The sequence below is a fragment of the Achromobacter sp. SIMBA_011 genome (assembly GCF_046535435.1).
Lineage (GTDB): Bacteria > Pseudomonadota > Gammaproteobacteria > Burkholderiales > Burkholderiaceae_B > Achromobacter > Achromobacter dolens.
Genome location: NZ_JAWRWN010000008.1, coordinates 1 through 230686 on the forward strand (window position 1 = coordinate 1; position 230686 = coordinate 230686).

General features: G+C 67.7%; 187 protein-coding genes, 2 tRNA genes and 1 other RNA gene (1 of these 190 cut by a window edge). 98 read left to right on the plus strand and 92 right to left on the minus strand.

Going from position 1 to position 230686, the window contains the following annotated elements:
• Positions 1-411 precede the first annotated feature (411 nt).
• The gene (locus SB816_RS23080; protein WP_054501922.1) at positions 412-777 is read left to right on the plus strand and encodes a DUF4870 family protein; all 366 of its coding nucleotides are present in this window, start codon (positions 412-414) and stop codon (positions 775-777) included.
• Between the two features lie 187 nt (positions 778-964).
• Complete coding sequence (locus SB816_RS23085; protein WP_410547596.1) at positions 965-1192, plus strand: hypothetical protein; 228 nt, start codon at positions 965-967, stop codon at positions 1190-1192.
• Between the two features lie 383 nt (positions 1193-1575).
• Here SB816_RS23085 and SB816_RS23090 read toward each other — a convergent pair whose 3' ends face one another.
• Positions 1576-1854, minus strand: coding sequence for an SWIB/MDM2 domain-containing protein (locus tag SB816_RS23090; protein ID WP_006217453.1), 279 nt, complete (start codon positions 1852-1854; stop codon positions 1576-1578).
• Positions 1855-2001: 147 nt separating this feature from the next.
• Here SB816_RS23090 and SB816_RS23095 point away from each other — a divergent pair, with 147 nt between their 5' ends.
• Complete coding sequence (locus tag SB816_RS23095; RefSeq protein ID WP_049071372.1) at positions 2002-3195, plus strand: M20 aminoacylase family protein; 1194 nt, start codon at positions 2002-2004, stop codon at positions 3193-3195.
• An 11-nt stretch (positions 3196-3206) separates the two neighbouring features.
• Positions 3207-4271, plus strand: coding sequence for a dihydroorotase (gene pyrC / locus SB816_RS23100; protein ID WP_054501920.1), 1065 nt, complete (start codon positions 3207-3209; stop codon positions 4269-4271).
• A gap of 76 nt (positions 4272-4347) precedes the next feature.
• Here pyrC and SB816_RS23105 read toward each other — a convergent pair whose 3' ends face one another.
• Positions 4348-6183, minus strand: coding sequence for an ATP-binding cassette domain-containing protein (locus SB816_RS23105; RefSeq protein WP_054501919.1), 1836 nt, complete (start codon positions 6181-6183; stop codon positions 4348-4350).
• Between the two features lie 110 nt (positions 6184-6293).
• Between SB816_RS23105 and rnpB the strand changes: the two genes are divergently transcribed.
• The 16 genes from rnpB to lpxC all read left to right on the plus strand — a co-directional run bounded on the left by rnpB (position 6294) and on the right by lpxC (position 25343).
• An RNA gene (gene rnpB, locus SB816_RS23110) (RNase P RNA component class A) lies at positions 6294-6699 on the plus strand.
• A 324-nt stretch (positions 6700-7023) separates the two neighbouring features.
• Positions 7024-7452, plus strand: a complete 429-nt coding sequence (gene mraZ / locus SB816_RS23115) for a division/cell wall cluster transcriptional repressor MraZ (RefSeq protein WP_006392946.1) — start codon at positions 7024-7026, stop codon at positions 7450-7452.
• Between the two features lie 7 nt (positions 7453-7459).
• Positions 7460-8557 carry a 16S rRNA (cytosine(1402)-N(4))-methyltransferase RsmH gene (gene rsmH / locus SB816_RS23120; protein ID WP_054501918.1) on the plus strand — a complete coding sequence of 366 codons (1098 nt, stop codon included), beginning with the start codon at positions 7460-7462 and terminating at the stop codon, positions 8555-8557.
• Positions 8557-8847, plus strand: a complete 291-nt coding sequence (gene ftsL / locus SB816_RS23125; RefSeq protein WP_049071379.1) for a cell division protein FtsL — start codon at positions 8557-8559, stop codon at positions 8845-8847. The genes rsmH and ftsL overlap by 1 nt, the downstream gene beginning before the upstream one ends.
• Positions 8844-10571, plus strand: a complete 1728-nt coding sequence (locus SB816_RS23130) for a peptidoglycan D,D-transpeptidase FtsI family protein (protein WP_054419225.1) — start codon at positions 8844-8846, stop codon at positions 10569-10571. Before ftsL ends, SB816_RS23130 begins: the two co-directional genes overlap by 4 nt.
• A complete protein-coding gene (gene murF / locus SB816_RS23135) occupies positions 10568-13432 on the plus strand; it encodes a bifunctional UDP-N-acetylmuramoyl-L-alanyl-D-glutamate--2,6-diaminopimelate ligase MurE/UDP-N-acetylmuramoyl-tripeptide--D-alanyl-D-alanine ligase MurF (RefSeq protein ID WP_410547597.1) in 2865 nt (954 codons plus the stop codon). The genes SB816_RS23130 and murF overlap by 4 nt, the downstream gene beginning before the upstream one ends.
• Positions 13422-14591: a phospho-N-acetylmuramoyl-pentapeptide-transferase gene (mraY, locus tag SB816_RS23140; protein ID WP_049071384.1), complete on the plus strand. Its 1170-nt coding sequence runs from the start codon at positions 13422-13424 to the stop codon at positions 14589-14591. The genes murF and mraY overlap by 11 nt, the downstream gene beginning before the upstream one ends.
• A complete protein-coding gene (murD, locus tag SB816_RS23145; protein ID WP_410547598.1) occupies positions 14588-16120 on the plus strand; it encodes a UDP-N-acetylmuramoyl-L-alanine--D-glutamate ligase in 1533 nt (510 codons plus the stop codon). Before mraY ends, murD begins: the two co-directional genes overlap by 4 nt.
• On the plus strand, positions 16117-17310 hold the full coding sequence (gene ftsW, locus SB816_RS23150; RefSeq protein WP_054501915.1) for a putative lipid II flippase FtsW: 1194 nt from the start codon (positions 16117-16119) through the stop codon (positions 17308-17310). The genes murD and ftsW overlap by 4 nt, the downstream gene beginning before the upstream one ends.
• Positions 17307-18386 carry an undecaprenyldiphospho-muramoylpentapeptide beta-N-acetylglucosaminyltransferase gene (gene murG, locus SB816_RS23155; protein WP_410547599.1) on the plus strand — a complete coding sequence of 360 codons (1080 nt, stop codon included), beginning with the start codon at positions 17307-17309 and terminating at the stop codon, positions 18384-18386. The genes ftsW and murG overlap by 4 nt, the downstream gene beginning before the upstream one ends.
• Positions 18383-19789 carry a UDP-N-acetylmuramate--L-alanine ligase gene (gene murC / locus SB816_RS23160; RefSeq protein WP_064527137.1) on the plus strand — a complete coding sequence of 469 codons (1407 nt, stop codon included), beginning with the start codon at positions 18383-18385 and terminating at the stop codon, positions 19787-19789. Before murG ends, murC begins: the two co-directional genes overlap by 4 nt.
• Positions 19786-20736: a D-alanine--D-alanine ligase gene (locus SB816_RS23165; protein WP_054501912.1), complete on the plus strand. Its 951-nt coding sequence runs from the start codon at positions 19786-19788 to the stop codon at positions 20734-20736. The genes murC and SB816_RS23165 overlap by 4 nt, the downstream gene beginning before the upstream one ends.
• Positions 20737-20748: 12 nt before the next feature.
• Positions 20749-21573: a cell division protein FtsQ/DivIB gene (locus SB816_RS23170; RefSeq protein WP_020925135.1), complete on the plus strand. Its 825-nt coding sequence runs from the start codon at positions 20749-20751 to the stop codon at positions 21571-21573.
• 4 nt (positions 21574-21577) lie between these two features.
• Positions 21578-22804: a cell division protein FtsA gene (gene ftsA / locus SB816_RS23175; protein WP_006217473.1), complete on the plus strand. Its 1227-nt coding sequence runs from the start codon at positions 21578-21580 to the stop codon at positions 22802-22804.
• A 190-nt stretch (positions 22805-22994) separates the two neighbouring features.
• Positions 22995-24179, plus strand: a complete 1185-nt coding sequence (gene ftsZ / locus SB816_RS23180) for a cell division protein FtsZ (RefSeq protein WP_054501910.1) — start codon at positions 22995-22997, stop codon at positions 24177-24179.
• A 240-nt stretch (positions 24180-24419) separates the two neighbouring features.
• On the plus strand, positions 24420-25343 hold the full coding sequence (lpxC, locus tag SB816_RS23185) for a UDP-3-O-acyl-N-acetylglucosamine deacetylase (RefSeq protein WP_006392959.1): 924 nt from the start codon (positions 24420-24422) through the stop codon (positions 25341-25343).
• Positions 25344-25542: 199 nt separating this feature from the next.
• Here lpxC and SB816_RS23190 read toward each other — a convergent pair whose 3' ends face one another.
• Positions 25543-25950 carry a flagellar hook-length control protein FliK gene (locus SB816_RS23190; RefSeq protein WP_006388788.1) on the minus strand — a complete coding sequence of 136 codons (408 nt, stop codon included), beginning with the start codon at positions 25948-25950 and terminating at the stop codon, positions 25543-25545.
• Positions 25951-26077: 127 nt separating this feature from the next.
• Here SB816_RS23190 and SB816_RS23195 point away from each other — a divergent pair, with 127 nt between their 5' ends.
• The 6 genes from SB816_RS23195 (at position 26078) to SB816_RS23220 (ending at position 34369) form a co-directional block, all read left to right on the plus strand.
• On the plus strand, positions 26078-27061 hold the full coding sequence (locus tag SB816_RS23195) for a M23 family metallopeptidase (RefSeq protein WP_054501909.1): 984 nt from the start codon (positions 26078-26080) through the stop codon (positions 27059-27061).
• Positions 27062-27235: 174 nt separating this feature from the next.
• A complete protein-coding gene (secA, locus tag SB816_RS23200; protein WP_054501908.1) occupies positions 27236-29971 on the plus strand; it encodes a preprotein translocase subunit SecA in 2736 nt (911 codons plus the stop codon).
• A 12-nt stretch (positions 29972-29983) separates the two neighbouring features.
• Complete coding sequence (locus tag SB816_RS23205) at positions 29984-30703, plus strand: VOC family protein (protein ID WP_410547600.1); 720 nt, start codon at positions 29984-29986, stop codon at positions 30701-30703.
• A gap of 182 nt (positions 30704-30885) precedes the next feature.
• Positions 30886-31629, plus strand: coding sequence for a GntR family transcriptional regulator (locus SB816_RS23210; RefSeq protein ID WP_410547601.1), 744 nt, complete (start codon positions 30886-30888; stop codon positions 31627-31629).
• Positions 31626-32615, plus strand: coding sequence for a tripartite tricarboxylate transporter substrate binding protein (locus SB816_RS23215; protein ID WP_054501906.1), 990 nt, complete (start codon positions 31626-31628; stop codon positions 32613-32615). Before SB816_RS23210 ends, SB816_RS23215 begins: the two co-directional genes overlap by 4 nt.
• 59 nt (positions 32616-32674) lie before the next feature.
• The gene (locus tag SB816_RS23220; RefSeq protein WP_054501905.1) at positions 32675-34369 is read left to right on the plus strand and encodes a thiamine pyrophosphate-binding protein; all 1695 of its coding nucleotides are present in this window, start codon (positions 32675-32677) and stop codon (positions 34367-34369) included.
• A 77-nt stretch (positions 34370-34446) separates the two neighbouring features.
• On the opposite strand, the gene SB816_RS23225 is transcribed toward SB816_RS23220, so the two are convergent.
• Positions 34447-34983, minus strand: coding sequence for a cysteine dioxygenase family protein (locus tag SB816_RS23225; RefSeq protein WP_054501904.1), 537 nt, complete (start codon positions 34981-34983; stop codon positions 34447-34449).
• Positions 34984-35147: 164 nt separating this feature from the next.
• Between SB816_RS23225 and SB816_RS23230 the strand changes: the two genes are divergently transcribed.
• The 3 genes from SB816_RS23230 to SB816_RS23240 all read left to right on the plus strand — a co-directional run bounded on the left by SB816_RS23230 (position 35148) and on the right by SB816_RS23240 (position 37313).
• On the plus strand, positions 35148-35927 hold the full coding sequence (locus tag SB816_RS23230; RefSeq protein WP_064527143.1) for an SDR family oxidoreductase: 780 nt from the start codon (positions 35148-35150) through the stop codon (positions 35925-35927).
• Between the two features lie 85 nt (positions 35928-36012).
• Positions 36013-36471: an Lrp/AsnC family transcriptional regulator gene (locus SB816_RS23235; RefSeq protein WP_054501902.1), complete on the plus strand. Its 459-nt coding sequence runs from the start codon at positions 36013-36015 to the stop codon at positions 36469-36471.
• Positions 36472-36701: 230 nt separating this feature from the next.
• On the plus strand, positions 36702-37313 hold the full coding sequence (locus tag SB816_RS23240) for a gamma-glutamylcyclotransferase (RefSeq protein ID WP_054501901.1): 612 nt from the start codon (positions 36702-36704) through the stop codon (positions 37311-37313).
• 76 nt (positions 37314-37389) lie between these two features.
• Here SB816_RS23240 and pagP read toward each other — a convergent pair whose 3' ends face one another.
• From pagP to SB816_RS23260, 4 genes are all read right to left on the minus strand, one after another.
• Complete coding sequence (gene pagP, locus SB816_RS23245; RefSeq protein WP_049071412.1) at positions 37390-37944, minus strand: lipid IV(A) palmitoyltransferase PagP; 555 nt, start codon at positions 37942-37944, stop codon at positions 37390-37392.
• 131 nt (positions 37945-38075) lie between these two features.
• Positions 38076-39548 carry a magnesium transporter gene (gene mgtE / locus SB816_RS23250; protein WP_054501900.1) on the minus strand — a complete coding sequence of 491 codons (1473 nt, stop codon included), beginning with the start codon at positions 39546-39548 and terminating at the stop codon, positions 38076-38078.
• A 10-nt stretch (positions 39549-39558) separates the two neighbouring features.
• Positions 39559-39969 (minus strand): acyl-CoA thioesterase, encoded by a 411-nt coding sequence (locus SB816_RS23255; RefSeq protein ID WP_006388802.1) that lies wholly within the window; start codon positions 39967-39969, stop codon positions 39559-39561.
• Between the two features lie 103 nt (positions 39970-40072).
• The gene (locus SB816_RS23260) at positions 40073-41158 is read right to left on the minus strand and encodes a YeiH family protein (RefSeq protein WP_054501899.1); all 1086 of its coding nucleotides are present in this window, start codon (positions 41156-41158) and stop codon (positions 40073-40075) included.
• A gap of 130 nt (positions 41159-41288) precedes the next feature.
• On the opposite strand from SB816_RS23260, the gene SB816_RS23265 reads away from it, so the two are divergent.
• A complete protein-coding gene (locus tag SB816_RS23265; RefSeq protein ID WP_054501898.1) occupies positions 41289-42188 on the plus strand; it encodes a LysR family transcriptional regulator in 900 nt (299 codons plus the stop codon).
• 7 nt (positions 42189-42195) lie between these two features.
• Here SB816_RS23265 and SB816_RS23270 read toward each other — a convergent pair whose 3' ends face one another.
• On the minus strand, positions 42196-43392 hold the full coding sequence (locus SB816_RS23270) for a M20 aminoacylase family protein (RefSeq protein ID WP_054501897.1): 1197 nt from the start codon (positions 43390-43392) through the stop codon (positions 42196-42198).
• A 76-nt stretch (positions 43393-43468) separates the two neighbouring features.
• Between SB816_RS23270 and SB816_RS23275 the strand changes: the two genes are divergently transcribed.
• Positions 43469-45169: an AMP-binding protein gene (locus SB816_RS23275; RefSeq protein ID WP_162876703.1), complete on the plus strand. Its 1701-nt coding sequence runs from the start codon at positions 43469-43471 to the stop codon at positions 45167-45169.
• 28 nt (positions 45170-45197) lie between these two features.
• On the opposite strand, the gene SB816_RS23280 is transcribed toward SB816_RS23275, so the two are convergent.
• Positions 45198-46073 carry an inositol monophosphatase family protein gene (locus SB816_RS23280; protein ID WP_064527147.1) on the minus strand — a complete coding sequence of 292 codons (876 nt, stop codon included), beginning with the start codon at positions 46071-46073 and terminating at the stop codon, positions 45198-45200.
• Between the two features lie 131 nt (positions 46074-46204).
• Here SB816_RS23280 and mnmC point away from each other — a divergent pair, with 131 nt between their 5' ends.
• The 13 genes from mnmC (at position 46205) to SB816_RS23345 (ending at position 73838) form a co-directional block, all read left to right on the plus strand.
• Positions 46205-48079: an FAD-dependent 5-carboxymethylaminomethyl-2-thiouridine(34) oxidoreductase MnmC gene (mnmC, locus tag SB816_RS23285; RefSeq protein ID WP_410547602.1), complete on the plus strand. Its 1875-nt coding sequence runs from the start codon at positions 46205-46207 to the stop codon at positions 48077-48079.
• A gap of 270 nt (positions 48080-48349) precedes the next feature.
• Complete coding sequence (locus SB816_RS23290; RefSeq protein WP_054501894.1) at positions 48350-50575, plus strand: glycoside hydrolase family 31 protein; 2226 nt, start codon at positions 48350-48352, stop codon at positions 50573-50575.
• 172 nt (positions 50576-50747) lie between these two features.
• Positions 50748-51836 carry a methionine ABC transporter ATP-binding protein gene (locus SB816_RS23295; protein ID WP_410547603.1) on the plus strand — a complete coding sequence of 363 codons (1089 nt, stop codon included), beginning with the start codon at positions 50748-50750 and terminating at the stop codon, positions 51834-51836.
• Positions 51793-52446 carry a methionine ABC transporter permease gene (locus SB816_RS23300; protein WP_006388812.1) on the plus strand — a complete coding sequence of 218 codons (654 nt, stop codon included), beginning with the start codon at positions 51793-51795 and terminating at the stop codon, positions 52444-52446. The genes SB816_RS23295 and SB816_RS23300 overlap by 44 nt, the downstream gene beginning before the upstream one ends.
• A 49-nt stretch (positions 52447-52495) precedes the next feature.
• Positions 52496-53293: a MetQ/NlpA family ABC transporter substrate-binding protein gene (locus tag SB816_RS23305; protein WP_049071433.1), complete on the plus strand. Its 798-nt coding sequence runs from the start codon at positions 52496-52498 to the stop codon at positions 53291-53293.
• A gap of 216 nt (positions 53294-53509) precedes the next feature.
• Positions 53510-53585: transfer RNA gene (locus SB816_RS23310), tRNA-Lys, on the plus strand.
• A gap of 239 nt (positions 53586-53824) precedes the next feature.
• Positions 53825-53971, plus strand: coding sequence for a hypothetical protein (locus SB816_RS23315; RefSeq protein ID WP_167517694.1), 147 nt, complete (start codon positions 53825-53827; stop codon positions 53969-53971).
• A gap of 446 nt (positions 53972-54417) precedes the next feature.
• Positions 54418-55794 carry a TolC family protein gene (locus tag SB816_RS23320; protein WP_395757379.1) on the plus strand — a complete coding sequence of 459 codons (1377 nt, stop codon included), beginning with the start codon at positions 54418-54420 and terminating at the stop codon, positions 55792-55794.
• Positions 55791-57962: an ATP-binding cassette domain-containing protein gene (locus SB816_RS23325; protein ID WP_410547604.1), complete on the plus strand. Its 2172-nt coding sequence runs from the start codon at positions 55791-55793 to the stop codon at positions 57960-57962. Before SB816_RS23320 ends, SB816_RS23325 begins: the two co-directional genes overlap by 4 nt.
• Positions 57959-59197: an HlyD family efflux transporter periplasmic adaptor subunit gene (locus tag SB816_RS23330; RefSeq protein WP_336236204.1), complete on the plus strand. Its 1239-nt coding sequence runs from the start codon at positions 57959-57961 to the stop codon at positions 59195-59197. Before SB816_RS23325 ends, SB816_RS23330 begins: the two co-directional genes overlap by 4 nt.
• Before the next feature lie 65 nt (positions 59198-59262).
• Positions 59263-71466, plus strand: a complete 12204-nt coding sequence (locus SB816_RS23335) for a hypothetical protein (protein ID WP_410547605.1) — start codon at positions 59263-59265, stop codon at positions 71464-71466.
• Between the two features lie 10 nt (positions 71467-71476).
• Positions 71477-72520, plus strand: coding sequence for a hypothetical protein (locus SB816_RS23340; RefSeq protein ID WP_410547606.1), 1044 nt, complete (start codon positions 71477-71479; stop codon positions 72518-72520).
• Positions 72521-72530: 10 nt separating this feature from the next.
• Positions 72531-73838: a hypothetical protein gene (locus SB816_RS23345; RefSeq protein ID WP_054501889.1), complete on the plus strand. Its 1308-nt coding sequence runs from the start codon at positions 72531-72533 to the stop codon at positions 73836-73838.
• Positions 73839-73874: 36 nt separating this feature from the next.
• Here SB816_RS23345 and SB816_RS23350 read toward each other — a convergent pair whose 3' ends face one another.
• The 6 genes from SB816_RS23350 to SB816_RS23375 form a co-directional block, all read right to left on the minus strand.
• Complete coding sequence (locus SB816_RS23350) at positions 73875-74306, minus strand: RidA family protein (RefSeq protein ID WP_054501888.1); 432 nt, start codon at positions 74304-74306, stop codon at positions 73875-73877.
• A gap of 109 nt (positions 74307-74415) precedes the next feature.
• Complete coding sequence (locus SB816_RS23355; protein WP_054501887.1) at positions 74416-74703, minus strand: hypothetical protein; 288 nt, start codon at positions 74701-74703, stop codon at positions 74416-74418.
• Positions 74704-74819: 116 nt separating this feature from the next.
• Positions 74820-76436, minus strand: coding sequence for a methyl-accepting chemotaxis protein (locus SB816_RS23360; RefSeq protein WP_054501886.1), 1617 nt, complete (start codon positions 76434-76436; stop codon positions 74820-74822).
• Positions 76437-76619: 183 nt separating this feature from the next.
• A complete protein-coding gene (locus SB816_RS23365; protein WP_064526510.1) occupies positions 76620-77531 on the minus strand; it encodes a LysR family transcriptional regulator in 912 nt (303 codons plus the stop codon).
• A 410-nt stretch (positions 77532-77941) separates the two neighbouring features.
• On the minus strand, positions 77942-78361 hold the full coding sequence (locus tag SB816_RS23370) for a hypothetical protein (RefSeq protein ID WP_054501884.1): 420 nt from the start codon (positions 78359-78361) through the stop codon (positions 77942-77944).
• Complete coding sequence (locus SB816_RS23375; protein WP_054501883.1) at positions 78358-78798, minus strand: Fur family transcriptional regulator; 441 nt, start codon at positions 78796-78798, stop codon at positions 78358-78360. The genes SB816_RS23370 and SB816_RS23375 overlap by 4 nt, the downstream gene beginning before the upstream one ends.
• A gap of 107 nt (positions 78799-78905) precedes the next feature.
• Here SB816_RS23375 and SB816_RS23380 point away from each other — a divergent pair, with 107 nt between their 5' ends.
• The 3 genes from SB816_RS23380 (at position 78906) to SB816_RS23390 (ending at position 80880) form a co-directional block, all read left to right on the plus strand.
• The gene (locus SB816_RS23380; protein ID WP_395757381.1) at positions 78906-79685 is read left to right on the plus strand and encodes an AraC family transcriptional regulator; all 780 of its coding nucleotides are present in this window, start codon (positions 78906-78908) and stop codon (positions 79683-79685) included.
• A 176-nt stretch (positions 79686-79861) separates the two neighbouring features.
• Positions 79862-80020 carry a hypothetical protein gene (locus SB816_RS23385; RefSeq protein WP_155755566.1) on the plus strand — a complete coding sequence of 53 codons (159 nt, stop codon included), beginning with the start codon at positions 79862-79864 and terminating at the stop codon, positions 80018-80020.
• A complete protein-coding gene (locus SB816_RS23390; protein ID WP_054501882.1) occupies positions 80017-80880 on the plus strand; it encodes an alpha/beta hydrolase in 864 nt (287 codons plus the stop codon). Before SB816_RS23385 ends, SB816_RS23390 begins: the two co-directional genes overlap by 4 nt.
• Before the next feature lie 13 nt (positions 80881-80893).
• Here SB816_RS23390 and SB816_RS23395 read toward each other — a convergent pair whose 3' ends face one another.
• Positions 80894-81367 (minus strand): YkgJ family cysteine cluster protein, encoded by a 474-nt coding sequence (locus tag SB816_RS23395; protein WP_054501881.1) that lies wholly within the window; start codon positions 81365-81367, stop codon positions 80894-80896.
• A gap of 215 nt (positions 81368-81582) precedes the next feature.
• Here SB816_RS23395 and SB816_RS23400 point away from each other — a divergent pair, with 215 nt between their 5' ends.
• On the plus strand, positions 81583-82203 hold the full coding sequence (locus tag SB816_RS23400) for a DNA-3-methyladenine glycosylase I (RefSeq protein ID WP_064526507.1): 621 nt from the start codon (positions 81583-81585) through the stop codon (positions 82201-82203).
• 129 nt (positions 82204-82332) lie between these two features.
• On the opposite strand, the gene SB816_RS23405 is transcribed toward SB816_RS23400, so the two are convergent.
• Positions 82333-84258 carry an LTA synthase family protein gene (locus SB816_RS23405; RefSeq protein WP_410547607.1) on the minus strand — a complete coding sequence of 642 codons (1926 nt, stop codon included), beginning with the start codon at positions 84256-84258 and terminating at the stop codon, positions 82333-82335.
• Positions 84259-84552: 294 nt separating this feature from the next.
• On the opposite strand from SB816_RS23405, the gene SB816_RS23410 reads away from it, so the two are divergent.
• Positions 84553-86625, plus strand: a complete 2073-nt coding sequence (locus SB816_RS23410; RefSeq protein WP_410547608.1) for an AsmA family protein — start codon at positions 84553-84555, stop codon at positions 86623-86625.
• A gap of 6 nt (positions 86626-86631) precedes the next feature.
• Here the strand turns inward: SB816_RS23410 and SB816_RS23415 are convergent, their stop codons facing one another.
• Both SB816_RS23415 and SB816_RS23420 read right to left on the minus strand, forming a co-directional pair.
• Positions 86632-88227, minus strand: coding sequence for a sensor domain-containing diguanylate cyclase (locus SB816_RS23415; RefSeq protein WP_054501877.1), 1596 nt, complete (start codon positions 88225-88227; stop codon positions 86632-86634).
• Positions 88228-88241: 14 nt separating this feature from the next.
• The gene (locus SB816_RS23420; RefSeq protein WP_395757798.1) at positions 88242-88868 is read right to left on the minus strand and encodes a TetR/AcrR family transcriptional regulator; all 627 of its coding nucleotides are present in this window, start codon (positions 88866-88868) and stop codon (positions 88242-88244) included.
• A gap of 115 nt (positions 88869-88983) precedes the next feature.
• Here SB816_RS23420 and SB816_RS23425 point away from each other — a divergent pair, with 115 nt between their 5' ends.
• Both SB816_RS23425 and SB816_RS23430 read left to right on the plus strand, forming a co-directional pair.
• Positions 88984-89730, plus strand: a complete 747-nt coding sequence (locus tag SB816_RS23425) for a 3-oxoacyl-ACP reductase family protein (RefSeq protein WP_372415647.1) — start codon at positions 88984-88986, stop codon at positions 89728-89730.
• Positions 89731-89937: 207 nt separating this feature from the next.
• Positions 89938-90013 (plus strand) — tRNA-Lys (locus tag SB816_RS23430).
• Between the two features lie 155 nt (positions 90014-90168).
• Here SB816_RS23430 and SB816_RS23435 read toward each other — a convergent pair.
• A complete protein-coding gene (locus SB816_RS23435) occupies positions 90169-90792 on the minus strand; it encodes an FMN-dependent NADH-azoreductase (RefSeq protein ID WP_054501874.1) in 624 nt (207 codons plus the stop codon).
• Between the two features lie 317 nt (positions 90793-91109).
• Here SB816_RS23435 and SB816_RS23440 point away from each other — a divergent pair, with 317 nt between their 5' ends.
• From SB816_RS23440 to SB816_RS23450, 3 genes are all read left to right on the plus strand, one after another.
• On the plus strand, positions 91110-91778 hold the full coding sequence (locus SB816_RS23440) for an HAD family hydrolase (protein ID WP_054501873.1): 669 nt from the start codon (positions 91110-91112) through the stop codon (positions 91776-91778).
• A gap of 113 nt (positions 91779-91891) precedes the next feature.
• Entirely contained in the window at positions 91892-92539 is a 648-nt protein-coding gene (locus tag SB816_RS23445) for an OmpA family protein (RefSeq protein ID WP_054501872.1), read from the plus strand.
• Between the two features lie 118 nt (positions 92540-92657).
• Positions 92658-92984, plus strand: coding sequence for a 4a-hydroxytetrahydrobiopterin dehydratase (locus tag SB816_RS23450; protein ID WP_054501979.1), 327 nt, complete (start codon positions 92658-92660; stop codon positions 92982-92984).
• A 5-nt stretch (positions 92985-92989) separates the two neighbouring features.
• Here the strand turns inward: SB816_RS23450 and SB816_RS23455 are convergent, their stop codons facing one another.
• From SB816_RS23455 to SB816_RS23480, 6 genes are all read right to left on the minus strand, one after another.
• On the minus strand, positions 92990-93445 hold the full coding sequence (locus SB816_RS23455; RefSeq protein ID WP_054501871.1) for a MarR family winged helix-turn-helix transcriptional regulator: 456 nt from the start codon (positions 93443-93445) through the stop codon (positions 92990-92992).
• Positions 93442-93663: a hypothetical protein gene (locus SB816_RS23460; protein WP_064526492.1), complete on the minus strand. Its 222-nt coding sequence runs from the start codon at positions 93661-93663 to the stop codon at positions 93442-93444. Before SB816_RS23460 ends, SB816_RS23455 begins: the two co-directional genes overlap by 4 nt.
• Entirely contained in the window at positions 93660-95294 is a 1635-nt protein-coding gene (locus SB816_RS23465; protein ID WP_410547609.1) for an FAD-dependent monooxygenase, read from the minus strand. The genes SB816_RS23460 and SB816_RS23465 overlap by 4 nt, the downstream gene beginning before the upstream one ends.
• Before the next feature lie 123 nt (positions 95295-95417).
• Entirely contained in the window at positions 95418-96116 is a 699-nt protein-coding gene (locus SB816_RS23470) for a DUF6776 family protein (protein WP_054501868.1), read from the minus strand.
• Between the two features lie 156 nt (positions 96117-96272).
• A complete protein-coding gene (gene murU, locus SB816_RS23475; RefSeq protein ID WP_116792242.1) occupies positions 96273-96959 on the minus strand; it encodes an N-acetylmuramate alpha-1-phosphate uridylyltransferase MurU in 687 nt (228 codons plus the stop codon).
• On the minus strand, positions 96959-97999 hold the full coding sequence (locus SB816_RS23480; RefSeq protein WP_175142033.1) for an aminoglycoside phosphotransferase family protein: 1041 nt from the start codon (positions 97997-97999) through the stop codon (positions 96959-96961). The genes murU and SB816_RS23480 overlap by 1 nt, the downstream gene beginning before the upstream one ends.
• 168 nt (positions 98000-98167) lie before the next feature.
• Here SB816_RS23480 and SB816_RS23485 point away from each other — a divergent pair, with 168 nt between their 5' ends.
• From SB816_RS23485 to rsmA, 3 genes are read left to right on the plus strand one after another with little or no spacing between them, the layout of a single operon-like run.
• A complete protein-coding gene (locus SB816_RS23485) occupies positions 98168-100561 on the plus strand; it encodes an LPS-assembly protein LptD (protein ID WP_144657151.1) in 2394 nt (797 codons plus the stop codon).
• The gene (locus SB816_RS23490) at positions 100558-102129 is read left to right on the plus strand and encodes a peptidylprolyl isomerase (RefSeq protein ID WP_054501864.1); all 1572 of its coding nucleotides are present in this window, start codon (positions 100558-100560) and stop codon (positions 102127-102129) included. Before SB816_RS23485 ends, SB816_RS23490 begins: the two co-directional genes overlap by 4 nt.
• A gap of 18 nt (positions 102130-102147) precedes the next feature.
• Entirely contained in the window at positions 102148-102939 is a 792-nt protein-coding gene (rsmA, locus tag SB816_RS23495) for a 16S rRNA (adenine(1518)-N(6)/adenine(1519)-N(6))-dimethyltransferase RsmA (RefSeq protein WP_054501863.1), read from the plus strand.
• 72 nt (positions 102940-103011) lie between these two features.
• Here rsmA and SB816_RS23500 read toward each other — a convergent pair whose 3' ends face one another.
• Positions 103012-104154: a glycerate kinase gene (locus tag SB816_RS23500; protein ID WP_116792255.1), complete on the minus strand. Its 1143-nt coding sequence runs from the start codon at positions 104152-104154 to the stop codon at positions 103012-103014.
• 106 nt (positions 104155-104260) lie between these two features.
• Here SB816_RS23500 and pyk point away from each other — a divergent pair, with 106 nt between their 5' ends.
• Positions 104261-105703 carry a pyruvate kinase gene (gene pyk / locus SB816_RS23505; RefSeq protein ID WP_410547610.1) on the plus strand — a complete coding sequence of 481 codons (1443 nt, stop codon included), beginning with the start codon at positions 104261-104263 and terminating at the stop codon, positions 105701-105703.
• 76 nt (positions 105704-105779) lie between these two features.
• Here the strand turns inward: pyk and SB816_RS23510 are convergent, their stop codons facing one another.
• Entirely contained in the window at positions 105780-107009 is a 1230-nt protein-coding gene (locus tag SB816_RS23510) for a nucleoside recognition domain-containing protein (RefSeq protein ID WP_063583964.1), read from the minus strand.
• Between the two features lie 147 nt (positions 107010-107156).
• Between SB816_RS23510 and SB816_RS23515 the strand changes: the two genes are divergently transcribed.
• Positions 107157-109424 (plus strand): acyl-CoA dehydrogenase, encoded by a 2268-nt coding sequence (locus SB816_RS23515; protein ID WP_410547611.1) that lies wholly within the window; start codon positions 107157-107159, stop codon positions 109422-109424.
• Here the strand turns inward: SB816_RS23515 and def are convergent.
• From def to glyQ, 8 genes are all read right to left on the minus strand, one after another.
• Positions 109412-109945, minus strand: coding sequence for a peptide deformylase (gene def / locus SB816_RS23520; protein WP_049071488.1), 534 nt, complete (start codon positions 109943-109945; stop codon positions 109412-109414). The genes SB816_RS23515 and def overlap by 13 nt on opposite strands.
• 17 nt (positions 109946-109962) lie before the next feature.
• A complete protein-coding gene (gloA, locus tag SB816_RS23525) occupies positions 109963-110358 on the minus strand; it encodes a lactoylglutathione lyase (RefSeq protein WP_049071490.1) in 396 nt (131 codons plus the stop codon).
• Between the two features lie 11 nt (positions 110359-110369).
• Positions 110370-111512 (minus strand): 2-aminoethylphosphonate--pyruvate transaminase, encoded by a 1143-nt coding sequence (locus SB816_RS23530; protein WP_064526472.1) that lies wholly within the window; start codon positions 111510-111512, stop codon positions 110370-110372.
• 87 nt (positions 111513-111599) lie between these two features.
• Positions 111600-112583 (minus strand): M48 family metallopeptidase, encoded by a 984-nt coding sequence (locus tag SB816_RS23535; RefSeq protein WP_175168166.1) that lies wholly within the window; start codon positions 112581-112583, stop codon positions 111600-111602.
• On the minus strand, positions 112570-113298 hold the full coding sequence (locus SB816_RS23540) for a lysophospholipid acyltransferase family protein (protein ID WP_054501859.1): 729 nt from the start codon (positions 113296-113298) through the stop codon (positions 112570-112572). Before SB816_RS23540 ends, SB816_RS23535 begins: the two co-directional genes overlap by 14 nt.
• On the minus strand, positions 113298-113837 hold the full coding sequence (gmhB, locus tag SB816_RS23545; RefSeq protein ID WP_116792237.1) for a D-glycero-beta-D-manno-heptose 1,7-bisphosphate 7-phosphatase: 540 nt from the start codon (positions 113835-113837) through the stop codon (positions 113298-113300). The genes SB816_RS23540 and gmhB overlap by 1 nt, the downstream gene beginning before the upstream one ends.
• Positions 113834-115972, minus strand: coding sequence for a glycine--tRNA ligase subunit beta (gene glyS / locus SB816_RS23550; RefSeq protein WP_410547612.1), 2139 nt, complete (start codon positions 115970-115972; stop codon positions 113834-113836). Before glyS ends, gmhB begins: the two co-directional genes overlap by 4 nt.
• Complete coding sequence (gene glyQ, locus SB816_RS23555; protein ID WP_410547613.1) at positions 115973-116884, minus strand: glycine--tRNA ligase subunit alpha; 912 nt, start codon at positions 116882-116884, stop codon at positions 115973-115975.
• A gap of 258 nt (positions 116885-117142) precedes the next feature.
• On the opposite strand from glyQ, the gene SB816_RS23560 reads away from it, so the two are divergent.
• Together SB816_RS23560 and SB816_RS23565 are read left to right on the plus strand one after the other, a co-directional pair.
• Positions 117143-117910 carry a crotonase/enoyl-CoA hydratase family protein gene (locus SB816_RS23560; protein WP_054416447.1) on the plus strand — a complete coding sequence of 256 codons (768 nt, stop codon included), beginning with the start codon at positions 117143-117145 and terminating at the stop codon, positions 117908-117910.
• Between the two features lie 161 nt (positions 117911-118071).
• Positions 118072-119595, plus strand: a complete 1524-nt coding sequence (locus tag SB816_RS23565) for a fumarate hydratase (protein ID WP_020925082.1) — start codon at positions 118072-118074, stop codon at positions 119593-119595.
• A 111-nt stretch (positions 119596-119706) separates the two neighbouring features.
• On the opposite strand, the gene SB816_RS23570 is transcribed toward SB816_RS23565, so the two are convergent.
• The 4 genes from SB816_RS23570 to SB816_RS23585 form a co-directional block, all read right to left on the minus strand.
• Positions 119707-121173, minus strand: coding sequence for a methyl-accepting chemotaxis protein (locus SB816_RS23570; protein ID WP_155755563.1), 1467 nt, complete (start codon positions 121171-121173; stop codon positions 119707-119709).
• Positions 121174-121295: 122 nt separating this feature from the next.
• The gene (locus SB816_RS23575; protein WP_410547614.1) at positions 121296-122525 is read right to left on the minus strand and encodes a CaiB/BaiF CoA transferase family protein; all 1230 of its coding nucleotides are present in this window, start codon (positions 122523-122525) and stop codon (positions 121296-121298) included.
• The gene (locus tag SB816_RS23580; protein ID WP_064526458.1) at positions 122522-123382 is read right to left on the minus strand and encodes a MaoC/PaaZ C-terminal domain-containing protein; all 861 of its coding nucleotides are present in this window, start codon (positions 123380-123382) and stop codon (positions 122522-122524) included. The genes SB816_RS23575 and SB816_RS23580 overlap by 4 nt, the downstream gene beginning before the upstream one ends.
• Positions 123383-123389: 7 nt before the next feature.
• A complete protein-coding gene (locus tag SB816_RS23585; RefSeq protein ID WP_144657167.1) occupies positions 123390-124304 on the minus strand; it encodes an SDR family NAD(P)-dependent oxidoreductase in 915 nt (304 codons plus the stop codon).
• Between the two features lie 148 nt (positions 124305-124452).
• Here SB816_RS23585 and SB816_RS23590 point away from each other — a divergent pair, with 148 nt between their 5' ends.
• The 3 genes from SB816_RS23590 to SB816_RS23600 all read left to right on the plus strand — a co-directional run bounded on the left by SB816_RS23590 (position 124453) and on the right by SB816_RS23600 (position 130302).
• On the plus strand, positions 124453-125352 hold the full coding sequence (locus SB816_RS23590) for a LysR family transcriptional regulator (protein WP_054501852.1): 900 nt from the start codon (positions 124453-124455) through the stop codon (positions 125350-125352).
• A 321-nt stretch (positions 125353-125673) separates the two neighbouring features.
• Positions 125674-126657 (plus strand): Bug family tripartite tricarboxylate transporter substrate binding protein, encoded by a 984-nt coding sequence (locus SB816_RS23595; protein WP_047992609.1) that lies wholly within the window; start codon positions 125674-125676, stop codon positions 126655-126657.
• Between the two features lie 273 nt (positions 126658-126930).
• The gene (locus tag SB816_RS23600; protein ID WP_410547615.1) at positions 126931-130302 is read left to right on the plus strand and encodes an autotransporter domain-containing protein; all 3372 of its coding nucleotides are present in this window, start codon (positions 126931-126933) and stop codon (positions 130300-130302) included.
• 3 nt (positions 130303-130305) lie between these two features.
• Here the strand turns inward: SB816_RS23600 and SB816_RS23605 are convergent, their stop codons facing one another.
• Genes SB816_RS23605 through SB816_RS23625 form a run of 5 tightly spaced genes read right to left on the minus strand, consistent with a single transcriptional unit; the run spans position 130306 to position 135417 of the window.
• A complete protein-coding gene (locus SB816_RS23605; protein ID WP_410547616.1) occupies positions 130306-131259 on the minus strand; it encodes an NAD(P)H-dependent flavin oxidoreductase in 954 nt (317 codons plus the stop codon).
• A 19-nt stretch (positions 131260-131278) separates the two neighbouring features.
• Complete coding sequence (locus tag SB816_RS23610; protein ID WP_410547617.1) at positions 131279-132256, minus strand: Bug family tripartite tricarboxylate transporter substrate binding protein; 978 nt, start codon at positions 132254-132256, stop codon at positions 131279-131281.
• A 55-nt stretch (positions 132257-132311) separates the two neighbouring features.
• Complete coding sequence (locus tag SB816_RS23615) at positions 132312-133832, minus strand: class I adenylate-forming enzyme family protein (protein ID WP_063580145.1); 1521 nt, start codon at positions 133830-133832, stop codon at positions 132312-132314.
• A gap of 17 nt (positions 133833-133849) precedes the next feature.
• Positions 133850-135022, minus strand: a complete 1173-nt coding sequence (locus tag SB816_RS23620) for a thiolase (RefSeq protein ID WP_410547618.1) — start codon at positions 135020-135022, stop codon at positions 133850-133852.
• The gene (locus SB816_RS23625) at positions 135019-135417 is read right to left on the minus strand and encodes a Zn-ribbon domain-containing OB-fold protein (protein WP_410547619.1); all 399 of its coding nucleotides are present in this window, start codon (positions 135415-135417) and stop codon (positions 135019-135021) included. The genes SB816_RS23620 and SB816_RS23625 overlap by 4 nt, the downstream gene beginning before the upstream one ends.
• Positions 135418-135620: 203 nt before the next feature.
• On the opposite strand from SB816_RS23625, the gene SB816_RS23630 reads away from it, so the two are divergent.
• The 3 genes from SB816_RS23630 (at position 135621) to paaG (ending at position 138783) form a co-directional block, all read left to right on the plus strand.
• Positions 135621-136811, plus strand: a complete 1191-nt coding sequence (locus SB816_RS23630; protein ID WP_410547620.1) for an acyl-CoA dehydrogenase family protein — start codon at positions 135621-135623, stop codon at positions 136809-136811.
• Positions 136812-136873: 62 nt separating this feature from the next.
• A complete protein-coding gene (locus tag SB816_RS23635; protein WP_144657174.1) occupies positions 136874-137986 on the plus strand; it encodes an acyl-CoA dehydrogenase family protein in 1113 nt (370 codons plus the stop codon).
• Entirely contained in the window at positions 137983-138783 is an 801-nt protein-coding gene (paaG, locus tag SB816_RS23640; protein WP_144657176.1) for a 2-(1,2-epoxy-1,2-dihydrophenyl)acetyl-CoA isomerase PaaG, read from the plus strand. Before SB816_RS23635 ends, paaG begins: the two co-directional genes overlap by 4 nt.
• 8 nt (positions 138784-138791) lie before the next feature.
• On the opposite strand, the gene SB816_RS23645 is transcribed toward paaG, so the two are convergent.
• Entirely contained in the window at positions 138792-139685 is an 894-nt protein-coding gene (locus SB816_RS23645; protein WP_049055670.1) for a LysR substrate-binding domain-containing protein, read from the minus strand.
• A 136-nt stretch (positions 139686-139821) separates the two neighbouring features.
• On the opposite strand from SB816_RS23645, the gene SB816_RS23650 reads away from it, so the two are divergent.
• From SB816_RS23650 to SB816_RS23665, 4 genes are read left to right on the plus strand one after another with little or no spacing between them, the layout of a single operon-like run.
• Positions 139822-140652 (plus strand): MaoC family dehydratase N-terminal domain-containing protein, encoded by an 831-nt coding sequence (locus tag SB816_RS23650; protein ID WP_064523747.1) that lies wholly within the window; start codon positions 139822-139824, stop codon positions 140650-140652.
• Positions 140649-141842, plus strand: a complete 1194-nt coding sequence (locus SB816_RS23655; RefSeq protein ID WP_410547621.1) for a CaiB/BaiF CoA transferase family protein — start codon at positions 140649-140651, stop codon at positions 141840-141842. Before SB816_RS23650 ends, SB816_RS23655 begins: the two co-directional genes overlap by 4 nt.
• Positions 141839-142672, plus strand: coding sequence for an HpcH/HpaI aldolase/citrate lyase family protein (locus SB816_RS23660; RefSeq protein ID WP_049071535.1), 834 nt, complete (start codon positions 141839-141841; stop codon positions 142670-142672). Before SB816_RS23655 ends, SB816_RS23660 begins: the two co-directional genes overlap by 4 nt.
• Before the next feature lie 55 nt (positions 142673-142727).
• Positions 142728-143624 carry a sugar kinase gene (locus tag SB816_RS23665; RefSeq protein ID WP_020925064.1) on the plus strand — a complete coding sequence of 299 codons (897 nt, stop codon included), beginning with the start codon at positions 142728-142730 and terminating at the stop codon, positions 143622-143624.
• Positions 143625-143690: 66 nt separating this feature from the next.
• Here the strand turns inward: SB816_RS23665 and SB816_RS23670 are convergent, their stop codons facing one another.
• From SB816_RS23670 to hda, 4 genes are read right to left on the minus strand one after another with little or no spacing between them, the layout of a single operon-like run.
• Positions 143691-144173, minus strand: a complete 483-nt coding sequence (locus SB816_RS23670) for a 2-amino-4-hydroxy-6-hydroxymethyldihydropteridine diphosphokinase (RefSeq protein WP_144657180.1) — start codon at positions 144171-144173, stop codon at positions 143691-143693.
• Positions 144174-144177: 4 nt separating this feature from the next.
• On the minus strand, positions 144178-145557 hold the full coding sequence (pcnB, locus tag SB816_RS23675) for a polynucleotide adenylyltransferase PcnB (protein ID WP_054501838.1): 1380 nt from the start codon (positions 145555-145557) through the stop codon (positions 144178-144180).
• Positions 145558-146256, minus strand: a complete 699-nt coding sequence (locus SB816_RS23680; RefSeq protein WP_144657182.1) for an HAD family hydrolase — start codon at positions 146254-146256, stop codon at positions 145558-145560.
• Complete coding sequence (hda, locus tag SB816_RS23685; protein WP_006388889.1) at positions 146253-146954, minus strand: DnaA regulatory inactivator Hda; 702 nt, start codon at positions 146952-146954, stop codon at positions 146253-146255. The genes SB816_RS23680 and hda overlap by 4 nt, the downstream gene beginning before the upstream one ends.
• Before the next feature lie 316 nt (positions 146955-147270).
• On the opposite strand from hda, the gene purM reads away from it, so the two are divergent.
• Positions 147271-148320, plus strand: coding sequence for a phosphoribosylformylglycinamidine cyclo-ligase (purM, locus tag SB816_RS23690; protein WP_054501837.1), 1050 nt, complete (start codon positions 147271-147273; stop codon positions 148318-148320).
• 60 nt (positions 148321-148380) lie between these two features.
• Here purM and SB816_RS23695 read toward each other — a convergent pair whose 3' ends face one another.
• From SB816_RS23695 to mutL, 3 genes are all read right to left on the minus strand, one after another.
• On the minus strand, positions 148381-148875 hold the full coding sequence (locus tag SB816_RS23695) for a hypothetical protein (RefSeq protein ID WP_410547622.1): 495 nt from the start codon (positions 148873-148875) through the stop codon (positions 148381-148383).
• Between the two features lie 84 nt (positions 148876-148959).
• Complete coding sequence (gene miaA / locus SB816_RS23700; protein ID WP_410547623.1) at positions 148960-149913, minus strand: tRNA (adenosine(37)-N6)-dimethylallyltransferase MiaA; 954 nt, start codon at positions 149911-149913, stop codon at positions 148960-148962.
• A 3-nt stretch (positions 149914-149916) separates the two neighbouring features.
• On the minus strand, positions 149917-151863 hold the full coding sequence (mutL, locus tag SB816_RS23705; RefSeq protein ID WP_144657188.1) for a DNA mismatch repair endonuclease MutL: 1947 nt from the start codon (positions 151861-151863) through the stop codon (positions 149917-149919).
• Between the two features lie 97 nt (positions 151864-151960).
• Between mutL and SB816_RS23710 the strand changes: the two genes are divergently transcribed.
• Entirely contained in the window at positions 151961-152599 is a 639-nt protein-coding gene (locus tag SB816_RS23710) for a VTT domain-containing protein (protein ID WP_006388894.1), read from the plus strand.
• A gap of 48 nt (positions 152600-152647) precedes the next feature.
• Here the strand turns inward: SB816_RS23710 and SB816_RS23715 are convergent, their stop codons facing one another.
• The 3 genes from SB816_RS23715 to tsaE all read right to left on the minus strand — a co-directional run bounded on the left by SB816_RS23715 (position 152648) and on the right by tsaE (position 157244).
• Positions 152648-155083: a TonB-dependent receptor domain-containing protein gene (locus tag SB816_RS23715; protein ID WP_410547624.1), complete on the minus strand. Its 2436-nt coding sequence runs from the start codon at positions 155081-155083 to the stop codon at positions 152648-152650.
• A gap of 314 nt (positions 155084-155397) precedes the next feature.
• A complete protein-coding gene (locus tag SB816_RS23720) occupies positions 155398-156777 on the minus strand; it encodes an N-acetylmuramoyl-L-alanine amidase (RefSeq protein WP_054501832.1) in 1380 nt (459 codons plus the stop codon).
• Positions 156705-157244, minus strand: a complete 540-nt coding sequence (gene tsaE / locus SB816_RS23725) for a tRNA (adenosine(37)-N6)-threonylcarbamoyltransferase complex ATPase subunit type 1 TsaE (RefSeq protein ID WP_081273397.1) — start codon at positions 157242-157244, stop codon at positions 156705-156707. The genes SB816_RS23720 and tsaE overlap by 73 nt, the downstream gene beginning before the upstream one ends.
• A 170-nt stretch (positions 157245-157414) precedes the next feature.
• Between tsaE and fumC the strand changes: the two genes are divergently transcribed.
• Positions 157415-158806: a class II fumarate hydratase gene (gene fumC, locus SB816_RS23730; RefSeq protein WP_054501831.1), complete on the plus strand. Its 1392-nt coding sequence runs from the start codon at positions 157415-157417 to the stop codon at positions 158804-158806.
• A gap of 553 nt (positions 158807-159359) precedes the next feature.
• On the opposite strand, the gene SB816_RS23735 is transcribed toward fumC, so the two are convergent.
• Positions 159360-160259, minus strand: a complete 900-nt coding sequence (locus tag SB816_RS23735; protein ID WP_144657192.1) for an AEC family transporter — start codon at positions 160257-160259, stop codon at positions 159360-159362.
• A gap of 245 nt (positions 160260-160504) precedes the next feature.
• On the opposite strand from SB816_RS23735, the gene SB816_RS23740 reads away from it, so the two are divergent.
• On the plus strand, positions 160505-161488 hold the full coding sequence (locus SB816_RS23740) for a tripartite tricarboxylate transporter substrate binding protein BugE (RefSeq protein ID WP_054501829.1): 984 nt from the start codon (positions 160505-160507) through the stop codon (positions 161486-161488).
• A gap of 108 nt (positions 161489-161596) precedes the next feature.
• On the opposite strand, the gene SB816_RS23745 is transcribed toward SB816_RS23740, so the two are convergent.
• Entirely contained in the window at positions 161597-162487 is an 891-nt protein-coding gene (locus SB816_RS23745) for a LysR family transcriptional regulator (protein ID WP_116792988.1), read from the minus strand.
• Between the two features lie 128 nt (positions 162488-162615).
• Here SB816_RS23745 and ggt point away from each other — a divergent pair, with 128 nt between their 5' ends.
• Entirely contained in the window at positions 162616-164373 is a 1758-nt protein-coding gene (ggt, locus tag SB816_RS23750; protein WP_054501827.1) for a gamma-glutamyltransferase, read from the plus strand.
• A 74-nt stretch (positions 164374-164447) separates the two neighbouring features.
• On the opposite strand, the gene SB816_RS23755 is transcribed toward ggt, so the two are convergent.
• From SB816_RS23755 to SB816_RS23770, 4 genes are all read right to left on the minus strand, one after another.
• Positions 164448-165851 (minus strand): APC family permease, encoded by a 1404-nt coding sequence (locus SB816_RS23755; protein ID WP_144657194.1) that lies wholly within the window; start codon positions 165849-165851, stop codon positions 164448-164450.
• A gap of 321 nt (positions 165852-166172) precedes the next feature.
• Positions 166173-167294: a CaiB/BaiF CoA transferase family protein gene (locus tag SB816_RS23760; protein ID WP_054501825.1), complete on the minus strand. Its 1122-nt coding sequence runs from the start codon at positions 167292-167294 to the stop codon at positions 166173-166175.
• Positions 167295-167307: 13 nt separating this feature from the next.
• Entirely contained in the window at positions 167308-168285 is a 978-nt protein-coding gene (locus SB816_RS23765) for a Bug family tripartite tricarboxylate transporter substrate binding protein (protein WP_278992890.1), read from the minus strand.
• A gap of 55 nt (positions 168286-168340) precedes the next feature.
• The gene (locus tag SB816_RS23770) at positions 168341-170050 is read right to left on the minus strand and encodes an acyl-CoA dehydrogenase family protein (RefSeq protein ID WP_410547625.1); all 1710 of its coding nucleotides are present in this window, start codon (positions 170048-170050) and stop codon (positions 168341-168343) included.
• Between the two features lie 141 nt (positions 170051-170191).
• Between SB816_RS23770 and SB816_RS23775 the strand changes: the two genes are divergently transcribed.
• Positions 170192-171124: a LysR family transcriptional regulator gene (locus SB816_RS23775; RefSeq protein ID WP_054501822.1), complete on the plus strand. Its 933-nt coding sequence runs from the start codon at positions 170192-170194 to the stop codon at positions 171122-171124.
• A 43-nt stretch (positions 171125-171167) separates the two neighbouring features.
• Here the strand turns inward: SB816_RS23775 and purU are convergent, their stop codons facing one another.
• The 6 genes from purU to SB816_RS23805 form a co-directional block, all read right to left on the minus strand.
• A complete protein-coding gene (gene purU, locus SB816_RS23780) occupies positions 171168-172022 on the minus strand; it encodes a formyltetrahydrofolate deformylase (RefSeq protein ID WP_054501821.1) in 855 nt (284 codons plus the stop codon).
• A 3-nt stretch (positions 172023-172025) separates the two neighbouring features.
• Positions 172026-173159 carry an NAD(P)/FAD-dependent oxidoreductase gene (locus SB816_RS23785; protein ID WP_059269379.1) on the minus strand — a complete coding sequence of 378 codons (1134 nt, stop codon included), beginning with the start codon at positions 173157-173159 and terminating at the stop codon, positions 172026-172028.
• Positions 173156-173680, minus strand: a complete 525-nt coding sequence (locus tag SB816_RS23790; RefSeq protein WP_054501819.1) for a flavin reductase family protein — start codon at positions 173678-173680, stop codon at positions 173156-173158. The genes SB816_RS23785 and SB816_RS23790 overlap by 4 nt, the downstream gene beginning before the upstream one ends.
• Before the next feature lie 45 nt (positions 173681-173725).
• Complete coding sequence (gene pdxH, locus SB816_RS23795; RefSeq protein WP_049071573.1) at positions 173726-174355, minus strand: pyridoxamine 5'-phosphate oxidase; 630 nt, start codon at positions 174353-174355, stop codon at positions 173726-173728.
• Between the two features lie 152 nt (positions 174356-174507).
• Positions 174508-175161: a gamma-glutamylcyclotransferase gene (locus tag SB816_RS23800; protein ID WP_049071574.1), complete on the minus strand. Its 654-nt coding sequence runs from the start codon at positions 175159-175161 to the stop codon at positions 174508-174510.
• 2 nt (positions 175162-175163) lie between these two features.
• Entirely contained in the window at positions 175164-176291 is a 1128-nt protein-coding gene (locus SB816_RS23805) for an MFS transporter (protein WP_049077478.1), read from the minus strand.
• Between the two features lie 496 nt (positions 176292-176787).
• On the opposite strand from SB816_RS23805, the gene SB816_RS23810 reads away from it, so the two are divergent.
• The 10 genes from SB816_RS23810 to SB816_RS23855 all read left to right on the plus strand — a co-directional run bounded on the left by SB816_RS23810 (position 176788) and on the right by SB816_RS23855 (position 190032).
• On the plus strand, positions 176788-177972 hold the full coding sequence (locus tag SB816_RS23810; protein ID WP_410547626.1) for an efflux RND transporter periplasmic adaptor subunit: 1185 nt from the start codon (positions 176788-176790) through the stop codon (positions 177970-177972).
• 1 nt (position 177973) lies between these two features.
• Positions 177974-179932, plus strand: coding sequence for a MacB family efflux pump subunit (locus SB816_RS23815; protein ID WP_410547627.1), 1959 nt, complete (start codon positions 177974-177976; stop codon positions 179930-179932).
• Positions 179933-179937: 5 nt separating this feature from the next.
• Positions 179938-181365 carry an efflux transporter outer membrane subunit gene (locus tag SB816_RS23820; RefSeq protein ID WP_064525584.1) on the plus strand — a complete coding sequence of 476 codons (1428 nt, stop codon included), beginning with the start codon at positions 179938-179940 and terminating at the stop codon, positions 181363-181365.
• A 342-nt stretch (positions 181366-181707) separates the two neighbouring features.
• Positions 181708-182616 (plus strand): LysR family transcriptional regulator, encoded by a 909-nt coding sequence (locus SB816_RS23825; RefSeq protein WP_410547628.1) that lies wholly within the window; start codon positions 181708-181710, stop codon positions 182614-182616.
• A gap of 192 nt (positions 182617-182808) precedes the next feature.
• Positions 182809-183648 (plus strand): hypothetical protein, encoded by an 840-nt coding sequence (locus SB816_RS23830; RefSeq protein ID WP_123767394.1) that lies wholly within the window; start codon positions 182809-182811, stop codon positions 183646-183648.
• Positions 183649-184492: 844 nt separating this feature from the next.
• A complete protein-coding gene (locus SB816_RS23835) occupies positions 184493-185197 on the plus strand; it encodes an ABC transporter ATP-binding protein (protein ID WP_410547629.1) in 705 nt (234 codons plus the stop codon).
• 18 nt (positions 185198-185215) lie between these two features.
• Positions 185216-186406, plus strand: a complete 1191-nt coding sequence (locus tag SB816_RS23840; protein WP_116792685.1) for an ABC transporter permease — start codon at positions 185216-185218, stop codon at positions 186404-186406.
• Positions 186407-186416: 10 nt separating this feature from the next.
• The gene (locus SB816_RS23845) at positions 186417-187880 is read left to right on the plus strand and encodes a TolC family protein (protein ID WP_336235826.1); all 1464 of its coding nucleotides are present in this window, start codon (positions 186417-186419) and stop codon (positions 187878-187880) included.
• On the plus strand, positions 187873-189147 hold the full coding sequence (locus SB816_RS23850; protein ID WP_410547630.1) for an efflux RND transporter periplasmic adaptor subunit: 1275 nt from the start codon (positions 187873-187875) through the stop codon (positions 189145-189147). The genes SB816_RS23845 and SB816_RS23850 overlap by 8 nt, the downstream gene beginning before the upstream one ends.
• Positions 189148-189195: 48 nt before the next feature.
• Positions 189196-190032, plus strand: coding sequence for a ThiF family adenylyltransferase (locus SB816_RS23855; RefSeq protein WP_054501812.1), 837 nt, complete (start codon positions 189196-189198; stop codon positions 190030-190032).
• 42 nt (positions 190033-190074) lie between these two features.
• Here SB816_RS23855 and SB816_RS23860 read toward each other — a convergent pair whose 3' ends face one another.
• The 4 genes from SB816_RS23860 to SB816_RS23875 form a co-directional block, all read right to left on the minus strand.
• Positions 190075-190386, minus strand: coding sequence for a non-heme iron oxygenase ferredoxin subunit (locus tag SB816_RS23860; RefSeq protein WP_410547631.1), 312 nt, complete (start codon positions 190384-190386; stop codon positions 190075-190077).
• Positions 190387-190401: 15 nt separating this feature from the next.
• Positions 190402-190875 carry an aromatic-ring-hydroxylating dioxygenase subunit beta gene (locus SB816_RS23865; RefSeq protein WP_410547632.1) on the minus strand — a complete coding sequence of 158 codons (474 nt, stop codon included), beginning with the start codon at positions 190873-190875 and terminating at the stop codon, positions 190402-190404.
• Between the two features lie 2 nt (positions 190876-190877).
• A complete protein-coding gene (locus tag SB816_RS23870) occupies positions 190878-192113 on the minus strand; it encodes an aromatic ring-hydroxylating dioxygenase subunit alpha (protein WP_410547651.1) in 1236 nt (411 codons plus the stop codon).
• Between the two features lie 126 nt (positions 192114-192239).
• Positions 192240-192407: a hypothetical protein gene (locus SB816_RS23875; RefSeq protein ID WP_410547633.1), complete on the minus strand. Its 168-nt coding sequence runs from the start codon at positions 192405-192407 to the stop codon at positions 192240-192242.
• On the opposite strand from SB816_RS23875, the gene SB816_RS23880 reads away from it, so the two are divergent.
• Positions 192406-193308, plus strand: coding sequence for a LysR family transcriptional regulator (locus SB816_RS23880; RefSeq protein ID WP_006388935.1), 903 nt, complete (start codon positions 192406-192408; stop codon positions 193306-193308). The two genes, SB816_RS23875 and SB816_RS23880, sit on opposite strands and share 2 nt — an antisense overlap.
• Positions 193309-193341: 33 nt before the next feature.
• Here the strand turns inward: SB816_RS23880 and SB816_RS23885 are convergent, their stop codons facing one another.
• From SB816_RS23885 to uvrA, 3 genes are all read right to left on the minus strand, one after another.
• Entirely contained in the window at positions 193342-193974 is a 633-nt protein-coding gene (locus SB816_RS23885; RefSeq protein WP_054501810.1) for an aminotransferase class IV family protein, read from the minus strand.
• Between the two features lie 76 nt (positions 193975-194050).
• On the minus strand, positions 194051-195187 hold the full coding sequence (locus tag SB816_RS23890) for an aminodeoxychorismate synthase component I (RefSeq protein ID WP_410547634.1): 1137 nt from the start codon (positions 195185-195187) through the stop codon (positions 194051-194053).
• An 8-nt stretch (positions 195188-195195) separates the two neighbouring features.
• Entirely contained in the window at positions 195196-200955 is a 5760-nt protein-coding gene (gene uvrA, locus SB816_RS23895; protein ID WP_410547635.1) for an excinuclease ABC subunit UvrA, read from the minus strand.
• 243 nt (positions 200956-201198) lie between these two features.
• Between uvrA and SB816_RS23900 the strand changes: the two genes are divergently transcribed.
• Genes SB816_RS23900 through SB816_RS23910 form a run of 3 tightly spaced genes read left to right on the plus strand, consistent with a single transcriptional unit; the run spans position 201199 to position 203563 of the window.
• Positions 201199-201978, plus strand: a complete 780-nt coding sequence (locus SB816_RS23900) for an IclR family transcriptional regulator (RefSeq protein ID WP_144657227.1) — start codon at positions 201199-201201, stop codon at positions 201976-201978.
• Between the two features lie 24 nt (positions 201979-202002).
• Positions 202003-202647: a bifunctional 4-hydroxy-2-oxoglutarate aldolase/2-dehydro-3-deoxy-phosphogluconate aldolase gene (locus tag SB816_RS23905; protein WP_049071587.1), complete on the plus strand. Its 645-nt coding sequence runs from the start codon at positions 202003-202005 to the stop codon at positions 202645-202647.
• A complete protein-coding gene (locus tag SB816_RS23910) occupies positions 202640-203563 on the plus strand; it encodes a sugar kinase (RefSeq protein ID WP_410547636.1) in 924 nt (307 codons plus the stop codon). Before SB816_RS23905 ends, SB816_RS23910 begins: the two co-directional genes overlap by 8 nt.
• A 240-nt stretch (positions 203564-203803) precedes the next feature.
• Here the strand turns inward: SB816_RS23910 and SB816_RS23915 are convergent, their stop codons facing one another.
• Together SB816_RS23915 and SB816_RS23920 are read right to left on the minus strand one after the other, a co-directional pair.
• On the minus strand, positions 203804-203932 hold the full coding sequence (locus tag SB816_RS23915) for a hypothetical protein (protein WP_006226408.1): 129 nt from the start codon (positions 203930-203932) through the stop codon (positions 203804-203806).
• Between the two features lie 668 nt (positions 203933-204600).
• Positions 204601-205566, minus strand: a complete 966-nt coding sequence (locus SB816_RS23920; RefSeq protein WP_054501807.1) for a LysR family transcriptional regulator — start codon at positions 205564-205566, stop codon at positions 204601-204603.
• Positions 205567-205789: 223 nt separating this feature from the next.
• Between SB816_RS23920 and SB816_RS23925 the strand changes: the two genes are divergently transcribed.
• Complete coding sequence (locus tag SB816_RS23925) at positions 205790-206725, plus strand: glycosyltransferase family 2 protein (protein WP_054501806.1); 936 nt, start codon at positions 205790-205792, stop codon at positions 206723-206725.
• A gap of 37 nt (positions 206726-206762) precedes the next feature.
• On the opposite strand, the gene SB816_RS23930 is transcribed toward SB816_RS23925, so the two are convergent.
• From SB816_RS23930 to SB816_RS23995, 14 genes are all read right to left on the minus strand, one after another.
• Positions 206763-207506 carry an ABC transporter ATP-binding protein gene (locus SB816_RS23930; RefSeq protein ID WP_064525565.1) on the minus strand — a complete coding sequence of 248 codons (744 nt, stop codon included), beginning with the start codon at positions 207504-207506 and terminating at the stop codon, positions 206763-206765.
• Positions 207506-209299, minus strand: coding sequence for an ABC transporter permease subunit (locus SB816_RS23935; RefSeq protein ID WP_054501804.1), 1794 nt, complete (start codon positions 209297-209299; stop codon positions 207506-207508). The genes SB816_RS23930 and SB816_RS23935 overlap by 1 nt, the downstream gene beginning before the upstream one ends.
• Positions 209296-210336 carry a branched-chain amino acid ABC transporter permease gene (locus tag SB816_RS23940; RefSeq protein ID WP_054416489.1) on the minus strand — a complete coding sequence of 347 codons (1041 nt, stop codon included), beginning with the start codon at positions 210334-210336 and terminating at the stop codon, positions 209296-209298. Before SB816_RS23940 ends, SB816_RS23935 begins: the two co-directional genes overlap by 4 nt.
• Before the next feature lie 140 nt (positions 210337-210476).
• A complete protein-coding gene (locus SB816_RS23945) occupies positions 210477-211625 on the minus strand; it encodes an ABC transporter substrate-binding protein (protein WP_049052843.1) in 1149 nt (382 codons plus the stop codon).
• Positions 211626-211788: 163 nt separating this feature from the next.
• On the minus strand, positions 211789-212517 hold the full coding sequence (locus tag SB816_RS23950) for an SDR family NAD(P)-dependent oxidoreductase (protein ID WP_269874289.1): 729 nt from the start codon (positions 212515-212517) through the stop codon (positions 211789-211791).
• A 38-nt stretch (positions 212518-212555) separates the two neighbouring features.
• Complete coding sequence (locus tag SB816_RS23955) at positions 212556-213341, minus strand: cyclase family protein (protein ID WP_054447005.1); 786 nt, start codon at positions 213339-213341, stop codon at positions 212556-212558.
• 31 nt (positions 213342-213372) lie between these two features.
• The gene (locus SB816_RS23960) at positions 213373-214614 is read right to left on the minus strand and encodes an SDR family NAD(P)-dependent oxidoreductase (protein ID WP_410547637.1); all 1242 of its coding nucleotides are present in this window, start codon (positions 214612-214614) and stop codon (positions 213373-213375) included.
• Positions 214611-215786, minus strand: a complete 1176-nt coding sequence (locus tag SB816_RS23965; RefSeq protein WP_410547638.1) for a thiolase family protein — start codon at positions 215784-215786, stop codon at positions 214611-214613. The genes SB816_RS23960 and SB816_RS23965 overlap by 4 nt, the downstream gene beginning before the upstream one ends.
• Complete coding sequence (locus SB816_RS23970; RefSeq protein WP_410547639.1) at positions 215783-217414, minus strand: AMP-binding protein; 1632 nt, start codon at positions 217412-217414, stop codon at positions 215783-215785. Before SB816_RS23970 ends, SB816_RS23965 begins: the two co-directional genes overlap by 4 nt.
• A gap of 9 nt (positions 217415-217423) precedes the next feature.
• Positions 217424-217915: an aromatic-ring-hydroxylating dioxygenase subunit beta gene (locus SB816_RS23975; protein WP_049071602.1), complete on the minus strand. Its 492-nt coding sequence runs from the start codon at positions 217913-217915 to the stop codon at positions 217424-217426.
• Entirely contained in the window at positions 217912-219225 is a 1314-nt protein-coding gene (locus SB816_RS23980) for an aromatic ring-hydroxylating dioxygenase subunit alpha (protein WP_054416497.1), read from the minus strand. Before SB816_RS23980 ends, SB816_RS23975 begins: the two co-directional genes overlap by 4 nt.
• A 27-nt stretch (positions 219226-219252) precedes the next feature.
• On the minus strand, positions 219253-220230 hold the full coding sequence (locus SB816_RS23985) for a PDR/VanB family oxidoreductase (RefSeq protein ID WP_269874296.1): 978 nt from the start codon (positions 220228-220230) through the stop codon (positions 219253-219255).
• 22 nt (positions 220231-220252) lie between these two features.
• On the minus strand, positions 220253-221797 hold the full coding sequence (locus tag SB816_RS23990) for an indolepyruvate oxidoreductase subunit beta family protein (RefSeq protein ID WP_269874297.1): 1545 nt from the start codon (positions 221795-221797) through the stop codon (positions 220253-220255).
• A gap of 11 nt (positions 221798-221808) precedes the next feature.
• The gene (locus SB816_RS23995) at positions 221809-224031 is read right to left on the minus strand and encodes a thiamine pyrophosphate-dependent enzyme (RefSeq protein WP_410547640.1); all 2223 of its coding nucleotides are present in this window, start codon (positions 224029-224031) and stop codon (positions 221809-221811) included.
• Between the two features lie 371 nt (positions 224032-224402).
• On the opposite strand from SB816_RS23995, the gene SB816_RS24000 reads away from it, so the two are divergent.
• From SB816_RS24000 to SB816_RS24025, 6 genes are all read left to right on the plus strand, one after another.
• Complete coding sequence (locus SB816_RS24000) at positions 224403-224897, plus strand: MarR family winged helix-turn-helix transcriptional regulator (protein WP_054501795.1); 495 nt, start codon at positions 224403-224405, stop codon at positions 224895-224897.
• A 238-nt stretch (positions 224898-225135) separates the two neighbouring features.
• A complete protein-coding gene (locus SB816_RS24005) occupies positions 225136-226707 on the plus strand; it encodes an ABC transporter substrate-binding protein (protein ID WP_116792700.1) in 1572 nt (523 codons plus the stop codon).
• A gap of 66 nt (positions 226708-226773) precedes the next feature.
• Positions 226774-227763 carry an ABC transporter permease gene (locus SB816_RS24010; protein ID WP_006388963.1) on the plus strand — a complete coding sequence of 330 codons (990 nt, stop codon included), beginning with the start codon at positions 226774-226776 and terminating at the stop codon, positions 227761-227763.
• Positions 227763-228677 (plus strand): ABC transporter permease, encoded by a 915-nt coding sequence (locus tag SB816_RS24015; protein ID WP_054501792.1) that lies wholly within the window; start codon positions 227763-227765, stop codon positions 228675-228677. The genes SB816_RS24010 and SB816_RS24015 overlap by 1 nt, the downstream gene beginning before the upstream one ends.
• A gap of 149 nt (positions 228678-228826) precedes the next feature.
• Complete coding sequence (locus tag SB816_RS24020) at positions 228827-229807, plus strand: ABC transporter ATP-binding protein (RefSeq protein WP_116792701.1); 981 nt, start codon at positions 228827-228829, stop codon at positions 229805-229807.
• Positions 229804-230686, plus strand: partial view of an ABC transporter ATP-binding protein gene (locus SB816_RS24025; protein WP_410547641.1) — the 5' portion only. 113 nt of this gene lie beyond the right edge of the window; the window shows 883 of its 996 coding nt (coding positions 1-883); its start codon is at positions 229804-229806; the stop codon falls past the right edge of the window. The genes SB816_RS24020 and SB816_RS24025 overlap by 4 nt, the downstream gene beginning before the upstream one ends.

Genomic DNA, 230686 nt, shown 5'->3' on the forward strand with positions numbered 1-230686 from the left:
TCCTTCCCATCCCGAACAGGACAGTGAAACGCCTTTGCGCCGATGATAGTGGACGGACGTCTGTGAAAGTAGGTCATTGTCAGGCTTTTATTGCTCAAAACCCCGCAGGCTAACGCCTGTGGGGTTTTGTCTTTTGGGGCGCGCCACACCCTGAAAAGAAACCCCGAAAAGAAACCCCCGTGCGGCTTGCGCCGCACGGGGGTTTTTGTTTTCCACATAGCGCCCGCGACGGAATTCCAGGGCGATCCTGTCATTGATCGTTGTGGTTTCGACTCCTGAAAATCGCTTGCGATAAGCCCCCGCAGCGAGCCTGCAACCCGCGCCAGCATTGAATGTGCCCAAATAACAACGCTCGTGGGGCGGCTGGCTTTGTGCGGTAAGATTGACCGAGTCAATTGTTGGAGCGTAATCGTGAGTGATACCCAGACCCCCGCGCCCGGTACGGCATTAGACCTGCGCACGCTGACCCATGTCGCCTATGGTTTGTTCGCCCTGGGCTTTCTGACCAGTGGTTTCCTGGGCATCGCCACCCTGGCGGCTGTCGTGCTGATGTACCTGAAGCGCTCGGACGTCGCCGGCACCGTTTATGCCACCCATTTCGACTGGCTGTTGCGCACCTTCTGGTGGGCGTTGCTCTGGCTGGCCATCAGCAGCCTGGCGCTGATCATCTACATTGGCTGGATCGGTGTAGTCGCGACGGTAGTGTGGGGCTTGTATCGCCTGATCAAGGGCTGGCTGGCCCTGCTGGAAGGCGCTGCGCCGACCTCCTACGCCTGATTCCGGGCGCTCGCACTAAAAAGCCGGCTGACGCCGGCTTTTTTTCGTTCGGGACCACGCCGTGGCGTTGACGCGCTGGCGGCGGAACTATCTGGATGGGCGATCGCTCGCCATTGACTGTCTCGCGGCCATCACAGGGTAAGGCGCGAACGCCGCGAGGGGCCTTTTGGAGGTAGTGGCGAGCGTCATGTTGCTGCACGATGAACCGCGCGGCTTGGCGGCGTTGGTGCGGATGGCGCAGGTGTTGCTGGACCTGGCGCAAGGGCCGCAGTTCAGCAATGCCGCGCTTGATGTTGCGGCCGATGACCAGCGCGCTGGCGAGTTGCTTCGCCTGTTCGATCGGGCGCCGCCCCACGACCGTATATCTACTCGCTGGTATCTTCGCGTATGGCCGCACAGCGATCGGCGGCCTTGACGTTTCGCGCCTGCTTGCTCGATGAAGCGCAGATCGTCGCGTGCCGAGCATGGCGAGTCATGAGAGATCGCGGACCTTTGCTGAGCAGCATTGCGTTCAGGACGCCGACCCGTACGCGCGGCTGCCACGACAGCGTGAGGGTGCTCATGCATCTCGATCGAGACCGCAATGATGTTGCCCACGCGATTCGACGCGACAGCGTTCGCATGCAAGACGGATGAGGTGGGGAGGAAGGCCGTGCCCATCGCGGGTATGGGACTGGCTGGACAAGGCGCAAAGCCTGTGGCGGCGGGGATCTTCGGAAGTCGGGTCCGCCCGGCGTTCTAGCCAGGGCGTCGCGACAGTATCGAGGCAGGGACGTACAGGGTACGCCCTTTGCCTGCTTACTTCAGATGTGCGTTGACCAGTTTGGTCAGTTCGAACATCGTGACCTGATCCTTGCCAAAGATCGGGCGCAGCTTGGCATCGGCGTTGATGTTGCGCTTGTTGCTCGCATCTTGCAGGTTGTGCTTCTTGATGTATTCCCAGATCTTCTTGGTGACCTCGGTGCGCGGCACGGCTTCCGAACCGATCACAGCGGCCAGTTCGGCGCTGGGAGTCAGGGGCTTCATGAATGCAGCGTTCGGCTTGCGCGCGGTCGCGGGTTTGGAGGTTGTGGCCATAATGCGGCGCTCCTTCTCTGGCTGTTGGAAAAATTGTCCTGCGGCCGGAGCATAACGTGTCTCTCCCGTAAAGACAAAGGCATTTATCCTCTGTAGCAACTAAAATATCCCCACTGTCCCCCCTCTCACGTCATTCTGTAACCTCCTATGTACGCACGTTCTCCTTTGGAATCAATTCGCCTGTTCCATGACGAATTGACGGCGCTGCGGCGCGACTTGCATGCCCATCCCGAGCTTGGCTTCGAAGAGGTCCGGACGTCCGGGATCGTCGCAGGTGCGCTTGAGGCGCTTGGAATCGAGGTGCATCGCGGAATTGGCAAGACCGGCGTGGTGGGCGTCATCCGCGGCAAACGCTGCGACAGCGGCCGCATGATCGGCCTGCGTGCCGACATGGATGCGCTGCCGATGACGGAGGACAACGAATTCGGGCACAAGTCGACCAAGCCGGGCCTGATGCACGGTTGCGGCCACGACGGCCATACTGCTGTGTTGATCGGGGCGGCGAAGTATCTGGCGCAGACGCGCAATTTCGATGGCACGGCCGTGCTCATCTTCCAGCCGGCCGAGGAAGGACGCGGTGGCGCCAAGGCCATGATGGAGGACGGGTTATTCGATACCTTTCCGTGCGATGCCATCTATGCCTTGCACAACTGGCCGGGCTTGAGGCCCGGCACCATCGGCATCAATCCGGGGCCGATGATGGCCGCGGCAGACCGCTTCGAGATCCTGATCACAGGCCGTGGCGGCCACGGCGCGCATCCTTATCAGACGATTGACCCGGTCACGATCGCCGGCCAGGTCATCACGGCATTGCAGACCATCGTGTCGCGCAACGTCAATCCGCTGGATTCCGCGGTGGTGTCGATCGGGTCCCTGCAGGCGGGCCACCCTGGCGCGATGAGCGTGATCCCGCGCGAGGCGCGGCTGGTGGGCACGGTGCGCACATTCCGCAAGTCGGTGCAGGAGATGGTCGAGACGCGCATGCGCGAACTGGTGACGGCGATCGCCGGCGCCTTCGGCGGCACGGCCGAACTGACTTACGAACGCATCTATCCCGCGACCCTGAACACGCCACAGCATGCCAACCTGGTCGCCGACATCGCCACCGAGATGATCGGCAAGGAAAACGTGGTGCGCGATCTGGTGCCGTCGATGGGGTCGGAGGATTTCTCCTTCATGCTGCAGAGCAAGCCCGGCGCCTACTTCCGCCTGGGGCAGGGCGGCGCCGAATCCGGCTGCGTGCTGCACAACTCGCATTTCGATTTCAACGATGCCGTCATTCCCCTGGGCAGCGCGATGTTCTGCGCGCTGGCCGAACGGGGCATGCCCCTGGCAGATTAAGAAGCCTCTACATGTCCACGCAAAACACCAATCAACTGATCATCACCCGCCCCGACGACTGGCACCTGCATCTGCGCGACGGCGCGGCGCTGGAAGCGGTCGTTGCGGATACGGCGCGGCAGTTCGCCCGCGCCATCATCATGCCCAACCTGAAGCCGCCGGTGACCACCACCGAGCAGGCGCTGGCCTATCGCGGCCGCATCCTGGCGGCGTTGACCAAGGCGGGCGGCGATGCGGGCGCCTTCACGCCGCTGATGACGCTGTACCTGACCGACAATACCTCGGCCGAGGAGATCTTCCGCGCGCACGAGTCGGGCCAGGTCTACGCGGTCAAGCTGTATCCCGCGGGCGCGACCACCAATTCCGACGCCGGCGTGACCGACTTGCTGGGCAAGTGCGCCAAGGCGCTGGAAGCGCTGGAAAAGTGCGGCATGCCGCTGTTGGTGCATGGCGAAGTGACGGATCCGTCGATCGACGTGTTCGACCGCGAGGCGATCTTCGTGGAGCGCGTGATGAAGCCGCTGCGCCGCGCGTTTCCGGCCTTGAAGGTGGTGTTCGAGCACATCACCACCAAGGAAGGCGCCGAATACGTGCGCGATGCCGAAGGGCCTATCGCGGCCACGATCACGCCGCAGCACATGCTGTACAACCGCAATGCGATTTTCCAGGGCGGCGTGCGACCGCATTGGTACTGCCTGCCGATCCTGAAGCGTGAGACGCACCGCTTGGCGCTGGTGGAGGCCGCGACCAGCGGCAGCCCGCGCTTCTTCCTGGGCACCGACAGTGCGCCGCATGCCCGCGGCCTGAAGGAGCATGCCTGCGGCTGTGCCGGTTGCTATACCGCCCTGCATGCGATGGAACTGTACGCGACCGCGTTCGATGCGGTCGGCAAGCTGGATAAGCTGGAAGGATTCGCCAGCTTCCACGGCCCTGATTTCTATGGGCTGCCGCGCAACACTGGCAAGCTGACGCTGGTGCGCGAAAGCTTCCAGATTCCGGACGAGGTGCCGTTCGGCAACACCGCGCTGGTCCCGCTGGCCGCTGGCGAGACGCTGGCCTGGCGCGCGTCGGTCTGAGCGCGGCGACCGCCCTCCGACTATATATAGAGGGCGGTGCGGGAAGCGCCGCGGGCGCTGCGGTAACGGGACTGGATCAGAGGGCGCTTTCGCGGCGCGCCTCGAGCAATTCCCAGCGCGCGAACTTTTCCTCGAGTTCGCTTTCCAGCTTGGACAGCTCGCTGTTGATGCGTTCGACTTCGGCGGGCGCATCGCGGTAAAGGCTGCCGTCGGCGAGCTTGCCGGCCAGTTCGGCTTGCTGCGCTTCGAGCGCGGCGATGGCTTCGGGCAGGCCTTCGAGTTCGCGCAGCTCCCACGAATTCATCTTGGCGGCGCGGGCCGGCTTGGGCTTGGCGGCCTTGGCGCGGGCCGCGGCTTCGTCGGCCGCGCGCGCCGCCTTGGCTGCGTCTTCCTGCGCCGCGGCGACCGGCGCCGGCGCGGGGCGCTGGGCTACCCATTCGTCATAGCCACCGACGTAGTCGCGCCAGTGGCCGTTGCCTTCGTAGGCGATGGTCTGCGTGACGACGTTGTTCAGGAAGGCCCGGTCGTGGCTGACCAGCAGCACGGTGCCCGAGTATTCCTGCAGCAGTTCTTCAAGCAGTTCCAGCGTTTCGATATCGAGGTCGTTGGTCGGTTCGTCCAGCACCAGCACGTTGGCCGGACGCGCGAACAGGCGCGCCAGCAGCAGACGGGCGCGTTCGCCACCCGACAGGCTGCGCACCGGCGAACCGGCGCGGGCGGGCGAGAACAGGAAGTCGCCGAGATAGCTCATGACGTGCTTGCGGGTGCCGCCGATCTCGACCCACTCGCTGCCCGGACTGATGATGTCGACCAGCGTCGCGTTCTCGTCGAGCTGGGCGCGCATCTGGTCGAAGTAGGCCACCGACACGTTGGTGCCCAGGCGGGTCGTGCCGCTGTCCGGCTGCATCTCGCCCAGGATCAGCTTTAGCAGCGTGGTCTTGCCGGCGCCATTGGGGCCGATGATGCCGATGCGGTCGCCGCGCAGGATGGTGGTGGAGTAGTCGTCCACCACGATCTTGTCGCCGAAGCGTTTGCCGACATGGTCGAGTTCGGCCACGAGCTTGCCCGAGCGCTGGCCCTCGGCCAGCGCCAGCGACACGTCGCCGACCCGTTCGCGACGCTCGGCGCGTTCGACGCGCAGGCGTTCCAGGCGGCGCACGCGGCCTTCATTGCGGGTACGGCGTGCCTCCACACCCTTGCGGATCCAGACTTCCTCCTGGGCCAGCAGCTTGTCGAAGCGGGCCTGTTCGAGGCGTTCGGACTCCAGCCACTGGGCCTTGCGCTCCTGCCATTGCGAGAAGTTGCCGGGGAAGCTGAGCAGCCGGCCGCGGTCCAGCTCGACGATGCGGGTGGCCACGGAATCCAGGAAGCGGCGGTCGTGGGTGATGATGACGGCGGCGCCCTTCCAGGTGCGCAGCATTTCTTCGAGCCAAGCGATGCCGTCGAAGTCGAGGTGGTTGGTGGGTTCGTCCAGCAGCAGCAGATCGGGTTCTTCGACCAGCGCGCGGGCCAGCGCGACGCGCTTGCGGGTGCCGCCCGACAGGCCGGCGATCTGGACGTCCGCAGGCAGGCCGAGCTTTTCCAGCACGGCGCGCACGCGCGAGGGGCGCTGCCAGTCTTCATGGTCGCCGTCGACATTGCAGACCACGTCGAACACGGTGGCGTTCTCGTCCAGTTCCGGTTCCTGTTCGACCGTGGCCACGCGCAGGCCCGAGCTGCGGGCGATGTCGCCATCGTCCGGCACGGTGCGGCCGTCCAGCAGCCGCAGCAGCGAGGACTTGCCGGCGCCGTTGCGGCCGATGAGGCCGATGCGCTCGCCGGCCTGAATGGCGAAGTCGGCGTGGTCCAGCAGCGGGTGGTGGCCATAGGCCAGCTGGATGTCGGTCAGGGTGATGAGCGTTGCGAGGGCCATGTGGGTCGGGTCGTTCTTGCGGCGGATAAGCGGATCAGACCGGTATTGTCGCAGGAACCCGCGCCGCTGTTCGGGGACGGAGCGGCGACCTGTACTAGAATACGCACCGCAAGGCGGGTCGGGCGATCGCGGTGGATGCGAGTCCATCGAGGAAGGTCCGGACTCCACAGGGCAGGGTAGCGGCTAACGGCCGTCCGGTCGCGTCTTCGGACGCGGTCGAGGAACAGGGCCACAGAGACGAGTCTGCGGGGCGGGCGCGCCAGTCGCGCACCGATACGGCCATCTCCGTATCGCGCCGGTCGGCAACGGCCGGCGGCATCGCAGGGTGAAACGCGGCAACCTCTACCCGGAGCAACATCAAATAGGCATGCGTGCGGCTTTCGGGTCGCGAAGGGCGGCTCCGTCCGAGCATGCGGGTAGATGGCTACAGCGGCTCAGCAATGATCCGCGCAGAGGAATGATCGTCCGCCAGGGAAACCTGGTGTACAGAATCCGGCCTATAGACCCGTCTTGCATTGGATTTCCGATCGACGCGTGGCGCCGCGGCGCTTTTTTCTCGCCGCGATATCCGCCACCTGGCGCGCAACGCCCGCCAGTCTTCGGCAAGCGGGCCGGGTAAAACAATGCAAAGGCATTGTTAGCCGCCACTTCTTAAGAAGCACTTTTAGATAGTGACGCAACCTCCTGATTTATTGGGAGGTTTTTCTTTTTGCGTATTTACAAGTTGCTCTAAGTCCTTGTTGTGATTGAAAAAATTGCAACCGCGCGCTTGACCGCCCCATTGCCATACCGTAGAGTGGGAAATAGTAGGAAATTGTGCAATTAAGTGGGGTAAAAGTGGTGTTTCAGGGAAGCAGCGCGCTCACGCTGGATGCCAAGGGACGGATCTCGATTCCGACCCGGCATCGTGACGCGCTGATGGCGCAGGCCGAAGGCCGCCTGACCCTGACCCGCCACCCAGACGGCTGCCTGCTGGTGTACCCGCGGCCCGAGTGGGAAAAGAAGCGCGAGCAGATTGCCGCCTTTCCCATGACGGCGCGCGCGTTGCAGCGGCTGTTGCTGGGCAACGCTCAGGACGTGGAACTGGACGGCTCCGGCCGCGTCCTGATCGCGCCTGAACTGCGCAACGCTTCCGGTATGACGCGCGATGTGATGCTGCTCGGTCTGGGCGCCCACTTCGAGCTGTGGGATGCCGCTACCCTGGCCAGCCGCGAGGCTGAGGACCTGGCCAAGGGTATGCCGGATGTGTTGAATCAGTTTTCGTTCTGAAAGAGTTATGGAATTCGAACATCGGCCCGTCCTGCTGGAGCCGACGGTGGACGCGCTGTTGCTGGCCGATTTCGGCGGCAAGGGCGCGGCACGGTCGCACGTCCAGGACGAGCCGGCCGCGGCTACGCGAGCGGAACGGGGTGTCTTCGTGGACGGCACCTTTGGGCGCGGTGGCCACAGCCGCGAGCTGCTCGGCCGCCTCGGTCCGGCGGCCCGCCTGGTGGTGTTCGACAAGGATCCCGAGGCGATCGCGGTGGCCAATGCGTTGGCGGCGGCGGATTCCCGGGTGACGGTGGTGCATGGGGGCTTTGCCACCATGGCCGAAGAGTTGCGGCAGCTCGGCATCGACAAGGTCGATGGCGTGATGCTGGATCTGGGGGTGTCGTCGCCTCAGATCGACGATGCCGAGCGCGGTTTCTCGTTCATGCGGGACGGCCCGCTCGACATGCGGATGGACACCACTCGTGGACCCACGGTGGCGGATTGGCTGGCGCAAGCCAGTGTGGATGAGATGCGGGAGGTCATAGCGGATTATGGCGAAGAACGGTTTGCTTTTCAGGTTGCAAAGGCGATTGCTGCTCGCCGCGCAACAAGGCCGCTGCGCACCACGCTCGAGCTTGCCGAGTGCGTCGCCAGCGCCGTCCGCACGCGCGAAAAGGGGCAGCATCCGGCCACACGCACCTTTCAAGCTCTACGGATTTACATCAATCGGGAACTCGAAGAGCTCGCGCGCACCCTCGCGTCAGCTCTAGACCTGCTTGCCCCGGGGGGGAGGTTGGCGGTGATCAGCTTTCATTCGCTTGAAGACCGTATGGTCAAGCAGTGCATCGCGGCGGCGGCTCGTCCGGCAGCCGCGCATGCGCGCCTGCCCCTGCGCGAAAGCGAAATGCCCCAGCCGGTGCTGCGTTCCCTGGGGCGCGTGCTGGCCGAAGACGATGAGGTCTCGGCCAATGCGCGCGCCCGTTCGGCCGTGCTGCGCGTGGCCGAACGCACCGCCACGCCCTTGCCCGCCGAGGGCGGCATGGCGTTCGTGAAAATCGGGTCGCTGCCGGGCAGCGATCTGGCTCCGCCGCCTCGCCGCGGCGGCAAGGGAGGGCGCCGCTGATGGGTCGCGTCAACCTGATCGTTGCGGCTTTGCTGATGCTGTCGGCCATTTCCCTGGTCACCAGCCGGTATCAGTCGCGCCAGCTCTTCGTCGAGCTGGGCCGCGATCAGGCGCAGGAGCGCGACCTGGAAACCAACTGGCGGCGTCTGCAGTTGGAGCGCGCCGAGCTGGCGCGCAACGCCCGGGTTGACGTGATCGCGCGCGACAGCCTGAAGATGATTCCCATCGTGCCTGACCGCACGCTCTATCTGAATCAGGCGCCGGTGCCGGCCAGCGGAGGTGCCCAATGAAGCGCGTTCCGTTCTTCGACAATCCGGTGCTGCGCGGGCAACTGCCGACCTGGCGCGCGCGTCTTGTGCTGATCCTGCTGTTTGGCGGTTTCACCGTGCTGGCCGGCCGCGCGTTGTTTCTGCAAGGGTTGTCTACCGAATTCCTGCAGCAGCAAGGCGAGCGTCGCTATGAGCGCACCCTGACGCTGTCCGCCACCCGCGGCAAGATCATGGACCGCAACGGCGCGGTGCTGGCCTCCAGCGTGCCGGCGCGCGCCATCTGGGCCATTCCCGAGGATCTGAAGCAGGCGACCCCGAGCCAGCTGGACTCGCTGGCCAAATTGCTGGAAACGCCGATCGCCGACTTGCGCCGCCGGGTCGAGGAAGACAAGAACTTCGTCTACCTGAAGCGCCAGGTCTCGATGGACGTGGCCGACAAGATCAAGCAGCTCGGCCTGCCGGGCGTGCACCAGCAGCCCGAGACCCGCCGCTACTACCCGGACGGCGACGTGATGGCCCACGTGGTGGGTTTCAACAGCGTCGAGGACCAGGGCCAGGAAGGCGTCGAACTGACCTTCAACCAGCAATTGTCGGGACGCCCGGGCAGCCGCCGCGTCATCAAGGACCGGCTGGGCCGCGTCATCGAGGACGTGCAGGCCGTGACGCTGCCGGTGGATGGCCGCGACCTGCGGCTGTCGATCGACACCCGCCTGCAGTACCTGGTGTTCAAGGAACTGAAGGACGCGATGGACAAGCACCAGGCCAAGGGCGCCACCGCCGTGGTCGTGGACGTCCATACCGGCGAGATCCTGGCGCTGGCCAACGTGCCGACGTTCGACCCGAACAAGCGCGAGACCTTCCACGGCGCCAACCTGCGCAACCAGGCCATCACCGATACGTTCGAGCCCGGCTCGATCATGAAGCCGTTCACCGCCGCGCTGGCGCTGGACCTGGGCCGCATCACCACCTCGACCCTGTTCGAGACCGGCAACGGCCGCTTTACGTATCAAGGCAGCACGATCAGCGACGTCAGCCGCAACGGCACGCTGGACGTGGCCGGCGTGCTGCGCAAGTCCAGCAACATCGGCATGACGATGATCTCCGAGAAGCTGGAATCGCGCGAGATGTGGGACCGCTTCACCGAACTGGGCCTGGGCCAGGCCCCTCAAGTGGGATTCCCCGGCGCGGCCCCCGGCCGCCTGCGTCCGTGGGACCGCTGGCGCCTGATCGAGAAGGCCACCATGGCCTATGGCTATGGCCTGTCGGTGTCGCTGCTGCAAGTGGCGCGCGCCTACACCGTCTTCGCCCGCAATGGCGACATGGTGTCGCTGACCCTGGTCAAGCGCGACAGCGATCCGACCAGCGTCAAGATCTATACGCCCAAGACCACCGCGCTGGTGCGCGGGATGCTGGAGGCCGCCACCGGGCCGGACGGCACCAAAGCCGCCCAGGTCCAGGGTTACCGTGTGGCCGGCAAGAGCGGCACCGCGCGCAAGATTGTCGACGGCAAGTACAGCACGCAGCGGTATCGCAGTTCGTATGTGGGCTTTGCGCCGGTGTCCGATCCCAAGATCGTGGTGGCCGTCTCGATCGACGAGCCCACGGTCGGTGGTTATTACGGCGGCGCGATCGCCGCGCCCGTGTTCTCCCACATTGTCGGCGGGAGTCTGCGGCTGATGGGGGTGCGGCCGGACGCGCCCTTCGAATCGACAATTGTTGCTGGTATCAAGGAGCCAGGCAGATGAGCGCCAAAGGCTTCCTCTCATCCCCCGCCGCCACGGTCGAACAAGCCGTGGCGTGGTTGCATTCGCGCGTGTCGTTGACCGCGCACCTGAAGCTGGACTCCCGCGAGATCGAGCCGGGCGACGTGTTCGTCGCCTGCCCGGGCCTGTCCAGCGACGGCCGTCTATATATAGAGAAGGCGTTGGCGCTGGGCGCCAGCGCAGTGCTGTTCGAGGCGCCCGCGACCGAGGCCATCGAGGCCGCGGCCGCCGCCGGCGATACGCCGATGCTGCCGGTGACCGGCTTGCGCGCCCTGCTGGGCGAGCTGGGCGACACCTGGTACGGCCGGCCGTCGTCGACCCTGGCCGTGGTGGCCGTGACCGGCACCAATGGCAAGACTTCGTCGGTGCAATGGATCGCCCACGCGCTGGGCCGCAACGACAAGCCCTGCGGCACCATTGGCACCTTGGGCGCCGTGCTGCCCGACGGGCAGACGCTGGGCGGCCATCTCACGACCCCGGACGTGCTGACCGTGCACCGCCTGCTGGCCGCCATGCGCGACGCCGGCGCCAAGGCGGTGGCGATGGAAGCGTCTTCGATCGGCATCGAGCAGGGCCGCATGGATGGCGTGCGGGTGGCGCTGGCCGCCTACACCAACCTGACGCGCGATCACCTCGACTATCACGGCACGATGGAACGTTACGAGGCGGCCAAGGCCAGCCTGTTCCGCTGGCCGGGCCTGAGCGCGGCGGTGGTGAACGCCGACGATGAAGCCGGGCGCCGCCTGATCGCCTCGCTGCCGGCGGACCTGTCGGTGATGGGCTACAGCCTGAGCGCGGACCCGGCGATTCCCGCCGCGATGCGCGCGCGCGACCTGCAGGCCACCGCGCAAGGCCAGATCTTCACGCTGGTGTCGCCGCATGGCGAGGCCCAGATCGTGACGCGCCTGCTGGGGGCGCACAATGTTTCCAACCTGCTGCTGGTGGCGGGCGTGCTGTACAAGCTGGGCCTGCCATTCGCGCAGATCGCGCGCGAGCTGGCCGCGACCGATCCGGTCGATGGCCGCCTGCAGACCGTGGAACCGGTTGCCGCCAGCACGCAGGCCCACTCGGGTCGTGGCGCGCTGGTGGTGGTGGATTACTCCCACACCCCAGATTCGCTGGCGCGCGCGTTGATGGCATTGCGCCCGGTGGCGCAGGCGCGCGCCGGCCGCCTGGTGTGCGTGTTCGGTTGCGGCGGCGACCGCGACGCCGGCAAGCGCCCCGAGATGGGCCGCATCGCCGCCGAACTCGCGGACCACGTGGTGGTGTCCAGCGACAACCCGCGCAGCGAGTCGCCCGAAGCGATCGTGGCGCAGATCCTGGCCGGCATTCCGGCGTCGGCGGCGGTCGAGGTGCAGGTCGACCGCGCCCGCGCCATCATGCGGGCCATCTGGGCCAGCGCGCCCGAGGACGTGGTGCTGCTGGCTGGCAAGGGCCACGAAACCTATCAGGAGATCGCCGGCGAGAAGCTGCCGTTCGACGATCGCGAATGGGCGCGGCTGGCGCTGCTGCTGCCGCTGGTCAAGGGCGTTTCCACGGATACGCGGCGCATCGGCGCTGGCGAGCTGTTCGTGGCGCTGGTGGGCGAGAACTTCGACGCGCACAACTACCTGGACCAGGCCGCCGAACGCGGCGCCTGCGCCGCGGTGGTGGCGCACGCCGTGCCGGAATCGAACCTGCCGCAACTGGTGCTGGGCGATACCCGCGTGGCACTGACGCGCATCGGCGCGGCCTGGCGCGCCCGCTTCACGCTGCCGGTGGTGGCTGTGACGGGCAGCAACGGCAAAACCACCACCAAGGAAATGATCTCGGCCATGCTGGCGGTCTGGCGCGGCGAGACAGGTCGGCTGGCCACGGCCGGCAACCTGAACAACGACATCGGCGTGCCGCTGACGCTGCTGCGCCTGCGTCCGGAGCATCGCGCGGCCGTGTTCGAACTCGGCATGAATCATCCGGGCGAAATCGCCCAACTGGCTGCCATCGCGGCGCCCAGCGTGGCGCTGGTGACCAATGCCCAGCGCGAGCACCAGGAATTCATGCACTCCGTGGAAGCGGTCGCGCTGGAAAACGGCGCCGCCATCTCGGCGCTGCCGGCGGACGGCGTGGCCGTCTATCCGGGCGACGAGGCTTACTCGACCATCTGGGACAAGCTGGCCGCTCCACGCCGGGTCTTGCGCTTTGGCCTGCAGCCCGGTCTGGACGTCTATGCCGAGCAGATCCTGGCGGACGTCGATTCGACGCGCTGCCGCGTGGTGACCCCGATGGGCAGCGCCGACTTGACGCTGCCGGTGCCCGGCGTGCACAACCTGCGCAATGCGCTGGCGGCAATCGCCAGCGCCATCGCCGCCGGCGCGCCGCTGGATGCCGCCGTGCGCGCGCTGGCTGGCTTCAGCCCGGTCGCGGGCCGGATGCAGCACAAGAAATTGAGTGACGGAACGTTGCTCATCGATGACACCTACAATGCCAACCCCGACTCGGTTCGCGCGGCCATCGATGTGTTGGCCCGCATGGCCGGCACGCGTGTCCTGGTTCTGGGCGACATGGGCGAAGTCGGGGACAACGGCCCCGCCATGCATGAAGAGGTGGGCAATTACGCGCGCGAGCTTGGCCTCGACGCGCTTATCACGCTAGGCGATGCCAGCCGGGCGGCCGCGGCCGCCTACGGCACGGGCGCGCACGCCTGCGCATCGGTAGACGAAGTCGTTGCCGCATTGCGCGGCCTGCGCGCGTCCTGCGTATTGATAAAGGGATCGCGCTTTATGCGCATGGAGCGGGTAGTGACGGCTTTTATTTCGAATGACGGGCAAGCGTCCAAGGGGCAGGGGGACAACCATGCTGCTTGAGATCGCCCGTCTGCTTTCCGATGATGTGCGCGCGCTGGGCGTGTTCGAGTACATCACGCTGCGCGCGGTGCTGGCGTGCGCCACGGCGCTGCTGATCGGCCTGGTGGCCGGCCCGCGCGTGATCCGCAAGCTGACCGAGATGAAAATCGGCCAGGCCGTGCGTTCGTATGGCCCGGAAAGCCACCTGGTCAAGACCGGCACCCCGACCATGGGCGGCGTGCTGATCCTGATTTCCATCGCCATCAGCACGTTGCTCTGGGCCGACTGGACCAACCGCTTCGTCTGGGTGGTGCTGCTGGTGACGTTCGGCTTTGGCTGGATCGGCTGGATGGACGATTACCGCAAGGTGGTCTATCGCGATCCCGAGGGTATGCCGGCGCGTCAGAAGTTCTTCTGGCAGGCGACCATCGGGCTGGTGGCCGCGGTCTACCTGGCGTTCGCCGTGTCGGCGCCGGCCAACACCGAACTGTGGCCGCTGTTCAAGGCCTGGGTCGGAAGCGGCTTCACGATGTCGCTGCCGACGCGCGCCGACCTGATCGTGCCGTTCTTCAAGACCGTCAGCTATCCGCTGGGCGTGCTCGGCTTCGTGGCGTTGACGTGGGCCGTGATCGTCGGCACCAGCAATGCCGTCAACCTGACCGACGGCCTGGATGGCCTGGCGATCATGCCTACCGTGATGGTTGGCAGCGCGCTCGGCATCTTTGCCTACGTGGTCGGCCGCGTCGACTATTCGAAGTACCTGCTGTTCCCCTACATCCCCGGCGCCTCGGAATTGATGGTGCTGTGCGCGGCGATCGGGGGCGCGGGGCTGGCATTTTTGTGGTTCAACGCGTATCCGGCGCAGGTCTTCATGGGCGACGTCGGCGCGCTGGCGCTGGGCGGCGCGCTGGGCACCATCGCGGTCATCGTGCGCCAGGAGATCGTGCTGTTCATCATGGGCGGCGTGTTCGTGGTCGAGACCCTGTCGGTGATGATCCAGGTGACGTGGTTCAAGTACACCAAGCGACGTTATGGAACAGGTCGACGCATATTCCGCATGGCTCCGCTGCATCATCACTTCGAAGTGGGCGGCTGGAAGGAAACCCAGGTGGTCGTGCGTTTCTGGATCATCAGCATGATGCTGGTGCTGATTGGCCTCTCTACCCTGAAGTTGCGATGAATACGATGGAAACCTCCCGCGCCGACGCGCCGCTTGTCCTGATCCTTGGATTGGGCGAGTCGGGCGTGGCCGCCGCACGCTGGAGCGCCCGCCAGGGCGCCCGCCTGCGGGTGGCCGACACGCGCGCGGAGCCGGGTGGACTGGACGCGTTGCGTGATGCGCTGGCGCAGGCCGAGGTCGAGTACCGCCTGGGCTGCGATACGTCTTTCGACGTCGCGTTGCTGGACGGCGTGAGCCAGATCGTCGTCAGCCCGGGACTGGCGCCCGAAGGCGCGCCGGCCGGCGATCTGCTGCGCGAGGCCAAGGCGCGCGGCATCGAGATCATCGGCGAGATCGAATTGTTCGCGCGGGCGCTGGCCGAATTGGCCGAGACCCGCGAATATCGCCCACGCGTGCTGGCCGTGACCGGCACCAATGGCAAGACCACCGTCACCGCGCTGACGCGCGATCTGGTCGCGGCCAGTGGCCTGTCGGTGCTGGCCGCCGGCAACATCAGCCCGGCGGCGCTGACCGCGCTGATGCAGGCGCTGGATGCCGACGATCTGCCGCAGGTGTGGGTGCTGGAGCTGTCGAGCTTCCAACTCGAGACCACGCATACGCTGATGGCCGACGCGGCCGTCGTGCTCAACGTGACGCAGGACCATCTGGACTGGCATGGCGGCATGGACGCCTATGCGCGCGCCAAGGCGCGCCTGTTGAAGATGACGCGCATCGCCATCGTCAACCGCGATGACCCCCATACCGTGGACATGGTGCCGTCGCTGGCTGCCATGCCGGTGCGCAGCTTTGGCCGCGACGTGCCGGAACTGGTCGGCGACATGGGCCTGGAGCTGGGCCAGGGCGTGGCCTGGCTGGTGGCGGCCGAGCCGGTCGACTTCGATGAGCCCGTCGCGCCGGTGCGCCGCAAGAAGGACGCGCCGGAGCCGACGCGTGCCAAGGGCCGCATGAGCCGCCTGATGCCGGTCGATGCCTTGCGTATCCGCGGCATCCACAATGCCTTGAACGCACTGGCCGCGTTGCAGTTGGCGCGTTGCCTGGATCTGGGCTGGGGCCCGATGCTGCGGGCCCTGCGCGAATACGCCGGCGAACCGCATCGCGCCGCCTTCGTGCGCAGTATCGGCGGCGTGGACTACATCAACGACAGCAAGGGCACCAACGTTGGCGCCACCGTGGCCGCGCTGGAAGGCATGGGCCAGCCGGTGGTGCTGATCGCCGGCGGCCAGGGCAAGGGCCAGGACTTCTCGCCGCTGATCCCGGTGGTGTCGCGCCACGCGCGCGCCGTGTTGCTGATTGGCCAGGACGGCCCCGAGATCGGTCGGGTGCTGGGCGCCACCGGCGTCGACTGCATCGCCGTCGAATCGCTGCGCGACGCCGTGCGCCGCGCCGCCGACCTGGCGCAGGCCGGCGACGTGGTGCTGCTGTCGCCGGCCTGCGCCAGCCTGGACATGTTCCGCAATTACCCGCACCGCGGGCAAGTGTTCGTGGAAGAGGTCGAAGACCTGGCCCGCGACCGGGGAGAGGTGGCATGAGCCTGATCGCCGATCTCACCGCCAGCGTCAACGCCGTACGGCCCGGCCGTACCCGCATGCGCAATTTCGACATGCCGCTCGCGATTGCGGCGTCGACCTTGCTGCTGCTCGGCCTGCTGATGGTGTATTCGGCGTCGATCGCGCTGGCCGACGGCCCGCGCTATGCCTCCTATGGCCGCTATTACTTTGTCATTCGCCATGGCCTGTTCGTCACTGCCGGCCTGGTGGCGGGCGCCGTCGTGCTGGCGATTCCGATCCGCGTGTGGCAACGCCTGGCGGTGCCGCTGTTCGTGGTGGCAATGGTGCTGCTGGTGGCGGTGCTGGTGCCCGGCATCGGCCGCGAGGTCAACGGCGCGCACCGCTGGATCCCGCTGGGTCCGCTGAATTTCCAGCCGTCGGAACTGATGAAGCTGGCCGCGCTGCTCTACGCCGCCGACTACACCGTGCGCAAGCAGGAACACATGCAGGCCTTTGCCCGCGGCTTCCTGCCGATGGCGTTCGCGCTGGCCGGCGTCGGCATGCTGCTGCTGCTCGAGCCCGACCTGGGCGCCTTCATGGTGATCGTGGCGATCGCGATCGGCATCCTGTTCCTGGGCGGCATCAACGGCAAATACTTCAGCAGCCTGCTGGCGGTGCTGGTCGGCACCTTCCTGATGCTGATCTGGCTGTCGCCGTGGCGCCGCGCGCGCCTTTTCGCCTACCTGGATCCCTGGAACGAAGACAACGCCTACGGCAGCGCCTACCAGCTTTCGCATTCCCTGATCGCCCTGGGGCGCGGCGAATGGCTGGGCGTGGGGCTGGGCGCCAGCGTCGAGAAATTGCACTACCTGCCCGAGGCCCATACCGACTTCCTGATGGCGGTGGTGGGAGAGGAACTGGGTTTCGCCGGCGTGATGCTGGTGATCACGCTGTTCGCCATCATCGTCTACCGCGGTTTCGACATCGGCCGCCAGGCCATTGCCATGGAACGCACGTTCGCGGGCCTGGTGGCGCACGGCGTGGCGATGTGGTTCGGGGTGCAGGCCTTCATCAACATGGGCGTGTGCCTCGGGCTGTTGCCGACCAAGGGCCTGACGCTGCCGCTGATGAGCTATGGCGGTTCGGGCGTGGTGATGAACCTGTGCGCCCTGGCCATGCTGATCCGGGTGGACGTGGAAAACCGCATCATGATGCGCGGAGGACGGGTATGACCGCGTCGTCGCGCACCATCCTGATCATGGCCGGCGGCACCGGCGGCCACATCATGCCCGGCCTGGCCGTGGCCGACGTGCTGCGCCAGCGCGGCTGGCGCGTACTGTGGCTGGGCAACCCGGACAAGATGGAAGGCAAGCTGGTGCCGCCGCGCGGCATCGAACTGGTGCCGCTGCGTTTCGCCGGCGTGCGCGGCAAGGGCGTGACGGCGCTGCTGAAGCTGCCGTTCCTGCTGGTGCGCGCCTTCGCCCAGGCCTGGGCGCGACTGTCGTCCGTGCGTCCGGACGTGGTGCTGGGCATGGGCGGCTATGTCGCCTTTCCGGGCGGCGTCATCGCGACGTTGCGTGGCACGCCGCTGGTGGTGCACGAGCAGAACGCGGTGGCCGGCACCGCCAACAAGTGGCTGGCCAGGATGGCGCGCCGCGTGCTGAGCGGGTTCCCCGGCGTGCTGCCCAAGGGCGAGGTCATGGGCAACCCGGTGCGCGTCGACCTGTGCGCCTTGCCCGATCCGGCGCGGCGCTATGCCGCCCGCAGCGGCCCGTTGCGGCTGCTGGTGGTGGGTGGCAGCTTGGGCGCCCAGGCGCTCAATACCACCGTGCCGCAAGCGCTGGCTCGACTTCCGCAGGCGGACCGTCCGGTGGTGGTGCACCAGGCCGGCGAGCAACATTTGCCGGCGCTGCAGCAGGCCTACGCCCAGGCGGGCGTGACGGCCGACTGCCGCGCCTTCATCGACGACATGGCCGGCGCCATGGGCGAGGCCGACCTGCTGGTCTGCCGCGCGGGCGCCATGACGGTGTCCGAAGTGGCCGCCGTCGGCGTCGCGGCGCTGTTCGTGCCGCTGCCCCATGCCATCGATGATCACCAAACCGCCAACGCGCGCTTCCTGAGCGACGCGCAGGCCGCGTGGCTGCAGCCGCAGAACGCCTTCAGCCCCGAGTGGCTGGCGGACTGGCTGGGCCAGCGTTCCCGCCAAGAACTGCAAGCCGTCGCAGAACGGGCCCGCGCGCACGCGCGCCCGGAAGCGGCGGCGCATATCGCCGACGTCTGTGAACAAGCAGCGGGGCGTTCATCATGAAACACAGAATCCAGCATATCCATTTCGTAGGCGTCGGCGGTTCCGGCATGAGCGGCATCGCCGAGGTGCTGCTCAACCTGGGCTACACCATAAGCGGTTCCGACCTGAACGAGTCGGCCGTGACGCGCCGCCTGGCCGGCCTTGGCGTGAATATCGCCATCGGCCACGTCGCCAGCAATGTCACCGGCGCCGACGCCATCGTCACGTCGACCGCGGTGGCGGGCGACAACCCCGAAGTCATCGCGGCCCGCGCCGCCCGCATCCCGGTGGTGCCGCGCGCCATCATGCTGGCCGAGCTGATGCGCCTGAAGCGCGGCATCGCGGTGGCCGGCACGCATGGCAAGACCACCACCACCAGCCTGGTGGCCAGCATCCTGGCCGCCGGCGATCTGGATCCGACCTTCGTGATCGGCGGGCGCCTGAATTCCGCCGGGGCCAATGCGCGCCTGGGGCAGGGGGACTACATCGTGGTCGAGGCCGACGAATCCGACGCTTCGTTCCTGAACCTGCTGCCGGTGATGGCCATCGTGACCAACATCGACGCGGACCACATGGACACCTATGGCCACGACGTGGCCCGCCTCAAGAGCGCGTTCATCGAATTCACCCAGCGCCTGCCGTTCTACGGCAGCGCGGTGCTGTGCACCGACGACGCCAACGTGCGCGAGATCATGCCGTTCGTGTCGCGCCCCATCACCTCGTATGGCCTGAACGAAGACGCGATGGTGCGCGGCTACGAAGTGCAGGCCGACGGCACGCGCATGCGCTTCAACGTGCAGCGCAGCCACCGCGACACGCTGCTGCCGCCGCTGCAGGTGGAGCTGAACCTGCCGGGCCTGCACAACGTGCGCAACGCGCTGGCGGCGATCGCCGTGGCAACCGAGCTGGGCGTGGCCGATGAAGCCATCCGCGACGCGCTGGCCTCGTTCAAGGGCGTGGGCCGCCGCTTCACGCAGACGGGCGAATTCCCGGTGCCGGCCGCGCATGGCGGCGGCACCTTCACGGTGATCGACGACTACGGCCACCACCCCGTGGAAATGGCCGCCACGCTGGCCGCCGCCCGCGGCGCCTGGCCCGACCGCCGCATCGTGCTGGCATTCCAGCCGCATCGCTACACGCGCACCCGCGACTGTTTCGAGGATTTCGTGCGCGTGCTGGGCACGGCCGACGCGGTGCTGCTGACAGAGGTCTATGCCGCCGGGGAGCCGCCGCTGGTGGCCGCCGACGGCCGCGCCCTGTCGCGCGCCCTGCGCGTGGCCGGCAAGGTCGAGCCGGTGTTCGTCGAGGACGTGGCCGACCTGCCGCAGGCGGTGGTCGATTTCGTGCGCGACGGCGACGTGGTGATCGTCATGGGGGCGGGCTCGATCAGCAAGGTCCCGGCCCAAGTTGGAGAATTGGCATGAGCGCGAAATTCGGCAAGGTGGGTGTGTTGTACGGCGGCCGTTCCGCCGAACGCGAAGTGTCCCTGATGTCCGGGGCTGGCGTGCACCAGGCGCTGCTCAGCGCCGGCGTCGACGCGCACCTGTTCGACACGGGCGAGCGCAGCCTGGCCGAGCTGGCCGCCGAGGGCTTCGAGCGCGTGTTCATCGCCCTGCATGGCCGCTTCGGCGAAGACGGCTCGATCCAGGGCGCGCTCGAATTGCTGGGCATCCCCTATACCGGCAGCGGCCCGCTGGCCTCGGCCCTGGCCATGGACAAGACCATGACCAAGCGCGTGTGGCTGCAGCATGGCCTGCCCACGCCGGAATTCGAATTGCTGGACGCCGACACGGAACTGCGCCTGGTGCCGGACCGCCTGAGCCTGCCGCTCATCATCAAGCCGCCGCACGAGGGCTCGACCGTGGGCATCACCAAGGTGGTGGGCTATTCCGACATGAAGGAAGCCTACGCGCTGGCCGCCAGGTTCGATGCCGAGGTGCTGGCCGAGCAGTTCATCCAGGGCCGCGAGCTGACCGTGGCGGTGCTGGGCGGCGGCAAGACCGCGCGCGCGCTGCCGGTGATCGAGATCGCCGCGCCCGGCGGCAACTACGACTACGAGCACAAGTACTTCTCCGATGACACGCAGTACTTCTGCCCGGCCGCGTTGCCGCCGGCCGTGGCCGAGGAGGTCGCCGACATCGCGGTGCGCGCCTATCGCGCGCTGGGCTGCGAAGGCTGGGGCCGCGCCGACTTCATGCTGGATGCCGACAACCGCCCCTGGCTGCTTGAAATGAATACCTCGCCCGGCATGACCAGCCATTCGCTGGTGCCGATGGCGGCCCGCGCCACCGGCATGAGCTATGCCGAGCTGTGCGTGGCGATCCTGGCCGACGCCTCGTGCAAGTTGCACAGCGCCGCTCGCAATACTTGACCCGGACATTCTGTGTGGAACGACGCTCGCACGACCAACCTGATCGCCAACACGCTTGCCGTGCTGGCGGTCTGCGCCATGCTCCTGGCGGGCGTGGTGTGGGTGGCGCAGCGTCCGTATTTCACGCTGTCGGCCATCGAGCTGGAGTCCACGCCGGACTCCGAGCTGCACTATGTCTCGCCGGGCGCGGTGCGCGCGGCGATCGCGGGGCGCTTCAAGGGCAACTTCTTCACGGTGGACCTGGACGACGCGCGCGAGATCTTCGAGTCGGTGCCATGGGTGCGCCACGCCACCGTGCGGCGGATCTGGCCGAATGTGCTGCGCGTGCGCATCGAGGAGCAGCAGCCGCTGGCGCTGTGGAACGAGAACCAGATGATCAACACCTGGGGCGAGGCGTTCACGGCCAACACGGGCGAAGTGGACGACGAGACGGTGCTGCCGCAGTTCTCCGGGCCCGAGGGCACCGAGTCGCTGGTGGTGCAACGCTACGCCGAGCTGGCGCGCTGGTTCGCGCCGCTCGATATGCATGTCAAGCAGCTGGAGCTGAGTCCGCGCTACGCCTGGCGCGTGGTGCTGTCCAACGGCATGCTGCTGGACCTGGGCCGAGATCCGGGCGCCGATGCGCCGGATCCGCACGGCCTGCCCGGCGCGCTGCCGTTCGCGGCGCGCATTCAACGTTTTGTTCAGGCCTGGCCGGCCGTGGCGGGGCGCCTGGAAGGGCGCACCATCACGCAGGCCGACCTGCGCTATCCCAATGGTTTCGCCCTGGCGCTGGCCCCGTTGCCCGCGTCGGCAAACAAACCCAAATCCACACCGAAACCTCCCAAGAAACGCTAACGCCATGACCCGTGACATCAAGGACCTTATCGTCGCCCTCGATATCGGCACCAGCAAGGTGGTGGCTGTGGTGGCTGAAATCCTGCCCGAAGGGCGATTCGAAGTGCTTGGCCTCGGCCAGCACGAATCGCGCGGCATGCGCAAGGGCGTGGTCGTCAATATCGAGACCACTGTGAATTCGATTCAGCGCGCGCTTGAAGAAGCCGAGCTGATGGCAGATTGCAAGATCCGAGACGTCTACACCGGCATTGCCGGCAGCCATATCCGCAGCTTCAATTCCAGCGGCATGGTCGCCGTCAAGGACAAGGAAGTCACCGCCACCGACGTCGCCCGCGTCATCGAGACCGCCAAGGCGGTGAACATCCCGACCGACCAGCAGGTGCTGCACGTGCTGACCCAGGAGTTCATCGTCGACGGCCAGGAAGACATCCGCGAACCCATCGGCATGAGCGGTTTGCGGCTGGAAGTGCGCGTGCACATCGTGACCGGCGCCGTCAGCGCCGCGCAGAACATCGTCAAGTGCGTGCGCCGCTGCGGCCTGGAAGTGCAGGACCTGATCCTGCAGCCGCTGGCCTCCAGCCTGGCCGTGCTGACCGCCGACGAAAAGGAGCTGGGCGTCGTCCTGGTGGACATCGGCGGCGGCACCACCGACGTGGCGATCTTCACCGGCGGCGCGATCCGCCACACCGCCGTGCTGCCGATCGCCGGCGACCAGATCACCAACGACATCGCGGCCATGCTGCGCACGCCGACGCCCGATGCCGAGGAAATCAAGCTTCGCTATGGCGTGGCCAAGCAGGTGCTGGCGAGCCCGGACGAGTCCGTGGAAGTGCCGGGCCTGGGTGACCGCGGCCCGCGCCAGGTCAAGCGCCAGGCGCTGGGCGCCGTGATCGAGCCGCGCGTCGAAGAACTGTTCACGCTGGTGCAGCAGGTGGTGCGCGACTCCGGCTACGAGGACCTGCTGGCTTCCGGCGTGGTGCTGACCGGCGGCTCGGCGCAATTGCCCGGCATGATCGAACTGGCCGAGGACGTGTTCCTCAAGCCGGTCCGCGTGGCGGTGCCCGAATACGAAGGCAGCCTGGCCGACGTGATGCGCAATCCGCGCTTCTCGACCGTGATGGGGCTGTTGCAGGAGGCGCGTATGCAACGCGTGCGCGGCCGCAAGGTCGCCGCGCAGACCGGCAATTTCAAGAGCCTGCTGGCGCGCATGAAGGAATGGTTCATGAATTGAAGAGGGGGGCAGGTTGGGGCCTGCTCCTTGGCACGATCCGCGGCGGTAGGGCGGGCCGGGCCAGAAAGGGGAGGCGTCTCAAACCCGTTGCGGACCAAAGCAGTCGGCTTCGGCTTTGAGGCGATTCACAAAATATAGGTTGTTGGGGAATTTTTGTGATTTGCAAAATCGGACTTGTGAGGGAGTCATCATGATGAACTTTGAGATGCTTGAGAACAACACCAAAGGGACCGTAATCAAGGTCGTTGGTGTGGGCGGTGCGGGCGGCAATGCCGTCGCGCACATGATTCGCAGCGGCGTGCACGGCGTGGATTTCATCTGCGCCAACACCGATGCGCAGGCACTGGCGGCGACCAACGCCCCGGTGCAGATCCGCCTGGGCCGCACCGGCCTGGGCGCGGGCGCCAAGCCCGAGCAAGGCCGCGCGTCGGCCGAAACCGCGCGTGAAGAGATCCGTGCCGCCCTGAACGGCGCGCACATGGTCTTCATCACCGCGGGCATGGGCGGCGGCACCGGCACGGGCGCAGGTCCGGTCGTGGCCGAAGTCGCCAAGGAGCTGGGCATTCTGACGGTGGGCGTGGTCACCAAGCCCTTCTCGTTCGAAGGTAACAAGCGCCTGAAGATGGCCGAAGACGGCATTGCCGAACTGGCCAAGCACGTGCATTCGCTCATCGTGGTGCTCAACGAGAACCTGTATGAACTGATGGACGAGGACGCGACGCAGGAAGACTGCTTCCGTTCGGCCGACGACATCCTGCACAACGCGTGCGCGGGTATCGCCGAAATCATCAACGTCGAAGGCAACGTCAACGTCGACTTCGAAGACGTCAAGACGATCATGGGCGAGCAGGGCCAGGCCATGATGGGCACGGCATCGGCTTCGGGCGCTGACCGCGCCCGCGTCGCCGCCGAGCACGCCATCGCCTGCCCGCTGCTGGAAGGCGTGGACCTGAACGGCGCGCGCGGCGTGCTGGTCAACATCACCGCCAGCCGCTCGCTGAAGATGCGCGAAACGCGCGAAATCATGGAAACGATCCGCAGCTACGCTTCGGACGACGCGACCGTGATCTTCGGCACCGCCTACGACGAATCGATGGGTGAAAACCTGCGCGTGACCGTGGTTGCGACCGGCCTGGGCCGTGCGCAGGCGCGTCCGCAACTGGTGCAGAGCACCGCTGAAGTGCTGCGCACCGGCACCGACAACATGCCCATGGGCACGATGCCGGCCGCCGGTCAGGGTGATTACCGCAATCTGGACATGCCGTCTGTCATGCGCAACCCGCGCAGCCAGGCGTCGGCCCAGGTGCGCGCGCTGGAAAGCTCGGGCATGGATCATTTCGACATCCCCGCTTTCCTGCGTAAGCAGGCGGATTGAACCTGGAGCCTGGTTTCAGGCTCTATATGCACTCCCTCATCTCCGGCTTGCCTGTCCCCGCGGGCAGGCCGGAGGCGGAGCGGTCCGTGTTTTGATTGTGTGACGTGAATCGGGGACGGTTTTATCGGTCGGTCCTGACGCTTTGATGGCGTTGAGAACCGGACAGAGTTACAATACGTCAGTTACGCCGGCAATCTCTTGTCATCTTGCCGGCTTCCTGGCTCAAAATACCTTAGTCTCATGTTCCGACAGCGCAGCATTCAGAATCTCGTCCGCACGACAGGCGTCGGCGTCCACTCCGGACGGCGGGTCGAGCTCACTCTGCGTCCGGCGGCGCCCAATACGGGCATCGTGTTCCACCGCGTCGATCTGCCCGAAGTCGTCGACCTGCCCGCGCAGGCCACTGGCGTGGGCGATACGCGCATGGCGTCCGTCCTGCAGCAGGGCAACGTCCGCGTTTCCACGGTGGAGCATCTCATGTCGGCGCTGGCCGGCTTGGGCATCGACAACCTGCATATCGACCTCACTGCCGAAGAAGTCCCCATCATGGACGGCAGTGCGGCAACCTTCGTGTACCTGTTGCGCTCGGCGGGCATCGTCGAGCAGAACGCGCCGAAGCAGTTCATCCGCGTGTTGAAGACGGTGGAAGTGCGCGAGGGCGAAGGCCGCAACGAGAAGTGGGCCCGGCTCGAACCCCATGAAGGGTACGCGCTGGCCTTCTCGATCGACTTCCGCCACCCTGCCATCGACTCGACCGCGAATTTCGCCGAAATCGATTTCGCCACCCATTCGTACGTGCGCGAGATCGCGCGCGCGCGCACCTTCGGCTTCGTCAACGAAGTCGAGGCGCTGCGTTCGATGGGCCTGGCCCGCGGCGGCAGCCTGGATAACGCCATCGTCATGGACGAATACCGGGTGCTGAACAGCGACGGCCTGCGCTACGATGACGAATTCGTGAAGCACAAGATCCTGGACGCCATCGGCGACCTGTATCTGCTGGGCAAGCCGCTGGTCGCGCGCTATGTGGCATGCAAATCGGGCCACGCGCTGAACAACCAGTTGGCGCGCGCGCTGCTGGCGCAGCGCGATGCCTGGGAAATGGTCACCTACGAATCGCAAGCCGAGGCGCCGCAGGCGTTCCGGCACGAATGGCAACTGGCCTGAGGCCGGTCGACTGCTGATGGCCGGTGCGCCGGGGGGCTGTCCCCGGCTGGCAGCCGGCCAATTTCATTTGGATGGCATCCCAAGGGGGCACGCCTCGTCCCGCTGGCGCCATCCCCGCGCCCGCCGCAGGGTCATCCCGTCCGGCAATGTGGCCATCGATGTCACCCGAAAGGCGGGCATCCGGACAAGCCCGGCTATCTCAGCTACTCTTGTGGTGCTTCAATAGCCTGGCCACCGCGTCGGCCAGCGGGCCGGGACGCAGGTTGTCATGCAGGGTTTCGAAGGCGCCCAGGGCGGCATCCCCCAGCGGCTGCGCCTCTTTCGGCGGCAGCGGCTTGCGGGCCCCGGGCTTGGGCAGGCCGGCTTGTACCTTCACCGCAATTTCGTTAAGGTTCCAGCCTTGGTCCGCCAAAGCCTGCGCGATGCGCGGGGCAAGTTGGCGCATCTTCGCCGCGTGCGCGGCGCTGGGCACCACCAGTTGAAGGCGCTGGTTTTCCAGCTTGCCGACCTGGCAGACGGAGCCCAACGGGGCGGGCAGGATCGCCGCCACCGCATATTGGATTTGCAAGTGCTTGCGGGCGGTTGCCAGTACGCCGGCGCCCCGCATGTCATGACCCAGCCATCCCAGGGCGGTATTTTCCCCTCGCCGGCTGGAACTGGAACGTTGACGGTATGAAGTGGGTCTATTCATCCCGGCTCTGAGAATTAGGAAGCAAACCTTGAAAATCGTGATTATGCACGCCCGCGACGGGCGGGACGGGCATTTCACCCTGGGAGGCGCGCATTTGGCGTTGTTTCTGGGGGGCGCGCTGATGACGGCCGCCATCTTCGGCGCCGCCCTTCAGCGCTACATTACACCCATCCTGCCCGCCGTACACACCGTTGGCTGGCCGCTGTCCGAACAACCGGGACGCGATGCGGACTTCCTGCGGGGCAACATGAACCTGCTGGCCGCCAAGGTGGGCGCGCTGCAGGCCAAGCTGGCCAGCATCGACGGCCTGGGCCAACGGGTGGCCAAGGTGGCTGGCGTGGCCTACACCGATCCCGAGGTCGCCAAGCAACTGGCATCGGCCCCCGCCGACGCCCAGCATGCCCCCGAGGCCACCCAGGTGATGGACGACCTGTTCACCGAGGGCACGCCGCCCAGCGCCGCCTCGGCCGAGGCCCTGGGCCGTCAGTTGGACGAGATCCAGGAACGGCTGGCCCTGCAGACCGACAATCTCAAGCTGCTGGACGCGGCGCTGACCCGGCGCTCGGCCGACCAGGCCCGCATGCCGACGGCGATGCCGATCACCGATTACCCCTATCTCAGTTCTTCCTACGGCTGGCGCCGCAACCCCGTGACCGGTCGTTCGGCCATGCACGAGGGGCTGGACTTCGCCGCGCCGCCGGGCACGCCCATCCTGGCGGCCTCCGGTGGCGTGGTGCTGGAAGCAAGATTCCATCCCGGCTATGGCAACATGGTCGAAATCGATCATGGCGATGGCCTTATCACACGCTACGCGCATGCTTCCTCGCTGATGGTCAAACAGGGTCAACTGGTCGACCGCGGCCAGCAGATCGCCCGGGTGGGCTCGTCGGGGCGATCCACCGGACCGCACCTGCATTTCGAAGTGCGGCTGGCCGGCCAGCCGCTGGATCCGCGCCTGTTCCTCGGCCCGCAGCAGAACGCTCCGCCGACGGTGGCGCAGGCCGGCGCGGACAGCGCCGCGCGCTGACGTCCGATCCGGGCTACAGTGCCACCCTGGCCATCGGTTCAGGCTCTTGCGCGCCAGGTGCGTTAAACTGGTTCGTTTCCCAGCGGACCCCCGCTCAACCAAATAAATCAAGTCACGGGTGACGCCGCCCTGGCCCCATGCGGGCGCGGCGGGGCTCGTGCGGCCGACATACGCATGGTTTCTCTGCTCAAAAAACTCATAGGCAGCCGCAACGACCGGCTGCTTAAGCAGTATCGCAAGCTGGTAACCCAGATCAATGGGCTGGAGCCCAAGATCTCCGCGCTCTCCGATGCGGAGCTGGCGGCCAAGACCGCGGAATTCCGTTCCCGCCATTCCCAGGGCACGTCGCTCGACGACCTGCTGCCCGAAGCCTTCGCCGTGGTGCGCGAAGCGGGCAAGCGGGTGTTCGGCATGCGCCACTTCGACGCGCAGTTGCTGGGCGGCATCGCCCTGCACAGCGGCAAGATCGCCGAAATGCGCACGGGCGAAGGCAAGACGCTGATGGCCACGCTGCCGGTCTACCTGAACGCGATCGCCGCCAAGGGCGTGCACGTGGTCACGGTGAACGACTACCTGGCCCGCCGCGACGCCGAATGGATGGGACGCCTGTATCACTTCCTGGGCCTGTCCACGGGCGTGGTGGTGCCGCAGCAGCCGAACGAGGAAAAGAAGGCCGCCTACGCCGCCGACATCACTTACGGCACCAACAACGAATTCGGTTTCGACTACCTGCGCGACAACATGGAATACCGTGTTGAGGACCGGCGCCAGCGCGGCCTGTTCTACGCCATCGTCGACGAAGTGGACTCGATCCTCATCGACGAGGCGCGCACGCCGCTGATCATCTCCGGCCAGGCCGAGGACCACACCGAACTCTACATCCGCATGAACGCGGTGCCGCCGCTGCTGACCCGCATGGCCAGCGAGCCCAAGCCGCAGGAGCCGGAACCCGAGGGCGACTACTGGGTCGATGAAAAGAGCCAGCAGGTCTACCTGTCGGAAGCCGGCCACGTCAACGCCGAAGGCATCCTGGCGCGCCTGGGCATCCTGCCCGAGGGCGAGTCGCTGTACGACCCGCGCCACATCGCGCTGATGCATCACCTGATGGTGGCGCTGCGCGCCAACACGCTGTTCTTCCGCGACCAGCAATACGTGGTGCAGGACGGCGAAGTCATCATCGTCGACGAATTCACGGGCCGCCTGATGGTGGGCCGCCGCTGGTCCGACGGCCTGCACCAGGCGGTCGAGGCCAAGGAAGGCGTGAAGATCCAGCACGAGAACCAGACGCTGGCGTCGATCACCTTCCAGAACTACTTCCGCATGTACGAGAAGTTGTCCGGCATGACCGGCACGGCCGACACGGAAGCGTACGAATTCCAGGAGATCTACGGGCTCGAGACGGTCATCATCCCGACCAACAAGCCCATGATCCGCAAGGACCAGAACGACCAGGTCTTCAAGACGGACGGCGAAAAGTACAACGCCATCCTCGAAGACATCCGCGATTGCCACGAGCGCGGCCAGCCGGTGCTGGTGGGCACCACCAGCATCGAAAACTCCGAACTGCTGTCGGGCCTGCTGAAAAAGGCCAAGCTGCCGCACGAGGTGCTGAACGCCAAGCAGCACGCGCGTGAAGCCGAGATCGTCGCCGAGGCCGGCAAGCCGGGCCACATCACCATCGCCACCAACATGGCGGGCCGCGGCACCGACATCGTGCTGGGCGGCAGCGTCGACAAGCAGGTCGACCTGATCCGCGCCGACGAGTCGCTGTCCGAAGCCGAAAAGACCGCCCGCATCGAAAAGGTGCGTGCCGACTGGAAGCCGCTCAACGAGCAGGTCAAGGCTGCGGGCGGCCTGCGCATCATCGGCACCGAGCGCCACGAATCGCGCCGTATCGACAACCAACTGCGCGGCCGCGCCGGCCGCCAGGGCGACCCGGGTTCGTCGCGCTTCTACCTGTCGCTGGAAGATTCGCTGATGCGCATCTTCGCGGGCGACCGCGTGCGCGCCATCATGGAGCGCCTGAAGCTGCCCGAGGGCGAGCCGATCGAGGCCGGCATGGTGACGCGTTCCATCGAGACCGCGCAGCGCAAGGTCGAAGGTCGCAACTTCGACATCCGCAAGCAACTGCTGGAATACGACGACGTCGCCAACGACCAGCGCAAGGTGCTGTACGCGCAGCGCAACGAAGTGCTGGAAGCGGCCAGCGTCAGCGCCACGGTCGAGAACCTGCGCGACGCCGCGGTGGTCGACCTGTTCAACACCTACGTGCCGCCGGAATCGGTGGAAGAGCAGTGGGACATCCCGGCCTTGCAGAAGGCGCTGGAGGCTGATTGGCAGATCCACCTGCCGTTGACCGAGATGCTCGAGAAGGAAGCCAACCTGACCGACGAGGATCTGCGCGAGCGCGTGATCGCGGCGGCGCGCGACGTCTACCAGGGCAAGGTCGACCAGGTCGGCGCCGAATCGTGGTCGCAGTTCGAGCGTTCGATCATGCTGCAGGCGATCGACACGCACTGGCGCGAGCACCTGTCGGCGCTGGACTATCTGCGCCAGGGCATCCATCTGCGCGGCTACGCGCAGAAGAACCCCAAGCAGGAATACAAGCGCGAAGCCTTCGAACTGTTCTCGGGCATGCTGGACCGCATCCGCGACGACGTGGTGCGCGTGCTGATGACGGTGCGCGTGCAGTCGTCCGAGCAGGTCGAGCAGGCCGAGGCCGAAGCGGCCCAGCCGCACGTGCAGAACGTGCAGTACCACCACTCCGACTACGACGAGGCCCTGGCCCAGTCGGCCGACGACGCGGGCGCCCAGCCGGTGCGCAACGTGCTGCCCAAGGTGGGCCGCAACGATCCGTGCCCGTGCGGCAGCGGCAAGAAGTACAAGCAGTGCCACGGCAAGCTGGTCTGAGCGGATAACGCCATGCTGCATGCCGTCGGCCAGACCGAGTTCGACCACGCCGTGGTCATGGTGCGGGACCGCCTGGATGCGCTGGCGCCGCACTTCGAGCGCCAGGGCTTCCACCTGAGCGACAAGGCGGTGCACAACCTGGGTTCGTGCAACCGCCTGATCGTGCTCGAAGGCACCTACGTCGAACTGCTGGGCTGGCCGCCCGGCGCGCCGCCGGCGCGCAAGGAAATCGCCGATTCGCCCTTCGGGCTCGAGGCGCTGGTGTTCCGCACCTACGACGCCGAGGCCACGCGCGAGCGCCTGCTCGCCGCTGGCTTCGCCGTCAATCCGATGCAGGAGCTGTCCCGTCCCGCCATGCTGGACGGCCGGGAAGTCGAGGCCCGTTTCCATACCGTGCGTTTCGCCGAGCAGCCGCTGCCCGGGATCCGCATGTATTTCTGCCGTCACCTGACGCCCGAGTGCGTCTGGTCGCCTGAATTGATGGCCCATCCCAACGGCGTCCGCAGCCTGCTGCGCATTGACGCCCGCGCGGCCCAGCCGCGCCAGGTGGCCGAACGGCTGGCCCTGGTGGCAGGGGTGACGGCCGAGGCCGCCGCCGGCGGTTGGGACGTGCCGCTGGCCAACCTGCGCATCCACGTGCGGGAAGACGCCACGGCCGTGACCCCGGTGCTGTCCACGCTGACGTTGGAAAACCGCGACGGCGCTCACTACACGCTCGACACCGGCGTCTGATCCAACCTCCCGCGCGCGGTCGCCGCGCGGGTCTTTCCCTTCGTCCAACTTTCCTCCCCGTCTTTCCGGGGACGGAACGCTGACGTGCGTCTTTCGGGCAAACCCGGGTTGTGGGGCAAAGTGTATGCACTTTAGTATGCACTTCAACCCCAACCCGGAGCGCCCCGGCGGCCGACACCCTCATGAACTCATCCCGACCCGCAGCCCGCACCATGGCCGGCCAGGCCGAGCTGTACAACGCCGTCAAGGCGATGGCGGTGAGTTTCGAGTTCAAGCCGGGCGAGCGCATCAACGAAGTCGAACTGGCCAGACGCCTGAACGTGAGCCGCACGCCGCTGCGCGAGGTGCTCAACCAACTGATGGTGGAGGGCTTCCTGACCCGTTCGGTGAACCGCGGTTTCATCGCGCGGCTGCTCGACGCCAAGCAGATCCATAGCCTCTATGAATACCGCGCGGTGCTCGAGGCCGGCATTGTGCGCGCCGCCTGCGAACGCGCCACCGATGAGGAACTGGTGGCGCTGCGCGCGTTTGTCGAACGCTCGCGCGACGTGCCCGAGGACAGTGACGCGACCCGCCTGCTGGAATTGGACGAGGCGTTTCACCTGACGCTGGCGCGCTATTCGCGCAACGAGGAATTCGTGCGCGCGCTGGAGAGCGTCAACGCCCGCATCCATTTCGTGCGCTGGATCGACATGCAGCAGGGCCGTCGCAGCCACACCCAGGGCGAACACTTGCGCATCGTCCAGGCGCTGGAGCGGCGCGACATGGATGCCCTGCCGGACATGATGCGCAGCCACATCGGCCGGCGGCTGGACCAGATCACCGATGTCATCCGCACCGGCTTTTCCACGATTTACATGCGGGACCAGGCCGAACCCGCTGTCGCAGCGCCGGCCAACACCACAACAGCAGGGGAAAACACATGACCTACACAACGATGCGGCGCGCCTTGGCGGCCGTCTGCGCGCTCGCCGCGCTGGGGGGCGGGCTGGCCGCCGCGCCCGCCCGGGCGGAAGAAAAGCCGCTGATCCTGGTGGTGCCGTATCCGCCCGGCGGCAGCACCGACATCCTGGCCCGCATCCTGCAGCCGCGGCTGTCCAAGGAGCTGGGCGGCCGCGCCGTGGTGGTGGAAAACCGCCCGGGCGCCGCCAGCCAGATCGCCACCGCCTTCGTGGCGCGGGCCGAGCCCGACGGCAGCACGCTGCTGGTCAGCTTCGACAACCACGGCATCAACCCGGCGGTGAAGCCCAAGCTGCCCTACGACACCTTCAAGGACTTCGTCGCCATCACCCAGACCGTGCGCTTTCCGCTGGTGCTGGGCGCCAATCCGGGCGTGCCGGGCGACAACCTGAAGGAATTCCTGGCGGCCGCGGCCAAGCAGCCGCCCAACAAGTTCAACTATGCCTCCACCGGCGTGGGATCGCTGAACCACCTGGCGCCCGAAGAACTCAAGCGCCTGTCCAAGGTGGAGCTACTGCACGTGCCATATGGCGGCGGCGGACCGGCCATCCAGGCCGTGGTGGGCGGCCAGGCCAACATGACCTGGTTGAGCTTCGCCGCGCTGCGCGGCCAGATCCAGGCCGGCAAGATCAAGCCGCTAGCGGTGGCCGGCGAGAAGCGCCTGCCGGACCTGCCCAACGTGCCGACGGTGGCGGAGTCCGGTTTTCCGGGCTTCGTCGCCTATTCGTGGAGCGGCATGTTCGCGCCCAAGGGCACGCCGCAGGCGACCGTCAAAAAGCTGACGCAGGCGTTCAACACGGTGCTGGCCGATCCGGACGTCAAGAAGAAGCTGGAAGAGGCCGGCTTCGAGATCGTGGCCTCGAACGGCCCGGCCCTGGATGCCTACGTGAAGGCGGAATACGACCGCTGGAGCAAGTTCATCAAGAGCAGCAACATCAACCTGGATAACTGAGCGGCCGGCGGCGGCGCACCCTCGCGCGCCGCCCGGTCCGCGCATCGCGTGGAGAAGACATGGATACCTTGACTGGCGCCGAAGCAATGGTGCGGATGCTGCAACACAACGGCGTCAAACATATTTTCGGCCTGTGCGGCGATACCAGCCTGCCGTTCTACGACGCGCTCTACCGGCTGGATCATGGCATGCGACACATCCTGACCCGTGACGAGCGCAGCGCCGGCTACATGGCCGACGCCTATGCCCGCGTGACCGGCAAGGTGGGCGTGTGCGAAGGGCCCAGCGGCGGCGGCGCGACCTATCTGCTGCCGGGGTTGGTGGAGGCCAACGAATCGTCCATTCCGGTGCTGGGCATCACCTCCGACGTGGCGGTGGGCTCGCGCGGCAAGTACCCGCTGACCGAACTGGACCAGGAGGCACTGTACCGGCCGTTGACCAAGTGGAACCGCACCATCGATCGCGCCGACCAGATCCCCGGCATGGTGCGCGCGGCGTTCCGCGCCATGACCACCGGCAAGCCCGGCGCGGCGCACCTGTGCTTTCCGTATGACGTGATGAAGCAGCAGGTCGATGGCGCCGACGTCTGGGCCCAGCCCGAGCATGCGCAGTTTCCGTCGCTGCGCTACGCGCCGGATCCGTCGGACGTGGCGCGCGCGGCGCAGCGCCTGGTGGGCGCGCGTTCGCCGGTCATCATCTGCGGCGGCGGCGTGGTGATCGCCGGCGCCAGCGGCGCGCTGCAGGAACTGGCCGAGAGCCTGAAGGCGGCGGTCTGCGTGACCGTCAGCGGCCAGGGCAGCCTGGCCGACACCCATCCGCTGAACGCGGGCGTGGTGGGTTCGAACGGCGGCGTGATGGCCACGCGCGACGTGGTGGCCGCGGCCGACGTGGTGCTGTTCGTCGGCTGCCGCGCGGGTTCGACCTCGACCGAGCACTGGCGCTTCCCGAACCGCGACGTGCCGATCCTGCACATCGACATCGATCCGATGGTGATCGGCGCCAACTACCTGACCGAAGTCGGCATGGTGGGCGACGCCAAGCTCGCCCTGCAGGCGCTGGGCGCCGAGGTGCAGGCGCGCCTGGCGCACCGGCCGTCCGACGCCGTTGATGGCGCGGTGCTGGCGGGCCGCGCCAAGGCCGCGCGGCGCGCGCAACTGGAGCCGCTGGCGAGCAGCCTGGAGGCGCCGATCCGCCCCGAACGCGTGGTGCAGTCACTCAATCGCCTGCTGCCCGACGATGCCGTGGTGTGCGCGGATCCCGGCACGCCGTGCCCGTATTTCTCGGCTTACTACGACGTGTCGCGGCCCGGCCGGCACTTCATCACCAACCGCGCCCATGGCGCCTTGGGCTTTTCGATGTCGGCGGCGCTGGGCGCCTGGGTCGGCCGGCCGAACGCCAAGTGCGTCTCGGTGATGGGCGACGGCAGCTTCGGCTTCACGGTCGGCGAGCTCGAGACCATCGTGCGCCACAAGGCGCCGCTGCTGATGATCGTGTTTTCGAACTCGGTCTATGGCTGGATCAAGGCCAGCCAGAAGGCCGGCTACGACAAGCGCTACTACAGTGTGGACTTCGACCGCACCGACCACGCCCGCATCGCGGAAGCCTATGGCGTGAAGGCCTGGCGGGTCGAGGATCCGGCCAAGCTGGACGCGGCGATCAAGGCGGCGATGGAGCATGACGGCCCGGCGCTGATCGACGTGGTGGCGCAGCCGCTGCAGGACGCGGCAGCGCCGGTCAGCCAGTGGATGGGCTGAGAACCCGGCCGGGAAATATGCAGCGGGGCCTTGGAAGGCCCCGCTTTTTTTCGGGATGCCGGTTGCGGCGGACGGCGTCAGTGCGGCGCGGGCGTGGGCACCAGATGGTTGACGCCGGTGCAGAGGTCGGCCTGGTCGACCCCGTAGATATGCAGGGACACGGCGACGCCCGGGCCAGCGTTGCCGAGGCGGTGGATCTGATGCAGGCCCGGGGCGGCGGTGCCGACATCGCCCGGCCGGCGACTGATCTCGCCGCAGGCAATGGCCGCGGCGGCGGCAGGGTCCCAGCGGTAGTGGGTTTCGGCCAGTTCGCCTTGCAGGACCTGGTAGGTGCACCAGGTCTTGTGGCCGTGCACCGGGCTGAACTGCCCCGGGCGCCAGATCAGGTAGGCGACGGTGAAGGCGCCATGCGGATCGGCGTAGGCGATATGGCGGGTGTAGGTGTCGGCGCGGCCGGCGCGCAGGTCTTCGGGCAGGCCGCGCAGCATGTCGCCGGCATTGGCGACGCTGCTGGCCAGCTCGCGCAGCAGGCCGCGGGCCGCGTTCATCTGGGCGACCTGCACCGATTCGCACAGCGAGCGCAGGTCTGCGGCGGCAAGTTGGACGGAGGTCATGGGCGGGCCCCTGAATGACGAGGTTTCATCTTAGGGATTTGCGCTGGAATGCCTTTGCCAAATTCGGCCGCCGGGGCCCGAACATTAGAAAAAAATTCCACCCCTGCCGCGGCCTGCCGCTCCTATACTGATCCGCTTCACGGCATCACTCTGGAGAGTCAGGCATGGATCTGGGGATCAGCGGCAAGACGGCATTGGTATTTGGCGGCAGCCGCGGCATGGGCCGTGCCTGCGCCCTGCAGTTGGCGCGCGAGGGCGTGGCGGTGACGATCGCGGCCCGCAACCCGCAGACGCTGGAGCAGGCGGCCGCCGAGATCGCCCGCGTCGCGGGCATCGGCGTGGGCTGGGTCTCGGCCGACCTGACGCTGGACAAGGGCCGCGACGCCGCGCTGGCCGCGTGTCCGCACCCCGACATCCTCATCAACAACGCCGACGGCCCCATGCCTGGCGATTTCCGCGATTGGAGCCATGAAGACTGGATCGCGGCGCTCGATTCCATGATGTTGGGCCCCATCGACATGATCCGCCGCGTGGTCGACGGCATGATCGAACGGCGCTTCGGGCGCATCGTCAACATCGTCTCGCGCAGCGTCAAGGCGCCGCACGCCGAGCTGGGACTGTCCAACGGCGCCCGCGCCGGCCTGATCGGCTTTGTCAGCGGCCTGGCGCGTCAGACCGTGCGCCACAACGTCACCATCAACAACCTGCTGCCGGGCGCCTTCGCCACCGACGCGCAGGCGCGCCATATCCGCGGCATGCTGGAAGAGGGGGGCAAGACCTTCGAACAGCTTTGGGACGAGCGGGGCCGTGCCAGCCCGGCCGGCCGCTATGGCCAGCCCGAGGAACTGGGAGCGCTGTGCGCCTACGTCTGCTCGGCGCACGCTGGCTACATGACGGCGCAGAACATCCTGCTTGACGGCGGTGGCTACCCCGGCACGTACTGAAGCCACGGCCGCTTAGGGTGTTCCACGGCTGGACGCGGTCGGGGCGTCAGGGCAAGATTGCGGCGATATCGCTTGAGGAACCCCCATGGACCAGACGGACATCAAGATCTTGGCGTTGCTGCAGAAGGACGCCACCTGCTCGGTCGCCGAGATCGCCGAGCAGGTCAATCTGTCCGTCACCCCCTGCTGGCGCCGCATCCAGAAGCTCAAGGACGATGGCGTCATCGCCCGCAACGCGATCCTGCTGGATCCGCGCGCGCTGGGGCTGAACCTGACCGTGTTCGTGTCGATCAAGACCAGCCAGCACAACGAGAAATGGACCCAGAGCCTGATCAATGCGGTCATGGCGCTGCCGAACGTGGTCGAGTTCCACCGCATGGCCGGCGACATCGACTACCTGCTCAAGGTGGTGGTCGAGGACATGGCGGCCTACGACCGCTTCTACCGCCGCCTGATCGGCGCGGTCGACCTGCTGGACGTCAGCGCCAGTTTCTCGATGGAAGTGATCAAGAGCACCACGGAATTGCCGCTGGACGCGCTCTAGGCGCGGGCGGCCGACGCGCTCCGTGCGGGACCGTCCCCAGGGGGGCGGCCGGTGGCAATCGGGCCCCGGCGCCGATGCGCAATTTTTTTCCCTGGCGCCGCCCTCCGGCGAATACAAATTTCTTTCGGGGTGTTGCGCGCGGCCCATCTCGCAATTCTTTTGCGCGCCAGGCGGCGTAGCATATCCGTCATTCCCGCCATGGGAATGAACCCGGGATATCAGAGGACCCTATGTCGTTGGCAGTACCCGCCGGCTGCGCCGGACTGGCGAAGACGCAACCCGCGTCGGTGGAAGATCTTTTGGTGGGATGGAACGGCACCGACGACCTGTGGGTGTTCGCCTATGGTTCCCTCATCTGGCATCCCGGTTTTGCCTGGCGCGAACGGCGCCTGGCCACGGTGCGCGGCTATCACCGCTCGCTTTGCCTTTGGTCGCACGACCACCGCGGCTCGCCCGACAACCCTGGGCTGGTGTTCGGCCTGGATCGCGGCGGCTGCTGCCGCGGCGTGGCATTCCAGATTGCCGCCTGCGACGTGCCGGAGGTGTTCGAGGCGCTATGGCGCCGCGAGATGGTCACCGGCGCCTACACGCCGCGCTGGCTGGCCTGCCACACCGAACAGGCGCCCGTGCGCGGACTGGTTTTCCTCTTGAACCGCGCCTGCCAGGAATACGCCGCCGACCTGAGCGACGACCGCCTGCTGGCATCGGTGCGCAACGCGGTTGGGCATTCAGGCCCCTGCCTGGATTACGTGGTGGAAACGGAAAAGGCGCTGCGCGCCCACGGCATTGACGATTGGCGCCTGGGCGAGCTGGTGCGCCGCCTGGGCATGCAGCCCTGCTGAAGGGCCGCTCGCCCGAGGCCGCTGAAGCGCCTTGCGGCGGGCGCCCGGGGCCGTTCCGCGGCGGCGCGCCGGACCGTCAGAATGCCCAGCGGCCGAACATGAACAGCACGTTGCCCGCGCCGCGCGAGCCGGGGATGTAGGTGGCGTACAGCATCGTGTCCTTGTAGCCGGCCGAGACCAGCGGCAGCACGCCGGGGAAGGGCACGTAGCTCATGATGTCGTGGCGCGCGGTCAGGAAGACCGTATAGCCGGCGCCCAGCCGGAAGTTCTCGCTGACCCGTCCGATCTTCAGGAAACCATAGCCGGCGATCGGCTCGACCTTGCTGTGCGAGTCCAGGAAGGCCATGGCGTACAGGCCCTGCCAGTCGCCGTCTTCGTCGTAGATGCTGCGGCCATAGCCGCCGCCCCAGGCCAGCTCGTTGAAGCTGTTGATCTTTTCGCGGCTGTACATGGCGCGGTTGTGCCACGCGTAGCCGCTGAAATAGAGGTCGTTGCCGCCTTCGGTCCAGATCTGGTCGAGGCGTTGACAGGCGGATTGGGCCCACGAGGGAAGGTTATCGCAGGCGTGCGCGGCGGCGCTGAAAGTGGAGAGCAGCAGGCAAAAAAGTGCTGCCCGGAAACGGGCGGTCATTGCGGGGACAGAAAATGATGACAACCCCGTTACTGTAACGGAGCGGCCGTCATATTGACTGTCATGTCGCTGTCAAACGAGTGTTCAGGACATCCGGTGAAACATTCGTGCGCGGGTCCGTTGCGGACGCGCTACAGCAGGAAAATCGTGGCCAGGCCCAGGAAGATGAAAAAGCCCAGCGAGTCTGTCGCGAAGGTCAGCAGGACCGAGGATCCCATGGCCGGATCCTTGCCGAAACGGGCCCGCACCATCGGCACCAGCACCCCGACCGACGCGCCGACCAGCATGTTGCAGACCATGGCGGCCATCATCACCAGCGCGATCGACAGGGAGTGCGAAATCACCCAGGCGAACAGGGCCGCAACCAGGCTGCCGCACAGGCCCACCATGAGGGTCACGAACAGTTCACGCTTGACCAGTTGCCACAGGTTGCGGCCAGTGATCCGGCCCATCGCCAGGGCGCGGATGATCAGCGTCATGGTCTGGTTGCCCGAGTTGCCACCGATGCCGGCGACGATGGACATCAGAAACGCCAGGATCACGATCTGACTGACCGTGCCCTCGAATTGCGAGGCCACGAACGAGGCCGTGGCGGCGGTACAGAGATTGAACAGCAGCCAGGGCGCGCGGTTGCGCAGCGCGGTGCTGACCGGGGCGAAGATGTCCTCTTCCTGCAGACCGGCGCGCGACAGGGCCTGCTCCTGTGAGTCTTCGCGCATCACGTCGACCACGTCCGCAATGGTGACGCGGCCGATCAGGCGGCCCTGGTCGTCCATCACGGGCGCCGACACCAGGTCGTAGCGTTCGAATGCGCCGGCGGCGTCGGCGTCGGAGTCGAGCGGGTTGAGGGTCAGGAAGTCGGCGTTCATGACCGCGCGCACTTCGGTTTCGGGTTCGCTGACCAGCAGGCGCGACAGCGGCAGGATGCCTTGCAGCTTGTCCTGGCGGTCGACCACGAAGATCTGGTCGGTGTGGTCGGGCAGTTCGTGCAGGCGGCGCAGGTAGCGCAGCACCACTTCGAGCGTGACGTCCTCGCGCACCCGGACCATTTCGAAGTCCATGATGGCGCCGACGCTGTCCTCCGGATAGCCCATCGCTTCCAGCAGTTGCGCGCGCTCTTCCTCGGTCAGGCCTTTCTGGACCTCGGCCACCACGTCCGGCGGCAGGTCGGGCGCCAGGTCCGCCAGTTCGTCGGCGTCCATGTTGCCGGTGGCGGCCACCAGGTCCTGGCGGTCCATCGCCTCGATCAGCGACTCGCGCACCCAGTCCTCGACCTCGAGCAGCACGTCGGCGTCGTGCTCGGGGCTGACCAGCTTCCAGATCGCCTGGCGTTCATCCTTGGGCAGCGATTCGAGGATGAAGGCGATGTCCGCGGGATGCAGGCCGTCCAGCAGGGTCTTGAGCTCGGCCTCGTGCTGGCGGTGCACCAGGTCTTCGACCAGGTTGGCCTTGGCGTCGCCTTCTTCCTGGCGATGCACCAGGTCGGCCACCAACTGTTGGCGGCGCAGGCGCTCCTGGACTTCCGCCAGGGCGTGCTGCGCGTCTTCCGGGTCGAGGCGGCGGGGCGTCGCGGGCGGTTTCTGCGCGGCGGCGGACTGCGTCATGCGATACGGCTCAAAGAATGGGGAGAGGGCGGCTGCGCCGCGCTTCGTCGGTGGCGACGTAGGTCAGCGTGGCTTCGGTGACCTTGACGACTTCGGCATCCAGGCGCTGGCGCTCCGCGTAGACCTCGACCGAGACGGTGATGGAGGTCTTGCCGGTCTTGACGATGGAGGCATAGAAGCTGAGCAGGTCGCCCACGAACACGGGTTGCTTGAACTGGAACGCATTGACGGCGACGGTGGCGACCCGGCCGGCCGCGCGGCGGGCAGCGGGAATCGAGCCGGCGATGTCGACCTGGGACATGATCCAGCCGCCGAAAACGTCCCCGTGGATGTTGGCGTCCGCCGGCATTGGCATGACGCGCAATACCGCGTCGCGATTGGCGGGCAAAGTCGTGAAGGGGGTTTTGGTGCTGGAGGTCATGCGGCCGGCTCCAATGCAAGGCAACCAGCCGATTATGCAGGAAAAACGTGGCGCCGGCGCGGGCCGGCGACACGTCGGGACGCTTTCTCGAAGCGCCCGCGGATCAGGACGCCAGCTTGACGATGCCGTAGCCGCCGACCAGCAGCCAGACGTACAGGATCAGGCCCAGCGCCATCACGCGCGGACCGGCCTTGCGGATGTTGGCGAAGCGCGTTTCGATGCCCAGCGCGGTCATGGCCATGGTCAGGGCGAAGACGTCCAGGCGGCGGATGGCGGCGACGACGTCGGCCGGGATGATGTTCAGCGAGTTGATGATGGCCAGGGCCAGGAAGCCGACCGCGAACCAGGGAATGGGCAGCTTGGCGCCCTTGGCGTTGCCGCCGGCGTGGCTGGCGGCGCTGCGCAGGTACAGGCCGAGGATCAGCAGCACCGGCACCAGCAGCGCGACGCGGGTCATCTTGACGATGGTGGCGACTTCCGTGGTGGCGGGGTCGATGTTGCTGGCCGCGCCGACCACCTGCGCCACTTCGTGGATGGTGCCGCCGATGTAGATGCCCAGCGCCTGGGTGTCGAAAGGCAGCCAGCCGGCGTGGTATAGCACCGGGTATAGGAACATCGACAGCGTGCCGAACAGCACCACCGTGGCCACCGCCACGGCGCTCTTGTGCGGCTGCGCCCGCAGGGTCGGCTCGAAGGCCAGCACGGCGGCCGCGCCACAGATGGCGCTGCCGGCGGCCGTCAGCATGGCGGTGTCGCGGTCCAGCCCGAGCAGGCGCTGGCCGACCCAGGTGCCGATCAGCAGCGTGCCGACCACCACCGCCACCGAGACCGCCAGGCCCGGCAGGCCGACGGCGGCGATCTGCTGGATGCTGATGTTCAGGCCATAGAAGGCCACGGCGATGCGCAGCAGGCGGCGCGCGGTGAAGTTGACGCCCACGCCCCAATCGACCGGCATGGTGCCGCGCAGGAAGTTGCCGTACAGCATGCCGCACACGATACCGACCACCAGCGGCGAGAAACCGAGCTGGCGGATGGCGGGCAGGTCCGCCAGTTGCATCACCGCGGCCGACATCAGGCCGACGAACAGCACGCCGTTGAGCTTGTCGCGCCAGGGCGTGGCCGCGGCGGCCGCGGCGGGCGGCGCGGCAGGGGCGGCATGGTGGGGGGCGGTGGTGCTGGCGGTGCTCATGGCGGGCCTTCGTGCATATCTAAATAACTAGGCGAAATATTAATTTCATGGTCGTTATTTGGAAAATTTTCATTTTTGATATGAAATATCGGAAATTCTGATAATACGGCTGCCGCCGCCCGGACCGCCCATGACCCCCGATCAATTGCTTACCTTCGCCACGGTGGCCGATGCCGGCAATATCAGCCGCGCGGCGCAGCAACTGCACCTGTCACAGCCGGCCGTGTCGGGCCAGTTGCGCGCCTTGCAGGAATGGTTCGGCGAGCCGCTGTACCGCCGCAGCGGCCACGGCATCGCCCTGACCGAAGCGGGCGAGCGCCTTGCCGAGCAGGCGCGGCAATTGCGCCAGGTGTACCGCCAGGCCCAGGCGGTGCGGGAGTCCTGGCGCGGCCTGGAGACCGGCGCGCTGCGCCTGGGGGCCAGCACCACGCCCGCCAGCTACCTGTTGCCCGCCCTGGTGGCGGATTTCCGCCAGGCGTTTCCGGCGGTCAGCCTGCACCTGTCCGATGGCAACACGCGCGAGATCGTGGAGCGCCTGCCCGCGCTGGACCTGGCGTTCATCGAGGGCGACGTGCCGACGGGCCTGCCGGCCGATACCGCGGTGCACGCGTGGCGGCAGGACGAGGTGGTGGCGATCGTGCGGGCCGATCACGCGCTGGCCGGCAAGGGCGCGGTGACGCTGCGCGACCTGGCGCAGTCGGCGCTGGTGATGCGGGAACCGGGCTCAGGCGTGCGGCGGCTGGTCGAGCGCGCGTTCGCCGACGCCGGCCTCGCGCCGTCGATCGGGCTGGAACTGGCGGGGGTGGAGGGGGTGAAGCAGGCGGTGCGCGCCGGGCTCGGCGTGGGCTTCGTGTCGGCCATGTCGATGCGGCACGAGGATGGCGCGTTGGCGGCCTTGCGGCTGTTGCCGCGTCCGCTGACGCGCACGCTGAGCATCCTGGTGCCGCACGCGGATGCCGCCGCCCGCGCCGCCCAGCGCTTCCTGGCGATGTGCCAGGCGGTGCGGACGGCGCAGGCGGGCGACTTCTAGCGGCGCGTCAGGCCTTGGCCAGGCGCTTGAGCGCCAGTTGCACCCAGTAGGTGCCGCCCAGCGGCAGTAGGTCGTCGTTGAAGTCGTAGCTGCCGTTATGCAGCATGCAGGGGCCCAGGCCATGGCCGGCGGCGCGGTGGTCGCCGACGCCGTTGCCGATCCAGACGTAGCAGCCGGGCAGTTCCTGCAGCATGAAGGCGAAGTCCTCGGCGCCCATGGTGGGCTGCACGTGGTCGTTGACCTTGTCGGCGCCGACGATGTCGCGCATGACCTCGGCACAGAACGCGGCTTCGTCGGGATGGTTGATGGTGGGCGGGTAGTTGCGCTGGAAGGTGAACTCCACCTCGCAGTCCATGGCGGCACAGGTGTGGCGCGCGATCTCTTCCATACGGCGTTCGATCAGGTCCAGCACCTCCAGCGTGAAGGTGCGCACGGTGCCGCGCAGCTCGGCGTGATTGGGCACCACGTTGTCGGCGCTGCCGGCGTGGATCTGCGTGATGCTGAGGACCGCGGCGTCGAGCGGATTGCGGTTGCGCGTGATGATGGTCTGCAGCGATTGCGCCAGTTGCACCGCCGCCATCACCGGGTCGATGCCCAGGTTGGGCATGCCTGCATGGGTGCCCTTGCCCTTGACCACGATGGAGAATTCGTTGCTGGAGGCCATGATGGGGCCGGCGGTCACGCCGAACTGGCCGGGCGCCATGCCGGGCCAGTTGTGCATGCCGAACACGGCTTCCATCGGGAAGCGGGTGAACAGGCCGTCGTCGATCATGCGCTTGGCGCCGCCGCCGCCTTCCTCGGCGGGCTGGAAGATCACATACACCGTGCCGGCGAAGTCGCGGTGCTGCGACAGGTAGCGAGCGGCGGCCAGGAGCATGGCGGTATGACCGTCGTGGCCGCAGGCGTGCATCTTGCCGGCGTGCTTGCTGGCGTGGGCGAAGGTGTTGGCTTCCTGCATCGGCAGGGCGTCCATGTCGGCGCGCAGGCCGACGGCGCGTTCGCCGGGACGGTCGCCGCGGATGATGCCGACCACGCCGGTGCCGCCCAGGCCGCGATGGATTTCAATGCCCCATTCTTCGAGCTTGGCCGCGACCACGTCGGCGGTGCGGAATTCCTCGAACGCCAATTCGGGATGCGCGTGGATGTCGCGTCGGATCTGGGAGATATCGTCGCGCCAGGCAACGATGGGATCGAGCAGTTTCATGGAAAGAATCAGGCGGAATATGGGAACGCAACAAGGTTATCATCAATCAAAAACCAATTTAATGGAGACAAACACCATGACCCGTCCGTGGCTTGCCCATTACCCGAAAGGCGTGCCCGCCGATATCTCCATCGACGGCTACACCTCGCTGACCGACCTGCTGGACCGGGCCTGCAAGCAGTACGCGACCCGCATCGCCTGCACCGCCATGGGCAGCGACATCACCTATGCGGAGCTGGACGCGCACGGCCGCGGGTTCGCCGCCTGGCTGCAAAGCCTGGGGCTGCCCAAGGGGTCGCGGGTCGCGTTGATGATGCCCAACGTGCCGGCCTACCTGGTGGCGCTGCTGGGCACGCTGCGAGCCGGACACGCGGTGGTCAACGTCAATCCGCTGTATACCCCCGATGAACTGCAACGACAGTTGCAGGACAGCGGCGCGGCGGTCATCGTCATCCTTGAGAATTTTGCCCACACGCTGCAGAGCGTGTCGGACCGCGGCCAGCTCAAGCACGTGGTGGTGACCGGGCCGGGCGACCTGCTGGGCGGCCTGAAGGCGCCGCTGGTGAACCTGGCGGCGCGCTACATCAAGAAACTGGTGCCGGCGTGGCACATCGAGGGCGCGCAGATGCTGTCGAAGGTGCTGGCCTCGGGGGCGGGCCTGCCGTTCACCGCGCCGGCCATTTCGATGGACGATCTGGCCGTGCTGCAGTACACCGGCGGCACCACCGGCGTGCCCAAGGGCGCGATGCTGACGCATCGCAACCTGACCTCCAATGTGATGCAGATGGAAGCGGTGGCCTCGCCCGCGCTGCATGACCTGGCGGCGCGGCAGGTCACGATCCTGAGCGCGTTGCCGCTGTATCACGTGTTCGCCATGACGGTCTGCGGCCTGTACGGGCTGCACGCCGGCATGCGCAACGTGCTCATCATCAATCCGCGCGACCAGCCGTCGCTGATCGGCGCGTGGCGCAAAACGCCCATCAACGTGTTCCCGGGCGTCAATACGCTGTTCAATGCGCTGGTCCACAACGAGGACTTCGCCAAGCTGGATTTCTCCGGCCTGCGGCTGACGCTGGGCGGGGGCATGGCGGTGCAGCAGGCGGTGGCCGAGCGCTGGCTCAAGGTCACCGGGAGGCCGCTGGTCGAAGGCTATGGCCTGTCCGAAACCTCGCCGGTGGCCACGGTCAATCCGACCGATACCGATGCGTATTCGGGCTCGATCGGGCTGCCGCTGCCCTCCACCGACGTCGCCATCCTGGATGACGAGGGCCACGAGGTGGCGCTGGGCGAGCGCGGCGAGGTCTCCATCCGCGGGCCGCAGGTCATGGCGGGCTACTGGCAGAAGCCGGAAGAGACCCGCCAGGCGATGACCGCCGACGGCTTCTTCCGCACCGGCGATATCGGCATCATGGACGACAAGGGCTATACGCGCATCGTCGACCGCAAGAAGGACATGATCACCGTGTCGGGTTTCAAGGTCTATCCGAACGAGGTCGAGGCGGCGGTGTCGCAGATGCCGGGCGTGCTCGAATGCGCCGCCATCGGGGTGCCGGACGGGCATTCGGGCGAGGCCGTCAAGGTCTTCGTGGTGAAGAAGGATGCCTCGCTGACCGAGGCCCAGGTGCAGCAGTGGTGCAAGGACAAGCTGACCGGCTACAAGCGGCCGCGCTTCGTCGAGTTTCGCGACGAGTTGCCCAAGAGCAACGTCGGCAAGATCCTGCGGCGCGAACTGCGTCCGGACGCCGAGGCCGCGGCGCCGCAGGGCCAGGCGGCCTGAGCGCGCGCGGCGTGGGGACGGCCGGGCCTCAGCCCGGCTGGTCCAGGTGGGGGGCGATCATCTCGTGCAGGGCGCGCTCGATGTCGGGGTTGCCGGCCACGACGCGTCCGCCGATGGGCCAGGAGTCCTGCTGGTGCATGTCGCTGCAGGCGCCGCCGGCTTCGCGCACGATCAGCGTGCCCGCGGCCACGTCCCAGGGCGCCAATCCCATTTCCCAATAGCCGTCATAGCGGCCGCAGGCGGTCCATGCCAGATCCAGCGCGGCCGCGCCCATGCGCCGCACGCCGCGGGCTCGGTTGATGGCGTCATGCAGCATCGGCATGTATTGGCTGGCGAAGGAAAAATCACGGAAGGGAAAGCCCGTCGCCAGCACGGCGTCGTCCAGCGTGCGGGTGCGCGAGCAACTGATGCGCCGGCCATTGAGCCAGGCGCCCAGGCCGTACACGGCGGTGAACAGTTCTTCGCGGCAGGGATCGTAGACCACGCCCGCCACGGGCGTGTCGTGCGCCAGGCGTTCGGTGGGGGACACCGCCGTGCCGGCATGCGCGATGAGCGCGATCGAGACGGCGTAGTGCGGAATGTCGTGCAGGAAATTGGTGGTGCCGTCGAGCGGGTCGATATACCAGGTGGCGGCGCCCTGCGCCTGGCCGCCGGTCTCTTCGGCGACGATGCCGAACTTGGGCGTGCGCGCCTGCAATTGTTCGATGATCGCGGCCTCGGCCTCGCGATCGGCCTGGGACACGAGATCGTTGCGCGCCTTGCGATCGATCACGAGGTCGGCGCGATGATGCGCGTAGGATTGCAGGATGGCCGCGCCGGCGTGGGCTGCCGTGACCGCGGCGTCAAGCGCGGCGCACAGGTCTACGGGCGAGGCGAGCGAGCGGGGCGGGTCATAGGTTTCCATGAAACCAGTGTAAGCCCAGCCATGCGTCAAATCCGTGGCGACGCGGCAAAAGCCCGCGTGCCCGTGGCGCATATCCAACGCAGCCGGCTGCGCCAGCCGATAATCCTTCTTTTCCGATCGCCGCCGTTTTCATGTCCTCGTCCTATGCGCCCCTGACCCCCGCCGTCGCTGAATTCGATGCCCAGGGCCGGCTGTACAGCCCGGTCTATGGCGACGTCTATCACTCGCCGTCGGGCGCGTTGGGCCAGGCGGAACACGTTTTCCTGCGGGGCAACGGCCTGCCGGAACGCTGGCGCGGTCGCGGCGCCTTCACCGTCTGCGAGACCGGTTTCGGCCTGGGTCTCAATTTCCTGGCGTTGTGGCGCGCCTGGCGCGACGATCCACAGCGTTCGCGCACCCTGCACGTGGTGTCGCTGGAGGCGCATCCATTCGGCGGCGAAGACCTGCGAGCCTTGCTGGCGCGCCATGCGCCCGAGCCCGTGGCTGCGCTGGCGACGCAACTGGCGGCCCAGTGGCCGGCCTTGCTGCCCGGCCTGCACCGGCTGGAATTCGAGGGCGGCGCGGTGACGCTGACGCTGGGTTTCGGCGACGCGCAGGTGTTGGCGCCGCGGCTCGCCGCGCGAGTCGATGCGTATTTCCTCGACGGTTTCGCACCCGAACGCAACCCGCGCATGTGGCAGGCCGCCTTGCTCAAGGACCTGGCGCGGCTGGCCGCGCCGCAGGCCACGGTGGCCACCTGGGCCTGCACGGGTGAACTGCGCCAGGCCCTGCGCGATGCGGGGTTCGACGTGCGGCGGGCGCCGGGCTATGGCGGCAAATGGCACATGACGGTAGGCGCGGTGGCGGTCGGCGCCGACGCCGCGCCGGCCGCCACGGCCGACCCTGGCCGCCATGCGCTGGTGGTGGGGGCGGGCCTGGCGGGGGCGGGCATTGCGCAGTCCCTGGCGCTGCGGGGCTGGCGGGTAACAGTGCTGGATGCGGCGCTGGCGGGGGGCGCGCTGGCCCATGCCGGCCACACCGCGGCTGCGCTGACGCCGGTGCTGGCGCGCGACGACAATGCGCGCGCGCGCCTGTCGCGCGCCGGCAGTGCACGCGCCCGGGCGCGTTGGGCCGGGCTGGCCGGCGGCGCCGCGCCGATCCGGTGCGGGACCGTGCAATTGGAACGTGACGCCGGGCGCGCCGCCGCGCTGGAGGAAACCCTGTCGGTGCTGGCGTTTCCGCGTGACTGGGTGCGCGCGGTCAGCCGCGACGAGGCCAGCGCGCTGGCCGGATTGCCGCTGGCGCGCGGCGGTATTTTCTTCGGGCAGGGCATGCTGGTGCAGCCCGCCCAGTTGATTCCGGCCTTGCTGGCGACGCCCGGCGTGCGCGTGGCGGCGGGGACGGTGGCGCGGGTGGCGCCGGACGGCACGGGTTGGCGCGCGCTCGACGTCGCCGATGCGGAGCTGGCGCGGGCCGATGTCGTGATCCTGGCCAACGCCTTCGGCGCCCAGGGTGTGCTGGCGGCCAGTGGCCTGCTGGCGCCGCTGCCGCGGGTAGCGCAGATGCATGCGCTGGCAGGCGAGGTCACACTGATACCGGCCGCGGCGCTGGGCGGCGGTCCGCGTTGCGTGGTCGGGGGCGAGGGCTACCTGTTGCCGGACACTGGCGCGGGTTGTGTGGCGGGCAGTACGTACGTGCATGGCGCCAGCGAGGCGTGTATCGGCGCCGAAGGCCAGCGCGTGACGTTGGACAAGGCGGCGGGATTGCTCAGCAGCGGCGACTTTCCCGCCTTCGACGCGCTCGTGCCTGGCACGCTGCCGGGCTGGGCGGGGTGGCGGGCGGTGTTGCCGGGGCGCCTGCCCGCCGTGGGCGAGCTGGCCCATGCGCCGGGGTTGTGGTTGGCGGCGGGCTACGCGTCGCGCGGGTTGTCCTGGTCCGCGTTGATGGGGGACCTGGTTGCGGCCCGGCTTTGCGGCGAGCCGTCACCTCTTGAAACCGATCTGTCCCGGTTGATCGCCCCACGCTGAAAAAAACTTCCGGGGCGTGCAGAACCCGGAGCGGGGTGGCGTAGAATTGTGGCAAATGCCAGGATTTGGCGCCAAATGAACCCGCGTTGGGCGCAGGTTTGGTGTTCCGGTGGCGCCCTGGCGATGACGTGCGGGGGGCCAGCCGGGGCTTTGCGACCCCTTTTTTCGGATGATATCGCCATCCAAAAGAGGGACTGAGTTTATTTCAAAGCTCAAATCCGTCAAAATAGCGTCTTTTGATGGTTTTTGGCTTAAGCCGGGGGATGCTCTGTGCCGCCCAAGTTCGACTTTGCCCATACTACCCAGCTCGACAACATCGAGCTGCTGACGTCCCGCCCCAGTCGCATCGATTTCGACGCGGGCGATGGGTTGCACCTGGTAGTCGAGGCGCATGCGCCTGGTGTGTTCCGCCTGCGCTGCGGCGAGGCGAACCACCTTACCGATGACAAACCCGGCGCGCGCGCGCGCGCCGTGGCCGAGATGCTGCTCGCGCGCCAGGAGGCGGTGGGCGAGGCCGCCATCGCCCCGCGCGAAGGCGGGGACGGTTGGCGCATCACCCAGGGCGACGTGGCCCTGGAGCTCCAATCCAACCCGGTGCGCTTTGCGCTCTACCGCAATGAAGAGCGGGTGTTCGAGTCCGAGGTTTCCGCGCATACGCCCGCATTCGGGCACAACGCGCTGGACCAGGCCGACGCCGCGGCCTGGACGGCGGGCTTTACCTTGCTGCCGGGCGAGCGCGTGTACGGTCTGGGCGAAACCCCGGGCGATCTGAACCGCCGCGAAGAATCCGTGGTCTCCGACGATCCCGAGCATCGCGCCCTGCCGCTGGCATGGAGCCCGCGCGGCTGGGGGCTGTACGTCAACACGATGCGCCGCGTCGAGCACGCGGTTGGCACGGCGCCGGCCGATTCGGCCTACGTCGTCAGCGTCGACGACGTGGTGCTGGATGTGTTCCTGTTCGCCGGCGAGCCCGCCGAAATCCTCAACCAGTACACCGCCCTGACCGGCCGCGCCGGCCAGCCGGTGCTGTGGGCGATGGGCGCGTGGCTGCAGCAGGCCAGCGGCGAGATGCCGACACAGACCGTGGCCCTGCTGGGCCGCATGCGCGAAAACCAGATTCCGGTGGATGCCGTGACCCTGGCGCAGCCGGCGGCCTGGGGCTTCCAGGCCGACAAGACCGTGTTCGAATGGGACGCCCAGCGCTTCCCCGATGCCAAGCAGATGCTGGCGCTGTTCCACAAGCACAACGTGCATGTGGCGGCGTCGGGTTTCCCGGGTGTCATCAAGACCAGCCCGCTGTTCGAGGAACTCGAAGACCGCGGCTGGCTGCTGACGCGCGAAGATGGCTCGGCGCAGGTGTTCGACGGCAATGCCGCCACCTCGGGCCAGCCCTACGGTCTGCTGGACCTGACCTACCGCGACATTTACAACCTCTGGGTCGAGCGCCATCGCCAACTGGTCGAGGACGGCCTGGACGCGCCGGCCTGCGACGCCCAGATCGCCATTCCCGATGGCGTCTCCGCCCGCAACGGCGAGACCGGCCCCGCGCTGCGCAGCATGTATCCGCTGCTGGTGCGCCGCGCGTTGTTCGACGCCGTCGCCGGCCTGAAAGTGCCGCCCGAGGGCGTGGTGCCCAGCACCGACCTGTTCCCGGCCGCGCAGCGCCTGCCGTGGCAGGTTGGCCCGCAGGTCGACAACACCTGGGAAGGCCTGCGCCATACCCTGCGCACCGCGCTGTCGATCGGCGCCTCGGGCCTGCCGGTCCAGGTGCACGGCATTGGCACCGGTTCGCGCGGCACGGCCGACATGACGCCCGAGCTGTACCTGCGCTGGCTGACCGCCGGCGTGTTCTCGGCCAATTTCTCGTTCCAGGGCGTCGCCGGCCTGCTGCCGTGGGACTTCGGTGACGAGACCCTGGCGCACGTCAAGACCTGGATGCAGTGGCGCTACCGCCTGGTGCCCTACGTGCTGGGCGCCATCGAGGACGCGGCCCGCACCGGGCTGCCGGTGCAGCGCTCCATGGCGCTGTCGTTCCCCAACGACCCGCATGCCCACGAATGGGACCTGCAGTACCTGCTCGGCCCGGCCCTGCTGGTGGCGCCGATCACCGCGCCGGGCAAGCAGGTGCGGGTGTACCTGCCCAAGGGCGAGGCCTGGTGGGACCTGAACACCGGCCATCGCTACGAAGGCGGCACCACCTGGACCATCGATTGCGAGCTGGGCCAGTTCCCGGTGTTCGGCCGCGAAGGGCACATGCTCTGTCTCGGCCCGGCCGCGCAGCACACCGGTGAATTCAATTCGGCCCGCATCCTGGACGAGGTCTGGATGTTCGGCATGCCGGTGCACAACCCGGTGGTCATGCGCAACAAGATCCGCGTCATGCAGATGCAGGGCTCCAGCTACATCAAGGGGCTGGAAGGCCTGCGCATTTCGCCGTCCGAGGGCCTGGAGGTCAAGCGCCGCGGCGCGGAAGTCCGTATTTCGCGCGCTCGCTGAGCCAGGCGGGGCCGGTTCGCCGGCCGCCGATGAAAAAGGGCAGTCAGGAAGGCTTTCCTTCCCGACTGCCCTTTACGTCTTTGCGCGGACGCATCTTATATTACTGTTAGTTATTAAAAATGGAAAAAACGGTCGTTCTCTTTAGAAGAGAAAAGATACAAAATCGCTTGCCATGATTCAGATCGAGAACCTATCCAAGACCTACGCCACGCCGCACGGCCAGTTCCAGGCGCTGCGTGGCATCAACCTGCACATCCAGCAGGGCGAGGTCTTCGGCATCATCGGCCCCAGCGGGGCCGGTAAAAGCACGCTGGTCCAGTGCATCAACCTGCTGGAGCGTCCCAACGAGGGCTCCATCGCCATCGGCGGCCAGGCGCTGACCGGGCTGAGCGAGGCGCAACTGCGCGCGCAGCGCCGCCGCATCGGCATGGTGTTCCAGGGCTTCAACCTGCTGTCGCGCCGCACGGTGTACGGCAACGTGGCGCTGCCGCTGGAAATCGCCGGCGTCGCCAAGAGCGAGATTCCGGCCCGCGTCGAACGCCTGCTGGCCCTGGTGGGCCTGGAGCACCTGCGCGACCGTTATCCCAGCCAGATCAGCGGAGGCCAGAAGCAGCGCGTCGGCATCGCGCGCGCCCTGGCCAACAATCCGGACGTGCTGCTTAGCGACGAGGCCACCTCCGCGCTCGATCCCGAGACCACCCACAACATCCTGGCGCTGCTGCGCGACATCAACCGCAAGACCGGCGTGACCGTGGTCATGATCACGCACCAGATGGAAGTGGTGCGCGAGGTCTGCGACCGCGTGGCCGTGCTGTCGCAGGGCGAAGTGGTCGAGATGGGCAGCACCCGCGAAGTGTTCGCGCAGCCGCGCCACGAAGTGACCCGCGCCATGGTGTCGGCCGCGACCGCGTCGGACCTGACCGACGCCACGCTGGCCGCCGTCAAGCAGCGCATCGAGGCGCTGGCCGCCGCCAAGCCGGGCCAGGCCGTGCGCCTGCTGCGCCTGTCGCTGACCGGCACCGACGCGTCGGGCTCGTTCCTGTCCGACCTGTCGACGCAGTATTCGCTGGACGTGGGCCTGGTGCAGGCGCGCGTCGAAGACATCCAGGGCGTGGCCGTCGGCACGATGTTCGTGCTGGCCCAGGGCACGCCCGTCGCGGTCAAGGACGCCATCGCCGCGTTGACCGCCCGTGACATCACCGTTGAAGAAATCGCTCATGAGCCCGCAACTGATCGACCTGCTTATTACGTCGCTGCTTGACACCCTGCTGATGGTGGGCGTGGCCAGCGCCATCGCGGTGCTGGTCGGCATTCCGCTGGGCGTGATCCTGACCGTCACCGCGCGCGGCAACATGCTGGAGAACCAGGCCGTCAACCACGCGCTGGGCGCGGTCATCAACGCCACCCGCTCGGTGCCGTTCGTGATCCTGATGGTCGCCATCATTCCGTTCACGCGCCTGGTGGCGCAGACCTCGATCGGCACCACCGCCGCCATCGTGCCGCTGTCGGTGGCCGCGATCCCGTTCATGGCGCGCATCGCCGAGAACGCCATGCGCGAAGTCGATCCGGGCCTGATCACGGCCGCGCGCGCCATGGGCGCCTCGCCGATGCAGATCATCATGAAGGTGCTGCTGCCCGAGGCGCTGCCCGGCCTGATCGCCGCCACCATCGTCACCGTGGTCAGCCTGATCGGCTACTCGGCTATGGCCGGCGCCATCGGCGGCGGCGGCCTGGGCGACCTGGCGATCCGCTACGGCTACCAGCGCTTCCAGTCCGACGTGATGGCCGCGGTGGTCATCGTGCTGATCGTGCTGGTGCAACTGATCCAGAGCCTGGGCGACCGCTACGTGCGCCGCATCTCGCATCGTTGAGCACACCGAACATTCTTCTCCTCCTTCCGACATCCGGGAAATTCGCAACATGAGCATCAAGGTTTTGAAGTCGCTGGCCGCGTTCGCCCTCGGCGCCGCCGTATTCGCCCAGCCCGCGCTGGCCCAGGACAAGCCCCTGAAGGTTGGCGTCACCGCCGGCCCGCACGCCCAGATCTTCGACGTGGTCAAGCAGGAAGCCGCCAAGCAGGGCCTGAACATCCAGGTGATCGAGTTCACCGACTACGTGCAGCCCAACGTCGCGCTGGCCTCGGGCGACCTGGATCTGAACAGCTACCAGCACCAGCCGTACCTGGACAACGCCAACGCCGACCGCGGCTACAAGCTGGTCAGCATCGCCAAGACCGTGATCTTCCCGATCGGCATCTACAGCAAGAAGATCAAGTCGCTGTCCGAGCTGAAGGAAGGCGCCCGCATCGCGCTGCCGAACGACCCGACCAACGGCGGCCGCGCCCTGTTGCTGCTGCAGGCCAATGGCCTGATCAAGCTGCGTCCGGAAGCCGGCCTGAAGGCCACCCCGATCGACGTCATCGAGAACCCGAAGAAGCTGCGCTTCATCGAACTGGACGCCGCCCAGTTGCCGCGTTCGCTGGACGACACCGACGCCTCCGCCGTGAACACCAACTTCGCGCTGGAAGCGGGCCTGAACCCGGCCACCGACGCCATCGCCCAGGAATCGCCCAACTCGCCGTACGCCAACGTGCTGGTGGTGCGTGAAAAGGACAAGGACCGTCCCGAGTTCGCCAAGCTGGTCAGCATCTACCACAGCCCGGCCGTGAAGCAATTCATCGAGACCAAGTTCAAGGGCGCGGTGGTGGCTGCCTGGTAAGCCAGGTTCGCCTCCCCGATGCAGAACGGCCGCGCAAGCGGCCGTTTTCCATTGAGGCGGGCCGAACGGCCGTTTCACGGTCCCGCCGCGGCGCGCGGCGGGGTGCGTGCACCGGCGCCGCTGGCGGACAGCGATCGCCAGTTCCGGCGTGAAGGCATCCTGGCCTCTATTTTTTGACAAGGTCCACGAAATCAGCCATAATTTCGGGCTTCGGTCGGGCTGATAGCTCAGTCGGTAGAGCAGCGGACTTTTAATCCGTTGGTCGCGAGTTCGAGTCTCGCTCAGCCCACCACCCCGAATTCTCGCTTGAGCCCAAGCTCTCCATCCCCGGGGAGCTTGATGCCATGGCACCCAAAAACGCCGCTTTCGAAGCGGCGTTTTTTTTTGCGCGGCTCCTCGCCTGGAGCCGCGCCGGTATCCGAGTACCGGTGCTCCCCGGCGGGCCGCTGCGCGGCGCGCCGCTTCAGGATTCGCGACCGACCCTTGGGCTCTGATCGAGCCGTCTCCCGCCGATCGACCGATCTGGCCGCAATGGCCATCGTGGTGTGCGGGCCGATTCCGCAGCCGTTGTTGATCGGCCACTTTCTTGCGGATGAATCAGATTCCCGGGAAAGAGCGGTTTCCTTTTATCCGAATATCACGCCATCTGAGCAGCTCGACGGAAATAATTCGAGCTGAAAATACCATTATTGGAAATGGCTTCGGATAATATAAGACCAAGCCGCGGTTTTATAAATATCTATGTGTTTTATTTGTCCTGCTTCCCGCAATAATAATTATTAGGGTGCGGCGTGCGCATTGACATTCGATTGCTCCATCGAAATTAATACCTATGGCGTTACGCATGACGCGTGTGCCGCAAGTGCTCTAATTCATTAGCCAAATCGCCTCGATTCTCGCGAAGGAATCGTGCCGGCGGGGTTATTTCCTTGCTGAATGCACGAAGCGATTTCAATTGGAATCGCTGGATTTCATCCAGGTGGAAATAATGGCTTGCAGGGCCGTTTTTTTGTCGTCGTAATAATGAAAAAATATAAAACTGAAATGCAGGCGGGTTGCAATGCCGATTGGCAAATGCACCGATGCGCAACGATTGTCGTGTCCGTAATGGATGCGGGTACGTCATGGTCGTCCTGATGTCCGGGGCGGGCCGATCCCGGTCATGGGTAGCAATGCGCTGGTGCGCGGGCGCCGTCGTCGCGATGGCCCTGGTCGCGACGGGCGGCACGGCCGGGGCCGGTGTGACCGGCGGCAAGACAGCGTCGGTTGGCGCGCCCGCGGGTGCCTCCGGGCCCGGGGAGGCTCCAATCACATTGCAGGCCCTGGTCGAGGCGGCGATGCGCGGCCATCCGCTCGCGCGTGGCGCGCAGCAAGAGCTGGACGCGGCCAAGGTCGACGTGGACGCGGCCCGGCGGCGCTGGTGGCCTTCGGCGTCCCTGGTCATGGAGTCGCACTCGACTTCCGTCAACTCGCCCGCATCGCGGGGCGCCCAACTCGAGCAGACGCTATGGGATGGCGGCCAGATCAATGCCAATATCGACCGGGCGCGCGCGGATGTGAGCAAGAGCGAGGCGCGGGTCACATGGCAGCGCCAGCAACTGGCGCTGCAGGTCATCGGCGCCTGGCAGTCGCTGATCAGCGCCCGAGACCGGATTGCCATTTCCGAGGCAACCATGACCCGGCTGCGCGGCTACGAAGCCCAGATGCGCCGCCGGGTGGCGGCCGATGCTTCGCCGGCGGTCGACATCGAATTGGCGCTGTCGCGCCTGCGGCAGACGGAAGTCGACCTGACGACGGCGCGTTCCGCCCTGCGGCTGGCGGCACAACGGATCGAGCAATTGTCGGGCGTGGCCGGGCTGGACGCTGAGGCCGACACGCTGGCCGCGTGGCCCGACGCGCAGCAGGTCAAAGACGTTTCGGCCCGCTTGCTGGCGGAAGACGTCGGCGCCCAGGCATGGGACAGCGCGGCCGTGAAAATGGCCCAGGGCGATGTGGCCGTCATGCGGGCCCAGCTCGACGCCAAGTCGGCGCAACGTTGGCCGACGGCCTACCTGCGCGTCAACCGCCCATTGGGCGATGCCTATCCGGGCGCGCGCACCGACCGTGGCGTATCCGTGTTCGTGGGCCTGCGCTATACGCCGGGCGCAGGGTTCTCGACCGGTGTCGAGGCCGATGCCCTGCGCGAGCGCGTGTCGGCGGCAAGCATGGCCGTGGACGCGGCCTGGCTCGAACAGCGCGAGGCGATGCTCGGCGATATCGATCAGATCGCGGCGGCCGAGAATCAGTTGGCGGCGCTGGAGAGCGCCGTCACCGGCTCGCAGCACGTGCTCGACTCCTATTCCCGTCAGTTCACCGCCGGACGCAAGACCTGGATCGACCTGTTGAATGCCGTGCGGGAACTGGCGCAGAACCAGTACGCCCGGGCCGACTCGCAGGCCGCGCTGGCCGCGGCCGCCTATCGCCTGCAGGTGCGCCTGGGCGCGACGGAGCTGGCGCCGTGAGCGCCGTCCCCAAGATGGAACCGCTGGACACGTTGGCCTGGGCCTTGAACCGGTTGGCCACGTTGCAGGGTTCGGTGCTGGATCCGCTGCAATTGCGGTCCGGCCTGCGCCAATGCGCCGGCGTCCAGCAGCCTGCCGAGTTGCTTGCCCTGTTGTGCCGCCTGCTGGGGGTGGGGGCGCCGCAGCGGCTGCGGCGTCCCGATGCGGCGCATTTGCCGCTGCTGTGCCATCTGCCGGACGGCCAGTGGGGCATCGTGACCGACCTGGCGCCCACGGGCGACTGGATGGTGGCATGCGGCACCGTCACCCAGGCGTTCGCGAGCGCCGCGCTGCAAGACCGCTGCACGCGGATGCAACTGGCGCCGGCGGGCTCTTCCGCGGTCAGCGGCCATCCGGTCGGGCCGGCACCGGCCGAGACCTTCCGCTCGCGTCGCAACGCGGCCATCCGGCCGTACCGCGGCGCGTTGATCGAGGCGTGCGTCGGCTCCGTGATGGTCGGCCTGCTGGCGCTGGCCACCTCCATGTTCTCGATGCAGGTGTATGACCGTGTCATCCCCACGCGTGGCGAGTACACCCTGTTCGTGCTGGCGACCGGGGTATTGATCAGCGTCCTGATCGAACTCGCCGTCAAGATCGCCCGGGCCCGCGTGATGGATCACGTGGTGGTCGGGGTCGACGGCATGCTTTCGCGCGACATCTTCCATCGCCTGATGTCGCTGCGCATCGATCAGGTGCCGGCTTCCGTCGGTTCGCTGGCGGCGCAGATCCGCGGCTACGAACAGGTTCGCGCGTTCTACACCGCGTCTTCGTTGTTCGCGCTGGTCGACTTGCCGATGGCACTGGTGTTCGTGGCGATCGTGATGGCGCTGGCTACGCCGGCGGTGGGCCTGGTGTTGCTGGGGTTCGCGCTGGTCGCGCTGTTCATCGGCCTGGCATCGCAGCGCCGGATCGCGCGCCAGGCCAAGGAGGGCGCGGCGTATGCCAATCTCAAGACGGGCCTGCTGGTGGAGGCCGTCGAAGGGGCCGAGACCATCAAGGCCGGCGCGGGCGGATGGCGCTTCCTGTCGCGCTGGCTCGATGTCAGCGCGCGGACCATCGCCAATGATCTCAAGATGCGCCACTTGAGCGAAAACGTGGGGTATCTGGGCGGCTCCATCCAGCAACTCAGCTATGCCTCGTTGATCGTCGTGGGCGCCCTGACGGTGATGCACGGCGAGATGACCACCGGCGCCCTGATCGCCTGCTCCATCCTGAGCGGCCGGATCCTGAATCCGATCCTGGCGGTGCCGGGCTTGATGATCCAGCGCGCGCATGCGCTGGCCGCCGAGGACGGCCTGGAAAAACTCTATCAACTCAAGACCGACAACCACGGCGTGCGGCGTCCGCTGGCGCCGGAGCGGATCGAAGGACGCTTCGCGCTCGAAGACGTGTCGTTCGCCTATGGCGACAATCCCGTGGCCCTGCGCGTGCCGAACCTGCGTATCCAGCCGGGTGAAAGAATCGCGGTGGTCGGGCCGATCGGGTCGGGCAAGTCGACACTGCTGCGCGTACTGACCGGCATGTACGTGCCGCAATCCGGGCGCGTGCTGCTGGACGACCTGGATCTGTCGCACATCAGCCGGCTGGCGTTGAGCCGGCAGATCGGCTACCTGCAGCAGGACCATCGCCTGTTCCAGGGAACCCTGCGCGAGAACCTCCTGATCGGGCTGCCCGATCCCGGCGACGAAGAGATCCTGCGCGCCATGCGCCGCACCGGCATGGATCGCATCGTGGCCGCGCATCCGAAGGGCCTGGACCGGCCCATCGTCGAAGGCGGGCGGGGATTGAGCGGCGGGCAGCGGCAACTGGTGGCGTTCACCCGCCTGGTGCTGTGCCGGCCGCGGATCATCCTGCTGGACGAGCCCACCGCGTCGATGGACGACGACCAGGAGCGCCGTTGCCTCGGCGTGTTGGCCGAAGAGGCGCGGGCCGGCGCGACGCTGGTGGTCGTGACCCACAAGCCCAATGTGCTGCCGTTGGTCGAGCGCGTCGTGGTCATGATCGGCAACGGCATCGTCAGGGACGGCCCGCGCGATGCGGTATTGAAAGACCTGGAGGCCGCCCGGCGCGATGATGATGCCCGGCGCGCCGCCGGGGCCTCGCTGGGCGTGGCCGGAGCGCAGGCATGAGCCGGCTGATCATTGATTCCCGCTCGCGCGGCAAGGGGAATGCCCTGGCGCCGATGTTGCCCGCGGACGGATCGGATGGGGTCTCGCTGGCCATGCCGCCGCGCCGGGCGCGCTGGTGCATGCGCGCCATGTTCGCCGGCCTGTGCGCGTTGCTGGCCTGGGCCGCGGTGGGCAAGATCGACCAGGTCACGCGGGCGCCCGCCCAGATCATCGCCGCCGCGCGCACCCAGGTGATCCAGTCGCCCGATGGCGGCATCATCACCCAACTGCATGTCAGCGAGGGCGACGTGGTCCATGCCGGCGACGTGCTGGCGACGCTGCAGGAAGAGCGGGCCCGCGCCGCCGTCAGCGACAGCAACGCCAAGGTGGCGGCGCTGCGGATCACGCTGGCGCGCCTGCATGCCGAGGTCTATGGCACCCCGCTGGCGTTCCCCTCGGATCTGCAGGATTACAAGGACTACATGCGCAATCAGCGCGACCTGTACCAGAAGCGCCGCACCGCGATCAAGGAAGACCTGGCGGCGCTGCGCAACATGCTGTCGCTCGCGCGCCAGGAACTGTCGATCAACCGCAAGCTGGTGGCCACGGGCGACGTCAGCCAGGCGGAGATCCTGCGGCTGCAACGCGCGGTCGCCGACATCGAGGCGCAGATGACCAGCCGGCGCAACAAGTATTTCCAGGACGCGCAGGCGGAAATGACCAAGGCGCAGGAAGACCTGACCAGCCAGACCGAGCAGTTGCGCGACCGCAACCAGGTGCTGGAACAGACGCGGCTGATCGCCACGGCCGATGGCATCGTCAACAACATCCGCGTCAACACGATAGGGGGCGTGGTGCGTCCCGGCGAGACGGTCATGGAAATCCTGCCGACCGGCGGCGACCTGCTGGCCGAGGCGCGGGTCGGACCCGCCGACATCGCCTTTGTCCAGGTGGGCCAGAGCGCCAACGTGCGCATCGATGCCTATGACTCGTCCATCTTCGGCGTCATGTCGGGCGAGGTGAGCTACATCAGCCCCGACGTGCTCCAGGAAGAGACGCGCCAGGGGCCTTCGCATTACTACCGCGTCCGCATCCTGATCCGGGAAGCGGAGTTCAAGCGCCATTCCTCCGAACAGATCCAACTGCGGCCGGGCATGACCGCCACCGTGGACATCAAGGCGCGCGAGCGCACGGTGCTTCAGTACCTCGCCAAGCCCATCACCAAGGGGTTGCAGCAATCGCTGGGTGAACGCTGACCTGCCTTGTCTTGCCGGGCGTGACAGGCCCGGGATTTTGATTCTCCTTTTGTGAAACCACCGCCATGAAAAATCGATTCAGGACGCTCTCCACCTTTGCCAAAGACGGCCGCATTCCGCTGAACTTCAAGCTCTCCGACGTCAAGGCCATGGCGATCGTCGGTGTCGACGTGGTCGCGCTGATGAAGGATGGCAGCCGAGTGCTGTTGCCCGGCCTGGCAGTGAAGATCCTGGAGCGCCCCTCGCCCGAATTGCAGTTCGATGACCAATCGCTGTCGGGTGCGGAGCTGTTCTCCAAGGTGGATATCGACAGCACCGCGCTCAAGGACGCCGCCGAGGCGCTGCAGGTGCCGATCTCCGAACCCACGACGCAAGAGACGCTCGGCTTCGCCGAGGAGGCGGCGGCCGTGCCGTCGGACAGCGCGCAGGGCGCGCCCAAGGAGGATGGCAAAGGCACGGGGGAACCCTTGGCCTGGTACCAGGAGTACGGCTGGATGTTCGGCGTGGTCGGCCTCGTTGGCCTGGCGCTGGGGCTGTCCAGCCAGAAGGGCAAGAGCAAGGGCAAGGAAGAAGACAGGCCGGCCGCGCCGGCGCCCGCGCCAGACGCCGGGGAGCAGCCGGAGGCTGGCGGGAGCACGCCGTCGCCGACGCCGGACCCTGACGGGGACACGCCGGCAAAGCCGGCCGTCACGGTCACGGGGGGCCTCGCGGCCGGGGTGTTCAACCATGCGCAGACGCTGTCGATTTCGCTGTACGACGGCCAGGGGCAGTCGCTGGGCGAGGGCGACCTGGTGCTGGGACCCGGCGGCCAGGTGCTGTCCTACCGCGCCGAACTGCCGTCCGACTATGTCGGCCTGGTGCGCGTGGTGGTGTCCGACAAGGCGCGCGACGGCCAGGGCTATATCGATGAATATCGCCAGGCCTTGGCGCTGGCCCAGGGGATGACGGCGGAGCAGGCGGCGCAATTCGCCGCGACGGATTTCCCCACGCTGAGCGCAATCGGCTACCGCGCCGAGGGGCAGACCGAACTGTCGATCTCGGTGACGCCGCTGACCGAACTCGTCACGCGCCTGGTGGGCGCGCCGGCCGATCCCTCCACGCCGCTTGACTGGGTGTCGGTCGAGCAGGTCAACGCGATGGCGGCCGCGGTGACCAAGCTCATGTCGCAGTTCACCAGCGATGCGCAGCTCGTCGACATCCTGGGGCCGGTGGTGGCCATCAATGCCGACACGTTCGCGCAGGCGTCGGTCGCGGCGCAGGCTTATGGCAAGGTGCTGGCGGCCCTGGCCGGCATGGATTCGGTGTCGGGCGCGCTGGGCAACACCCTGCAGCTTCTGGCCGGCGGCCTGGCGCCGGATGCCGATGGCGCCTTGCGGATCGCGCCGACGATCGAGGGCGCGGTCCTGCTGGCGGCCATGCAGGAAGCCAATGTGCTGCTCGGCAGGCTGGTCGATCCCGCCCTGTTCGATACCTTCACATTGCCGCAGATGCCCTGGGCGTCCGTGGCGGCGACGTTCACGGACGCGGAGGCGTCGCCCCTCCCCGCGCTCGATGCGCTGGGCAAGGATGCGCAGCCGTCGGTGACGGTGTCATGGACCGGCAGCGCCGACCGCATCAGCGCCGGCCAGCGCGTCGAGCTGCATCTGCTCGATGGCCGCACCATCCTGTCGCGCGTGTTGACGGCGGAGGACGTGGCCGCCGGCAGCGTGGTGCTGCGGGCCGGGGACTACGGCGAGAACACATTGGGCGAGGACGGCGCCAAGCGCTTGTTCGCGGCAATCGTCGACGACCAGGGCGAGTTGATCGCCGGATCCGACCTGCGGACCTATGGGTTGGTCAGCGTGGAGGTCGATGAGATCACCGGCCTGAGCGCCGATACCGGCGTTTCGCCCAGCGACTTCATCACCAATCAGCCGGTGCAGGCCGTGTCCGGCCACTATCTCGGCACGTTGGGGCCCAACACCCATATCGAGGTGTCGGCCGATGGCGGCAAGACCTGGGTGGAGGCCGAGGCGACGCCCGCCGCTGATGGCGCGAGCGGCGGCACCTGGGTCTCCGGCTTCCTGCGGCTGGACGGCGAAGGCGAGGACGCGCGGCTGCTGACGCGTGTGGCGGTGTCTGGTGTCGACGGCGAGCAGCCGTTGACGCTGCCCGGCGCCTCGCATGCATTCGTGCTGGACGTCACGCCGCCGGACGCCCGCGTGGCTTCCATCGACAGCATCAGCACGCCGTTCGCGGGCGCGGTGCTGCCGGGCGGCTTCCTGTTCACGCAGCCGGCGCAGACGATCCGCGGCAAGGTGCTTGGCACGGTGACCAGTGACGACCGGATCATGGTGTCGATCGACGGCGGCGCCACGTGGACCGTGGGCGAGCTGTCGGCCGACGGCGCGTCATGGAGCGTCGCGGTGGGATTCTCCAGGTACGGCGCGGGCGATATCCTGGCGCGCATCAGCGACGTGGCCGGCAACACGACGGAAACCGTGTCGCACCCGTACCAGTACACCGAGCCCACGCTGGTCGGCATACAGCCGACCCAGGCCGCGCAGATCGTCATGGTGGCCGACGACGTCGGCGATCCATCCACCGATCCCTACGATTTCGTGGGCGCGCTCAGTTCCAACATGAGCACCGACGATCGGCGGCCTTCCTTCAGCGGCACGCTCAGCGCGGCGCTGGAAGGCGACCAGGTGCTGGTGCTGGCCGATAGCCTGAACGGCGGGGCCGAACGCTTGCTGGGTTACGCCAACGTGGCGCCGGCCAGCGAGGGGCAACTGCCGCAATGGTCCTTCACGCCGGTGTCGGACATGGCGTTTGGCAGCCATCACGTCGTGGTCAAGGTGTTCTCGCCGGGCCTGGATGCGTACGCGCCGGTCTATCCCGAGGGCGTCGATGCCGACGCGCCGGACGCAACGTCCAACTGGGGCTCCTGGGACGTCAACGTGCAGTCGCTGACGTTCGACGGCGTGATCGTTCCGGGCGTGACCGAAGTCAACCTGTTGGAGACCACGAGTCCCGTGACGGACTACACCCAGCCCATCCTGACGGGCGCGCTGGGCAGCCTGCCCGCGCCAGGCGAGTACGTGGCCATCTACGACGCCCTCAATGGCGGCGCGCCGACACTGGTGGGCAAGGCGGACGTCACGCCTGCCAGCGAAGGCTCGGGAGCGACGTGGCGCTACGAATTCCCCGCTGACGGCGAACTAAGGGATGGCGTCCACCGGCTGCGCGCCGTGGTCGAGCGCGCCGGGCCGGAGGATGGGGCGCCACAGGCCCTGCTCAGCGCGGCTCCGCCTGCCGTCATCGTAAGCACCGAGCTGCCCGAGCAGCAGGTGGTGATCGACCAGGTCATGGATGACGTGGGCGTCTACACGGGCCTGATCGTCAGCGGCGCTTCCACCGACGACACGCAACCTTCGCTGTCCGGGACGCTGTCAGGCCCGTTGCTCGCCGGACAACGCCTGCAAGTCCGCGTGGAGGACGTCAACAATCCCGGCCGGTCCTTCTCCTACCAGCCGCAGATCGATGAAACGGGCCTTGCCTGGTCGCTGCGGATCGATCCCCCGCTGGCCGAGGGCAACTATCGCCTGATGGCGGGCGTGGTGAACGGCGGCGACGCCATGGGACCGCGGCATGCCGAATTCGATCTGCGTATCAACAGCCTGACCTTCAGCGAGCTGGATGACGCCGCCGGCCCCATCAGGGGCAATGTGTTCGACGGCGACGGTCCGTTCCTGACCGACGACCATGCGCCGGTGCTGCGCGGCCAACTGGGCACCGCGCTGGGAGAGGGCGAGGCGTTGCAGATCGTGGCGGCGCAAGAAGGGAAGGAGACGGTGCTGGGCCAGGCTTCGCTGATCGAGCGCCCGCAGGGCGGATTCACCTGGCAACTGGAGCTGGGCGCGTCGCAAGGCGGCGCGGGTGAGTTGCCGGAAGGGCATTCCACCTTGTCGGTGCGAGTGGTGGACACGGCCAGCGGGCAGATTCGTCTGGCGGTGGACCGGGAAATTGACTTCGATGATGGCACGCCCACGGGGGTCGTCAACATCACTGAGGTTCGTGACCAGATTCCGGGCAACAGCGGCTTCGTCGGCGCGCTGGCTCCCGGTCAGAGCACCGATGATCGCCGGCCGCTGATCTCGGGCGTGCTGCTGGACGGGAATACGCTGCCGGCATCGCGCGCAGTGCAGATCGTAGACTCCGTGAGACAGCCCGATGGCAGGGTGGTCGAGAACGTACTGGGCCTGGCCACGCTCAATGCCGACGCCGCCGACGGCAGTTGGCGCTTCACGCCGCCCGGAGGCCTGGAACTGGGTGACCATACGTTCTCGGCCCGGATCGTCAACCGGGCCAACGGGCAATTGGGACCGGTGGGCCAGACATTCACCGCCAGGGAAAGCCAACTGACCATCAACGCGGTCCAGGACAGTGTCGGTGCGCTGCAGGGCAATCTGCTGGATGCGAAGCTGTTCGCCCAGCCGCCCTTCACCGACGACGTGCGCCCGCAGTTGTCGGGCAGGCTGGGCATGCCGCTGGGGCCGAATGAGCGCGTCGCGGTCTATGATTCGGTCGATGGCACCGCTGCGGTCCTGCTGGGCGTGGCGACCGTGGCGGACACCACCTGGAGCTTCCAGCCAACCGCGGGTTTGAGCAACGGCGCGCACGGGTTCCAGGTCAGGGTGGAGCGGATCGTCGCCGGTGCAAGGCCTCAGGTCCTGCTGTCGGATTCGACGGTTCCCATCACGATCGACGCCGTCGCCCAGCCGGTGACGGCGGTGGTGCTGACGGTGAACGTAACCGATCGCGTGGGCGCCGATGGCTCGCAGGTGGGGCCGGTCGGCTTTCGCGCCAGCACCGACGACCGGAGGCCGGTCGTCAGCGGCACTCTGAGCGAGGCGGTGGGGGCGAGCCAGCAAGTGCAGGTGTTCCTGTCGCGCGAGGACGGCGCCATGCGCCGCCTGGGCGCGGCAACCCTGAACGGCGTCAACTGGACCTACACCCTGACCGAAGCATTGCCGGATGGGCTCGCGACGCTTCACGCGCGAGTGGTGGCGGTCAATTCGGGGCTGACCAGCAATACGCTGGCGACCTCGGTGAACGTGAACAGCATCCAGGTGTCCGAAGTGGTCGAACCGACCACGGGCGTCAATGTGCTGGGCCGGGATGGCCATGGCACCGCCGACAACCAAGTGACGCTGCGTGGCCAGCTCGGGGCGCCGCTGCTGCTGCCGTCGGAGCGGGTGACGATCTACGTGAAGGGCGAGGGCGCCGCGCTGTTCACGCCGGTTGGCGTGGCGAAGTTCGAGGCGAACGGCACCGACTGGACTTTCAGCCTGCCGCAAAGCAATGGCGCGCCGCGAGTCTGGCAGGAGGGACGCTACGAGGTGTCGGCGCGTATCGAGGATGCCTCCACGCGCGCGGTGCGGGCGGTGACGAAGGTGGGCTTCACGGTCGACACCCAGGTTCCCCAGGAACACGCGGAAATCGTCGGCTACGAAGACCACGCCGGGCCGCTGCAGGCCCTGTTGACGCAGGCGGGCGTCAGCACCGATGACACTCGCGGCATCGTGCGCGGCAAGCTCGACAAACCGATCAACGCCGATACCCGCCGCGTGGTGTTGTATGACCGTATCGACGGTCAGATGGTGCGGCTGGGAGAAGCCTTGGCCACGGACACCGAGTGGACTTTCCAGAACCGGGAACCGCTTGGGGCTGGTGTCCATACGTTCCTGGCGCGAGTCGAGAATATCGTATTGGGCAAGGAGGGCGATGCCTCGTCGGAATTCACCATCCATGTGCAACAGGTAACCCTGGACTCCATCGCGGATCCGGCGCACCTGGACCAGAACATCCTGCTGCCCGGGGTCGATGGCGCCTCGAAACAGGGGAAGTTCGTTTTTGGCGGTCACCTGGGCGCGCCGCTGGGAGAGGGCGAAGTCCTCAAGCTGGTTATCGACGATGTGCCTCGCGATGGCCATGTCACGTTCGATCAGGCCAGCCTGACGTGGTCGGGCACGCTGGCCGATGACGAAGTCCTCGGGGATGGCGCCCATGTCATCGCGGTCCAGGTCACGGACCATGACGGCGCCGAACTGCGGGCGGTGTCGGCATCGCATACGGTCTACATCGACGGTGGCGCGCCCACCGAGACCGCGACGATCAGCCAGGCCCGCGACATATACGGGGCGGGATCCTCATTCACGGGCGCCAACGCCACCGGGGTGCCGTCCGACGACGCGCTGCCACAGCTCAAGGGCACCGTTTCCGCGCGGCTGGCCGGCGGGCTGAGCGTGGCGGTGTACGGCCGCTTGCCCGGGCAGGCCGATCAGGTCCTCCTGGGCTATGCCACCGTGGATGCGAATGCCGAATGGACGTTCCAGGTCGACCGGGAGCTTCCCTTCGGCGACACGGTATTCAATGCCCGCGTGGTCAACCGGGCGGATCCTCAGACCCTGCAAGGCCCGCTTTCGTCGGACTTCGTCGTGCACCAGCAGTCCGTGAGCATCACGGCGCTGATCGATGACCAGGGGGATGTCCGCGGAGATCTGTTCGCGCTTGAATCCCTCGGGGCAAACGGACGCCCGGTCCTCATGCGCACCGACGACGCGCGTCCGACCTTGAAGGGCCATCTGGCCCAGCCGCTCGGCAGTGGCGAGGTGCTGGCGATCTTCCGAGGCAGCAACAGGCTCGGCGAGGCCCAGATGGACGCCGACGGAGTGTCGTGGTCCTTCACGCCGCAGGCGGACGTGGAGGCGGGCAGCCAGCGCTTCAGCGCCGTGCTGCTGACGTCCGACGGGGTGTCGCGCATGTCGGCGCAAACCCCGGAAATCACGGTGTCGACGCTGCGGCCGGGTCATGCGGTGGCCATCACGTCGGTGCTGGATTCGAACAATCTGCTGGGTACGTGGGACCGGACCGCGCGCGGGCAGGAGGTGCCGCGGCGCGAGGTGGTGACGACGGCGGTGCTCGACGATACGCGTCCGCGCTTGTCGGGCACCGTGGGGCAGGCGCTGAACGCCTTCGAGGTGCTGCGGGTCTACGCCGAGCATGACGGTGTTGTCCAACTGCTGGGCACGGCCAATACCGACGGCCTGACCTGGTCGTTGCGGCCGCCGGTATCGCTGCCGGCCGGCGCAAGCCATATTTACGCGGCCATCGAGAACAGAGGGGATAGCTTCGGCGCGGTGCGGTCGGATGCGGTCGATGTCAACGTGCTGTCGCTCTCGCCGATATCGGTGCAGGACCTGTCGGCGCAGGGCGCTGTCGAAACGCTGCGTCCGATCCTGCGGGCCAGGGTGAATACGGATAGAACGCAGGGACTGTCGGTGCGCGTGCTGGTCGATGGTGACGTGGCAGGCGAGGCGTCCGTCGGCGCGGACGGCGCGTGGACGTTCCAACTGCGCGCGGACCTGGCGACGGGCATGCACCGGGTCGAATACGTGTTGCTCGATGGCGGCGTGCCGGTCGAGGCGGTACGGAGCCTGGCGCCCGTTAATGTCATGGTGAGCGGCGCCGATGCGCCCGCGTTCGGCGTCACGTTGACGACAGGCGCCGAGCCCATCTTCACCGACCGCGGCTTGACGATGCTGACCGGCACCACCACCGAGGCGGTGACGCCGGGCATGGGCGTCATGGTGTCCATCGATGGCAAGGACGTGGGGGTGGCCGGGTTCGATGCCTCGGGTACCAATTGGTCCTACACGCTGTGGGCGCAGTCGCCGGGCGCCCACCAAGTGGCTGTCAGACCGGTCAATCTGGCGACGCTGGCGCCGGCCCCGGACAGCGAGGCGCGGACCACCGTCTACCAGAATGCGATCACGATCGACGCGCCTGACAACGCGCAGCTCCTGGCGGACGGCGGACTGGTGGCGTTGATCGGCAGCGGCGACCTGATGTTGTCCGGCCACCTGGCGAGCGAGTTGCCGGCCGGGACCACGCTGCAGGTACGGCGCGATGGCGTGGCATTGGGAAGCGCGACGCTGGAAGGCAAGAAATGGAGCTATGCGCTGACGTCTTCCGATCAGTTGGCGGGGGATCATCAGTACAGCGTGGTGGCGCTGCCAGCGGGCGTGGATGCCGGGGATGCCAGCGTGGCGCCCGCGTTGTCGGCGCAGACGGCGTTGACGCTGGTGGCGGCCGGAAGCGGGCCGAGTCCGGATCTGTTCGCGTCGATCACGGGGCTGATAGACGGCCAGCGGCCGGGCCAGTTGAGCGCCAATTCCACCATCGAGGGCCAGATCGCGACATTGCGCGGCACCGTCAGCACCGCTTTGGGTGGACAGGATCAGATCGTGGTCTACGGACAACCGCAGGACGGCGAGCGGCAGCGGCTGGGCGTGGCCCGGATGTTGACCGACACGACCTGGGAGTTCCGGATAGGCGAGGCCCTGCCGTCGGGCTCCTACACGCTGAGCGCGATTCCCGAGAACCGGTTGACGGGGATCGGCAACGACATCGCCGCGGCGATAGCCAATTTCCAGGTCCAGCATCTCACCATCACCGAGCTGAACGACCAGACGGGGGCCTTGCAGGGCAACCTGCTGGATCAAGATCCAGGCTCGCGCCTGACCGACGAGGCCACTCCGCTCATCAAAGGCACATTGAGCGCGCCGCTGGCCGAGTTCGGGCAACGCCTGCGCGTGTCGGATACCTTCAATGGCGCCACCTCCGAGCTGGGCCAGGCCGTGATCGACAGGGCCGACCCGCTGAAATGGTCCTTCCGGCCGGATGCGCCGCTGCTGGACGGCCGGCACGTCCTGTCGGTGGAAGTGGTGGGGGCCACCACCGCCATTGCCGAGACCGGGGACAGCGTGTCCTTCCGCAAGGACAGCAGCACGCCCGCCCAGACCGTGTCGATCGTGACCGTGCGCGACGATGACGGCCCGGTCGTGGGCAATGTGCCGATGGGTGGGGACATCGACTTCCGGCGTCCGCTGGTTTCCGGCAGGCTCAGCGCGGCGTTGTCGAACGCGCAGGTGTTGCGCCTCTGGCAGGATGACGGCCAGGGCAACGTCAGCTACCTGGGTGACGCCAAGGTCACCGGAACCAATTGGCAATGGCGCAGCGACGTGGACATGGCGCTCGGCACCGTCAATCTGTTCGCGACAGTGGACAACGCGGCGCGGGCGGGTACCACCTATACCGCGCAGGATAGCGCGATCCATGGCAGGCCTTCGCCCACCTTCAGCTTCCACCTGCAAGGGCTGGAGGGCATCGAGGCCAGGGACGCCAAGGGCGTCGTGGTGGGGCAGAACACCAGTGAGCGGCAGTTCACGATCAGCGGAGCGCTGGCCGCGCCGCTGGCCGATGGCGAGTACGTGGAAATCCGCGATGGCGCCCAGGTCCTGGGACACGCCAGCGTTCAGGAGCAGCAGTGGCATTTCGACATCGAGGTGCCGCTGGGCAATGGCCGGCACGACTTCAAGATCTCGATCGGCGGCGCCGGCAACAGCCCCACGACGCCGTTGGTGTTCGAGTCGCTGCCCGTCAACGTGCATGACGCCGCGCAGGACCCCTTGCAGGCGGGGTTGATCGAGGCCGTGATCGCCCTGTCGACCGGGCAGGTGCTGTCGGCCGACAGCCGTTTCGACACGCTTGCGGCGCAAAGTGTCCGGCCTGGCCAGAGCCTGGATGGCAAGCGGGTCGGGATCTTCGGCACGCTGGCGCGGGAGCCGCGCGCCGGCGACCTGGTGCAGGTCTTCGACAACGACGTGCTGCTGGGCGCAGCCGCGGTTGTCGGCACGCGCTGGCGTTTCAACGCGCCGCCCTTGTCCGAGGGCGAACACACGTTCTCGCTGCGCATCAACGAGCAGCCGGTGCCCGCGCCGGATCCGGTCCATGCCGCTGCCTATCCGGTCGTGGTGCTGGGTGACGACGCCATCCGCATCGATGCGCTCGCCAGCCGCGTGGATCCGGCGCAAGCCTTGAACGGATCGTTGTCTCACGGCTTGGGACGGGACGAGGTCCTGGGCGTGTACCGCACGCTGAACGGCGAAACCGTGCGGCTGGGCGATGCCACGGTACAGGGCGCCGCGGACAAGGACGGCCGCTTCGCGTGGTCGTTCACCCCTGCCGCGGGCATGGGGCTGGGCGTGGGCGCACAGACCCTGACCGTGCAGGTCGAGGGGCCGACGCACACGCGCGTTGCCGCGGCGCAGGCGCTGCCCGTGCTCATCGACGAGGCTGCCATTGCGACAGCGGCGACGATATTGTCCGTGTCGACGCCCCAAGCCAGCGGATTGTCCGGCGTGGAGTCTGGCGCGACGATCGCCAGCGCCGCGCTGGTGGTGAGCGGGGCGCTGGACCGCGGTCTGCTGGGCAGCGAGCGGGTCGTCCTGTATGACGGCGATACCCGGATGGGCTACGCCAGCGTCCATGCCAATGGCCGCAACTGGACCTACGTGTCGCCAGGGCTGAACAATGGCTCGCACACGTTGACCGTGGCGGTGGAGAACGAACCGGGCGTCAAGGGGGCAACCTCGCAGCCGTTCGCGTTGACCATCGCCGCCCCTGCGCCGGGCCAGGTCGTCACGCCGGTCAGCGTTCAGAACGGCGACGCGGCGCTGGGCAGCGCGGTGCAGCTCGATACCGGCGGGTTCTCGGTATTCGCGTGGAATATGGGGAGTGCGCAGGCGACCAATATCAACAACATCTGGGCGACTTCCACGGCCAATCCCGCTGGCCAGGGGCAGTTGCCGGAGCTTAACTTCAGGGGGTACAACAGCGCGCTGCTGCCGGGTGTGCCGTATGCCACCATCGCCAACTACGTTGGCAGCGGCTGGTTCCACGTCAGCCCCGAACAGGCCGGCATCTGGACATTCCGATCGCCGGTGGTGGACGATTTCGAGATCGTCAGCGTCGATGGCGACCGGGTGATGGTCGGCCGCGAGTATCTGCGAAATGGCATCCAAGGCGACGTCAGCCTGGATGCGGGCTGGCACTACCTGCGGGTCGATACCGGCAACACCGGCGGGGTGGGGTCTTGGGTGATGCAATGGCGCCGCCCAGGCGAATCCGAGTTCAGCGTGATCCGCGACGTGCAAACCGGTCCGACCGAGCAGGGCGTGGCCCTGGGGGCGAAGGACACGGCGCACCACGTGAAGCTGGACTATACGTTGAGCGCGCCCCTGGGCAAGGGCGAGACGCTGCAGGTGGTCGACTTGACGGCGCATCGAACGGCAGAGGGGCTGCGCGTGCAGTTCTGGAACCTGCCCCAAGATGCCAACCGCAGCTTCCCGGACGCATTGGCGTTGACCGCGACCGTGGCGCCGGTGGTGTCCCGCATGGCCGACAACCTGCCCTACGATTGGCGGCACGCGTTCGACAGCGGCGTGACCATGTCCGACGCTTCGCTGATCGGGCGGGCGACGGGTTGGTTCCATGTCGCGCAGGCGGAGGCCGGCACCTGGCTGATCCGCAGCACGACCCGGGACGATCAGGTTCAGCTCAAAATCGACGGCTACACCCTGCTGTCGCCCGACAGGGGAATGCCCCACGGGCAGTATGCCTCCCTGCACCTGGAGGCGGGATGGCACTACCTGGATTCCACGCTGTTCCAGCAGGGGGTCCTGAGAGATGACTGGCATGTCAGCGTCATCAAGCCTGGAGAGACCGCCTTCGCGCCGCTGACCGGATTCGCGCAGTTCGAGTCCGCCGTGTTGGGCAACGCGGTCAACGAGGCCGGGGACCCCACCGCCTTCTCCTTCCAGGCCCAGGTCGACGATGGCCAGAGTCATACCTTGTTGGCGACCGTGACCCCGGCCGGCGCGGACGGGCCGGTGTCCGACCCGATGACGCATGGCGAGCCCGGCATGGTGTTCCTGGCCAATGGCGCCTTCGGCATCGTTGACAAGAAAGTCGAGGTCACGGGCGACGGGCAGTTGGTCGATTTCGCGCGCAGCCACGGCACGATCAACGCGGTGGATCTGGACGCCGACAAGGCGGCCCATGAGCAGGGCAACACCCTGGTCATGGACTCTACCGATGTGCGGCTGATGTCGGATGTTGGGTCGGCCATGTCCCTGAGCAACGACGGCTTGTTGAACGGCGCTTTCCGCCAGTTGGTGGTACAGGGAGGCGAGCACGATGTGCTGCAGTTCGGCCAACTGGGTGGCGCGCGGTTCTGGACGGAAAGCGGCCAGATCAAAGGGAACGACGGAGCCGATTACACGGTGTTCACCGAATCCTCACTGGCGCTGCAGGTGATCGTGGACACCCACGTCGCGCTTGCGCTGGACAGCGCGCTGCATTCCAGCGCCCATCCGGTCATCTGAGAGGGTTGTGATGCAAAGTCAATCTTCGTCAAACATCAACTACTGGCCGGGCTTCGTGGACGCCTTCTCCAACCTGGTGCTGGCGCTGGTCTTCGTGATCGTGATCCTGGCCATGTCGCTGGGGATGTTCAGCGGCATCATGGCCAAGATGGCGATCCAGCGGGCGCTGGTCGAGCAGCGCCTGGATGAATCGCGGGCGGCCTCGGCCTCCCTGGCGGGGGATGGCACGGGCGGAGCGTCGGCGGGCGGCAAGGATCCCGCCGCGCGGGCTGTCGCGCAGCCGCAGGCGCGCGACGGGGGCGATCAGGCGCAGGACGCACCTGCGGAGGAGGCGATGGATGCCTCCGATAGCGCCGACGATGTAAAGGCGCAGGCCTCGCCGCCCGCGCAGCCGGCATCGGCGCCGCCTGGCAGCGACCCGCGGCCTGAACAGACGGCGGAGGCAGGCGGTGACGCGCCGGGCATGCCGGCCGCCGTTCACGCCGAGCCCGCTTCCAGCGCCGATGTCAGGGCCGTGTCCGGTGGGCGCGAAGGCGCGGCGCGGGACGATGCCTCCCCCATGCGGGAGGCGCAGGCAAGCGCTGCCGCCGCCAGGGAGGAGGATGCCCTGGAGCATGCGACCTTGCGCCGCGAGAACGATGCCCTGCGGCAGGAACTGGCTGCCTTGCGCAAGAAGCAGGCTGCGCTGGAGCATGGGGCGGGGAACGGGGCGGGTCGCAACGAGGCGGGAGCGGGCAAACAGAAACCGGTCGACAAGTTCGGGCCGACGATGCCGCAGGAAGACCGCCGTTTCCGCCAGCAGATCGAGGACGACCTGCAACGCACGCTCAAGGAGTTCGAGGCGCGGCGCGACAGCGGCGCCAGCATCGACGTGGTGATCTATGTGCCGAATTACGCGCTTACCGAAAACAAGCGCACGGCTTTGTTCTATCTCATTTCTATCAAGGACTATTTGATGAAGCGGAAAGTGGCGCCCGGGCAGATCCGGATGCACATGACCCCGGCGCCCGCCGGGCAGAAAGACATGACGGTCTCCATGTCCGTCGAGCCTTGAGGAGCCGATCATGATTCGTTTCCGATCGATACGCTGGCAAGTGGCGAAGGTGCTGTCGCCGCTGATCTGCGCGGCGGTGGCGTCAGCCATCTGGCCGGACCTGATCAAGCTGGCGCTGGGATCAGGCCATGCCATCACCTTCGTGATCCTGACGGGTATCGCGGTGGGCACCCTGCTCATCGTCAACCAGAGCCTGCGGATCAACACGCGATGGGATGCCCTGAGGCGATTCATCGCCGAGGTCGAGGGCCAGGGCAAGGACTGGCGCACGCTGCCTTATGTCAAGACCACCCTGGGCAAGGTGCTGCTGCGCCAGGAAACGCTGGCGCTGGGGCAGGAGGCCCTGGAAAAGGACGTACAGGACCTGCGGGTGCGCGTCTATCAGGCCCAGATATTGCCGGATTTCCTGGTCGGCCTGATGGTGGCGCTGGGCCTGGTCGGCACGTTCATCGGCCTGATCTATACGCTGGGCGATGTCGGCGGGATGCTGGCGGAACTCAACACGAACTCCGTCGATGGGTCCCAGGTCGAGCAGGTCTTCGGGCGCCTGGTGGCGCAGTTGCAGAGTCCGCTGACCGCCATGGGCACGGCCTTCGCGGCATCGCTCTTCGGCCTGGTGGGCTCGATCCTGCTGGGCCTGATGATGGTGCTGCTGCGGGGGCAGATCGAGGATTACATCCGCGCCGTCCGCAAGTTCATGCTGGAGTGCCTGGACGTTCGCAACCAGCGCCTGAGCATCATGCCTGGCGACGTGGTGAACGAGCAGATGCTGGCGCGCCAGGTGCACCACCTGGGCGAACTGGTCGAGCGGCTGGCGCAGCGCCAGGCCGAGACGCTGCAGTCGCACGAGGCCTTGCAGCGGCAATTGGCGCAGGCGCGCGAACGCGACGAGCGTGTGCAGGCGCAGATCGAGGCGCGCTTCGAGCAGATCGGCGACTGGCAGGACGCGGCGATCGCGCAGGTGAACACCGTCAAGGCGCGCTCGGACTCGATCGACGAGGCGCTGACGCTGCTGATCGAGCGCGGTGGCGCCGTGGTCGGCGCGGTACGGGCGTTGGCGGATGCGTCAACCGAGGAGTCGGCCGAGCTGCGCCGCGCCGCCGGCGTGCTGGCGGAGCTGGGCGACGCCCAGAAGGCGCAGAGCCAGGTGCTGGATCAATGCGCGCAGGGGCTGGCCCAGGCGCCGCGGATACTGGAAACGCTGCAGGCCTGGAATCAGGCGGTGAATGCGCACCAGGATGCGCGCCTGCAGGGGTTCGAGACGCAGTTGCAGATGATCCGGGCGTTGCTGGAGCGCAGCCCGGTCGGCGGCGCCTGATTGCCGGCGCGTCCACGCCGCCTGGGGCGGCGTGGATCAGAGCGGCAGCAGCGCCGTTGCCTCGATTTCCACCAGCATGCCATCCAACGCCAGCCGCGGCACCGGGATCAGGGTGCAGGCAGGCGCCAGGTGCACGCCCCAGCGTGACTTGATCTCGTTTGAGAAGAGCGCCAGGCGCTCCTGGCTGTGGTCGACCACCAGCACGGTCAGCTTGGCGACGTCGAACAGGGTGGCGCCAGCCGCCTGCAGGGCGGTCTGGACGTTGTCCAGCGCCTGGCGCACCTGGGCCAGGAAGTCGGGCGACAGCTCGCCCCGGGTGTTTTCGCCGCCCTGGCCGGCGGCGAACACCAACCGGGCGGGCGTGTCGGCCACTGCGACGTGCGAGTAGCCATTGGGGCGGGGGTCGTACAGGCCGGGCGGGTTGATGAAGGCGAGCGAGGACAGGGCTGGGGTGATGCGGGACGACATGCGAAGGCTCCGTGGACAAGCGTATTGACGAAGCCGCAGTATCAAACCTCAACCGTGGTTGAGGTCAAGGCGGCGGCCGCCGCCATCACTTGTCGGCCGGGCCGACGGATCAGGACAGGGTGCGCGGCGGCATCGCCGACAGGTCGGCCAGGCTCAGGCCGCAGCCCCGGGCGCGCTCGGCCAGGGTGGCGCTTTGTTCCAGCGCCCGCTTGCTTTCGAGCAGCAGCACGTCGAGCTGTTCGTCCAGCGATGACGCCATGGCCCAGGCCCGCTCGGTGAATTCGACGGAGAAGGCGTCGACACAGGCCTTGCAGATGGCCGTGCCGTTCCGTTCCAGCAGCGGGGCGCCTTGCGCCAGCGTCGAGAGGCAAAAATGACAGGCGAGGGCGCGGCTCATGCGGGGGGGGCTCGTGGTCGGGGGAAGGCCGGCCGCAGGGGGAGCGGGGCCTGACCTTCTGGACAACGGCCGATCGGGCGCAGTCTTAAATCGGCGCGTCCGCGTTACCGACCCTTTCAGTTCACGTAGGCAGGGCTCAATGGCGCGGAGATGGCCTGGGGCGTGACGTCGATCACCGTCCCGGCCGGCAGCTTGAAGAACGCGGCGCTGGCGGCCAGGCGCTTGGCCTGTTCCTCCAGCGACGAGGCCGCCGCCGCGGCTTCCTCGACCAGGGCGGCGTTCTGCTGGGTGACGTCGTCCATCTGCGTCACGGCGCCGTTGATCTGGTCGATGCCGACGGACTGCTCGGTCGAGGCCTCGGTGATTTCCGCCATGATCTGGGTGACGCGCTGCACCGACGCCACGATTTCCTGCATGGTGTCGCCGGCGGCGCGGACCTGGTCGGCGCCGCTTTCGACGTTGCTGGAGGACTGTTCGATCAGGTCCTTCACTTCGCGGGCGGCCTGGGCGCTGCGCTGGGCCAGCGTGCGCACCTCGCCGGCGACCACAGCGAAGCCCTTGCCCTGCTCGCCGGCGCGGGCGGCCTCGACCGCCGCATTCAGGGCCAGGATGTTGGTCTGGAAGGCGATGCCGTCGATCACCGACACGATCTCCGAGATGCGGCGCGAGCTTTCCGAGATGCGGGCCATGGTCTGGACCACCTGGCCGACCGCCTCGCCGCCGCGCAGGGCGATGGCGCGGCTCTCGGCCGCCAGGGTGTTGGCTTGGTGCGCGTGCTCGGTGTTCTGCTTGACGGCCGTGGCCAATTCTTCCATGGACGCGGCGGTCTCTTCCAGCGACGCGGCCTGTTCCTCGGTGCGGGCCGACAGGTTGGTGTTGCCCGAGGCGATTTCGGCCGCGCCGGTGTTGATCTCGGTGACGCTGCGGCGCACTTCGCTGACGGTGCGGGTCAGGCTCTCCTGCATGCGCTTGAGCGCCGTGAACAGCACGCCGATCTCATTCTTGGAATTGACCGTGACGCGCTGGGTCAGGTCGCCGGAGGCGATGCGGTCGAAATGCACCGCGGCGTCCCTGAGCGGTTGCAGCACCTGGCGGCCGATGAAGCGCCAGCAGCCCAGCGCCAGCGCGGCGGCCAGCGCCAGCATGATGATGGTGGACAGCTCGGCCCGTTCGTAGCGCAGGTCGGACGCGGTATTGATCTCGGCGCTGCGGCGTTCGGTGTGCGCCAGGAAGGCGGTCACGCGTTCGGCGAAGCGGGCGTCGGCGCCGCGGGTGTCCACCACGGCGGCGGCATAGCCATCGGCGGATTGTTTCTGCAGCGCCTGCTCCAGCGCCTCGATGCTGCGCACATAGGCGGTGAAGACGGTGTCCAGTTCGCTGGCCAGCTTCAGGCCGGCCTCGGTGCTCTTGGGCACGCGCTGGTAGATGGCGAAGTGCTTGCGCGCTTCCTGCAGGTACTGCGTGGCCTGGTCGACGCTGCCCTGGGCCTGGCTGCCCTTGCCGGACACGATGTCCAGGTAGGCGGCGACCAGCATCAGCCGGCTGCGCAGCAACAGCGTCTGCGTTTCGTACAGCGGCCGGGTCTGCTCGGCGGCGACCGAGTTCAGGTCGTCCACCGCGACGTCGGCGTCCCGCGCATAGATCCAGCCCATGCTTGTGGCCGTTGTCAGCGCCAGGAGGAAGATGGCCATCACGGCCAGCAGGCCGGTGCGTATCTTCAGGTTCTTAAGCATGGTGGGGGGCTCCTGTGTCTGTCTTGGGGCTGACCCGTCAAAGCGTGGTCGCGGAAAATCCGGCAGACTGTAAATTTGAATTACAAATTTAACAATTGATCATTTTTCATCCCGGCATTCTGCTTTCGGCAACGCTGCGGTACGGCCTGGCTTTCCCGCGCGTTGGCGGGCGTCGCAGCAGGGTCAGAACAGTTGAGGGGCGTCGCTGCGGATGAAGCGCAGGAAGCGGTGCGCGGCGTCCGACAGGGGGCGCGAGGCGTGCGTCTGGAACTGCAGTTGGCCGGCGTTGAGCAGCGCGTCGTTGATGGGCCGGCAGATCAGCCGCCCGCTTTCGAGGTGCTCGACGGCGGTCAGGCGGGCGCACAGGGTGACCGCGTCGCTGGCCAGGACGTAGTGGTAGGCCGCGCCCGGCAGATTCGAAGTGAAGGCCGGTGACAGCGTGACGTTGTACAGGCTGCAGGCCATGTCCAGCACCTGCCGCAAGGCGCTGCCGCCATCCGGCAGCGCCAGCGGATAGGCCGAAAGCTGCGTGATGTGCAGCGATTCGCAGGCGGCCAGCGGGTGGCCGGGGCGCATCACCGCGACGATCTCGGCGGGATGCGAATAGATCACGGCGATGTCCTTTTCCGCCGTGTGGCTGTAGGTGACGCCGATGTCGGCCTGCGCCGAGCGGACCCGCTCGGACACCAGGCCGGCGTCGAGGATGTGCAGCTTGAAGCGGATGGTCGGGTGTTCGGCCTGGAAGGCGGCGAACTTGCGCGGCAGGGCGTAGGCGGCGAAGCCGGGCGCGCCGGCGATCTTCACGGTCTGGGTGTAGCGGCCGTTCTGGCCATCGATTTCGGCATAGGTGCGGGCGGCATCCGCCTCGACGCGGCGCGCGTGGTCGGCCAGGATGCGGCCGACTTCGGTGACCCGCATGCCCTTTGGGTGGCGTTCGAACAATTGGTTGTGCAGGCGTTGCTCCAGGCCGGCGATCTGGCGGCTGACGGCCGAGCTGACGACATTGAGCCGCGCGGCGGCGCCATTGACGGACCCTGTGTCGACGACAGTGAGAAAGTAACGAAGCGCGGTGCTGTCGAATTGGAATCGCTTCATTGATGTGCGTGCCGTAAATCTCAATGTCGAGTCCGGGCGGCTGGCAACCGCTATGAACGGCGCGGGAGGCGGCGGTCCTTGGGATGGCCGCGCGCCGTGCCGTCTTGTGAACGCCACGGCCAACGGCGTCGGACCACGCAAGCGAGGGTGGGTTGCGCCGCGGAAAGAGCGCTTTCCGGGAGCCCGGCGCGCTGCAATGCCAGCCCCGGGGCCTGTGGGCCAGGCGATTGGGCCAGTGGTGGAATTTATTCCAGCAACACCTTTTGCCACAATCGCAAATTTATCAATATTGCATTCTAATTTCGGCAATAAGCCCTGGCACAGCGATTTACGGCCCTGCGCAGGCCCCAGACGCAAAAAAAGCGCGCCCGAAGGCGCGCTTGAAAGCAGCGTGCAAGCGTTGTGGCGCGTCAGTCGATCACGAAGCCGCCGGGGCCGGCCTGGCCGAGCAATTCGCGCGCGCACTGCACCGCTTCATGCGGCGTGGCCACGGCCAGGAACGGCATGCCGAAGGCGCGCGCCATCTTTTCGCCGCGTTTGCGGATCTTGTCGAGCGCGTCGGCGTCGCGTTCGACGGCGATGAACGCGCGGCAGCGGGCCTTCAGCCTCGGCATGTTGGCGGTCTGCCAGTCGATCATCGCCTTGCGGTCGCCGTGGCTGGCCTCGGTGCGCATGTCGGGCACCACCATGACGAAGGTCTCGGGGTTGTCGACCAGCATCTCCATCTCGCGGATCCAACTGGCGGAATAGCCGGCCGGGGCGCCGCCGTGCTTGGCGGTGACGATGGGGAAGTGGGATAGGTCGTGGAAGAAAAACTGGTCGCGGTTCATTCGAATTCTCCGATGGAAAGGGCGGGCGCGGCCTTGCGGCAGCCGCAGCCGCCGTAAAGCACCAGGCTGTAGGAGTCCAGCGCGAAACCGCGTTGCCTGGCGATATCACGCACCAGTTGCGCCATTTCGGGGTCGCTGGACTCCAGGATCCGGCCGCAATGGCGGCAGACCAGGTGGTCGTGGTGTCCCTTGTCATTCAACTCGTACACGGTGCAGTGCGAGTCGAGCTGAGTTCGTTTGAGCAGTCCGGCGTCTTCGAGTTGCGTGATGACGCGATAAACCGTGGCCAGGCCGATGCTGCTGTGTTCCGAGATGAGGTTGCGGTAGATGTCCGCCGCGCTCATGTGCTGGTCCGCGTGCTGGTGGAAGATGTCCAGGATCTTCAGGCGCGGGAAGGTGGCTTTGATGCCGGCCACGCGCAGGCGGGTATGGTCCATGTAGATTCTCCATGCCGGGGGCGATGCCCGAATGATGAGAATGATGTACATTTTCAAGTGGCCCCGCTAACGGAATTCCGTCAACCTGTAGCTCAAATCTGCCAACCATGCGCGTGACCGTGGTCCACAACGCCTTGCCCGATGTCCTGCTGACCCCGTTCAGCATGCGGCATCCGCGCGCATCCAAGGGGCTGTCGGTGCCCGACCACGTGCACAACGAGGGCATGCTGGTGCTGGTGCATGAGGGTCTGGTGATGGTGCAGTCGGGCGCCGAGGTCTGGACGGTGCTGCCGGGCAGCCTGGGCTGGATTCCGCCCGGGGTCTCGCACGCGGCGCGCTGGTTCGGCGAGGCGCGCGGTTCGTTCCTGTACGTGCGGCCCGACGCCTGCGCCCGGCTGCCGGATCATTGCCGCTCGTGGCCGTCTTCGCGCCTGATCGACGCGCTGATGGAGCGCTTTACCACCAGTGCGCCCGGCGAGCTGTCCGAGGCCTATCTCGAACAACTGTTCGAGGTGTTGCTGGTCGAGGTCAAGCAGCGCGAGCATGCCCCGGTGCTGCTGCCGATGCCGGACGATCCGCGCCTGCAGGACCTGGCCCACACCCTGCTGGGCACCCCCGAAGACCCCTCCGGCATCGACGAATGGGCGCAGCGGCTGAACATGTCGACGCGCACCCTGATGCGCCGCTTCCGCCAGGAAACCGGCGTCACGCTGGGCCAGTGGCGCCAGCAGGCGCGCCTGTTGCGCGGACTGGAGATGCTGTGCCGCGGCGGCTCGGTCACCGAAGCCGCGCTGTCGGTCGGCTACGAGAGCACCAGCGCCTTCATCGGCAGCTTCCGCGCCGCCTTCGGCATGACGCCCACGCGCTACCTCGCCGGCCGGGAGTAAGCCGCCAGGCAGGGGGAGCCGTCGCGCCGCTGGCTGCCGTCCAGCCCTGGCCAGCCTTTACGGATCTTCACTTTTTCCCGACAGATTTGCGGATCTTCGCGGATGCCCTTTGCCTACCATGGCGGCAGGGTAGGACAGGTCTTCTCGTCCTGCCCGCCATGCATCAAGGGTGTTCCATGACTTGCCAACCTTTCCTCGCTTTCCCGCCGGCCGGGAGCGCCGGCGCCGCCGCGGCTCCGACGGCTGTCCTCGCCTTCGCCCACGTCCTGGCGCGCCTGCTGGCGGCCACGCGCGCCGCCTGGCAGCTCGACGCCGCCGCCGGGAGCACGCCGTGACGACCCCGCGTACCGGCGCGCTGCTGATCCACGGCCTGGGCGGCACGGAATTCGACATGGGCTCGCTTCACAAGGTGCTGGCGCGCGCCGGGGTGCAAACCCATGGCGTCACGCTGCCCGGGCACGCGGGGCGGCCCGAAGACCTGCTGGACGTGCGGGTCGAGGACTGGATGGACGTCGTCACCCGGCGCTATCGCGAGCTGTGCGAGCAGTACGAGGTGGTGCACGTCATCGGCATGTGCCTGGGCGCCCTGCTGGCGGTCGAACTGTGCAAGCGCGAGTCGCACACCCGCGGCGCGCTGGTGTCGCTGTCGGCGCCGGTTTTCCTGGATGGCTGGAGCACGCCCTGGTACCGCGGCCTGCGCTATCTGCTGTATCACGTGCCGGGTGTGCCGCGACGCATCCGGGTCGAGGAAGAAGACCCCTACGGCGTCAAGAGCGAACTGGTGCGGGCCTTCATCAAGGCGGGCTTTGCGCGCGGCGACGGCTTTCACTACCAATGGGTGCCGCTGGCCTGCGTGCGCCAGGTCGATCGCCTGCGCGGCATGGTCAAGCGCGGCCTGGAGCGGATGCGCTGCCCGACGCTGGTGATGCACGCAGTCGAGGATGAGCTGACCAGCCCGCGGTCGGCGCGGCTGCTGGGGGCGCGCATTCCCGGCGCGTCGGTGGTGCTGCTGCAGGACAGCTATCACATGATCTGCGTCGATCACGAGCGCGAGCGCGTGATGCAGAACGTCCTGAGTTTCCTGGGCAAGGACCCGGGCATCGTGCGCGTGCGGCGTCGCGACAATGCGCCGCGGCTCGCGCGGGGGCAGGAGGCGCAGGCGGGCGCCGAGGGCATGCTGGTCGCCGCCCGCTAGGGCGGCAGGCGAATCAGGCCGCGGCCGGCTGGTCGGGCTGGTTGGGGTGCGACGGGCCTTGGGGATCGTTTTCCGCGTCGGGCCGCGGCGGCACCGCGGGCAGGCCCAGCGCCAGCCGCAGTCGCTGGCAGTCGGGATTGGGCGAGCCGTCGGGCATCCAGATGTCGAACTCGCGGCAGGGCGTCGGGCGGTTCTCGTAGATGGCGCAGTGGATGCCGGGTCGGCCCAGTTCGCCGCGCAGCGAGATGCAGCGGCCGCCGCCCATTTCAGTGCCCTTCATGCAGGCGCGCAGCGGGCTCATCTGCGTCACGAGGTCGAGCGGCACCTGGCCGCCGTTTTCGCCGGCCAGCTCGCCGATATAGAACGACACCCGGAAATGCGAGCAACAGGCGCCGCAGTCCAGACAGGGATTGGTGGCGGGGTTGCTGTCGCCGGCCAGCAGGGCGGGCGACACCAGGGTCAGGGCGGCTGTCTCGAGCAGGGACATGGCGGGGATCCGAAAGCCTGTCCGGTCCCGGCATGACGCAAAACGGGCTTGCATGCCGCAAGCCCGCCTGGCCGATCCGGGACGCGCTCGGGCACGGCCGGCGCGGGATCAGGGTGGGAAATAGTAGCTGGATTCGGCTTGTGGCCGCTACGACTTTTTTTGGGGACGTTGCTGCGGTAGCATCGGAAACCCGATAGCCGCCAGGACCCTTTCCCATGACCGCCAACTCCGACTTTTCCGACGGCCTCGCCCGTTGCGCCTGGGTCGACACGTCCGCCGAATACATGGCGTACCACGACAACGAATGGGGCCGTCCGCAAGGCGACGACCGCGCCCTGTTCGAGCAATTGTGCCTGGAAGGATTCCAGTCGGGCCTGAGCTGGCGCACCATCCTGAACAAGCGCGAGGCCTTCCGGCGCGGCTTTGCCGCGTTCGAGCCGGCCAAGGTCGCGCGGTTTGGCGAAAAGCAGGTGCTGGCGCTGCTGGCCGACGCCGGCATCGTGCGCCATCGCGGCAAGATCGAAGCCGTCATCAACAACGCCCAGCGGGCGCTGGAGATGATCCAGCGCGAAGGGTCGCTGGGGGCGTTCTTCTGGCGTTTCGAGGCGCCGCCGGGATCCCCGTCCACGCGCGGCGCGTCGACCTCGGCGCAATCCGAGGCCTTGTCCAAGGCCCTCAAGAAGCTGGGGTGGAAGTTCGTTGGCCCGACCACGGTGTATGCCTTCATGCAGTCGGTCGGCATGGTCAACGACCATCATCCCGACTGCCACTGCCACGGTCTCAGCGAGCAGGCGCGCAAGGCGTTCCGGCGGCCGGCGAACCGGCGGCCGGCGTAAGGTGGCTGGCGTAAGGTGGCTGGTCCAAGGCGGCCGACACAAGGGGGCTGGCACGAGGCGGCCCGTTGGCTAGGCGCCTGTGCATAACGTGGCGGCGGGCCGGCACGCATCGCCGGTCTCCTGCGGCGCCTATCCGGCAGCGGCCGGCGCCTTTGCATCCTGCGCCACGGCGGCCGCGCCCGGGATGCAGTAGCGCCCTTCGCGGTAGGCCCAACTGGGCCAAAGCGCGTGCGCCAGCGCCTCGTCGGCCAGCGCCGGGTCCAGCGGCGCCGGGGCATAGTCTTCCGGCGCGGTGTAGCGGTACTGCACCGGGGTCTTGTTCGGCGCCAGCACCAGCAGGTCGTTTTCCTTCAGGTAGCCATAGGTGTTGTCGTACTGCATGATGGCGCGGCCCGGCGTGCTGCGGGTCAGGTCATGGCCGAGCATCGGGTGTTCGGTATCGACGCCGATCAGCGACAGCAGCGTCGGCGCCAGGTCGATCTGGCTGATCAGGCGGTCGTCGCGCCGCGGTTCGATGCCGGCGCCCAGGATCACGGCGGGAATATGGAAGTGGCGCACCGGCACCAGGCTGGCGCCGAACACGCGCGAGTCGTGGTCGGCGGCGATCAGGAAGACCGTGTTTTCCCAGTACGGTGCCGCCTTGGCGCGTTCAAAGAAGCGGCCCAGGGCCCAGTCGGCGTAGCGCACGGTGTTTTCCACCGTGGCCGGGTTGCCTTCGGTCTGAATGCGGCCCGCCGGGTATTCCCAGGGCGAATGGTTCGAGACGCTGAAGGCCAGCGTGAAGGTGGGCTGGTCGCCGTCCTCGCGCAGCAGCCGGTCGAGCTGGTTGAACATGTCCTCATCGGACGCGCCCCAGGTGCCGACGAAGGCGGGATCGACAAAGTCCTCGCGGTCGACGATCTGGCGAAAGCCGTTGCCCAGGAAGAAGCCCTTCATGTTGTCGAAGTGCGATTCGCCGCCGTAGATGAAGCGCGAGTGGTAGTCGTGGCGGCCCAGCAGGTCGGCCAGCGAGAAGAAGCCGCGTTGCGAGCGCGGCAGCTTGAGCACGGCCTGCGCCGGCGTGGGCAGGAAGCCGGTCACCACCGCCTCCAGGCCGCGCACCGAGCGCGTGCCGGTGGCGTAGGCGCGGGTGAAGGTCCAGGCGTCGCGCGCCAGCGCGTCCAGTTCGGGCGTCAGATCCATGCCGCCCAGGCCGGCGCTGTACTGCGCGCCCAGGCTCTCTTCCAGAATGATGACCAGGTTGAACGGCCGCGCGGTCTTGCGGCTGGCGGGCTGGCGATGCAGGCTGGGGTATTCCGCGTTGGCCGGCGGATAGGGCAGGCCAGCCCCCGTCAGTACGCGGCGCTGCATGTCATCGTCGTCCATGCCGCCGTACACAGCCGAGGCCGACTTTTCGTTTTTCATGCTGTAGACGGCGTAGAACACGTTATAGAGCGAGTTCAGGGCCAGGGTGTTGAGCATGCCGTCGGAACTGTAGGCCACCGACGACGGGTTGATCGGCCGGTGGCCGAGGGTGCCGCGGATCGCCAGGATCACCACCGCCAGGAGCGCCAGGCTGGCCAGCGGCATCTGCCACCAGGCCAGTTGCGCGTCGGGCTCGGCGTGGCCGAACAGCGCATAGCCGCCCCAGCCAATCAGCCCGAGGGCGCCAAAGCCGCCCAGCAGCGCGCCCTTGTAGCCGCGCCACAGCATGCCCGAGACTTCGCGCGGGTGCTTCAGGTATTCGACGAACAACCGGTTGGGACGGGTGTCGTATTCGAGAATGAAGGGCGGCGTGGCGACTTCCAGGAACGCCAGCAGGATGAACGCGACCAGATACCAGATGCCGGCGGCGGTGGCGGCGAACGGCAGGTGGCCGAGCCACGGCGACAGCACGATCGGCAGCGCGCCCAGCACGCCGATCTGGTGCGCGTCGATGCGCAGCCCGCCCAGCAGCAGGGGAGCCAGGCCGCCGGCGTTGCGCACGCGCTGCCATTGCCAGGCGGCCAGGGCCAGGCGGCTGAGGGTCAGTAGCGCGAAGGCCGCCACCACGAAAATCAAGCTCGAATGCCGCATCGGGCCTCCAGGTAATACTACTGCGCCGCCGCCAGGACGGTTGCCGGTCGATCGCCGCGCATTTGAACAGGGCGAGCGTCAAAAAAACGGTGGAAATCCTTCCGTGCGGGGGCAAACGGCGGGGATCCCGTGGGGGCGGCTTTGTAACTTTTGCCGACCGCGCTCTATGACACGGAAAAATCCGTACACATTATGGGGCCCGCAAGCTTAACCCGCCGCGCGCGGCGCGCTACCCTTTAGGGTAAATAGGGCCGGTGCATCGGCGCTCCGGCGGCAACGGCAAGGATAATAACGATGACGCGCAAAACAAAAATAGCGGTCGGGATTGTGGGCAGCCTCGTCGTCCTGGTGGCGGTGCTGGTCGTGCTGGTCGCCACCTTCGACTGGAACCGCGCCCGGCCGATGATCAACGAACGCGTCAGCGCGGCCATCGGACGGCCGTTCGCCATCAATGGCGACCTGACCGTGACATGGTCGCGCGAATCGGACGAGAGCGGGTGGCGCGCATGGGTGCCATGGCCGCACATCGTGGCCAACGACATCAGCGTCGCCAATACCGAATGGGCCAGGGTGCCGGAGTTCGCCACCCTCAAGCGCGGTGAGTTCAGCCTGTCGCCGCTGCCGCTGCTGGCCCACCGGGTCGTGATCCGGCGCATCCAGTTGACCGAGCCCGCCGCCGACCTCGAGCGCCTGGCCGACGGTCGCGCGAACTGGGTCTTCACCCTGCCCGAGACCGGCGAGCCTTCGCCGTGGGTGCTGGACATCAATGAAATCGGCTTCGACAAAGGCAGCGTCGGCCTGTCCGATGCGATCCTGCAGGCGGACCTGACCGTGCTGGTCGATCCGCTGGGCAAGCCCGTGCCGTTCGCCGACGTGGCCGGCGCGGCCTTCGTGCCCGAAGACGCCGCCGCCGCGGCGCCGCGCGACTATGTCTTCGGCTGGAAGGTCGACGGTAAATTCAAGAACCTTCCCACCAAGGGCGAAGGCAAGGTCGGCGGCATGCTGGCGTTGCAGGATCCCAAGCAACCGTTCCCGGTGCAGGCCGACGTGTCGATCGGCGGCACCAAGGTGGCCATCACCGGCACCCTGACCGACCCGGCCAACCTGGGCGCGCTGGACCTGCGTCTGAAGCTGTCGGGCGGCTCGATGGCGCAACTGTATCCGCTGACCGGCGTGACGCTGCCCGACACCCCGCCGTATTCCACCGATGGCCACCTGGTGGCCAGGCTGCGCCACGCCGGCGGCGCGGTGTTCGAATACCGTGATTTCAATGGCCGCGTCGGCAACAGCGACCTGCATGGCGACGTGACGTTCTCGCTGGCGGCCCCGCGTCCGAAACTGACCGGCAAGCTGTCGTCCAAGCAGTTGCGCATGGCCGACCTGGGGCCGCTGATCGGCGTGCAGTCCGGTAAGCCCGCCCCGGCCCAGGACAAAGCCAAGGACGCCCCCGCCAAGCCGCCCAACGGCAAGGTGCTGCCGACCCAGGCGTTCCGCACCGACCGTTGGCGCGACATGGACGCCGATGTGGCGCTGGAGGCCGGCCGCATCGTGCACGATGCCAAGCTGCCGTTGACGGACCTGACGGTGCACTTGATCCTGCAGGACGGCCAGCTCACGCTCGATCCGCTGCGCTTCGGCATGGCCGGCGGCAACATGGCGGCGACCGTGCGGCTGGACGGATCCAAGGCGCCGCTGACGGGGCGAGTCGAGATGCACGCGCGGAGATTGCGGCTCAAGCAACTGTTCCCGTCGGCGGAGTCGATGCAGAGCGCGCTGGGCGAATTGAACGGCGACCTGGCGCTGTCGGGCACGGGCAATTCCGTGGCCGCGTTGCTCGGCTCGGCCAGCGGCGATGTGAAGATGCTGGTCAACGATGGCGTCATCAGCCGCAGCCTGATGGAGATTGCCGGCCTGAACGTCGGCAACTACGTCGTCTCGAAGCTGTTCGGCGACGACGAGGTCAAGATCAACTGCGGCGCGGCCGACCTGGAGATGAAGAGCGGCGTGATGACGCCGCGCGTGTTCGTGTTCGACACCGAGAACGCGCTGATCAACATCACCGGCACCACCGACTTCAAGAACGAGAAGCTCGACCTGGACATCACGCCCGACAGTAAGGGCTTCCGCATTTTCTCGCTGCGTTCGCCGCTGTATGTGCGCGGCACCTTCGGCAAGCCGGACGTGGGCGTGCACGTGGGGCCGCTGGCGGCGCGCGGCGCGGGCATGGTGGCGCTGGGCGTGATCCTGACGCCGGCGGCGGGTCTGCTGGCGCTGATCGCGCCCAGCACCTCCGACGACAACTCCTGCGGCACGCTGCTCAAGCAGATGCGCACCCCGCCCAAGGCGCCGGCGCCCAAGGGCAAGTAGGCGGCGTCAGCGCGGCAACGCCATGCGGGCGCCGTCGCGCGCCTGGTTGTCGGCGACGCAGACCGCGTTGCGGCCGTGGTTCTTGGCGTAGTAGAGGGCGCGGTCGGCGCGCTGGATCACCTCGTCCAGCGTGGCGCCGTGCTCCGGGTAGCAGGCCACGCCGGCCGACAGCGTGATCGGCGCGGGCAGGCCGGTTTCGGTGCCGAGCGCCTCCAGCTTCTGGCGCAGTCGCTCGGCCGTGGCCACCGCGGCCGCCAGCGGCGCACCCGGCATCAGCATCACGAACTCCTCGCCGCCGCTGCGCGCGACCGTGTCGCCGCTGCGCGACCCCTCGATCAGCAACGCCGCCAGCACCTGCAGCGCGCGGTCGCCGGCGGCATGGCCGTACAGATCGTTGACGTTCTTGAAGTGATCGATGTCCAGCGCCACGATGGCCAGCGGCGTCTCGGCGGCCTGCAGCAGCGCCATGGCTTCGTTCAGGCCGCGGCGGTTCAGCAGCGACGTCAGGGTGTCTGTGGTGGAGGCGCGGCGCAGGTCGCGGATCTTGTGCTGGATCGAGTTCAATCCCATCAGCAGCGCGCGCTTGAGCTGCGAGGCTTCGAAATACCACGAACGCACTTTGCGGATGCGCTCGGCCGAGTCGGGGTCCTGCATGTGCTTGGCGATGCTGGCCAGTTCCCCGAGCGGGCGGGCGATCCAGCGCGACAGCAGCCAGATCAGCAGGATCGAGATCAGCAGCAGCGGCAGGGTGTTGCGCGCGGTCGCCATCAGCAGGTCGTTCAGGGGCAGCAGGGTGCTGGCCACCGGCCGCTGCGCGACGATGGTCCAGCCGGTGCTGGGCACCGGCGCGAAGCCGGCCAGGATCTCGGTGCCCGTCGCGTCGGTGAAGCGCGCTTCGCCGGTTTCCCCGCGCAGCGCCGCGGCCAAGGCGGTCTTGTTCGCGGACATGCTGCCCAGGCGGCTGCGGTCGGGGTGATAGATCAGGGTGCCGTCACGCGCCAGCACATACAGCAGCGAGTCGTCGCGGTTGAAATGCTGGCCGAGCAGGCGATCCAGCACGTTGTCTTCGTGCAGGTAGAGCGTGCCGGCGATATAGCCGAGATAGCGGTAGTCGCGCGAGAAGATCGGATGGGTGTACAGGATCAGCCAGCGGCCGGTGCTGGCGCGGAAGGGTTCGCTGATGAACGGCCGGCGCGTGCTCAGGGCGGTCCGGGCGGCGTCGCTGGTCATCTGCTGGCCCATCAGTTGCGGGTAGGAGGTCGACACCGCCAGCACTTTGCCCTGCGCCGACACCACGAAACTGGAATTGAAATGGCCCAGTTGCTCTTCCTGGCGCCGCGTCTCCGACGACATCAGTTCCGGGTGGGTCTCCATGTCGGCCAGCATGTCGGCGCTGTAGGCCAGGTGACGCCGCAGGTCAGCAAGGAAATATTCCGTGGTGGCGGCGAGCTTGGCGGCATAGACACGGTTGCTTTCGAGCGCGTTGTGCAACAGCAGGTCGCGTTGCACCAGGTAGCTGGCATGCAGACCCGCGGCCAGCACCAGGAAGATCGACAGCAGGCTGATCCATAGGATGAGACGCCGGAGGTCGAGGCGGAGCATGGAAGGTAGGACCGTCAGGCGTGGGCGCGGCCTGGGGGCGGGCCGGCGAGCGCATCCCAGGCGCACATCGCCTGGCGCGCGACCGCTTGCAAGGTCTTGCGGCTGGCGCCGTCGCGCGCCTGGATCGACATTCCGTGCAGGATGGTGGTGTAGAACGCGGCCAAGCCTTTCAGGTCGGTGCCGGCGGGCAATTCGCCGGCGGCGGCGCCGGCGGTCAGGCGGGCCAGGATGCGGCCTTGCATTTCGCGCCGATTGTCGCCCAGGAACACGCCCACGCCGGCGTCGGTGTCGGCGCCGGCCGGCGCGCCCAGCACGATCAGGCAGCCCGGCGGAGCGCCGGGGGTGGTGAAGCGTTCGGCAGCCGCCAGCAGCATGCCGCAGATGCCCGCGCGGGCGGTGGGGGCGTCGGTCAGCGCGCGGCGCGATGCGGCGCCGTCGGTGTCGCGGTAAAGCTGCACCGCTTCGCGAAATAGTCCCTCTTTTGAGCCGAATGCGCCATAGAGACTGGGCGAGTTGATGCCCATCGCGGCCGTCAGATCGGTTAGCGATGCTCCTTCATATCCCTTCGACCAGAAGACTTCCATGGCCTTGCGCAAGGCCTGGGCCCGGTCGAAGTTCCTGGGACGCCCACGTTCTGCCATGACCCGGATTTTACTCGCGAGAGTTATTTTGTGTTGATTGATAAAAAAATCGTTGACGGCCGCTTGGCGGCAGTCGATGATATTTGTACTGAACACTACAAATTATGGTGAACCCATGCACAACCTGATCGGAAAAGTGGCTTTCGTGAGCGGCGGCAGCCGTGGCATCGGCGCGGCAATCGTGCGCCGCCTGGCGTCGGAAGGCGCGGACGTGGCTTTTACCTACGTCAGCGCCTCGTCGCGCGACACGGCGCAGGCGCTGGCGCGCGAACTCGAGGCGGATGGACGACGCGCGCGAGCCATCCAGGCCGACTCGGCCGATCCGGCGCAAGTGCGGCGGGCGGTGGAGCAGGCCATCGGCGAACTGGGCCCGGTGGATGTGCTGGTGAACAACGCCGGCATCTTCCTGGCCGGTCCGCTGGACGAGGTCACGCTGGAGGACTATGACCGCACGATGAACATCAACGTGCGCGCGCCGTTTGTCGCGATCCAGGCGGCGCAGGCCTCGATGCCGGACGGCGGCCGCATCATCAACATCGGCAGTTGCCTGGCCGAACGCTCGGGCCGCGCCGGCGTGACACTGTACTCGGCCAGCAAGTCGGCGCTGCTGGGCATGACGCGCGGCCTGGCGCGAGACCTGGGCGCGCGCGGCATCACCGCCAACGTGGTGCATCCGGGTCCGATCGACACCGATATGAATCCGGCCGATGGCGAGCGTGCGGGCGACCTGGTGGCGGTGTTGTCGTTGCCGCACTACGGCGAAGTGCGCGACATCGCCGGCATGGTGGCGTTCCTGGCCGGTCCCGACGGGCGCTACGTGACGGGCGCGAGCCTGGCGGTGGACGGCGGGTACGCAGCCTGATCCGGCGCTCCCTGCGCGGCATGAGGCCAGGGCGAGGGCGCCCGCGTCGAAGGGCCCGCGTCTTTTTTTGGGGTCTATCTGCAATGGACTTGCACAATTAAAAAAAGGTCCCTATAATCTCGCTTCTTCGCTGGTCAAACACAACAAACGCAGCGGCGACAACGCGAAAGCGGCGTTTACCGAGTAGTGGTTGTGATTGAACATGCAGGGCTGTTAGCTCAGTTGGTAGAGCAGCGGACTCTTAATCCGTAGGTCGAGTGTTCGAGCCACTCACAGCCCACCAAAATTTCGAAGGCCGTCGACGTTAATCGTCGACGGCCTTTTTCACGTCGACGGCCTTTTTCATTTTCCGCGCGTCGGTGACTTTCCAGGCCTGTGGGCGCCCGCGGGCTTGCCCCCCCCCATGATTCGGGGCCGGCCGCTGCCGCTGGCGTCGCGCTAGAAATCCTGCGCGATCGCGCTCGCGCTGATCCTGGCCTGCGCGATGGTGTCCGTGGCCAGGGCGTCCCAGGTGTGTTCGACCATCAGGCGCCGCACTTCCTTGACGCCGATGAACTTCAGCCAGAAGTCGAGGTAGTCGGCCTGGTGCGCGAAGCCGGGGCTGGCGGGATAGGCGATGGGGTCGTGGCCCTGGCCGCGGACGTGGATGACCAGGGCGCGCGGGATGCTCAGCATCGGGCCGTATGCCCGCCCGTCGAAGCTGAACAGCATGCCGCGCTGGCTGACCAGGTCGATCAGTTGCTTGAGCTTGTACGGATAGTCGAAATTCCACATCGGCACGCCAAGCACGATCCGGTCGGCCTGCTGAAAGCGCCGGGCGAGTTCGGTGATGCGGGCCCAGATCGTGGCCTCGGCATCGTCCAGCGGGGCTTTGGCGACGCCCTTGTACTTGGCGCCGATCGCCCGGCTGTCGAAGTCGGGCAGGTCTTCTTCCCACACGTTCAGGGTGTCGACCTCGAGTTCGGGGTGAGCCTGGCGACAGGCGGCCAGGAACGACTGGGCGATGGCGATCGACGCCGAGCGGGCGCCACGGGGGGAAGATTCGATGTTCAAGAGACGCATGCTGCAAAGTCCGGATGGGGCGAGCGTCGTAAGTTTGGTTGCCAGTCGGCCCGCCAGGGGAAATACGATTGCAAATGCAATCGTTAGGCGGGCAATTGTATCGTTGCCCGATGGAATTGCAAACGCCATCGCGGGACGGCCTGTGGGGCGGCCCGTGGGGCGGTGTCACGGCGCACCGCCGGGTCCGGGCGCCGCGAAGTACGCCATCGGCGGGCAGACAGGATTAAGCCTAGACTGAATGGTGATTGCATCCTGGCTAAATCACCGCGAGCGATGTCCTCTCTATAGTGAGGGCATCGAATCCAAGGAGTGCCCCCATGCCTGTAATTGCCCCGTCCGCCGCCTATCCCCGCGCGGTGCTGTTCGATCTGTTGACCGCGCTGCTGGATTCCTGGACGGTGTGGAATGCCGCGGCCGGCGCCGAGGCGCGCGGCCGCGCCTGGCGCGCAGAGTATCTGCGCCTGACGTATGGCTGTGGCGCCTACCAGCCCTATGAGCAATTGGTCGAGACCGCCGCCGCGGCGGTGGGGCTGCCGGCCAGCGCGCCGGCGGCGCTGGAGGCGGAGTGGGACCGGCTGCCGGTCTGGGACGGCGCGCGCGAGCTGCTGCGGGCGCTGCGTCCGCACTGCCGATTGGGCGTGGTCACCAACTGTTCGCGACGCTTGGGACATCGCGCGGCGGGTCTGCTCGGAGTGGACTGGGACGTGGTGGTGACCTCGGAAGAAGCGGGCTTTTACAAGCCGGATCCCCGGCCCTACGAACTGGCGCTGGCGCGGCTGGAGGTGCCGGCCACGCAGGCGGCGTTCGTGGCCGGCTCAGGCTACGACCTGTTCGGCACCAGCAAGGTGGGGCTGCGCACCTATTGGCACAACCGCGTGGGCCTGGCCTTGCCTGAAGGCGCGCCGGCGCCCGAGGCGCAGTCGCCGCGACTGGATGACGCGTTGCCGTGGCTGGCCGGGTTCGGCGCGGGCGCGGCGGTGCGCTAGCCGGGGGCGGTACAAACTGTTGCGCGCTCGCGATTCCCGCAGCGGGCGGGACAGGCCTTAACATGGTCCCTGCCGGCATCCGCCGGCGCACCGACAGGATCGTGGAGGTTGTCATGCAATCAAGAACAATGCTCAAGCGTATCGCTGTAGTCGCGGCAATGGGTGTGCTGGTGGCGGGGTGTGCCACGCAACAGCAGACCAACACCGCGGTGGGGACCGGGGCGGGCGCGGCCGTGGGGGCCGGCATCGGCGCCCTGATCGGCCATGGCACCGGCGCGGCGGTCGGGGCCGGCATCGGCGCCGTGGCCGGCGGCCTGATCGGCTACAACTGGAAGGTGGTGAAGGAAGACGTGCAGAAGTCCGGCGCGACCTCGCTGGGCATCGACGTGGTCGAAATGCCGGATGGCAGCCTGAAGGTCAACATCCCGAGCAACGTGTCGTTCGATACCGACAAGACCGACCTCAAGCCGGCGTTGCTGCCGGTGCTGGACAGCGTGGCGCGCTCGCTCAACCAGCATCCCGAATTGCGCGCCAAGGTGGTGGGCCATACGGACAGCACGGGCGCGCTGGCGCACAACCAGACCTTGTCCGTGAACCGGGCGCGCAGCGTCACGGAATATCTGTCGCGGCAGGGCGTGGCGGCGACGCGGCTGACGATCGAAGGGCGCGGGCCCAACGACCCGATCGGCGACAACGCCACCGCCGACGGCCGGGCGCTGAACCGCCGGGTCGAGATCTACCTGTACGCAGTCAAGCAGTAGTAGCATGCGGGCGCCGCGCCCATCATGCGCCGACGGCATGCCGACGGCCGTGATGGCGCCGGGCCGTCGCCGACGCGAACGGCGCGGCGCTCTTCCCTGGCTTTTCCTGGAGTTCGCCATGAGCATGTTTCCCCCTGCCCGCATCGGCACCGATATCGCGATCGCGGCCCTGTCCGGTTGGCAGGCCGTCGCGATGCGCGACGCGATCGAAAAGCGCTTCCGTTTCGCCAATTTCAACGCCGCCTTCGGTTTCATGGCGCGAGTGGCGATGTTCGCCGAGAAGCTGAACCACCACCCCGAATGGACCAACGTCTACAACCGGGTCGACGTGATGCTGACCACGCACGATGCCGGCGGCGTGACCGAGCTGGACGTGCGCATGGCGCAGTTCATGGACGAGGCCGCCGCGCAGATGGGCGCGACCGCGCCGAAAGCGGCCGCTTAGACGGATCAGCCTTCGCGCGTGCCGGAGGGGTCGCGCTGATGCGCGATCAGGCGGTCGAGCATGTCGCCGAGCTGGCGCTGTTCGTCGGCGCTGAGGCAGCCGAAGATCTCCTGGTTGCGGCGCGCGATCAGATCGATGATGCGCCGGTAGTGGGTATCGCCCGCGGCCGTCAGCGACAGCACCACGCCGCGGCCGTCGGCCGCCGAGTCCTTTTTCCTGATCAGTCCGCGTTCGACCAGGGCCTGCGCCGAACGGCTCGCCTGGCCCTTGTTCAGGTTGGCGGCCAGCGCCAGGTCGTTGACCGAGAGCGGCGCGTAGCGGCCGATCGCGGCCAGGCAGCGCGCCTCGCCCAGCGGGATGCCGCAGTCTTCCAGATAAGCACGATTCGTGTCGCGGTCGGTGATCTTGTTGATCACGTGCAGGCGGTAGGTCAGGAATCGTTCGAGGGCGGGCGTGGTCACGTCGGGCGATCGGCGGTGGCGGCGGGATAGTGTGCCACAGGGGCGGCGCTGGCCGCCTCGGCCTGCGCCAGCAGGGCGGTTGCGGCCTCGGCGTCCGGCAGGCGCGCCAGCGCCGACAGGCCGAGGATCGACAGGAACAGCGGCGCCTGCGCGGGGCCGACGCGAGTCAGGGCCTGCGCCATCAGGGTGTACACCCGGTCCAGTTCATCATTGCTCATGCTTGTGGCTCCCGGGGCGAGGGGGCGATCATCGGATAGTAGGGGGCCAGCGCGGCGCGCAGGACGCGCTCGTCCGCCGTGGCCCAGCGGCCGAGCACATAGCCGTCCGGCCGCAGCAGCCAGACCGTGCCGGGCTGCGCGCCGAAGCGCTCGCGCAGGTGGCGGTGCGGGTCGCGCCAGGCGTCAGGCGCCGGTCCGTCGACGACGATGGCCTGCAACGGACTGGCGCTGTGCCGGGTGATGGCCGCGAGCGTGCGCAGGGTCTGGGCGGCGCGGGCGTCCGCGGCGCAGGCCAGCAGCACGAAACCCTGGCCGAAACAGGCGCTGAGGTAGCGCGGCGACGCGTCGGCGTCGGCCAGCAGCAGGTCGGGCGCGGGCTGGCCGGGGGCCGCGGCGAGTGGCTGGCCTTGCGCGCCGTCAGGCAGGTTCAGCGGCGAGCCGTCATACGAGATGGGGGCGGATTGACGCGGATTGATCAGCGGCCGGGCGCGTTCGTCGGTCAGGGCCAGCCGCAGAGCGGCCTCACGCATCAGGCGGAAGCCGAAATCCGGCGGCGCCATGAACTCGGTGCTCTTGGCGCCGTAGGCCAGATTCTGGCGGGTGGCGTGGACGCGCTCGCCGCTGTAGCTGTCGAGCAGGTCCTCGCAAGCCTGGCCGCGCAGCACCCAGGCCAGCTTCCAGGCAAGATTGCCGGCATCGTCCAGGCCGGAGTTCAGGCCGCGCACGCCGAAGATCGGCACCAGGTGGGCGGCGTCGCCGGCGAACAGCACGCGGCCGTGACGGTAGCGTTCCAGCGTCAGGCATTTGGCGTTGTAGAGCGAGATCCAGAGCGGCTTCCATGGCGCGGTCTCGCCGATCATGTCCAGATGGCTCTGCACCCGCGGCAGCACGTTCTCTGGCTTGACCGCCTCGGCGGCATCCTCGTCGTCGCGGATCTGGTAGTCGACGCGCCAGACGTTGCCGGGCTGGCGGTGCATCAACAGGGTGGAGCCGGGATTGGACGGCGGATCGAACCAGGCCAGTCGTTCGACGGGGCGGTCGGACGCCTGTTCGATATCGACAATGACGTAGCGGCCGTCGTACTGCATGCCCTCCAGCTTCAGGCCCAGCGCGTCGCGCACGCTGCTGCGACCGCCGTCGCAGGCCACCAGCCAGTTGGCGCGCACGGTGTGATGCTGGCCGTCGATCTCGGCCTCGACGTCGACGCCGTCCGGGCCCGGACGCACCGAGACGGCCCGGGCCGACCACTGCAGCACGGCCTGGCCGGGCTGGCGCAGCATGGCCAGGTGCGCGTATTCCTCGACGAAGTACTGCTGGATGTTGACCATCGGCGCGAAGCGCTGTGTCGGGTCGTGCGGCATTTCGAAGTGCAGCACTTCGCGGTCGCGGTAGTAGCTGCGGCCGCCGCTCCAGGGCAGGCCGGTGGCTGTCAGCGCCGCGTCGGCGCCAGCCCAGCCCAGGATTTCCTGCGAACGGCGCGAGATGCAGATGGCGCGGCTGCCACTGCAATAGCCGTCGTCGGCCTCGAGCGTGAGCGAGGCGATGCCGTAATGCGCCAGCAGCGCGGCCAGGGTGAGCCCGACCGGACCGCCACCGACGATCAGGACGGGCACGTGGGCTGGGAGTGCCATGCTGTCTCCAGGATATTAGTTGTTTGCGCAACTATATCGTCGGATTGGTTGTGTGCGCAACCATTCGGTCGCGGCAAAAAAAACCCGCCGGGGCGGGCGGGTCTTGTCGGCGCGCGACAGCGCTCAGTTGCGCACGTAGTAGATGCGCATGGCCTGTTGCTTCTGGCTGCCGTCCATGACGCGCAGCACCACGACCTTGGGAGTGAAGCCGTCGGGCAGCTTCAACTGGCCCAGCGCGTAGTCGTAGCGGTCGACGTTGAGCGTGGGGCCTTCCGGCGTGATGGTGGCGGCGCGGCCGTTGGGGTAGCTGCCGTCGATGGAGAAGGTGAGCGTCCCCTTGAATGGCGCGCCATTGCGCTCTTCGCGCATCACCAGCACCTGGTAGTCGAGCTGGCCGGGCTGGCGCTTGAAAGTGGCCGAGCGGATGCCCAGGTTGCCGCCGCGGGGGTCGGGCGGCATGGCGTCCTGGAACAGCACCAGTTCCTTGTTCAGCGTTTCCAGCCTGGCGCGGGCGTCGGCAAGGTCGGCGGTGAGTTTTTCATGGCCGGACTTGTTGGCGTCGCGTTGCTGCGTGGCCTCTTCAAGTTGGCTTTGCAGGCGCTGGTTCTCGAGCTTGGAGGCGCTCAGTTCGCTGTGCAGTTGTTCGGATTGCTCGACGGTCAGCCGCTGCGGGCCGTAGTTGGTCTGCAGGAAGAGCACGCCGCCCGCGCCCAGGGCAATGCCCACCAGCAGCAGGACCAGCCAGCGCGGCATGCGGCGCGTGCGTTGGCCCGGTTGGTAAACGGAGGGCTTGAATACGGCCCGTTGCGATCTTCCAAACATCCCCATTCCTAGAAAACGTCCTGTGTGTTGCCTGACCCTGCGCCGCGCGCACCAGTCAAAGCGTCAGAGAATACCCGGTTAAGCCGGGGCGATGGGCGCGCGGACAAGCCTCGTTGCGCACCTTGATATTGTGAAATATGTGGGCATTGGCCGGACTCACGGCGCGCCGCGGCGGAGTTCGGCGTCCAGGTCGGCCAGCCGCTGGGGGGTGCCGATGTCGGCCCATCGGCCGGCGTGGCGGGCGCCACGGACGCGGCCCTGTTCCATGGCTTGCCGGAGCAGGGGCGCGAGCCGCGCGGCCGTGCCGCGGGCAATCCCCGCGAATAGCATGGGATGGTAGACGCCGATGCCGGAAAAGGTCAAACGGGCCTCGCCGCCGTCCTCGACCCGGCCGTCGGCCGTGAGGGTGAAATCGCCGGCCGGGTGTTGCGGCGGATTGTCGGCCATCAGCAGCCAGGCGCCGGCGGGCGGGAGCGCGGTCGCCAGGGCCGGCGCGGCGGCGGGATCCCAGTCGCACCAGATGTCGCCGTTGATCACCAGGAACGGGTCCGGCCCCAGCAGCGGCAGGGCCTGGGCGATGCCGCCGGCGGTCTCCAGGGCGCTGGCCTCGGGCGAGTAGCGGATCCGCAGGCCGAAGGCCGCGCCGTCGCCCAGCGCGCGTTCGATCTCGTGGCCGAGCCAGGCGTGGTTGATGACCACGTCCTGGAAGCCGGCCGCGGCCAGCCGTTCGAGGTGCCAGGCGATCAGGGGCTTGCCGCCGACCGGCAGCAGCGGCTTGGGCAGGCGGTCGGTCAGCGGGCGCATGCGTTCGCCGCGGCCGGCGGCAAGGATCATGGCGCGCATCAGAAGGTGTATCCGACGCTGACCTGGCGGTCGTCGAGCTTGTCCAGCAGGCGCAGCAGGGGCGTGAAGACGCCGTAGCGCTGCGCCACCTGGCGAACGTAGCCGTTCACCCGCGGCATGTGGGCCAGGTAGTGGGCCTTGCCGTCGCGGTGGTTCAGGCGGGCGAAGACGCCCAGGATCCGCAGGTTGCGCTGCAGGCCCATCCATTCATAGGCGCGGTGGAATTCGGCGAAGTCGGCGTCGACCGGCAGGCCGGCGGCGCGCGCCATTTCCCAGTAGCGGATGGCCCAGTCGAGCTGCTGCGGTTCTTCCCAGGTGGTGCGGGCGTCGGTCACCAGCGACGCCAGGTCGTAGGTGATGGGGCCGGCCAGGGCGTCCTGGAAGTCGATGACGCCGGGATTGGGGCCGTATTGCGGCTGTTCGCAGAGCATCAGGTTGGGCGAGTGGTAATCGCGGTGCACCAGCACAGTGGGCTGGTTGCCGTTGCTGGCCGAGAGCAGGGCGAAGATTTTTTCCAGGGCCTGCGCGGTCTTGTCGTCGAGCGTGGCGCCATGGTGCTTCTGCACGTACCACTCGGGGAACAGCTTGAGTTCGTCGGCCAGCCGCCCGGTATCGTAACGGGCCAGGCCGGTGGTTTGGGCCTGCTGCAGGCGCACCAGCGCCGCCAGGGCGTCGCGGTACATCGATTGCAGGCGGGCGTCGTCCACGCCGTCCTGGATGCGCTGGTAATAGGTCTGCTCGCCCAGGTCGGACAGCAGCAGCAGGCCCTGGTCGAGGTCCTGCGCGATCACGTCGGGCACGTTCAGGCCGGCGTCGCGCAGCAACTGGTCCACGTGCAGGAACGGGCGGCAGTCCTCATGCTGGGGCGGCGCGTCCATCACGATCAGGGTGCGGCCGGCGGCGTCCAGGCGGAAATAGCGGCGGAAACTGGCGTCGGCGGAGGCGGGGCGCAGGCTGTCCACCGCCAGTCCCAGGGCGGCGGGCAAGCCTTGCAGCCAGGCGCGGATCTGCTCCAGGCGGGGGTCATGATCGTTTTTCAAGGAAGATCCGTGTCAGAAGGGCAATATTGCGGAAAATTGGGTTGCGCGCACATAAGGCTGGGCGTCTGGCGCGGCTTCTCTATAATACCGGCTCGTTTCCGTTAGCATGGGCCCCTGCCGGGCGCCATCGCCTGGTTCCCCCATCGTCAAAAAGGGCTGTTTTCACTCGTGCGCAAGGTTCGGTGGTTGATCCTATCTGCTATCAGCGTCGCCGGGGCCGTTCAGGCCCAGGGCAGCCAAGGCTCGGCTCCCGCGTCGACGTCGATCACGGCGGCTCCTGAGCTGCGCACTTCCCCCGGGCTGCGGGTGCACCGCCTGCCGGACGGGAACATCCCGGCCTATATGGAAGCGGACACCATCGAGGGTGATCCGGATTCCGACCTGACCCTGACCGGCGCGGCCCAGGTCCGCCGCATCGACGGCGTCATCAAGGGCGATCGGATCAACTACCGCAAGGATACCGGCGAGGTGGACGTGCAGGGCAACGCGCGCATGATGCGCGACGGCACCCTGGTGACGGGGCCCAACGCCAAGTTCAACGTCGACAAGTACTCCGGCGAAGTCGAGAAACCGAATTTCTGGCTGGGCGCCACCGGCGGCTTCGCCGTGGCGGAACACGCCGACATCTTCAGCAAGTCGCAGATGCGGCTGCATACGGTCACCTACAGCGGCTGCTCGTGCGAGACGCCGTCGTGGTACATCAAGGCCAATACGGTCGACATCGACTTCGATGAAAACGAAGGCGTGGCCCGCAATGGCGTGCTGTATTTCAAGGACGTGCCGATCCTGGCGTCGCCCTACATGACCTTCCCGGTCAAGAAGGAACGCAAGTCGGGTTTCCTGATGCCGACTTATGGCACCACCAGCAAGGGCGGTTTCGACTTTTCTCTGCCGTACTACCTGAACATCGCGCCGAACTATGACGCGACGATCCAGCCGCGCTACTTTTCCAAGCGCGGGTTGCAGTTGGGCGGAGAATTTCGTTATCTCGGCGCTACCTATTCCGGCCTGGCCTACGGTGCCTATCTGCCCGATGATCATGTCACCGGCAATGACCGCTGGATGTACTGGTGGCGGCACCAGCAATTGCTTGGCAATGGTTTTTACGCGGACTGGGATGTGGCCAAAGTCTCGGATAACGACTACTTCCGTGACATTTCCCAATTGGGTCTGAACCAGGCGTCGACCACCTACCTGCCGCAACGCGCCCGTGTCGGATGGGCTTCGACCTATTGGAGCGCCTACGCGCAGGTCTACAAGTATCAGACGTTGCAGGATCCGAATGCGCTGCTGGTCCCGCCCTACGACAAGGAGCCGGAGCTGTACCTGCGTGGTGCCCGGTACGATTGGGGTGGTTTCGACGTCGACTGGACTTCGACGGCCGTACGCTTCAGTCAGCCGCTGTTGCTCGACAGACGCAATGGCCCCAATGGCGACCGTCTCCAGACCTACCCGACCGTGTCCTATCCTATCGTCCGCCCGGGCTGGTTCGTGGTGCCCAAGGTCGGCGTCAATTACACGCAATACCAGACGAGCTGGTATAACGGCGACTGGCTGCGCCTGAATTCTGGCACCGCCAACGAAGGCACCTCGTTTGGCTACCCGCGCTCGCAGTCGCGCACGGTGCCCATCATGTCGCTGGACGCCGGCCTGATCTTCGAGCGCGACACCACGTTGTTCGGCAAGGATTCGATCCAGACCCTGGAGCCGCGCTTGTACTACCTGCGCGTGCCGTACCGTGACCAATCCAAGATTCCGGTCTACGACACGTCGCTGTCCGACTTCAGCTTCTCGCAGGCCTTCGAGGAGAATATCTATACCGGTGGCTGGGATCGCATTTCCAACGCCAATCAGTTGACCGCCGCGCTGACCACGCGCTGGCTCGACGCCTCCACCGGTTTCGAACGCGCGTCGCTGGCCGTGGCGCAGCGACTGTATTTCGCCGACCAGCAAGTGACGTTGCCCGGCGAGACGCCGCGCGAGAACGTGCGCTCCGACTTCCTGGTGGGCGCCAGCGCCGCTTTGACCGATACGTTCTCGACCGACGTGGCGGCGCAGTACAACCCCTATGACAACCGCTGGTCGCGCGCATTGCTCAGCGGCCGTTGGTCGCCGCAGCGCCTGACGACGGTGGCCTTGGCCTATCGCTACCAGCGTGATCCGCAGCCCGGCGTGGCTTATCAGCCGCAAGGGCAGAACCAGATCAGCCTGGCAGTGCAATGGCCGTTCACCAAGCGCTGGTACGGCGTGGGCCGCGTTGACTATTCGCTGCGCAACGGTCCGTCCAGCACGGTCAGCGGTACCAACGACTCCCCGCGTATCACGCAGGCCATCGCCGGCCTCGAATACAAGGGCGATTGCTGCTGGGTTGGCCGGATGGTGTTCCAACGCTACGCCGTGTCCGCCACCGACGCCAACACGGCGCTGTTTTTCCAGTTGGAGTTGACCGGACTGGGTTCCCTGGGAACCGATCCGATGAACCTGCTGAACAGAAGTATCCCCGGTTACTCGCGCATCACCCCGCCTGCGCCCACCGGGACCACATTTGAAAGGTATGAATGATGCGTAGGTTGCACTCTTTGCGTCGCTTCTCCGGCAACGCGCTGTTGCTGGCCGTTTGCGCCGCTTTCTCCGCCGCGCACGCGGCCGAGCCGAACGCCAAGGGCGCCAAGAATGCGCCGACCACGCAGAAAAGCGCGCCGCCCGCCGGGGAGCAGTTCGTCGACGGCATCGCCGCCGTGGTCGACAAGGACGTGATCACCCTGCGCGAATTGCGCGATGCGTCGCTGCGCATTGCCGGCGAACTGAAGGCCCGCGGCATCCAGGTGCCCGACGACAAGACCCTGCAGCACCAGGTATTGCAGCGCCTTATCATGGAACGGGTGCAGCGCCACGAGGCCGACCGTCTCGGCATCCGCGTCGATGATGCCCAGGTCGACCAGGCCATCAAGACCATTGCCGACCGCAACAAGATCAGCCCGGCCCAGTTGCGCCAGGAAATCGAGAAGTCCGGCACCTCCTGGGACAGTTATCGCAAGTCCCTGAAGGACGAGATCCGCTCCGATCGCCTGCGCCAGCGCGCGGTCGACTCCACCATCGTCATTTCCGATGCCGAGGTCGATGCGTTCCTGAGGGACCAGCGCCGCAATCCGGCGTTCGGCGCCGCGCCCCCGTCGGCGCAGCAGGCCCAGCCGCAACCGGCGCCGGAAGCCGCGCCCGAGCAGGCCGCCGCGCCGGCCGGTCCGATGCTCTACGCCGTGGCGCAGATCCTGGTGCGCGTGCCGGAAGGCTCGTCGCCCGATCAGGTCGCCGCGTTGCGCAAGAAGGCCGAGGACCTGCTGGCCCGCGCCAAGCGCGGCGATGACTTCGCCAGCCTGGCGGCCGCCAATTCGGACGGCCCCGAAGCCCTGCAAGGCGGCGTGATGGGCGTGCGTCCGCTGGACGGCTGGCCCGACCTGTTCGCCAAGGCCCTCGGCAATCTGCAGAAGGGCCAGGTGTCGACGCTGCTCCAGAGCGGCAACGGCTTCCACATCCTCAAGGTGATGGACCGCGGCACCGCGCAACCGGCGCCCAGCCGCACCGCCCGCGCCCCCGCTCCCGCGCCGGCACCGCAGCCGCGTCCGCAACCCCAGGCCCAGGCGCCGCAAGGTCCGGTCGAGGTGATGCAGACGCATGCGCGCCACATCCTGATCAAGACCTCGACCGTCATGAGCGACGAGCAGGCCCGCCAGCGCCTTGAACAGGTGCGCCAGCGCCTGGTGGCGGGCGATGCCAAGTTCTCGGACATGGCGCGTCAATACTCACAGGACGCGACCGCGCCGCAGGGCGGCGACCTCGGCTGGCTCAATCCGGGCGAGACCGTGCCGACCTTCGAGGCAGCGATGAATGCGCTGAAGCCGGGCGAGATCAGCCAACCGATCCAGACGCCGTTCGGCTGGCACCTGATCCAGGTCGAAGAGCGCCGCCAGCACGACGCCACCGACGACCTGGCCCGCATGCGCGCCCGCCAGACGCTGTTCGAGCGCCGTGCCCAACCCGCTTTCGAAGATTGGCTGGATCAGTTGCGCGCCCAGGCGTACATCGACAACCGGCTGGAAAAGCAGGACCGTATCAACCAGAACAACCGCTGATCGCAGCCCGGGTTTTTCATGTCTCAACACCAGGCGCGCAAGCGCTTTGGCCAGAACTTCCTGACCGACGAGAGCGTGGTCGAGTCGATCGTGCGCGCGGTCAGTCCCGCTCGCACCGACACCGTGGTCGAGATCGGGCCGGGCCTGTCGGCGCTGACGCGGCCGCTGCTCGAGCGGCTCGATCACCTGACCGCGGTCGAGATCGACCGTGACCTGGCGGCGCGCCTGCGCAAGCAGTTCGAGGAAGGTCGCCTGACCGTGGTCGAGGCCGACGCGCTGACGGTGGATTTCTCGCAGTTCGGCGCGGGGCTGCGGGTGGTGGGCAACCTGCCCTACAACATCTCCAGTCCGCTGCTGTTTCATCTGATGACCTGGGCCGACCATGTCCGCGACCAGCATTTCATGCTGCAGCGGGAAGTGATCGACCGCATGGTCGCGCAGCCCGGCAGCGGCGATTTCAGCCGCCTGTCGGTGATGCTGCAGTCGCGCTATCGCATGCACAAGCTGTTCGACGTGCCGCCCGAGGCCTTCGATCCGCCGCCCAAGGTGGTGTCGGCCATCGTGCGCATGGTGCCGTTGCCGGCCGAGCGCCTGCGCCCGGTCAGCGCGCGCGCCTTCGAGACCGTGGTGGCCCGCGCCTTCTCGCAGCGCCGCAAGATGTTGCGCCGGGTGCTGGCCGACTGGGCGCCGCAGGTGCCTTGGGAAGCGCTGGACATCGCGCCCACCGCGCGCGCCGAGGATATCTCGGTGGATCGCTACATCCGCCTGTCGGATGCGCTGGTCGAGGCCGGCGTGCTGCAGGGCGGTTGATGCCGTACCGCCGCCAGGCAAGCAAAAGCCCGCGTACAGCGGGCTTTTTTTCGTGATGACGCGCGGTGGCCGCTACAGCATGCGCTTCTGCGCCGCCATCCACAATTGCATCACGTCACGGGCGCGGTCATGCAGCAGGCGTTCGGCATCGGCCAGGGCTTGCTGCAAAGTGATGGGGCCGGGCGCCAGGCTGAAGGCGGCGCTGATGCCGCCGGCGTGCAGCGCTTCGTAGCCTTCACCGAGGGAGCCGGCCAGCGCCACCACCGGCACGCCGGCCTGGTGTGCAATGCGGGCCACGCCCGCCGGCGTCTTGCCGCGCAGGGTCTGCGCGTCCATGCGGCCTTCGCCAGTGAAGGCGAGCGTAGCGCCTTCCATGGCCTGCGCCAGGCCGCCGAGTTCGGCGACGATCTCGACGCCGGGCCGGAAGTGCGCGTTCAGGAACGTCTTGGCGGCGAAGCCGAGGCCGCCCGCGGCGCCCGCGCCGGCATCGTGGCGGCGGTCGCTGCCCAACTGGCGCGCGCAGATGTCGGCGAAGTGGCCGAGCATGGCGTCCAGCGTCTGCACCTGTTCGGGCGTGGCGCCTTTCTGCGGACCGAAGACGTGCGAGGCGCCCTGCGGGCCGCACAAGGGATTGTCGACGTCGGAGGCGATGACGATGCTTGTCTTCGCCAGCCGCGGATCGAGGCCGCGCATGTCGATGCTGGCCAGTTGACCCAGCGCGCCGCCGCCCGGCGGCAGGCTGCGGCCGTCCTGATCGAGCAGGCGCAGGCCCAGCGCGGTCAGCATGCCGGCGCCGCCGTCGTTGGTGGCGGAGCCGCCCAGGCCCAGGATGATGCGTTCGGCGCCGGCATCCAGCGCCGCCAGGATCAATTCGCCCACGCCATGGCTGCTGGCGCGCATCGGATCGCGCTTGGACGGCGCGATCAGTTCGAGGCCGGCGGCCGCGGCCATCTCGATGATGGCGGTGCCGTCCTCGAGCAGGCCCCATACGGCGTCGACCTTGTGACCCAGGGCATCGTTGACCGTGCGCTCGCGCGCCTGGCCGCCTGCCGCCGCCAGCACCGCCTCGACCGTGCCCTCGCCGCCGTCCGCCATCGGAATGCAGACCGTCTGCGCGCCGGGACAGGCGGCCTTGACGCCGCGCGCGATGGCCGCGGCCGCGTCGGGGGCGGAGACGCTTTCCTTGAAGGAGTCGGGTGCGATGACGATTTTCACGAGGTCGGCCACGGTGCGTTGAGGGTCGGGATGTCGATCATGATACCCGCGTGTCCGCCGCCGTCGTACCATAGCGCTTTCGTTGTTCATGTGAGAGTGGATCGCCATGCCTGTATTGCGCCGCACCAAAATTGTCGCCACCCTGGGCCCCTCGACGTCGACGCCGGAACGCATCGACGCCATGATCAAGGCCGGCCTGGACGTGGCGCGGCTGAACTTCTCGCACGGCAGCGCCGACGACCACCGCGAGCGCGCCCGCCTGGTGCGCGAGAGCGCCGCGCGGCAGGGCCGCTTCGTCGCCATCATGGGCGACCTGCAGGGCCCCAAGATCCGCATCGCGCGTTTCACCGACAAGCTGGTGCAGTTGCAGGTGGGCCAGCCGTTCACGCTGTCTCGGGTGCATCCGAAGGACGCCGGCACGGCCAGCATCGTCGGCATCGACTATCCCGAGCTGGTGACGGACTGCCGCGTCGGCGACGAGCTGCTGCTCGATGACGGCCGCGTGGTGCTGGTGGTCGACCGCGTCGAGGGCGACGAAGTCCGCACCACCGTCACGGTGGGCGGCCCGCTGTCCAACAACAAGGGCATCAACCGGCGCGGCGGCGGCCTGTCGGCGCCGAGCCTGACCGACAAGGACCGCGTCGATATCAAGCTGGCGGCCGAGATGCAGCTCGACTACGTGGCGGTGTCGTTCCCGCGCTATGGCAGCGACATCGACGAGGCGCGCGAACTGCTGCGCGCCGCCGGCAGCGAAGCCTGGATCATCGCGAAGATCGAGCGCGCCGAAGCGGTGGCCGACGACGAGGCGCTGGACGCGCTGATCCGCGCCAGCGACGGCGTGATGGTGGCGCGCGGCGACCTGGGCGTGGAAGTGGGCGACGCCGAACTGGTCGGCATCCAGAAGCGCATCATCCAGCATGCCCGCACCCTGAACAAGGTGGTGATCACCGCGACCCAGATGATGGAGTCGATGATCTCCAGCCCGATGCCCACGCGCGCCGAAGTCTCGGACGTGGCCAACGCGGTGCTGGACTACACCGATGCGGTGATGCTGTCGGCCGAAAGCGCCTCGGGTTCGTATCCGGTCGAGACGGTGCAAGCCATGGCGCGCGTCTGCCTGGGCGCGGAAAAGCATCCCACCAGCACGCAGTCGCATCACCGCCTGGGCGAGACCTTCACGCGCTGCGACGAAACCATCGCGCTGGCGGCCATGTACGCGGCCAACCATTTCCCGGGCGTCAAGGCCATCATCGCGCTGACCGAAAGCGGCCACACGCCGCTGATCATGTCGCGCATCCGCTCGGGCGTGCCGATCTACTGCTACAGCCCGCACAGCATCACGCAGAACCGCGTGACCATGTTCCGCGGCGTCTACACCATCCCGTTCGCGCCGTCGGACTACGAGCCGGCGGATCTGAGCAACGCCGCCATCGACGAGCTGAAGAAGCGCAATCTGGTGAAAGCGGGTGACTGGGTGATCCTGACCAAGGGCGACTTCTACCGCGACAGCGGCGGCACCAACGGCATGAAGATCCTGCTGGTGGATTGAGCGGTCTCGCGGCCCGCGGCGCCTGTAGGCAGGCCCGGCGCGCCGTCGCGGCAGCGTGGCTGGCGGCCGGCGCCGTTCAGCCGAAGAACCAGTAGCACACGCCGATGGCCGCCAGCACGCCGGCCAGATCGGCGACCAGCGCGCAACCCACCGCATGGCGCGCGCGCAGGATGCCGACCGAACCGAAATACACCGCCAGCACGTAGAAGGTGGTTTCGGTACTGCCTTGCACCACCGCCGCCAGCAGCGCGGGGAAGCTGTCCACGCCGAAGTGCGTCATGGTTTCGAGCATCATGGCGCGCGCCGCGCTGCCCGAGAACGGCTTGACCAGCGCGGTCGGCAGCGCGTCGACGAAGCGCGTGTCCCAGCCGGCATTGGCGGCCAGCCAGCGGATGCCGTCGAGCAGGAAGTCGAGCGCGCCCGAGGCCCGCAACACGCCGACCGCGCACAGCATCGCCACCAGGTAGGGCAGCAGGCTCTTGGCGATGTCGAAGCCTTCCTTGGCGCCTTCGATGAAGGCCTCGTAGACCGGCACCTTCTTGCACGCGCCGACGATGAGAAAGGCCAGCAGGATGCCGAACAGCGCCAGGTTGCCCATCAGCGACGACAGCGCGGCGATGGCGCTGGCCGACATGCTGGCCAGCAGCGCCATGAAGCCGCCCAGCAGCAGCGCCGCGCCGCCCAGCCACAGCATCACGACGGGATCGAGCAGCCGCAGGCGCTGGCACGCCGCCACCGCCAGGAAGCCGGCCAGCGTCGAGGCGCTGGTGGCCAGCAGGATGGGCAGGAACACCAGGGTCGGGTCGGCCGCGCCCTGCTGCGCGCGGAACATGAACAGCGTCACCGGCAGCAGCGTCAGCGACGAGGCGTTGAGCACCAGGAACAGGATCTGGGCGTTGCTGGCGGTGTCGGGCTTGGGATTGAGCGCTTGCAGTTCGCGCATCGCGCGCAAGCCGATGGGCGTGGCGGCATTGTCCAGGCCCAAGCCGTTGGCGGCGAAGTTGAGCGTGATCAAGCCGATCGCGGGGTGGTTGCGCGGCACCTCGGGCATCAGGCGCGCGAACAGCGGCCCCAGCAGCCGCGCCAGCCGTTCCACCAGCCCGGCGCTTTCGGCGATGCGCAGGAATCCCAGCCACAGCGTCAGCGTGCCGAACAGCAGCACCATCACCTCGACCGACACCCGCGCCATGTCGAACAGGCTGGCGACCATGGCGCGGAACACGTCCGGGTCGCCGATGGCCAGCCAGCGGTACAGCGCGGCCGCGGCGGCAGTCAGGAAGAAGCCCAGCCAGAGTTTGTTCAGCATGCGGTGTGTGCCCGGATAGCGAAGGGAATGCGCACCAGCGCGGGGAGGCCCATTGTCGCAGAGTCGGACCCATGGGGTTTGTCCCCGACGGCCCAATTCTGGTACTTTGCCCTGATATGCCCAGTGGCATCGAACGAGAGAGAGCACATGGATTTCAACGCCTGGCGCCGGCGCCGCATCTCCGAACCCGCATACCGTTGGGCCCGCAACGCGATGCCGCCGCTCTCGGCCACCGAACGCGAGGCCATCGAGGCCGGCGACACCTGGTGGGAAGCCGACCTGTTCACCGGCAATCCCGACTGGCGCAAGCTGCTGGACGTGCCCGCCGCCGCCCTGACGCCGGATGAGCAACGCTTCATCGACGGCCCGGTGGCGCAGTTGTGCGCCATGCTGGACGAATGGGACATCACCTGGCATCGGCGCGACCTGCCGCCCGAGGTCTGGGCCTTCCTGAAGGCGCAGCGCTTCTTCGGCATGATCATCCCCAAGCGCCACGGCGGCCTGGGCTTCTCGCCCTACGCCCACTCCGAGATCGTGCGGCGCATTTCCGCCTATTCCATCACCGCCGGCGTCACGGTCATGGTGCCCAATTCGCTGGGGCCGGGCGAGCTGCTGATGCAGTTCGGCACCCAGGCCCAGCGCGATTACTGGCTGCCGCGGCTGGCCGACGGCCGCGAGGTGCCGTGCTTCGGCCTCACCAGCCCCGAGGCCGGCTCGGATGCCGCGTCCATGGTGGATACCGGCGTGGTCTGTCGCCAGGTGGTGGACGGTCGCGAGCTGATCGGCGTGCGCCTGAACTGGCACAAGCGCTACATCACGCTGGGGCCGGTGGCCACGGTGCTGGGGCTGGCGTTCAAGATGTCGGATCCCGACGGCATCCTGGGCGGCGCGCGCGATATCGGCATCTCGGTGGCGCTGGTGCCGACCGACGCGCCCGGCGTCGAGATCGGTCGCCGCCACCTGCCGGCGATGCAGGTGTTCCAGAACGGACCCAATCGCGGCCGCGACGTGTTCGTGCCGCTGGACGCGCTGATCGGCGGCGTCGAGCGCGCCGGGCACGGCTGGCAGATGCTGATGAGCGCGTTGGCGGCGGGGCGCGGCATTTCCTTGCCGTCGCTGTCGGCGGCGGCGTGCGTGATGAGCGCGCACGCCACCGGCATGTACGCCCGGGTGCGCGAGCAGTTCGGCATCCCCGTTGGCAAGTTCGAGGGCGTGCAGGAAAAGCTGGCCAGCCTGGCGGCCAACGCCTACCTGGTGGAAGCGGCCCGGCGCCTGACCTGCGCCGCGCTGAACCAGGGCGTGAAGCCGGCGGTGGTGTCGGGCATCATGAAATACCACGCCACCGAGCGCATGCGGGTGTCGGTCAACGACGCCATGGACGTGCATGCCGGCCGCGCGGTGATCGACGGACCCAGCAACTACCTGGGCGCGCTGTACCGGGCGGTGCCCATCGCCATCACGGTCGAGGGCGCCAACATCCTGACGCGCAACCTGATCATCTTCGGCCAGGGCGCGATCCGCGCCCACCCCTACCTGATGCCGGAGATCCTGGCGCTGGGCAATCCCGATGAAGAGCGCGGCATGGAAGTGTTCCACGACGTGTTCTGGCGCCACCTGCGCCATACCGGCATGAACACGCTGCGCGCCATCGGCCGCGCCTGGACCGGCGGCCTGCTGGCGCCGTCGCCGGTATCCGGCCCCACCGCCGGCCACTACCGTCGGCTGGGCCGCTATGCGGCCGGCTTCGCGCTGCTGGCCGACGCCGCGCTGGCGCGCCTGGGCGGCGGCCTCAAGCGCCGCGAGATGATCTCGGCGCGGCTGGGCGACATCCTGGCCGAACTCTACCTGTTGTCGGCGGTGCTCAAGCGCTGGGAAGACGAGGGGCGCAAGCACGACGACCTGCCGCTGGTGCGCTGGTGCATGGCGCAGGGCTATGCCGAGATCGAGAAACGCATGGACCAGGTGTTGTCGAACCTGCCTGGCCGGCCGTTGGCCTGGGCATTGCGCGCCGCCATCCTGCCGTTGCGGCTGGCCAAGGGGCCGGACGACGCGCTCAGCCGTGAATGCGCGGAGCTGCTGCTCAAGCCGTCGCCGACCCATGCGCGGCTGGCGGCCGACCTGCAACGTTCAGCGGGCGCCCAGGGCGATGAGGATCCGCTGGCGCTGCTGACCCGCGCCTTCGCCCTGGTCGACGCGGTGCAACCGATCCGTGACCGGCTGCGCCAGTCGGGCGTGCGCGATTGGCGCGAGGCGCACCGGCACGGCGCCATCACGGCGACGCAGGCGGCGCAGTTGGAAGAGGCCGAGGCGATCGTCGCGCGGGTGCTGCAGGTGGATGATTTCGCGCCGGAGGAACTGGCGTCGGGGCAGGCGCCGGGCCCGGCTCCCGCCCCGAAGGACGATCAGTCGTCCTGATTCGGATCCATGCCCGGGAACAGGATTTCGGTGAAGCCGAACTTCGAGAAATCCTGGATCCGGGAAGGATAGAGCCGGCCGATCAGGTGGTCGCACTCGTGCTGCACCACGCGGGCGTGGAAGCCCTCGGCCTCGCGGTCGATGTCGCGGCCGTAGGGATCCTTGCCCTGGTAGCGGATGTGGCGGTAGCGCGGCACCAGGCCGCGCAGCCCCGGCACCGACAGGCAGCCTTCCCAGCCGTCTTCCATGTCGTCGGACAGCGGCGTGATGACCGGATTGCACAGGATCGTCTGCGGCACCGCCGGCGCGTCGGGATAGCGCTCGTTGCGGTCAAAGCCGAAGATGACCAGTTGCAGGTCGACGCCGATCTGCGGCGCGGCCAGGCCCACCCCTTGCGCCGCCGCCATGGTCTCGAACATGTCTTCGATCAGGGCGTGCAGCTCGGGGGTATCGAAGCGCTCGACCGGCGGCGCGACGCGCAGCAGCCGGGGATCGCCCATTTTGAGGATGGTGTGGATCATGGCGATGGCGGGTGGGTTCAGTCCACTCGTCCTTTCTTCTGGATGAACTCGATCTTGTAGCCGTCCGGGTCCTCGACGAAGGCGATCACGGTGGTGCCGTGCTTCATCGGGCCGGCCTCGCGGGTGACCTTGCCGCCGCGTTCCTTGACCTTGTCACAGGCTTCGTAGGCGTTGTCGACTTCCAGGGCGATGTGGCCATAGCCGTTGCCCAGGTCGTACTTGTCGGTGTCCCAATTGTGGGTCAGTTCGATCACCGCGCCTTCCGATTCGTCCTGGTAGCCGACGAAGGCCAGCGTGAACTTGCCGTCCGGGTAGTCGTTGCGGCGCAGGACGCGCATGCCGAGCACGTTGGTGTAGAAGTCGATGGACTTGTCGAGATTGCCGACTCGCAGCATGGTGTGGAGCATACGCATGGTGGAATTCCTTAAGCGATGAGGGGTGGCGGGAAGCCGTGGACGTGTCCGGCGGACTCCCGGGTTATGCCGAGGTCTTGCAGCGCGCCGCCCATGGCGTCGACCGCAAGCCGCATCTGGTCGGGCCCGAAGGCGCCGATGCAACCGACCCGGAAAGTGGGCAGTTCGGTGTTGGTGAAATTGCTGAGCACGAAGCCGCGCTGCTTGAGCGCGTCCACGAACAGTTGCAGGTTCCAGGTCGGCGCGTCGGGCGCATGCACGTTGACGACGATCGGGCCCTGCAGCGCGGGCGGCAGGTAGGGGCGGAGCCCCAGGCCGGCCACGCCGTCGTAGAGGGTGCGCATGTTGGCGGTGTAGCGCGCCAGCCGGGCTTCGCGGCCTTCATGATGATACAGCTCCAGCGCCACGGCCAGCGCCGCAAGCGTCGGCGCTGGCGGGGTGAAGCGCGGGCCGGCGTTGGGCGCCAGGGTGTGCTGGTAGATGTCGGCCAGGTCCAGAGACCAACTGCCGGCGTTGCCGCGCGCGGCCTCCAGGCTGTCGCGGCGGCCCACCACGAAGGCGGCGCCGGGCAGGCCTTCCAGGCATTTGTTGGCCGTCAGCACCACGGCGTCCACGGCGGGCAGGGCGCGCATGTCGAGCGGCAATGCGCCGAACGCCGAGACCGCGTCGACGATGACGCGGCGACCCAGCGCGTGGGCGATGCGGGCCAGTTCCGGCACGTCGTGGCAGATGCCGCTGCCGGTCTCGCTGTAGACCAGCGCGACGTGCGTCAGGCTCGGGTCCTGCTCCAGCGCCTGTGCCACGGCCTGCGGGTCGACGCGGTCACGCGCGCCCACGTACAGCGGCACGGCGACGCGGCCGGCCTCGGCGGCCAGCTTCTGCAGGCGGCCGGCGTAGGCGCCGGTGGACGGCACCAGCAGGCGGCCGCCGGGTGGCACCAGGGTGCGGATGGCGGCTTCCACCGCGAAGTGGCCGCAGCCCGGCAGCGCCAGCGCCACGTGCGTGTCCGCGTCGGCCTCGGCCACGCGCAGCACGTCGGCGCAGACCTGGCGGTACAGCGCGCGGAATTCGTTGTCCCAGGGCGCATAGTCCTGCGCCATGGCGGCCTTCACCCGCGCATCGGTCGTGACCGGGCCGGGAATCAGCAGAAGCATGGTGTGTCTCCGTGGGTGCTCATGCGAGGCTTCTTTTAGTGGGAACACGCCCCTGGGCCGGTTGCGCGGGCGTCTCTCGCACCGACCCTAGAATTGCGGCAGCGAGGCGGGGTCGTGGCGCCGCAGCACGTTCTTGGCTTCCTCGAAGTCGGGCAGGATCTGGCCGACCTCGCGCCAGAAATCCTGGCTGTGGTTCATTTCGCGCAGGTGCGCCAGTTCGTGCGCGATGACGTAGTCGATGATGGCCGGCGCGAAATGGATCAGGCGCCAGTTCAGCATGATGTTGCCGTCGCTGGTGCACGAACCCCAGCGCGTGGCCGCCGACGACAGGCGCCAGCGGCGGATCTTCAGGCCGCTGATCTGCAGGAAGTGCGCCAGCCGGGCGCCGAACCAGGCGCCGGCGCGCTGCTGCAGCCAGGCCTGGGCGGCGTCGCGGATGCGGCCCTGGTCGGCGTCGGCCGGCAGCGCCAGCCACAGCGTGTCGCCGTCGGCCGGGGCGTCGGCATCGCCGGACAGGCGGGTCTGGCGGCTGTCGCCGCCCACGCCCAGCACGATGCGCTTGCCCAGGTAGGGCAGCTCGCCGCCCGCCTGCCAGCGCGTGTGGGCCATGGCGAGCTGCTGCTTGCGGGTGTGCCATTCGCGCAGCTTGGCGACGATCCAGCGGGATTTCTCGCGCACCGCGTCGTCGATCTGCGCCAGCGTGACCCAGTTGGGCGCCGTGACGCGCAGGCCGTCGTCGGTGATGACGAAGCCGATGCTGCGGCGGCGCGAGCGCAGCAGCACGAAGCCGATGGGTTGCGGATCGGTGTCCACCTCGCGCCAGCGCGCGCCGGGCGGCAGCGGATCGGGGCAGGGGGTGGGCACGCGCGCGGCGGCGTTGGGCGAGAGCGTCAGCAGCGGTTCGCCGGCCGGCTTGGGCGCGGAAGAGGCAGGAGGAGGGAACAGCGGCGCGGGCGGCGTGGCCACCGGCGCCTTGGGCGGCGCGGGAGACGCGCTCAAGGGCGACGCGTCAGCAGACGCGTCGGAGTCTTGCACGTCGAACAGGAGTTCGAGCTGGTCAGTGCTGGGCATACCTTTCTGGATTGAGACGCCGCATTTCCCCTTCGATCCAGTCCTGCACTTTCTGGTTCAGTTCCTCGGGGGAGATTCCCTTCGATTCTATCGCGGGACCGATGGACAGCGTAACCATGCCCGGATATTTGATGAAGGCGTTGCGGCGCCAGCATTCGCCGGCATTGTGCGCCACCGGGATGACCACCGCGCCGGTGCGCGAGGCCAGCAGCGCGCCGCCCATCTTGAAGCGCGCGGTCTTGCCTGGCGGCACGCGCGTGCCTTCCGGGAACAGCAGCGGCCAGCGGCCTTCGTCCAGCCGGACCTGTCCCTGCTTGACCACCTGTTCGAAGGCGTCGCGGCCCTTGGAACGGTCGATGGCGATCATGCGCAGCAGCGCCAGGCCCCAGCCGAAGAACGGCACCATGTGCAGTTCCTTCTTGTAGACGAAGCACACTTCGCGCGGCATGTAGGCCGGGAAGAACAGCGTTTCCCAGGCCGACTGGTGCTTGGACAGCAGCACCGCCGGGCCGTCAGGCAGGTTTTCCCAGCCCTTGACCTGCCAGCGGATGCCGCAGAACACCTTGGCGCCCCAGATCGCCAGGCGCGGCCAGCCCACCGTGAGCTTGTAGCGCAGGTGCAGCGGCAGCGGCGCCCACAGCACGCAGGCGAAGGCATAGGGGATGACCGTGATGGCCAGGAACAGGAAATAAAGGAGCGAGCGCAGCCGGGCCATCAGTTGTCCTGGAGCAAGGCGTCGACCACGGCCGACAGGTCGTCGCAGACCCGCGTGTTCTCGGGCAGGCCGCCCTTGGCCAGCGTCTTCTTGCCGTTGCCGGTCAGCACCAGCCACGGCGCGCAGCCGGCCGCGGTGGAGGCCTGCAGGTCGCGCAGCGAGTCGCCCACGGCCGGCACGCCGGCCAGGTCGACGTCATAGCGGTGGCCGATCTGCTCGAACATGCCGGGACGCGGCTTGCGGCAGGTGCAGTCATCGTCCGGGCCGTGCGGGCACATGAAGACGGCGTCCACGCTGCCGCCGACGGCGGCCAGCTCGCGCCGCATCTTGGTGTGGATGGCGGTCAGCGTGTCCATGTCGAACAGGCCGCGCGCCAGGCCGGACTGGTTGGTGGCGACCACCACCGTCCAGTCCGCCTGCGTCAGGCGGGCGATGGCCTGCAGGCTGCCGGGCAGGGCGATCCATTCGTCGGGACTTTTGACGAATGCGTCGCTGTCCTGGTTGATGACGCCGTCGCGGTCGAGGATGATGAGCTTCACTGTGCCAGCCTGGAAATGTCAGCGACCTGGTTCATCAGGGTGTGCAACTGGCCCAGCAGCGCCAGCCGGTTGGCGCGCACCGCGGGGTCTTCGGCCATGACCATGATGTCGGCGAAGAAAGCGTCCACCGGCTCGCGCGCCTGCGCCAGCGTGCGCAGGTTGGCGGCGAAGTCGCCGGCGGCCAGTTGCGCCTCGGCCTGCGGACGCAGCGCGGCGATGGCGGCGGCCAGCGCCTTTTCGGCGGGCTCGACCAGGGCGGCGTCATTGACCGCGCCGATCTCACCCTCGGCCTTCTTGAGCAGGTTGCCGATGCGCTTGTTGGCGGCCGCCAGGCTGGCGGCCTCGGGCATCTGCGCGAAAGCGGCCGCGGCGCGCACGCGCTCGGCCACCTGGTGCAGCGGCGGCGCCAGGGCGATGACGGCCTCGACCGCATTGCGGTCGTGCTCGTTGATCAACTGGTTGCGGTAGCGTTCGTAGATGAAGGCGCGCACTTCCGCCAGCGTGTCGGCGGGGATCTTGCCGGCCGGGAAGGTGGCGGCGGTGGCGGCCAGCAGGCCGTCCAGCGACAGCGGGCCGTCCTGGTTGAGCTTGAGCCAGCCGCCGGCGGCCAGTTGCTCGAAGGCGCTGATCAGGCCCAGCGCGGCGCGGCGCAGGCCGAAGGGGTCGCGTTCGCCGGTGGGCGCCAGGCCAATGGCCCAGATGCCGACCAGGGTCTCGGCGCGTTCGGCGATGAACAGCGTGGCGGCGGTCAGGTCGTCCTGCGAGACCGGCGTGTCGTAACGGTTGCGGTACTGGGTGCGCAGCGCCTGCACGACGCTGTCCGGCTCGCCGTCGCCGGCGGCATAGTAGGCGCCCATGATGCCTTGCAGCTCGGGGAACTCGCCCACCATGTTCGAGCCCAGGTCGGCCTTGGCCAGCAGCGCGGCGCGGTCGGCGGCGGCGACGTCGCCGCCCAGCTTGCCGGCCACGTCGCGGGCGATGGCGCGCACGCGCTCGACGCGTTCGAGCTGGGTGCCCAGCTTGTTGTGGTAGACGATCGAGCCCAGTTGCTCGACGCGCGCGGCCAGCGGCGTCTTGCGGTCGGTCTCGAAGAAGAACTGGGCGTCGGCCAGGCGCGGGCGCACCACGCGCTGGTTGCCTTCGACGATGTTCACCGGGTTGTCCGTGCGCATGTTGCTCACGATCAGGAAGCGGTGCGTCAGGCGGCCGCTGGCCGGGTCGAACAGCGGGAAGTACTTCTGGTTCAGGCGCATGGTCAGGATCAGGCATTCCTGCGGCACTTGCAGGAACTGTTCCTCGAACTCGCCGACGTAGACGGTGGGGTGTTCGACCAGGGCGGTGACTTCATCGAGCAGGGCGGCCACTTCGGGGTCGTCGCCCAGCGTGGCCGACAGGCGGCCGGCGTGGTCCAGCAACTGGCGCTGGATCTCGTCGCGGCGGCCTTCGAACGAGGCCACCACGCGGCCCTTTTCGGCCAGGGTGGCGGCGTAGGCGTCGGCATCGGCGATGGCGATGGCGCCGCTGCTCATGTAGCGGTGGCCCAGCGTCTCGCGGCCGGCGGTCAGGCCGAGGGCGGTCACGGGGACCACGTCGGCGCCGAACAGCGCGATCAGGCCGTGCGCCGGGCGCACGAACTTGACCGTGGTCTCGCCGTCGGCCAGTTGGTAGCGCATGACCTTGGGGATCGGCAGGCCATCGATGGCCGCGTCGATGCCTTCCTGCAGGCCGGCGGCCAGCGCGGCGCCGGGGGCGGTGCCGCGGGCGACCAGGTAATCCTGCTTGCCGTCGGATTCCCGTTCCAGGGTGGCCAGGTCGATGTTTTCCAGGCCCTTGGCGGCCAGCTTCTTCTGCAGCGCCGGGGTGGCCTTGCCGTCTTCGGTCAGGCCGATCTTTACCGGCATCAGCTTTTCGGCGTAGGCCTGGTCGGGCGCCTGGGCCAGCACGGCCGACAGGCGCACCGCCAGGCGGCGCGGCGTGGCGTAGGGCTCGACGGCGCAGCCGTCGGCCAGCAGGCCGTGGCGCGCCAGCGTGGCGCGCACGCCCTCGGCGAAAGCCTGGCCCAGCTTCTGCAGGGCCTTGGGCGGGAGTTCTTCGGTCAGCAGCTCGACCAGCAGGGGGCGGATGTTCGTCGTCATTTATGCAGCCTCCCCGGCGGCCTTGTCGCGGCCCAGCATGGGAAAGCCCAGTCGTTCGCGGGAATCGTAGTAGGCCTGCGCGACGGCGCGCGACAGGTTGCGGATGCGGCCGATATAGGCGGCGCGCTCGGTCACGCTGATCGCGCCGCGCGCGTCCAGCATGTTGAAGGTGTGCGCGGCCTTGAGCGTGGCTTCATAGGCCGGCAGCGCCAGCGGCACGTCCATCAGGCGCTTGGCCTCGGCTTCGTAGTCGTTGAAGTGCGCGAACAGCATCTCGGCCGACGAGTATTCGAAGTTGTAGGTGGATTGTTCCACTTCGTTCTGGTGGAACACGTCGCGGTACAGCACGCGGCGGCCGTTGGCGCCTTCGGTCCAGACCAGGTCGTACACGCTCTGCACGTCCTGCAGGTACATGGCCAGGCGTTCCAGGCCGTAGGTGATCTCACCCGTGGTCGGGGTGCAATCCAGGCCGCCGACCTGCTGGAAGTAGGTGAACTGGGTCACTTCCATGCCGTTGAGCCACACTTCCCAGCCCAGGCCCCACGCGCCCAGCGTCGGGTTTTCCCAGTCGTCCTCGACGAAGCGGACGTCGTGCTGGGTCGGGTCGATGCCCAGCGCCTTGAGCGAGCCGATGTACAGGTCCAGGATTTCCGGGGGCGCGGGTTTCAGCACCACCTGGTACTGGTAGTAGTGCTGCAGGCGGTTGGGGTTCTCGCCGTAGCGGCCATCCTTGGGGCGGCGCGAGGGCTGCACGTAGGCCGCGCGCCAGGGCTCCGGGCCGATCGCCCGCAGGAACGTGGCGGTGTGCGAGGTGCCGGCGCCGACTTCCATGTCGTAGGGCTGCAGCAGGGCGCAACCCTGCTTGTCCCAGTATTCCTGGAGCGTAAGGATGATTTGCTGAAAGGTGAGCATAGGATTCTTGGAATTCGATCGCCGGGCGACGTCTGCCGTGGGCGCGGGAAACCGGGCATTTTAACTGGCCCGGGGCGGCCCCGGGGGCGGACCCCGGGATTGCGGTTACATCCTGGCCGTTACATCTCGGACGAGGCGTGCTCCAGGCGGACACCGGCGGCGCGGCGCCCTGCGGCTGTCCGGCATTGGTCGTATCATTCCAGGTTGACCAGTCTTATATAAAACCAACATCCCCAAAACCCCGGAAGGAGCATCCGCATGTCTGACCTGATCAAGGTGGAAGTCGCCGACGGCATCCAGATCATCACCATCAATCGCCCCGAGGCCAAGAACGCCATCAACCTGGAAACCGCCCAGGCCATGGCCGCCGCGCTGGATCAACTGGACAGCCGCGACGACGTGCGCATCGGCATCCTGACGGGCGCGGGCGGCACGTTCTCGTCGGGCATGGATCTGAAGGCCTTCGCCAAGTCGGGCCAGCGTCCGTACGTGGAGGGCCGCGGTTTCGCCGGCCTGAACGAAGCGCCGCCGAAAAAGCCGCTGATCGCCGCGGTCGAAGGCTATGCGCTGGCCGGGGGCTGCGAGATGGCGCTGGCGTCCGACCTGATCGTGGCCGCCAGCAACGCCAAGTTCGGCCTGCCCGAAGTCAAGCGCGGCCTGGTGGCCGGCGCCGGCGGCATGCTGCGCCTGCCGCGCCGCCTGCCGTACCACATCGCCATGGAAGTGATCCTGACCGGCGACATGCTGGGCGCCGAGCGCGCCTACGGCTTCGGCCTGGTGAACCGCCTGACCGAGCCGGGCGGCGCCCTGGCCGGCGCGCTGGAACTGGCCCGCGCCATTGTCGAGAACGGCCCGCTGTCGGTGCAGACCGCCAAGAGCATCGTGGCGCAGTCCGGCGACTGGACCCAGGAAGAGATGTTCAGCCGCCAGCGTCCGTTGATCGCCCACATCTTCTCGTCGGCCGACGCCAAGGAAGGCGCCACGGCTTTCGCCGAGAAGCGCAAGCCCGTCTGGCAAGGAAAATAAATGGGTGCCCCCACGCCGCGCTCGCCATGCGAGCTAGCTGCCCCCCGCGGGGGCTCTTTTGCCTTGGGGCGGCCCGGCGGCAAAAGTATTCCTTTCACCAGCGCGGCTGGCCGGTAGGTCGGCCGCGTTTTCACGTTTCCCTTCGTTAATCGCATATCGCCATGTCCGTCCTCATCAAAGAAGAAGACTTCATCCAGTCGATAGCCGATGGCATTCAGTTCATCAGCTATTACCACCCCGTCGACTACATCCGCCACCTGGCCCGCGCCTACGAGCGCGAGGAAAGCCCGGCCGCGCGCGACGCGATGGCGCAGATCCTGACCAACTCGCGCATGTGCGCCGAGGGCAAGCGCCCGCTGTGCCAGGACACCGGCATCGTCAACGTGTTCCTGAAGGTCGGCATGGGCGTGCGCTTCGACACCAAGCGCACCCTGCAGGAACTGTGCGACGAAGGCGTGCGCCGCGGCTACCTGAACCCGGATAATCCCCTGCGCGCCTCGGTGCTGGACGATCCGCTGTTCGCCCGCAAGAACACTCGCGACAACACGCCCTGTATCCTGCACGTCGAGCTTGTCCCGGGTGACAAGGTCGACGTGCAACTGGCTTCGAAGGGCGGCGGTTCGGAAAACAAGTCGAAGTTCGCCATGCTCAACCCCAGCGATTCGCTGGTGGACTGGGTGCTCAAGACGGTCCCGACCATGGGCGCCGGCTGGTGCCCGCCGGGCATGCTGGGCATCGGCGTCGGCGGCACCGCCGAAAAGGCCATGCTGATGGCCAAGCAGTCGCTGATGGAAGACATCGACATGTACGAACTGCTGGCCCGCGGCCCGCAGAACAAGCTCGAAGAGCTGCGCATCGAGCTGTACGAAAAGGTCAACGCGCTGGGCATCGGCGCGCAGGGCCTGGGCGGCCTGACCACCGTGCTGGACGTCAAGATCAACACCTTCCCGACGCACGCGGCCTCCAAGCCCGTCGCCATGATCCCGAACTGCGCGGCCACCCGCCACGCCCACTTCGAGCTGGACGGCTCGGGCCCGGCGCGCCTGGACCCGCCGTCGCTGTCGGAATGGCCGGAAGTGCACTGGGCGCCGGACTACAACAAGTCCAAGCAGGTCGACCTGAACACGCTGACCAAGGAAGAGGTCGCCAGCTGGAAGCCGGGCCAGACCCTGCTGCTGTCGGGCAAGATGCTGACCGGCCGCGACGCCGCGCACAAGCGCATCCAGGACATGCTGGCCAAGGGCGAGCCGCTGCCGGTGGACTTCACCAACCGCGTCATCTACTACGTCGGCCCGGTCGATCCGGTGCGCGACGAAGTGGTGGGCCCGGCCGGTCCGACCACCGCCACCCGCATGGACAAGTTCACCGACATGATGCTGGAGCAGACCGGCCTGATCGCCATGATCGGCAAGTCCGAGCGCGGCCCCGTCGCGATCGAGTCGATCAAGAAGCACGGCTCGGCCTACCTGATGGCCGTGGGCGGCGCGGCCTACCTGGTGTCCAAGGCGATCCGCGGCGCCAAGGTGCTGGGGTTCGCCGACCTGGGCATGGAAGCCATCTATGAGTTCGACGTGAAGGACATGCCGGTGACCGTGGCGGTTGACGCCCAGGGCACTTCGGTCCACACCACCGGGCCGAAGGAATGGCAGGCCCGGATCGGCAAGATCCCGGTCGCCGCCGCGTAAACGGGCGACAGGAACGCGAAAAGGGCGCCGGTGACGGCGCCCTTTTTTTCCCCGGGACGATTCGCGGCCTGCCGTCGGCGCGGGCGCCCGTGGTCGCCCGATCAGGGCCGGTCAGTAGCGCACGTACTCCAGCGCCGATTGCGAGGACGCCGGCGCGCGGGGCGCCGCGGCCCGCGCCGATGCCGCTTCGCGCGCCGCCTCGGGTCGGTCCTGGGCCTCATAAGCGCTCTGCAGTTCGTGCGCCGCCTCGGCCGTCATCTGGGTGATGTCCTCGGTGACTTCGCCCAGCTTGGCCGATTGCGCCAGCGAGACCTCCACCACTTCGCCCATGATCTCGGTGACCCGCCGCGACGAGGTCACGATGTTCTCCATGGTGGCGCCGGCGGACTGCACCTGTTCGGCGCCGTTGCCGATCTGCTGGACCGAGGTGGTGATCAGGTCCTTGATCTCCTTGGCCGCGGATGCGCTGTTCTGGGCCAGGCTGCGCACTTCCGCCGCCACCACCGCGAAGCCCTTGCCGTGCGGGCCGGCGCGCGCCGCCTCGACCGCGGCATTGAGCGCCAGGATATTGGTCTGGAACGCGATGCCGTCCATCACGCCGATGATCTCCGAAATGCGCTTGGAGCTATCGGTGATGGCGCCCATGGTGGCCACCACGCCGGCCACGGTCTTGCCGCCTTCCTCGGCGACCTGGCAGGCGTCGCGGGCCAGCGTGTTGGCCTGGCTGGCGCGCTCGGCGTTCTCGGTCAGGCCCTGCACCGCCACCCGCAGCGTCTGCGCGGCGGTGAAGCGCTTGGTGATGTCGGTGGCGAACTTCACCACCTTGAAGGGCCGGCCCTCGGCATCGAAGATCGGGTTGTAGCTGGCCTCGATCCAGACGCGGCGGCCGCCCTTGCCGATGCGCAGGTATTGGCCGGTGTCGTATTCGCCGCCGCGCAGCTTGCGCCAGAATTCCTTGTAGGCGGGGCCGCGGACTTCCTCGGGCAGCACCAGCGTGCTGTGGTGGCGGCCGCGCAGTTCGTCTTCGCGGTAGCCCATGGCGTCCAGGAACAGGTCGTTGGCGCGGATGATGGTGCCATCCAGCTCGAATTCGATGATGCCCTGCACCTTGGAGATGGCGGCAAGCTGGCCCTCGGTGTCGGCCTGGCGGCGCTGCTGCTCGGTCACGTCGGTGGCGTACTTGACCACCTTGAAGGGCCGGCCGGAGGCGTCGAGGATCGGGTTGTAGCTGGCCTGCAGCCAGACGTCGCTGCCGTCCTTGTGGATGCGGCGGTAGCGGCCCGCGTCGTACTCGCCGCGCTTGAGCTTGGCCCAGAAGGCCTGGTATTGCGGGCAGTCGCGTCGATCGGCTGCGACGAAGATGCGATGGTGCTGCCCCAGCAGTTCGTCGAGCGTGTAACCCATGGCATCGAGGAAATTCTGGTTGGCCATGAGCACATGGCCGTCCAGGTCGAACTCGATGACCGCCTGCGCCTTGTGGATGGCCGCGATCTGCCCGAGAAGATCCGCATTCCGTGTGTCGCGCGTGCGCCGAAACAGGCGCCGGAACACGCGCCTCAAGGGTCTGGTCACTGGCATGGTGGCTCGCTCGGCGCAATAGGGAGTGGATCGGACGGTGGCCGAAATCATAAGGTCAAAACCCTGGCCGAATGTGAGCCTTCATTCGTTATATCGTCTGATAAGTGAGATCCTCAATCACGTTAGCGGATCCGCGTCGACACGAATTCCGCGATGGCCCGTGGCGATTTTCCCAGCACCTCGCGCAGCACCTCCTCGGTGTGCTGGCCCAGCAGCGGCGGCGCGCGTCGGTACACCACGGGGGAGTCCGAGAACCGCAGCGGGCTGGCCGTCACCGGCGCCGCGCCACCCCCCGGGTGCGGCAGGTCGCGGCGCAATTGCCGCGCCTGCGTCTGCGGGTGGGCGAAGGCCTGGGCGATATTGTTGATCGGGCCGCAGGGCACGCCCACGGCCTCCAGTTTGGCGATCCAGTCATCGCGCCGGCCCTGGCGCATGATGTCGGCCAGCAGCTCTACCAGCAGCTCGCGATTGGCCACGCGCAGCCGGTTGGTGGCAAAGCGCGGATCGTCCCCCAGCTCCGGCGCGCCGATGGCCTTGCAATAGGCGCGGTACTGCGATTCGTTGCCGGTGGCCACGATCAGATGGCCGTCGCTGGCGGCGAAGACCTGGTAGGGCACCACGTTCTGGTGCGCGTTGCCGGCGCGCGTCGGCGCCACGCCGGAATTGAAATAGTTGGAATTCTGGTTGGCCAGCAGCGCCACGTGGCTGTCGAGCAGCGCGATGTCCAGGTGCTGGCCGAGGCCGCTGCGGTGGCGTTCCTGCAGCGCCGCCAGGATCGCCACCGTCGCATACATGCCGGTGACGATATCGGTGACTGCCACGCCTGCCTTTTGCGGTCCGCCGCCGGGCAGGTCGTCGCGTTCGCCGGTGATGCTCATCAGCCCGCCCATGCCCTGGATCATGAAGTCATAGCCGGGACGTTGCGCGAACGGACCGTCCTGGCCGAAGCCGGTGATGGAGCAATAGATCAGGCGCGGATTGATGGCCTTCAGGCTGGCATAGTCCAGGCCGTACTTGGCCAGCCCGCCGACCTTGAAGTTCTCGACCAGGATATCGCTGACCGCCGCCAGTTCGCGGATCAGCGCCGCGCCTTGCGGCGTGGCCATGTCGGCCTCGACCGAGCGCTTGTTGCGGTTGGCGCTGAGGTAATAGGCGGATTCGTTGGTGTCGACGCCATTGCCGTCTTTCAGGAAGGGCGGGCCCCAGGCGCGGGTGTCGTCGCCGACGCCGGGGCGCTCGATCTTGATGACGTCGGCGCCCAGGTCGGCCAGGTTCTGCGTGCACCACGGGCCTGCCAGGATGCGCGACAGGTCCAGCACCCGGATGCCGTCCAATGCGGGCGGGCGCGTCATGATTGCACCTCGGCGGCGCCATGGCTCATGACGACGACGTCGCGTTCGACGGCGCGGGCGATGAAGCGGATCTGGCCGTCCGGCATGCGCCACATATCGCATTGCAAGGTCTCGCCCGGATAGACCGGCGCCGAGAAGCGCGCATCCAGCCGGGTCAGGCGGGAGGCATCGTAGTCGCACCAGGTCTTGACCAGCGCATGCGCGGCGATGCCGTAGGAGCACAGGCCATGCAGGATCGGCTTGGGATAACCCGCCTGATGCGCGACCTCGGGGTCGGCATGCAGCGGATTGCGATCGGCGTTCAGGCGGTACAGCAGCGCCGCCTGCGGCGGAATGCGCAGTTCGCAGCGGCGCTCCGGCTCGCCCTGCGGCGCGGCGGGCAGCGGCTCGGGGCTGGCGTCGCCCTGGCCGAAGCCGCCGTCGCCACGGCAGAAGGTGCTTTGCCGCAAGGTGGCCAGGTGCGTGCCGGCGCTGTCGTGCAGCGTGCGTTCGGTGACCACGATCGCACCCTTGTCCGCGCCCTTGTCGATCACGTGGGTGACGCGGCTCCTGCCGATCACGGTGCCGGACGTGGGCAGGGGCGCGTGCACCGCCAGGCGCTGCTCGCCATGCACCAGCCGGACCCAGTCGATGCCGGCGCGCGGGTCACTCATCCAGAAGCCCGGATAGCCCAGCACCACGCTCATGGTGGGAAAGGCGCGCAGGTCTTTCTCGTACACGTAGCGCAGTTGCCGGGCGTCCTCGGGATCCTGTCCCAGGCCGATGCCCAGGGCATACAGCATTGTGTCCTTGTCGTCGTAGTGCTGGCGCACGTCGTCGAAGCGCCAGTGCTTCACGGTTGCGTAATCGAGTGGCATGGCGGCCTCAGATGGGATCCCAGTCGATCACGTCGGGCGAGCGCTCCAACGCGTAGAAATGCTTGCGCATGGCGGGCACGGCGATCTCGCCGATCAGCTCGGGCGTCCAGCCTTCGCCGTGGTGCACGCTGCGCAGCGGCCGCGGCTGGCTCATCAGCATGATCTCGTTGGCGCGCACCGCGAACACCTGCGCGGTGATGGCGCTGGCCGCGTCGCTGGCCAGGTACACCGCCATGGGCGCGACCTTGTTGGCCTCCATCTTCTTCAGCTTTTCGACGCGCGCCTTCTCCTCGTCGGTCTCGGCGGGAATGGAGCTGGTCATGCGGCTCCAGGCGAACGGCGCGATGCAGTTCGAGCGCACGTTGTAGCGCGCCATGTCGAGCGCGATCGACTTGGACAGCGCGACGATGCCGAGCTTGGCGGCGGCATAGTTGGCCTGGCCGAAATTGCCGATCAGCCCGGACGTGGACGTCATGTGCACGAAGGCGCCGGATTCCTGCTCGCGGAAATAGGGCGCGGCGGCGCGGCTCATGAAGAACGAGCCGTTCAGGTGCACGTCGATGACCTGGCGCCACTCCTCCTCGCTCATCTTGTGGAATACGCGGTCGCGCAGGTTGCCGGCGTTGTTGACCACCGCATCGATGCGCCCGAAGGCGTCGATGGCGGTCTGGATGACGCGGCTGGCGCTGTCGTACGCGGCCACGCTGTCGGTGTTGGCGACGGCCTGTCCGCCCGCCGCGACGATCTCGCTTGCCACGGCCTGCGCGGGGCCTTCGCCGCCGCCCTCGCCGGTGAGCGAGACGCCGATGTCGTTGACCACGACCTTGGCGCCCGCCTGCGCCATGGCCAGCGCGATGCCGCGGCCGATGCCGCCGCCCGCGCCTGTAACGACCACTACCTTGCCGGAAACAATACCGCTCATTGGGGCTTACTCCAGATGCCGCGGCGCGCGCCGCGTGGGAAACAGTTCCGCGTCAAACCGTATGGTTTACGGGGTTGCCCCATGGTATGGTCGTCACGGCATTCGAAGAATTCAAAATTAGAAATGCCCCCCTTCTGTGTGGTGGAACATGAGACATGATCTGACTGACCTGCGGCTCTTCGTGAACGTGGGGGAAACGCTCAATCTGACCCGCGCGGCCGAACGCACCTTCCTGTCGCTGCCCGCCGCCAGCGCGCGCGTCAAGCACATGGAAGAGGCCTTCAAGGCGCGGCTGCTGGTGCGCATGGCGACGGGCGTGGCGCTGACGCCGGCTGGCGAGGTGCTGCTCAAGCACGCCAACGCGGTGTTTCGCCAGCTCGAATGCCTGAACGCCGACCTGCAGCCCTACGCCAGCGGCCTGAAAGGGCGGCTGCGGCTGCTGGCCAACACCACCGCCACCAATTCCTTCCTGGCGGATGCGCTGTCGACCTTCCTGGCCGAGAACCCCGACGTGGACGTCGAGCTGGAAGAGAAGATCTCCGGCGACATCGTCATCGCGATCCGCGCGGGCGCCGGCGACCTGGGGCTGGTGGCCGGCAACATCGACGTCGAGGGCCTGGATGTGACGCCGCTGTTCCGCGATGAGCTCACCGTGGTCACGGCGCTGAACCATCCGCTGGCGGCGTCGAAGTCCGCCCATTTTGCCGACCTGATCGATGCCTATCAGTTCGTCGGCATCCATCCCGACAGCGCCATCCAGACCTTCCTGGAGGACATCGCCAGCGGCCTGGGCAAGCGCATCTGCCAGCGTGTGCACGTGGGCAGTTTCGAGGCCGTGTGCCGCATGGTCGAGGCCGGCGCCGGCATCGCCGTGGTGCCGCGCGCCTGCGCGGCGCGCTACAGCCGGCCCGATGCCTTGCACGTGTTGAAACTGGAAGATCCCTGGGCCCTGCGCGACCGCCTGCTGTGCCGCCAGCGCGGCCGCGACCTGCCCAGCTTCGCCGAGTGCTTCATCGAACACGTGCAGCGCGCGGCGCGAGGACAGTAGCCGCGGCGGGGGCGGTGTCGTGCCGCGGCGAGCGTGGCGCTCCGCCCGGGTTGACGGCTTGACGGGCCGCATGGCCGTCGCCGTGGCGCGACATCGGATGCGCGATATTGTCCGTTCAGCGAACACGGCATCGCGGCGAAAGAGGGGCTTTTGAAAATGTGTAGCGGCAAAAGCGGCCGCGCGGCAAATAATAAAAAAAGCCCCGGCCGCGCCTGACGCGCAGGCAGTAGAAAAATGGGGCCGGCAGGCGGCAAGGCACCGCGTTGTTCCGGTGTGGTTTGCGGCCGCGCCACCGACAAGAACGAGACTCAGGAGACTGCCTTGCTAGATCCTCAACGCCGCCGCGTGATCGCGGGGCTGGGCGCTGCGTGCGCCACGACGTTGCTGCCCACCTTCGCCCGCGCCGCCGCCTGGCCCGGGCACGCCGTGACCTTCATCGTGCCGTTTCCGGCCGGCGGTCCGGTGGACACCACCGCGCGCTTCACGGCGCAGCCGCTGGGCCACCTGTGGTCGGTGCCGACGGTGGTGGACAACCGCTCGGGCGCCGGCGGCATCGTTGGCGCGCAGTTCGCCGCCAAGGCCGAGCCGGACGGCTACAACTTCTTTTTCGCTTCCATCCACCATGCGGTGCTGCCGAGCCTGCGCGGCGACCTGACCTACGACATCACGCGCGATTTCGTGCCGGTGGGCATGGCGGCGGTGTTCCCCATCGTGCTGGTGGTGAATCCGTCGCTGCCGGTGAATACGGTGAGCGAACTCATTGCCTATGCCAAGGCGAATCCGGGCAAGCTGTCGTTCAGCTCCTCCGGAACGGGCGGCGGCACGCATCTGGCGGGCGAGCTGTTCAATGCGATGGCGGGCGTGAAGATCCAGCACATTCCTTACCGGGGCAGCGCGCCGGCGATGCAGGATCTGCTGGGCGGCCAGGTGCAGGTGATGTTCGCGGACGGGCCGTCGGCGGTGCCGCATCTGAAGACGGGCAAGGTGCGCGCGTTGGGGGTGGGGAATCCGACGCGGTCGAGCATGCTGCCGGACGTGCCTACGATTGCCGAGTCCGGCGTGCCGGGGTACGAGGCGTATTCGTGGAGCGGGGTGCTGGCGCCGAAGGGGACGCCCGCCGACATAGTGGCGCGGGTCAATGCGGACATGGTGAAGGTGTTGTCGGATCCCGCGACGGCCAAGGCGATGGTGGCGGCGGGGGCGGAACCCAAGCCCGGCAGCCCGGAGGCGTTTGGCGCGTTCGTGCGCGGCGAAGTCCTGAAATGGCGGGAAGTGATCAACAAGGCGGGCATCAAGCTGGAATAGGCGCCGTAGCACGCTGCGCAGGGGTTCCCGTCCCCGCGCGGTCCGGTGGCGCGTCCCCCCGCCGGGAACGCCAGCATGGCGAACCACGAAACTTTGCATTACATTTGCTGCCGATGCGCGCTCAGACGGCGCAACGCTCCAGCGTTCGGCAGTTGAACACGCTTGGTCTTCCCCGGGCGCTGGCTTCCATATGATTGCCGTGCCGCGGGATTCTGGCGGTTGTCCCCTCCGGGTCATCCTGGTACTGGGCAGGGCGGAAGCAAGGGGAAATTCGTGCTCCAAGGCAAATCCGGGCTTGTGGCCCACTGTGACGCGCCGGCGTCTTCGACCGTTCCGACGTCAGACCGCTACGATTTCGCGCCTGCGGTGGCCAGCTTGCGGTCGGCCGCAAGCGTCATGCTCGCGGCCGGCAGCGCCGCCCTGGCGCTGGCCCTTTCGACCGCGGCGGCGCCCGCCTTGGCCGCCTGTTCCGCCAGCGACACGACGGGTTGCGGCGCGCCCGGCGGAGCGGGTTATCCCGGTCGCGGCGGCGCTGGCGGCAATGGCAATGGCCAGGGGGGCGGCGCCAGCGAGCTCGGCCCGGGCAACGTGACCGTGCAGGTGCCGGGAAGCTGGGGCGGCTCGGGAACGGGTGGCGCGGGGGCTGCCGGCGACGCAGGCAACGCGACCGCCAACGCACCGGCACAAATGTTCCCGGGGTCTGGATTGGCCATCAACGCGCCGATCGCGGGCGACGCCGGCAATGCCGGCCGCGACGGCACCAATTTCGGCGGCGGTGGCAATGGCGGCAATACCGCGCTTCAGTACCTGGGCAACGATATCACCATCAACAATTCGGCGGCGGCCGTGGGCGGCGCGGGCGGCAATGGCGGCAATGTCTTCAACACGGGCAGCGGCAACGGCGGCGGCGGCGGCGGGGGCGGCAGCGGCTTGACGTCGGCCGGGGTGGTGGCTTCGGTCAACAATAACGGAACGATCACCGGTGGCGCTGGCGGCAACGGCGGCAGCGGCGGCTTTGGCGGCGGGGGAGGCGCCGGCGGCGACGGCCTGCTCGCGGTTGGCGGCAACGCCACCATCACCAATACCGGCAGCATCACTGGAGGCGCGGGCGGCAGCGGGGGAGCGGGTAATTCCGGCGCGGGGGCGGACGGGGCAGGCGGGGCCGGCATCAATCTTGCCGGCTCGCGCAATGTGATCCTCAATGTCGGCACCATCGCCGGCGGCGCCGGCAATGGCGGCGGGGTCGGTATCGTGACGCGCGGCATGGACACGATCGTCAATGCGGGCACCATCACCGGCGCGCTCAATGGCCCCGCGGGCACCCGCGCGGCGGCCATCCAGTTCGGCGGCACGGGCAACACGTTGACGCTGCTGACGGGCTCCAACATCGTAGGCGGCCTGTTGTTCGATGCGGGGGCGACCGCCACCATTTCCGCGAGCCACGCCGGGCTGACGCTGGGCAACGACGTGATCCTGACCGATGCCGCGTCCGGCGTCGCGTTCTCTTCGGCCACAAGCGGCCTGACGTTTGCGGGCGTCATCTCCGGCGCGGGCTCGGTAAGCGTCCAGGGCAGCAGGGTCCTGACGATGACGGGCGTCAACACCTACACGGGAACCACCACCGTCGACAGCGGCGCGACGCTCGCGCTTACTGGCGGCGGCAGCGTGGCGGCATCCAGCGGGGTGACGAGCAACGGAACGCTGGACATTTCGGCGACGACGAGCGGCGCGTCCGTGGCCAGCCTTGCGGGCGGCGGGAGAGTCGCGCTCGGCGGCCGCACCCTGACCCTGACGAACGCGTCGGGCGTGTTTTCGGGCGTCATCGACGGCGCCGGCGGACTGGTGCTCAGCAGTGGCACGCAGACGCTTTCGGGGGTAAACACCTACACCGGCGCGACCACGATCAACGGCGGCACGCTGGTGCTCACCGGCGCGGGACGGCTGTCCGCGGCCTCGGCCGTCTCGCTCATGGGCAGCGGCGCGACGCTCGACCTGTCGGCGGCATCGGGCCAGACGCTGGCCGGCGTGTACGGGGTGGCCGGTTCGCGCCTGCTGGCCGGCGCCAGCACGCTGACGCTCGGCGCGGCCACCGACAGCGTCTATGAAGGCGAGCTCACGGGCAGCGGCGCGTTGGTCAAACAAGGGACCGGCATGCTCGTGCTCAATGGTTCGAATGCCGGATTCACGGGCGCGACGACTGTCGCTCAGGGCAGGCTCCAGGTGGGCGATGCCGGCCATGGCGGCGCGGTGCTGGGCGGCGACGTGGCGGTCGGGGCGCAAGGCACGCTCGGCGGGCACGGCACGATTCTCGGCGATGTGACGAACGGCGGCATGGTGTCGCCCGGTGGATCCATCGGCACGCTGAACGTGGGCGGCAATTACACCCAGGCGTCGAATGCGACCTTGGCCATCGAAGTCAGTCCGACCGAGGCATCGTTGCTGAAGGTCGGTGGCAGCGCCACATTGAACGGGACGCTGGCGATCACATACGCGCCGGGCACCTATTCGGCCACGCGCTACAACGTGGTGAGCGCGGCCAATGGCATCAGCGGGCGCTTCTCGTCGGTAACGGGTTCGCTGGCCTCCGGCGCGGACCTGAACGGCCTGCGCTCGTCGGTGGCCTATGGCGCCAACGAGGTCGCGTTGCTGCTGAGCAATCCGGCCGCGGGCATGCCGGGCGACACGCCGGTGATCATCGCGCCGACCCGCACCAGCATCTATACGGCGCTTGGCAGTGCCGCGTTGATGAGCGCGCAGTCGGCCACGGCGGCGGTGCTCGAACGCGCGACGCGGCGCGCCGTCGCGTCCGGGCCAGCCGACGCGACGGATACCGTTTCGGTCTGGGCGAACGCCACGGGACGGCATGGCCGGCTGTCCGGCTCGGGAGGGCTGCCGGGCTTCCAGGAAAACCAGTACGGCTTTCTCGCCGGCGCCGACAAGCGGGTGGATCGCAACACCTTCGGCCTGGCGATGGGCTATTCGCATGCCGAGCTGTCGGAAGAGAGCACGGAAAGCGCCGGCACGCGCGACACGGTGCGCCTGGCCACCTATGCCAGCCGCGACCTGGGGCCGGTCGATGTGACGGGCATGCTCGGCTACGGCCTGCATTTCCTGTCGCAGAAGCGGCCCTTCGAGAATGTCGGCACGGCCAAGGGCGATCATATCGGGCAGGAATTCACGGCGGCGGCGCAAGTCAGCAAGCCCCTGGCGCTTGGCGGACTGGTCATGACGCCCCGGCTGGGATTGCGTTATGCCTATTTCTACGCCAACAGCTTTGACGAAGGCGGCGCGAGGGGCCAGAACCTGCATGTCGGCTCGGACACCGCCCGCAGCCTGCAGCCCTACGTCGGCATGACCTTCGACACGGCGTTCGATAGCGCGCAGCGGCCGTTGAATCTCCAGTTCCGTGTGGCCTACGCCCACGAACTGCTTGATACCGGCCGCGCGATGACGGTCGTGTCGCAGGACGGCACGCGCTTCGCCGCGCCGGGCGCCGATCTGTCGCGCGGATTCCTGACGTTCGGCGCGAGCGTCGGCTTGCCGCTGACGCGGCAACTGGACGTGTCTCTTGCCTATGATGCGCTCGTGAACACGTCCCGCGCGTCGTCGCAGGCGGGCAGTGTCAGGATGAGCTATCGCTTCTGACTGTCAGCGCAGCAGCGCTTGCCTGGCTGCCTGGTATTCCGCTTCGAGCAGATTCACCAGCTCGTGTACCGCCAGCACTTCCTGCGCGGCGCCCACGCCCTGGCCGGCGCTCCAGACGTCTTTCCAGGCTTTGGGGCGAGTGTTCTTGTCCAGGTTCGGGGGCGGGGCGTCGTAGTCGGGAAGCCGGGCGGGGTCCAGTCCCACGGCGCGGATGCTCTCGCTCAGGTAGTTGGCGGGCACCCCCGAGAAGTACGGGGTGTAGGTGACGTCGGCGGCCTGGGCGCGCAGGATCATTTCGCGGTAGGCGTCGTTGGCCAGGGATTCGCGGGTGGCGATGAAGCGGGTGCCCATGTAGGCGAAGTCGCAGCCCAGGGCCTGGGCGGCGAGGATGTCCTTGCCGTGGCTGATGCAGCCGGACAGGGCCAGGGGACCAGCGTAAAAGGCACGGATTTCGTTGACGAGGGCGATCGGGTTGAGCCGGCCGGCATGGCCGCCGGCGCCGGCGGAGACCAGGATCAGGCCGTCGACGCCCGCCTCCAGGGCGCGGCGGGCGTGGCGCACCGTGGTGACGTCGTGGTAGACCTGGCCGCCGTAGGCGTGGACGGCGCGCACCACCGCTTCGGGTGGATGCAGCGAGGTGATGACGAGCGGCACGCGGCGCTCGGCGCAGATGGCCAGGTCGCCCTGCCAGCGGGCGTTGCTGGGATGGACGATGAGATTGACGCCATAGGGCGCGATCACAGCGTGCGGCGCCGCCCGGCGCGCGCGCGCCAGCCTGTCCTCGATGCGCGTGATCCACTCGTGAAGCTGTTCCTGCGGCCTGGCGTTGAGCGCAGGGAAGGTGCCGATGATGCCGGCGCCGCATTGCGCCGCCACCAGGTCCGGGCCGGAGACCAGGAACATGGGGGCGCCGATGATGGGCAATCGGGTCTGCGTGCGCAATGCGGTTGGCGTCATAGGCGGTGTTCCCTGAAAGTCAGTTGGCCTGAATGTTGGCGCTCTGGATCACATCGGCCCACAGCGCATATTCACGGTCGATGCGCTGTTGCAGCGCGGCGCCGTCGCCGGTGTTGATGGTGTAGCCGCCGTCGGTCATGGCGCGGCGGAAGGTGGGGTCCTTCGACACCTCGGACAGGGCGCGGGTCAGGCGCGCCTGCACCGCATCGGGCAGCTTGCGCGGGCCGACCAGCGCGTACCAGCCGACCACCTCGTAGTCCTTCATGCCGGCCTCGATCATGGTGGGCACGTCCGGCAGCTCGGGGTTGCGGGTGCGCGAGGTGACGGCCAGCGCGCGCGCCTTGCCGCTCTTGATGAACGGAATCGCGGTGCTGGTGATGTCGAACATGAAAGTGATCTTGCCGCTGACCACGTCCATCATCGCCGGCGAGTTGCCGCGATACGGCACGTGCAGCATCGGCACGCTGGCCTGCTTCTTCAGCAGTTCGGCCGACAGGTGGTTCGACGCCCCGATGCCGGCCGAGCCGAACGACACGGCATCGGGATGGGCGCGGGCGTAGTCGACCAGCTCGCCCACGCTCTTGGCCGGGGCCTGCGGGCCGATCAGCAGCACGTTGGCGTAGTCGACGACCAGGCCGATCAGCGAGAAGTCCTTGCGCGGATCGAACAGGGTGCTGCGCTGGACCAGCGGCGACATGGTCAGCGTGGGGCTGGCGGCAAAGCCCAGCAGGTAGCCGTCGGGCGGCGCCTTGGCGGTGGCGTCGGAGGCGATCATGCCGCTGGCGCCGGCGCGGTTCTCGACCACGACCGCCTGGCCCAGTTTGTCGCCCAGGTACTTGGCGAAGACGCGCGCGGTGGTGTCCACGGGGCCGCCGGGGGCGTAGCCCACCAGCAGGCGGATGGGGCGGTCGGGGTAGGCGCTGTCGGCGGCGGCGCTGGCGCCGGTCGCCATGGCCGCCACGGCGGCGGCCGCGGCGAGCAGGGTCTTGATGTTCACGCTCATGTCTCCTTGTGGAATGAGCCGGTCGCGGAGCGGAACAGCGGGGCCGCGCCTACGCCAGCCTTTCTTTCAGCGGCTGCTTGAGGATCTTGCCGCTGACGGTGGTGGGAATCGTGTCGATGCAGTGGATCCGCGCCGGCCGCTTGTACGGCGCCAGCTGGGCGCGCAGGTGCAGCATCAGCAGGTGGGTGTCCAGCCGCGCGCCGGGCAGCGGCTCGACGAAGGCGATGACTTCCTCGTTGTGGTCCTCCGTGGGGCGGCCCACCACCGCCGACAGGCGCACGCCGGGAAAGGCGTTGATGACCGCCTCCACCTCGATCGGGTAGACGTTGAAGCCGGACCGGATGATGAGGTCCTTGGAGCGGCCGGCGATGTACAGCGCGCCGCGGTCGTCCAGGTAGCCGATGTCGCCGGTGTTGAGCCAGCCGCCGGGCAGCAGGGCCTGCGCGGTCTGCGCCGGGTCGCGGTAGTAGCCCAGCATCACGCCGGGGCCGCGGATCAGGATGTCGCCGCGTTCGCCGGGGCGCGGCGCGTCGGCGTCGGGACGGCCGATGCGCAATTGCACGCCGTCCACCGCGTAGCCGGCGCTGCAATCGGTCGGCGGGGCGTCGATGTCGGTGATGAACATGGAGCCGGCGTATTCGGTGATGCCATAGCCGTGATGCATGGCGACGCCGAAGTAGCGTTCGGCGTCGCGCTTGAGCGTCGGGTCGAGCGCCGCGCCGCCGGTGTAGACGTAGCGCAGCGCCGGCGCGCGCAGTTCAGCGCGCGGCGGCGCGGCCGCCAGCATGCGGTTGAACATGGTCGGCACGCCCTGCAGGATGCTGATGCCGGGGTGGGCCAGCGCCTTGAAGGCGTCCTCGGGATCGAAGCGGCTGCGCAGCACCAGGCTGGCGCCGGCGTGCAGCGTCGCCATCAGCACGGTGGCGATGCCGAAGATGTGCGACAGCGGCAGGGCGGCGTAGCCGATGTCGCGCGGCGTCAGGCGGCGCGACGCGGCCGAGACGCCGGCGAAATGCAGCAGGCCGCGATGCGGCACCATGACGCCCTTGGGCGCGCCCGTGGTGCCGGACGTGTAGATCACGGTGGCGACCTCGGCGGCCTGGGCATCGGTTTCGGGTTGGGTCGGAGAATCCGCGCGCCGTGCCCGCACGCCTGGCCCCCAGGCGGCGGCATCGGCGGGTTGCGCGCCGGCCGCGTCGGCATGGGCGGCGGCGGCGCCGGAAACCCCGCTGGTGTAGAGCGTGATCTCGGGTTGGGCGTGGGCGCTGATGGCGGCGATTTCCCGCGCCGACAAGCGCGCGTTCACGCCAACCGGCCAGGCCCCGATGATGCCGCAGCCGAACAACGCGGCGATCATGGCGGCGCAGTTCTCGCCGACCATCAGCACCCGGTGGCCCGGCTTCACGCCCGCCGCCGTCAGCCAGCGCGCCGCGTCCTCGGCGCGTTGCCACAGTTGCGCGTAGGTCAGGATGCCGCCGCCTTCCTCGTACAGGCAGATGGCGTCGGGCTGGCTGCCGGCCTGGCGGGCCAGCAACTGGTGGATGCGGGTGAGCGGTTCAGCGTGCGACATGGTTGCTGCGATCGGGGTCAGAGGGTGGCGGCGGTGCCGAGGATGGCGGTGGCCTGGCTGGACAGCGTGCCGCCGTTGCCGTGCACCAGTGCCAGTTCGGCGCCGGTCACCTGGCGCGCGCCGGCCTCGCCGCGCAGTTGCCGCACGGCCTCGATCATGATGAAGACGCCGTACATGCCGGGATGCACGCAGCACAGGCCGCCGCCGTTGGTGTTGACGGGCAGCCGCCCGCCGGGCGCGATGGCGCCGTCGGCGATGAAGTCCTTGCTTTCGCCCTTGGCGCAGAAGCCAAGGTCTTCCAGGAACAGCAGGGTGTTGATGGTGAAGGCGTCGTACAGCTCGACCACGTCGATGTCGTGGGCCGAGACGCCCGCCATGGCATAGGCGCGGCGGCCCGATTCGCTGGCGGCGGTGACGGTCAGGTCCTCCATCGACGAGATCTGCCGGTTCCACACGGCGGTGGCGTTGCCCAGCACGTAGACCGGCGGGCGCGGCAGGTCGCGGGCGCGGTCGGCGCGCACCAGCACATAGGCGCCGGCGCCGTCGGTGACCAGGCAGCAATCGCGCACGCTCAACGGGTCGGACACCATGCGCGCGGCCAGGATCTGTTCCAGCGTGGCCGGCTCGCGCAACTGCGCCTCGGGATTGAGCTGGGCCCATTGATTGGCGGCCAGCGCGACCTGTGCCAGGTGTTCGCGGCGGGTGCCGTACTGGTGCATGTGGCGCGCCGCGGCCAGCGCATACGACGACAGCGGGCTCAACGGGTCGTACGGCGTCTCGTAGGGTTGCGGATCGAACTGCTTGCGCACGCGGCCGATCTCGGCGCGGCTCAGCGTCGAGGTGCGCTGCGTGCTGCCATAGCAGACCAGCACCGCGTTGCATTGGCCCGAGGCCAGCGCGTGCAGCGCCGGCAGCAGGTGCGCCACGAAGCTGGAACCGCCCAGCATGGTGCTGTCGATGAAGCTGGGGCGGATGCCCAGGTGCTCGATGACCGGCATCGCCCACATCGGCGCCGCCACGCTGGCGGTGCAGAGGCCGTCGATGTCGCGCATCGACAGGCCGGCGTCGGCCACCGCGCGCTGCGCCGCCTGCACCAGGATTTCCATTTCGGTGTAGCCGTGGGCCTGGCCCAGGCCGGCATGGCCGACCCCCGCCACCGCGACGGCGCCGCGCAGATCGTTCAGCGTCATTGCGCCTCCTTGTCGGGAACAAAGACCAGCAGGCCGCGGCCTTCCGTCACGGCCACCTGGGCTCGCACCGCCATGCCGATGCGCACGGCGTCGGGCGCCACGCCCTCGACCCGGCTCATCAGGCGCACGCCTTCGAGCAGGTCGACCAGCGCCACGTTGTAGTCGCCGCCCGCCTCGGGCTTGCGCCGCACGGTGGTGGTGGAATAGACCGTGCCGCGCCCGTCCGGCGTGCGCCAGGACAACTGCTGCGCGCCGCAATGCGGGCAGATCATGCGGGGATAGAACACGGCGCGGTCGCAGGCGTCGCAATGCTGGATCTGGAAGCGTCCCTGATCGAGCGCCTGGCGGTATTGCGCCTCGACGCCTTCGGTGGCGCGTGGGTCGGTTGCGGTCATGGCATACGGTTTCGGATGGATGAGCCGCCAGTGTCGGGGCTGGCGCCGGCAGGTGCCATTCTTCATTGCTGAAGCAGGCCTTTTGCCGGCCCGTAGTGCCCGTTCGCGATGGCCCTACACCGAGGCAAAAGCCCGCCTTCGGCAACCGCAGATTGTCCGGCGCCGGGTCGGCATGGCTAGATAGCCGCCAAAGGAGGTAGGCCATGAATCTGACCTGGACGCCGGAAGAGATCCGGTTCCGCGAAATGGTGCGCGCGTTCGCCGCCGACCGGCTGCCGCGGGACATCCGCGACAAGGTGCGCCGGCACCAGCGGCTGGAGCGCGACGACTACGTGCGCTGGCACAACATCCTGGCCGACCAGGGCTGGGGCGCGCCGAACTGGCCCGTCGAGCACGGCGGCACCGGCTGGAACGCGCTGGAACGGCTGATCTTCGAAGTGGAATGCTTCAAGGCCGGCGCGCCGCGCCTGTTGCCGTTCGGCCTGTCCATGATCGGCCCGGTGCTGATGAAGTACGCCAGCGTCGAGCAGCAGGCGCGCTTCCTGCCGCGTATTCCCCGGGTGCAGGACTGGTGGTGCCAGGGTTATTCCGAACCGGGTTCGGGGTCGGACCTGGCCTCGCTCAAGACCCGCGCGGTGCGCGATGGGAATGAATACGTGGTCAACGGCCAGAAGACCTGGACCACGCTGGCGCAGTACGCCGACTGGATGTTCTGCCTGGCGCGCACCGATCCCGACGCGCGCGCCCAGCGCGGCATCTCGATGCTGCTGCTGGACATGCGCGCGCCGGGCGTGACCGTGCGTCCGATCCGCACGCTCGACGGCGGCCATGATGTCAACGAAGTGTGGCTGGAGAACGTGCGGGTGCCGGTCGCCAACCTGGTGGGCGAGGAGAACCAGGGCTGGACGTACGCCAAGTACCTGCTGGGACACGAACGCACCGGCATCGCCGGCCTCGGCCATTGCCATCGCGAACTCGGCATCCTCAAGGACATGGTGGCCCGCGCCACCTCGCGCGGCCGGCCGCTGCTGGCCGACAGCCGCATGCGGGACCGCATCTCGCGCATCGAGGTCGACATCATGGCGCTGGAAATGCTGCTGCTGCGCGTGGCCGCCAGCAACGGCGGCACGCCCGGCCCGGAGGCTTCGGTGCTCAAGATCCGGGGTTCCGAGATCCAGCAGGACCTGGCCATGCTGCAGATGGAAATCGCCGGTCCCGACGCCTGGCCCTACGACCCCGAATGGATGCTGGCCGATGCCGCCTATCACGGCCCCGGCCCGGAGATGGCGGCGGCGTCGGGCGCGGGCTATGCCGACATGCGCAAGACCTCGATCTACGGCGGCACCACCGAAGTGCAGAAGGGCATCATCGCCCGCCTGGTGCTGGGCCTGTAATCCGCCAATCCGGACGCCCGCCTGGATTGCAAGACAGGCGCGCGCCGCAAGGAGCACGACACATGGATTTCCTCTATACCGAAGAACAGCGCATGCTGGCCGACAGCCTGCGCCGCCTGGTGGACCAGGCATGGACCCGGCCTCGGCGCCGGGCCCGCGAGGCCGCCGGCCGGCTCGATCCGGCGGCCTGGAGCGCGCTGGCCGAGCTGGGCGTGCTGGGGCTGAACATTCCGCAGGAAGCGGGCGGCTTCGGCGAAGTGCCGGCCAGCCTGCTGCCGGTGCACCTGGAACTGGGGCGCGGGCTGGTGGCCGAGCCGGTGATCCCGAGCGCCGTGATGGGCGCGGCCCTGATCGGCGCCTGCGACGCCGCCGCGCGTGAGCGCTGGTTGCCCGCCATCGCCTCGGGCGAGCAGGTGGTCAGCGTGGCGTACCAGGAACCCGGACGCCGCTACCAGGCCGATCCGAATGACTGCCGCGCAACGCGCGACGGCAACGGCTGGCGTTTGGACGGCGCCAAGCACCTGGTGTGGCATGGCGCCGCGGCCCATGCCTGGTTGGTGAGCGCACGGGCCGACGACGGCGCCACGCTGCTGCTGGCGGTGCCGGCGGATGTCACTGGGGTACGCGTCACCGACACGCCGACGCTGGACGGCGCGCGTTGCGCCCGCCTGGATTTCGACGCGGCATCGCTTGGCGCGGACGCACTGCTGGCGCGGGGCGAGGCGGCCGACGCGGCCCTGGCGCAGGCGCTGCAATGGGGGACGGCGGCGCTATGCGCCCACGCTGCGGGCGCGATGGAGCGGTTGCTGGAGATCACCGTCGACTATCTCAAGACGCGCAAGCAGTTCGGCCAGCCGCTGGCCGCGTTCCAGGCCTTGCAGCACCGCCTGGCGGAAATGCTGGTGGCCAAGGAACTGGCGCTATCGATGGCCTACGTGGCGGTGGCCGCGCTGACCGAACCCGACCCGGCGCAGCGCCGCCGCATGCTGGCCTCGGCCAAGCTCGAAATCGCGCGCGCGGGCCGGCTGGTGGCGCAGATGGCGGTGCAATTGCATGGCGGCATGGGCATGACGGACGAGCTGGAGGTGGGCGACTACTTCAAGCGCCTGACGGTGGCGGACCTGTTGCTGGGCGACAGCGCCGAGCAACTGGCGGTGCTGGAGGAACTGGCATGAGCCATGACCGCTACACCGAGATCACGTTCACGCTGGAGCAGGGCGTCGGCCTCATCACCCTCAACCGCCCCGAGCGCCTGAACAGCTTTACCGCCGTCATGCACGCCGAGCTGGCGCGGGCGCTGGATGCGCTGGAGGCGCACGCCGGCTTGCGCGGCGTGATCCTGACTGGCGCCGGCCGCGGCTTCTGCGCCGGCCAGGACCTGGGCGAGCGCAAGCCGGCCGAGGACGGTTCGCGCCGCGACCTGAGCGAGAACCTGGAAAAACTGTACAAGCCGCTCATCCTGCGGCTGCGCGCGCTGCCGGCGCCGGTGGTGTGCGTCATGAACGGCGTGGCGGCCGGCGCTGGCGCCAGCCTGGTGCTGGCCTGCGACGTGGTGTTCGCGGTGGAGTCGGCGCGCTTCATCCAGGCCTTCAGCAAGATCGGCCTGCTGCCGGACGCCGGCGGCACCTGGTTCCTGCCGCGCCTGGTGGGCTCGGCGCGCGCCATGGGCGCGGCCTTGTTCGGCGAGGCCGTCAGCGCGCGCCAGGCCGAGGCCTGGGGGCTGATCTGGCGCGTGGTGCCGGATGCGGACCTGGCCGCGACGCTGGCCGAGGTCCGCGCCACCCTGGCGGACGGGCCGACGCGCGCCTACGCCGCCACCAAGCAGGCGCTGCATGCGTCCAGCGGCAACACGCTGGCGCAGCAGTTCGACCTGGAATGCGCCTTGCAGCGCGAGCTGGGCTACACCGACGACTACCTGGAGGGCATGCGCGCCTTCGCGCAGAAGCGCGCGCCGGCGTTCACGGGGCGCTAGGGCCTGCGTCAGGCCGCCGCCGGCTGCCGGATCTGCTCGATCAGTTCACGCGCGCAGCCGGGCAGGGCGTCGATGTCGCGCACCAGCAGCTTGCGTTCGCGCACCACCCAGGGCTCGTCCAGCTCCACCACGCGCAGCTTCATCTCCGCGCCGTAGCGGCGCGCGGCCGAATCCGGGATCACGCCGACGCCGACGCCCGCCTGCACCATCCGGCAGATGGAATCGAAGCTGTAGAGCTGGATGCGTTGCGGCAGGCGCTGGCCGATGCGCTCGAGCTGGTCGCGCAGGAACGCCACCAGGGTCGAGCCCTCATGCATGGTGATGAACGGATAGCGCACCGCGTCGGCCAGCTTGACCTTGTCCTGCTCCTGCAGCGGATGGCCATTGGGCACCACCAGCACCAGCCGGTCGGTGCTGAAGTGGATGGTCTGCAGTTCGGGCGCGTCGACCGGCCCGGCGACGATGCCCAGGTCGGTGGTGCCGTCCAGCACGCCGCGCACGATGTCGCGCGTCAGGCGTTCCTGCAGGTCGACGGTGACGCCGGGATGGCCCGCCAGGAACCGCGCCAGGATGTCCGGCATGAATTCGGTGACCGCCGTGGTGTTGGCGAAGATGCGGATGTGGCCGGCATCGCCGTCGGCCTGCTCCTGGAAGTCGTGCTTCAGGTGATCGACCTGGCGCATGATGACCCGCGCGTGCTGCAACAGCCGCTGGCCGGCCGGGGTGATTTCCACGCCGCGGCTGTCGCGGTACAACAGGCGGGTGTTGAGCTGGTTCTCCAGCGCCTTGATGCGCACGCTGACCGCGGCCAGCGACAGGTGGGCGCGCTTGGCGGCCTGCGTCAGGCTGGGGGATTCGGCGATGTGGATGAACAGGCGGAGGTCGGCGAGATCGAAGTGCATGGCGCCTATATTACGGCGGCGGGCGCCGGGCGCACGATTCAGGCGCCCCAAAGCCGGCCTTGAGGAAAAATGAATTCACAGTGTCCCCGCCATGCGGGATGCTAGCCACCAGATCAATCATCAGAGGAATATCGGCATGACATCGACAGACCCGGCCGGCTGGATCGGCAGCGGCGAGCGCCAGGCGGACGCGCTGGACCCCGGCCATGCGGCGCGCATCGCCGCCACGCTGGGCGGCCCCGCGCCCGCCGTGGGCGACCCCTTGCCCCCCTTGTGGCAATGGGCGTTCTTCATCAGCACGGTCGCGGCCGATGGCTTGGGGACGGATGGGCACCCGGCCCGCGGCGGCTTCCTGCCGCCGGCGCAGGACCGCAACCGCATGTGGGCCGGCGGCCGCGTCGAATTCCGCCAGCCGCTTAGGGTGGGCGTGCCGGCCGAACGGGTTTCGGTGGTGGCCGACGTCAAGGAAAAGGCCGGCCGCACCGGCGCGCTGCTGTTCGTGACGGTGCGCCACGAATACCGCCAGGACGGCGAGGTGGCCATCCTGGAAGAGCAGGACATCGTCTACCGCCAGCCCACGCCGCCCAAGCTCGCCGGCACCGAGCCGGCGCCGCAGGCCCAGTGGCGCGACACCATCGAGCCGACCTCGGTGCTGCTGTTCCGCTATTCGGCCGTGACCTTCAACGGCCACCGCATCCATTACGACCATCCCTACGTCACCGCCACCGAAGGCTATCCGGGCCTGGTGGTGCACGGCCCGCTGATCGCCACCGAGATGGTCGCCGCCTTCCTGCGCGCCCACCCCGGCGCGCGCCCCACGCACCTGTCGTATCGCGGCCTGCGGCCGCTGATCGCGCCCACGCCCTTCCAGGTCGCCGGCCGCATCGACGAGCCGGGTCTGGCCCGGCTCTGGGCCGAGCAGGACGGCACGCTGGCCCACCAGGCCGAACTGAGGTTCACCGCATGAGCACGCCAGCCCCCCGCCCGCTGGACGGCATCACCGTCGTCAGCCTCGAACACGCCATCGCCGCCCCGTTCTGCACCCGCCAGCTCGCGGACATGGGCGCGCGCGTCATCAAGATCGAACGCCCCGGCGCGGGCGACTTCGCCCGCGGCTACGACGAGCGCGTGCGCGGCCTGTCTTCGCACTTCGTCTGGACCAACCGTTCCAAGGAAAGCCTGACGCTGGACCTCAAGCGCGACGAAGCCGGCGACATCATGGAACGCCTGCTGCAACAGGCCGACGTGCTGGTGCAGAACCTGGCGCCCGGCGCCGCCGCGCGCCTGGGCCTGTCGTTCGAGGCGCTGCACGCCAGGCACCCGCGCCTGATCGTCTGCGACATCTCCGGCTATGGCGAAGGCGGCCCCTACCAGGACAAGAAGGCCTACGACCTGCTGATCCAGAGCGAAAGCGGCTTCCTGTCGGTCACCGGCACCGCCGACGACCCGGTCAAGGCCGGCTGCTCCATCGCCGACATCTCGGCCGGCATGTACGCTTATTCCGCCATTCTCAACGCGCTGCTGCTGCGCCAGAAGACCGGCCTGGGCAGCCGCCTGGACGTCTCCATGCTCGAGAGCATGGTCGAGTGGATGGGCTTCCCGATGTACTACGCGTTCGAGGGCGCGGCGCCGCCGGTGCGCGCCGGCGCGGCCCACGCCTCGATCTATCCCTACGGGCCGTTCCCCACCGGCGACGGCAATACCATCATGCTGGGCCTGCAGAACGAACGCGAATGGCGCGTGTTCTGCGCCCAGGTGCTGCGCCAGGCCGAGCTGGCCGAGGACCCGCGTTTCGCCACCAACTCGCTGCGCACCGCCAACCGCGAGGCCCTGCGCGCGCTGATCGTCGCGGCCTTCGCCGACCTCAGCGTGCAGCAGGTCACCGACCGGCTGGAAGACGCGCAGATCGCCAACGCCCGGGTCAACGACATGGCCGGGGTCTGGGCCCACCCGCAATTGCGGGCGCGCGACCGCTGGAGCCAGGTCGACAGTCCGGCCGGCGCGCTGCCGGCGCTGCTGCCGCCGGCCAGCAGCAACGCCTTCGCGCCGCGCATGGCGGCGGTGCCCGCCGTGGGCCAGAACACGGATGCGGTGCTAGCATCACTGGGATACGCGCCCGAACAGGTGGCGCGATTCCATACTTCGGAGGTGGTGTGATGCATTCCGTCGTTCGTACCGCGCTGTTCGTGCCGGCCTCCCGTGCCGAACGCATCCCCAAGGCCCTGGCCAGCGGCGCCGATGCCGTCATCGTCGACCTGGAAGACGCGGTCGAGCACCTGGCCAAGGCCTCGGCCCGCGAAGCGCTCTGCGACTTCCTCGGCACCCAGCCGCAGGCGCGGGTGTGGGTGCGGATCAACGACGCCTCCACCTCGTGGCACGACGACGACCTGAAGGCCTGCCGCGGCAAGCCCGCGGTGGCCGGGATCCTGCTGCCCAAGGCCGAAAGCCTGGCGCAGGTGCGCCATGTGGCGCAGGCGGGGCTGCCGGTCATTCCGATCCTGGAAACCGCGCGTGGCATCCTCAACGCCGCCGAGGTCGCCGGCACGCCCGGCGTGGCGCGGCTGGCGTTCGGCAGCCTCGACTACGGCCTGGACCTGGGCCTGGCGCCGGACACCGCCGGCGCCGAAGCCGTGCTGGACCACGCCCGCGTGCAGGTGCTGCTGCAGACCCGCGCCGCCGGGCTGGCGCCGGCGCTGGACGGCGTGTTCCCGGGGGTCGAGGACCACGCCGGGCTGTCCGCCGCCGCCGCGCGCGCCCAGCAGATGGGGTTCGGCGGCATGCTGTGCATACATCCCGCGCAGGTGCCGGTGATCCACGCCGCCTTCGCGCCCGATCCGGCCGAGCTGGCCTGGGCCCGCCGCGTGGTTGACGCGCACCGCGACAAGGCCGCCGGCACCTTCATGCTGGACGGCAAGATGGTGGACGCGCCCGTCATCACCCGCGCCCGCCGCGTGCTGGCGCAGGCCGGCGAAGCCAGCGCCGCTTGATCCCGTCCGGCGGTGTCCGGCCTACAATCCGGCAAATCTTTCCGCGGACGGTCTCATGAGTGCAGCGCTTTTCATCGGGCATACCTACATCGACGTCACCGTGCTGGCCGACGAATGGCCCACCGGCGACGAGAAAAGCGTGGCGCGCGACTACGCCGTGTCGTTCGGCGGCAATGCCGTCACCGCGGCGTTCGCCTGCGGCAAGCTGGGCACGAAGCCCGACCTGATCTGCTCGCTGGCGCCGGACTGGCTCGGCCACATGTACACCGACATGGCGGCCGCGCACGGCGTCACGCTGCACGGGCGCCAGGTGCGGCGCTCGTCGCTGTCGTTCATCATGCCCAACCATGGCAAGCGCGCCATCGTGCGGGCGCGCGATGCCGACTACCTGAACGATTTCCCGCGCCTGGACGTCAGCGGCTACCGCGCGCTGCATCTGGACGGCCACCAGCCCGACGCCGCGCTGCACTATGCGCGCGCCTGCCGTCAGGCCGGCATCCTGACCTCCCTCGATGGCGGCGGCGTGCGCGAGAACACCGACGAACTGCTGCGCCACATCGACGTGGCCGTCTGCGCCGAACGCATGTGCGAGCAGTTGGACCTGTCCCCGCATGGCTTGCTGGACCTGCTGAAACAGCGAGGCTGCCGCATCGGGGCGGTGACGCTGGGCGAGCGCGGCATGCTCTGGTACGACGAAACCGGCGCGGTCGACACGCTGCCGTCGCTGGACGTGCCGGCCGACCGCATCATCGATACCTCCGGCGCGGGCGACGTGTTCCACGGCGCCTATGTCTGGTCGTACGTCAACCGGCCCGAGCTGGCCTGGAAGGAGCACTTCACCTTCGCCCGCGCCGCTTCGGCGCACAAGATCCAGCACCTGGGCAACGAGGCCGGACTGCCCGGCGTGGACGACGTCGAACGCGCCATGCTGGCGTTCGCGCCCAAGGCGTGACGCGGCCGCAGGGCCGATCTTCACGGTAATCAGGAAGGGGGCGGCAACCGCGCCGCCCGGCGCGGTTCAGTCCAGTCGTTCGATCGGCTGGTCGGTGATGTCGCCGAGCCAGGCGTCGAGGCCGCGGCCGGCCAGCGTCAGCGTTGGCGCCAGGTCGCGCAGCGGACGCAGCACGAAGGCGCGCAACTGCATGCGGGGGTGCGGCAGGATCAGGCGCTCATGCGCCATGGCGGCGTCGCCATGCAGCAGCAGGTCCAGGTCGAGGGTGCGCGGCGCGTTGCGGTAGGGCCGCTCACGGCCATGGCGCAATTCCAGCGCCTGCAGCAGATCCAGCAGGTCGAGAGGCGCCAGCGTGGTGTCCAGCGCGGCGACCGCGTTGACGAAGTCCGGGCCGGTGGCGTCCACCGGCGCCGTGCGATAGAAGGGCGAGGCCGTCACCGCGATGATGCCGTCGGTGGCGGCCAGCTCGGCCAGCACGCTGCGTATTGTTGCCGCGCTGTCGCCCAGGTTGGCGCCCAGCCCGATGTAGGCGCGCACGGGGGCGGCCATGGCCTTATTCGGCGCTGCTGGCATTGCCGGCGGCGGGGCCGCGCGAGGAGGGGCGACGGCGCGGCCGGCGCTTGCGCGCGGCCGGCGCCGGGCCGTCGCTGGCGTCGCGCGGCAGGCGCGAGACTTCCTCGATCATGTCGGCGCGGGTGGCGTCATCGGCGTTGGCCAGGTCCATCCACCACTGCGCCAGCACGCTGTCGAACTCGCCGGCGGCGGCGCGCAGTTGCAGGAAGTCGCAGGCGGCGCGAAAGCGCGGCTGCTCGATCATGCGGAAGATGGTCTTGCCCATGCGGCGCTCGAAGCGCGGCTGCATGAACCAGATCTCGCGCATGTCCGACGAGAAGCGGCGCTGGATCGCGAGCTTCTCGGTCTGCTCGTCGAGCACCGAGTCGGCGGCCTGCGACAGCGCCGGGATGGTGTGTTCGCCCTGGGCGCGCAACTGCTTCCAGCGCACTTCCACCTGCTGCCACAGCAGCGCGGCGAACAGGAAGCTGGGGCTGATGGTCTTGCCGGCGCGCACGCGGGCGTCGGTGCGTTCCAGCGCCAGTTCCACGAAGTGTTCGCCGCCCGGCTGTTCCAGCACCACGTCCAGCAGCGGCAGCAGGCCGTTGTGCAGGCCGTCGGCGCGCAACTGGCGCAGGCAGTCCATGGCGTGGCCGCAGGTCAGCAGCTTGAGCATCTCGTCGAACAGGCGCGAGGCCGGCACGTTCTCGATCAGGTCGGCCATGGTGCGGATCGGCTGGCGCGTGGCCGGGTCGATCGTGCCGTTCAGCTTGGCGGCGAAACGCACCGCGCGCAGCATGCGCACCGGATCTTCGCGGTAGCGCTTGGCCGGGTCGCCGATCATGCGGATCTGGCGCTTCTTCAGGTCGGCCACGCCGTTGTGGAAGTCGATCACTTCCTCGTTGTGCGGGTCGTAGTACAGCGCGTTCATGGTGAAGTCGCGGCGCGCCGCGTCTTCCTCGTGCGTGCCGAACACGTTGTCGCGCAGGATGCGGCCGTGCGCGTCGGTTTCCTGGTCTTCCGAGGCGGGGGCGCGGAAGGTGGAGGTCTCGATGATTTCCTGGCCGAACACCACGTGCACCAGTTGGAAGCGGCGGCCGATGATGCGGGCGCGGCGGAACAGCGGGCGGATCTGTTCGGGCGTGGCGTTGGTGGCGACGTCGAAGTCCTTGGGTTCCAGGCCGACGATCAGGTCGCGCACCGCGCCGCCGACGATATAGGCTTCATAGCCATGCTGGCGCAACACCTCGCATACCTTGATGGCGTGGCGCGAGACATTGCGGCGGTCGATGCCGTGCTTGTCGCGTCCGATGCGCAAAGGCCCCCGGGCTGCCGGCGCGAACAGTCGGCCGACGAATTTTTTTATGGTTTCGGTGATCATTTAGGACTTGGCATCTATGACGTGGTCGAACAGATCGATCACTTGCCAGCCGCGTTCCTGGGCGATGGCGCGCAGGGTGGGGCTGGGGTTGGCGGCGATCGGGCGGGTCACCTTTTCGAGCAGCGGGACATCATTGACCGAATCGCTATAGAAAAACGATTCGGGGAAATCCGCAAGCCCCAGGCCCATGGCGGCCAGCCAGTCGTTCACGCGCACCACCTTGCCTTCCTTGAAGCTGGGGATGCCGAGGATGCGGCCGGTGTAGCGGCCGCGCTGGACTTCGGCGTCGGTGGCCACCAGGTGGGGGATGCCGAAGGCGCGGGCGATGGGGGCGGTGACGAAACTGTTGGTGGCGGTGACCACGGCGCACAGGTCGCCGGCTTCCAGGTGCGATTCGACCAGCGCGCGCGCGGCGGGGGTGATCGACGGGCGGATGACCTCGGCCATGAAGGCCTCGTGCCAGGCGGCCAGGTCGAACGGCGCGTGCGCCGCCAGCAGGCCCAGCATGAACTCGGCGGCCTGTTCGGCGGTGAGTTCGCCGCGGTTGTAGCGGTCCATCAGGTCGTCGTTCTGGCGACGGGCCTCGTCCGGATCGCCGGCGCGGCCGGTGCGCGCCAGGTAGTCGGCCCATTGGTAGTCGCTGTCCAGCGGCAGCAGGGTGTGATCCAGGTCGAACAGGGCGAGACGTCGGGAGGTCATGTGCGTTGTGAATCCGGGTCTGCGAGCATGGCGCGCAGCAGGGGCAGGGTGATGGGACGGCCGGTGGCCAGCGAGTATCGGTCCAGCGCGTCCAGCAACGCCGCCAGCTTGCGGATGTCGCGCTCGTGATGCGTCAACATCCAGTTGATGATTTCGGGCGCCAGGTGCAGGCCGCGTTCGGCCGCCTGGGCCGCCAGCGCCGCCAGCTTGTCGGCGTCTGACAGCGGGTCGAGGCGGAACACCAGGTCCCAGCCCAGCCGGGTGCGCAGGTCCTCGCGCAGCGGCATCGATAGCGTCGAGCGGTCGCCCGCCACGGCCAGCGCGAAGGCGCGGCCGGTGGCGGCCGATTCGCGCCAGCGGTTGTACAGGGCAAAGAGGCCCGCCTGGCGGTGCTCGTCCATGAGGTGCACGTCGTCCACCGCCACGAACTTGGGCATGGGCGACTTGGAGTCGGCCTCGGCCAGCACGCGCAGGATGTTGGCGCTGTTGGCCGCTTCGATGTAGACGGCGTCGGGGCGCGCGGTCAGCGCGCGCAGCAGGTGGCTGCGGCCGCAGCCGGCCGAGCCCCAGATGTACAGCGCGCGGCCGGGAGCGAGCGTGCGCACGGCCGCCAGCGCCTCTCCGTTGGGACCGGCGATGAAATTGTTCAGCGAGGGCGCTGGCGCGGGAAGAACGTCGAGCAGCAGCTGGCGGTTCATGAGAGGTTATCGATCAGGCGGGTAGAGCCAGGCTCCGGGGTGAGCCCATGGCCGGCGGCGGCGTTGCCCGCCAGAAACTGGCAAAATCGCTATCGGCCAACCCTACACTTTAAACCACCCGGGGCGCCGGTGTCGCGTCCAAGCCCTTTGCCTGGCTTGGGTTTGCGCCAAAATGGCGCCGCGCCGGGCCGGAGCCGTCCCTCCCGCCGCCGGCGGCTTTCGCCGGGCGCTGGCCAGGACCGGGCCGCAACATCGTAAAATGCAGGGCGTTCCACCCCAATTCCCAGCAATTGTTACATATCCCACGGCATTTCTCATGACGAATCAACCCAAAGCTCCCCTGACCTACCGTGACGCCGGTGTCGACATCGACGCGGGCGACGCCCTGGTCGACCGTATCAAACCGCTTGCGGCGCGCACCATGCGTCCCGGGGTGCTGGCCGGTATCGGCGGCTTTGGCGGCCTGTTCGAAGTGCCCAAGCACTACAAGGAGCCGGTGCTCGTTTCCGGCACCGACGGCGTCGGCACCAAGCTGCGCCTGGCGTTCGACTGGAACCGCCACGACACCGTCGGCATCGACCTGGTGGCGATGAGCGTCAACGACATCCTGGTGCAGGGCGCCGAGCCGCTGTTCTTCCTGGATTACTTCGGTTGCGGCAAGCTTTCGGTGGACACGGCGGCGTCGGTGGTGGGCGGCATCGCCAAGGGCTGCGAACTGTCGGGCTGCGCCCTGATCGGCGGCGAAACCGCCGAAATGCCGGGCATGTACCCCGACGGCGAATACGACCTGGCTGGGTTCGCGGTGGGCGCGGTCGAGAAGTCGGCCATCATCGACGGCAAGTCGATCAAGGTCGGCGACGTGGTGCTGGGCCTGGCGTCCAGCGGCGCGCACTCGAACGGCTATTCGCTGCTGCGCAAGATCCTCGAGCGCGCCGGCGCCAAGCCCGACGACGACTTCCACGGCCAGCCGCTGGTCGACGTGGTCATGGCCCCCACCCGCATCTACGTCAAGCAGGTGCTGGCCGCGCTGGCCAAGCACGGCGCCGCCATCAAGGGCCTGGCCCACATCACCGGCGGCGGCCTGCTCGACAACGTGCCGCGCATCCTGCAGGACGGCCTGTCGGCCCGCCTGCGGCGCGACAGTTGGGAAATGCCCAAGCTGTTCCAGTGGCTGCAGGAGCAGGGCGGCGTCGAGGACACCGAGATGTACCGCGTCTTCAACTGCGGCATCGGCATGGTGCTGGTGGTGGATCCGGCCCAGGCCGACGCGATCGCCGCCACGCTGCGCGAGCAGGGCGAAACCGTCAGCAAGCTGGGCGAGATCGTCGCGCAGACCGAAGGCATGCCGCAGACCGTGGTGGTCTGAGCCGGCTGGCCTTGCAATGAACAACCCGCCCTGGTGGCGGGTTTTTCTTTCGCAGTCCGGCTAGAAGAACTTGACCCGGCCCGCGTCCTCGCGGAATGCTTCTCCCGTATCCAGGTCCGTGCGCCAGATGGTGTCGTGAACGGACAGAAAGCCACGCACCTCCCGGTTGGCGTCCCGCGCGTCGCGCCAGGCCCCCTGGAACCAGGCGAGGTAGGTCTCCGTCATCATTTCGCGCAGTTCATCGCCGAAATCGTCGTCCTCGTTGTCCATGGCTTCGGTCAACGCGGCGTCGACATCGGGCGGAATCAACGGGTACTGCAATGCCAACCGCAGGCCCCGTCCACAGTAGCCGGAACGCGTGTTCAAGGGAATCGCGACGGGAGTGAACGACTCCCAGTCGTACTCGAAGTGGATGGCGTCCACGGTTTCCCTGGAAACGCCCTGGTCCAGCGTGAACGGGCGTTCGCGGAGCAACCGCTGGATTTCGCCGATCAAGGCCTCGTTCTGCCTGCGCAGCCCGGCGGCAAAAGACTGGTTCGCTTCGTTGATTTCCATCCGTTCGATATCCCGTGGTCAGGCGCTGCCGCAAGGGCCGGCTGCGGCGAAAAGGTCAGGCGCGAAGGCGGGCAGCCTCTTGCGTCAGGATGCATCGTCCAGCGCCGTGGCCACCGCGTCGATGGTCCGCGCCACCGCATCGGCCGCCAGGCAGTCGACGATGACGCGCTCGGGCTGGGCGCGCAGCCAGGTGATCTGGCGCTTGGCCAACTGGCGGGTGGCGGCGATGCCCTGTTCGCGGGCTTCTTCCAGGCTGATCTCGCCGTCGAGATGGGCCCACATCTGGCGGTAGCCGACGCAGCGCACCGACGGCAGGCCCGGGTGCAGGTCGGCGCGTGCATGCAGGCCGCGCACTTCTTCCAACAGGCCGCTGGCCAGCATCGCGTCGAAGCGTTGTTCGATGCGCGCGTGCAGCGCGGCGCGCGCCGAGGGTTCCAGGCTGATGGTCAGGTAGCGGTGGTCGTCGCCGGCGGCGGCGCGCTGGCGGCCGAGCAGCGCCGACATGGGCTGGCCCGACAACCGGCAGATTTCCAGCGCGCGCTGGATCCGCTGGCTGTCGTTGGGCGCCAGGCGCGCGGCGGTGACGGGATCCAGCCGCGCCAGCTCGGCGTGCAGCGCCGGCCAGCCGTCGCGGGCGGCGCGCGCTTCCAGCTCGGCGCGCAAGGCCGGATCGGCCTGCGGCAGGTCGTCCAGGCCGTCGCGCAGCGCCTTGTAGTACATCATGGTGCCGCCGGCCAGAAGCGGAATGCGGCCGCGCGCGCGGATCGCGTCGATCAGGCGCAGCGCGTCGGCGCGGAATTCGGCCGCCGAATACGACTGCGCCGGATCCCGGATATCCAGCAGGTGCTGGGGCACCTGCGCTTGTTCGGCCGGCGAGGGCTTGGCGGTGCCGATGTCCATGCCGCGGTAGATGGTGGCCGAATCGACGTTGACGATTTCCAGCGGCCAGCGTTCGGCCAGCGCCAGGGTGGAGGCGCTCTTGCCGGCCGCGGTGGGGCCGGCCAGGCAGATGACGAGGGGAGGGGCGGACACGGACAAGACCTATTGCCCGCGCAGGAACAGCTTGTCCAGGTCGGACACCGACCATTGCACCCAGGTCGGCCGGCCGTGGTTGCACTGGTCGGCGCGCTCGGTGGCCTCCATCTGCCGCAGCAGGCCGTTCATCTCTTCGATCGTGAGCTTGCGGTTGGCGCGCACCGAGCCATGGCAGGCCATGGTCGACAACAGTTCGTTGCGCTGTTCGGTCAGCAGGCGCGACACGCCCACGCCGGCCAGGTCGCGCAGCACGGCGCGCGCCAGCGTCTCGATGTCGCCGCGCGCCAGGATGGCGGGCACCGAGCGCACCGCGATCGACGTGGGGCCCGAGGGGCGCATCTGGAAGCCGAGGTCTTCGAGCTGTTCCTCGAATTCCTCGACCACCGCCACATCCTTTTCCTGGGCGTGGAACACCACCGGCACCAGCAGGTCCTGGCGCGGCAGGCTGCGCGCGTCCAGCGCCTGCTTGAGTTGTTCGTAGACCACGCGCTCATGGGCCGCGTGCATGTCCACCAGCACCATGCCGCGGCGGTTCTGCGCCAGGATGTAGATGCCGTGCAACTGGCCCAGCGCCATGCCGAGCGGGTGTTCCTCGTCGGCCGGCAGCGTCGGCGCGGGGGCGGCCTGCGGCGCCAGCGCCGCCACGTCGCGCAGCGGTTCGACGCGCGCGGCGGTGTCTTCGGTCAGCGGGCGATACAGCGATTGCCAGTCGGCGGCGGGAATCCCGGCCGGCTCGGCGTGCAGCCGGAACGGCACCTGCGTGTGCGGGCGCTGCGGCGCCGGCGAGGGCCGCAGGCCGTAGGCGGGCGCGGCGCCCGGGCTGGCGCCGGTATAGCCGGGGCGAGGCGTGTCGGCCGGCGCGGAGGCGGGCAAGCCGCCGGGCGCCGTGGGCGCTGATGGCGCCACGGTCTCGAATCCGTCATCGTCATCGCGCGTCGCCGCGGCCGGCGCCACCGCCGACGATCCGCCCGTCTGCGCCAGCGTCTGGCTGACCGCGTGGTTGACGAAGCGGTGCACCGCGCCACTGTCGCGAAAGCGCACCTCGTGCTTGGCCGGATGCACGTTGACGTCGACCGCGGCCGGGTCGATGTCCAGGAACAGCACATAGGCCGGCTGGCGGTCGCCATGCAGCACGTCGGCGTAGGCGGCGCGCAGCGCGTGGCTGACGGTGCGGTCGCGCACGTAGCGGCCGTTGACGTACAGGTACTGCCGGTCGGCGCGGGCGCGGGCCGCGGTGGGGCGGGTGATCATGCCGGCCAGGCTGACCGTGCCGACGCTGTGCGACAGCAGCAGGCCGTGTTCGGCGAATTCCGTGCCCAGCACGTCGCGGATGCGCTGCGGCGGTTCGGCCGGCAGCCACTGGCGCTGCGCGCGGTCGTGGTGGAACAGGCGGAAGGCGATCTGCGGATGGGCCAGCGCGATGCGCTCCATGGCGTCGACGCAGTGGCCGAATTCGGTGGCTTCCGAGCGCAGGAACTTGCGCCGCGCCGGCACCGCGTCGAACAACTGGCGCACGTCCACGGTGGTGCCCGGCGGGCCCGAGGCGGGGGTGACCTGCATGCTGCCGGCCTGGATCTGCCAGGCATGCTCGCCATCGCGCGTGCGCGAAATAATGGAGACCTGCGCCACCGAGGCAATCGAGGCCAGCGCCTCGCCGCGGAACCCCATGGACGCGACCGATTCCAGCTCGTGGAGGTTGCGGATCTTGCTGGTGGCGTGGCGCGCCAGCGCCAGCGGCAGCTCATCCGGTGGAATGCCGCCGCCATCGTCGGTCACGGCAATGCGGCGGATGCCGCCGCCCTCCAGGCGCACCTCGATCGCGCGGGCGCCGGCGTCGATGGCGTTCTCGAGGATTTCCTTGAGCACCGAGGCGGGTCTCTCGATCACTTCGCCCGCGGCGATCTGGCTGATCAGCAGATCGGGCAGCGCAAGAATGGAGCGGCGTTCTGTCATGGGGGGTTCCGGTGTAGCCATAGGGAGGATTTTAGCCTCTGGATACGGTGGGCTATAGTCGTGGCCTGATTCCCCTTCCGCCTTCAGGGACGTATTGATGCTTGAATTTTTCCAAATGGTGCTCCACATCGACCAGACTCTCGGGGTCTGGGTCCAGCAGTATGGCGTGTGGGTCTATCTGGTGCTGTTCCTGATCGTTTTCGCGGAGACCGGATTGGTGGTGCTGCCGTTCCTGCCGGGCGATTCGCTGCTGTTCATCGCTGGCGCCTTCGGCGCCACGGGCAGCCTCGATCCGGTGTTGCTGGGGGCGCTGCTGATCGTGGCCGCCATCACCGGCAACAGCGTGAACTACGCCATCGGCCGCTACATCGGGCCGCGCGTGTTCTCGATGAACCTGCGCTTCCTGGATCGTGGGGCGCTGATGCGCACGCATGCGTTCTACGAGAAGCATGGCGGCAAGACCATCGTCATGTCGCGCTTCATTCCGGTGGTGCGCACGTTCGCGCCGTTCGTGGCCGGCGTGGCCGACATGCCGTTGTCGCGCTTCCAGCTTTTCAATGTGCTGGGCGCACTGCTGTGGGTGGTCAGCCTGGTGGCGGCGGGCTATTTCTTCGGCAATATCCCGCTGGTGAAAGAGCACCTGAACACCATCGTCCTGATCGGCCTGGCCGCGGCCATCGTGCCGGTGGTCGGCGCGGCCCTGTTCAAGCTGCTGCGCGCGCGCCGGGGCGGCTGACCGCGGCAAACCGAGCCTGGCCACCCCGGAAATGGAAAAACGACGGAATCAGAACATCGCGGTGACGCTTAGCTGGTAGGTCCTGCCAGGCGCGGTGCCCAAGGCGATATCACGCAGATCCTGCTCCGAGGTCGTCGTCATTTTTCTATTGCTGGCGTATTCCCAGTATCTGCGGTTGGTGAGGTTGTAGACTCCCATCGCCACTGTCAGGTGTTTCTTCACGTTGTAGTAGGCCGTCAGATCGAAAATGCTGTATCCGGGTACGCGCAGGTAGTTCTTTTCGTATTTTTCGGAATATTCCTCGAATGAGAGGCTGCCATTGTTCGGGAAATTCTGGCGGACAGGGTCGACGGCTTGCTTGCCCTTGACGAAGGTGGCGGTAAGGCTCGCGCCGTAGCGGTTTTGGGGGTCATCCCAGGCCAATGATGCAATGGCCTTGACAGGCAACACGCTGTCCAGCTCCACCCAGCCATCACCCGAATACGATGATTTCGATTTGCCCTGGTTGTATCCCACGGCAAAAGTGCTGCTCAATCCGTGGGCGGCGCCGAACAGCGCGCCATAATCGATCCGGGTGACGACCTCTGCGCCATAGATGTATGCCTTGTCGCGGTTCTCCGCGATGGTGAGGCTGGAGATCGAGGCCGGAAGCCTGGCCAGCAGGCTTTGCACGCCCGGTTTCGGCGCGCCTGTCTGGTAGTCCCTCAAGGCGTATTTCCGGTTATAGATGAAATTGTCGTAGCTGTTGTAGAAGACATTGCCGCGCACCGTAAGGCCACGGGCTGCCTTGCCAACCACCCCTAATTCAAACTGGTTGCTGGTTTCGGACTTGAGGTCGGAATTGCCCACCATGGCGGGCGAGGCGCGCCCAATCCTGGGGTGCAGCCAGATTCCCGCTATCTGGCTGCTGGTGGGGTAGGAGACTCCGCGTTTGTACTGCAGGTAGGTATTGAACCCCTGCTTGGACGCATACATGACGGTCAACGAAGGCAATAGCTTCCCGTCCGTAAACGTCTTGCCATGTATCTCGTTGATTTCCGCCAGCGTCAATGCGCCCAGCGCGTTGTCGTCGGACGGGGCCTCAAAGCCCTGCGGGTTGATTTTGTGCCGCGAGTATTTCAGTCCCGGCATCACCGAAAACGCGCCGATGGTGATGGTGTCGCTCAGCCATACATTCGTGTCATAGGTTCTGTTGTTGCCCTGCGGCTGCAAGGTGGGATAGTCCGCGCCGACTTGGTCAAACGGCCGGGAAAAATCCGTTATCGAGAAATTCACGCCGTAATTCAATGCCTGGGCGCCATAGTCCTTGGTGATTTCGCTTTGCAGGCCATAAGTCTTGGTGTTCATGTTGGAGAAAGTCGAAACATTCTCCAAGGGGTTCTCCGTCTCCATTCCGGTCGACCACGACCTGGATGAAGTGACGGTGTCCTGCGCTGAAACGGTGTCATCGCCAACGCGCGTTTGCTGATAGAAGACCTTGCTTTCCATCGTATCCATGAGCGAGTTGTTTCGCGGCGTGAAAACGTGCGCCAGGCTGATCGAGTCGCGTTGCGTGGAATTCCGTTGCCTGCTTGCGCCGACAACGCTTTCCTGGGGGGCGCGGCTGTTCAGCTTTTTATACATGGGCGCGCTTTCGCGGCTGGACTTGCGATAGAAATCCAGGGTGCCTATGATCCGGCCGCTGCCGCCGGTGTCGATCACGCCGTTGATCAGCGCGGCATCGGAATGCCAGCGCATCGGATAAGTATCCAGATAGCCGCTGTTGTTCCGCGTCTGCCTGCCATCACGTCGGCTGTAGGCGAACAATGCCCTGGCGCTGTCATTGCCGAACGCGGTGGTCACGCCGTTGTGCCAGCCATGATCGGAGGTGTCGAACTCGCCGGTGTATTCCAGGTAGCTGCGTTTACCGTCCGTGAGATAGGCGTCCGGTGATTTGCTGACGAATGACACAGAGCCGCCGACCACGTTCTTGACCGTGTTCTGGCGCGATCCGGAAGCGATGTTCACCTGGCCGTACAGATAGGGATCGATGTAATCGCGGCCAATGCCAAAAGTGTCTTCACCGCTGGAGACCGCGTAACTGCGCCCGGTGGCGTCCGGCAAGGGGATGCCATTGACATCCAGCGCCACCCGGTTGCCGTCCAGGCCGCGAATGTTGTAGCTGCTGTAACCGCCACGGTCAAAACCCGATTTGCCGTTGCGGGACCCGCTGTTCACGCCCGATGCGCTGATCAGCGGTTGGTAGCGCATGATGGTGCCAAAGTTGTTGCCACCCGTCCTTTTCAGCTCATCGGCGGAAATGGATTGCGTGGTGACATCTTCCGGCCTGATGGTTGCGCTAACAGTGATCGGCGAAAAAATCTTCAGCCCATCACGAGCGTCGTGCCTGGCCTCGCCGGGCGTGGCCTCGTTCGGGACGGTCTGGCCATAAGAGCTTGTGGACAACAGGAGGGCTGCCGCCAGCGATATTTTCGTGCGTTTCATGTTCCAGAATCCCTGCATGATGAATACAGGATTGCGCTGGAACGCAAGGCGGAGCGGATAGCAGGCGGACGGCCATGGGTCTTTCCAAAAGATGGCCGCTAATCTACCGGGGTCGCTTTCCGGTATCTGTATGGATCCGTCTGAAACTCCGGCGACAAGTCTCGCGCTTGCCGGCATATAGGATGGTGTAACCCGACGCTGTTGATAGCCGCACCGTATTCAAGCCGCAGCCAGGTCATCCGAAGGCAATGATGGCGCGCCGCAAAAGAAAAGGGCCATGCGCAGGCATGGCCCAATTCGTATCCGGCATGGTCTTAGCTGACGTCGCCGAGCCGCGCCAGCGGCGGGTTGGCGGTGAAGTAGCGCTGGATGCCCGTCAACATGGCCTGCGCCAGTTTCTCCTGGTGCGCCGTGGTCTTGAGCAGCGCCTCTTCCTGCGGGTTGCTGATGAAGGCGGTTTCGACCAGCACCGACGGGATGTCCGGCGCCTTCAACACGGCGAAGCCGGCCTGCTCGACGCTGTTCTTGTGCAACCGGTTGATCTTCTTGATCTCGTCCAGGAAGGCGTTGCCGACCTTGAGCGAGTCATTGATCTGTGCGGTGGTGGACAGGTCCAGCAGCACCTTGGCCACCTGGCGGTCATGGCTGCCCAGGTTGACGCCGCCGATCAGGTCGGCCGCGTTTTCCTTGTCGGCCATCCAGCGCGCCTGGGCGCTGCTGGCGCCGCGCTGCGACAGCGCGAACACCGAGGAACCGTTGGCCGAGGGCTTGATCCAGGCGTCGGCGTGGATCGACACGAACAAGTCGGCGTGCACCCGGCGCGCCTTCTGTACGCGCACGTGCAGCGGCACGAAGAAGTCGTCGTCGCGCGTGAGGTAGGCGCGCATGTAGGGCTGGGCGTCGATCAGCGCCTTCAGGCGCCGGGCGATGCGCAGCACCACGTCTTTCTCGCGCAGGCCGCTGCCGCCGATGGCGCCCGGGTCCTCGCCGCCGTGGCCGGGATCCAGCGCGATGGTCAGCATGCGTTGCTTGCCACGGCCGGCAGAGGCGGGCGGCGACTTCGGCACCGGCAGCGGCGCGGCCGGCTGCTGGCCGCGCACGCGGGGCGGTTCGGGCGGGTCGGCGCGGGTGGCCGGATTGCGCTGGATGTCCTCGAGGATGCGCGCCAGTGGATCGTCGGCGTCGGGACCGCTCTTGTTCAGGATGGCGACCAGCGGGTCCTGCGCGATCTTGGGATACAGGTCGAGCACCAGGCGGTACTGGTAGTCCGCCACCGGCTTGAGCGTGAAAACCTGGGGCGCCACGGCCTGCTTCAGGTCGAACACCAGCCGCACCACGTTGGGCCGGTTCTGCGCCACGCGCAGGCTCTGGATATAGGGATCGTCGGGGCGGACCTTGGACACCAGGTCGTTGAGCGCTGCGCTCAGGGTCAGTCCCTCGATATCGACCACCAGGCGGTGGGGATTTTCCAGAGTGAACTGTTCAGCCTTGAGCTCGCTGTCCAGCTCCAGCGTGACGCGGGTGTATTCGTCGGCCGGCCAGGTGCGCACGGCCAGGATGGTGGCGGCCTGCGCCAGCCGCGGCACCACCGGCAGGACGAGCAGGGTGGCGGCGACGCTGATCAGGCGACGTCGGGTGGCGCCTGCCGCAGGGAGGGCGCCGTGTCGGGCGGGGGGACAATCGCGTTCAACCATGTTTGTCCTCGAGCGGTGTGCGCGGTCAGCGTGACATCGCGTCCTTGGCCGGCGTACGACAGGGAAATCTGCAGGTCGGGAGGGGGCAAAAGGCCCTCGGCCCGTTCCGGCCATTCAATCAAAACGACCGCATCCTCACGCAGCAAATCCCGGAATCCGGCGTCCAGCCATTCGCGCGAATCACTAAATCTATAAAAATCAAGGTGATAGAAGTATAAGTTAGAAACTTTATAGGATTCAAGCAGCGCGTAGCTGGGACTCTTGATTCGGCCTGTGATGCCGCATTCCCGCAACAATGCCCTGGAGAAGGCCGTTTTTCCTGCCCCCAGGTCTCCCTGAAGATGGATACATGCGCCTGCCAGCCCGGTTTCGCGGCCGGAGACAAGCGGGGCGAGCTGTCGCGCCAGCGCCTCGGTGGCGGCTTCGTCGGGCAGGTGCAGGGTCAGGCTGCGAAGGGGAGCGGACATGGCGCGGGTCGCGGGGCGAGTGGTAAAAGGTCAGGATGGGAACACGGTTCGAACGCAATTATAGGAATTCGGGTTTCTGCTAATCTTATAAGTGATTGCTATTCTCAAATACGTCCGGCCAGGCGGGTTCCGCCGGCCGTGACGGACGCCGCCACGGAGCAGTAAGCGCCATGAAGACCCGCATCGAAAAAGACACTTTTGGCCCCATCGAGGTCCCCGAGGATCATCTCTGGGGCGCGCAGACGCAGCGTTCGCTGCATTTTTTCGCGATCTCCACCGAAAAGATGCCCGAGCCGCTGGTCATTGCGATGGCGCGCCTGAAGCGCGCGGCCGCCAAGGTCAACGCCGACCTGGGCGAACTCGATCCCAAGATCGCCGACGGCATCATCCGCGCCGCCGATGAAGTCATCGCGGGCAAGTGGCCCAACGAATTCCCGCTGTCCGTGTGGCAGACCGGCTCGGGCACGCAGAGCAACATGAACATGAACGAGGTGCTGGCCAACCGCGCCTCGGAACTGCTGGGCGGCGTGCGCGGCGAAGAACGCAAGGTGCACCCCAACGACCACGTCAACCGCGGCCAGTCGTCCAACGATACCTTCCCCACCGCCATGCACGTGGCCGCCGCCGTCCAGGTCGAGCACCACCTGCTGCCGGCGCTGAAGACCCTGCGCGCCACCTTCGCCGCCAAGAGCGCCGAGTTCTACGACATCGTCAAGATCGGCCGCACCCACCTGCAGGACGCCACCCCGCTGACACTGGGCCAGGAACTGTCCGGCTACGTCGCCCAGCTCGACCTGGCCGAACAGCAGATCCGCGCCACGCTGCCGGGCCTGCACCAGTTGGCCATCGGCGGCACCGCCGTCGGCACCGGCCTGAACGCGCACCCGCAGTTTTCCGCCAAGGTCTCGGCCGAACTGGCCCACGCCACCGAAACCGCCTTCGTCTCCGCGCCCAACAAGTTCCAGGCCCTGGCCTCGCACGAAGCCCTGCTGTTCGCCCACGGCGCCCTCAAGTCGCTCGCCGCCGGCCTCATGAAGATCGCCAACGACGTGCGCTGGCTGTCCAGCGGCCCGCGCTCCGGCCTGGGAGAAATCAGCATCCCCGAAAACGAACCCGGCAGCTCCATCATGCCGGGCAAGGTCAACCCGACCCAGTGCGAAGCCATCACCATGCTGGCGGCCCAGGTCATGGGCAACGACGTCGCCATCAACATCGGCGGCGCCAGCGGCAACTTCGAGCTGAACGTCTACAAGCCCCTGGTGATCCACAACTTCCTGCAGTCCGTGCGCCTCCTGACCGACGGCATGGCCAGCTTCGACAAGCACTGCGCCGCCGGTATCCAACCCAACCGCGAACGCATCGCCGAACTGGTCGACCGCTCGCTGATGCTGGTCACCGCCCTGAACCCCCACATCGGCTACGACAAGGCCGCCCAGATCGCCAAGAAGGCGCACAAGGAAGGCCTGTCGCTGAAGGAATCGGCCCTGGCCCTGGGCTACGTCACCGAAGCCCAATTCGCCGAATGGGTCGTGCCCGGCAGCATGACCAACGCCGGCAAGTAATCCCGCCGCAAAAAAAAGCCGCCCCGACTGGGGCGGCTTTTTTTTGCGCGCCGCGCTTGATGGCGCGGCCGCACCCCGCCACTGACCGACTACCTCGCCACCTACAGGAGGATGTGACCCCTCTGCGTCGCCCCAATCTCTCATCACGACGCACTGCGCGCGCTGTCATCGCTGCCATTGCGCGCCGTCCGCGCAAACGCGCAGCGCACACCGCCCCGACACCCACAACCACGTATGCCAGGTCCGGCCGCCCGCGCGGCCGGCCCTGGCGGGCAACGCACTCCCTTCCCTGTCCCTCGGCCCAGCAGCGCGACATTTCTCAAACCCCGTAGCCCCTCGCGGCGGCGTTGGGCCGAGTGAGCAACCTCGATGCGCCCGAGGGAATCCGAAGGAGTCGCCGAAGGCGAAGACGAGGATGACAACGGGGCAGTCCGGAGCGAACGCTCCGGACCGCAATCGTGGGCGCTCACTCGGCCCAACGCCGCCGCGAGGGGCGACCTACGAAGAAAGCAACCGCCGCAAAACCCCCCGAGCCGCGCAACCAAGAAAGCCCCTAAGCGCTCCCCACCAACAACACCCAAGCAGGAATCGTCACAGCAGAAAACAACGTCCCCAGGGAAATGAGCACAGCCACCATCCGCCCATCTCCCCCCATCCGCATCGCCAGCACATAAGCCGCCGAAGCCGTCGGCAACGCCGCGAACAACAACAGCATCCGCGCCTCCAGCGGCGCCAGCCCCAGCAACCTGGCCACGCCCAGCGCCACCAGCGGCAACGCCACCAGCTTCACCGCCAGCATCCACGCGATCAACCCGCCATAGCCCTTGCCCCCTTCCCACGCCAGGCTGGCGCCCACGCACAGGATCCCCAGCGCGATCGCCGCCGCGCCCAGCCGCGCCAGCACCGTGTCCACCGGCCCCGGCAGATGCAGCCCCGCGAGATTGCACGCCAGCCCCGCCAGGGTCGACACCACCAGCGGATTGCGCGCCAGCTCGCGCAGCAGGTTGCCGCCGTTGTGGCGCGCCAACCCGTACACCGCCGCCACGTTGGCCATCGGCACCGCGAAGCCGATGATCAGCGCCATCACGGTCTGTCCGGGCGTGCCGCCCAGGCTGGCCGATAGGGCCAGTCCGATATACGTGTTGAAGCGGAAGCCGCATTGCGCCGAAGATGCCAGGCCGAGCGAGGAGGGCTTGAGGACGAGGCCCGCCAGCCACGACAGCGCCACGCCAGAGAGGAGCACCGCCGCCGTCGCCTGCAACAGTGTTGCGGCATTGCCCGCGCTGATCGGCGTGCGCAGGATGGATTGGAACAGCAGGGCGGGGAACAGCACGAAGTACACGAGGCGCTCGGCGCCAGCGAAGAATTCGCGCGAGAAATTGAGTTTGTGCCGCAACGCCCAACCCAGCGCGACCAGCATGAAATCAGGGAAAACCAGCAGTGCGACCGACATGTCGATAATGTGTTTTTCGAGCGCGTCGGCCGGGGATCGGCTCGCTATGCGATCGTAAGCATTTGCTGCTATTCTCCGTCATTCTGGCGGGCGCGTGTGCCACAAGCAACTCAAAACAGCACGGCTTTCTGCCCTGCATACCAAGCGATGCGCCCCCACCGTTAACTGCTGACTCGTCTACAGACGGGCGCGCCACAAAACGGTCCGTTCACATGCGGGCTCGCACATTAGGAGGAAACACACACATGAATAAAGTTCGCTCCCTGGCTATCGCTGTCGCGTTGGCCGCCGGCACGATCGGCGCTTCGGCCGCGCATGCCGCCGACAACTACCCCAACAAGCCGATTCGCGTCATCGTCCCGTTCGCGCCCGGCGGCTCCACCGACATCATCGCGCGCCTCGTGACGCAGCGCATGAGCCAGGAACTGGGCCAGCCGATGGTCGTCGAGAACAAGGGCGGCGCCGGCGGCGCCATCGGCGCGGCCGAAGCCGCGCGCGCCGCGCCGGATGGCTACACGCTGTCGATCGCCACCGTCTCGACGATGGCCGTCAACCCGGCGTGCCGCCCCAATGACCTGCCCTACGATCCGATCAAGGACTTCCAGGCCGTCACCAACTTCGCCAACACCGCCAACGTGGTCGCCGTGAACCCGAAGTTCCCGGCCAAGGACTTCAAGGGCTTCGTCGAAGAACTGAAGAAGAACCCCGGCAAGTACTCGTACGGCAGCTCGGGCACCTGCGGCGTGCTGCACCTGATGGGCGAATCGTTCAAGATGGCCACCGGCACCGACATCGTGCACGTGCCCTACAAGGGGTCGGGCCCGGCCGTGGCTGACGCCGTCGGCGGCCAGATCGAAATCATCTTCGACAACCTGCCGTCCTCGATGCCGCAGATCCAGGCGGGCAAGCTGAACGCCATGGCCATCGCCTGGCCCGACAACATCGCCTCGCTCAAGGGCGTGCCCAACTTCAAGGAAGCTGGCTTCCCGGTGCTGAACCAGCCGGTCTGGTACGGCCTGCTGGCGCCCAAGGGCACCCCGATGGACGTCGTCAACAAGCTGCGTGACGCCGCCGTCGTGGCCCTGAAGGACCCCAAGGTCATCAAGGCGCTGGACGACCAGGGCTCGGCCCCGTCGGGCAACACGCCGGAAGAGTTCGCCAAGGAAATCAAGGAACAGTACGACTGGGCGAAGGACGTCGTGAAGAAGCAGAACATCAAGCTGGATTGATGGGGCAACGGCGCGGCTTTTTTGCCCGCCGTCCGCCACCGGCCTGAGCAAGAGGCGCCCTGCGGGGCGCCTCTTGCTTTGTGGCGCGAGGGACCCGCGCCGGCGCGGTCAGCGTTCCAGCGCCGCCTGGCTTGCTTCGCAGGCCGCGCGCAATCGATCGATCAGGTCGCGATGCACCGCCGTCAGCGGGTCCTGGCTGCGCGTCAGCACACTGATCGGCACGCCCAGCGTGGGTGACAGGCGCCGCAGGCGCATGTCGGGCCGCAGCATCGCCTGGGCGGTGATGGCGTCGACGATGGCATCACCGGCGCCGGCCTGCGCCAGCGCGCAGGCGACGTAGTGAGTCTGCACGCGGATCGCGGCGGGCGGGTCCACGCCTTGCGCGTCCAGGGCCATCCGCAGCAACGCGCCGGCGGCGTCGCTGGCGTCCAGCAGGATCAGGCTGTCGCCGGCGATGTCGGCCAGCGCCAGCGGGCCGCCGCCGGGGCCGCGGCCCAGGTGGACCAGTTCGGTCTGGCCCAGTTCGGTGCGCGTCAGGCCCGGCGTCTCGCCGGTGTCGAAGGTCACCGCCAGGTCCAGCTCGCGTGTCAGCATGCCGCGCACCAGCTCGCTGCTGTGATAGGTGTGGATATCGAAGGTCAGGCCCGGTTGCGCATCGCGGCTGTCGCGCACCACGCCGGGCAGCAGGCCCAGGCCCAGCGCCGGGGCGCAGCCCAGCCGCAGGTGCGCATGGGGCCGGTCGCGCAGGCTGGCGGCCAGCCGGCGCACGCTGTCCAGGTCCTGGTTCAGGCGCGCCACTTCGGGCGTCAGGATGTCGGCCTCGCGCGTGGCCACCAGGCGGCCCTTGACGCGTTCGAACAGCTTGAAGCCCAACTGCGACTCGGCGCTCGCCAGCAGCTTGCTGGCGGCGGGCTGGGTGATGTGCAGCGCCGCGGCGGCCTGGGTCAGGGAGCCGGTGCGGCGGATGGCTTCGAAGATCTCGATGTGGCGCAGGCGCATGGAGCAATGGGGGATATCGGCGCAATGCCGCATTCTACGGCGCGGCGGCGCGCGTGCGACAGCGGCGCGGGTCTTGTCTATCATGGACATCCAAGCCGGGCGTCCGGCGTCATCCTGGAGCCCGTCCCATGCGTGTGTGCCGTTCCCCCGCCGCTTTCCTGATCGCCGCCGTCCTGGCCGTGGCGCCCTCGGCCTGGGCGCGTACGCCGACCGCGGCCGAGGACCTGAATCCGGAAGCCGCCAGCGGCAGCCAGGCGCGCACGCTGGTGCGCGCAGCGCACTTCATGATGGTGTCGGCCAATCCGCTGGCGACCGCGGCCGGCGATGAAATGCTCAAGCGCGGCGGCAGCGTGGTGGATGCCGCCATCGCCACACAGTTGGTGCTGAACCTGGTCGAGCCGCAATCCTCCGGCATCGGCGGCGGCGCCTTCATGGTGGTGTATTCGGCCAAGGACCGCGCCATCGTCACTTACGACAGCCGCGAGACCGCGCCGGCGGCGGCGCGGCCCGATCGCTTCCTGGATGCCGAGGGCAAGCCGCTGCCGTTCGCGCAGGCGGTCAACAACGGCATGGCCGTGGGCGTGCCGGGCCTGCTGCGCGGCCTGGAGATGGCGCACAAGCGCCAGGGCAAGCTGCCGTGGGCCGACCTGTTCCAGCCCGCCATCCGGCTGGCCGAGCAGGGCTTCGCGGTGTCTCCGCGCCTGCACAAACTGCTGGCGGGCAACAAGGAATTGCCGCGCCAACCGGCCGCCGCGGCCTATTTCTATGCGCCGGACGGCAGCGCCTGGCCGGTTGGCCACGTGCTGAAGAATCCCGCCTTCGCCGCCACGCTGCGGGCCGTGGCGCAGGGCGGCGCGGACGCCTTCTACCAGGGCGATATCGCCCGCGACATCGTGGCCGCGGTGCATGCGCATCCCAAGCCGGGCGACCTGGCGCTGGCCGACCTGGCGGGCTATCAGGCGCGGCAGCGCGAGCCGGTCTGCGGCGCCTATCGCGGCTACGAGCTGTGCGGCATGGGGCCGCCCAGTAGCGGCCCGATCGCGGTGCTGCAGATGCTGGGCGAACTGGAGCAATATCCGATCGGCGATTTCGCGCCCGGCAGCGTCGAGGCGGTGCATTATTTCGCCGAGGCCGGCCGGCTGGCGTTTGCCGACCGCGACTTCTACGTGGCCGACCCGGATTTCGTCCGTGTGCCGGTGCGCGCGATGCTGGATCCGGCGTACCTGCGCGCGCGCGGCGCGCTGATCCGGCCCGACCGCAGCATGAAGGTCGCGCTGCCCGGCGACCCCGAAGGCAAGCTGCTGTCGCTGGGCCGGGACAACGCCCTGGAGCAACCCTCCACCAGTCATCTGGTGGCGGTGGACGCGGACGGCAATGCGTTGTCGATGACCACCACCATCGAGAACGAATTCGGCAGCAAGATCTTCGTGCGCGGCTTCCTGCTGAACAACGAGATGACGGATTTTTCGTCGTCGTTCAAGGATCCCGAAGGGCGGCTGGTGGCCAACCGCGTCGAACCCGGCAAGCGCCCGCGCAGCGCGATGGCGCCGATGATCGTGCTGCGCGACGGCAAGCCTTACCTGCTGGTGGGATCGCCAGGCGGCAGCGCCATCATCAACTACGTCGCCAAGACCATCTTGGCGGTGCTCGACTGGAAGCTCGACATCCAGGCCGCGGCGGCCCTGCCGAACCTGGGCAGCCGCAACAAGGAGACCGAGCTGGAGAAGGGCACCGCGCTGGAAGCGCTGGCGCCGGCCCTCGAGCGCATGGGGCATCCGGTGAAGATCACCGAGTTCCCCAGCGGCATCCACGGCATCGTGATCGATGCCGATGGCTTGCAGGGCGGGGTCGATCCGCGCCGTGAGGGGTTGGCCAAGGGCGGTTGAGGGTTTTCAGTCGTGACAGGCCGCTCGGCGTTCGAGGCGCCCGGCCCCGCAAGGGCGGGGCCGGGCGCAACGGCTCATTCCAGCGCCGAAGGATCCAGCCGCATCTTTTCCTCGCGGCTGCGCGCCAGGTAGGTCACGCCCCACATCGCCACGCCCAGCAACAGCAGCCAGCCCGCCACCTGGTACTGGATCAGGTCGCGCCCGGTCAGCGGCGTGACCAGGAACAGGCAGGCCGCCGCGCCCAGCCACGGCACGATGCGGTTGATGCGGAAATGCTCGTGCTTGACCTGGTCGCGGCGCAGCACCAGCACCGCCACGTTGACGAAGGCGAACACGCCCAATAGCAGCAGCGCCGTGGTGCCGCCCAGGGCGCGGATGGCCTCGGAATCGGCCAGCGCCACCAGGATGATCAGGCCGAAGGCCAGCGCGGTGGTGAACAGGATGGCCGTCCACGGGGTCTGGTTGCGGCGATGCACGTGCGCCAGGAAGGCCGGCAGCACGCCCTGGCGCGACATGCCGTACAGCAGGCGGCTGGCCATCATCATGTTGATCAGGGCCGAGTTGGCCACGGCGAACATCGAGATCACCGGCATGATGTATTCCACCGGCAGGCCGGGCGCGGCGCGCTTGACCACCAGCACCAGCGGCGTGCTGCTGCTGGCCAGTTCGCCCACCGGCACCAGCGCCACCGCGCAGATCGACACCAGTACGTAGATCACTGCCGTCAGGCCCAATCCGGTCAGCATCACCTTGGGGAAGATGCGGCTGGGATTGTGCGTTTCCTCAGCCATGTTGACGGAGTCCTCGAAGCCGACCATGGCGAAGAACGCCAGCGCCGTGGCCGAAGTGACGGCCAGGAATACGCTCTTGTCTTCCGGTGTGTCGAAAGCGATGACGCGCGAGAAATCGGCCTGGCCTTCCGACATGGCATAGAAGCCAAGCAGAATGACCATCAGCAGGCCCGACAGCTCGATCAGGGTCAGGACCACATTGGCCCGCACGCTTTCGGACGCGCCGCGCAGGTTCACCAGCATCACCAGCGCCATGAATCCCAGCGCGCCCACGGTGATCCAGGTCTTGCTGGCCTCGACGCCGAAGGCCGCGAACAGGTTGGCCGCGAAAGCCTGCGACGCCGTCGCGGCCGAGGTCAGGCCCGAGCACATCACGGTGAAGCAGACGATGAAGGTCAGGAAGTGCAGGCCGAACGCCTTGTGCACGTAAAGCGCGGCGCCCGCCGCTTTCGGGTACTTGGTGACCAGTTCCAGGTACGACAGCGCGGTCAGCAGCGCCACGCCGAACGCCACCAGGAATGGCAGCCAGGCCGCGCCGCCGACTTCCTTGGCGACCTGTCCGGTCAGGGCGTAGACGCCGGTGCCCAGGATGTCGCCGACGATGAAAAGCAGCAGCAGCTTGGGGCCCATCACCCGCTTGAGCGGGGCGTTCTGTTGCGGCTCGCCGCTGGAGGCGTTCGTGGCCATAGTCTTTCTCCTTGTTCTCGTTCGATGGGGGAGTCGCGCCAGGGCAACGTCGAGGGAGCGGGCATGCTGCGCGGATGTCGCCGCGCGTCGCTCCCCCGGAGCCCGCCGGGAGGGGCGGGCCGGTGTGATGGGGAAAAGTCTAAATCGGCCGCGCGCGCGGCAGTGCAACAGTCATGCAACGAATTGTCTGTGCATGCAAGACATGCAAGCGCGTGTAGGGAAAGGCGGCAATCCCGGGTGCGATGGCTGCTTGGGCGGGCATGAAAATGCCCGCGCGAGGCGGGCGGGAAGGCGCTCGGAGGGGGGGCGCTGCCCTGGCCGCTATGGCTGGGACGGCGCCAGGTCGGGCGGCAGGCGGCGCAGCGTGGCGGGCGTGCGCGACAGCTTGATCGGCGAACCGACGCCGCGGTAGTCGCCCTGTTCCAGCACCATGCCGCGATGCTTCGTGTGCGGATGGGCCAGCGCCTGGTCCACGGTCTGCACCGCCGCGGCTGGCACGCCGGCGCGCAGCAGGCGGTCCGCCAGCGCCGCGGCATCGTGCTGCGCGAGCAGCGCGGACAGGTCGTCGCGCAGGGCCTGGCGGTGCGCCAGCCGGTCGGCGTTGGCGGCATAGCGCGGGTCCGTCGCCAGCGCCGGCGCCTCCAGCACCTGCGCCAACTGCGCGAACTGGCGGTTGTTGCCGACCGCCAGGAAGATCGGGCCGCTGGCCGTGGGCAGGGTTTCGTAGGGCGCGATGTTCGGATGCGCGTTGCCGCTGCGGCCCGGCGTCTTGCCGCTGTAGAAGTAATTGGGCGCGTGCGGATGCAGCAGCGACAGCGCGCAGTCGTACAGCGTGATGTCGAGGAACTGGCCCAGGCCGCTGCGCACGCGTTCGTTCAGCGCCAGCAGGATCGCCACTGCCGCGTTCAGGCCCGTCACCATGTCCACCACCGGCAGGCCGACGCGGGTGGCGTCGCCATCGGCCTCGCCGTTCACGCTCATCAGTCCGCACATGGCCTGCGCGCAGGCGTCGTAGCCCGGCAGGCCGCCCAGCGGGCCATCGGCGCCGAAGCCGCTGACGCGGCAGTGGATCAGTTTCGGGAAGCGTTCTTTCAAGGTGTCGTAACCCAGCCCCCATTTCTCCAGCGTGCCTGGCTTGAAGTTCTCGACCAGCACGTCGGCGTCGGCCAGCAGGTGGCGCAGCAGTTCCTGTCCGGCCGCCTGCGACAGGTCCAACGTCATGCCGCGCTTGTTGCGGTTGACGCCGACGAAGTACGACGCGGTATCGCCCAGGAACGGCGGGCCCCAGCCGCGCGTCTCGTCGCCGCCGGGCGGCTCGATCTTGAGCACGTCGGCGCCGTGGTCGGCCAGGATCTGGGTGCAATAAGGACCGCCCAGCACGCGCGACAGGTCGATCACTTTGCAGCCGGCGAGGGCGCCGGCATCGGGAAGCTTGGGAGCCATGGAGCCTCTGCGGTCAGTCGATGGAAACGTTGGCGCTCTTGATGAGCGTGCGCCACTTGGGCACTTCGGTCGTGATGAAGCGGGACAGTCCCTGCGGCGTCTGGTCCTGGGCGCGCACGATGCCCTGGCTGCGCAGCGTCTGTTCGATCGCGGGGTCCGACAGCGCGGCCTGGAATGCCTGGTTCAGTTTGGCCACGGTCTCGGGCGGGGTGGCCTTGGGCGCGACGATGCCGAAGAACACGCTGACGTCATAGCCCGACAGGCCCTGTTCGGACAGCGTCGGCAGGTCCGGCAGCGCGTCCGAGCGTTGCGCGCTGGCCAGGCCGATGGCGCGCAGCTTGCCGGCCTTGATGTATGGCAGCGCCGTCAGGATGTCGGTGAACGACATCGACACCTGGCCGCCCAGCAGGTCGTTGAGCGCCGGCCCGGTGCCCTTGTAGGGAATGTGCATGATGCGGGTGCCGGCCATCTGGTTGAACAGGATGCCGGCCAGGTGCGAGGACGCGCCGTTGCCGGACGAGGCATAGCTGAGCTTGTCCGGGTTCTTTTTGGCGTAGGCGATCAGTTCCTGCGCGTTGTTGGCGGGCACCGACGGGTTCACCACCAGGATGTTGGGCAGGTGGCCGATGCGGATGATGGGCGCGAAGCTGGTCTCGGGGTTGTAGCCCTGGTTCTTGTACAGGCTGACGTTGATGGCCAGCGGTCCCGAGGTGCCGAACAGGATGGTGTAGCCGTCCGGCTTGGCGGCGGCTACGTATTCGGAACCGATGTTGCCGCCGGCGCCGGCGCGGTTCTCGACGATGACGGTCTGGCCCAGCGGCTGCTTGAGCTTTTCGGCCAGGCGGCGCGCCAGCGCGTCGGTCGGGCCGCCGGGCGGGAACGGCACCACCAGCGTGACGGGGCGCGACGGATAGGCGTCGGCCGCCAGCGCGGGAGGGACGGCTGCGATGGCGGCGGCCGCCAGCAGCAAGGGGGTGAACAGGCGTTTCATGGTTGTCTCCAGTGGTGGGCGCGCCGGCTGTGCCGTCGGCGTCGGGGGCGCCAGGCTACAGCGCGTGTTGCAGGATGCCGCGGCAGGCGGCGCTTTCGTCGGCGGGAATGGCATAGGGATCGCGCGGCGCCAGGCGGTGCTGCAGCACCTGGTCGGCCAGCAGCGCGCGGCTGGCCAGGCCCTCGCCGGCGGCTTCCCAGCGCAGCGCCGCCATCGACACCGCGTGGTACAGCAGCGATGCGGCCTGGCGCGCCAGTTCGGCGTGGTCGCCCTGCGCGGCGTGTTCGGCCAGCGCATAGGTCCGCTCCAGCGCATCGGCCTGGGTGGCGGCGAGCGCGGGCGGGCAGGGCAGGCCGTCGGCCAGCAACTGGTCGATATGGCGGCGTAGCGCGGGCAGCGAGCCTTCCTTCTTGATGGCGCGCAGCACGTCCAGCGCCACGATGTTGCTGGTGCCTTCCCAGATCGAGCCCAGGTGCGCGTCGCGCACCAGGCGCGGCTCGGTCCATTCCTCGATATAGCCGCAGCCGCCGCGCACTTCCATGGCGTCGCCGGTGACCTTGCGCGCATCGCGGCAGGCGCGGAACTTGATCAGGGGAGTCAGGATGCGCGCCAGCGCCGCATCGCCCTGGTCCTGGTCGGCGTCGGCCAGCGCGCGGGCGGTCTGGAACATGACGCTGCGGGCCTGTTCGGCCCATACCGTCATTTTCACGAGCTGGCGTTGCATCAGCGGCATGTCGATCAGGCGCTTGCCGAACGCGCGGCGGTGCTGCGAGACGTACGTGGCCTCGGTGACGGCGCGGCGCATCAGGCCGGCCGCGCGCATGCCGTTGGACAGGCGCGAGTTGTTGATCATGTCGGCCATGTGCTTGAAGCCCTTGCCACGCTCGCCCACCAGCCACGCCAGCGCGCCTTCCAGGCGGATTTCGCCGCTGGCCATGGAACGGGTGCCGAGCTTGTCCTTCAGGCGCAGGATGCGGTAGTGGTTGTGCGTGCCGTCGGCCAGGTCGCGCGGCAGCAGGAACAGCGACACGCCCTTCAGGCCGGGCTCGCTTTCGCTGCGCGCCAGCACCATGGCGAAGCCGGCGTCGGGATTGGAGCAGAACCACTTGTCGCCGTGGATGCGCCAACTTCCGTCGTCCTGGCGCGTGGCCGTGACCTCGGTGGCGCTGACGTCCGAGCCGGCGCCCTGTTCGGTCATGAACATGGCGCCCTGGCGCAGGGCGTCGAAGTCCTGGCTGGTGACCTGCGGCAGCACCCGCTCGACCAGCGCCGGGTCGCCGAACTTGCGCAGCGTGCGCGCCAGCGAGTCGGTCATGCTGACCGGGCAGCACAGGCCGAACTCGGCCTGCACGAACAGATGGCTGAGCGCGTACTTGGCGGCGGCCGGCATCGGTTCGGGCCAACCCAGCACGCCGCCGCGATGCGACAGCGCCGCCAGGCCGAATTCGCTGTAGGCCAGGCGTTCCAGCTCGATATAGGCCGGATGCTTGTCGATGCGCGACTCGTCGGCGCCGGCGCGGCTGCGCACCGACAGAGTGGGGGGATGCTTGTCGGCGGTGGCCGCCAGCTCGTCCATCAGGCCGCCGGCCAGTCCGCCCAGGCGGTCCAGGTGCGGCAGCAGGTGCGCGTGCAGCGCGGCCGGCAGGTAGCGCCGGGCCAGCGGCGCGGCGTACGGATCGGCGCGGAACAGGTTCAGGCCGCGCGCGTCCGGGACGGGCGTGGCGGCGTGGGCGGGGGCGACGGGGGGCTGGGCGGGGGTATCCATGGCGGCATCCTGCGCAAAAGGGGAGTTTCCGGAATGGTGCGATGATGGATTAATCTATACAAATACCGTTTTGGTGTAGACCTATCCAATAAAAATATGGATCTCGGGCGCCGTCGGCAGGCGCGCCCCGGGAGGAGACCGATGGACCTGGATCCGCGCTTGTTGCGCTATTTCATCGCCGTGGCCGAAGAACGCCATTTCAGCCGCGCCGCCGCGCGCCTGCACATCTCCCAGCCGCCCTTGAGCTACGCCATCCGCCAGCTCGAGGACAACGTCGGCGCGCGCCTGCTGGCGCGCACCAGCCGGCACGTCGAACTGACCGCCGCCGGCCAGGTGCTGTACCGCGAGGCCCTGACGCTGCTGCGCCAGGCCGAGGACGTGCGCATGCTGGTGCAGCGGGTCGACGCAGGCCTGCGCGGCCGGCTGCGCATCGGCTTCGTGGGCTCGATGCTGTACCGCGGCCTGCCGGCGCTGCTGGCGTCGATGCGGGCCGAACTGCCGGACGTGGAACATGTGCTGACCGAATTGAATTCGCACGACCAGATCGAGGCGGTGCGGCGCGGCGAGCAGGACCTGGGCTTCATCCATGCCAACCCCGTGCCGGCCGGGGTGGCGGCGCGCGACCTGCTGGCCGAACCCTTCGTGGTGTGCCTGCCGCAAAGCCATGCGCTGGCCGGGCGGCGTTCGTTGGCGTTGGCGGACCTGGCCGGCGACGATTTCGTATTCTTCGCACGCGCCGCTTCACCCAGCTATTACGAGACCGTGCTGTCGCTGTGCGTGGCGGCGGGCTTCATGCCCGTGGTCCGGCACGAGGTGCGCCACTGGCTCAGCGTGGCCTCGCTGGTGTCGCAGGGGCTGGGCGTGTCGATCGTGCCGTCGTGCCTGTCGCGCAGCGGCCTGGCGGGCACCCGGTTCATCGCGTTCGAGCACGAGGCGCGCTCGGTCAGCCAGGTGATCTGGCCGGACGAGGATCGTTCGCCGCTGCAGGAAAAGGCGCTGGCGCTGGTCGAGCGCCAGTTTCCCGCAGCCGAGGCGGGTCAAGCAAAACGCCGGCACGGGGGCCGGCGTTCATGAGGCGGGCGGCGCCCCGCCAAGGAATGCGGGCGCCGGCACTGTCCTAGCGGAACACCACGGTCTTGTTGCGGTTCAGCAGGATGCGGTGCTCGACGTGGCTGCGCACGGCGCGCGACAGCACCAGCGACTCGATGTCGCTGCCGACCTGGGTCAGGTCCTGCGCCGTCATGGTGTGGTCGACGCGCTCGATGTCCTGGTCGATGATCGGGCCTTCGTCCAGGTCCGAGGTGACGAAGTGGGCGGTGGCGCCGATGATCTTGACGCCGCGCGCATGCGCCTGGTGGTACGGGCGGGCGCCCTTGAAGCTGGGCAGGAAGCTGTGGTGGATGTTGATGGCGCGGCCATTGAGCGCGCGGCACATGTCGGCCGACAGGATCTGCATGTAGCGCGCTAGCACCACCAGGTCGATCTCGTAGCGGTCCACCAGCGCCAGCACCTGGCGTTCCTGTTCCGCCTTGGTGTCGGGCGTGACGGGCAGGTGGTGGAACGGGATGCCGTAGGACGCCGCCAGGCTGGCGTAGTCGTTGTGGTTCGAGACGATGGCGGCCACTTCGGCATGCAACTGGCCGCTGTGCACGCGGAACAGCAGGTCGTTCAGGCAGTGGCCCTGCTTGCTGACCATGATCAGCAGGCGTTCCTTGCGACGCGCGTCATGAAGCTGCAAATCCATGCCGTACTCGGCCGCCATCTCGTCCAGCCGGGCGCGCAGCGCGTCCGGGGCCGCGCCGGCCGGCAGGTCGAAGTGCACCCGCAGGAAGAAGCGGCCGGTCTCTTCGTCACCGAACTGCTGCGAATCGAGGATGTTGCAACCCGATTCGAACAACAGGCCGCTGACGCGGAAGACGATGCCGGTGCGGTCGGGGCAGGACAGGGTCAGGATGTAGTCGTTGTGCTGCATGATTCAGTGGGAAGAATGAGAAGAAGCGTCGTCCGCCAGGCGCGCCAGGGTTTCCTCGGCCAGTGCCAGGCTGGAAGTCAGCCCGGGCGATTCTATGCCAAACAGGTTCACCAGGCCGGGCACGCCATGGGCGGCCGGGCCGGCGATGACGAAATCGGCGGCCGGCTCGTGCGGACCGGAGATCTTGGGGCGGATGCCGGTATAGCCCGGCGCCAGGGCGTCGTCCGGCAGGGCCGGCCAGTAGCTGCGCACGGCGGCGTAGAAGACCTCGGCGCGGGCCGGGTCGATGGTGTAGTCCTCGGTGCCGACCCACTCGGTGTCGGGGCCGAACTTGGCCTGGCCGCCCATGTCGAGCGTCAGGTGCACGCCCAGGCCGGCGTGTTGCGGCACGGGGTAGATCAGGCGCGAGAACGGCGCGCGGCCGGACAGCGTGAAATAGCTGCCCTTGCACAGGTAATCGGTGGGGATGCTGGCGGCCGGCACGCCCTCGATGCGGCGCGCCAGCGCCGGCGCCTGCAGGCCGGCCGAATTGATCAACACGTTGCAGCTCAGGCTCATGGCGTCATCGCCGCCGAACTGCAGATCGAAGCCGCCTTCGGGGCGCACCCGGCCGGACACCAGCGGGGTGTGGAACACGCACTGGGCGCCGGCGTTCTCGGCATCGCCCTGGTAGGCCAGCATCAGCGCGTGGCTGTCGACGATGCCGGTGGACGGCGACACCAGCGCCGCCGTGCAGCGCAGCGCCGGTTCCAGCCGCATGGCGTCTTCGCCGGAAATGAACTGCAGATCGTCCACGCCGTTGGCGCGGGCGCGCTGCGCGATGCCTTCGAGCTGGGCGGCCTGCTCGGCGCTGGTGGCCACGATCAGCTTGCCCAGCCGCTTGTGCGGAATGCCGCGCTCGGCGCAATAGGCGTACAGCAGATGCTTGCCGCGCACGCACAGGCGGGCCTTGAGGCTGCCCGCCGGGTAATAGATGCCGGCGTGGATGACTTCGGAATTGCGCGAGCTGGTGCCGGTGCCGATCGCCTCGGTGGCCTCGGCCACCAGCACCTCGCGGCCCGACTGGGCCAGGGCGCGGGCGATGGCCAGGCCGACCACGCCCGCGCCGATGACGACGCAATCGATGTCGGCGCTCATGGCTTCCCGCCTTCCGCACGGGCGCCGGCGGGCGTCAGGTCGAAACCGCCCGCGTGGAAGACCAGCGGCGGTTCGCCGCTATGGCCGCAACGTTCGACTTCTCCCACCATGATGACGTGATCTCCCTCGACATAGCGGCTGCGGTTGTGGCATTCGAACCAGGCGGCGCAATGGCCGTCCAGCATCGGCGTGCCGCCCGGCGCGTGGTGCACGGTCAGGCCGGCATAACGGTCCGGCGTCTTGCCGGTGGCGAAGCGCCGCGCCAGCGCAATCTGGTCGGCGCTCAATACATTGACCACGTAGCGCTGGCACTGCTCGAAGGCGGCCAGCGACGAGGAATTGCGCGACAGGCTCCACAGCACCAGCGGCGGATTCAGGGACACCGAATTGAACGAGCTGACCGTCAGGCCAATGGGGGCGCCATCGAGGTCGGCGGTGGTCACGACCGTGACGCCGGTGGCGTAGCGGCCGAGCGCGGTGCGGAAGAAGGCAGCGTCGAAATCAGGGGAGGAGGCTGGCATGCAATTGAGAAATGGGGCGGGCGCCGTGGCCGGCGCCCGGCGGCGTCAGGGCGACAGGCGCTCGATCTTCCAGCCCTGGCCGTCGGCGACGTAGCGCAGGCGGTCGTGCAGGCGCGAGGGCCGGCCTTGCCAGAATTCCATCGAGGTGGGCTTGAGGCGGTAGCCGCCCCAGTGCGGCGGGCGCGGCGGCTGGTCGCCGTAGCGGGCGCGGAATTCCTGCTCGCGGGCTTCGAGTTCGGCGCGGGTGATGGGCTGGCTCTGGCGCGAGGCCCAGGCGCCGATGCGCGAACCGGCCGGGCGGCTGTGGTAGTAGGCGTCCGATTCCTCGGCCGGCACTTTTTCCACCACGCCCTCGATGCGCACCTGGCGCTCGAGCGGTTGCCAGAAGAACAGCAGGCAGGCGCGCGGCTCGGCCAGCAGGTCGGCGCCCTTGCGCGACTCGTAGTTGGTGAAGAACGTGAAGCCGTGTTCGTCGAAACCCTTGATCAGGACGATGCGGGCGCTGGGCTGGCCGGCGGCGTCGACGGTGGCCAGGGTCATGGCGTTGGGCTCGGGCACCTTGGCGGCCAGGGCCTCGTCGAACCAGCGGGTGAACTGCTCGAACGGGGACGCGGCGGCCTCGCTTTCCAGCAGCACGTTCTTTTCGTAGCTTTGACGCAGATCGGAGACAGACATGGGACGTTTGATTCAGCGTTGATAACAAGCAGTTTATACCGCCGAAGAAACGCTCCCCTCATTGACCCCGCGCAGGGGCCGGACAAGTTTTTGCGCCGCGAGGGCCTCTGGCGCCTTTCGGCCAGGCCTGGCGGCCCCGCGCCGGGCTCGCTTCAGGCGCCCTCGGGCAGGGTGTGGCTGTCCTGTTCCAGGCGCCGGGCGATGGCGTCCAGGCGGGCATCGTGGATGCCGGCGGCGCGCAGGGCCTGGGCGGTCTGCACCACGTAGTCGGTGCAGGGGCCGTAGCGGCCGGCGGCCCGCCGCACGATGGCCAGCAGCTCGGCCTCGGGCAGCGCGCGGATGTAGGCCGGGTTGTCCCGGTTCATGATGAAGACCAGGGCGCGGACCGGGCCGGCCTCCGTGCTGCAATTGATCCAGCGGGGCAGGTAGGCGCCGGTGGACATTTCCCGGTCCCACAGGGCGGGGAAATAGGTCGGCACCTGGCGGCCGGCCAGGCGGTAGACCACGCCGCGGCAGGAGCCGCCGCGATCCAGGCCGAACACCAGCCCGGGGCATTCCGGCGTGCCGCGGTTGACCCGCGACCACAGGCACAGCGCGCGGTGGTGGCCGCGCAGGGTGGCCAGGCGGCGCTCTTCGAAATCGAAGTCGGGGCGCCAGATCAGTGACCCGTACCCATATACCCAGACGTCCTCGCCGTCGCGCCAATGGCGCAAGGCATCCTGCAACGATGCCTGCCGTTCTTCAGGGGTCCAGAGGCGGAAAGGCAGGCTGGCGCCGGCCACGGGAGGAGAGGACTGCATGTTCACGACTACGGTTTCCGGTCAGGCTCGAGCGGGGGGTTGCGATTGGCCCACCCCCCGGCCATCAGGGCCACGGAATAGGCCCAGAACAGGGGAGCGACGCCAATGACCGCACCCAGCGCGCCGAAGGTCAGCGGCAGGGACACCTGGGAACCGTTGATCAGCGCCATCCGCAGCCCCACGGCTTCAGCGGCGCGGCCCGGCGGCGAATGCTGGTGCAGTAGTGAAAGCATACTCGGTTGGCAGCATCCCAGCGCAAGCCCCAGGATGAAGGACAGCACGATCAGGACGCCAACGTCGGTGAACAGCGGGTAAAGCATGAAGTCGATGGCGGCGGTGGCCATCGCCACCCGCACCAGCGTCCAGGAACGCACCCGGCGCTGGATCAGGGGCAGAACCAGGCGGATGATGAACGTTGCCGCCGCGAAGGACGCAAGAATGACGCCGATGGTGGTGGCGGACAGGCCGATGGCGACGCCGAAGATGGGCACCACGAACAGATGCGTGTCCCAGGCCCCGGACAGGATGGTGTTGACCATCAGGATGCGGCGCAGCGCGGGCACCGCCAGCAGCTCGGTCACGCGGCGGCGCTGCGCTTCCTTGGCGCCGGCCAGTTGCGAATCCACCGCCTTCAATTGGTGCCGCAGCGCGTACAGGCCGGCGGCCGACAGCAGCGGGCCCAGCGTCAGCAGGCCGAAGGCCAGCCGGGTGCCGAGATGGTCGATCGCCAGTCCGGCGATCAGCGGACCCGAGAAACCCGAACCGGCCAGCGCCAGCGACATCAGCGAGAAATTGCGCAGGCGCTGGGTCGGCTCGGCATGGCCCAGCAGGTCCTGCGTGGCCACCTGGTGCAGCATGAAGCCGATGCCGATGCAACAGGACGCCACCAGCAGCGCGAACTGGGTCTGCGACAGGAACGGCAGCGCCGTGCCGACCGCCACCAGCGTGGTGCCGATGACCAGCGGCCGGACGATGCCGACCCGGTCCACCCAGCGGCCGGCGCGCACCGAGAACAGCATGGGCAGCACCGCGAACACGGCCACCAGGGTGCCGACCTTGAAGGTCGACAAGCCCATCTGCAGCGCTGTCAGGGACACGGTGATGCGTCCTCCGGTCAGCGCCACGTGGTTCAGCATGGCCAGCACGCACAACAGCGCCGCCCCGGAAAATTCCGGGGCGGCGCTGTTTGAAGAGGGGGAGGGGGGCGGATTGGACACGGATACGGCTTAACTGCATTCATTCTGTCCCTATCGTCGCCCTATGTCGAGGCGTGGTTTTTTTGCGCCGCCGCATTCCGCGATCGCCAGTGGCGACAAGATAGGCGCCATCTATGGCCCATCTGGGATAGGGATGCGGCAAGATGGCACCATGTTGGCGGCACGGTTCCATAGAATGGAAACGCTAATGCGCCGCAACAGATGTATCGTTCGTGCAACGGAACAATTTTGCCCGCCCCGGACCCAATGCCGGGGCCTTTACCGTTTTTCACCCTTTCGCCACAGATTGGCCATGCTTTGACGCAGCCCCCCGTTTAGGATGAGCGGGCAGTATGGGTACGCACAGCCGGCCCGATCCGTATCGAGTTATTCGAGCGGTGGACGATGCCTCCGCCGCCTCCTCCGAACTGGTTCAATGAAAAAGCCTCGTAGCAAAGTCCAGCGTTACGTCCTGATCGCCGTCGTTCTCCTGATCATCGCCTTTGGCGTCCGCGCCGCCTTCTTCTCGTCGCCGCCGCCGCCTACTTTCGCCGTGGCCGAGGTCGTCCGCGGCAACCTCGAAGACAGTGTGCTGGCCAGCGGCACCATGGATGCCATCGAGCGTGTCAGCGTCGGCGCGCAAGCCACCGGCCAGTTGAAGTCGCTCAAGGTGGCGCTGGGCGATCGGGTGACCCGAGGCCAGTTGGTCGCCGAGATCGACGACCTGACCCAGCAGAATGAATTGCGTAATACACAGGCCGCGCTGCAGACGCGCCGCGCCGAGCGCGCCGCCAAGGTCGCCACCCTGAAGCAGGCCGAGCTGGCGTTTCGCCGCCAGCGCCAGATGCTGGCGGCCGACGCCAGTTCACGCGAGGCGTATGAATCTGCCGAGGCCACGCTGAGCGTGACGCGGGCGGAGATCGCCGCGCTCGACGCCCAGATCGTCCAGGCCGAGATCGAGGTCGACAAGGCCAAGGTCAACCTGGGCTACACCCGCATCGTGTCGCCCATCGACGGCGTGGTGGTGGCGGTGGTCACCAAGGAAGGCCAGACCGTCAACGCGATCCAGAGCGCGCCCACCATCATCAAGGTGGCCCAGGTGGCCACCATGACCATCAAGGCGCAAATCTCCGAGGCCGACGTGACCCGCGTCAAGCCGGGCCTGCCCGTGTACTTCACCATCCTGGGCGAGCCGGACCACCGCTATCACGCCACGCTGCGCGCGGTGGAGCCGGCGCCGGATTCGATCCAGAAGGACGACGCCGCCACGTCGCTGACCTCGTCCAGCTCCACATCCACCAGCGCGGCCGTCTATTACAACGGGCTGTTCGACGTGCCCAACCCCGACGAGAAGCTGCGCATCTCCATGACCGCGCAGGTTTCCATCGTGCTGGGCGAGGCGCGCGACGCCGTGGTGGTGCCGGCCTCGGCCCTGGGCAAGCGCGGCGAGGACGGGCGCTACGAGGTGCGGGTGGTCGGCAAGGACAACCAGACCGAGACCCGCAAGGTCAAGATCGGCATGAACAACAACGTGCAGGCGCAGGTGCTGGAAGGCCTGGAGGTGGGCGAGCGCGTGGTGTCGGCCGACGCCGCGCCGGTGGCCGCCGCGGCGGGACGCTGACATGGCCGAACCGTTGATTTCGCTGTCCGGCGTCCGGCGCGAATTCCCCGCTGGCGAGCAGACCATCGCCGTTCTCAAGGACATCAACCTGACCATCGAGGCCGGGGAAATGGTGGCCATCGTCGGCGCGTCCGGTTCGGGCAAGTCGACCCTGATGAACATCCTGGGCTGCCTGGACCGCGCCACCAGCGGCGACTACCGCGTCAGCGGCCGCAGCACGGGCGAACTGGATCCGGACGAGCTGGCCGAGCTGCGCCGCGAGCATTTCGGCTTCATCTTCCAGCGCTACCACCTGCTGTCCGACCTGACGGCGCAGGGCAACGTCGAAGTGCCGGCCGTCTACGCCGGCAAGCGTCGCGAGGCCCGGCTGAAACGCGCCGCCGACCTGCTCGAGCGCCTGGGGCTCGGCGAACGCACCGGCCACCGGCCCGGCCAGTTGTCCGGCGGCCAGCAGCAGCGTGTGAGCATCGCCCGCGCGCTGATGAATGGCGGCGACATCATCCTGGCCGACGAGCCGACCGGCGCGCTGGACACGCACACCGGCCAGGAAGTGCTGCGCATCCTGGAGGAACTGAACGCCGCCGGCCACACCATCATCCTGGTCACCCACGACATGAACGTGGCGCGGCACGCGCAGCGCATCATCGAGATCAGCGACGGCGAGATCATCTCGGACCAGCGCAACCCCGACGCGCCGCGCATCGAGGTCAAGCGCGAGGAGGCGGCGCCGCTGCCGCCGCGGCCGGCCTGGCAGGCCTACCTGGACCGCTGCGGCGAAGCGCTGCGCATGGCGCTGCTGGCCATGAACGCGCACCGCCTGCGCACCTCCCTGACCATGCTGGGCATCATCATCGGCATCGCCGCGGTGGTGTCAGTGGTGGCGCTGGGCGAGGGTTCGCGCCAGAAGATCCTCGAAGACATCAGCGAGATCGGCACCAATACCGTCGAAGTGTTTCCCGGCAAGGACTTCGGCGACGAAAAGGCCCTGACCATCCGCACCCTGGTGCCGGCCGATGCCGAGGCCCTGTCACGCGAGTCCTACGTGGACAGCGTCACGCCCGAGGTTTCCACCAGCAACACGCTGCGCTATCGCAACGTGGCGGTGAATGGCTCGATCCAGGGCGTGGGCGAGCAGTATTTCCGGGTGCGCGCCGTCAAGCTGGCGCAGGGCAAGTTCTTCGACGCCACCAGCGTGGCGCGGCGCGCCCAGGAAGTGGTGATCGACGAGAGCACCCGCAAGACCCTGTTCGGTTCGTACACCGACCCGATCGGTCAGGTGGTGTTCCTGGGGTCGATGCCGGCGCGGGTGATCGGCGTCACCAAGAAGAACGACACGGTGTTCGGCAACAACGAGACCTTGAACGTGTGGATTCCCTACACCACGGCGCTGTCGCGCGTGCTGGGGCAGCAGCACCTCAAAAGCATCACCGTGCGCGTCAACGACGCCGCGCCGCCGGCGGCGGCCGAGCAGGCCATCACCAAGGTGCTGCTGCGGCGCCACGTGGTGAAGGATTTCTTCGTGTTCAACACCGACGCCATCCGCAAGACCATCGAGCGCACCACGGCCACCATGACGCTGCTGGTATCGCTGATCGCGCTGATCTCGCTGATGGTGGGCGGTATCGGCGTCATGAACATCATGCTGGTGTCGGTCACCGAGCGTACCCGCGAGATCGGCGTGCGCATGGCGGTGGGCGCGCGGCGCAGCGACATCATGCAGCAGTTCCTGATCGAAGCCGTGCTGGTCTGCCTGATCGGCGGCGCCGTGGGTATCGCGCTGTCGCTGGGCCTGGGCGTGCTGGTCTCGAAAGCGACCGGCGGGTCCTTCCGCATGATCTATTCCACCGCGTCGATGGTGGCGGCATTCACCTGCTCGACCCTGATCGGTGTGCTGTTTGGTTATCTCCCGGCGCGCAACGCGGCGCGCCTGGATCCCGTCGAGGCCCTGGCCCGGGAATGAGAACGATGAAAGCTGTTTCCCTGATCCGCAAACCCGCCGCCCTGGCTCTGGTGCTGGCCCTGGCCGGCTGCGGCGGCCTGCTCAAGAGCGAATACGAAACGCCGCGGACGCAGTCGCCGGCCGCCTGGCTCCACGGCACGGGCGCCGACGCGCCGGCCAACGCGCTGGCCGCTGGCGGCGCCTGGTGGCGCAATTTCAACGACCCGGTGCTGGACGGCCTGGTCGATGGCGCGCTGGCGCGCAACAACGACCTGGCCGCCGCCGCCATCCGCGTGCGCCGCGCGCAATTGCAGGCCGGGCTGGCGCAGGACCAACTGATCCCGCAACTGTCCGGCACCGGCAACGTGACGCGCGCGCGCAACCTGCGCGGCGAACGCGAAATCACGCGCACCAACAGCGCCGAATTGTCGATCGGCTACGAGGTCGACCTGTGGGGCAAGCTGTCGCGCCAGCTCGACGCCGCCGAGTGGGAAGCGCTCGCCAGCGAGCAGGACCGCCAAAGCTCCGCGCTGTCGCTGGTGGGCACGACCGCCACGCTGTATTGGCAGACCGCCTTCATCAACCAGCGCATCGCCAGCAGCCTGGAGAGCATCGCCTACGCCCGCAAGACGCAGGAACTGGTGCGCGCGCAATACGCCGCCGGCGGCGCCTCGGCGCTGGAAGTGGCCGAGGCCGAACAGACCGTGGCCAGCCAGCAGGCGGCGCACGCGCTGCTGGTGCAGCAACGGGTGGAATACGTGAACGCGCTGGCGATCCTGTTCGACGGCCCGCCCGACCGCACCATGGCCGACCCGCAACGCCTGCCGCAGTACCCGCTGCCGCAGGCGCGCGAAGGCGTGCCGGCCGAACTGCTGGGCCGCCGTCCGGACCTGCGCGCCGCCGAACTGCGCCTGCGGGAGTCGTTGTCCAACATCGACGCGGCCCGCGCCAGTTTCTATCCGACCCTGAACCTGACCGGCGCGCTGGGCAGCTCCAGCCCGACGCTGTCGAATGTGCTGCAGAACCCCGTGGGCACGCTGACGGGGGCGCTGACGCTGCCGTTCCTGCAGTTCAACCGCCTGAACCTGAACCTGAAGGTCTCGCGCGCGGATTTCGACGAACGGGTGGTGAGCTTCCGGCAGGCCTTGTACCAGGCCATGGCGGATGTGGAAAACGCGTTGTCGAACCGGACGCAGTTGCGCCTGCAGGCGGAGCAGTTGGACGCGTCGCTGAAGGCGGCGCGCGAGGCGGAGCGCCTGTACGAGGTGCGCTACCGAGCGGGATCGGTGTCGTTGCGGTTCTGGCTGGATGCGCAAGAGAAACGGCGCGCAGCCGAGATCGCGCGGGACGAGAATGCCCTGAATCGGTTGGTGAATCAGGTGAAGGTCTATCAGGCGCTGGGAGGGGACGATGCCGTCGTCATGGCCGGTGCTGGCGCGGTGGACGGCCGATGAGCGGATCGCGCCCATAGCGCGTTGAAAAAAGCCCCGGCGTCGGCGCGCGATATCGCCGGCGCCAGCGCTGAAATCCGATCGCGTCCGATCCTCCTGGCCGCGTCAACTTCGATATTGGCTCGGGCAGTTCGCAAGCTGACCCGCAGCGCTTCGGCCTGTTCCCGAATCGTCGCCTATGCCGTCAGATTCGGACGGTTTCACCTGATGCAATAGAAGACGGAAAGCAGCGTCAGCCGACGCTGAATCATGAAGGCCGTCGCTACAATCTATTGACCGCGCAATACCCCGCCAGACTGATCACGTTCACCGCAACGTACGATCACCGTCACCGAAATACTCAGAATGAACTTGCGACTGCTGAAGTACTTCGCTGTGTTGGCCGACGAGTTGAACTATCGCCGCGCCGCCGAACGGCTGCATATTGAAATCTCGCCGTTGTCTCGGGCGATTCAATCGCTGGAAACCACCTTGGGGGTGTCTCTTTTTGTGCGGTCCAACCGTGGCACCCTGCTCACGCCGGAGGGGGAAGCGCTACGGGAGCACATTCCGGCCATATTCAGCGCAATCGGTCAGGCGCGCGACAGCGTCCTAGGCGTGGCCGTTGGCAATCGCGGCGCGCTACATATTGCCCTGTCAGAAGGAATGAACCCGACGCGACTGGCCACGTTGATGGCCGGTTGCCGCGCGGACGAGCCGCGCGTGGTCATTCATTTTTCGGAGGTGCCGTTCGCCCAGCAGCTCGCAGGCCTGGACCAAGGCCTTTACGACCTGGGTTTCGCGCCATCCGACCACGTGGGCCGCGGCATCGTGGCTGAACGAGCCTGGCAAGACCCGATCCATGTGATTCTCCCCACCGGCCACCCGCTGCTGGCGATGGAAGTGATTCCATTGAGCGAGGTTCTCAGGCATCCCCTGGTACTTGGCGATCCCAAGTATTGCGAGGGATGCCGCCGGCAAATCGACCGCTTGATCAGTAAGGGTTCGGCCCAACCTCTCGTGGCGGCGCAGGTGCAATCGACCTATCTCATGCTTTCGATGGTGGCCGCTGGCGTCGGCCTCGCACTGGTGGGCGCTTCCCAGGCCCTTTCAAGCTGGGAACTCGGCATCCTCAGCCGTCCGCTGGCCGAGCCGGCGGCGTTGACGACCTGGCTCCTGCGCTCAACCCGCGTCGCACGCCAGAACGTGACGCGCTTCGTTGAGCGGGTGATTGCCATGCGCGAAGACACCTCTCCACCTTCCCGCGCGCGGTAAACGGCCACTATCGGCGCGTGAGCCTGGCTCGATCACATCCACACGTTACCTTTTGGGCCTATCACGTTGCCCATAAGGCAACGTGATAGGCCTTTCGCCGTTCTAGATTGAAAGATCCAATTCCCTGCCTTTGTAGCGCTTTTGGAAAAGAAGTCAGGGGTGTCAATTGCTGGAATCAATCAGGAGCTGCTTGTGCAAGTATCCAATTCAACGCTGTCAGGTCCGAGCGGCCCGCTCGGATTCAACTATTCGTCCACGCGGTTCACTACGGACGCGAATGGGGAAGCCCGCTTCACCGAAGTCATGGGTTCTGCGAAGCAAAAATATATCGAAAGCCCCCCCGCATCGAAGGCCGTGACCCTGTCTGATAAGGCGGTGGCGCTGTCAAATAAGGAGTCGGAAGATAAGGATGCAGATCTCAGCTTGTTGACGGCCTGGACACCTGAAGAGTTGGCTCGCTTTGCTAACAACTATACCGAGGAGGAACGGTATCAACGGCTCGAGACTTGGGCTTTCTTCGGCGATGGGGCCGCATGTGACTGCAGCGACGCAATTTATGGGGGGCCGGATTACTACGCGACTACGAGAATTCCGATCACTCCTGAAAGTAAAATGATCGATAAACGACAAGCCGATGCGTGCAATGCCGAATTGAAAGCCATGTATGCCGCCGAGAAGGCAAAGGGCAGTTCAGCAATGGATATCTATAAAAAAATGGGGCATGTGATTTTGTCTCAGCCGAACGATTTCGCCTACAGATTCGGATTGAGTGTCAAGTATCGTGAAGCGGTAGAGTCAATGGATCCGTGGGGAGGTCACGGGAATCCGTTCGTTAATGGTATTACGTCCATCACGTATGTCCCACCAGATGAATCAGACGCTGGGACGCCTACGCAGACAAAGGATGAAATTTCCCGAAGCGTGTTGCAGCACAAAGTGCATGCTATGGAACGGGACAGGCAATACCTGCTGATGGATTTGCTTTATGGAAAATTGGGTCATACGTCGAAGGCATCCAATCGCTCGGTATAGATTATTAATTTCAGAGTGGCACGCTCTTATGTGCCTTTCCGAAAAAAACCCGATGCGTTCCATCGGGTTTTTTTATGATCGTGGCTCAATCTGATTTTTCTCTTTGATGTAGCGACGGTCCGCTAAGCAATGATGGGATTTTTCATGGTCTGACCAATTCGGTCGCGCGTGTTCCAAAAATAACAACATGCAATCCCATTGTGGCGCTCAAATTGAGTTGCAGGTTATCAACCTGTCGTCCTGTATGTTGATCGGGCCTCGCCAGCAAAAGCCGGGGAAGTTCAGCATCAGCCGATGATCGATACGAAGTTCACCTTTTTTTGGAAGAGATTTTATGAAGAATGGATTGCTGAATGCGTTGATGGCTGCTTCGCTGCTGTTCTCCGGCAGCGCATTCGCCGGGGATTATGTTTGGTCCGCTGATAATGGTAGCGACTCCGTGTCAAGGAAGGGGGCGACAACAATTGTTATGTATCGGCCGGCTAATTTTCTCGTCTCACCCTCGGGTAAAAAATAAAGGGTGTGCAAGTGCAGCTTCGAGATAGCGCCCAGGCGGATGTATCGATGCAGGTTTGCTACGGTAATACAGTTAATTGCCTTCCGATATCCTACGATGGGAGAATTTACCAATATTTTGTTGGCAGTCCTGCCGATAATACGTTCTATGTCAAATATACCGGTACGGGTGCCGGGCCGTACCCCAGGTACATAATTTCCTCGATGGTGGTGTATTACAACGACTAAGCAAGTTCCGATCGATAGTGGGTCATTGCCGGTTTGGCTATAACCCGCTATCGAATACATTTGAATCGATTTGGACCTTTTGACTGATGCGGCTTGCAAGATGCTGCACCATCCGCTCATTCACGTCACACATGTCAGCCATGCCTATCGCATGAGCAGCCAATCCGTATCCGTGCTACGGGACGTGACGCTCGGGATCCACCCCGGCGAAACCTGCGCGCTGCTTGGGGCGTCCGGTTCCGGCAAGAGCACCTTGCTCAATATCCTGGGCTTGCTCGACCGGCCGTCGGCCGGCCAGTTCCTGTTTCGCGGACGCGACATGCTGGATATGGACGAGAACGCTCGCGCCTGGGTTCGCAATCGAGAGATCGGGTTCGTTTTTCAGTCCTTCAACCTGTTGCCCCGTATGAACGCCCTCGATAACGTTGCCTTGCCACTGTTCTATCGTGGTATCCCGCGAGCCCAGGCGCGGGCCACGGCCACGGATTGGCTTCGTCAAGTTGGATTGGCCGATCGCGGCGGGCATCTCCCTGCCGATCTCTCCGGCGGGCAGCGCCAGCGGGTCGCCATTGCCCGCGCCTTGGTCGGCAATCCCTCCGTCATTCTTGCGGACGAACCGACCGGTAATCTGGATCAAGCTTCAGCCGAGAGCATCATGGCCTTGCTCATGGGGCTGAATCGCGAGCGGGCGGTCACGATCGTGATGGTGACGCATGATGCCAACCTGGCTGGCCGCTTCTCGCGCCAGCTTCATGTGCGCGACGGTGTGTTGCATGAACCCTGCCACTGCGATGAAAGACGTTGATTTCCGGTGTTCCGGTGCATGCGCGGTCCATCGCTGACGCAAACTGCGCTGCAAGCGGCTGACAGCCTGCGCCAAATGGGTCGCAGGGCCTTGTTGGCTTTGCTCGGCATCATGGTCGGCAGCACCGCCATCATCGCGCTCCTGAACATCGGGCATAGCGCCGCCGAACAGGTGATGCGCATGTTCAAGGACATGGGTACGGACGTCCTGGTGGTGACTTTCCCGGTGACGGGCGCCAAGCCGCGCGCGCTGCCCCGCGCGTTGGATGCCGGCGCGTTGGCGCAAGCCGTGCCGGGCATCCGCCATGCGGCGCCCCTGTCGGTCTACAACGTGCCGCTGCGTTTCCCGGGACGTACGATGGTTCCCAGGATCGTAGGCACGACGCCGGATCTTGCCGCCGCGATGAATCTGCGCATGGAGCGCGGCCGTTTCCTGTCGCCGTTCGATCGTCATGCCACGTTTGCCGTCGTCGGTGCGGAAATCGCGCGTGAACTGGGCAGTCCGGCGCATCCGCTCGCCCTGGGTGCCTCGCTGCAAATTGGCGGCTACTTCTATCAGGTCATCGGCGTCACGCGCAGCATGAAGGGGAATCCGCTGATTCCGGTCGATGCGGACCGATCGGTGATCGTTCCCATTGAAGGGCTGCACCGATTGTTTCCCAAGCCTGAACTCGGCGCCATCCTGGCCAGGGCGACGCCTATGGCCGACCTTGTGGAAACGGCCAGCGCGCTGCGCGGGTATGTCGGCACGCAGGTGCCCGGCAGGGAGGTCCAGGTGGATATTCCCCGGCAGTTGATTGATGGTCTCGAGCGTCAGTCCCGAACCTTTTCATATCTGCTCGCGGGACTGGGCGCGATCTCATTGCTGGTGGGCGGTGTGGGCGTGATGAACGTGATGCTGATGAGTGTTTCCGAAAGGCGGCGCGAGATCGGCGTTCGCTTGGCGCTCGGGGCGACCCGGCGCGACATCCGCCTGTTGTTCCTCGCCGAGGCGGGTCTGTTGGCCATTGTGGGCGCGGCGCTGGGCGCAGTGTTCGGCGTTGGCGCGGCCTACGCTTTTGCGCGCTTCTCCGGTTGGGATTTCGTGCTGGCGCCCGCGTCCTTGCCCTTGGGAATGGGCACGGCGCTGCTGACGGGCTTGTTCTTCGGTTGGTATCCGGCCGTCGCGGCTTCGCGGCTGGAGCCTGTCCAGGCCTTGCGCGATGCGTAGTGCGGCGCGGATGCTCATCGTGGCGCTTGGGTTGGTGGCGCTGTCACCCGTGGCACGCGCGGGTGATGACCCGTTGCCGTCTCGCCCGACCATGCGGTATCAGGCGCCGGCCGTGTTGGGCGAAGGCGTCGTCGATCTGACTTTGACAGATGCCGTCTTTCTCGGCTTGCGCGCCAATCGCGGCATACGCAGCGCCTACCTGACCCGCGTGGCGCAGAAGTTCGACCTGCGCGTGGCCGAGGATTTCTTTTCGCCCAAGCTTCTCGTTACCGGGCAGATCACCGGCAACGGCAATCAGGACGATCGTTCGCGGCAGGGGGTGCTTTCGCCCGCGGCGACGATGGTAGGCGAATTCGGCACGCGTTTCAGCCTGGGTTGGACCAGCCAATTGAGCAAGGCCAACCGGGCGGGAGGGTTCCGCGACGACGGCGTCACGCTCGCGATCATCCAACCCTTGCTGCGCGGCGCGGGCCGCGAGGTGGCAACCGCGCCCTTGCGCATGGCGCGCTTGATCGAGCAAAGCAATCGGCTGACTTTGCAGGATTCGGTTTCCCTGACCGTTACGCAGATCGTCCAGGCCTACTGGCAATTGATGCGGGCGCAAGAGCAAGTCACCATTGCCAAGGCGGCATTGCAGCGTTCCCAAGCGCTTCTGGAGATCAACCAGGCGCTGATCGCGGCCGGACGCATGGCGCGGGTCGACCTGGTGCAGACGGAGGCCGATGTGGCCGCCCAGGAGTTCAATGTCGAGAATGCCGATAACGATCTCAACGCCAGCCGATTGATGTTGCTGCAACTGCTGGCCTTGGATCTGCGCAGCCGGATCCGGGCCAGCGACACGCCCGGGAAAATGCCCTCGACGCTCAGCGTGCAGGATGCCCAGCGCATCGCGTTGACGCACCAACCGCGGTATTTGCAGCAGGTGATCGCCCGGGAACAGGCCGATATCAATCTTGCGGTCGCGCGCGACAACCGCCTGTGGGATGTTTCCCTGATGGGCGGCGCCAGCCAGGGGCGGACAAGGCGATCGAGCCATTCGGAGGCGGTGTCCGATCGCCATTGGGACGGGTATGTGGGTGTCCAGGTCCAGATACCGATCGGGGACCTGAGCGCGCGACAGGCTGCCGTCCATGCAAAAGCCGACGCGGACAACCAGGCGCTGCTGCTCGAAGACGCCGAACAGCAGTTGGCGCTGGACGTGAATAACGCGGTGCGGGAACTGGCCTCTCGATGGCGCCAGTACGAAATCGCGGGACGCGTTCGCGATCTTTCACGCAAGAAGCTCGAGATCGAACGCCAGAAACTGCAGGCAGGACGATCGAGCAATTTTCAGGTGCTGGCCTTTGAAACCGATCTACGCGGGGCGGAGAACGCCCGACTCAATGCCTTGATCGGCTATCTGGATGCACAGGCGCAGTTGGACCTGAAGCTTGGCATGACATTGCAAAGTTGGGGTATCTCGCTGAATGACTAAGCGCTTTGCCTATAAATCCGGCCTGATGGCAGCGGGCGTGGCCGTGCTTGCCGTCGCGGCGATCGCCTTTGCATGGCATCGGCCGCCTGGCGGCAGGGCGCAAGATAAACCCTCGCCCTGGACATTGGTTTCTCCTCGGCCGGTCGAGATTCGTCTGGGCGTGGCGGGAAAGATCGTTTCGGCGCAGATCGTCACAATCACAGCGCCCTTCGATGGCAATATCAAGTCGCTTGAGGTGTCGGAAGGGCAGCGGGTGGAGGCGGGCCAGCGCCTGCTCGAGATGGATGTGACCGAACTCGACATACAGCGACGCCAGGCGCTGAGCGAACAGATCAAGGCGCGCAAGCTCCTGAGCGACATCGACCACTGGGAGTCTGGCCCTGACGTCGCCCGCGCTCGTCAAACCCTGTCGAGCGCGCGTCTCAGTCTGAGCGACACGCATCAGAAGCTGGTTGAGACCAGGCAGCTCTATGAGCGCGGAATCGTGCCCCGCATGGAGCTGGATGCGTTGATCCAGCAGGAAAAGATGCAATCCCTGTCGGTGGCCTCGGCAGAGGCGGAACTCGCGGACGCCCGGGAACGCGGCAAGGGGCAATCGCGGCAACTCGCGGAAATGGAGGTGGCCAATGCCACGGCCCGGCTCAATGCGCTGGCCGATGAGGCCTCCGGCGTGGTGGTGGCGCCGTTTTCGGGTGTCGTGATCCGGGTCCCGGGCAACGGCGATGGCAGGCGGGACGCCGCCGGAGAGCCATTGTTGGCGGGCGCCAAGGTTGGGCAGGGCCAGGGCCTGTTGGCCATTGCCAACGTCGCGCGGGTCCATGTCGTGGCCAAGGTCGACGAGACGGATCTGAATCGGCTGCGTCCAGGCCAGCCGGTGGAAATACGTGGCGAAGGATTCAGGGACCTGGCGCTTTCCGGCGAATTGGAATCGATCGGGGTGCAGGGACTCGAGGGAGACTCGCAGGCGGGCACGATGTATCGGGTAGTGATTGCATTGCCGCCGCTGACGGCGGCGCAACAGGCGGTGGTGCGGCTGGGAATGACGGCGAGCGCCTCGATCGTGATATTTCATGATGAGCAGGCGATGGTGGTGCCGGCCACGGCGATTCGTACTGACGCGGGAAAGAGCCTTGTCCGGTTTCGTGAATCGGCAAGCTCCACCGAGCGGTCGATCGTGGTCTCGGCCGGGCCTGCCACGCCGGACGGGGTGGTCGTGACGGGTCTTGCACCGGGTTATGTCCGGGATGCATGGCAACCTTCGCCGTGAAAAGACCCGGGGGGATCGCCCGACGCGCGTCCATATAAAATACCCCCCATGACCGCCCCAGAAGAAAAAGCCGACATCGCCCGCCGCTTCGGCAGCCTGTCCCGCCTCTACGGCCCCGAGGCTCCCGCCCGCCTCCAGAATGCCCACATCGCCGTCGCCGGGCTGGGCGGCGTAGGCTCGTGGACGGTCGAAGCGCTGGCCCGCTGCGGCGTCGGCGCCCTGACGCTGATCGACCTGGACCACATCGCCGAATCCAACGTCAACCGGCAGATCCACGCCCTGACGCAGACCCTGGGGCAGTCCAAGGTGGATGCCATGGCCGAACGCATCCTGGCCATCAATCCCGAATGTCGCCTGACCCGTGTGGACGATTTCGTTTCTCCGGAAAACGTCGCGCAAGTGCTGCCCGGCCCCTACAGCGCCATCATCGACTGCACCGACCAGGCCGCCGCCAAGATCGCCATGATCCTGCATGCGCGGGCGCTGGGGATTCCGATGCTGCTGTGCGGCGGCGCCGGCGGCAAGACCGATCCGCTGGCGTTGCGCGCCGGCGACCTGTCGGCCGCGGTCAATGACGCCTTGCTGTCCAAGCTGCGCAACAAGCTGCGGCGCGAGCATGGGTTTCCGCGGGCGGCGGACAAGAACGGCAAGGCGCTCAAGCGCGTGCCGAAGATGGGGATTCATGCCCTGTGGTTCGATCAGCCCGCCATCCTGCCCGATGAATGGACGCGGCAGGCCGAGGCCGAGGACGATATGGGCGCCTCGGCGCAGGCCGTGGCGCCGCAGGGGTTGTCCTGCGCCGGCTATGGCTCGGTGGTCACCGTGACCGCCGCCATGGGCATGGCGGCCGCCAACGAGGCCTTGCGGCTGGCGTTGCAAGGCTAGCTGGGCGGCGACGGCCCGTCACGGAACGCCGCCGCGCCCGGGTCACAGCGCCACGAACACCACGCCGTGCTCGATCCTGACCGGGTAGGTCGCCAGGTTGTCGCGTAGCGGCGAACAGAGCGCGCGGCCGTCGCGCACGTCGAAGCGGCCCTGGTGCAGCGGGCACTCGATCTCGTGGCCCGTCAGGAAGCCGTCGCACAGGCGCGCATTGCCGTGCGTACAGAGGTTGTCGGTGGCGTAGACGTTGCCTTCCACGCCGTACAGCGCGATCTCGCGGTCGCCCGCCTGCACGGCGATCACGTCTTCGTCCGGCACGTCGGCCAGCGCGATGGCCTTGATCCAGTTCGTACTCATGTCTTGGTGTCCTGGTCAGATGGGGTAGATCAGCGAATTCGGGATCAGCTCGCTGTCGAAGATGCACAGGCGCGACTCGAACTTCAGCCCGTCGGGCGTCCGCCGGATCACGTCCAGGTAGCGGCCGACGTTGTAGACCGTGGTCAGTTGGTTCGGCTTGGTGCGGAACACCGCGTAGTTGGCTTCCGATTCGATCCGGTCGCCCTGCACCGACAGCACGCGCGGGGCGCCGACCACGTGACGCTGGTAGTAGGGGTCGTGGAAGATGGTGTCGGTGGCGCCGTAGATGCGGTCCTTGAGCATGGCGCGGCTCTCGAACGACATGGTCGCCAGCGGATAGCTGCGTTCGTGGTTCTCGCGCGGCAGCACCTTGTAGACGCAGTCCTCAAGGAAGAACTCCGGCCATTGCTCCCATTGCTCGGCGTCGAGCGCGGCGGCGTAGTCGGCGTACAGCCGGGTCAACTGGTAGTAGAGGGGAAAGTCCAGCATGTTCACGCCTCCGCTTCCATCACGCGGCGCCAGTAGGCGTACATCCCGCGGATCAGGGTTTCGGTCACCATGTGGTCGGTGTTCTCGGCGGTCTTGCCGCCCAGTTCGGCCACGCTGTGGTGCCAGGGCTTCTGCGCGAAGCCCGATTGCGAGAACTCGATGACCTCGCCATCGTCCGCCGAGACGAAGCCGGCCGGGCCGAACAGGTTGGCCTGGCGCAGGCGGCGCTGCGTCATCTCGGGCGTGTCGTCGGCGAAGCCGAAGTGGGTCCAGACGAAGTCGAAGGCGTCGTGGCCGACCGGCTGGATGTGGCGCGTGGACAGCGAGTTGACCTGCTGCTGGATGATGACGCTGGGGAACAGCGTCATCAGCACGGCGGTGGGGCCGTTCCACCAAGGTTCCGGCACGATGTCCAGGAAGCGGTCGTCGTTCAGCGTCATCTGTTCCTTGAAGCTGGACACGCCGCTGGTGACGCTGCCCTTGCCGCCCTGGCCGCGGGTCGAGATCATGGCTGCGTGGCGGAAGTGGCGGTCCATCTTCAGTTCGGAGCGGTTGTCGGCGCGCCACAGGCCGAAAGTGACGAACCAGGTGTGCAGCAGTCCGGGGTGGTAGGGGTCCTTGATGTTCTCCTGCATCAGCTTCCAGTTGCCCGGGATGCGCTGGCGGCTGTAGCCGTGGATGACCAGTTGGCGGCCGTCGAAGACGCGGTCGAAGTAGTGCAGGATGTCCGGGCCCAGGTAGTCTTCCAGCGGCTCGACGTCGTGGTCGAACGAGGCGAACACCACGCCGTTGCGGCAGGCCGCGGCCAGCTTGGTCAGGCCGTGATCCTCCGGCTTGAAATCGGGCGGCATGCCGCCATTGACGCGGCCGTCCTGCTTGACGCCGCGGCGGAACGGCACGCCGATCAGGTTGCCCTGCAGGTCGTAGTTCCACTGGTGGTAGGGGCAGACGAACTCGCTGCGGTTGCCGGAGCGTTCGCGGCAGAACTGCACGCCGCGATGGGCGCAGACGTTTTCCACCACGCGCACTTGGCCGTCGTTGTCGCGCAGCAGGATGACGGAGCGCTCGCCCACGGCGGTGCGCTTGAAGTCGCCGGGATTGGGGATTTCCGCTTCCAGGCCGACGTAGCTCCAGTGGCCGCGGTAGAAAAAGCGCTCCAGCTCGCGCTGGTGCAGGGCGGCGTCGGTGTAGACGCCGAAGGGAATGCGGTGGCTGCCGTCGCCCTGCCAGGGGGGCATGAACGACAGCGGCTGTTCGGGGGCGGCGCTGGCGGGGCAGGCGGAGTTGGCGGCGGCGCCGGCGATCGTGTCCGGCGCGGTATCCAGGGGAGCGTTCATCGGCGGCCTCCGGCGAGGCGGCCGCGCCTACAGGGCGTGACGGGGGGATGGCGCATGGTTGTCTCCTTCATCCATCGGGAACGGCGCGACTTGGGCGCAGGCGTTTGTTGCATCATCGGTCAGGGTGTGAAATAAATAAATAGAATCTGAATGATGACAACAATCACCAAAATAAATATTGGTGGAGACAAGCATGAACCTGCAAGACATGGACCTGAACCTGCTGGTCGTGTTCAACGAGCTGTGCAAGCACGGCCGGGTGTCGGCGGTGGCGCAGAACCTGGGCATTTCGCAGCCGGGGGTCAGCAACGCGCTAGGGCGGTTGCGCAAGCTGCTGGGCGACGAGCTGTTCCTGCGCACCTCGCGCGGCATGGTGCCCACGCCCTATGCCGAGGCGCTGGCGCAGCCGATCGCCGATGCGCTGGCGGCGCTGCACGGCACGCTCAACGCGCGCGCCAGCTTCGATCCGGCGCGCAGCGAGCGCGCCTTCGTCATCGGCGTCAACGACGTCGGCGAGACCTACTTCCTGCCGCGCCTGATGCGGGCGCTGGACGACGCCGCGCCCGGCGTCACCATCCGCACCGTGCGCACCACCTCGATCGATGTGAAGGACGAGATGGAGCGCGGCCGCATCGACCTGGCGATGGGTTTCCTGCCGGGCCTGAAGCACGGTTTCTTCCAGCGCCGGCTGTTCCGCCAGCCCTATGTGTGCATCTTCCGCGAGGATCATCCGCTGGCGCGCACCGGCGTGTCGGCGCGGCAGTTCCGCGCCGCCGAGCATGTCGCCATCGTGTCCGAGGGCACCGGCCACGGCGTGGTGGACCAGGTGATCGAGCAGGCCGGCATCCGCCGGCGCCTGCGCCTGACGGTGCCGCATTTCATGGCGGTGGGGCCGGTGCTGCAGGCCACCGACATGATCGCGGTGGTGCCGCGGCGCTTCGCCGATTGCGCCTGCAAGCCGTTCGGCCTGGCCACCGCGCCCTGTCCGGTGAAGATCCCCGAGTCCGTCATCAACGTGTTCTGGCACGCCCGCAATCACCGCGAGCCGGCCAACCAGTGGCTGCGGCAGGTGGTGGTGGAGCAGTTCGCGGATTAGGGGGCGCGTACTCACCGCCCGGCGCGCCGGGGTTCAGGTTTCGCGCAGGGTGACCGTGAACCAGCCGCGCAGGGCGTTAGACAGCCGGATTTCGTCAGCGGCGTGCAGGTCGGCCAGGGTCAGCACGCGTTCGCTGACGTTGCCGGTGTCCAGCAGTTCGGCGCGCTGCACGCCGGGCAGGCAGCCGCTGTCGACCGGCGGCGTATACCAGTCGCCATCCAGGCGCAGGTAGACGTTGCTGCGGCTGCCTTCGCACAGCTCGCCGCGTTCGTTCAGGTAGACCAGGTCGAAGATGTGCGGATGGGCCGGCAGCCATTCGATGGTCTTGGTGTACCAGGGCCGGTAGGTGGTCTTGTAGCGCAGCAGCGGTTCGGAGGAGCGCAGCGCCTCGGGCGCCAGCATGATTTCCTGCGCCGCCGGCAACGGCGGCAGCATGGCGGTCTGGATGTGGCGGCTGCCGTCGCGCGCGACCAACAGGCGCAGGCGGTGCGCGCCGGGGGTGTTCAGGCTGAGCGCGGCGATCATGATGTCGCTTTGCACCGCATTGCCGCCCCAGGTGTAGCCCAGCGCCTTGCAGGAATGCTCCAGGCGGTGCAGGTGGCGCGCCAGCAGCGGCACGCGGCGCTCGGCGTCGACCAGGATGGTCTCGATCAGTTCGGGTTGCATGCGGGCTCCTGGTAAACGGCGGGCGAAGGAGGGCGGGGCCGGGGTCTATCCTACCCCGTGGACACGGATTGCGCACTCAGGCGCGCAGGATGCGGGCCTTCCAGTGGCATTCCTGCCATTCCTCGGCCGGATCGGAGTCGTGCACGATGCCGCCGCCGACGCTGTAGACGCCAGGGCCGGCCGCATCCAGCACCAGCGTGCGGATCGCCACGTTGAGCGAGAAGTCGCCGTCCGGCGCCAGCCAGCCGATGCTGCCGCAATACAGGCCGCGCGGCGCGGCCTCCATTTGCCGGATGCGGCGCATGGCGGCGACCTTGGGCGCGCCGGTGATGGAGCCGCACGGGAACAGCGCGCGCAGCACGTCCTCGAGCGTGGCGTGCGGCGCCTGCGCGGACACGGTCGAGGTCATGGTCCAGACGGTGGGATAGCGTTCCAGCGAGAACAGCGCCTCGACCTTGACCGAGCCGGGCTCGGCCAGCCGGCCCAGGTCGTTGCGCAGCAGGTCGACAATCATCAGGTTCTCGGCGCGGTTCTTGTCGCTGGCCAGCAGCGCCTGGCCCAGGCGCTGGTCCTCGGCCGGATCGGGGTGGCGCGGCGCCGTGCCCTTCATCGGCCGGGTGGTCAGTTGCGCGCCGCGGCGGGTCACGAACAGCTCTGGCGAGAACGACAGCACCGTGCGCGCGCCGTCCTCGATATAGGCGCCGTGCGCCACCGGATTGCGGGCGGCGATGCGGCGGTACAGCGTGGCCGCGTCGCCCTGGTACTGCACGTCGAGCGGCTGGGTGTAGTTGACCTGGTACAGCTCGCCGGCGCCGATCAGTTCGCGGATGGCGTCGATCTGGCGCACGTAGCCGGCCTCGGTCATGCGCGGCGTGGGGATGCTGAGGGCGGCCGGCGGGCTGTCGGCGTCGGGCGCGTCCCATGGCGTTTCGTCGATCTGGCGCTCGAACACCAACGCCGTCAGGCGCGCCCGGCCGTCATCATGCGGCGGCGTCCAGGGACCGGCGGGCGCGGGCCGGGTGGCTTCGGGCAACAGCCATTCGCCGAGCTCGTAGTCCAGCAGCAGCGCGACCCAGTGGCCGCACTGGCGCGCCGCGTCGATGGCGGCCAGCGCGGGGCCGAGCTCGGCCGCCGCGCGCGCCTCGATGCGGGCCAGAAAGCCGTCCAGCCGCAGCGCGCGGCCGGCCAGCCGGTCTTCAAAACGACAATGCATGACTCTCTTTACTGTTGCGCCAGGAACTCCGTCAGCACCCGGCCCGTGTGGGAGTGGTCGCGCAAGGTCATGACGTGTTCCGGCGACCCCTGCGCCACCAGCTTGCCGCCGCCGGTGCCGCCCTCGGGGCCCAGGTCCAGCAGCCAGTCGGCCTCGGCGATGACGTCGAGATTATGCTCGATCACCACCACCGTGTTGCCGGCTTCCACCAGGCGGTGCAGCACGTGGATCAGCTTTTCCACGTCGGCCATCGACAGGCCCACGGTCGGCTCGTCCAGCACGTACAGCGTGTGCGGGATGCGCGAGGCGCGGCCGGTCTTGATCAGGCCGTCGGTCAGGCGCGCCTTGGACAGCTCGGTCACGAGCTTGATGCGCTGCGCCTCGCCGCCGGATAGCGTCGGCGACGGCTGGCCCAGCGTCAGGTAGCCCAGGCCGACGTCCTGCATCAGTTGCAGCGGCCGATGGATCTTGGGGTGCGCGGCGAAGTACTCGATAGCGTCATCGACTTCCATGGCCAGCAATTCGCCGGCGTTCTTGCCGCGCATCTGCACGCTCAACGTGTCGCTGTTGAAGCGCGCGCCGTTGCAGGCGTCGCACGGCACCTTCACGTCGGGCAGGAAGTTCATTTCGATGGTGCGCATGCCCTGGCCTTCGCAGATCGGGCAGCGGCCGTCGCCGGTGTTGAAGGAGAAGCGCGCCGAGGTCCAGCCGCGCATGCGCGCTTCGCGGGTGTCGGCGAACTGCTTGCGCACGTCATCCCAGAAACCGACGTAGGTGGCCGGGCACGAGCGCGGCGTCTTGCCGATCGGGGTCTGGTCCACTTCCAGCACGCGGTCGATCGCTTCCCAGCCCTTGATGCTCTCGCAGCCGGCCCAGCCGGGCGCCTTGCCCTGCGAGACGGCCTGCATCAGGTTGTCCAGCAGCACTTCGCGCGCCAGGGTCGATTTGCCGGAGCCGGACACGCCGGTGACCACGCTCAGGCGGCCCACCGGGATCTTGGCGTCGACGCTGCGCAGGTTGTGCAGGCGCGCGCCCTTGATCTCGATCATGGGGGTGTCGGCCTCGACCGGGCGGCGGCCCTGCAGGGGGTGCTGCAAGGGCTTGGCCAGGTAGCGGCCGGTGACGGATTCGGGCGCGTCGATCAGGTCCTGTGCGCTGCCCTGCGCCACCACGCGGCCGCCGCGGATGCCGGCGCCGGGGCCGATGTCGATGATGTGCGAGGCGCGGCGGATGGTGTCGTCGTCATGCTCGACCACCACCAGCGTGTTGCCGTTGCCTTCCAGGCGCGCCAGCGCGTCCAGCAGGATGCGGTTGTCGCGCGGGTGCAGGCCGATGGTGGGCTCGTCCAGCACGTAGCAGACGCCCTGCAGGTTCGAGCCCAGCTGCGCCGCCAGCCGGATGCGCTGCGCCTCGCCGCCCGACAGGGTGGGGGCGGCGCGGTCCAGCGCCAGGTAGTTCAGGCCGACTTCCTGCATGAAGTTCAGGCGCCCGCGGATCTCGGTGAGGATGTCGCGGGCGATCTCGCCTTCACGGCCGCGCGCCACCAGTCCGGTGAAGAAGGTGTGCGCGTCCGACACCGGCAGCGAGGCCAGCTCGGCGATCGACTTGTCGCGCCAGCGCACGGCGCGCGCGACCCGGTTCAGGCGCTGGCCGTCGCACTGCGTGCAGACCTTGGCCTCGCCTTCGTACCAGGCGTTCCAGGCGGTTTCCTCGCCGGTCTGTTCTTCGTCGAAGCCCTGCAGTTGCAGGCCGGTGCCGAAGCAGCCGGTGCACCAGCCATGCTTGGAGTTGTACGAGAACAGGCGCGGGTCGGGCTCGGGGAAGCTGGTGCCGCACGAGGGGCAGGCGCGCTTGACCGAGAAGTGCTGCTGCTGCAGTTCGCTGTTCAGCGCCTCGTGCAGCTTGTCCACCGGCCACACCACCGACATCACGCCCTGGCCGTTTTCCAGCGCGCTCTTGACCGCGGCGCGCAGGTCAGCCTCGTTGGCCGGGTCGACCACCACGTCGGCCACCGGCAGTTCGATGGTGTGTTCCTTGTAGCGGTCCAGGCGCGGCCACGGCGCCACCGGGATGAATTCGCCGTCGACCCGCAGGTGCGTGTGGCCCTTGGAGCCGGCCCACTTGGCCAGGTCGGTGTAGTAGCCCTTGCGCGCGGTGACCAGCGGCGCCAGCAGGCCGATGTGCTCGCCCTTGCGCTCGCGCAGCAGGCGCGCCACGATCTGGTCGGTGTTCTGCGGCTCCACCGCGACGTTGCAGTCCGGGCAGTATTGCGTGCCCAGCTTCACGTACAGCAGGCGCAGGAAGTGGTGGATCTCGGTCATCGTGGCCACGGTCGACTTGCGGCCGCCGCGGCTGGTGCGCTGTTCGATGGCCACGGTCGGCGGGATGCCGAAGATGGCGTCCACATCCGGCTTGCCGGCCGGCTGCACGATGGCGCGGGCGTAGGCGTTGAGCGATTCGAGATAGCGGCGCTGGCCTTCGTTGAACAGGATGTCGAAGGCCAGGGTCGACTTGCCCGAGCCGGACACGCCGGTGATCACGGTGAACTTATCGCGCGGGATCTCGACGCTGACGTTCTTCAGATTGTGCTCGCGCGCATTGCGGATCTCGATCGCCATGTTGTCCTGGCGGCGCTTGCGCATGACCGATTGCAGCGGCGTGCCTTCGCCGGCGCCATAGGCGGCGGTCGGCTCGGCGATGCGGGCCGTCAGGCCGGCCTGTTCGGCTTCCTGCGCGTCGATGTCGCTGCTGACCACCACGTCGGCCGGCAGGATGCTGACCTCGTAGTCGCGCAGCGCCGCGCCGGTGTGCGAGGCGGGGTTGGCCATCAGGTCCCGCGGCGTGCCGACGCCGATCACCAGGCCGCCGGCGTCGCCGCCTTCGGGGCCCAGGTCGATCAGCCAGTCGGCCGCGCGGATCACGTCCAGGTTGTGCTCAATGACCAGCAGCGTGTGGCCCGCGGCCAGCAGCTTGCGGAAGGCGCGCATCAGGCGCGCGACGTCGTCGAAGTGCAGGCCGGTGGTGGGTTCGTCGAACAGGAACAGGCTGCCCTTCTTGGCGACCTTGGCGGTGGAGATGCCGCTGCGCGCGGCCTCGGCCAAGTGGCCGGCCAGCTTCAGGCGCTGCGCCTCGCCGCCCGACAGGGTCGGCACCGGCTGGCCCAGCCGCACGTATTCCAGGCCGACGTCGGCCAGCGGCGCCAGGCCGGTCTGCACGTCGCGCAGGCCCTTGAAGAACTCCAGCGCCTCGCTCACGGTCATTTCCAGCACCTCGTCGATCGAGGCGCTCTTGCCCAGGTGCTCGACGCGCACTTCCAGCACTTCCGGGCGGAAGCGCTTGCCGTCGCAATCGGGGCAGCGCAGGTAGACGTCGGACAGGAACTGCATCTCGACGTGTTCGAAGCCGGTGCCGCCGCAGGTGGGGCAGCGGCCGTCGCCGCCGTTGAAGCTGAAGGTGCCGGCGGTGTAGGCGCGTTCCCGCGCCAGCGGCGCCTGCGCGAACAGCTTGCGGATCGCGTCGAACGCGCCCACGTAGCTGGCCGGGTTGGAACGCGCGGTCTTGCCGATGGGGGTCTGGTCGACCATGACGACGTCGGCGATCTGCTCGGCGCCCAGCAGGCGCTCGAAGGCGCCCGGCGCTTCCGACGGCTTGCCCTTCTGCTTGAGCAGGGCGGGGAACAGCACATCCTGCACCAGCGTCGACTTGCCCGAGCCGGACACGCCGGTCACGCACACCAGCCGCCCCAGCGGCAGCTCGACCGAGACATTCTTCAGGTTGTGGGCGCTGACGCCTTCGAGCAGCAGGCGCGGCGTGTTGGCCGCCACCGGCATGGGGCGCGGCGCTTCGACGCGCTGGCGTCCGCCGAGATAGTCGCCGGTCAGCGTGCGGGCCGCGCGCAACTGCGCCGGCGTCCCGTCGAACACGATCTGGCCGCCGCGTTCGCCGGGGCCGGGGCCGATGTCGATGATGCGGTCGGCGGCCACCATGACCTGCGGGTCGTGCTCCACCACCACCAGCGTATTGCCGGCGTTGCGCAGCCGGTGCATGACCTCGACCACGCGGTGCATGTCGCGCGGGTGCAGGCCGATGGACGGCTCGTCCAGCACGAACAGCGTGTTCACCAGCGAGGTGCCGAGCGCCGTGGTCAGATTGATGCGCTGCACTTCGCCGCCGGACAGCGTGCGGCTCTGGCGGTCCAGCGTCAGGTAGCCCAGGCCGACGTCGCACAGGAACTTCAGGCGCGCGCGCACCTCGGTCATGAGCAGGTCGGTGGCGGCGTCGAGCGCGCCTTCGAACGACAGCTTGTCGAAGAACGCGCGCACCCGTTCGATGGGCAGCAGCATCACGTCATGGATCGACAGGCCGTCCAGGTTGTCGAGCTGCTCGCGGCTCCAGTTGGCGCCGACCGGCATGAAGCGCTTGTAGCGGCCGTCTTCCGGCGGCAGCACGCTGTCGGCCTCGGCCTTGGTGCCCAGGCGCCACAGCAGCGCATCGGGCTTGAGGCGCGCGCCGTTGCAGGTGGGGCAGGGGGTGTAGCTGCGGTACTTGGACAGCAGCACGCGCACGTGCATCTTGTACGACTTGGTCTCGAGCCAGTCGAAGAAACGCTGCACGCCGTACCACTGGTGCTTCCAGGCGTCGTTGCCGCCCTTCCAGTCGGGCGTGCCGTACAGCACCCAGCGCTTGTGCTCCTCGCTCATGCTCTTCCACGGCACGCCCAGCGGGATGCCGGCGCGCGGCGCGTACTTCTGCAGATCGTCCTGGCATTCCTTGTACGAGGGCGTGGTCCAGGGCTTGATGGCGCCTTCCAGCAAGGTCTTGTTCTCGTCCGGGATGACCAGGCCGAAGTCGATGCCGATCACGCGGCCGAAGCCGCGGCAGGCCTCGCAGGCGCCCAGCGGCGAGTTGAACGAAAAGCTGCTGGGCAGCGGGTCGGTGTATTCGATGTTGCAGTCGGCGCAGTGCAGGCGGTCGCTGTACTTCCAGATGTGCGCGTCGGCGCCCTCGGCGTCCATGACGTACACGGCCAGGTGGCCGGCGCCCATGCGCAATGCCGTATCCAGCGCTTCCATGACGCGTTCGCGTTCGGTGCCGGCGAAGCGGAAGCGATCCTGGATCACGTGCAGGATGCGGCGTTCCTCGGTGGCGGTCTTGGCCTTGCCCTTTTCCTTCTTGGCGCCCTTGGCCGGCGCGGTGGCGTTCGGCACGGCGGTTTCCTCGGCGTGCACGCGGGTGTAGCCCTGCTGCTCGAGGAAGCCGCGCACTTCGTCTTCGGTGAAGTTGGCCGGCACGGCGATGGGGAAGGTCACCACCAGCCGCGGATCGCCGGCCGCGGCCGAGCGTTCGGCCAGCGAGCGGTGGATCGATTCGGGGGTGTCACGCTGCACGACCTTGCCACAGCCGCGGCAGTGCAGGCGCGCGCCGCGCGCGAACAGCAGCTTGATGTGGTCATTGAGCTCGGTCATCGTGCCGACCGTGCTGCGCGAACTGCGCACCGGATTGGTCTGGTCGATGGCGATGGCCGGCAGGATGCCTTCGATGCGATCCACCTGCGGCTTGTCCATGCGGTCCAGGAACTGGCGCGCATAGGGCGAGAAGGTTTCCACGTAGCGGCGCTGGCCCTCGGCGTAGAGGGTGTCGAAGGCCAGCGAACTCTTGCCGGACCCCGACACGCCGGTCACGACCACCAGTTCGCCGGTGGCGATGGTCAGGTCCAGGTTCTTGAGATTGTTCTGGCGGGCGCCAACGATGCGGATTTGGGAGCTCATGGACGGTATCGTAGCCTGAGGGAGGGGGCGGCCCCGGACGACGGCCAATGGCTGGTTCCGGGCGCGGCGATATGGAATAATTGCCTATATCGTGAGGCATGTGTCCACAATGTGGTCAAACATGCGTGACGAAGCTGTACAAATAAACAGTATCGCAGATTCGTCTGAAATTAGCGCGGTTTGCCGAGTGCTTTCCGCGGGCGCGTTGTTAACGCAGGGCATCTACCCGAGGTGGGGGCGGTTGTGTCGGAATCCAAGGTGGCGGGCGCGGCCGCGTTCGCCAAGTTCATGACGGTGTTGCAGGCGGTGGCGGACGCGCCGCGGCCGCCCACGGCGGCGGCGCTGGCGCGCAGCAGCGGCTATCCGCGGCCGACCGTCTATCGCATCGTGGCGGCGCTGGCCGAGCAGGGCATGGTGGCCGAAGCCGACGGCGCCTATCGCCTCGGGCCGCGCCTCCTGGCCCTGGCCAGCCGCGCCTGGTCGCAGTTCGACCTGCGCGCCGCGCTGGCGGCCGACCTGCAGGCGCTGCGCGACGCCACCGGCGAGACCGTGCACCTGGCGGTGCCGGCCGGCACCGAAATGATCTATATCGACAAGCTTGAAAGTCCGGGCCCGGTGCGCATGGCCTCGCGCGTGGGCGCGGCGGTGGCGCTGCATTCGAGCGCGGTCGGCAAGGCCTACCTGGCCGCGCTGGACGAGCCGGCGCGCGAACATCTGCTGCGCGACCTGCCGCTGGAATCGCGCATGCCCGGCACCGTGGCGAGCCTGCCCGCGCTGCGCGCGGCGCTGGCCGAGACGGCGGCGCGCGGCTACGCGCTGGACAACGAGGAAAACGAGCCCGGCATCGTCTGCTATGGCGTGGCGCTGCGCGATGCCGGCGGCCAGCCGGTCGCATGCGTCAGCGTCAGCACGCTGATGTTCCGGCGCAGTGACGATCCGCAATCGGCCTATATCGAACCCCTGCTGCGGCTGCGCGATGCGGCCGCCGCCAAACTCGCCGTGCTGCCATCCGGCGGCGCCTGAACGATCCATCCCGAAAGGAATGCCATGACCGCTGCTCCCCGTGCCTCGAAACTCGACGCCTTGCTCGCCGCCCGGGTCGTGCCCGTGCTGCGCTACCAGGATGCCGCCACGGCGGCCTACGCCGCCGAGGTGGCCGTGGCCGCCGGCTGCACCACGCTGGAACTGACCTGGACCATTCCGGGCGTGACCGACCTGGTGCGCGCGCTGCGCGACAAGCACGGCCCCGCGCTGCTGCTGGGCGTGGGCACGGTGCTGGATGAAACCCAGGCGCGCGAGGCCCTGGTGGCCGGCGCCGACTTCCTGGTGTCGCCGGCACTGGCCACCGAGATCGTCGACCTGGCGCATGCCGCCGACGCCCTCTGCCTGCTGGGCGCCTTCACGCCCACCGAGGTGCTGGCCGCGCGCCGCGCTGGCGTCGATGTGGTCAAGGTGTTCCCGGCCGACACCGGCGGCCCCAAGCATCTGGCGGCGCTGAAATCGGTGTATCCGGACACGGTGTTCTGCCCCACCGGCGGCGTCACCGCCGAAAACATGGCCGCGTATTTCGCCGCCGGCGCGGGCCTGGTCGGCATCGGCAGCAACCTCTACGACAAGGCCGCCTTCGCCGCGCGCGACACCGCCGCGCTGGTGGCCCAGATCACCCGCACCCGCGAGGCCGCCCATGGCTGATTTCGATATCGTCGCGCTGGGCGAACCGCTGGTCGAACTGAACCAGACCAGCCAGGACCAGCGCCAATACCTGCAAGGCTTTGGTGGCGACACCTCCAACGCCGTCATCGCCGCCGCCCGCCAGGGCGCGCGCTGCGCCTACCTGACGCGCGTCGGCGATGACGCCTTCGGCGCGCAGTTCCTGGCCTTGTGGCGCGACGAGGGCGTGGACACCTCGGGCGTCGAGGTCGACGCCACTGCGCACACCGGCCTGTACTTCGTGCAGCACGGCCCCGACGGCCACGCCTTCAGTTACCTGCGCCGCGGCTCGGCCGCCAGCCTGATGACGCCCGCCAGCCTCGACGGCGGGCTGATCGAACGCGCCCGGTTCCTGCACGTCTCCGGCATCAGCCTGGCGATCAGCACCAGCGCCTGCGACACCGTCTTCGCCGCCATCGCGCGCGCCCGCGCGGCCGGCGTGCAGGTCAGCCTGGATTCGAACCTGCGGCTGCGCCTGTGGCCGCTGGATCGCGCCCGCGCCGTGCTGCGCGAAGCGCTGTGCCACGCCGACCTGTTCCTGCCGAGCATGGACGACATGCAGCACCTGACCGGCAACGACGACCCCGAACGCACCCTCGACTGGATCCGCGACGCCGGCGCGACCGGCGTGGTGGTGCTGAAGCTGGGCAAGGACGGCTCCATCATCGACGACGGCAAGACCCGCGCGCCGGTGGCGGCATTGCGCGTGAATGCGGTGGACGCCACCGGCGCCGGCGACTGCTTCGCTGGCAGCCTGCTGGCGCGCCGCTGCCAGGGCGACGACTGGGCCGCCGCGGTGCGCTACGCCAACGTGGCGGCGGCGCTGTCGACGCTGGGCTATGGCGCGGTCGACCCGTTGCCCCGCGCCGAGCAGGTGCTGGCGAAGCTGCGGGGTTGAGGCCTGGGGCTGAAGGGGGCGCCAACGAGTGGGGCCGGCACCCACCGCCGGCGCCGCGGGCGGCCCGTCGACAATGGCCTGTCGGCAACGCACGGGTCGCCCACCCGCCAGTCTCCCCGGGCGCGTTTGTCTACCGCTGGCGTGCCCGGCCGCCCAAACAAAAATCCCCGCTGGTTCGCACCAGCGGGGATTTTTTCGATCGGGCCGCACGCCAGGAATCTGGCGCGGCCGGCGGGTCATTTAGACGCGCTTGATCTTTTCCAGCATCTTGAACACACCCTTGGGCGACTTGACGAACAAGCGCTTGAAGGCCTTGCCCAGGCAACGGCGTTCCAGGGTGTTGCGACGCACGCGTTTGCGTTCAGCCATGTTGATTCTCCTGTTGAATTTGCGGAAATCGAATTAGCGGGGCGAAGCCGCCTTCAAGCTTGGCTTGCGGGTGTCTTCGACCCGGCCGCACAACCGGAAACTGGGCTGGCGGGGAAATTGGGTAACTCGGCATTCTAGCCTGAAAGTGGCGAGGACGCCAATTTGGGGGGCTTGCCTGGAGACCCGGGAACAAAAAAATAGGGACGCATTTAGCTTGGTAAGCCCCCTTTCGGTCCGCTCCGTGTGCAGGACATGCATCGACAGGCCAGCTAATTGGCCCCTTCGCACACGCGAGAGCGCCATCATCCCGACGCAAGACGCCGCGTAAGCCTCAAAAGGCCGCCCGCGCGGCCAGTTTGAGGCGGACCCCGCAAGATCCTCCGCTCCACCCCTGATAGTCACCAGCACGCCAAGCAAGCCGACCGCCCCAACGCCCTAGGCCAAGTCTCATCGTGAGCGCGTGGCGGGATCGGCGGGGGATGGCGGGGCGTGTAGATGCGCCCGACGGAATCTGAAGGGAAGGCCGAAGGCCTGGACGAAGATGAGGAAGGGGGGAGCCGCCTAGGCAAGTCCGGAGCGAAGGCTCCGGACCGCAATCGTAGCCCCGCCATCCCCCGCCGATCCCGCCACGCGCGGCGCAAGAACCCCGCATCGTCCAGAAAAAACGACTACTCAGCCGGCCCCAACTTAGGCCGAATGAAATCCATGAACGCCCGCGTCTTGGCCGGTTGAATACTCGACGGATACACCACGTAGATCGAAATGGGATCCACCGACCACCCCGGCAACACCCGCCGCAACGAATTGCGCTTGATGATCGGATCCAGCGCCTGGCAATGCGGCATCCGCGTGATCGCCAGATCCAGCCCCGCCAGCGTCCCCGCGATGCTCATGTTGTTTGCCGCCAGATGCCCCTTCACCGGCACCTGCTCGCTCACCCGCCCATTGTGCAGCGTCCAGTGCGAATGGGCGTCGTCGATCGTCGTGCGCAGGCATTGATGCTGCGTCAGGTCCGACGGCGTCTTCGGTTCCCCGAAACGTTCCAGATAGCGGTCCGACGCATAAAGATAGTTGTTCAGCGCCACCAGTTCCTGCACCACCGCGCCGTCGCTGCGGGGCGCCGGCGCAGCGCCATTGCCATTGCCGTGGTCGGCGTTCGTCACCGGATAGTCGCTGTTGCGGCCGAAACGCAGCACGATGTCGAACGGCGTGCCCTGGGCGTCCGACGCCGTCATCATGCTCAGGTCGAACTCGCACTCCACCTCGGGATAGCGGTCCGTGAAATCGTTGATCGTTTCCGGCAGCAGCCAGATCGCCAGACTGTAGGGCATAGACACCCGCAGATTGCCCGAGGGGCCGCCCGATAGCGCCTGCAACTGTTCGTGCGCCAGGCGGGCCTCGTCGATCAGGCCCTGGCAGCGGCTCATGTAGGCCGCGCCGGCTTCCGTCAGGTCCAGGCGGCGGGTGTTGCGGTTGATGAGGCGCAGGCCGATCGCGCGTTCCAGCTCGTTGATACGGCGCGACAGCGTCGAGGTGGGCATGTTCAGCGCCCGGGCGGCCAGGCTGAAGCTCTTGCGCTTGGCCACTTCTACAAACAGGGCGATGTCGTTGAGCTGGACGGTCGGGGCTTCCATAGGCGTTCCGGTGTGGGCCGCCCGAGTTTACGCCACTCCGGCGCGAGTCCCAACGTCGGCGCCGCGGACCAGAATCAGTCCGAGAATCCGCGCCTTGTCAGATTTGATTGCAAATTTGCATGCCATGCCATCAGTTGCCGCGGGCATATCCCCTAAACTTCAGGCGAACACACCATACCAAGACCGCAGCGGTTATCCGGAATCGCCAAGGGGCCCAGTTCGCATGATCGATACGCCGACGTTTTTCACCGTCCTGACGCCCACCTACAACCGGGCGGGGACGTTGCACAGGGTGTACGAATCCCTATCCCGCCAGACATTCCGGGATTTCGAGTGGGTGATCGTGGACGATGGCTCCACCGACAATACCCACGAAGCCGTGCTCGACTGGCAGCAGCGGGCCCGTTTCCCCATTCGCTACATCTGGCAGAACAACCAGCATAAGAAAACCGCCTTCAATCGGGGCGTGCGCGAGGCGCATGGCCAGTTGATCGTGGCGCTCGACAGCGACGACGAGATGCCGCCCGAGGCGCTGGCGACGTTCAAGGCGGCGTGGGAGGCCATCCCGCCGGCGCGGCGCGATTCCTACGTGGCGGTGACCGGCCTGTGCGCCCGGCCCGACGGCAGCATCGTGGGCGACCGCTATCCGCAGGACGTGTTCGACAGCACGGCGGTGGACGTGTATTTCCGCTACCGCATCAAGGGCGAGAAATTCGGTTGCATGCGCACCGACGTCCTCAAGAAGTATCCGTTTCCGGAAAACGTGGCGGGGTTCGTGCCCGAGAGCCTGGTGTGGTGGGCGATCGCGCGGGCCGGTTACCTCAGCCGCTTCATCAATCAAGTGGTGCGCACCTACCACGACACGCCGGGCGGCCTGAGCCAGAGCACGACGTCGGTGGCCAACAACGCCCAGGGCCTGTACCTGCTGGCCTGGGACATGCTGCAGCACCACCTGGAATTCTTCCGCTTTCGGCCGCGCGAATTCATCATGGCCGCGGCCCGTTATACGCGCTTCCGGCTGCATCTGAAGCACTCCGGCGTACCCACGGCGCTGCAGGCCTATCGCCTGACAAACCCATGGGCACGCCTGATGGTGGGCGTGATGTGGCCGTTGGGCTATGCGCTGTACCGCCGCGACCGGCGGCGCGGCGTGGCATGAGGGGCGGCCGGGCGTTCACCCGGGCCGCCATGCGAGGCTATGCCGGGGCTGACGCGGCGTGGCCGAGGCCCAGGTAGACCTCGACCACGCGCGGGTCTTCGGCGACCTGCGCGGCGGGGCCTTCCAACGTGAGGCTGCCGGTTTCCAGCACGTAGGCGTAATCGGCCACCTGCAGCGCGGCGCGCGCGTTCTGTTCGATCAGCAGGATCGACACGCCCATGCCGCGCAACTGCTCGACGATGCGGAACACCTCGCGCACGATACGCGGCGCCAGGCCCAGGCTGGGTTCGTCCAGCATCAACAGGCGCGGCTTGGCCATCAGCGCGCGGCCCACCGCCAGCATCTGACGTTCGCCGCCGGACAGCGTGCCCGACAACTGCGCGCGGCGTTCGCGAAGGCGCGGGAACAGGTCGTAGACCTCGGCCAGCGTCTGGTCCTGGTCGCGCAGGCCGCGGCGGAAGCGGTCGAAGCCGCCCAGCATCAGGTTGTCTTCCACCGACATCTCGGCGAACAGCTCGCGTTTCTCCGGCACCAGGTTCATGCCGGCCGCCACCATTTCCTCGATCTCGGCGTGTTCCTGGCGCTTGCCGCCGAACACGATTTCGCCGCGCGAGGGCAGCACGCCCATGATGGCCGACAGCAGGGTGGTCTTGCCGGCGCCGTTGGGGCCGATGACGGTGACGATCTTGCCTTCGTCCACCGACAGGCTGACGCCCGAGACGGCCTCGACCTTGTCGTAGGCCACGCGCAGGTCGCGCACTTCCAGCAGTTTCGCGCTCATCATTCCACTCCGCCCAGATAGGCTTCCAGCACCGCGGGGTTGTGCTGGATCTCCGCCGGCAGGCCCTCGGCGATCTTCTCGCCGAAGTCCATCACCACCACGCGATCGACCAGGCCCATCACGAAATCCATGTCGTGCTCGACCAGCAGGATCGCCATGCCCTCGGCCCGCAGCTTCTTCAGCAACTCGGCCAGTTCGCATTTTTCCTGGTAGCGCAGGCCGGCGGCCGGTTCGTCCAGCAGCAGGATGCAGGGATCCGACGCCAGCGCCCGCGCGATCTCCAGGATGCGCTGCTGCCCCAGCGCCAGCGAGCCGGCTTCGTCGTGCAGGTGTTTGCCCAGGCCGACGCGCTCGACCTGGCGCGCGGCCTCGGCCAGCAGGCGGGCCTCCTCGGCGCGGTCCAGGCGCCAGGCCGCCGGCAGCACGCCGCGATGGCCGCGCAGGTGGGCGCCGATGGCGACGTTCTCCAGCACGCTCATGCGGCCCAGCAGCCGCACGTGCTGGAAGGTGCGCGACAGGCCCAGGCGGGCGATGCGGCGCGCGCCGGCGCCGGCCACCTGCTGGCCCAGCAGCGTGACCTGGCCGGAGGTGGGCGTGTCCACGCCCGAGATCTGGTTGAACATGGTGCTCTTGCCGGCGCCGTTGGGGCCGATCAGCGCCAGGATCTCGCCCGCGCGGATCTCCAGGTTCATGGCGTTGTTGGCGACGAGGCCGCCGAACTTGCGGGTCACGTCGACCGCTTTCAGCACCACTTCGCCGCGCGGCGGCATGGGCTTTCGCGGCAGCGGCTCGGCCGTGCTGTCGATCTGGCGCTGGCGCTTGCGCACCGGCACGCAGCGCGCCAGCACCGGCCACAGGCCGCCGCGGAAGCGGTGCAGCAGCAGCACCATGCCGAAGCCGAACACGATCACCTCGAAGTTGCCGGTCTGGCCCAGCAGCTTGGGCAGCCAGTCCTGCAGCCATTGCTTGAGCACCGTGAACACGCCCGCCCCGACCAGCGCGCCCCACACCTGGCCGGCGCCGCCGATGACGGTCATGAACAGGTACTCGATGCCCATCTGCAGGCCGAACGGATTCGGATTGACGAAACGCTGCATGTGCGCGTACAGCCAGCCCGAGGCGCAGGCCTGCAACGCCGCGATGATGAAGATCACCATGCGCGAGCGGGCCGTGTCCACGCCCATCGATTCGGCCATGACGCGGCCGCCCTTGAGGGCGCGGATGGCGCGACCCTCGCGCGAATCGAGCAGGTTGCTGGTCGACCACATGGCCACCAGCAGGAAGGCCCAGATCAGGTAGTAGATCTCATCGCCCTGCGTCAGCGCCCAGCCGAACAGGTGGATGGCGGGCACGTCGGGGATGCCGGTGTGGCCGCCCAGGCCCTCGACCGAGCCGAAGGCGAAGTACAGCGACAGGCCCCAGGCGATGGTCCCCAGCGGCAGGAAGTGGCCGGACAGCTTGAGCGTGATGGCGCCCAGCAGGTAGGCCACCACCAGGGTCAGCAGCAGGCCTGCCAGCAGCGTCAGCCAGGGCGAGGCGCCCAACCACGCCAGCCAGGCGGGCAGGGCGTCGGCGCGGGTGGTGAGCAGCGCGGTGGTGTAGGCGCCGACGCCGACGAAGGCCGCCTGGCCGAAGCTGGTCAGGCCGCCCACGCCGGTCAGCAGCACCAGCCCCAGCGCCACCATGGCGTACAGGCCGATGTAGTTCAGCAGCGTGACGTAGAACGGCGGCAACGCCAGCGGCGCGGCCGCCAGCAGCGCCAGGAACACGAGGACGAGGTGGCGCGGGGTCATTCTTCTTCTTCCTCGACGTGGTGGCTTTTCAGGGAACGCCAGAGCAGCACGGGAATGATCAGCGTGAAGACGATGATCTCCTTGTAGGCGCTGGCCCAGAACGAGGAGAAAGCCTCGATCAGGCCGACCAGCACGGCGCCGGCGGCGGCCAGCGGGTAGCTCACCAGGCCGCCGATGATGGCGCCGACGAAGCCCTTCAGGCTGACCATGAAGCCGGAATCGAAATACATGGTGGTGATGGGCGCGATCAGGATGCCCGAGACGGTGCCGATCAGCGCCGCCAGGAAAAACGTGGCCTTGCCGGCGAACACCGGCGAAATGCCCATCAGGCGCGCGCCCAGCCGGTTGAAGGCGGCGGCGCGCAGGGCCTTGCCGTACATCGAGCGCTCGAAGAACTGGTACAGCACCACGATCAGCAGCGCCGACACCGCCACCACCCACAGCGCCTGGCTGTTGACGTTGACCGGACCCAGCGCCAGGCTGGCGTCGCTGAACGGCGCGGTGCGCGCGCCTTCGGCGCCGAAGGCCAGCAGGCCCAGGCCCACCAGCGCCAGGTGCACCGCGATCGACACGATCAGCAGCACCAGCGTCGAGGCCGAGGCGATCGGCTGGTAGAACAGGCGATAAAGCTGCGGACCCATCGGCACCACCAGCAGCAGCGTCAGCAGCGCCTGCACGGCCATCGGCAACTGCGCCAGCGGCAGGCGGTAGAACAGCGCGGCCAGCAGCAGGGGATACACCACCTTGGCGATGATGCGCCACAGCGGCGCGCGGCGTCCCGGCCGCCTGGCGCGCGCCATCAGGTCGGCCACGGCCTCGGCCAGCGCGAACGCCAGCAGCAGCCACACCAGCAGCACCGGCTTGCCGGCCTGCAGCGCGGCCATGGTGAGCGCGCCGAAGGCGACGAACTCGCCCTGGGGGATGAACAGCACGCGGGTAACGGTAAAGACCAGCAGGATGGACAAGGCCAGCAGCGCGTAAATGGCGCCGTTGGTGATGCCATCCTGCCCGAGTATCAGGGCGATCTGAGCATTCATCGGTACTTCCGGATAAAACGGAAAATCACTGCAGCGGATTTATCCCCCCGAAGCGCTGCGCGCCTCCCCCCGGGGGGCATGCCTGCGGACCGGCAAAGCCGGCTCCGCGGCATCTCGATGGGGCAGCGTTCAAGGGGGGGTTACTTGACTAGCGTCCAGTTGCCGTCCTTGACGGTGATGAGTTCGCGGCCGCGGTCGTCGAAGCCGCTGTGGTCGGCGGCGCTCATGTTGTAGACGCCCTGGGTGCCGACCAGTTCGCGGGTCTGCTCCAGCGCGTCGCGCAGCGCGCTGCGGAATTCCTTGGTGCCCGGCTTGCCGGCCTTCTCGGCCAGCGGAATGGCCTTTTCCAGCAGCAGGCCGGCGTCGTAGACGTTGGCGCCGAAGGTGGCGGGCTTGGAACCGTTGAGTTTTTCGTAGGCGGCGATGTAGTCGCTGGCGACCTTCTTGGACGGGTTGCTGTCGGGCATTTCCGGCAGCACCAGCATCAGGCTGGCGGCCAGCACGGTGCCTTCGACCTTCTTGCCGCCGAGCTTGAGGAAGTCGGGCAGCGCGGCGCCGTGGGTCTGGTAGAACTTGCCCTTGTAGCCCTGGTCGAACAGCGTCGTCTGCGGCAGCACGCTGGCGGCGCCGGGGGCGGCCACCAGCACGGCGTCGGGCTTGGCCGCCAGGATCTTCAGCGCCTGGCCGGTGACCGAGCTGTCAAAGCGCAGGTAGCGCTCGTTGGCGGTGAGCTTGATGCCCTTTTCGGCCGCCAGGCCGGAGAACACCTTGTACCAGTTCTCGCCGTAGGGATCGTTCAGGCCGATGAAGCCGACCGTCTTGATGCCGGTCCTGGCCATGTGGTCGACCAGCGCGCGGGCGATGATGTCGTCGTTCTGGGTGGTCTTGAAGACCCATTTTTTCTGCTCGTTCATCGGCAGCACCACGGCGGCGGTGCCCACCGGCGCCAGCATCGGCACGCCGGCCTCGGCGGCGAACTGGATCACGCCCATGGCGTTGGGCGAGCCCGAGGGCCCGATCAGGGCGTCCACGTTCTGCTCGGTGATGAGCTTCTTGAAGGCCGTGACCGAGTTAGTGGAATCGCTGGCGTCGTCCAGCGAGATGTATTCCACGGTCAGGTCGCCGATCTTCTTGGGCAGCAGCGGCACGGTGTTCTTTTGCGGAATGCCAACCAGCGCGGTGGGGCCGGTGGACGAGGTGACCACGCCGACCTTGACCTGGGCCAGGACGGGCAGGGAGACCAGCGTGGCCAGCACGGCGGCGGCCAGGGGGAGTTTCTTCGACAGCATGGCAAAACCTCCGGATAGGGGGCAGAGTGGGTGCGGCTGGAAAACGGAGAAAACGGATACCGCGGAAATTGCTTTTGGTTTCAACTTTCTGGCACTGCACTGTAGACGCGGTCTGCGTGCTTACCTATCCGTCAAAACCCGAAGCGGATGCGTGGGACGCCGGTCAGATGGTGATGGAACTGACGCTGGCGCCGCCGCAGACGAACAGCGTCTGGCCGGTGACGAAGCTGTTGGCCGGGTCGGCGAAGAACATCACCGCCCGCGCCACGTCGTCCGAGCGTCCCAGGCGCTTGACCGGGATGCCGTTGGCAAGCTGCTTTTCGCGTTCGCTGCCGGGTTCGATCACTTCGTAGAACATGTCGGTCTGGATCGGGCCGGGCGCCACCACGTTGACGGTGATGCCAAAGGGCGCCAGTTCCAGCGACCAGGTGCGCGCCATGCCGACCATGCCGGCCTTGGTGGCGGAATAAGCGGTGCGGGTGGGCAGGCCCAGCGCGCCGCGCGAGGACATCATGACGATGCGGCCGAAATGGCGTTCCTGCATGCCGGGCAAGGCCGCCTGCACCAGGCTGATGGCCGCGCCCAGGTGGATCTGGGTCAGGCCGTGCAGTTCCTCCTGGGTCACCTGCGGCAGCAGGTTGGGCCAGATGACGCCGGCGTTGTGGATGACATGGCTGACCGGAAAGCGCGCCGCGATCTCGGCGCCGGCCTGGGCCGTGGCGTCGGCGTCCAGCAGGTCGACCTGCACGTTGTGCAGGCGCGGGTGGCTGAAGTCGGCGGCGCGGCGCGCCATCGAGATCACTTCGTAGCCCGAGTCGAGCATGCTGCGGCAGATTTCGGCGCCGATGCCGGCGCTGCCGCCGGTGACGATGGCGACGTTGGTTTGCGTCATGGTGAATCCCCCTGTGTTCTGTTGTTCTTGACGGCCGCTCAGGCGCGCGGCGCCAGCGCCAGCACCCGCAGCGGGCTGCCCGAGCCGCTGCGGATCTTGAGCGGCGCCGAGAAGATCACCGCGCCGGTGGGCGGCAACTGGTCCAGATTGGTCAGGCACTGCAGGCCGTAGCGGTTGTTGCCGTGCATGAAATAGTGGCAGGGGTAGGGCGGATTCAGGTGATGGGCCTGGCCGGCGTCGGTGCCCACCGACTCCGTGCCGAAGCCATGCACGTCGCGTTCCTTGATCAGCCACGGCACCACCTCGGCGTCGGGGCCGGGCGAATGCGCGCCGTCTTCCCGCATGTTCAGGTATTCGGCCGGCTTGGCGCGCTTGGACCAGTCGGTGCGCATCAGCACCCAGGAACGGGCCGGGATGCGGCCATGCTGTTCCTCCCACTTCTTGACGAAGTCGATGGTCAGCAGGAAGTCCGGGTTGTCGCGCGCTTCGGCCGAACAGTCGATGACGCAGGCGCCGGCGATGAAGGCCTCGACCGGGATGGTGTCCACGGTGTTGTCGGGCTGGTCTTTGCCGGTGACCCAGTGCACCGGCGCATCGAAGTGGGTGCCGGTGTGCTCGGAGCACGAGAAATTGTTCCAGTACCAGGCCGGGCCGCGCTCGTCGTAGCGCGAGATTTCCTCGATGCGGAACGGCCAGGCCTGGCCGAATTCCGGCGGCAGCACGATGGTGGGGAATTCGGGCGTCAGCGTCTCGGTCAGGTCCACCAGGCGGATGCGGCCCGACACCAGTTCGGTCATGAATTGGGCAAGTATGGGTTGGCTCATCTGTTGCTCCTTTGGTTTTCGTGTCGGGGCGTCAGGCGCCCAGTTCCCGTTCCAGTCCCTTGGGGTTCTCCGCCAGCCGCGCGCGGAATTCCTGCGCCACGTCGCCGACGTACACGTCCTCGACGCCATCCTTCAGCGCACGCACGATGGCGCTCGCGATGGCCGCGGGCGCCACGCGCGGGGGCGGCGTGCGCTGCTCCCATTCGTGGTCAACCGGGCCGGGGAACACGTTCACCACCCGCACGCCGGACGGCCGCATTTCGGCGCGCAGGCATTGCGCCAGCGACAGCGCGGCGGCCTTGGAGGCAGACCACATGCCGCGCGCCGGCAGGTTGAGGTGGGCGTAGATCGACAGCACGTTGACCCAGGCCGTGGCGTTGTTGACGCCGTCGGCGGCGCGGCCGCACAGCGCAGGCCCGAAACCCTGCGCCAGCCGCATCAGGCCCAGCACATTGACGTCCAGCGCGTCGCGCGCGGTGTTGACGTCCTTGCGGCCGAGCAGGCCGCCTTCGCGTTCCAGGTCGGCGGTGTTGACCAGGATCTCGACCTTGCCGCCGATCGACGCGGCGGCGCGTTCGACCGAGTCGCTGTCGGTCACGTCCAGCGCCAGTGCCTGCACCCGTGGATCGGCCGCCAGCGCGTCGAAGGCGGCGTCGCGGCGCCAGGCCTGCGGATCGCCCAGGAACACGGTCGGGCAGCCGGCGTCGAGCAGGGCGCGCGCCACCGCCTGGCCCACCGCCGACTTGCCGTCGGTGACCAGCGCCCGGCGGAATTTCGGATCGCACGAGGTCTCGCGCAGGGTCTTGTCGTCTTCCATATTGGGCGTATTCCTTTCGGGCAGGGCGATCATCACGGCCTGGCCGCCGCGGTCGAGCTTGAGCGCCAGCCGCACGCGGGCGCCGTCGGCGCAATCCTGGTGCACGTGCGCCACCACCGACGGGCCGGCGTCCATGCGCACGGTGCCCACCCGCCACGGCAGGCGTTCACGGAAATAGAGGTCGTTGCTGTGGTGCAGGGTGGTGCTGACCAGCAGCACGCCGTTGGGATCCACCGGCCGCCACGGCAGGCGTTCCGACAGGCAATGGCCGCAGACTTCGCGCGGCGGGTACTGCACCGCGCCGCAGTCGGCGCACGTCTGCAGCTCGAAGCGGCCTTCGGCGGCCGCGGCCGTCAGGCCCAGGGCGGCGCGGCTGCGGGCGCCCGGCGGCAGGGTCGGCTGGCGCGTGCGCGCCACGGGGTTCTTGCGCGGCGGCTTGGCTAGCGGCTCGGTCATGCGTCGCTCCTGGCCAGGATGGCCGCGGCGGTGCACAGCCCGCGGTCGTAGTTGATCATGCCGAAGCCGCTGACCAGGCCCAGGCGCGCGTCGGCCACCTGCGTGCCGCCGGCCGTGCCGGTCAACTGGCGCAGCGCCTCGACCATGCCGAGGTAGCCGCCGGCGGCGCCGGCCTGGCCCACCGACAACTGGCCGCCGTTGGTGTTGAAGGGGAAGCTGCCGTCGATGGTGAAGGTGTTGGCGCGCACGAATTGCGGCGCTTCGCCCTTGGCGCAGAAGCCCAGGTCTTCCATCTGCATCAGGTTGATGACGGGGTAGTCGTCGTAGGCCTGCAGGAAGTCCATGTCGGCCGGCGCCGCGTCCGCCATGCCGTAGAGTTCGTCGATGTCCATGGTCCAGCCGCCGCGGGTCTGGATCGGGTCCTCGATCCAGGCGTTGTGGCGCTCGATGGTGGACAGGATGCGGGCGTAGGGCAGGTTCAGCGCCCGCGCCCGGTCTTCGCTCATCACCAGGAAGCCGTCGGCGCCAGCGCAGGGCATGACGCAGTCGAACAGGTGGATCGGGTCGGTGATGACGCGCGCGTCCAGGTATTGCTTGAGCGTCAGCGGCTTCTTCATCAGCGCGTGCGGATAGCGCAGCGCGTTGTCGCGCTGCGCCACGCAAACCTTGCCGAAGTCCTCGCGAGTGGCGCCGGTGCTGCGCATGTAGTGCGCGGTCAGCAGCGCGAAGCTGGCGTTGGGGCCGCCCGCGCCATAGGGGTAGACCGCGTCCTGGGCGAAGCGCGAGAACTGGCTGACGGTGTTGCGGAACGAATCGACCTGGTTGGTGTCGCCCGCGATGCAGGCGACGATGCCGGCGTCGCCCGCCTGCACCGCGCGCGCGGCGCGGCGCAGCGCGGCCACGCCGCTGGCGCCGCCCATGGGGATGTGGTCGAGCCAGCGCGGGCTCATGCCCAGGTGCTGCGTCAGGCCCACGGCGGTGTCCGGCGCCAGCGTGAAGCTGGACACGCACAGGCCGTCGACGTCGGTCTTGGCGATGCCGGCCTGGCGGATCAGCGCGCCCAGCGCGCGGCCGAGCCACCAATGCGCGGCATGGGTGGAATAGCGCTCATACGGAATGCTGACGGGCAGGGCCGCCACCACGCCGTCGTAGCGGGCGCGCGGCGGGCTCATCGGGCGGGCTCCTGACGCTTCTTCATGGCGGTGGTGTCGACGCAGCTGGCCGTGCCCGGCAAGGTCGGCGCCAGCGCCTTCATTTCGCCGCGCTGGATCTTGTTGGTGGTGGTGAGCGGCAGGCTGTCGACGAAGGCGACGTAGCCGGGCGCCTTGTAATAGGCCAGTTGTTGCAGGCTCCACTGCACGATGTCGCGGGCCGCGTCGGCGCGGGCGGCGGCGTCGGCGGGCGCGGTTTCCGCCACCACGCAGGCCAGCACCTCGTCGCCGCGCACCGGGTCGGGCACGGCGGCCACCGCCACGGCCTTGACCAGCGGATGCTGCAGCAGCACGCTTTCGACTTCCACGGCGGAGATATTCTCGCCGCTGCGGCGGATCACGTTCTTCTTGCGGTCGACGAAGCGCAGCGCGCCGTCGGCCTCGCGGCGCACGATGTCGCCGGTGTGGAACCAGCCGTCCTCCCAGGCCTGCGAAGTGGCCTCGGCGTCCTTCAGGTACCCGGCGAAGAAGCCGTAGCGCGGGTCCTCGCCGGCATGGCGCACCAGCAGCTCGCCCGGCTCGCCGGCCGCGGCCTCGCCGCCGTGGTCGGCGACGATGCGCACCTCTACGTCGTCCTCTTCGCGGCCGAAGCAACTGCTGCCGATGTGGCGCGGCTCCTGGTTGGCGATGATGACGGCCCCGGCGCCGGTTTCGGTCATGGCCCAGGCTTCCAGCAGCGGAAAACCGAAGCGTTCCTCAAAGGGCTGGTGCAGCTTGCGGTCGACGCCCGCGCCGAAACCGAATCGGATGGCTGGCTGCCTGTCCCGCGCCGACGGTTCGGCCTTCATCAGGATCGCCGGCATCACGCCCAGGTAGTGCAGCACGGTGGCGCCGGATTCGCGCACGCTGTCCCACCAGGTCTTGGGATGGAAGCGGTCCAGCGGGATCAGGCAGCCGCCGGTCAGCACCATGGCCATGGCGGAATAGGCCATGGCGTTCATGTGCACCAGCGGCAGCGGCGTCAGCATGCGCTCCTCGCCGGGGCGCAGCTCGGCCAGGCCCCCGATGCGCGCGTACCAGCCGCCCGCGTGCAGGAAATAGCGGTTCGGCAGGATGCAGCCCTTGGGACGGCCGGTCGTGCCGGACGTGTACAGCAGCGCGCACTCGGTCAGTTCATCCGGCTCGCCCGCCAGCGGCGCGGGGAAGGGCGCGGCGGGCGGGGCGTCGTCCGGCCCCATCACGCGCAGCGGCCGGCCGGCGCGCTCGGCGGCGGCCAGCAGGTCGGCGTGGCGCTCGGGCAGGGCCACCGCCAGCGCGATTTCGGAATGGCCGGTCAGGTACTCCAGTTCGGCCGCGCGCAGGTCGGGATTGATCGGCACCACCGACACGCCCAGCGCGTTCAGCGCGAACCAGTGCAGGAAGAAGGCGGGACGGTTTTCCAGCAGCAGGCCGGCGCGGTGGCCGTGGCCGTAGCCGGCGCGGGCATAGGCCGCGCGCAGCGTCTCGATGGCGGCGGCAGCCTGCGCATAGCCCAGTTCGCCGGCGCCGATGCCGTAGATGCCGGCGGTTTCCGGCAGGATGCACAGGAAGGGCCGGGCGCCGTGGCGGGCCGCGGTGTCCAGGAAAGCCTGGTGGACGGTGGTGCTCACAAGCCGCTCCTACATGAACAATTGGATGTTGCCGAACGCGGCGTCGCAGTTCACCAGGTCGACGCGCTTGAGGCGGATACGCAGCGCGCCGTCCTGCTCGACCAGGTGATGCGTGGCCCAGCCGGCGTACAGCGTCTGCGCGTCCTGCCGCGTCTCGACGTAATGGAAGGCGGTGCGCACCACGTGGCGGCCCTGGTCCGGCGCCGAATCGGGATGGTCGTGTTCGACCGTGGGCGCCTGTAGCAGATGATGGCAGCGGCTCTTGGGCTGCTGCGAGAAGGTGCGCTGGCCGGCCAGGCGTTCGACCCGCACGCGCAGCAGCAGCTTGTCCTCGTACATGAGCGAGGCGTGCAGGCGGGCGTCGGTCTGGCCGTGGGCCAGCGGCATCCAGTAATGGCCGTCCTCGGTGTACAGATCCAGCCAGTCCTCGAAGCGCAACTCGTCGAGCAGGCGCGCCTCGGCGTAGACGAAATCGATCAGGTCGCGGTCGCTCAAGCTCATGCCTGCTCCGTCATGTAGCGGCCCCATGCGCGGTATTGGTTGCGCATCTGCCATTCGTTGGTGCCGTTGGTGGTGACGTTCTTCTGGCCGATTTCGGCGGGGTCGTACAGGCGGCCGACGTTGACCCAGTCGCGGGCGCGCGATTGCAGGCCATCCTGCGCGCGCTCGTACATCTCCAGGTCGTCGTGGCCGACCACCGAGGTGGGCGCGTTGATCAGGCGGTTGTACATGAGGGTGCGTTCCAGCAGCAGGTCGGGCGCGCCGACCAGGCGGAAGGTCCACGACTCCACCAGGGTGCGGTCGGCGGCGATCGGCTTGAACACGCGCAGGGTCTGGATCGGGCCCTTGACCATGATGTTGGGGAAGTACACGGTGTTGTGGCGCACGTCGCCCAGGATCTGGCGGGCGCGTTCCTCGCCATAGGCGGCGACCATCGACTCCCAGTAACCCGGAATGCCCGAATAGGCGGCGTGGATCGAATCGGACACGCCGGTGTGTCCGTGGCCGTTTTCCCAGACGCGGATGCCCATGTTCTCGAAGAACTCGTAGGGCGAGATGAATGGCGCGAACAGTTCCACCGCCATCGGCTTGGGCGTGCCGGCCGGGGCTTGTTCCCAGACCTTGACCGCGGTGCCGGCCGACGACTCGTGCGCCACCATCGGATGGCAGGTGTCGGTCTGGTTGTCGACCAGCATCTTCCAATTGCAGCGGTGCATGTAGCGCAGCACGCCGCCGGCCACTTCCAGCCGGCCCTCGGGCGAGCGGTCGACCATGTTGTCCAGCGTCGACAGCGCGTCGCCGAAGAAGTCCTCGAACGACTGGCCGTTCGGGTTCAGGCGGCAGAACACGAAGCCGCGATGGTTGCGCACGTCTTTCACCGCCGCCATGCCCTGGCTGGCCTCACACTGCTCCAGGCCGGTGTTTTCGTAGCCTTTTTTCAGCGGGATCGACAGCAGGCTGCCGTCGGTCTTGAAGGTCCAGGCGTGATAGGGACAGCGGAAGAACTTGCCGGTGTTGCCGCAGGCGTCGCCCGCCACCATGGTGCCCTTGTGCGGGCAGCGGTTGTGCAGCACGCGCACCGAACGGTCGCTGTGGCGCACCATCACCACCGGCTGGTTGCCGACGGTGGTGGTGATGTAGTCGCCGGGGTTGGGCACCTGGCTGTCGTGGCCGACGTAGACCCAGGTGTTGGCGTACAGCCGTTCCATCTCCAGGTCGAACAGTTCGTCGTCGATGAACAGGTCCTTGTGCACCTCGGTCTCGCGCAGCAGGGCGCGGATGGCGTCGGGGTTGTCGCGGTATTTGGCCATGGGAGTCTCCTCTTGTCGCGCCCGGCCCTACAGGTCCAGCACCAGGCGCGCCGACTTGGCGCGCGAGATGCAGATCTGGATGATCTTGCCGCTGGCTTTCTCGGTATCCGACAGGTAGTAGTCGCGGTGGTCCGGCTCGCCCTCCAGCACGGTGGCCTGGCACACGCCGCATTCGCCGCGCTTGCAGTCGTACATCGGGTCGCAGCCTTCTTCTTCCATGACGTCGACGATGGTCTTGTCGGCGGGAATCGTCAGCACCCGGCCGGACTGGCGCAGCTCGACCTCGAAGGGCTGGTCGCCGGCCTGCGGCGCGGCGGTCGCGAACAGCTCGAAATGGATGTGGGCGTCGGGCCAGTGGCGGGCGCGCGCTTCCTGAATGACGGCGTCGATCAGGCCCTTGGGGCCGCAGACGTACAGGTGCTGGCGCGGGCTGGCGGCGTCCAGCAGCGCCTTCAGGTCGAAGCGGCAGGAAGCGTCGTCGTCCGCATGCGGCACCAGCGCGTCGCCGGCCAGCGCCTGCAATTCCGGCAGGAACGCCAGTTGGTCGCGGCTGCGGCCGCTGTAATGCAGTTCGAAGGCGCGGCCGGCGGACTTGAGCGCCGCGGCCATCGACGCCACCGGCGTGATGCCGATGCCGCCGGCGATCAGCACCACCGGTTCGTCGCCAGCCGGACCCTCGTGCAGCGGGAAATCGTTCTTCGGTCCTTCGACGCTGAGCGTGTCGCCCACCGCCAGGCGATGCATGTGGCGTGAGCCGCCCGCGCTGGCTTCTTCCAGCCGCACTCCCAGGCGGTATTCGACGGGTTCGGCGAAGCGGCCGGCTTCCGGCGTCAGTTGCACCAGCGAGTAGCAGCGCGGTTCGCGCAGGCCCGGCACGCTGACCTTAAGGTGGGCGCCGGGGCCGAAGGCGGGCAGGGCGCCGCCGTCTTCGCGCGCCAGGCGCAGCGAGCGGATCAGCGGCGATTCCTGGCGGACTTCACGGACGATGAGTTTCAGGGTTTGCACGGCGTTCGTCTCTATCTCGATGTCAGGCGGCCAGTTTCTCGGCCAGTTGGCGTTCCATGGGGCCGCATTTCTCGTCGGCCAGCGCGGCCTGGCGCAGGGCGCGCAGCGAGGCCGCCGCGTCGGGCCGGCCCGCCAGCTTGGCGGCGGCCGCGATCAGCTGGCGGTACTTGCCGCCGCCGCGCGCGTGGGTGTCGCTGTAGCCCTTGACCAGGCGGCGGCAGTTGACGGTCTCGACGGCCAGGTCGTAGTCGCGTGGCGCCAGGTCGGCGATCAGGTCGAGCCATTGCGTCAGGCCTTCGGATTCGATCTGGTGGCGCAGCGTGCGGCGCCGAAAGCGGCGCATGCCGGCCAGCGTGTACAGCATCAGGAAGCCGCCCAGCGTGCCGCTCTGCATGCGACGGCCCTTGCCCAGGCGGCGTTCGACGAAGCCGCCGAAGGCTTTCGACCGTTCCAGCCAGCGGCCCAGCCCGGCCGGCAACGTGCCGCAGATCTCTTCCAGCCGCGGGTGCATGAATTCGGTGGTGTAGACCAGCTGATCCGGTTTGGCGCCGACTTCGGCGCGCACCCGCTCGAAGCGGCTGCCGCGCGTCTTCAGGTCGGCCACGCGGATCACGTCGTCATAGGCCATGGCGGTGGCCAGGTAGCGCGCGGCGGCACACGTCAGCGCCCACTGTTTCGATTCGCCACCGTGGCGCGCGTCCAGTTCGCGGATCGCGGCCATGCGGGCCAGGTAGTCCTCGGCGTATGCCAGGTCCTGGAATTCGATCTGGCGGCGCGCGCCGGCCGTCAGCATCGGCTGCGCACAGGCGGGAAAGTCGCGGGTGATGCGGTCGAGCAAGGCTTGCGCTCTCGGGCTGGCGGCGCGCTCGGGCACGACGGGCACCGGGCGCGCCAGATCGATCGCGGCCGGTTGCGCGGGCGCCTGGTCGGCGGCCTCGAAGCCCAGCGCGAAGGCGCGCAGGCTGGCGTCCACGCCGACGCCGGCGCGGCGCACGGTGGCCTCGAAGTCGTCGCGCGAGAACGGCAGCGCGCCGCTGCCGGCGACGGCGCCGAACAGGCTGGCGCTGATGACGCTGCCGGCGCGGTCGGCCAGGTCCTGCAGGTCGAAGCAGAGGAAGCGGCGGGCCGCCGCGCGGCCGGCCTCCAGCACCTTGTTGGGATCGGCAATGCCGTTGCCGGGCGCCGATTTCTCGCTGACCGCATAGCTGCGGTGCGAAGAGGCGATCAGCACGCTGCGGTCGGGCGTCACCAGCCCGCGCTGGATGGCGCGGCCGCCTTCCATCAGTTCGGCCGCCACCACCAGGTCGACGTCGCCCGGCGTGGGCATCAGCGCCAGGGCGGGCGGACGGCCGGCGCGGGCCACGTCCGACTCGGGCAGCAGTTCCAGGTAATAGATGGTGGCGCCGGTGCGCTGCGCCACGCCTGGCACCGAGGTGGTCTGGGCCCACCAGCCGGCGTGCTCGGCCATGTCGACGATCCAGTCGGCCAGCACGCCGCCACCCTGGCCGCCCATGGCCAGGATGGCGATCTTGATGGGAGTGCCTTGCTGCAATGCCACCGGGTTCATGGGGCGGGTCCTCACAGGGCGAATTTGGCCAGGCGCGCTTCGCGGCGGCGCTGCAGGTAGCCGATCACGCCCTGGCGCAGGCGCGCCAGGAAACGGTCGCGGCCGCTGGGGTTGTGGACGATGTCGGCGCGGTAGAAGGAGGGACACAGCACGGCGGCGTGCGCCACTTCGCCGCAGTTGCCGCAGCCGACGCAACTGCTCTCGACGTGGGCGACCGGATCTTCCTTGAGGGGATCGCCGCTGTCCTTGACCGTCAGCGACGGGCAGCCGGACAGCCGGATACAGGCATGGTCGCCGGTACAGACGTCGGGGTCGACGCCGAAGCGTTCCTTGACCACGCGCTTGCCGGCCTTGACCGCCTGGTTGAACAGCGGCTTGATGCGGCGCTGCTTGTTCAGCATGCATTCCGACTGGGCGATGATGACCTTGGGGCCCTTGATGTCGGTGGTCAGCGCTTCCTCGATGGTGGCGCGCACCTTGGCCACGTCATAGGTGCGGTCCAGCGTGCGCACCCACTTCACGCCCACGCCGCGCACGGCCTGGTCGATGGGATTGTTGGTGGAGCGGTCCGGATTCTCGGCGCGCGAGGACAGGATGTCCTGCCCGCCGGTGGCCGAGGCGTAGAAGTTGTCGACGATGACGATGACGCCGTCGTACTTGTTGAACACCGCGTTGCCGATGCCCGAGGCCAGGCCGTTGTGCCAGAAGCCGCCGTCGCCCATGATCGAGATGGGCCGCTTGGCCGCTGGCACGTTGAAGGCCGCGGCGCTGGATGCGCCCAGGCCGTAGCCCATGGTGGTCGCGCCCAGGTTGAACGGCGGCAGGATCGAGAACAGGTGGCAGCCGATGTCGCAGGAGATATGGTGCTGGCCCAGCTTCTCCTGCGCCAGCGTCAGGGCCGAGAAGATCGGCCGTTCCGGACAGCCGGTACAGAAGCCGGCCGGGCGCGGCGGCACCACGGCGGTCAGTTCCGCGACGTGCTTGTGGAAGGTGATGGGCTGCTCGGCCGGCCGCGGCGCGGGCTTGGGCCGCGTGATCTCGGTGACCTGCAATGTGGCTTTGGCGGCGTCGTCGGCGGCCACGGCCGGATGGGTCTGCAGCGATTCGGGGCGTTCGCGCTTGAGGAAGGCGCGCAGGCCGTCGCGCATCACCTGAGTGGTGTATTCGCCCGCCATCGGCAGCACGTCCTTGCCGGACAGCTTCGTATCGACGCCGGCCTTGCGCAGCACCGCGTGCAGGGCCTGCTCCAGATAATCGGGCTGGCCTTCCTCCAGCAGCAGCACGGCGCGCTTGCCGCGGCAGAAGTCGATGACCTCGTCCTCGATCACGGGGTAGGCCACGTTCATCACATACAGCGGGATGCGGCTGTTGCCGAAGTTGTCCGCCAGGCCCAGCAGTTGCAGGGCGCGGATCACGCCGTTGTACAGGCCGCCCTGCAGGATCAGGCCGATATCGTCCTGGTCGCCGTCGAAGTGCTCGTTGAGCTTGTGTTCCTTGATATAGCGGATGGCGGCGGGCCAGCGTTCCTTGATCTTTTCCTGCTCGTGCAGGAACGACGCGGGCGGCAGCACGATGCGGCTGGTGTCGCGCGCCGGGCTTTCCAGCGCCTGGGCCAGCGAGAACGCCGGCCGCTGGTTGTCCTTGGCGATGAAGCGGCCGTGCACGTGGCAGCCGCGGATGCGCAGTTGCAGCATCACCGGCGTCTTGCTGGCCTCCGACAACGCGAAGCCGTCTTCCACCGCCTTGACCATGCTTTCCAGGTTAGGGCGCGGATCGAGCAGCCAGATCTGCGACTTCATGGCGAACGCGTGCGAGCGTTCCTGCATGATGGACGAGCCTTCGCCGTAGTCTTCGCCGACGATGATGAGCGAGCCGCCGGTGACGCCGCCCGATGCCAGGTTGGCCAGCGCGTCGGAGGCGACGTTGGTGCCGACGGTGGATTTCCAGGTGACCGCGCCGCGGATCGGGTACATGACCGAGGCGGCCAGCGTGGCGGCGGCGGTGGCTTCCGAGGCGCTGGCCTCGAAGTGCACGCCGAGTTCCTGCAGGATGTCGTTGGCGTCGGCCAGCACGTCCATCAGGTGCGAGATGGGCGAGCCCTGGTAGCCCGCGACATAGCCCACGCCGGATTGCAGCAGCGCCTTGGTGACCGCGAGAATCCCCTCGCCGCGGAATTCTTCGCCCGCGCCGATGCGCAACTGCTGGACTTCTTTCTTGAAAGACCTTTCAGCCATCTCGAACTCCTCCACGCGGACCGGCATCCGGGTCCCGAAGTCATGCTGCCGCGCAGCACGCCCATGTCACGAAATTTCGCTCTGAAAAATACTTTAGGAGTCAACGTTTTAGCTGTCAACAAAAAAGATGAAATTTCATGGAATCAAAAAAATATCATGCGAAAACAAGGGTGTATATACTGGTTGTTCTCTATCCGAGTGCTCGTGAAAACGCGCTTTGATGGTGCAAAAACGGGTCGCGATTCGGGGTATACCCTGTGCTGCGCAACAGCATTGCGCCGTGTCATGGCGCAGGCGCGCGCCAACGTGGTGCAATGCGCCTGCCGGCCTCGGGTCGCCTATTCAATATTGATGCGTGGGAGCGGAACAACATGCGGTCGGACAAGCACGGCGGCGGTACCCAGGACGGCGGTGCGCGGTTCGTCGATGACTACCTGGCCTATCTGCTGGCGCAGGCCAGCCAGCGCATCTCGGCGGAGTTTCATCAGCAGGTGAAAGCGGCCGGCCTGTCGGTGACCGAATGGCGGGTGCTCGCCAGCCTGGAAGGCAGCGCTGGCGAAACCATCGGCGACCTGGCGGTGCTGGCCATCACCAAGCAACCGACCTTGAGCAAGGTGGTGCAGCGCATGGAAACCGAAGGGCTGGTGACGCGCACGGAAGTGCGCGCCGACCGCCGCCAGACGCGCGTGGTCATCACCACCAAGGGCCGCCATCTGATCGCCGCGCTATGCGAGCAGGCCATGCAGCACCAGAAGGCGGTGCTGGCGCCGTTCGGCGAGGATCAGGCGGTCCTGCTGATTGACATGCTGCGCCGCCTGATGGCCGAGCACGTGCCGCTAGACCTGCCGCTGGACGCCGACGAATAGGGCGGCGCGCGCGGGCAGGGCGGCAAACGAGCCCCGATCCGGGGTGTCGGGATGGGGTGCCCCGACCGAACGCTGTTTACATACAGGGCCAGCGATTTTTTTGTCATATTTTTATATGTCCCTAAATATGTTCTCCCTCTGAAAACCCCCTCCGGTACGCATAAACCCTTAATTGACGCGGGTCTTGGGGCTAGGCAATATCGCGCCGGTATTCAGACTACAGTCAGGAGTTGAACCTATGCGCCGCACTTTGATTGCCATCGCGATCGCCGCCGCCGTGGCCGTGCCCTCGATCGGGCAGGCCAAGACCTTCCGTTGGGCCGCCCAGGGCGACATCCTCACCTTCGATCCGCACTCGCAGAACGAAGGCATGACGATTGCCGCCAACAGCTATGTCTATGAACCGCTGGTGGACTACGACAAGGACTTCAAGGTGGTGCCGCGCCTGGCGACCGAGTGGGAGCAGGTTTCGCCCACGCTGTACCGCTTCAAGCTGCGCCCCGGCGTCAAGTTCCACGATGGCGCCGCCTTCACGGCCGACGACGTGGTGTTCTCGGTGCATCGCGCCATGGCGCCCACCTCGAACTACAAGGCGTACACCACCGGCATCAAGGAAGCGCGCAAGATCGACGACCTGACGGTCGAGATCGAGACCACCGCGCCCAACCCGGTGCTGCTGCGCCAGTTGCCCAACGTGTTCATCATGAACAAGGCCTGGTCGGAGAAGAACAACATCGCCAAGCCGCAGGACTTCGTCAACAAGGAAGAGACCTTCGGCGCGCGCAACACCAACGGCACCGGCCCGTACAAGCTGAAGTCGCGCGAAGTCGACGTGCGCACCGTGTTCGAAGAGAACAAGGACTGGTGGAACAAGGCCGGCAAGGTCGGCAACGTGACCGAAGTGGTGTTCACGCCGATCAAGCAGAACGCCACCCGCACCGCCGCGCTGCTGTCCGGCGAGATCGACTTCGTGCTCGACCCGGCCGCGCAGGATCTGGACCGCCTGCGCCAGTCGGCCAAGGTGGTCGAGGGCAACGAGTACCGCACCATCTACCTGGGCCTGGACCAGAAGCGTCCCGAGCTGCAGTATTCCAACATCAAGGGCAAGAACCCGTTCCAGGACATCCGCGTGCGCGAGGCGCTGTACCGCGCCATCGACGTCGACGCCATCAAGCGCGCGGTGATGCGCGGCCTGTCGGCGCCGACCGGCACCATGATCGCGCCGCAGGTCCACGGCTGGGCCGAGTCGCTGCACAAGCGCGTGCCCTACGATCCCGAGAAGGCCCGCGCGCTGCTCAAGGACGCCGGCTATGACGGCACGCTGAACTTCACGCTCGACTGTCCCAACAACCGCTACATCAACGACGAGGCCATCTGCCAGGCGGTGGTCGGCATGTGGGCCAAGGTGGGCGTGAAGGCGACCATGAACGCGATGCCGCGTTCGACCTACTTCCCCAAGGTGCAGAACTCCGACACCAGCGCCTACCTGTTCGGCTGGGGCGTGCCGACGTTCGACGCCATGTACACGCTGCAGAACCTGATCCGCACCAAGGGCGAGGGCGCGGACGGCATGTACAACCTGGGCAACTACAGCAACAAGGAACTGGATGCGATCATCGACCGCATCAAGACCGAAACCGACGCGGCCAAGCGCGACGCCGACATCCGCAAGGTGCTGGAAGTCCACGCCCAGGAATTCGGCCACATCCCGCTGCATGACCAGGTCATTCCCTGGGCCATGCGCAAGAACGTGTCGGTGATCCACCGCGCGGACAACCGCCTCGTTGCCGACTGGGTCAAGGTCGACTGACCCCGCCCTTCCGGCTAACCAGACAGCGAAGCCCCGCGGGGCTTCGCCGTTTTGCCTTTCCCGCCTATGTTTGCTTTCATACTGCGTCGCCTGTTGCAGGCCGTAGCGGTGATGCTCACCGTCGCGCTGCTGGCCTTCGTGCTTTTTCAATACGTCGGCGACCCTGTCACCATCATGCTGGGGCAGGACGCCACCGATGCCGAGCGCATCGAACTGCGTGAGCGCCTGGGGCTGAACGAGCCCGCCATCGTCCAGTTCGGCCACTTCGTGGCCAACGCCGCGCAGGGCAATTTCGGCATTTCGCTGCGCCAGAGCGAACCCGTTTCGAGCCTGCTCAAGTCGCGCCTGCCGGCCACGCTGGAGCTGTCCCTGGTGGCGGCCCTGCTGGCGCTGGTGGTGGGCGTGCCGCTGGGCGTGTACACCGCGCTCAAGCGCAACAGCCTGCTGTCGCAGCTTCTGCTGGCCGGCTCGCTGCTGGGCGTGTCGTTGCCGACCTTCCTGATCGGCATCCTGCTGATCCTGGTGTTCTCGGTGCAACTGGGCTGGCTGCCCAGCTATGGCCGCGGCGATACGGTGGCGCTGGGCTGGTGGACCTCCGGCCTGTTCACCGCCAATGGCTGGAAGCACCTGATCCTGCCGTCGATCACGCTGTCGCTGTTCCAGATGACGCTGGTGCTGCGGCTGGTGCGCTCCGAAATGCTGGAGGTGCTGCGTTCGGATTACATCAAGTTCGCGCGCGCCCGCGGCCTGAAGCGGCGCGCCATCCATTTCGGCCACGCGCTCAAGAACACCATGGTGCCCGTCATCACCATCACCGGCCTGCAACTGGGCGGCATCATCGCTTTTGCCATCGTGACCGAGACGGTGTTCCAGTGGCCCGGCATGGGGCTGCTGTTCATCCAGGCGGTGCAATTCGCCGACGTGCCGGTGATGGCCGCGTACCTGTGCCTGATCGCGCTGGTGTTCGTGGTGATCAACCTGATCGTCGATCTTCTGTATTTTGTCGTGGACCCGCGCCTGCGCTCCGGGTTGACCCGCGGCGGAGGTGGCCACTGATGCGTGCCGTTCTGAAACGCTGGTGGGACAGCGACATTGCCTGGGCCTGGCGCCGGGCGCCCGTGGCCATCGTCGCCACCGTGCTGCTGGCGGCCCTGCTGATCGGCTCCTTCGGGGCCGGCTGGGTGGCGCCGCACAATCCGTTCGACCTGACCAAGGTCGAGCTGCTGGACGCGCTGCTGCCGCCGGCCTGGTCGCCCAATGGCCAGTCGACCTATCTGCTGGGCACCGACAGCCAGGGCCGCGATCTGTATTCGGCGATCCTGTATGGCACCCGCGTGTCGCTGCTGATCGGCCTGGCCTCGGTGCTGCTGTCGATGCTGATCGGCATCGTGCTGGGGCTGATCTCGGGCTACGCGGGCGGGCGCATCGATGCTTTCATCATGCGCATCGCCGACGTGCAGTTGTCGTTCCCGGCGATCCTGATCGCGCTGCTGATCGACGGCGTGGCGCGCGCCGCGGTGCCGCGCGAGCTGCACGAGATCATCGCGTTCCCGGTGCTGATCGGCGCCATCGCGCTGGCCGGCTGGCCGCAGTACGCGCGCACGGTGCGCGGCTCGACCCTGGTGGAGAAGAACCGCGAATACGTGCAGGCGGCGCGCGTGATCGGCGTGGCCTCGCCCGTGATCATGTTCCGCCACGTGCTGCCCAACGTGCTGGGGCCGGTGCTGGTGCTGGCCACCGTGCACCTGGCGACCGCCATCATCACCGAGGCGACGCTGTCGTTCCTGGGAGTGGGGGTGCCGCCGACGGCGCCGTCGCTGGGCACGCTGATCCGCATCGGCAACGATTTCCTGTTTTCCGGCGAATGGTGGATCACCATCTTCCCGGGCGCGGCGCTGGTGCTGCTGGTGTTGTCGGTCAACCTGCTGGGCGACTGGCTGCGCGACGCACTCAACCCGCGCTTAGGGTGATGGCCCACCCCCGAAGCGCTGCGCGCTTCCCCCTCAAGGGGGCATGCTGGCGGACCGGCGAAGCCGGCTCCGCGGCATCCCGATGGTCCCGTCGGCATTTCATCGGCCTCGGGGGCGCTGTACGTGGAACACGAATTTGAGAAATACCTATGAGCGCATTACTTGAAGTCCGCAACCTGCGCGTGGAGTTCCCCACGCGTCGCGGCACGCTGCTGGCCCTGGACGACGTGTCCTTTTCGATCCAGGCGGGCGAAGTCCTGGGCGTGGTGGGGGAATCGGGCGCCGGCAAGTCGCTGACCGGCGCGTCCATCATCGGCCTGCTGGAACCGCCTGGCCGCATCGCCGGCGGTGAGATCCTGCTGGCGGGCCGGCGCATCGACAACCTGCCCGACGAGCAGATGCGCCGCGTGCGCGGCCGCGAGATCGGCGCGGTGTTCCAGGACCCGCTGACCTCCCTGAATCCGCTGTACACGGTCGGTCGGCAACTGGCCGAGACCATCGTGACGCATCTGGACATGAGCTGGTCGCAGGCGCGCAACCGCGCGGTCGAGCTGCTGGCGGCCACCGGCATCCCGGCGGCGCGCGAGCGCATCGATCACTACCCGCACCAGTTCTCGGGCGGCATGCGCCAGCGCGTGGTGATCGCGCTGGCGCTGGCGGCCGAGCCCAAGCTGGTGGTGGCGGACGAGCCGACCACGGCGCTGGACGTGTCGATCCAGGCGCAGATCATCGAGCTGCTCAAGCGCCTGTGCCGCGAGCAGGGCACGGCGGTGATGCTGATCACGCACGACATGGGCGTGATCGCGGAAACGGCGGACCGGGTGGCGGTGATGTACGCGGGACGCGTGGCCGAGATCGGCCCCGTGCGCGACGTCATCCACCAGCCGCGCCATCCGTACACGATGGGGCTGATGGGATCGATCCCGTCGCTGCAGGGACATGCCGAGCGGCTGGTGCAGATCGACGGCAGCATGCCGCGGCTGAACGCGATTCCGCCGGGCTGTGCCTTCAATCCGCGTTGCGGGCGGCGCCTGCCGCGCTGCGGCCAGGACCGGCCCGAGCTGATGCCGGCGGGCACGTCCCGTGCGGCCTGTTGGTTGCATGAAAACGAAGTCGAGGTGGCCACATGAGCACGCCGTTGGTGGAAGTGAAAGACGCGGCGCGATGGTTCGATGTGTCGCCGCCCTGGCTGGAGCGCAAGCTGGCGGGCAAGCCGCGGGTGATGCTGCGCGCGGTCGATGGCGTGTCGTTCGAGATCAATCGCGGCGAGACCCTGGCGCTGGTGGGCGAGTCGGGCTGCGGCAAGTCGACGGTGGCGCGCATGCTGGTGGGGCTGTATGGGCTGACGCGCGGCGATATCCGTTTCGACGGCCAGCCGCTGTCGCGCATGGCGGAGCCGGGCGGGCGCGAGCTGCGCAAGCGGCTGCAGATGATTTTCCAGGATCCGTACGCGAGCCTGAATCCGCGCTGGCGCGTCGGCCGCATCATCGCCGAGCCGATGCTGACGCACACGAAGATGACGCCGGCCGAGCGCACGGCGCGAGTCGGCGAGCTGCTCCGTCAGGTGGGGCTGGATCCGGCCGACCAGGGCCGCTATCCGCACCAGTTCTCGGGCGGGCAGCGCCAGCGCATTTCTATCGCGCGGGCGCTGGCGGTGAATCCGGAGTTCCTGGTGTGCGATGAGCCGACCTCGGCGCTGGATGTGTCGGTGCAGGCGCAGGTGCTGAACCTGATGAAGGACCTGCAGCGCGAGCTGGGGCTGACCTATCTGTTCATCTCGCACAATCTGGCGGTGGTGCATCACGTGGCCGATCGGGTCGGGGTGATGTACCTGGGGCGGATGGTGGAGGTGGCGCCGCGCGATGAGCTGTTCGCGCGGCCGCGGCATCCGTATACGCGGATGCTGCTGGCGGCGATTCCGGATATCGATGGGGCCGGCAAGCCGCGCACGGCGGTGGCGGGGGAGGTGCCGAATCCGTTGAATCCGCCGTCGGGGTGCACGTTTCATC

Excerpts from the sequence above, each read along its gene's own strand:
- SB816_RS23085 (WP_410547596.1), top strand. The coding sequence starts at position 965 with ATGTTGCTGCACGATGAACCGCGCGGCTTGGCGGCGTTGGTGCGGATG.
- SB816_RS23090 (WP_006217453.1), bottom strand. The coding sequence starts at position 1,854 with ATGGCCACAACCTCCAAACCCGCGACCGCGCGCAAGCCGAACGCTGCA.
- SB816_RS23095 (WP_049071372.1), top strand. The coding sequence starts at position 2,002 with ATGTACGCACGTTCTCCTTTGGAATCAATTCGCCTGTTCCATGACGAA.
- pyrC (WP_054501920.1), top strand. The coding sequence starts at position 3,207 with ATGTCCACGCAAAACACCAATCAACTGATCATCACCCGCCCCGACGAC.
- SB816_RS23105 (WP_054501919.1), bottom strand. The coding sequence starts at position 6,183 with ATGGCCCTCGCAACGCTCATCACCCTGACCGACATCCAGCTGGCCTAT.
- rsmH (WP_054501918.1), top strand. The coding sequence starts at position 7,460 with ATGGAATTCGAACATCGGCCCGTCCTGCTGGAGCCGACGGTGGACGCG.
- ftsL (WP_049071379.1), top strand. The coding sequence starts at position 8,557 with ATGGGTCGCGTCAACCTGATCGTTGCGGCTTTGCTGATGCTGTCGGCC.
- SB816_RS23130 (WP_054419225.1), top strand. The coding sequence starts at position 8,844 with ATGAAGCGCGTTCCGTTCTTCGACAATCCGGTGCTGCGCGGGCAACTG.
- murF (WP_410547597.1), top strand. The coding sequence starts at position 10,568 with ATGAGCGCCAAAGGCTTCCTCTCATCCCCCGCCGCCACGGTCGAACAA.
- mraY (WP_049071384.1), top strand. The coding sequence starts at position 13,422 with ATGCTGCTTGAGATCGCCCGTCTGCTTTCCGATGATGTGCGCGCGCTG.
- murD (WP_410547598.1), top strand. The coding sequence starts at position 14,588 with ATGAATACGATGGAAACCTCCCGCGCCGACGCGCCGCTTGTCCTGATC.
- ftsW (WP_054501915.1), top strand. The coding sequence starts at position 16,117 with ATGAGCCTGATCGCCGATCTCACCGCCAGCGTCAACGCCGTACGGCCC.
- murG (WP_410547599.1), top strand. The coding sequence starts at position 17,307 with ATGACCGCGTCGTCGCGCACCATCCTGATCATGGCCGGCGGCACCGGC.
- murC (WP_064527137.1), top strand. The coding sequence starts at position 18,383 with ATGAAACACAGAATCCAGCATATCCATTTCGTAGGCGTCGGCGGTTCC.
- SB816_RS23165 (WP_054501912.1), top strand. The coding sequence starts at position 19,786 with ATGAGCGCGAAATTCGGCAAGGTGGGTGTGTTGTACGGCGGCCGTTCC.
- ftsA (WP_006217473.1), top strand. The coding sequence starts at position 21,578 with ATGACCCGTGACATCAAGGACCTTATCGTCGCCCTCGATATCGGCACC.
- ftsZ (WP_054501910.1), top strand. The coding sequence starts at position 22,995 with ATGATGAACTTTGAGATGCTTGAGAACAACACCAAAGGGACCGTAATC.
- lpxC (WP_006392959.1), top strand. The coding sequence starts at position 24,420 with ATGTTCCGACAGCGCAGCATTCAGAATCTCGTCCGCACGACAGGCGTC.
- SB816_RS23190 (WP_006388788.1), bottom strand. The coding sequence starts at position 25,950 with ATGCGGGGCGCCGGCGTACTGGCAACCGCCCGCAAGCACTTGCAAATC.
- SB816_RS23195 (WP_054501909.1), top strand. The coding sequence starts at position 26,078 with ATGCACGCCCGCGACGGGCGGGACGGGCATTTCACCCTGGGAGGCGCG.
- secA (WP_054501908.1), top strand. The coding sequence starts at position 27,236 with ATGGTTTCTCTGCTCAAAAAACTCATAGGCAGCCGCAACGACCGGCTG.
- SB816_RS23205 (WP_410547600.1), top strand. The coding sequence starts at position 29,984 with ATGCTGCATGCCGTCGGCCAGACCGAGTTCGACCACGCCGTGGTCATG.
- SB816_RS23210 (WP_410547601.1), top strand. The coding sequence starts at position 30,886 with ATGAACTCATCCCGACCCGCAGCCCGCACCATGGCCGGCCAGGCCGAG.
- SB816_RS23215 (WP_054501906.1), top strand. The coding sequence starts at position 31,626 with ATGACCTACACAACGATGCGGCGCGCCTTGGCGGCCGTCTGCGCGCTC.
- SB816_RS23220 (WP_054501905.1), top strand. The coding sequence starts at position 32,675 with ATGGATACCTTGACTGGCGCCGAAGCAATGGTGCGGATGCTGCAACAC.
- SB816_RS23225 (WP_054501904.1), bottom strand. The coding sequence starts at position 34,983 with ATGACCTCCGTCCAACTTGCCGCCGCAGACCTGCGCTCGCTGTGCGAA.
- SB816_RS23230 (WP_064527143.1), top strand. The coding sequence starts at position 35,148 with ATGGATCTGGGGATCAGCGGCAAGACGGCATTGGTATTTGGCGGCAGC.
- SB816_RS23235 (WP_054501902.1), top strand. The coding sequence starts at position 36,013 with ATGGACCAGACGGACATCAAGATCTTGGCGTTGCTGCAGAAGGACGCC.
- SB816_RS23240 (WP_054501901.1), top strand. The coding sequence starts at position 36,702 with ATGTCGTTGGCAGTACCCGCCGGCTGCGCCGGACTGGCGAAGACGCAA.
- pagP (WP_049071412.1), bottom strand. The coding sequence starts at position 37,944 with ATGACCGCCCGTTTCCGGGCAGCACTTTTTTGCCTGCTGCTCTCCACT.
- mgtE (WP_054501900.1), bottom strand. The coding sequence starts at position 39,548 with ATGACGCAGTCCGCCGCCGCGCAGAAACCGCCCGCGACGCCCCGCCGC.
- SB816_RS23255 (WP_006388802.1), bottom strand. The coding sequence starts at position 39,969 with ATGACCTCCAGCACCAAAACCCCCTTCACGACTTTGCCCGCCAATCGC.
- SB816_RS23260 (WP_054501899.1), bottom strand. The coding sequence starts at position 41,158 with ATGAGCACCGCCAGCACCACCGCCCCCCACCATGCCGCCCCTGCCGCG.
- SB816_RS23265 (WP_054501898.1), top strand. The coding sequence starts at position 41,289 with ATGACCCCCGATCAATTGCTTACCTTCGCCACGGTGGCCGATGCCGGC.
- SB816_RS23270 (WP_054501897.1), bottom strand. The coding sequence starts at position 43,392 with ATGAAACTGCTCGATCCCATCGTTGCCTGGCGCGACGATATCTCCCAG.
- SB816_RS23275 (WP_162876703.1), top strand. The coding sequence starts at position 43,469 with ATGACCCGTCCGTGGCTTGCCCATTACCCGAAAGGCGTGCCCGCCGAT.
- SB816_RS23280 (WP_064527147.1), bottom strand. The coding sequence starts at position 46,073 with ATGGAAACCTATGACCCGCCCCGCTCGCTCGCCTCGCCCGTAGACCTG.
- mnmC (WP_410547602.1), top strand. The coding sequence starts at position 46,205 with ATGTCCTCGTCCTATGCGCCCCTGACCCCCGCCGTCGCTGAATTCGAT.
- SB816_RS23295 (WP_410547603.1), top strand. The coding sequence starts at position 50,748 with ATGATTCAGATCGAGAACCTATCCAAGACCTACGCCACGCCGCACGGC.
- SB816_RS23300 (WP_006388812.1), top strand. The coding sequence starts at position 51,793 with ATGAGCCCGCAACTGATCGACCTGCTTATTACGTCGCTGCTTGACACC.
- SB816_RS23305 (WP_049071433.1), top strand. The coding sequence starts at position 52,496 with ATGAGCATCAAGGTTTTGAAGTCGCTGGCCGCGTTCGCCCTCGGCGCC.
- SB816_RS23315 (WP_167517694.1), top strand. The coding sequence starts at position 53,825 with ATGGCCATCGTGGTGTGCGGGCCGATTCCGCAGCCGTTGTTGATCGGC.
- SB816_RS23320 (WP_395757379.1), top strand. The coding sequence starts at position 54,418 with ATGGTCGTCCTGATGTCCGGGGCGGGCCGATCCCGGTCATGGGTAGCA.
- SB816_RS23330 (WP_336236204.1), top strand. The coding sequence starts at position 57,959 with ATGAGCCGGCTGATCATTGATTCCCGCTCGCGCGGCAAGGGGAATGCC.
- SB816_RS23335 (WP_410547605.1), top strand. The coding sequence starts at position 59,263 with ATGAAAAATCGATTCAGGACGCTCTCCACCTTTGCCAAAGACGGCCGC.
- SB816_RS23340 (WP_410547606.1), top strand. The coding sequence starts at position 71,477 with ATGCAAAGTCAATCTTCGTCAAACATCAACTACTGGCCGGGCTTCGTG.
- SB816_RS23345 (WP_054501889.1), top strand. The coding sequence starts at position 72,531 with ATGATTCGTTTCCGATCGATACGCTGGCAAGTGGCGAAGGTGCTGTCG.
- SB816_RS23350 (WP_054501888.1), bottom strand. The coding sequence starts at position 74,306 with ATGTCGTCCCGCATCACCCCAGCCCTGTCCTCGCTCGCCTTCATCAAC.
- SB816_RS23355 (WP_054501887.1), bottom strand. The coding sequence starts at position 74,703 with ATGAGCCGCGCCCTCGCCTGTCATTTTTGCCTCTCGACGCTGGCGCAA.
- SB816_RS23360 (WP_054501886.1), bottom strand. The coding sequence starts at position 76,436 with ATGCTTAAGAACCTGAAGATACGCACCGGCCTGCTGGCCGTGATGGCC.
- SB816_RS23365 (WP_064526510.1), bottom strand. The coding sequence starts at position 77,531 with ATGAAGCGATTCCAATTCGACAGCACCGCGCTTCGTTACTTTCTCACT.
- SB816_RS23370 (WP_054501884.1), bottom strand. The coding sequence starts at position 78,361 with ATGAACCGCGACCAGTTTTTCTTCCACGACCTATCCCACTTCCCCATC.
- SB816_RS23375 (WP_054501883.1), bottom strand. The coding sequence starts at position 78,798 with ATGGACCATACCCGCCTGCGCGTGGCCGGCATCAAAGCCACCTTCCCG.
- SB816_RS23380 (WP_395757381.1), top strand. The coding sequence starts at position 78,906 with ATGCGCGTGACCGTGGTCCACAACGCCTTGCCCGATGTCCTGCTGACC.
- SB816_RS23385 (WP_155755566.1), top strand. The coding sequence starts at position 79,862 with ATGACTTGCCAACCTTTCCTCGCTTTCCCGCCGGCCGGGAGCGCCGGC.
- SB816_RS23395 (WP_054501881.1), bottom strand. The coding sequence starts at position 81,367 with ATGTCCCTGCTCGAGACAGCCGCCCTGACCCTGGTGTCGCCCGCCCTG.
- SB816_RS23400 (WP_064526507.1), top strand. The coding sequence starts at position 81,583 with ATGACCGCCAACTCCGACTTTTCCGACGGCCTCGCCCGTTGCGCCTGG.
- SB816_RS23405 (WP_410547607.1), bottom strand. The coding sequence starts at position 84,258 with ATGCGGCATTCGAGCTTGATTTTCGTGGTGGCGGCCTTCGCGCTACTG.
- SB816_RS23410 (WP_410547608.1), top strand. The coding sequence starts at position 84,553 with ATGACGCGCAAAACAAAAATAGCGGTCGGGATTGTGGGCAGCCTCGTC.
- SB816_RS23415 (WP_054501877.1), bottom strand. The coding sequence starts at position 88,227 with ATGCTCCGCCTCGACCTCCGGCGTCTCATCCTATGGATCAGCCTGCTG.
- SB816_RS23420 (WP_395757798.1), bottom strand. The coding sequence starts at position 88,868 with ATGGCAGAACGTGGGCGTCCCAGGAACTTCGACCGGGCCCAGGCCTTG.
- SB816_RS23425 (WP_372415647.1), top strand. The coding sequence starts at position 88,984 with ATGCACAACCTGATCGGAAAAGTGGCTTTCGTGAGCGGCGGCAGCCGT.
- SB816_RS23435 (WP_054501874.1), bottom strand. The coding sequence starts at position 90,792 with ATGCGTCTCTTGAACATCGAATCTTCCCCCCGTGGCGCCCGCTCGGCG.
- SB816_RS23440 (WP_054501873.1), top strand. The coding sequence starts at position 91,110 with ATGCCTGTAATTGCCCCGTCCGCCGCCTATCCCCGCGCGGTGCTGTTC.
- SB816_RS23445 (WP_054501872.1), top strand. The coding sequence starts at position 91,892 with ATGCAATCAAGAACAATGCTCAAGCGTATCGCTGTAGTCGCGGCAATG.
- SB816_RS23450 (WP_054501979.1), top strand. The coding sequence starts at position 92,658 with ATGAGCATGTTTCCCCCTGCCCGCATCGGCACCGATATCGCGATCGCG.
- SB816_RS23460 (WP_064526492.1), bottom strand. The coding sequence starts at position 93,663 with ATGAGCAATGATGAACTGGACCGGGTGTACACCCTGATGGCGCAGGCC.
- SB816_RS23465 (WP_410547609.1), bottom strand. The coding sequence starts at position 95,294 with ATGGCACTCCCAGCCCACGTGCCCGTCCTGATCGTCGGTGGCGGTCCG.
- SB816_RS23470 (WP_054501868.1), bottom strand. The coding sequence starts at position 96,116 with ATGTTTGGAAGATCGCAACGGGCCGTATTCAAGCCCTCCGTTTACCAA.
- murU (WP_116792242.1), bottom strand. The coding sequence starts at position 96,959 with ATGCGCGCCATGATCCTTGCCGCCGGCCGCGGCGAACGCATGCGCCCG.
- SB816_RS23490 (WP_054501864.1), top strand. The coding sequence starts at position 100,558 with ATGATGCGTAGGTTGCACTCTTTGCGTCGCTTCTCCGGCAACGCGCTG.
- rsmA (WP_054501863.1), top strand. The coding sequence starts at position 102,148 with ATGTCTCAACACCAGGCGCGCAAGCGCTTTGGCCAGAACTTCCTGACC.
- pyk (WP_410547610.1), top strand. The coding sequence starts at position 104,261 with ATGCCTGTATTGCGCCGCACCAAAATTGTCGCCACCCTGGGCCCCTCG.
- SB816_RS23510 (WP_063583964.1), bottom strand. The coding sequence starts at position 107,009 with ATGCTGAACAAACTCTGGCTGGGCTTCTTCCTGACTGCCGCCGCGGCC.
- SB816_RS23515 (WP_410547611.1), top strand. The coding sequence starts at position 107,157 with ATGGATTTCAACGCCTGGCGCCGGCGCCGCATCTCCGAACCCGCATAC.
- def (WP_049071488.1), bottom strand. The coding sequence starts at position 109,945 with ATGATCCACACCATCCTCAAAATGGGCGATCCCCGGCTGCTGCGCGTC.
- gloA (WP_049071490.1), bottom strand. The coding sequence starts at position 110,358 with ATGCGTATGCTCCACACCATGCTGCGAGTCGGCAATCTCGACAAGTCC.
- SB816_RS23530 (WP_064526472.1), bottom strand. The coding sequence starts at position 111,512 with ATGCTTCTGCTGATTCCCGGCCCGGTCACGACCGATGCGCGGGTGAAG.
- SB816_RS23535 (WP_175168166.1), bottom strand. The coding sequence starts at position 112,583 with ATGCCCAGCACTGACCAGCTCGAACTCCTGTTCGACGTGCAAGACTCC.
- SB816_RS23540 (WP_054501859.1), bottom strand. The coding sequence starts at position 113,298 with ATGGCCCGGCTGCGCTCGCTCCTTTATTTCCTGTTCCTGGCCATCACG.
- glyS (WP_410547612.1), bottom strand. The coding sequence starts at position 115,972 with ATGACGACGAACATCCGCCCCCTGCTGGTCGAGCTGCTGACCGAAGAA.
- glyQ (WP_410547613.1), bottom strand. The coding sequence starts at position 116,884 with ATGCTCACCTTTCAGCAAATCATCCTTACGCTCCAGGAATACTGGGAC.
- SB816_RS23560 (WP_054416447.1), top strand. The coding sequence starts at position 117,143 with ATGTCTGACCTGATCAAGGTGGAAGTCGCCGACGGCATCCAGATCATC.
- SB816_RS23565 (WP_020925082.1), top strand. The coding sequence starts at position 118,072 with ATGTCCGTCCTCATCAAAGAAGAAGACTTCATCCAGTCGATAGCCGAT.
- SB816_RS23570 (WP_155755563.1), bottom strand. The coding sequence starts at position 121,173 with ATGCCAGTGACCAGACCCTTGAGGCGCGTGTTCCGGCGCCTGTTTCGG.
- SB816_RS23575 (WP_410547614.1), bottom strand. The coding sequence starts at position 122,525 with ATGACGCGCCCGCCCGCATTGGACGGCATCCGGGTGCTGGACCTGTCG.
- SB816_RS23580 (WP_064526458.1), bottom strand. The coding sequence starts at position 123,382 with ATGCCACTCGATTACGCAACCGTGAAGCACTGGCGCTTCGACGACGTG.
- SB816_RS23585 (WP_144657167.1), bottom strand. The coding sequence starts at position 124,304 with ATGAGCGGTATTGTTTCCGGCAAGGTAGTGGTCGTTACAGGCGCGGGC.
- SB816_RS23590 (WP_054501852.1), top strand. The coding sequence starts at position 124,453 with ATGAGACATGATCTGACTGACCTGCGGCTCTTCGTGAACGTGGGGGAA.
- SB816_RS23605 (WP_410547616.1), bottom strand. The coding sequence starts at position 131,259 with ATGACGCCAACCGCATTGCGCACGCAGACCCGATTGCCCATCATCGGC.
- SB816_RS23615 (WP_063580145.1), bottom strand. The coding sequence starts at position 133,832 with ATGTCGCACGCTGAACCGCTCACCCGCATCCACCAGTTGCTGGCCCGC.
- SB816_RS23620 (WP_410547618.1), bottom strand. The coding sequence starts at position 135,022 with ATGACGCTGAACGATCTGCGCGGCGCCGTCGCGGTGGCGGGGGTCGGC.
- SB816_RS23625 (WP_410547619.1), bottom strand. The coding sequence starts at position 135,417 with ATGACCGCAACCGACCCACGCGCCACCGAAGGCGTCGAGGCGCAATAC.
- SB816_RS23630 (WP_410547620.1), top strand. The coding sequence starts at position 135,621 with ATGAATCTGACCTGGACGCCGGAAGAGATCCGGTTCCGCGAAATGGTG.
- SB816_RS23635 (WP_144657174.1), top strand. The coding sequence starts at position 136,874 with ATGGATTTCCTCTATACCGAAGAACAGCGCATGCTGGCCGACAGCCTG.
- paaG (WP_144657176.1), top strand. The coding sequence starts at position 137,983 with ATGAGCCATGACCGCTACACCGAGATCACGTTCACGCTGGAGCAGGGC.
- SB816_RS23645 (WP_049055670.1), bottom strand. The coding sequence starts at position 139,685 with ATGCACTTCGATCTCGCCGACCTCCGCCTGTTCATCCACATCGCCGAA.
- SB816_RS23650 (WP_064523747.1), top strand. The coding sequence starts at position 139,822 with ATGACATCGACAGACCCGGCCGGCTGGATCGGCAGCGGCGAGCGCCAG.
- SB816_RS23655 (WP_410547621.1), top strand. The coding sequence starts at position 140,649 with ATGAGCACGCCAGCCCCCCGCCCGCTGGACGGCATCACCGTCGTCAGC.
- SB816_RS23665 (WP_020925064.1), top strand. The coding sequence starts at position 142,728 with ATGAGTGCAGCGCTTTTCATCGGGCATACCTACATCGACGTCACCGTG.
- SB816_RS23670 (WP_144657180.1), bottom strand. The coding sequence starts at position 144,173 with ATGGCCGCCCCCGTGCGCGCCTACATCGGGCTGGGCGCCAACCTGGGC.
- pcnB (WP_054501838.1), bottom strand. The coding sequence starts at position 145,557 with ATGATCACCGAAACCATAAAAAAATTCGTCGGCCGACTGTTCGCGCCG.
- SB816_RS23680 (WP_144657182.1), bottom strand. The coding sequence starts at position 146,256 with ATGACCTCCCGACGTCTCGCCCTGTTCGACCTGGATCACACCCTGCTG.
- hda (WP_006388889.1), bottom strand. The coding sequence starts at position 146,954 with ATGAACCGCCAGCTGCTGCTCGACGTTCTTCCCGCGCCAGCGCCCTCG.
- purM (WP_054501837.1), top strand. The coding sequence starts at position 147,271 with ATGACGAATCAACCCAAAGCTCCCCTGACCTACCGTGACGCCGGTGTC.
- SB816_RS23695 (WP_410547622.1), bottom strand. The coding sequence starts at position 148,875 with ATGGAAATCAACGAAGCGAACCAGTCTTTTGCCGCCGGGCTGCGCAGG.
- mutL (WP_144657188.1), bottom strand. The coding sequence starts at position 151,863 with ATGACAGAACGCCGCTCCATTCTTGCGCTGCCCGATCTGCTGATCAGC.
- SB816_RS23710 (WP_006388894.1), top strand. The coding sequence starts at position 151,961 with ATGCTTGAATTTTTCCAAATGGTGCTCCACATCGACCAGACTCTCGGG.
- SB816_RS23715 (WP_410547624.1), bottom strand. The coding sequence starts at position 155,083 with ATGAAACGCACGAAAATATCGCTGGCGGCAGCCCTCCTGTTGTCCACA.
- SB816_RS23720 (WP_054501832.1), bottom strand. The coding sequence starts at position 156,777 with ATGGTTGAACGCGATTGTCCCCCCGCCCGACACGGCGCCCTCCCTGCG.
- tsaE (WP_081273397.1), bottom strand. The coding sequence starts at position 157,244 with ATGTCCGCTCCCCTTCGCAGCCTGACCCTGCACCTGCCCGACGAAGCC.
- fumC (WP_054501831.1), top strand. The coding sequence starts at position 157,415 with ATGAAGACCCGCATCGAAAAAGACACTTTTGGCCCCATCGAGGTCCCC.
- SB816_RS23735 (WP_144657192.1), bottom strand. The coding sequence starts at position 160,259 with ATGTCGGTCGCACTGCTGGTTTTCCCTGATTTCATGCTGGTCGCGCTG.
- SB816_RS23740 (WP_054501829.1), top strand. The coding sequence starts at position 160,505 with ATGAATAAAGTTCGCTCCCTGGCTATCGCTGTCGCGTTGGCCGCCGGC.
- SB816_RS23745 (WP_116792988.1), bottom strand. The coding sequence starts at position 162,487 with ATGCGCCTGCGCCACATCGAGATCTTCGAAGCCATCCGCCGCACCGGC.
- ggt (WP_054501827.1), top strand. The coding sequence starts at position 162,616 with ATGCGTGTGTGCCGTTCCCCCGCCGCTTTCCTGATCGCCGCCGTCCTG.
- SB816_RS23755 (WP_144657194.1), bottom strand. The coding sequence starts at position 165,851 with ATGGCCACGAACGCCTCCAGCGGCGAGCCGCAACAGAACGCCCCGCTC.
- SB816_RS23760 (WP_054501825.1), bottom strand. The coding sequence starts at position 167,294 with ATGGCTCCCAAGCTTCCCGATGCCGGCGCCCTCGCCGGCTGCAAAGTG.
- SB816_RS23765 (WP_278992890.1), bottom strand. The coding sequence starts at position 168,285 with ATGAAACGCCTGTTCACCCCCTTGCTGCTGGCGGCCGCCGCCATCGCA.
- SB816_RS23770 (WP_410547625.1), bottom strand. The coding sequence starts at position 170,050 with ATGGATACCCCCGCCCAGCCCCCCGTCGCCCCCGCCCACGCCGCCACG.
- SB816_RS23775 (WP_054501822.1), top strand. The coding sequence starts at position 170,192 with ATGGACCTGGATCCGCGCTTGTTGCGCTATTTCATCGCCGTGGCCGAA.
- purU (WP_054501821.1), bottom strand. The coding sequence starts at position 172,022 with ATGCAGCACAACGACTACATCCTGACCCTGTCCTGCCCCGACCGCACC.
- SB816_RS23785 (WP_059269379.1), bottom strand. The coding sequence starts at position 173,159 with ATGAGCGCCGACATCGATTGCGTCGTCATCGGCGCGGGCGTGGTCGGC.
- SB816_RS23790 (WP_054501819.1), bottom strand. The coding sequence starts at position 173,680 with ATGCCAGCCTCCTCCCCTGATTTCGACGCTGCCTTCTTCCGCACCGCG.
- pdxH (WP_049071573.1), bottom strand. The coding sequence starts at position 174,355 with ATGTCTGTCTCCGATCTGCGTCAAAGCTACGAAAAGAACGTGCTGCTG.
- SB816_RS23805 (WP_049077478.1), bottom strand. The coding sequence starts at position 176,291 with ATGCTGAACCACGTGGCGCTGACCGGAGGACGCATCACCGTGTCCCTG.
- SB816_RS23810 (WP_410547626.1), top strand. The coding sequence starts at position 176,788 with ATGAAAAAGCCTCGTAGCAAAGTCCAGCGTTACGTCCTGATCGCCGTC.
- SB816_RS23815 (WP_410547627.1), top strand. The coding sequence starts at position 177,974 with ATGGCCGAACCGTTGATTTCGCTGTCCGGCGTCCGGCGCGAATTCCCC.
- SB816_RS23820 (WP_064525584.1), top strand. The coding sequence starts at position 179,938 with ATGAAAGCTGTTTCCCTGATCCGCAAACCCGCCGCCCTGGCTCTGGTG.
- SB816_RS23825 (WP_410547628.1), top strand. The coding sequence starts at position 181,708 with ATGAACTTGCGACTGCTGAAGTACTTCGCTGTGTTGGCCGACGAGTTG.
- SB816_RS23835 (WP_410547629.1), top strand. The coding sequence starts at position 184,493 with ATGCTGCACCATCCGCTCATTCACGTCACACATGTCAGCCATGCCTAT.
- SB816_RS23840 (WP_116792685.1), top strand. The coding sequence starts at position 185,216 with ATGCGCGGTCCATCGCTGACGCAAACTGCGCTGCAAGCGGCTGACAGC.
- SB816_RS23845 (WP_336235826.1), top strand. The coding sequence starts at position 186,417 with ATGCTCATCGTGGCGCTTGGGTTGGTGGCGCTGTCACCCGTGGCACGC.
- SB816_RS23850 (WP_410547630.1), top strand. The coding sequence starts at position 187,873 with ATGACTAAGCGCTTTGCCTATAAATCCGGCCTGATGGCAGCGGGCGTG.
- SB816_RS23855 (WP_054501812.1), top strand. The coding sequence starts at position 189,196 with ATGACCGCCCCAGAAGAAAAAGCCGACATCGCCCGCCGCTTCGGCAGC.
- SB816_RS23860 (WP_410547631.1), bottom strand. The coding sequence starts at position 190,386 with ATGAGTACGAACTGGATCAAGGCCATCGCGCTGGCCGACGTGCCGGAC.
- SB816_RS23865 (WP_410547632.1), bottom strand. The coding sequence starts at position 190,875 with ATGCTGGACTTTCCCCTCTACTACCAGTTGACCCGGCTGTACGCCGAC.
- SB816_RS23870 (WP_410547651.1), bottom strand. The coding sequence starts at position 192,113 with ATGCCCCCCTGGCAGGGCGACGGCAGCCACCGCATTCCCTTCGGCGTC.
- SB816_RS23880 (WP_006388935.1), top strand. The coding sequence starts at position 192,406 with ATGAACCTGCAAGACATGGACCTGAACCTGCTGGTCGTGTTCAACGAG.
- SB816_RS23875 (WP_410547633.1), bottom strand. The coding sequence starts at position 192,407 with ATGCTTGTCTCCACCAATATTTATTTTGGTGATTGTTGTCATCATTCA.
- SB816_RS23885 (WP_054501810.1), bottom strand. The coding sequence starts at position 193,974 with ATGCAACCCGAACTGATCGAGACCATCCTGGTCGACGCCGAGCGCCGC.
- SB816_RS23890 (WP_410547634.1), bottom strand. The coding sequence starts at position 195,187 with ATGCATTGTCGTTTTGAAGACCGGCTGGCCGGCCGCGCGCTGCGGCTG.
- uvrA (WP_410547635.1), bottom strand. The coding sequence starts at position 200,955 with ATGAGCTCCCAAATCCGCATCGTTGGCGCCCGCCAGAACAATCTCAAG.
- SB816_RS23905 (WP_049071587.1), top strand. The coding sequence starts at position 202,003 with ATGACCGCTGCTCCCCGTGCCTCGAAACTCGACGCCTTGCTCGCCGCC.
- SB816_RS23910 (WP_410547636.1), top strand. The coding sequence starts at position 202,640 with ATGGCTGATTTCGATATCGTCGCGCTGGGCGAACCGCTGGTCGAACTG.
- SB816_RS23915 (WP_006226408.1), bottom strand. The coding sequence starts at position 203,932 with ATGGCTGAACGCAAACGCGTGCGTCGCAACACCCTGGAACGCCGTTGC.
- SB816_RS23920 (WP_054501807.1), bottom strand. The coding sequence starts at position 205,566 with ATGGAAGCCCCGACCGTCCAGCTCAACGACATCGCCCTGTTTGTAGAA.
- SB816_RS23925 (WP_054501806.1), top strand. The coding sequence starts at position 205,790 with ATGATCGATACGCCGACGTTTTTCACCGTCCTGACGCCCACCTACAAC.
- SB816_RS23930 (WP_064525565.1), bottom strand. The coding sequence starts at position 207,506 with ATGAGCGCGAAACTGCTGGAAGTGCGCGACCTGCGCGTGGCCTACGAC.
- SB816_RS23935 (WP_054501804.1), bottom strand. The coding sequence starts at position 209,299 with ATGACCCCGCGCCACCTCGTCCTCGTGTTCCTGGCGCTGCTGGCGGCC.
- SB816_RS23940 (WP_054416489.1), bottom strand. The coding sequence starts at position 210,336 with ATGAATGCTCAGATCGCCCTGATACTCGGGCAGGATGGCATCACCAAC.
- SB816_RS23945 (WP_049052843.1), bottom strand. The coding sequence starts at position 211,625 with ATGCTGTCGAAGAAACTCCCCCTGGCCGCCGCCGTGCTGGCCACGCTG.
- SB816_RS23950 (WP_269874289.1), bottom strand. The coding sequence starts at position 212,517 with ATGACGCAAACCAACGTCGCCATCGTCACCGGCGGCAGCGCCGGCATC.
- SB816_RS23955 (WP_054447005.1), bottom strand. The coding sequence starts at position 213,341 with ATGAGCCAACCCATACTTGCCCAATTCATGACCGAACTGGTGTCGGGC.
- SB816_RS23960 (WP_410547637.1), bottom strand. The coding sequence starts at position 214,614 with ATGACCGAGCCGCTAGCCAAGCCGCCGCGCAAGAACCCCGTGGCGCGC.
- SB816_RS23965 (WP_410547638.1), bottom strand. The coding sequence starts at position 215,786 with ATGAGCCCGCCGCGCGCCCGCTACGACGGCGTGGTGGCGGCCCTGCCC.
- SB816_RS23975 (WP_049071602.1), bottom strand. The coding sequence starts at position 217,915 with ATGAGCTTGAGCGACCGCGACCTGATCGATTTCGTCTACGCCGAGGCG.
- SB816_RS23980 (WP_054416497.1), bottom strand. The coding sequence starts at position 219,225 with ATGGCCAAATACCGCGACAACCCCGACGCCATCCGCGCCCTGCTGCGC.
- SB816_RS23990 (WP_269874297.1), bottom strand. The coding sequence starts at position 221,797 with ATGAACCCGGTGGCATTGCAGCAAGGCACTCCCATCAAGATCGCCATC.
- SB816_RS23995 (WP_410547640.1), bottom strand. The coding sequence starts at position 224,031 with ATGGCTGAAAGGTCTTTCAAGAAAGAAGTCCAGCAGTTGCGCATCGGC.
- SB816_RS24000 (WP_054501795.1), top strand. The coding sequence starts at position 224,403 with ATGCGGTCGGACAAGCACGGCGGCGGTACCCAGGACGGCGGTGCGCGG.
- SB816_RS24005 (WP_116792700.1), top strand. The coding sequence starts at position 225,136 with ATGCGCCGCACTTTGATTGCCATCGCGATCGCCGCCGCCGTGGCCGTG.
- SB816_RS24010 (WP_006388963.1), top strand. The coding sequence starts at position 226,774 with ATGTTTGCTTTCATACTGCGTCGCCTGTTGCAGGCCGTAGCGGTGATG.
- SB816_RS24015 (WP_054501792.1), top strand. The coding sequence starts at position 227,763 with ATGCGTGCCGTTCTGAAACGCTGGTGGGACAGCGACATTGCCTGGGCC.
- SB816_RS24020 (WP_116792701.1), top strand. The coding sequence starts at position 228,827 with ATGAGCGCATTACTTGAAGTCCGCAACCTGCGCGTGGAGTTCCCCACG.